The sequence below is a fragment of the Stagnihabitans tardus genome (genome assembly GCF_009925085.1).
GTDB classification, from domain to species: domain Bacteria; phylum Pseudomonadota; class Alphaproteobacteria; order Rhodobacterales; family Rhodobacteraceae; genus Stagnihabitans; species Stagnihabitans tardus.
In genome coordinates, this window is record NZ_JAABNR010000002.1 from 228311 (window position 1) to 405017 (window position 176707).

166 protein-coding genes, 2 tRNA genes, 2 pseudogenes and 1 riboswitch (1 of these 171 only partly in view) are annotated in these 176707 nt (G+C 67.0%); of the genes and pseudogenes, 90 read left to right on the forward strand and 80 right to left on the reverse strand.

Annotated elements, in window-relative coordinates; genetic code table 11:
* The 6 genes from GV832_RS02810 to gltB all read left to right on the forward strand — a co-directional run.
* On the forward strand, nucleotides 1-347 hold the 3' end of the coding sequence (locus GV832_RS02810; protein ID WP_168773302.1) for a complex I NDUFA9 subunit family protein. 637 nt of this gene lie to the left of the window's left edge; 347 of the gene's 984 nt are visible here — the last part of the coding sequence; its start codon lies off the left edge, out of view; its stop codon occupies nucleotides 345-347.
* Nucleotides 348-418: 71 nt separating this feature from the next.
* Nucleotides 419-1216: an undecaprenyl-diphosphate phosphatase gene (locus tag GV832_RS02815; RefSeq protein ID WP_168773303.1), complete on the forward strand. Its 798-nt coding sequence runs from the start codon at nucleotides 419-421 to the stop codon at nucleotides 1214-1216.
* 155 nt (nucleotides 1217-1371) lie between these two features.
* The gene (locus GV832_RS02820; RefSeq protein ID WP_168773304.1) at nucleotides 1372-2808 is read left to right on the forward strand and encodes an NAD(P)-dependent oxidoreductase; all 1437 of its coding nucleotides are present in this window, start codon (nucleotides 1372-1374) and stop codon (nucleotides 2806-2808) included.
* A 29-nt stretch (nucleotides 2809-2837) separates the two neighbouring features.
* The gene (locus tag GV832_RS02825) at nucleotides 2838-3548 is read left to right on the forward strand and encodes a hypothetical protein (protein ID WP_227754194.1); all 711 of its coding nucleotides are present in this window, start codon (nucleotides 2838-2840) and stop codon (nucleotides 3546-3548) included.
* Nucleotides 3545-4249, forward strand: a complete 705-nt coding sequence (locus GV832_RS02830; protein WP_168773306.1) for a hypothetical protein — start codon at nucleotides 3545-3547, stop codon at nucleotides 4247-4249. The genes GV832_RS02825 and GV832_RS02830 overlap by 4 nt, the downstream gene beginning before the upstream one ends.
* A gap of 1 nt (nucleotide 4250) precedes the next feature.
* Nucleotides 4251-8783, forward strand: coding sequence for a glutamate synthase large subunit (gene gltB, locus GV832_RS02835; RefSeq protein ID WP_168773307.1), 4533 nt, complete (start codon nucleotides 4251-4253; stop codon nucleotides 8781-8783).
* A 129-nt stretch (nucleotides 8784-8912) separates the two neighbouring features.
* On the opposite strand, the gene GV832_RS02840 is transcribed toward gltB, so the two are convergent.
* The 3 genes from GV832_RS02840 to rnr all read right to left on the reverse strand — a co-directional run bounded on the left by GV832_RS02840 (nucleotide 8913) and on the right by rnr (nucleotide 13076).
* Complete coding sequence (locus GV832_RS02840) at nucleotides 8913-10115, reverse strand: lytic murein transglycosylase (protein ID WP_168773308.1); 1203 nt, start codon at nucleotides 10113-10115, stop codon at nucleotides 8913-8915.
* An 80-nt stretch (nucleotides 10116-10195) separates the two neighbouring features.
* A complete protein-coding gene (locus GV832_RS02845; RefSeq protein ID WP_168773309.1) occupies nucleotides 10196-10513 on the reverse strand; it encodes a low affinity iron permease family protein in 318 nt (105 codons plus the stop codon).
* A gap of 325 nt (nucleotides 10514-10838) precedes the next feature.
* On the reverse strand, nucleotides 10839-13076 hold the full coding sequence (gene rnr, locus GV832_RS02850; RefSeq protein ID WP_168773310.1) for a ribonuclease R: 2238 nt from the start codon (nucleotides 13074-13076) through the stop codon (nucleotides 10839-10841).
* Nucleotides 13077-13160: 84 nt separating this feature from the next.
* On the opposite strand from rnr, the gene GV832_RS02855 reads away from it, so the two are divergent.
* Nucleotides 13161-14474: an aspartate aminotransferase family protein gene (locus GV832_RS02855; protein WP_168773311.1), complete on the forward strand. Its 1314-nt coding sequence runs from the start codon at nucleotides 13161-13163 to the stop codon at nucleotides 14472-14474.
* Between the two features lie 70 nt (nucleotides 14475-14544).
* A complete protein-coding gene (locus GV832_RS02860) occupies nucleotides 14545-15003 on the forward strand; it encodes a tetratricopeptide repeat protein (protein ID WP_168773312.1) in 459 nt (152 codons plus the stop codon).
* Nucleotides 15004-15140: 137 nt separating this feature from the next.
* Here GV832_RS02860 and GV832_RS02865 read toward each other — a convergent pair whose 3' ends face one another.
* A complete protein-coding gene (locus tag GV832_RS02865) occupies nucleotides 15141-15950 on the reverse strand; it encodes a dioxygenase family protein (protein ID WP_168773313.1) in 810 nt (269 codons plus the stop codon).
* Between the two features lie 123 nt (nucleotides 15951-16073).
* Here GV832_RS02865 and GV832_RS02870 point away from each other — a divergent pair, with 123 nt between their 5' ends.
* On the forward strand, nucleotides 16074-17261 hold the full coding sequence (locus GV832_RS02870) for an ATP-grasp domain-containing protein (RefSeq protein WP_168773314.1): 1188 nt from the start codon (nucleotides 16074-16076) through the stop codon (nucleotides 17259-17261).
* Nucleotides 17262-17813: 552 nt separating this feature from the next.
* Here GV832_RS02870 and GV832_RS02875 read toward each other — a convergent pair.
* A complete protein-coding gene (locus tag GV832_RS02875) occupies nucleotides 17814-18836 on the reverse strand; it encodes an aspartate-semialdehyde dehydrogenase (protein ID WP_168773315.1) in 1023 nt (340 codons plus the stop codon).
* A 165-nt stretch (nucleotides 18837-19001) separates the two neighbouring features.
* On the opposite strand from GV832_RS02875, the gene GV832_RS02880 reads away from it, so the two are divergent.
* Nucleotides 19002-20015 carry a DUF4424 family protein gene (locus GV832_RS02880; RefSeq protein ID WP_168773316.1) on the forward strand — a complete coding sequence of 338 codons (1014 nt, stop codon included), beginning with the start codon at nucleotides 19002-19004 and terminating at the stop codon, nucleotides 20013-20015.
* On the opposite strand, the gene GV832_RS02885 is transcribed toward GV832_RS02880, so the two are convergent.
* The 4 genes from GV832_RS02885 to trhO all read right to left on the reverse strand — a co-directional run bounded on the left by GV832_RS02885 (nucleotide 19997) and on the right by trhO (nucleotide 23748).
* Nucleotides 19997-20617, reverse strand: a complete 621-nt coding sequence (locus GV832_RS02885; protein ID WP_168773317.1) for a glycosyltransferase family 29 protein — start codon at nucleotides 20615-20617, stop codon at nucleotides 19997-19999. The two genes, GV832_RS02880 and GV832_RS02885, sit on opposite strands and share 19 nt — an antisense overlap.
* Nucleotides 20614-21627 carry a glycosyltransferase family 4 protein gene (locus tag GV832_RS02890; protein ID WP_435531738.1) on the reverse strand — a complete coding sequence of 338 codons (1014 nt, stop codon included), beginning with the start codon at nucleotides 21625-21627 and terminating at the stop codon, nucleotides 20614-20616. Before GV832_RS02890 ends, GV832_RS02885 begins: the two co-directional genes overlap by 4 nt.
* A gap of 18 nt (nucleotides 21628-21645) precedes the next feature.
* Nucleotides 21646-22878, reverse strand: a complete 1233-nt coding sequence (locus tag GV832_RS02895; RefSeq protein ID WP_168773319.1) for an MFS transporter — start codon at nucleotides 22876-22878, stop codon at nucleotides 21646-21648.
* Between the two features lie 66 nt (nucleotides 22879-22944).
* Nucleotides 22945-23748 carry an oxygen-dependent tRNA uridine(34) hydroxylase TrhO gene (gene trhO / locus GV832_RS02900; RefSeq protein WP_168773468.1) on the reverse strand — a complete coding sequence of 268 codons (804 nt, stop codon included), beginning with the start codon at nucleotides 23746-23748 and terminating at the stop codon, nucleotides 22945-22947.
* A gap of 88 nt (nucleotides 23749-23836) precedes the next feature.
* On the opposite strand from trhO, the gene pncA reads away from it, so the two are divergent.
* From pncA to chrA, 5 genes are all read left to right on the forward strand, one after another.
* Nucleotides 23837-24448, forward strand: a complete 612-nt coding sequence (gene pncA, locus GV832_RS02905; RefSeq protein ID WP_168773320.1) for a bifunctional nicotinamidase/pyrazinamidase — start codon at nucleotides 23837-23839, stop codon at nucleotides 24446-24448.
* 52 nt (nucleotides 24449-24500) lie between these two features.
* Complete coding sequence (locus tag GV832_RS02910; RefSeq protein ID WP_168773321.1) at nucleotides 24501-26753, forward strand: hybrid sensor histidine kinase/response regulator; 2253 nt, start codon at nucleotides 24501-24503, stop codon at nucleotides 26751-26753.
* 51 nt (nucleotides 26754-26804) lie between these two features.
* A complete protein-coding gene (gene pncB / locus GV832_RS02915; protein WP_168773322.1) occupies nucleotides 26805-28097 on the forward strand; it encodes a nicotinate phosphoribosyltransferase in 1293 nt (430 codons plus the stop codon).
* Nucleotides 28098-28215: 118 nt separating this feature from the next.
* Complete coding sequence (locus GV832_RS02920; protein ID WP_168773323.1) at nucleotides 28216-29043, forward strand: chromate resistance protein ChrB domain-containing protein; 828 nt, start codon at nucleotides 28216-28218, stop codon at nucleotides 29041-29043.
* Complete coding sequence (gene chrA, locus GV832_RS02925; protein ID WP_168773324.1) at nucleotides 29040-30371, forward strand: chromate efflux transporter; 1332 nt, start codon at nucleotides 29040-29042, stop codon at nucleotides 30369-30371. The genes GV832_RS02920 and chrA overlap by 4 nt, the downstream gene beginning before the upstream one ends.
* A gap of 57 nt (nucleotides 30372-30428) precedes the next feature.
* On the opposite strand, the gene GV832_RS02930 is transcribed toward chrA, so the two are convergent.
* A tRNA-Thr gene (locus GV832_RS02930) sits at nucleotides 30429-30504 on the reverse strand.
* Between the two features lie 150 nt (nucleotides 30505-30654).
* Here GV832_RS02930 and GV832_RS02935 point away from each other — a divergent pair.
* Entirely contained in the window at nucleotides 30655-31539 is an 885-nt protein-coding gene (locus GV832_RS02935) for an NAD(P)-dependent oxidoreductase (RefSeq protein WP_168773325.1), read from the forward strand.
* 42 nt (nucleotides 31540-31581) lie between these two features.
* Nucleotides 31582-32385, forward strand: a complete 804-nt coding sequence (locus GV832_RS02940) for a hypothetical protein (protein ID WP_168773326.1) — start codon at nucleotides 31582-31584, stop codon at nucleotides 32383-32385.
* On the opposite strand, the gene GV832_RS02945 is transcribed toward GV832_RS02940, so the two are convergent.
* The 3 genes from GV832_RS02945 to GV832_RS02955 are packed head-to-tail and all read right to left on the reverse strand — an operon-like array spanning nucleotide 32348 to nucleotide 37451.
* Entirely contained in the window at nucleotides 32348-35401 is a 3054-nt protein-coding gene (locus GV832_RS02945) for an efflux RND transporter permease subunit (RefSeq protein WP_168773327.1), read from the reverse strand. The genes GV832_RS02940 and GV832_RS02945 overlap by 38 nt on opposite strands.
* Nucleotides 35398-36417 (reverse strand): efflux RND transporter periplasmic adaptor subunit, encoded by a 1020-nt coding sequence (locus GV832_RS02950; protein WP_168773328.1) that lies wholly within the window; start codon nucleotides 36415-36417, stop codon nucleotides 35398-35400. The genes GV832_RS02945 and GV832_RS02950 overlap by 4 nt, the downstream gene beginning before the upstream one ends.
* Nucleotides 36414-37451, reverse strand: a complete 1038-nt coding sequence (locus tag GV832_RS02955; RefSeq protein WP_168773329.1) for an efflux RND transporter periplasmic adaptor subunit — start codon at nucleotides 37449-37451, stop codon at nucleotides 36414-36416. Before GV832_RS02955 ends, GV832_RS02950 begins: the two co-directional genes overlap by 4 nt.
* A gap of 151 nt (nucleotides 37452-37602) precedes the next feature.
* Here GV832_RS02955 and GV832_RS02960 point away from each other — a divergent pair, with 151 nt between their 5' ends.
* The 3 genes from GV832_RS02960 to GV832_RS02970 are packed head-to-tail and all read left to right on the forward strand — an operon-like array spanning nucleotide 37603 to nucleotide 40617.
* Nucleotides 37603-39024, forward strand: coding sequence for a DUF4153 domain-containing protein (locus tag GV832_RS02960; RefSeq protein WP_168773330.1), 1422 nt, complete (start codon nucleotides 37603-37605; stop codon nucleotides 39022-39024).
* Nucleotides 39005-39676, forward strand: a complete 672-nt coding sequence (locus GV832_RS02965; RefSeq protein ID WP_168773331.1) for a response regulator transcription factor — start codon at nucleotides 39005-39007, stop codon at nucleotides 39674-39676. The genes GV832_RS02960 and GV832_RS02965 overlap by 20 nt, the downstream gene beginning before the upstream one ends.
* Nucleotides 39673-40617: a sensor histidine kinase gene (locus GV832_RS02970; protein ID WP_168773332.1), complete on the forward strand. Its 945-nt coding sequence runs from the start codon at nucleotides 39673-39675 to the stop codon at nucleotides 40615-40617. The genes GV832_RS02965 and GV832_RS02970 overlap by 4 nt, the downstream gene beginning before the upstream one ends.
* Nucleotides 40618-40875: 258 nt before the next feature.
* On the opposite strand, the gene GV832_RS02975 is transcribed toward GV832_RS02970, so the two are convergent.
* Entirely contained in the window at nucleotides 40876-43440 is a 2565-nt protein-coding gene (locus GV832_RS02975; protein WP_168773333.1) for a hybrid sensor histidine kinase/response regulator, read from the reverse strand.
* A 156-nt stretch (nucleotides 43441-43596) separates the two neighbouring features.
* On the opposite strand from GV832_RS02975, the gene GV832_RS02980 reads away from it, so the two are divergent.
* The 3 genes from GV832_RS02980 to GV832_RS02990 are packed head-to-tail and all read left to right on the forward strand — an operon-like array spanning nucleotide 43597 to nucleotide 52160.
* On the forward strand, nucleotides 43597-49002 hold the full coding sequence (locus GV832_RS02980) for an alpha-2-macroglobulin family protein (protein ID WP_168773334.1): 5406 nt from the start codon (nucleotides 43597-43599) through the stop codon (nucleotides 49000-49002).
* Nucleotides 48999-50999, forward strand: a complete 2001-nt coding sequence (gene pbpC, locus GV832_RS02985) for a penicillin-binding protein 1C (protein WP_168773335.1) — start codon at nucleotides 48999-49001, stop codon at nucleotides 50997-50999. Before GV832_RS02980 ends, pbpC begins: the two co-directional genes overlap by 4 nt.
* A 54-nt stretch (nucleotides 51000-51053) precedes the next feature.
* Nucleotides 51054-52160 (forward strand): MFS transporter, encoded by a 1107-nt coding sequence (locus GV832_RS02990; protein ID WP_168773336.1) that lies wholly within the window; start codon nucleotides 51054-51056, stop codon nucleotides 52158-52160.
* Here the strand turns inward: GV832_RS02990 and GV832_RS02995 are convergent.
* The 3 genes from GV832_RS02995 to GV832_RS03005 form a co-directional block, all read right to left on the reverse strand.
* Nucleotides 52142-52882 carry a metallophosphoesterase family protein gene (locus GV832_RS02995; RefSeq protein ID WP_168773337.1) on the reverse strand — a complete coding sequence of 247 codons (741 nt, stop codon included), beginning with the start codon at nucleotides 52880-52882 and terminating at the stop codon, nucleotides 52142-52144. The genes GV832_RS02990 and GV832_RS02995 overlap by 19 nt on opposite strands.
* Before the next feature lie 98 nt (nucleotides 52883-52980).
* On the reverse strand, nucleotides 52981-54573 hold the full coding sequence (gene serA / locus GV832_RS03000; RefSeq protein ID WP_168773338.1) for a phosphoglycerate dehydrogenase: 1593 nt from the start codon (nucleotides 54571-54573) through the stop codon (nucleotides 52981-52983).
* Between the two features lie 82 nt (nucleotides 54574-54655).
* Complete coding sequence (locus tag GV832_RS03005) at nucleotides 54656-55801, reverse strand: phosphoserine transaminase (protein WP_168773339.1); 1146 nt, start codon at nucleotides 55799-55801, stop codon at nucleotides 54656-54658.
* A 166-nt stretch (nucleotides 55802-55967) separates the two neighbouring features.
* Here GV832_RS03005 and serB point away from each other — a divergent pair, with 166 nt between their 5' ends.
* The 3 genes from serB (at nucleotide 55968) to GV832_RS03020 (ending at nucleotide 58176) form a co-directional block, all read left to right on the forward strand.
* Nucleotides 55968-56843, forward strand: coding sequence for a phosphoserine phosphatase SerB (gene serB, locus GV832_RS03010; RefSeq protein WP_168773340.1), 876 nt, complete (start codon nucleotides 55968-55970; stop codon nucleotides 56841-56843).
* 108 nt (nucleotides 56844-56951) lie between these two features.
* Entirely contained in the window at nucleotides 56952-57422 is a 471-nt protein-coding gene (locus tag GV832_RS03015) for a GNAT family N-acetyltransferase (RefSeq protein ID WP_168773341.1), read from the forward strand.
* Nucleotides 57415-58176 carry a TSUP family transporter gene (locus tag GV832_RS03020; protein WP_168773342.1) on the forward strand — a complete coding sequence of 254 codons (762 nt, stop codon included), beginning with the start codon at nucleotides 57415-57417 and terminating at the stop codon, nucleotides 58174-58176. Before GV832_RS03015 ends, GV832_RS03020 begins: the two co-directional genes overlap by 8 nt.
* Here the strand turns inward: GV832_RS03020 and GV832_RS03025 are convergent.
* Both GV832_RS03025 and GV832_RS03030 read right to left on the reverse strand, forming a co-directional pair.
* A complete protein-coding gene (locus GV832_RS03025) occupies nucleotides 58173-58586 on the reverse strand; it encodes a hypothetical protein (protein ID WP_168773343.1) in 414 nt (137 codons plus the stop codon). The two genes, GV832_RS03020 and GV832_RS03025, sit on opposite strands and share 4 nt — an antisense overlap.
* Nucleotides 58587-58715: 129 nt before the next feature.
* Nucleotides 58716-59600, reverse strand: coding sequence for an N-formylglutamate amidohydrolase (locus GV832_RS03030; RefSeq protein ID WP_435531739.1), 885 nt, complete (start codon nucleotides 59598-59600; stop codon nucleotides 58716-58718).
* 133 nt (nucleotides 59601-59733) lie between these two features.
* On the opposite strand from GV832_RS03030, the gene GV832_RS03035 reads away from it, so the two are divergent.
* The 7 genes from GV832_RS03035 (at nucleotide 59734) to GV832_RS03065 (ending at nucleotide 64961) form a co-directional block, all read left to right on the forward strand.
* Nucleotides 59734-59808: transfer RNA gene (locus tag GV832_RS03035), tRNA-Val, on the forward strand.
* Nucleotides 59809-59881: 73 nt separating this feature from the next.
* Nucleotides 59882-60007, forward strand: a complete 126-nt coding sequence (gene ykgO / locus GV832_RS03040; RefSeq protein WP_100196728.1) for a type B 50S ribosomal protein L36 — start codon at nucleotides 59882-59884, stop codon at nucleotides 60005-60007.
* Nucleotides 60008-60135: 128 nt separating this feature from the next.
* Complete coding sequence (locus tag GV832_RS03045) at nucleotides 60136-61467, forward strand: Hint domain-containing protein (protein WP_168773344.1); 1332 nt, start codon at nucleotides 60136-60138, stop codon at nucleotides 61465-61467.
* Nucleotides 61468-61480: 13 nt separating this feature from the next.
* A complete protein-coding gene (locus GV832_RS03050) occupies nucleotides 61481-62065 on the forward strand; it encodes a glutathione S-transferase (RefSeq protein WP_168773345.1) in 585 nt (194 codons plus the stop codon).
* Between the two features lie 202 nt (nucleotides 62066-62267).
* Nucleotides 62268-62831 (forward strand): ubiquinol-cytochrome c reductase iron-sulfur subunit, encoded by a 564-nt coding sequence (gene petA / locus GV832_RS03055; RefSeq protein ID WP_168773346.1) that lies wholly within the window; start codon nucleotides 62268-62270, stop codon nucleotides 62829-62831.
* Between the two features lie 10 nt (nucleotides 62832-62841).
* The gene (locus GV832_RS03060) at nucleotides 62842-64155 is read left to right on the forward strand and encodes a cytochrome b (RefSeq protein WP_168773347.1); all 1314 of its coding nucleotides are present in this window, start codon (nucleotides 62842-62844) and stop codon (nucleotides 64153-64155) included.
* A 14-nt stretch (nucleotides 64156-64169) separates the two neighbouring features.
* The gene (locus GV832_RS03065; protein WP_168773470.1) at nucleotides 64170-64961 is read left to right on the forward strand and encodes a cytochrome c1; all 792 of its coding nucleotides are present in this window, start codon (nucleotides 64170-64172) and stop codon (nucleotides 64959-64961) included.
* Nucleotides 64962-65123: 162 nt separating this feature from the next.
* Here the strand turns inward: GV832_RS03065 and GV832_RS03070 are convergent, their stop codons facing one another.
* From GV832_RS03070 to GV832_RS03085, 4 genes are all read right to left on the reverse strand, one after another.
* On the reverse strand, nucleotides 65124-65825 hold the full coding sequence (locus GV832_RS03070; protein ID WP_168773348.1) for a thiamine ABC transporter ATP-binding protein: 702 nt from the start codon (nucleotides 65823-65825) through the stop codon (nucleotides 65124-65126).
* Complete coding sequence (locus GV832_RS03075) at nucleotides 65812-67305, reverse strand: ABC transporter permease subunit (RefSeq protein ID WP_168773349.1); 1494 nt, start codon at nucleotides 67303-67305, stop codon at nucleotides 65812-65814. Before GV832_RS03075 ends, GV832_RS03070 begins: the two co-directional genes overlap by 14 nt.
* Nucleotides 67281-68246, reverse strand: a complete 966-nt coding sequence (thiB, locus tag GV832_RS03080; protein WP_168773350.1) for a thiamine ABC transporter substrate binding subunit — start codon at nucleotides 68244-68246, stop codon at nucleotides 67281-67283. Before thiB ends, GV832_RS03075 begins: the two co-directional genes overlap by 25 nt.
* 39 nt (nucleotides 68247-68285) lie before the next feature.
* A riboswitch (TPP riboswitch) is annotated at nucleotides 68286-68386 on the reverse strand.
* A 34-nt stretch (nucleotides 68387-68420) separates the two neighbouring features.
* The gene (locus GV832_RS03085; protein ID WP_168773351.1) at nucleotides 68421-69470 is read right to left on the reverse strand and encodes a hypothetical protein; all 1050 of its coding nucleotides are present in this window, start codon (nucleotides 69468-69470) and stop codon (nucleotides 68421-68423) included.
* Nucleotides 69471-69581: 111 nt separating this feature from the next.
* On the opposite strand from GV832_RS03085, the gene aroC reads away from it, so the two are divergent.
* Complete coding sequence (gene aroC / locus GV832_RS03090) at nucleotides 69582-70682, forward strand: chorismate synthase (RefSeq protein ID WP_168773352.1); 1101 nt, start codon at nucleotides 69582-69584, stop codon at nucleotides 70680-70682.
* A gap of 20 nt (nucleotides 70683-70702) precedes the next feature.
* Here aroC and GV832_RS03095 read toward each other — a convergent pair whose 3' ends face one another.
* On the reverse strand, nucleotides 70703-71389 hold the full coding sequence (locus tag GV832_RS03095) for a helix-turn-helix transcriptional regulator (protein ID WP_168773353.1): 687 nt from the start codon (nucleotides 71387-71389) through the stop codon (nucleotides 70703-70705).
* Between the two features lie 61 nt (nucleotides 71390-71450).
* On the opposite strand from GV832_RS03095, the gene GV832_RS03100 reads away from it, so the two are divergent.
* Nucleotides 71451-72062 carry a glutathione S-transferase family protein gene (locus GV832_RS03100; protein WP_168773354.1) on the forward strand — a complete coding sequence of 204 codons (612 nt, stop codon included), beginning with the start codon at nucleotides 71451-71453 and terminating at the stop codon, nucleotides 72060-72062.
* A gap of 220 nt (nucleotides 72063-72282) precedes the next feature.
* On the opposite strand, the gene GV832_RS03105 is transcribed toward GV832_RS03100, so the two are convergent.
* Nucleotides 72283-72570, reverse strand: coding sequence for an HU family DNA-binding protein (locus GV832_RS03105; protein ID WP_168773471.1), 288 nt, complete (start codon nucleotides 72568-72570; stop codon nucleotides 72283-72285).
* 117 nt (nucleotides 72571-72687) lie between these two features.
* Nucleotides 72688-74148, reverse strand: coding sequence for an AMP nucleosidase (locus GV832_RS03110; protein WP_168773355.1), 1461 nt, complete (start codon nucleotides 74146-74148; stop codon nucleotides 72688-72690).
* A 94-nt stretch (nucleotides 74149-74242) separates the two neighbouring features.
* Between GV832_RS03110 and GV832_RS03115 the strand changes: the two genes are divergently transcribed.
* On the forward strand, nucleotides 74243-75067 hold the full coding sequence (locus GV832_RS03115) for an SDR family oxidoreductase (RefSeq protein ID WP_168773356.1): 825 nt from the start codon (nucleotides 74243-74245) through the stop codon (nucleotides 75065-75067).
* Nucleotides 75068-75436: 369 nt separating this feature from the next.
* Nucleotides 75437-76402: a TerC family protein gene (locus tag GV832_RS03120; RefSeq protein WP_168773357.1), complete on the forward strand. Its 966-nt coding sequence runs from the start codon at nucleotides 75437-75439 to the stop codon at nucleotides 76400-76402.
* A 201-nt stretch (nucleotides 76403-76603) separates the two neighbouring features.
* Here the strand turns inward: GV832_RS03120 and GV832_RS03125 are convergent, their stop codons facing one another.
* Nucleotides 76604-76966 (reverse strand): HIT domain-containing protein, encoded by a 363-nt coding sequence (locus GV832_RS03125; protein ID WP_168773358.1) that lies wholly within the window; start codon nucleotides 76964-76966, stop codon nucleotides 76604-76606.
* Nucleotides 76967-76969: 3 nt separating this feature from the next.
* Entirely contained in the window at nucleotides 76970-78547 is a 1578-nt protein-coding gene (locus GV832_RS03130; protein WP_168773359.1) for a DUF5928 domain-containing protein, read from the reverse strand.
* Nucleotides 78548-78696: 149 nt separating this feature from the next.
* On the opposite strand from GV832_RS03130, the gene GV832_RS03135 reads away from it, so the two are divergent.
* Nucleotides 78697-79515, forward strand: a complete 819-nt coding sequence (locus GV832_RS03135; RefSeq protein WP_168773360.1) for a sulfotransferase family protein — start codon at nucleotides 78697-78699, stop codon at nucleotides 79513-79515.
* A gap of 190 nt (nucleotides 79516-79705) precedes the next feature.
* On the opposite strand, the gene GV832_RS03140 is transcribed toward GV832_RS03135, so the two are convergent.
* Together GV832_RS03140 and nth are read right to left on the reverse strand one after the other, a co-directional pair.
* Complete coding sequence (locus GV832_RS03140; RefSeq protein WP_168773361.1) at nucleotides 79706-80689, reverse strand: adenosine kinase; 984 nt, start codon at nucleotides 80687-80689, stop codon at nucleotides 79706-79708.
* A complete protein-coding gene (gene nth, locus GV832_RS03145; RefSeq protein WP_168773362.1) occupies nucleotides 80676-81323 on the reverse strand; it encodes an endonuclease III in 648 nt (215 codons plus the stop codon). The genes GV832_RS03140 and nth overlap by 14 nt, the downstream gene beginning before the upstream one ends.
* 78 nt (nucleotides 81324-81401) lie before the next feature.
* On the opposite strand from nth, the gene GV832_RS03150 reads away from it, so the two are divergent.
* Both GV832_RS03150 and GV832_RS03155 read left to right on the forward strand, forming a co-directional pair.
* Entirely contained in the window at nucleotides 81402-82229 is an 828-nt protein-coding gene (locus tag GV832_RS03150) for a methylated-DNA--[protein]-cysteine S-methyltransferase (RefSeq protein WP_168773363.1), read from the forward strand.
* A 103-nt stretch (nucleotides 82230-82332) separates the two neighbouring features.
* On the forward strand, nucleotides 82333-82986 hold the full coding sequence (locus tag GV832_RS03155; protein WP_168773364.1) for a YiaD family glycine zipper/OmpA-like lipoprotein: 654 nt from the start codon (nucleotides 82333-82335) through the stop codon (nucleotides 82984-82986).
* A 118-nt stretch (nucleotides 82987-83104) separates the two neighbouring features.
* Here GV832_RS03155 and GV832_RS03160 read toward each other — a convergent pair whose 3' ends face one another.
* From GV832_RS03160 to GV832_RS03180, 5 genes are all read right to left on the reverse strand, one after another.
* A complete protein-coding gene (locus tag GV832_RS03160) occupies nucleotides 83105-83662 on the reverse strand; it encodes a F0F1 ATP synthase subunit B family protein (protein ID WP_168773365.1) in 558 nt (185 codons plus the stop codon).
* Between the two features lie 4 nt (nucleotides 83663-83666).
* Complete coding sequence (locus GV832_RS03165) at nucleotides 83667-84194, reverse strand: F0F1 ATP synthase subunit B' (protein WP_168773366.1); 528 nt, start codon at nucleotides 84192-84194, stop codon at nucleotides 83667-83669.
* An 82-nt stretch (nucleotides 84195-84276) separates the two neighbouring features.
* A complete protein-coding gene (locus GV832_RS03170) occupies nucleotides 84277-84522 on the reverse strand; it encodes a F0F1 ATP synthase subunit C (protein ID WP_168773367.1) in 246 nt (81 codons plus the stop codon).
* A 31-nt stretch (nucleotides 84523-84553) separates the two neighbouring features.
* Entirely contained in the window at nucleotides 84554-85366 is an 813-nt protein-coding gene (locus GV832_RS03175) for a F0F1 ATP synthase subunit A (RefSeq protein ID WP_168773368.1), read from the reverse strand.
* On the reverse strand, nucleotides 85363-85749 hold the full coding sequence (locus GV832_RS03180) for an AtpZ/AtpI family protein (RefSeq protein ID WP_168773369.1): 387 nt from the start codon (nucleotides 85747-85749) through the stop codon (nucleotides 85363-85365). The genes GV832_RS03175 and GV832_RS03180 overlap by 4 nt, the downstream gene beginning before the upstream one ends.
* A 189-nt stretch (nucleotides 85750-85938) precedes the next feature.
* On the opposite strand from GV832_RS03180, the gene GV832_RS03185 reads away from it, so the two are divergent.
* The gene (locus tag GV832_RS03185) at nucleotides 85939-86277 is read left to right on the forward strand and encodes an ArsR/SmtB family transcription factor (protein WP_168773370.1); all 339 of its coding nucleotides are present in this window, start codon (nucleotides 85939-85941) and stop codon (nucleotides 86275-86277) included.
* A 337-nt stretch (nucleotides 86278-86614) separates the two neighbouring features.
* Here GV832_RS03185 and GV832_RS03190 read toward each other — a convergent pair whose 3' ends face one another.
* Complete coding sequence (locus GV832_RS03190) at nucleotides 86615-88144, reverse strand: malonate--CoA ligase (RefSeq protein ID WP_227754195.1); 1530 nt, start codon at nucleotides 88142-88144, stop codon at nucleotides 86615-86617.
* Between the two features lie 121 nt (nucleotides 88145-88265).
* Between GV832_RS03190 and GV832_RS03195 the strand changes: the two genes are divergently transcribed.
* Entirely contained in the window at nucleotides 88266-88424 is a 159-nt protein-coding gene (locus tag GV832_RS03195) for a hypothetical protein (protein ID WP_168773371.1), read from the forward strand.
* On the opposite strand, the gene GV832_RS03200 is transcribed toward GV832_RS03195, so the two are convergent.
* The 6 genes from GV832_RS03200 to GV832_RS03225 all read right to left on the reverse strand — a co-directional run bounded on the left by GV832_RS03200 (nucleotide 88393) and on the right by GV832_RS03225 (nucleotide 92269).
* The gene (locus tag GV832_RS03200; RefSeq protein ID WP_168773372.1) at nucleotides 88393-89202 is read right to left on the reverse strand and encodes a division plane positioning ATPase MipZ; all 810 of its coding nucleotides are present in this window, start codon (nucleotides 89200-89202) and stop codon (nucleotides 88393-88395) included. The two genes, GV832_RS03195 and GV832_RS03200, sit on opposite strands and share 32 nt — an antisense overlap.
* 62 nt (nucleotides 89203-89264) lie before the next feature.
* Nucleotides 89265-89675 carry a hypothetical protein gene (locus GV832_RS03205; RefSeq protein ID WP_168773373.1) on the reverse strand — a complete coding sequence of 137 codons (411 nt, stop codon included), beginning with the start codon at nucleotides 89673-89675 and terminating at the stop codon, nucleotides 89265-89267.
* A 52-nt stretch (nucleotides 89676-89727) separates the two neighbouring features.
* Nucleotides 89728-90102, reverse strand: coding sequence for a hypothetical protein (locus GV832_RS03210; protein ID WP_168773374.1), 375 nt, complete (start codon nucleotides 90100-90102; stop codon nucleotides 89728-89730).
* A 49-nt stretch (nucleotides 90103-90151) separates the two neighbouring features.
* Nucleotides 90152-90373: a 50S ribosomal protein L31 gene (gene rpmE / locus GV832_RS03215; RefSeq protein ID WP_168773375.1), complete on the reverse strand. Its 222-nt coding sequence runs from the start codon at nucleotides 90371-90373 to the stop codon at nucleotides 90152-90154.
* A gap of 11 nt (nucleotides 90374-90384) precedes the next feature.
* The gene (gene rplS, locus GV832_RS03220; RefSeq protein ID WP_168773376.1) at nucleotides 90385-90756 is read right to left on the reverse strand and encodes a 50S ribosomal protein L19; all 372 of its coding nucleotides are present in this window, start codon (nucleotides 90754-90756) and stop codon (nucleotides 90385-90387) included.
* A 262-nt stretch (nucleotides 90757-91018) separates the two neighbouring features.
* Nucleotides 91019-92269, reverse strand: a complete 1251-nt coding sequence (locus tag GV832_RS03225) for a DNA polymerase IV (RefSeq protein WP_168773377.1) — start codon at nucleotides 92267-92269, stop codon at nucleotides 91019-91021.
* A 214-nt stretch (nucleotides 92270-92483) separates the two neighbouring features.
* On the opposite strand from GV832_RS03225, the gene GV832_RS03230 reads away from it, so the two are divergent.
* Nucleotides 92484-93719, forward strand: a complete 1236-nt coding sequence (locus GV832_RS03230) for a DNA methyltransferase (RefSeq protein ID WP_168773378.1) — start codon at nucleotides 92484-92486, stop codon at nucleotides 93717-93719.
* Here the strand turns inward: GV832_RS03230 and GV832_RS03235 are convergent.
* Nucleotides 93716-94249: a hypothetical protein gene (locus tag GV832_RS03235; protein ID WP_168773379.1), complete on the reverse strand. Its 534-nt coding sequence runs from the start codon at nucleotides 94247-94249 to the stop codon at nucleotides 93716-93718. The two genes, GV832_RS03230 and GV832_RS03235, sit on opposite strands and share 4 nt — an antisense overlap.
* 120 nt (nucleotides 94250-94369) lie before the next feature.
* On the opposite strand from GV832_RS03235, the gene GV832_RS03240 reads away from it, so the two are divergent.
* Complete coding sequence (locus GV832_RS03240) at nucleotides 94370-94852, forward strand: hypothetical protein (RefSeq protein ID WP_168773380.1); 483 nt, start codon at nucleotides 94370-94372, stop codon at nucleotides 94850-94852.
* Here the strand turns inward: GV832_RS03240 and GV832_RS03245 are convergent, their stop codons facing one another.
* The gene (locus GV832_RS03245) at nucleotides 94853-95683 is read right to left on the reverse strand and encodes a ParB/RepB/Spo0J family partition protein (RefSeq protein WP_168773381.1); all 831 of its coding nucleotides are present in this window, start codon (nucleotides 95681-95683) and stop codon (nucleotides 94853-94855) included.
* A 104-nt stretch (nucleotides 95684-95787) separates the two neighbouring features.
* On the opposite strand from GV832_RS03245, the gene GV832_RS03250 reads away from it, so the two are divergent.
* From GV832_RS03250 to GV832_RS03260, 3 genes are read left to right on the forward strand one after another with little or no spacing between them, the layout of a single operon-like run.
* Nucleotides 95788-96651, forward strand: coding sequence for an SPFH domain-containing protein (locus tag GV832_RS03250; RefSeq protein ID WP_168773382.1), 864 nt, complete (start codon nucleotides 95788-95790; stop codon nucleotides 96649-96651).
* Nucleotides 96651-97337, forward strand: a complete 687-nt coding sequence (locus GV832_RS03255; protein ID WP_168773383.1) for a hypothetical protein — start codon at nucleotides 96651-96653, stop codon at nucleotides 97335-97337. Before GV832_RS03250 ends, GV832_RS03255 begins: the two co-directional genes overlap by 1 nt.
* Nucleotides 97334-97987, forward strand: coding sequence for a hypothetical protein (locus tag GV832_RS03260; protein WP_168773384.1), 654 nt, complete (start codon nucleotides 97334-97336; stop codon nucleotides 97985-97987). The genes GV832_RS03255 and GV832_RS03260 overlap by 4 nt, the downstream gene beginning before the upstream one ends.
* On the opposite strand, the gene GV832_RS03265 is transcribed toward GV832_RS03260, so the two are convergent.
* Nucleotides 97977-98642, reverse strand: a complete 666-nt coding sequence (locus GV832_RS03265) for a hypothetical protein (protein ID WP_168773385.1) — start codon at nucleotides 98640-98642, stop codon at nucleotides 97977-97979. The genes GV832_RS03260 and GV832_RS03265 overlap by 11 nt on opposite strands.
* A gap of 207 nt (nucleotides 98643-98849) precedes the next feature.
* Here GV832_RS03265 and GV832_RS03270 point away from each other — a divergent pair, with 207 nt between their 5' ends.
* The 4 genes from GV832_RS03270 to GV832_RS03285 all read left to right on the forward strand — a co-directional run bounded on the left by GV832_RS03270 (nucleotide 98850) and on the right by GV832_RS03285 (nucleotide 100666).
* Entirely contained in the window at nucleotides 98850-99218 is a 369-nt protein-coding gene (locus GV832_RS03270; RefSeq protein ID WP_168773386.1) for a hypothetical protein, read from the forward strand.
* 58 nt (nucleotides 99219-99276) lie between these two features.
* Nucleotides 99277-99552, forward strand: a complete 276-nt coding sequence (locus GV832_RS03275) for an NfeD family protein (protein WP_168773387.1) — start codon at nucleotides 99277-99279, stop codon at nucleotides 99550-99552.
* A gap of 62 nt (nucleotides 99553-99614) precedes the next feature.
* Nucleotides 99615-100244: a glutathione S-transferase family protein gene (locus GV832_RS03280; protein WP_168773388.1), complete on the forward strand. Its 630-nt coding sequence runs from the start codon at nucleotides 99615-99617 to the stop codon at nucleotides 100242-100244.
* On the forward strand, nucleotides 100241-100666 hold the full coding sequence (locus GV832_RS03285) for an NUDIX hydrolase (RefSeq protein ID WP_168773389.1): 426 nt from the start codon (nucleotides 100241-100243) through the stop codon (nucleotides 100664-100666). The genes GV832_RS03280 and GV832_RS03285 overlap by 4 nt, the downstream gene beginning before the upstream one ends.
* Nucleotides 100667-101183: 517 nt before the next feature.
* Here the strand turns inward: GV832_RS03285 and pyrF are convergent.
* Entirely contained in the window at nucleotides 101184-101897 is a 714-nt protein-coding gene (gene pyrF / locus GV832_RS03290; RefSeq protein ID WP_168773390.1) for an orotidine-5'-phosphate decarboxylase, read from the reverse strand.
* A gap of 88 nt (nucleotides 101898-101985) precedes the next feature.
* On the opposite strand from pyrF, the gene GV832_RS03295 reads away from it, so the two are divergent.
* The 5 genes from GV832_RS03295 (at nucleotide 101986) to fzlA (ending at nucleotide 105893) form a co-directional block, all read left to right on the forward strand.
* Entirely contained in the window at nucleotides 101986-102840 is an 855-nt protein-coding gene (locus GV832_RS03295; RefSeq protein ID WP_168773391.1) for an ROK family protein, read from the forward strand.
* Nucleotides 102841-102847: 7 nt separating this feature from the next.
* The gene (locus GV832_RS03300; RefSeq protein ID WP_354001916.1) at nucleotides 102848-103534 is read left to right on the forward strand and encodes a copper homeostasis protein CutC; all 687 of its coding nucleotides are present in this window, start codon (nucleotides 102848-102850) and stop codon (nucleotides 103532-103534) included.
* Between the two features lie 30 nt (nucleotides 103535-103564).
* Nucleotides 103565-104308 carry a monofunctional biosynthetic peptidoglycan transglycosylase gene (mtgA, locus tag GV832_RS03305; RefSeq protein ID WP_168773393.1) on the forward strand — a complete coding sequence of 248 codons (744 nt, stop codon included), beginning with the start codon at nucleotides 103565-103567 and terminating at the stop codon, nucleotides 104306-104308.
* Nucleotides 104309-104586: 278 nt separating this feature from the next.
* Nucleotides 104587-105174, forward strand: coding sequence for a hypothetical protein (locus GV832_RS03310; protein ID WP_168773394.1), 588 nt, complete (start codon nucleotides 104587-104589; stop codon nucleotides 105172-105174).
* Between the two features lie 53 nt (nucleotides 105175-105227).
* On the forward strand, nucleotides 105228-105893 hold the full coding sequence (fzlA, locus tag GV832_RS03315) for an FtsZ-binding protein FzlA (protein WP_168773395.1): 666 nt from the start codon (nucleotides 105228-105230) through the stop codon (nucleotides 105891-105893).
* A gap of 46 nt (nucleotides 105894-105939) precedes the next feature.
* Here the strand turns inward: fzlA and GV832_RS03320 are convergent, their stop codons facing one another.
* Both GV832_RS03320 and GV832_RS03325 read right to left on the reverse strand, forming a co-directional pair.
* Nucleotides 105940-106764: a TolB family protein gene (locus GV832_RS03320; protein ID WP_168773396.1), complete on the reverse strand. Its 825-nt coding sequence runs from the start codon at nucleotides 106762-106764 to the stop codon at nucleotides 105940-105942.
* A 206-nt stretch (nucleotides 106765-106970) separates the two neighbouring features.
* Entirely contained in the window at nucleotides 106971-109367 is a 2397-nt protein-coding gene (locus GV832_RS03325) for a DEAD/DEAH box helicase (protein WP_168773397.1), read from the reverse strand.
* A 220-nt stretch (nucleotides 109368-109587) separates the two neighbouring features.
* Between GV832_RS03325 and GV832_RS03330 the strand changes: the two genes are divergently transcribed.
* From GV832_RS03330 to lpxK, 3 genes are read left to right on the forward strand one after another with little or no spacing between them, the layout of a single operon-like run.
* Entirely contained in the window at nucleotides 109588-109833 is a 246-nt protein-coding gene (locus GV832_RS03330) for a DUF4170 domain-containing protein (RefSeq protein WP_168773398.1), read from the forward strand.
* Nucleotide 109834: 1 nt separating this feature from the next.
* Nucleotides 109835-111010, forward strand: a complete 1176-nt coding sequence (locus GV832_RS22290; protein ID WP_168773399.1) for a 3-deoxy-D-manno-octulosonic acid transferase — start codon at nucleotides 109835-109837, stop codon at nucleotides 111008-111010.
* Nucleotides 111007-111948, forward strand: a complete 942-nt coding sequence (gene lpxK, locus GV832_RS03340; protein ID WP_168773400.1) for a tetraacyldisaccharide 4'-kinase — start codon at nucleotides 111007-111009, stop codon at nucleotides 111946-111948. The genes GV832_RS22290 and lpxK overlap by 4 nt, the downstream gene beginning before the upstream one ends.
* A gap of 227 nt (nucleotides 111949-112175) precedes the next feature.
* Here the strand turns inward: lpxK and GV832_RS03345 are convergent, their stop codons facing one another.
* From GV832_RS03345 to GV832_RS03355, 3 genes are all read right to left on the reverse strand, one after another.
* Nucleotides 112176-112325, reverse strand: a complete 150-nt coding sequence (locus GV832_RS03345) for a DUF2256 domain-containing protein (RefSeq protein WP_227754196.1) — start codon at nucleotides 112323-112325, stop codon at nucleotides 112176-112178.
* Nucleotides 112326-112327: 2 nt separating this feature from the next.
* Nucleotides 112328-113827, reverse strand: a complete 1500-nt coding sequence (locus GV832_RS03350) for an FAD-binding domain-containing protein (protein WP_168773402.1) — start codon at nucleotides 113825-113827, stop codon at nucleotides 112328-112330.
* Nucleotides 113828-114029: 202 nt separating this feature from the next.
* On the reverse strand, nucleotides 114030-114845 hold the full coding sequence (locus GV832_RS03355) for an LOG family protein (protein WP_168773403.1): 816 nt from the start codon (nucleotides 114843-114845) through the stop codon (nucleotides 114030-114032).
* Between the two features lie 231 nt (nucleotides 114846-115076).
* Here GV832_RS03355 and dapD point away from each other — a divergent pair, with 231 nt between their 5' ends.
* The 3 genes from dapD to GV832_RS03370 all read left to right on the forward strand — a co-directional run bounded on the left by dapD (nucleotide 115077) and on the right by GV832_RS03370 (nucleotide 116746).
* Complete coding sequence (gene dapD, locus GV832_RS03360; protein WP_168773404.1) at nucleotides 115077-115901, forward strand: 2,3,4,5-tetrahydropyridine-2,6-dicarboxylate N-succinyltransferase; 825 nt, start codon at nucleotides 115077-115079, stop codon at nucleotides 115899-115901.
* Between the two features lie 159 nt (nucleotides 115902-116060).
* Nucleotides 116061-116240, forward strand: a complete 180-nt coding sequence (locus GV832_RS03365; RefSeq protein WP_168773405.1) for a hypothetical protein — start codon at nucleotides 116061-116063, stop codon at nucleotides 116238-116240.
* A gap of 152 nt (nucleotides 116241-116392) precedes the next feature.
* Nucleotides 116393-116746 carry a DUF8846 family protein gene (locus GV832_RS03370; RefSeq protein WP_227754197.1) on the forward strand — a complete coding sequence of 118 codons (354 nt, stop codon included), beginning with the start codon at nucleotides 116393-116395 and terminating at the stop codon, nucleotides 116744-116746.
* Nucleotides 116747-117010: 264 nt separating this feature from the next.
* On the opposite strand, the gene GV832_RS03375 is transcribed toward GV832_RS03370, so the two are convergent.
* Nucleotides 117011-118003, reverse strand: a complete 993-nt coding sequence (locus tag GV832_RS03375; RefSeq protein WP_168773406.1) for a Hint domain-containing protein — start codon at nucleotides 118001-118003, stop codon at nucleotides 117011-117013.
* A gap of 114 nt (nucleotides 118004-118117) precedes the next feature.
* Here GV832_RS03375 and dapE point away from each other — a divergent pair, with 114 nt between their 5' ends.
* Nucleotides 118118-119251: a succinyl-diaminopimelate desuccinylase gene (gene dapE / locus GV832_RS03380; RefSeq protein WP_168773407.1), complete on the forward strand. Its 1134-nt coding sequence runs from the start codon at nucleotides 118118-118120 to the stop codon at nucleotides 119249-119251.
* Between the two features lie 288 nt (nucleotides 119252-119539).
* Nucleotides 119540-119956 carry a GNAT family N-acetyltransferase gene (locus GV832_RS03385; protein ID WP_227754198.1) on the forward strand — a complete coding sequence of 139 codons (417 nt, stop codon included), beginning with the start codon at nucleotides 119540-119542 and terminating at the stop codon, nucleotides 119954-119956.
* A 77-nt stretch (nucleotides 119957-120033) separates the two neighbouring features.
* On the opposite strand, the gene GV832_RS03390 is transcribed toward GV832_RS03385, so the two are convergent.
* Together GV832_RS03390 and GV832_RS03395 are read right to left on the reverse strand one after the other, a co-directional pair.
* Nucleotides 120034-121830, reverse strand: a complete 1797-nt coding sequence (locus GV832_RS03390) for a methyl-accepting chemotaxis protein (protein ID WP_168773408.1) — start codon at nucleotides 121828-121830, stop codon at nucleotides 120034-120036.
* A gap of 68 nt (nucleotides 121831-121898) precedes the next feature.
* Nucleotides 121899-122249 (reverse strand): ArsR/SmtB family transcription factor, encoded by a 351-nt coding sequence (locus GV832_RS03395; RefSeq protein ID WP_168773409.1) that lies wholly within the window; start codon nucleotides 122247-122249, stop codon nucleotides 121899-121901.
* A gap of 128 nt (nucleotides 122250-122377) precedes the next feature.
* Here GV832_RS03395 and GV832_RS03400 point away from each other — a divergent pair, with 128 nt between their 5' ends.
* From GV832_RS03400 to GV832_RS03435, 8 genes are all read left to right on the forward strand, one after another.
* Nucleotides 122378-123304, forward strand: a complete 927-nt coding sequence (locus tag GV832_RS03400) for a 2-hydroxyacid dehydrogenase (protein WP_168773410.1) — start codon at nucleotides 122378-122380, stop codon at nucleotides 123302-123304.
* 229 nt (nucleotides 123305-123533) lie between these two features.
* The gene (locus GV832_RS03405) at nucleotides 123534-123998 is read left to right on the forward strand and encodes a DUF805 domain-containing protein (RefSeq protein ID WP_168773411.1); all 465 of its coding nucleotides are present in this window, start codon (nucleotides 123534-123536) and stop codon (nucleotides 123996-123998) included.
* A 3-nt stretch (nucleotides 123999-124001) separates the two neighbouring features.
* Entirely contained in the window at nucleotides 124002-124655 is a 654-nt protein-coding gene (locus GV832_RS03410; RefSeq protein WP_168773412.1) for a hypothetical protein, read from the forward strand.
* A complete protein-coding gene (locus GV832_RS03415) occupies nucleotides 124648-125907 on the forward strand; it encodes a hypothetical protein (protein WP_168773413.1) in 1260 nt (419 codons plus the stop codon). Before GV832_RS03410 ends, GV832_RS03415 begins: the two co-directional genes overlap by 8 nt.
* Nucleotides 125891-126832, forward strand: a complete 942-nt coding sequence (locus GV832_RS03420) for an AAA family ATPase (RefSeq protein ID WP_227754199.1) — start codon at nucleotides 125891-125893, stop codon at nucleotides 126830-126832. The genes GV832_RS03415 and GV832_RS03420 overlap by 17 nt, the downstream gene beginning before the upstream one ends.
* On the forward strand, nucleotides 126832-128118 hold the full coding sequence (locus GV832_RS03425) for a DUF58 domain-containing protein (protein WP_168773414.1): 1287 nt from the start codon (nucleotides 126832-126834) through the stop codon (nucleotides 128116-128118). The genes GV832_RS03420 and GV832_RS03425 overlap by 1 nt, the downstream gene beginning before the upstream one ends.
* Entirely contained in the window at nucleotides 128115-129104 is a 990-nt protein-coding gene (locus GV832_RS03430; protein ID WP_168773415.1) for a stage II sporulation protein M, read from the forward strand. The genes GV832_RS03425 and GV832_RS03430 overlap by 4 nt, the downstream gene beginning before the upstream one ends.
* Nucleotides 129101-129967, forward strand: a complete 867-nt coding sequence (locus GV832_RS03435; protein WP_168773416.1) for an RDD family protein — start codon at nucleotides 129101-129103, stop codon at nucleotides 129965-129967. The genes GV832_RS03430 and GV832_RS03435 overlap by 4 nt, the downstream gene beginning before the upstream one ends.
* Nucleotides 129968-129977: 10 nt before the next feature.
* Here GV832_RS03435 and GV832_RS03440 read toward each other — a convergent pair whose 3' ends face one another.
* The 7 genes from GV832_RS03440 to hemN form a co-directional block, all read right to left on the reverse strand.
* Entirely contained in the window at nucleotides 129978-131792 is a 1815-nt protein-coding gene (locus tag GV832_RS03440) for an FkbM family methyltransferase (protein WP_168773417.1), read from the reverse strand.
* Nucleotides 131789-132808: a glycosyltransferase family 2 protein gene (locus GV832_RS03445; protein WP_168773418.1), complete on the reverse strand. Its 1020-nt coding sequence runs from the start codon at nucleotides 132806-132808 to the stop codon at nucleotides 131789-131791. Before GV832_RS03445 ends, GV832_RS03440 begins: the two co-directional genes overlap by 4 nt.
* A 28-nt stretch (nucleotides 132809-132836) precedes the next feature.
* Nucleotides 132837-133082 (reverse strand): MoaD/ThiS family protein, encoded by a 246-nt coding sequence (locus tag GV832_RS03450; RefSeq protein ID WP_168773419.1) that lies wholly within the window; start codon nucleotides 133080-133082, stop codon nucleotides 132837-132839.
* Nucleotides 133083-135320, reverse strand: coding sequence for a xanthine dehydrogenase family protein molybdopterin-binding subunit (locus tag GV832_RS03455; RefSeq protein ID WP_168773420.1), 2238 nt, complete (start codon nucleotides 135318-135320; stop codon nucleotides 133083-133085). It abuts the gene before it with no gap.
* Nucleotides 135320-135799 carry a (2Fe-2S)-binding protein gene (locus GV832_RS03460; RefSeq protein ID WP_168773421.1) on the reverse strand — a complete coding sequence of 160 codons (480 nt, stop codon included), beginning with the start codon at nucleotides 135797-135799 and terminating at the stop codon, nucleotides 135320-135322. Before GV832_RS03460 ends, GV832_RS03455 begins: the two co-directional genes overlap by 1 nt.
* Nucleotides 135796-136653, reverse strand: coding sequence for an FAD binding domain-containing protein (locus GV832_RS03465; RefSeq protein ID WP_168773422.1), 858 nt, complete (start codon nucleotides 136651-136653; stop codon nucleotides 135796-135798). The genes GV832_RS03460 and GV832_RS03465 overlap by 4 nt, the downstream gene beginning before the upstream one ends.
* Before the next feature lie 127 nt (nucleotides 136654-136780).
* A complete protein-coding gene (hemN, locus tag GV832_RS03470) occupies nucleotides 136781-138130 on the reverse strand; it encodes an oxygen-independent coproporphyrinogen III oxidase (protein WP_168773423.1) in 1350 nt (449 codons plus the stop codon).
* A 61-nt stretch (nucleotides 138131-138191) separates the two neighbouring features.
* On the opposite strand from hemN, the gene fnrL reads away from it, so the two are divergent.
* From fnrL to GV832_RS03495, 5 genes and pseudogenes are all read left to right on the forward strand, one after another.
* On the forward strand, nucleotides 138192-138938 hold the full coding sequence (gene fnrL, locus GV832_RS03475) for a transcriptional regulator FnrL (protein ID WP_168773424.1): 747 nt from the start codon (nucleotides 138192-138194) through the stop codon (nucleotides 138936-138938).
* Between the two features lies 1 nt (nucleotide 138939).
* Nucleotides 138940-139737: pseudogene (gene trmD, locus GV832_RS03480) on the forward strand (tRNA (guanosine(37)-N1)-methyltransferase TrmD); the annotation flags it as partial.
* A 168-nt stretch (nucleotides 139738-139905) separates the two neighbouring features.
* Nucleotides 139906-140271: an NUDIX domain-containing protein gene (locus GV832_RS03485; protein ID WP_168773476.1), complete on the forward strand. Its 366-nt coding sequence runs from the start codon at nucleotides 139906-139908 to the stop codon at nucleotides 140269-140271.
* Between the two features lie 198 nt (nucleotides 140272-140469).
* Nucleotides 140470-140610, forward strand: coding sequence for a hypothetical protein (locus GV832_RS03490; RefSeq protein ID WP_168773425.1), 141 nt, complete (start codon nucleotides 140470-140472; stop codon nucleotides 140608-140610).
* A 99-nt stretch (nucleotides 140611-140709) separates the two neighbouring features.
* A complete protein-coding gene (locus GV832_RS03495; RefSeq protein WP_168773426.1) occupies nucleotides 140710-140856 on the forward strand; it encodes a hypothetical protein in 147 nt (48 codons plus the stop codon).
* A 66-nt stretch (nucleotides 140857-140922) separates the two neighbouring features.
* On the opposite strand, the gene infB is transcribed toward GV832_RS03495, so the two are convergent.
* From infB to rimP, 4 genes are read right to left on the reverse strand one after another with little or no spacing between them, the layout of a single operon-like run.
* Complete coding sequence (infB, locus tag GV832_RS03500) at nucleotides 140923-143523, reverse strand: translation initiation factor IF-2 (protein ID WP_168773427.1); 2601 nt, start codon at nucleotides 143521-143523, stop codon at nucleotides 140923-140925.
* A gap of 5 nt (nucleotides 143524-143528) precedes the next feature.
* Nucleotides 143529-144161: an RNA-binding protein gene (locus tag GV832_RS03505; protein ID WP_168773428.1), complete on the reverse strand. Its 633-nt coding sequence runs from the start codon at nucleotides 144159-144161 to the stop codon at nucleotides 143529-143531.
* 21 nt (nucleotides 144162-144182) lie between these two features.
* Nucleotides 144183-145775 carry a transcription termination factor NusA gene (nusA, locus tag GV832_RS03510; RefSeq protein WP_168773477.1) on the reverse strand — a complete coding sequence of 531 codons (1593 nt, stop codon included), beginning with the start codon at nucleotides 145773-145775 and terminating at the stop codon, nucleotides 144183-144185.
* A 10-nt stretch (nucleotides 145776-145785) separates the two neighbouring features.
* Nucleotides 145786-146379: a ribosome maturation factor RimP gene (rimP, locus tag GV832_RS03515; protein ID WP_168773429.1), complete on the reverse strand. Its 594-nt coding sequence runs from the start codon at nucleotides 146377-146379 to the stop codon at nucleotides 145786-145788.
* A gap of 183 nt (nucleotides 146380-146562) precedes the next feature.
* Between rimP and GV832_RS03520 the strand changes: the two genes are divergently transcribed.
* Nucleotides 146563-147018 carry a DUF1203 domain-containing protein gene (locus GV832_RS03520; RefSeq protein ID WP_168773430.1) on the forward strand — a complete coding sequence of 152 codons (456 nt, stop codon included), beginning with the start codon at nucleotides 146563-146565 and terminating at the stop codon, nucleotides 147016-147018.
* Here the strand turns inward: GV832_RS03520 and GV832_RS03525 are convergent.
* The 9 genes from GV832_RS03525 to GV832_RS03565 form a co-directional block, all read right to left on the reverse strand.
* Nucleotides 147015-147440 carry a DUF2306 domain-containing protein gene (locus GV832_RS03525; RefSeq protein WP_168773431.1) on the reverse strand — a complete coding sequence of 142 codons (426 nt, stop codon included), beginning with the start codon at nucleotides 147438-147440 and terminating at the stop codon, nucleotides 147015-147017. The genes GV832_RS03520 and GV832_RS03525 overlap by 4 nt on opposite strands.
* On the reverse strand, nucleotides 147437-147997 hold the full coding sequence (locus GV832_RS03530) for a YdeI/OmpD-associated family protein (protein ID WP_168773432.1): 561 nt from the start codon (nucleotides 147995-147997) through the stop codon (nucleotides 147437-147439). Before GV832_RS03530 ends, GV832_RS03525 begins: the two co-directional genes overlap by 4 nt.
* A complete protein-coding gene (locus tag GV832_RS03535; protein ID WP_168773433.1) occupies nucleotides 147990-148400 on the reverse strand; it encodes a hypothetical protein in 411 nt (136 codons plus the stop codon). Before GV832_RS03535 ends, GV832_RS03530 begins: the two co-directional genes overlap by 8 nt.
* Entirely contained in the window at nucleotides 148393-148746 is a 354-nt protein-coding gene (locus GV832_RS03540; protein ID WP_168773434.1) for an MmcQ/YjbR family DNA-binding protein, read from the reverse strand. The genes GV832_RS03535 and GV832_RS03540 overlap by 8 nt, the downstream gene beginning before the upstream one ends.
* Complete coding sequence (gene polA, locus GV832_RS03545) at nucleotides 148743-151544, reverse strand: DNA polymerase I (RefSeq protein ID WP_168773435.1); 2802 nt, start codon at nucleotides 151542-151544, stop codon at nucleotides 148743-148745. Before polA ends, GV832_RS03540 begins: the two co-directional genes overlap by 4 nt.
* Nucleotides 151545-151794: 250 nt before the next feature.
* On the reverse strand, nucleotides 151795-152508 hold the full coding sequence (locus GV832_RS03550) for a TIGR02117 family protein (RefSeq protein ID WP_168773436.1): 714 nt from the start codon (nucleotides 152506-152508) through the stop codon (nucleotides 151795-151797).
* Between the two features lie 5 nt (nucleotides 152509-152513).
* Nucleotides 152514-152708, reverse strand: coding sequence for a zinc-finger domain-containing protein (locus GV832_RS03555; protein WP_227754200.1), 195 nt, complete (start codon nucleotides 152706-152708; stop codon nucleotides 152514-152516).
* 67 nt (nucleotides 152709-152775) lie between these two features.
* Nucleotides 152776-153558, reverse strand: coding sequence for a hydroxypyruvate isomerase family protein (locus tag GV832_RS03560; RefSeq protein WP_168773437.1), 783 nt, complete (start codon nucleotides 153556-153558; stop codon nucleotides 152776-152778).
* Nucleotides 153559-154116, reverse strand: coding sequence for a DUF1285 domain-containing protein (locus GV832_RS03565; RefSeq protein ID WP_168773438.1), 558 nt, complete (start codon nucleotides 154114-154116; stop codon nucleotides 153559-153561). It lies immediately after the preceding gene.
* Between the two features lie 81 nt (nucleotides 154117-154197).
* Here GV832_RS03565 and GV832_RS03570 point away from each other — a divergent pair, with 81 nt between their 5' ends.
* The 5 genes from GV832_RS03570 (at nucleotide 154198) to GV832_RS03590 (ending at nucleotide 162423) form a co-directional block, all read left to right on the forward strand.
* Complete coding sequence (locus GV832_RS03570; RefSeq protein WP_168773439.1) at nucleotides 154198-155199, forward strand: AAA family ATPase; 1002 nt, start codon at nucleotides 154198-154200, stop codon at nucleotides 155197-155199.
* A complete protein-coding gene (locus tag GV832_RS03575; RefSeq protein ID WP_168773440.1) occupies nucleotides 155196-156059 on the forward strand; it encodes a DUF58 domain-containing protein in 864 nt (287 codons plus the stop codon). Before GV832_RS03570 ends, GV832_RS03575 begins: the two co-directional genes overlap by 4 nt.
* The gene (locus tag GV832_RS03580) at nucleotides 156056-158749 is read left to right on the forward strand and encodes a DUF4159 domain-containing protein (protein WP_168773441.1); all 2694 of its coding nucleotides are present in this window, start codon (nucleotides 156056-156058) and stop codon (nucleotides 158747-158749) included. Before GV832_RS03575 ends, GV832_RS03580 begins: the two co-directional genes overlap by 4 nt.
* Complete coding sequence (locus GV832_RS03585; protein WP_168773442.1) at nucleotides 158746-160812, forward strand: glutamine amidotransferase; 2067 nt, start codon at nucleotides 158746-158748, stop codon at nucleotides 160810-160812. Before GV832_RS03580 ends, GV832_RS03585 begins: the two co-directional genes overlap by 4 nt.
* 87 nt (nucleotides 160813-160899) lie before the next feature.
* Nucleotides 160900-162423, forward strand: a complete 1524-nt coding sequence (locus GV832_RS03590; protein ID WP_168773443.1) for a cryptochrome/photolyase family protein — start codon at nucleotides 160900-160902, stop codon at nucleotides 162421-162423.
* Nucleotides 162424-162563: 140 nt separating this feature from the next.
* On the opposite strand, the gene GV832_RS03595 is transcribed toward GV832_RS03590, so the two are convergent.
* Nucleotides 162564-163259 carry a DUF599 domain-containing protein gene (locus GV832_RS03595; RefSeq protein ID WP_168773444.1) on the reverse strand — a complete coding sequence of 232 codons (696 nt, stop codon included), beginning with the start codon at nucleotides 163257-163259 and terminating at the stop codon, nucleotides 162564-162566.
* 76 nt (nucleotides 163260-163335) lie between these two features.
* Between GV832_RS03595 and GV832_RS03600 the strand changes: the two genes are divergently transcribed.
* The 6 genes from GV832_RS03600 (at nucleotide 163336) to GV832_RS03625 (ending at nucleotide 170017) form a co-directional block, all read left to right on the forward strand.
* Nucleotides 163336-164763, forward strand: a complete 1428-nt coding sequence (locus GV832_RS03600) for an FAD-linked oxidase C-terminal domain-containing protein (RefSeq protein ID WP_168773445.1) — start codon at nucleotides 163336-163338, stop codon at nucleotides 164761-164763.
* 62 nt (nucleotides 164764-164825) lie between these two features.
* Nucleotides 164826-165893 carry an FAD-binding protein gene (locus GV832_RS03605; protein ID WP_168773446.1) on the forward strand — a complete coding sequence of 356 codons (1068 nt, stop codon included), beginning with the start codon at nucleotides 164826-164828 and terminating at the stop codon, nucleotides 165891-165893.
* The gene (glcF, locus tag GV832_RS03610; protein WP_168773447.1) at nucleotides 165894-167159 is read left to right on the forward strand and encodes a glycolate oxidase subunit GlcF; all 1266 of its coding nucleotides are present in this window, start codon (nucleotides 165894-165896) and stop codon (nucleotides 167157-167159) included. It begins immediately after the preceding gene.
* Between the two features lie 65 nt (nucleotides 167160-167224).
* Nucleotides 167225-168043: a trypsin-like serine peptidase gene (locus tag GV832_RS03615; RefSeq protein ID WP_168773448.1), complete on the forward strand. Its 819-nt coding sequence runs from the start codon at nucleotides 167225-167227 to the stop codon at nucleotides 168041-168043.
* A 117-nt stretch (nucleotides 168044-168160) separates the two neighbouring features.
* On the forward strand, nucleotides 168161-168625 hold the full coding sequence (locus GV832_RS03620) for an Hsp20 family protein (RefSeq protein ID WP_168773449.1): 465 nt from the start codon (nucleotides 168161-168163) through the stop codon (nucleotides 168623-168625).
* 153 nt (nucleotides 168626-168778) lie between these two features.
* Entirely contained in the window at nucleotides 168779-170017 is a 1239-nt protein-coding gene (locus GV832_RS03625; protein ID WP_168773450.1) for a trans-sulfuration enzyme family protein, read from the forward strand.
* A gap of 127 nt (nucleotides 170018-170144) precedes the next feature.
* Here GV832_RS03625 and GV832_RS03630 read toward each other — a convergent pair whose 3' ends face one another.
* Nucleotides 170145-170657 carry a peptidoglycan-binding domain-containing protein gene (locus GV832_RS03630; protein ID WP_168773451.1) on the reverse strand — a complete coding sequence of 171 codons (513 nt, stop codon included), beginning with the start codon at nucleotides 170655-170657 and terminating at the stop codon, nucleotides 170145-170147.
* 165 nt (nucleotides 170658-170822) lie between these two features.
* Here GV832_RS03630 and GV832_RS03635 point away from each other — a divergent pair, with 165 nt between their 5' ends.
* On the forward strand, nucleotides 170823-172766 hold the full coding sequence (locus tag GV832_RS03635; protein WP_168773452.1) for a DUF3857 domain-containing transglutaminase family protein: 1944 nt from the start codon (nucleotides 170823-170825) through the stop codon (nucleotides 172764-172766).
* A gap of 46 nt (nucleotides 172767-172812) precedes the next feature.
* On the opposite strand, the gene GV832_RS03640 is transcribed toward GV832_RS03635, so the two are convergent.
* The 4 genes and pseudogenes from GV832_RS03640 to GV832_RS03655 all read right to left on the reverse strand — a co-directional run.
* Nucleotides 172813-174291, reverse strand: a complete 1479-nt coding sequence (locus GV832_RS03640) for an NAD-dependent succinate-semialdehyde dehydrogenase (RefSeq protein WP_168773453.1) — start codon at nucleotides 174289-174291, stop codon at nucleotides 172813-172815.
* Between the two features lie 181 nt (nucleotides 174292-174472).
* Complete coding sequence (locus GV832_RS03645) at nucleotides 174473-175651, reverse strand: winged helix-turn-helix domain-containing protein (RefSeq protein WP_168773454.1); 1179 nt, start codon at nucleotides 175649-175651, stop codon at nucleotides 174473-174475.
* Nucleotides 175645-176262 (reverse strand): TetR/AcrR family transcriptional regulator, encoded by a 618-nt coding sequence (locus GV832_RS03650; RefSeq protein ID WP_168773455.1) that lies wholly within the window; start codon nucleotides 176260-176262, stop codon nucleotides 175645-175647. Before GV832_RS03650 ends, GV832_RS03645 begins: the two co-directional genes overlap by 7 nt.
* A gap of 340 nt (nucleotides 176263-176602) precedes the next feature.
* Nucleotides 176603-176707: pseudogene (locus GV832_RS03655) on the reverse strand (IS5/IS1182 family transposase); the annotation flags it as partial.

Here is a 176707-nt window from a genome sequence, read left to right on the forward strand (position 1 = left end):
CCGAGGCCAAGAGCCTGCGCGCCCTGATCAAGGATGTCCTGACCGAGGTCAAGCGTCGCCGCCTGGTCATCAACCTGCCCTTCTTCGTGGGCTCGGCCATCGGCGGGGTGCTCAGCGGGGTCCAGGCCCTGACGTTGGGGCTGTTCAAGAACACGCTCATCACCCCCGACCAGGTGCGCCAGCTGCGCAGTGACAATGTCGTGACCCCGGGCGCCAAGGGCCTGGCGGAGCTCGGCGTCACGCCCAAGGCCTATGAGACGGTCTTCGGCGACTACATGTGGCGCTATCGCCCGGCTGGCCAGTTCACCGCCATCCGCGATTCGGCCAAGAACCTGAAGAAGGTCTGACCGCAGGCCCTGTCCCGCGCTCTGGGGCAGGGGGCCGGCCGACGGAACCAGAAAAGCCGCCGGGGTGCGCGATGACCGAAATCATGATTGCCGCCCTTCTGGGCCTGATCGAGGGGCTGACCGAGTTCATCCCGGTCTCCTCCACGGGCCATCTTCTGCTGGTCGGGCATTTCCTGGGCTTCTCGGCCTCCAAGACCTTCGAGGTCTTCATCCAGCTTGGTCCGGTGCTTGCCATCGCCTGGGTCTACCGCGAAAAGCTGATCCATGTCTTCGGCACGGCCCATCGCGAAGAGACCTCGCGGCGCTTCATCGTGTCGGTGGTGCTGGCTTTCCTGCCCGCGATGCTGATCGGGGCCTTGGCGCATGACTTCATCAAGTCCGTCCTGTTCGAGACCCCGCGCCTGATCGCCACGATGCTGGTGCTGGGCGGCATCGTGCTGTTGTTCATCGACCGCATCGCCCCCGAAGAGACCGTCTCCGATGCCGGGCGCGTGCCCTTCCGCAAGGCGTTGGCCATCGGTTTCATCCAGTGCCTGGCCATGGTGCCCGGGGTCTCGCGCTCTGGGGCGACGATCGTCGGTGCGCGGATGCTGGGCCTGTCCAAGCGCGCCTCGGCCGAGTTCTCGTTCTTTCTGTCGCTGCCCACCATGCTGGGCGCGGTGAGCTATGACCTGGTGAAAACCCGCCATGAGCTGGATTTTTCAGCGCTTGCCGTGCTGGCAGTGGGGTTTTTCGTGGCGATGGTCGCGGGCGGGCTCGTGGTGAAATGGCTGCTCGGCTATGTCTCGACCAAGGGATACGCGCTGTTCGGCTGGTGGCGAATCATCCTCGGTCTTGCGGCCTTTGCCCTGCTTTCGATGGGCGCCTAGGGGGATAGGTCAGTATAAGCGCCCTATTTTCCGCAGAAAAATAGAGCGCTTGGCAGAAATCGCACAAGAAACCTGAATATAGGTCAGCATTGCTGACTTTTCATCCCGCCGCCAGCCCTGTATCACCCCAAAGCCGCTATACCGGAGGTGCTGTCATGGCCGTGCAACGCATGCTGAAATTCGTGACCTTGGGGAAAGAGACCCCCGAGAAGCGCCCCGCCACCCTGCGGGCGGAGGATTTCCACGAAATCTACCGCCAGTTCGCCGAGCAGAAGGCGGCCGAGCAGGCCTCGCGCTGCTCGCAATGCGGCGTGCCCTATTGCCAGGCGCATTGCCCCCTCCAGAACAACATCCCCGACTGGCTGCGCCTGACCGCTGAGGGCCGCCTGCAAGAGGCCTATGAGCTGTCCCAGGCCACCAACACCTTCCCCGAGATCTGCGGCCGCATCTGCCCGCAGGACCGGCTCTGCGAGGGCAACTGCGTCATTGAACAGTCCGGCCATGGCACCGTCACCATTGGCGCGGTCGAGAAATACCTGACCGACCTGGCTTGGGAAAACGGCTGGGTCGCGCCGATCAAGCCGGGCGCCGAGCGCACGGAATCGGTCGGCATCATCGGCGCGGGTCCCGGGGGCCTTGCGGCTGCCGACGTGCTGCGCCGCCAGGGCGTCCAGGTCACGATCTATGACCGCTACGACCGCGCGGGCGGGCTCCTGACCTATGGCATCCCCGGCTTCAAGCTGGAAAAGCCCGTCGTCATGCAGCGCATCGCGCAGCTGGAGGCCGCGGGCGTCCAGTTCGTCCTGAACTGCAATGTCGGCGTCGACCTCTCCTTCGACGCGATCCGGGGCCGCCATGATGCGGTCCTGATCGCCACCGGCGTCTACAAGGCCCGCGACATCCAGGCCCCTGGCGTGGGTCTTCCCGGCATCGTCAAGGCGCTGGATTACCTGACCGTGTCGAACAAGAAGAGCTTCGGCGACGAGGTCGAGGCCTTTGAGAACGGCACGCTGAACGCCGAGGGCAAGCGCGTCGTCGTCATCGGCGGCGGCGACACGGCGATGGACTGCGTCCGCACCGCGATCCGCCAGGGCGCGACCTCGGTCAAATGCCTCTATCGCCGCGACAAGGCCAATATGCCGGGCAGCCAGCGCGAGGTGCAGAATGCCGAGGAAGAGGGCGTCGATTTCGTCTGGCTCTCGGCCCCCAAGGGCTTCACGGGGTCGGACTCGGTCGAGGGCGTGATCGTCCAGCGGATGCGCCTTGGCGCGCCGGATGCGACGGGCCGCCAGATGCCCGAGGTGATCGAGGATGCCGATTACACCGAGCCCGCCGACCTGGTCGTCCAGGCCCTGGGTTTCGAGCCCGAGGAACTGCCCAAGCTCTGGGGCGTGCCGGAACTGGGCGTGACCCGCTGGGGCACGATCAAGGCCGATTTCCGCACCCATGCGACCAACCTGCCCGGCGTCTATGCGGCGGGCGATATCGTGCGCGGCGCCTCCCTGGTGGTTTGGGCGATCCGCGATGGGCGTGAAGCGGCCGAGACCATCCTCTCCTATCTGGCGCAATCGGCCTCGGTTGCGGCAGAGTGATCCTGTCCTGAACGAAGGCACCCGGCGCAATGGCACGGCTTTGGCATCTTTGGGCTTTTCTGCTGTTGGCATGTCCGGCAGCGGCAGATGACCTCTCGAAGCGGCCCGAGGCGTGTCAGCCGGTGCTGACGGTGCAGACCCATGGCTGCATGGTGCGCACCGTCCTGCGGTGCACCGGGATGTCGCCGGTCGAATGGCGCTCGGAATCCTTCGACGACAAGGGGTTGCGCTACGCCTCCACCTTCGACGCCGACTTCGTTCAGATCCGGATCGCCTATCCGCAGCGTGGCCAATACTTCTTCAACGACATGTCCCGGTCCTTCAGCACCCCTCCGGCCGAGATCATCCGGACCGGACGTGGCGTGGAAATGGTCTATGGCCAGTTCCGCCAGGGCGCACAGGCCTGGGTGACGACGGGCGACCACAGGGTCCTGCGCGTGGACCCGCCCCTGACGATCAGCGGAACCGACCTGACCCGCCTGCGCTTCTTCGGCACCGATACCTATTCGGCGCCCCTGGTGGCCGAGTCGGTCGACTTCATGAACTATGTCGATCCGGTCACCGGGGCCCTGTTTGGCGGCGAAAGCCTCTTGCCCGACGAGACCGGCAAAATGAGCCTTTGGGGCCAACCGGTCGAGCTCTCCCGCCCCGGCGAGCCCGGCTTTGACGCCCAGATTCCGAAATTCGACTGCGCGACCCTGTCTTTCAACGAAACCGACGAAAAGGCCGACAAGTCATGATGAAACGCGCCCTGCTTCCGATGGTCTTCCTCGCGGCCCCCGTCCTTGCGGGCAGCTTCACCCCGCCCGAGGGCTGCAAGGCCCATCTGACCGTGCAGATGCGCGGCTGCCTCGTGTCGCATTTCTACACCTGCGAGGCCGATGCGCCCGGCGACCAATGGCGCGCGGATTACGGCGCCAATGGGCCCTTCTACCTGTCCCGGATCAATGCCCAGACCGAATGGGTCGAAAGCTATGAGATCGATCCGCCGATGAAGGAAACCCTGGACGACAGCCCCAAGGACCGCGCCAATTTCGACGAGCTTCTGACCACCGGCCTCGACAGCTTTGACTTCGGCCTGACCAAGGCCGATGGCACCAAGACCCGCGTCACGGGCTTTGACAAGCTGACCGGGCGCGAGGTCGTCATCGACGGCGTGACGCTGAAGGAATCGGAATACGAATACACCCAGCAGGCCGAGGACGGCACCGTGCTGCGCCACTCGCGCGGGCATGAATATGTCTCGCCGGACTGGCGGACCTTCCTGTCGGGCAAGTCCGAATGGGAGATGGAGGACGGCTCCTGGGTGGGCTCCGACAACTCCCCCGTGAAATTCATCGAGCCCGGCGAGCCCGGGTTCGGCAACACAATCCCGCTTTTCGAATGCGACGACCAGATGTCGCAGCTTGAAGCCCTGCCCCAAAGCCAAAAAGGGTTCTGACATGACGCAATATGATGAAGCCTGGGTCGCCGCCGAGGAAGCCAAGCGCGCCTGGCTGGACGCCAATGGCCTGTACAAGACCGAGGACGAGCATTCCTCCTGCGGCGTGGGCCTTGTGGTGGCCGTGTCGGGCAAGCCCTCGCGCAAGGTGGTCGAGAACGGGATCAACGCGCTGAAGGCCGTCTGGCACCGGGGCGCGGTCGATGCCGATGGCAAGACGGGCGACGGGGCGGGGATCCATGTGCAGATCCCGGTCAAGTTCTTTTACGACCAGATCCGCCGCACGGGGCACGAGCCCGACATGGGCAAGCTGATCGCCGTGGGCCAGGTCTTCCTGCCGCGCACCGATTTCGGCGCGCAGGAGCGCTGCCGGACCATCGTCGAGACCGAGGTCCTGCGTCTGGGCCACTATATCTATGGCTGGCGCCATGTGCCGGTGGATACCTCCGTCCTGGGCGACAAGGCCAGCGCCACGCGCCCAGAGATCGAGCAAATCCTGATCCGCTGCGAGAACGGCACCGATCCCGAGCAGTTCGAGCGTGAGCTTTACATCATCCGCCGCCGGATCGAGAAGGCGGCGACGGCGGCGGGTATCCAGGGGATGTATCTCTGCTCGCTCTCCTGCCGGTCGATCATCTACAAGGGCATGATGCTGGCCGAACAGGTCGCGGTCTTCTATCCCGACCTGATGGACGAGCGCTTCGAATCCGCCTTCGCCATCTATCACCAGCGCTATTCCACCAACACTTTCCCGCAGTGGTGGCTGGCCCAGCCCTTCCGCATGCTCGCCCATAACGGCGAGATCAACACGCTGAAGGGCAACGTCAACTGGATGAAGAGCCATGAGATCCGCATGGCCTCCAGCGCCTTCGGCGACATGGCCGAGGATATCAAGCCGATCATCCCGGGCGGCACGTCTGACTCCGGTGCGCTGGATGCGGTCTTCGAGGTTCTGGTCCGTTCGGGCCGTAATGCGCCCATGGCCAAGACCATGCTGGTCCCCGAGGCCTGGTCCAAGCAGACCGTCAACATGCCCAAGGCCTGGGCCGATATGTATTCCTATTGCAACTCGATCATCGAGCCCTGGGACGGCCCCGCCGCCCTTGCCATGACCGATGGCCGCTGGGTCTGCGGCGGGCTCGACCGCAACGGTCTGCGCCCGATGCGATATGTCATCACGGGGGATGGCATGCTGATCGCGGGTTCCGAGGCTGGCATGGTTCCCGTGGATGAAGGCACCGTGCGCGAAAAGGGCGCGCTTGGGCCGGGTCAGATGATTGCCGTCGACATGCAAGAGGGCAAGCTCTACCACGACACGGAAATGAAGGACAAACTCGCCGCCGCCCAGCCCTATGGCGACTGGATCGAGAAGATCGTTGACCTGAACGCCCTCTTGCGTGACGTGCCCGAGGCGCCGACCCATACGGGCGACGACCTGCGCCGTCGTCAGTTGGCCGCGGGCTATACGCTGGAGGAAATCGAGCAGGTCCTTCTGCCCATGGCCGAGGATGGCAAGGAAATGGTCGCCTCGATGGGCGATGACACGCCGGTGGCGGTTCTCTCGAACGTCTACCGCCCGCTGAGCCACTTCTTCCGCCAGAATTTCTCCCAGGTGACCAACCCGCCGATCGACTCGCTTCGTGAGGGTCGGGTCATGTCGCTGAAGACCCGCTTCGGCAACCTGCGCAACGTGCTGGACGAGAATTCCTCGCAGTCCGAAATCCTCGTCCTGGAAAGCCCCTTCATCGCCAATGGCGAGTTCAAGGTCCTGGTCGAGCGTTTCGGCGCCCAGGTGGCCCATATCGACTGCACCTTTGCGCCGGGCCCGGATGCCTTGCGCAAGGCGCTGGAGCGGATCCGCACCGAGGCCGAGGACGCCGTCCGTTCGGGCGCGGGCCAGCTGGTCCTGACCGACGAACACCAGGGCGCAGAGAAAGTCGCCATGCCGATGATCCTCGCGACCTCGGCGGTGCATTCCTGGCTGACGCGGAAAGGCCTGCGGACATTCTGCTCGATCAACGTGCGTGCGGCCGAGTGCATCGATCCGCATTACTTCGCGGTGCTGATCGGGTCGGGTGCCACGACGGTCAACCCCTATCTGGCCGAAGACACCATCGCCGACCGGATCTCGCGCGGTCTGCTGGAGGGCTCCTTGGTCGATGCCATGCGGCTTTACCGCGATGCCATCGACGCGGGTCTCTTGAAGATCATGTCCAAGATGGGGATCTCGGTGATCTCCTCCTATCGCGGCGGTCTGAACTTCGAGGCCGTGGGCCTGTCGCGCGCCATGGTGGCCGAGTATTTCCCCGGCATGCAAAGCCGCATCTCGGGGATTGGTCTGGTCGGCATCCAGATGAAGTCCGAAGAGGTCCATGCCAAGGGCTGGACCGCGGATACCCGCGTCCTGCCGGTCGGTGGCTTCTACAAGGCGCGGCGCTCGGGCGAGAAGCATGCCTGGGAAGCCCAGACCATGCATATGCTGCAATCGGCCTGCGACCGGGCGTCCTATGACATCTGGAAGCAGTATTCCGCAGCGATGCGGGCCAATCCGCCGATCCATATCCGCGACCTGTTGGACATCAAGGCCCTGGGCAAGCCGGTGGCCATCGAGGAGGTGGAAAGCATCACCTCGATCCGCAAGCGGTTTGTGACGCCGGGCATGTCGCTGGGGGCGCTCGGGCCCGAGGCGCACAAGACCCTGAACGTTGCCATGAACCGCATCGGGGCGAAGAGCGACTCCGGTGAGGGTGGCGAAGACCCGGCGCATTTCCTGCCCGAGGCCAATGGCGACAACCCTTCGGCCAAGATCAAGCAGGTGGCCTCCGGTCGCTTTGGCGTCACGGCGGAATATCTGAACGCCTGCGAAGAGCTGGAGATCAAGGTGGCCCAGGGCGCCAAGCCCGGCGAGGGTGGCCAGCTTCCGGGGATGAAGGTCACGGCGCTGATCGCGCGGCTGCGGCATTCGACGCCGGGGGTGACTCTCATCAGCCCGCCGCCGCACCATGACATCTATTCCATCGAAGACCTGGCGCAGCTGATCTATGACCTGAAGCAGATCAACCCGCGCGCCAAGGTGACGGTCAAGCTGGTGTCCTCGTCTGGTGTCGGCACGATTGCCGCGGGCGTGGCCAAGGCCAAGGCCGACGTGATCCTGATCTCGGGCCACAATGGCGGGACCGGGGCCAGCCCTGGCACCTCCATCAAATACGCGGGTCTCCCGTGGGAGATGGGTCTGACCGAGGCCCACCAGGTCCTCGCGATGAACAACCTGCGCGAGCGGGTGACGCTGCGGACCGATGGCGGCCTGCGGACCGGTCGTGACGTTGTCATGGCCGCGATGATGGGCGCCGAAGAGTTCGGGATCGGCACCGCCGCCCTGATCGCCATGGGCTGCATCATGGTGCGTCAGTGCCAGTCCAACACCTGCCCCGTGGGCGTCTGCACGCAGAACGAGGCGCTGCGCGCCAAGTTCACCGGCACGGCGGACAAGGTGGTCAACCTGATCACCTTCTATGCCCAGGAGGTGCGGGAGATCCTCGCCTCGATCGGCGCGCGGTCCCTGGACGAGATCATCGGGCGGGCGGATCTCTTGGCGCAGGTCTCGCGCGGGTCGGTCTTCCTCGATGACCTCGACCTGAACCCGCTCTTGATCTCGGTCGATTCGATGCAGAAGATCACCTACGACCGGTCCAAGCCGCGCAACCATGTGCCCGACACGCTGGATGCCGAGATCATCAAGGACGGCCACCGCTTCTTTGAAGACGGCGAGAAGATGCAGCTCTCCTATGCGGTGCGGAATACCTTGCGCACCATCGGGACGCGGGCGTCTTCCCATATCGTCAAGCGGTTCGGCATGCGCAATCAGCTGCAGGCCGATCATCTGACGGTGAAGCTGACCGGGTCTTGCGGGCAAAGCTTGGGCGCCTTCGCGGTGCGCGGGCTGAAGATCGAGGTCCAGGGCGATGCCAACGACTATGTCGGCAAGGGGCTTTCGGGGGCGACGATTGTCGTGCGGCCCTCGATGACCTCGCCCTTGAAGGCGGAAGAGAACACCATCGTCGGCAATACGGTTCTGTATGGCGCGACGGATGGGTTCCTTTACGCTGCTGGCCGGGCCGGTGAGCGGTTCGCCGTGCGGAACTCGGGCGCCAAGGTGGTGGTCGAGGGCGCGGGGTCGAATGCTTGCGAATACATGACCGGCGGGGTTGCGGTGATCCTGGGGCGGATCGGGGCCAACTTTGGCGCCGGGATGACCGGGGGCATGGCCTATCTCTATGACCCCGAGGGCGTGGCTGAGGATTACATGAACCTCGAGACGCTTCTGACCTGTGGTCTCGGCCATCCGCATTGGGAGGCGCAAGTGAAGGGCTTGATCGAGGCACATGTCGCCGAGACGGGCTCGCGGTTGGGCGCGCGGATCCTGGCCAACTGGGCGGAAGAGCGGGCGAATTTCCTGCAGGTCTGCCCGAAGGAAATGGTGTCTCGGCTGTCGCATCCCTTGTCGGATGAGGCGGTGAAGGTTCCGGCGGAGTAAGACCAAAGGGCCGGAGCGAAAGCTCCGGCCCTTTGACCAAGCGGAGATCCTGCGGATCAAGAGATGCATTCGGGGGGCTTTGCCCCCGTCCCTGCGGGACTCCCCCAGGATATTTGCGCCAAGTTGAAATCAGGGGAGGAGGGGGAGGAGGTCCGGGCTGGCATAGCCGTCGGGGATCAGGCCCTTGGCTTTCTGGAAGGCGCGGATGGCGGCCTGGGTGTTCGGGCCGATCTTGCCATCGGCGCCTTTCGTGTCGAAGCCTGCGCGCGTCAGGCCCTGTTGCAGGGCGATGCGCTCGGCAAGCGTCAGGGCGCGGAGGTCCCGGGGCCAGTCGTGCTGGAGCGGCGCGGCGCCCTTGATGCGGTCGGAGAGGTGGCCCACGGCGATGACATAGGCATCGGCGGGGTTATAGGCCTCGATGGCGTGGAAGTTGGGGCAGATCAGGAAGGCGGCGCCGCGGTGGCCTGCGGGGGCCAGGAGCGAGGCCTGGCAGTCGGGGAGAGTTTCGCTGACCGGTTCGACGCCGAGCGCGGCCCAATCGGCGCCGGGTTTCTTGATGCGTTCGCCCACCAGGGACCAGTCGATGTCCCGGGGCAGGGTGACTTCCACGCCCCAGGGGCCCTCGCCCCAGCCCCAATGGGCGAGAAAAGCTGCCGTCGAGGCCAGGGCATCGGTCGGATCATCGGCCCAAAGCGCGCGCTGGCCGTCGCCGTCGAAATCGACCGCGAGGCCCAGGACATTGGAGGGCATGAACTGCGTATGGCCAAGGGCCCCCGCCCAGGAGCCTTTCAGGCCAGGGTCGGCGCCGTCCTGGACCAGGCGCAGGGCGGCGACCAGCTCGCTCTCGAAATAGGCGGCGCGTCGGGTCGAGGAGGCCAGGGTTGCAAGACCCGCCAGGACGGGCACATCGCCGCGATTGGCGCCGTAGTCGCTTTCCAGGCCCCAGATGGCGACCACGACGGCGGGATCGACGTGATAGGCGGCCTCGATCCGCGCGAGGGTGGCCGCATGGGTCTTCATTGCCTCTTGCCCCCGCGCCACGCGGTCCTCGGAGACGGCGCGGTCGAGGTAATCCCAGATCGTCCGGGAGAACTCCGCCTGGTTGCGGTCGCGCTCCAGAACGTCTTCGCGGGCGACCATTGCCGGCCTTGCGCGGGCCCAAGTGGCTTCGGTGATCCCGGCGGCAAGGGCGCGGGTGTGGAAGGCGTCAAGCCAGGCGGGAAGGTCGGCCATGGTCCAGCTTTCGGACAGGGGGGAGTATCCCCGGGAGGCGGGCGGATCGGCCAGGGCCGGGGCGGCAAGCGCCATCAGAAGCAGGAGAAACCGTCCCATGGGGTTTTGATGCCCGATGGGACGGGTCAAGGCAAGAGCCGCCTCCCTGCGCGCAGGGTGCGCTTCAGCGCACCGCCCCCTCAGGCCGCGCGCAGCCTCGGTTGGTCGCGCAGAAGCCCGAGGATCTCGGCATTCTGCCGCTCCAGCCTGTGCAGGTGGTCCTGCAGCTCGGCAATCGTGCGGTTGCCGGTGTTCTGCAAGAGGAAGACCATCAGGAAGGTGGTGATCGTGGTCCCGGTGTTGATCACCAGTTGCCAGGTGTCCGAGAACTGGAACAGGGGCCCGGAGATGCCCCAGGCCAGGACCACGGCAAAGGCCAAGAGAAAGACCAGGGGGCGGCCCATGGCATTGGAAATCCAGGTTGCCAGCCGCTCGAAGCGGTTGTGGATGAAGGTCATCGTATTCTCCTTGTGCGACCGGCCGCCCGGGCCGCGCACAAGGGGTCACCCCTGGATGCGGTCCTCGGACGGCTCGGTCGATCGACTGTCGGGTGACATGTTGAAACCTTGGGTGAAACGGGCATGGCGCCCGCGAGGGGGGAGATAGCAGGGAAGGCGCGGGAAATCAACCCGCCGGGGCGTGAGGCGTCGGGCCGGTCGCCAGCGGGGCGAGGTCCCGGATCAAGCCCGGGACGGCGGAGAGTGGGTGAAGGCGGTCGCGCCCAGGCGACGGCGCGGCCTGGGCGTTCTCGTTCCGCTGCGTAGCCCGGGGTATACCCCGGGCTCAGCGCCGGGTGCGGGTGACCTTCTTCTTGATCCCGTCGCTGCGCGCCTTGAAGCCCGCGCCCTTGCGGGGGCTATAGCCTTTGCCGCGCGGGGCGGGGCTGCGGGTGCTGCCTTCGACGTTCAGCAATTCCAGCACCAGGCCGCCGGTCGTGGGCGTGGCCTCGGCGAGGCGCACCGTGACGCGCTGACCCAGGCCGAGCGTTGTGCCGGTATCGGCGCCCGTCAGGGTCTGGGTCTCTTCGTCATAGCGGAAGTATTCCCGGCCGACGGAGCGGATGGGGACCAGCCCATCCGCCCCGGTCTCGTCCAGCTTGACGAAGAGGCCGAACTTCTGGACGCCAGCGATGCGGCCCGAAAACTCGGTGCCGACGCGGTCGGAGAGATAGGCCGCCAGGTAGCGATCGGTCGTGTCACGCTCGGCCGCCATGGACCGCCGCTCGGTGTCCGAGATCAGCTTGGCGGTCTCTTCCAGGTTCTCCACATCCCAGGGCGAGAGCCCGTCCTTGCCCCAGCCATGCGACGCAATCAGTCCGCGATGGACGATCAGGTCGGAATAGCGCCGGATCGGCGAGGTGAAATGCGCGTAGTTCCGCAGCGCGAGCCCGAAATGGCCGAAGTTCTGCGGGGCGTAATAGGCCTGGGTCATGGACCGCAGCGCGGTGATGTTGATGAGCTCGGCGAATTCGGAGCCCTGGGCGGCCTCCAGGAGCCGGTTCAGATGGGCGGTCTTCAGCACCTGGCCCTTGGCGAGCACGAAGCCCGAGGCCTGGGCCACCTCCCGCAGGGCGTCCAGCTTTTCGGGCGAGGGCTCTTCGTGGACGCGGAAGAGGAGGGGCTGTTTCAGGCGGATCAGCTCTTCGGCGGCGGCGACATTGGCCAGGACCATGAACTCTTCGATCAGCTTGTGGGCGTCGAAGCGCTCGGCGAAGGCGACCGAAGTCACCTGGCCCTCGTCGTTCAGGATGATCTTGCGCTCGGGCAGGTCAAGCTCCAGCGGCTGGCGGGCGGCTCGGGCGGCTTTGAGGCTGGCATAGGCGGCGTAGAGCGCGCGCAGGTTGCCCAAAAGCGGCAAGGTCGCGGCATCGGGGCTGCCGTCGATGGCCGACTGGACCTGGGCGTAGCTCAGCGCGGCCTTGGACCGCATCAGGCCGCGCGTGAAGCTGTGCCGCAGCTTCCGCCCGTCGCGGTCGATGACCATGCGGACGGCGAGGCAGGCGCGGTCGACATTCTCGTGCAGCGAACAGAGGTCGCCCGAGAGGATATCGGGCAGCATCGGCACGACGCGGTCGGGGAAATAGCTGGAGTTGCCGCGCTTCCTCGCCTCACGGTCGAGGGCCGAGCCGGGGGTCACGTAATGGGCGACATCGGCGATGGCCACCCAGAGGATATGGCCGCCTTCGTTATGCGGGTCACTATCCGGCTCCGCGTAAACCGCATCGTCGCGGTCGCGGGCGTCGGGCGGGTCGATGGTGCAGAGCGCCAGGTCCCGCAGGTCCTCACGCGAGCCCAGGGGCGCTTCGACCTTGCCGTCCGCCTCGGCGATCACCGCATCGGGGAAGTCGTCGGGGATGCCGTGCTGGTGGATGGCAATGAGGCTCACCGCCTTGGGGCCCGAAGGGTCGCCCAGCCGCACGATGATCCGGGCCGAGGGCAGGCCCATGGAGCGTTTGCCGATCAGCTCGGCCTCGACCAGTTCGCCATCACGGGCCTCGTTCACGCCGTCACGCGGCACCCGCCATTCCTTGTCCGAGCCCTTGTCGATGGGCTGGATTCGGCCCCCCTCGGCCGATTTGCGGAAGATCCCCAGGACCTTGTGCGCCGTGGTCCCCAGGGCGCGGATCAGCCTTGCCTCATAGCCATGGTCCTCGCCCGTCACCCGTGTCAGGCGCGCCAGGATCCGCATCCCCTCGCCCAGGGCCGGGTCGCCCTTCTGTGGCACGATCAGGATGGCCGGGCCATCGGTCGGCACGCCGGCCTCCAGGGGCCGGGCGAAGAGGTCGCCATCGGCATCGGGAGCCAGCACCTCCAGCACGGCGACGGGGGGCAAGACGCCCTCGGCGCGGCGCGGAGCGCGCGGCAGGCCATCCTCTGCCTCGATCTCGTCGATCATGCGGGCGAGGTCGCCCCTTGCCGCACCCTTGATGCCGAAGGCACGGGCGATGTCGCGGCCATTGGCCTGGAGCGGATTTTCAGCGATCCACTGGCGGATCTGGGCTTTGGAGGGGAGAGGGGTCATGCCCCCCCGTAGCACCTTTGGCGCAAAGGGGAAAGCCTTGCGGGGAAAGGGCGCCCCTGCCACTCTGCCCGCCAGAGGTGCCCCATGACCAGAGACAGCCTGACCACGACCCAAGCCCTGCCCAAGGTGACCCGCGCCAAGGGGTCCTACCTGTGGGATGCCACCGGCAAGCGCTATATCGACGGCTCCGGCGGGCCTGCGGTCTATTGCCTGGGTCATGCGCATGACGAGGTCAACGAGGCCGTCTTTGCCCAGATGCGCGACATCGCCCATGGCTATCGCTACAACTTCACCACCGACGCGCTGGAGGAGCTGACGCAGGTCCTGCGCGACCGGACCGGGATGGCGGAGATGGTCTTCGTCAGCTCGGGCTCCGAGGCGGTCGAAAGCTGCCTGAAGATCGCGCTGCAATATCACACGGCGCGAGGCGAGAAGACCCGGCGGCGGTTCATCTCGCGTGAGCGGTCCTGGCATGGCAATACGCTGGGGGCCCTGGGGCTCTCGGGCTTTGCGGAGCGGACCCTGGCCTATGAGGGCGCCTTCATCCCCTCGATCAAGCTCTCTCCGGCCAATGATTACAGGCCCTTGGGCCCCGACAATGCCGCGGCCTGCGCGGCAGAGCTGGAGGCCGCGATCCTGAAGGCGGGGCCCGAGACCATCGCCGGTTTCGTCTTCGAGCCCGTCGTGGGGGCGGCGGGGGGCTGCGTGCCCGCGCCTGCGGGCTATGCGGCCCTGGTGCGCGAGATCTGCGACCGTTACGGCGTCCTGATGATCGCCGACGAGGTCATGTGCGGCGCGGGCCGCACCGGGACCTGGTCCGCGCTGCAACATGACGGGGTCACGCCTGATATCATGTCCATCGCCAAGGGCCTCGCGGCGGGCTACGTCCCCCTGGGCGCCGCGCTGTGCACCGCCAAGGTCTGGGAGCCGATCCGCGCCGCCGATGGCGCCTTTGGCACGGGGCACACCTTCACCGGCCATACGGCGGCCTGTGCGGCGGCCCTGGCAGTGCAGAGGATCATCACCCGCGACGGGCTTTTGCCCCGGGTGGCGGAGAATGGCGGCCTTCTGAAGGCCTGGCTGGGCGCGGCGCTCGCCGATGTGGAGTTCATCGGCGATATCCGTGGCCGCGGCCATTTCATCTGCGCCGAGCTGGTCGAGAATCGCGCGACCAAGGCGCCTTTTGACCCCTCACGGAAGCTCTTCCTGAAGATCAGGGCGCGGGCGATGGAGAACGGGCTGATCTGCTATCCGGTCGGCGGCAATGTCGATGGCAAGCGCGGCGATATCGTCATCCTGGCGCCGCCTTACAATGCAACCGAGGCCGAATTGGTCGAGATCGTCGACAAAACCGTCCGCTCGATCCGTGAAGTCCTGGCCTTGGAAAGGATTGGTTAACTTTCACGCGCCATTGATGAGTCGTGAGCCCAGGTCCGTGTTAGGGTGCAAAAAAACAAGGGGAAGTGCCATGATCCAGTTCTACTCTGCCTTGATGATCATCGGTCTGGCCTTCTTTACCCTGATGGCCGGGCCGTCGATGGCGGTGGGCACCTCGGATGGCAGCAGCGAGACGGCCGCCGCCCCCTATGACGAGGCCAAGGCCATGGTGGATGAGGGCTCTTATGCCGCCGCCCTGCCGAAACTCGTGGGCCTGGTGCAGAACGACCCGGGCAATGCCGATGCCTGGAACCTCTTGGGTTTCACCTATCGCAAGCTGGGCCAGCTTGAGGACAGCGATGCCGCCTATCTGAAGGTCCTGGCGATCAACCCCGACCACCTGGGCGCCTTGGAGTATCAGGGCGAGCTCTTCATCACCCAGGGCAAGATCGACGCGGCCAAGGCGAACCTCGTCAAGCTGCAAGGTCTCTGCGGGAATTGCGAAGAGGCGGAAGACCTGGAAAAGGCACTGAAGGCCGCCGGGGCGTAAGACCCGGGGTTTACCCCGGGCTACGCTGTGGCAGGGGCGCGCGCCCTCGTTCCTGGGAGCTTTGGCGGTGACCCGGGGTTTACCCCGGGCTACAGGAGCCCCCTCGGTATCGGGACTGTTGAGGGTGGTAGGGGTGTTCAGCCCAGACCCACGGTGACCTTGGCCGCATAGCCCGTGGCCGTCCGGGTCATGGTCAGAAGCTGCTGCGCCACCTGCTCGGGCGTGTTGTCGCCGAAGACATTGTCGCCATCCAGGCTCGTCCGGTCGAGGTTCCGCAGGCTGGCGGGATAGCGCGCATCGGCATAGGCCTCGCGGCAGGTCGCCTCGGGCAGGGCCATCTGCGAGGTCAAGAGCGCCCCGCCCGCCACCGCCGCCTCGGCCGAGGCGAAGACCTCGAAATGGATATGGGGCCAGCGCCCGTCGTAGCAGCCCGGCACGATGGTCGTGACCCGCGCCACGCCCGAGGCATCGGTCAGCACCACGCCGCGCAGGTAGTTCCGCTCGGGCAGGTCATAAAGCGAATAGCGCCCCTCGGCATCGGCATGCCACAGGTAAATCGCATGGCCGCCCAAGGGTTTGCAGCCGTCGACCGAGATCAGCGCAATCTCCAGCTCCAGGGGGATGCCCTCCGCCGCTCCGTCCAGGTCGCCGAAGGAGGTCCTGATATCGTCGCGCATCACGCTCTGCTGTTTCAGCACATCGACCACCTGCCCCTCGCGGCTGTTCGAGCCATCGGCGGGATAGGGGCCATTGGTCTCGGCGGGAGTCTTCAGACATTGGCCGCCATCCGCGCCGGTGCCAAAGACATTGGCCTCGGAATCGGAAGGCGGCAGGGCCTGCGCCAGGGCATAGCCGCCCAAGCCCAGCCCCAGAAGCGAGAGAACCACCCCCCGCCGTCCCATCAGCCGCGGCAGGTCGCGCGCCAAACCTTCATCATCGTCGTGCATTTTCGCCTCATTTTTCCAAAGCTGTGCGGCATAAACGGCAGGGTGGCGCCATTCCGTCGCGCCCGTCAACGAAATCTCCACCTCTGCGCGGCCAACTGCCTTCAGGTCCAGAAGGAGCACGGAATGACGAATCTCGCCCCTCTTGCGCGAAGCCTTGGCCATGAGGCCATTTTGCGCAAAGTCTATGAACAGGCCGATCTTGGCCCCCTGGCCACGCGGCTGGCCGAAAGGGCGGGGCCACGCGATCCGGCGGCGGCATTGGACCTGTCGACGCTGCTGATGACCCAAGGTGGCGCTATGGCGGCGGAAGGCCAGGCGATGCAACGCGCCGCCGCCCGCTTTCAGCGCAGCTACGAGATCCCGCATGGGGCGGCCACCGGCCCGCGGATCCTGGCCTTCGTGACACCCGGCGATTTCATGTCGAACACGCCGATCGACTTCCTTCTGGCCGGCACCGATGCCGTGCTGATCCTGCATTTCGTCGATGCCGAGACCGAGGATCTGTCGGATCTGCCCCCCCATGACGTGGCCTTCATGGCAGTCGGAGAGGGGCCGCAGAATGCCGCCGTCCTGACCAACCTCTGCCGTCTCTTGCAGGATTTCCCCGGCCCGGTGCTGAACAATGCACCCGGAACCATCCTGCGCCTGTCGCGCGACCGGGTCAGCGCCATGCTGCAGGATATCCCGGGTCTTCTGTGCCCGCCCACCACGCGGATGACCCGCGCGGCCCTGACGGCCGTCGCGCGGGCCCGGCGCTTCTTCGACTATCCGGCCGTGCTGCGGCCCCTGGGCAGCCATGCGGGCCATGGCCTGGCCCGGGTCTGCGATCCCGACGAGCTGGTGGCCTTCCTCTCCCTGAACCCCGAGGAGGAGTTCTACGCCGCCCCCTTCATCGACTACCGCGATGCGCAGGGCCGCTTTGCCAAGGCCCGGGTGGTCCTGATCGGCGGCAAGCCCTTTGCCAGCCACCTCGCGGTCTCCGAGCACTGGATGGTCCATTACCTGAACGCCGCGATGGAGACCAACGCCGACCGCCGCGAAGCCGAGGCCGCCTGGATGGAGGATTTCGACCAGGGCTTCGCCAAGCGCCACGGGGCGACGCTCCAGGCCCTGGCCGTTCGCCTGGGGCTGGATTACTTCGGCATCGACTGCGCCGAAATGCCGGATGGGCGGCTCCTGGTCTTCGAACTCGACGTGGCGATGATCGTCCATGACATGGATTGCGCGACGCTCTTCCCCTACAAGAAACCCGCGATGCGTAAGCTCTTCGACGCCTTCGTCGCCCTGTGCGACGCCCGGTCCCACCTCTGAACGGCGGGGAGGCGCTGCCTCCCCGAGCCCCTCCGGGATATTTGGGCCAAGGTGAAAGACAAGAGGTCTCGCGCCGTGGTCCGGCGTGTCCTCAGCGGGCCGAGGCAAGGGGCGAAGTCTTCCTTTGGCCCTCTGTAGATCACCCAAAGACTCCAGGCTGGACCAAGATCCCTCAAGCGCGTCGCGCCAAGCCAAGCGCCATCCGGGGCCCTTCACGCCTTCTCATATCCGCCCGCCCGAGCCTCTCCAATGCCCCGCCGCAACCGGGCGAGCCCCCGCAACGCCAAAGCCAATGCTCTTTCAACTTGGCGCAAATACTCCTGCTGGAGGCTCATGACTTTCATCCGGGACCTCCGCCTTTCCCCCGATGGTCAGGGCAATTCTCGCCCCTTTCACATTGGCCCAAATATCCCCGCCGGAGGCTCCCCCCCTCCCCCCAGCACCGACCCCAGGCCCCCAAGCGCCTGCTGTCCTCGCAGTCGGCAGGGCCGCACGCAAAGGAAAAGGGCCCCGCCGACAGTCGGCAGGGCCCCCTCCTCAACTCGAGCGACTTCAGCCCTTCTTCAGGACCTTGCTGCCCAGCAGTTCCGCGATCTGCACCGCGTTCAGCGCCGCGCCCTTGCGCAGGTTGTCGGACACGCACCACAGCGAGATGCCATTCTCGATCGTCGAATCCTGGCGCACGCGCGACACATAGGTCGCATATTCACCCACGCATTCGATGGGGGTGATGTAGCCACCGGGTTCGCGCTTGTCGATCAGCATGACGCCCGGCGCCTCGCGCAGGATGTCTTGCGCTTCCTGCCAGTCCAGGGGCTCTTCGAACTCGATGTTGATGGCTTCGGAGTGGCCGACAAAGACCGGCACCCGGACGCAGGTCGCGGTGACCTTGATCTTGGGGTCCAGGATCTTCTTGGTCTCGGCCACCATCTTCCACTCTTCCTTGGTCGAACCATCGTCCAGGAAAACGTCGATATGCGGGATCACGTTGAAGGCGATCTGCTTGGAGAACTTCTTCGGCGGCACTTCGGCGACCGGGTTATAGACCGCCTTGGTCTGATCCCAGAGCTCGTCCATGCCCTCTTTCCCCGCGCCCGAGACCGACTGATAGGTCGCCACGACCACGCGCTTGATCTTCGCGCGGTCATGCAGGGGCTTCAGCGCCACGACCATCTGCGCGGTCGAGCAGTTCGGGTTGGCGATGATGTTCTTCTGCTTGTAGCCAAAGATCGCATCAGCATTCACTTCCGGCACGATCAGGGGAACCTGCGCGTCGTAGCGATACAGAGAAGAGTTGTCGATCACGATACAGCCCGCCGCCGCAGCCTTGGGCGCATAAAGCTTCGTCGCCTCCGAGCCCACCGCGAAAAGCGCGATGTCCCAGCCGGTGAAGTCGAAAGTATCCAGGTCCTTGGTCTTCAAAGTTCGGTCGCCAAAGCTGACTTCGGTGCCGAGAGATTTGCGCGACGCCAGCGCCACGATCTCATCGACGGGGAACTCGCGCTCGGCGAGGATGTTCAGCATTTCGCGGCCCACGTTGCCCGTGGCACCCGCGACGACGACTTTATAGCCCATCGGGGTTCTCCTATAGATCTTCCGACATGAAAGACGGGGTCGCATAGCGTGAATACGACGCGGGGGAAAGCGGATTCGTCGCGGATGGGCGGGCAAAGCGCCAGCCCCGCGCCAGCCTGTCGCAAAAGGGAGTTTGACATGAAACGCATTGCCTTGGTTCCTTGCATGGCTCTTCTCCTGGCCGGGCCTGCCCTGGCCAACGACGGGTTCGGCGGGTTCACCGCCACGGGCCTGACCTTTGGCCAGACCGACAAGGTCGCGATGGAGACCGAGGATCTTATGATCTCTCCCGACCGGATTTCGGTCGATTACACCTTTCGCAACCTGACCGACCAGGATGTCACCGGCGAGGTGATCTTCCCCCTGCCGCCGATCCCGATGGGCGATCTGATCAATGGGATGTGGAACCTGCCCGAGGATACCCTTCGCGAAAACCTCATGGATTTCAAGGCTGTGGTCGATGGCGCGCCGGTTGCCCTGCAGATCGACCGCCTGGCCGTGATCCTGCCCGAGGCCTGGTGGGAGCTGACGCCCTCCCAGCAATATGACACGCCCGGCCAGGATGTGACGGCGCTTTTGGCCGAACATGGGCTTGCCGTCTCGCTGGATGGCGAGAGGGCCTGGGAGGAGATCCAGGCGCTCTCTCCCGCTTCCCGCGATGCGCTTTTGGCGGCGGGGGTGATCGGGGATTACGACGACACCGAGGGCTTCGACCTTTACCCCAATTGGTCGGTCGTTCTGCGCTATCACTGGACCCAGACCTTCAAGGCGGGCGCCGTGACGAAGGTGCATCACGACTACGAGAACCGCCCGACCGGCGGCGTCTTTGGTTGGGAGCATCCGCCGGAACAGGATTACCTGAAGGACATCGCCCGGACCTATTGCATCGACGAGGGCACCTCCACGGCCATCGCCAAGGCCCTGGCCCGTCCCGATGCCAGTGAGGGCGCCTGGGGCATGGCCTATCAGATCGACTATGTCCTGCGCACCGCCAATTCCTGGGCCGGGCCGATCCAGCGCTTTACCCTGACCCTGGACAAGGGCGACCCCGCCAACGTCATCTCGCTTTGTGCCGAGGGGGTGAAGAAGACCGGGCCCACCACCTTTACCGTCGAGAAGACCGATTTCACCCCGGATCAGGACCTGAAAATCCTGCTGGTTCAGCCCGCCGGAGAGTGAAGCGCAAAGCGCGGGTCGGTGGCCATGAGGCGCTCGACGAAATCGCGTTCGGCGGCGAAGTCATGCGGCACTTGGGCTGCGGTGCGTGACCCCGACAGCGACATCGAGGCGAAGAAGTCGAAGCCCCAAAGGTCCACCTTCGCGGCCTGAGACCGCGCCAGAAGGTCGATCATCATAAGCCCGGTGGTCGGCGGCGCCCCAAGGGTTGCCGTCAGCCGGGCGATATCCTCCAGCGGGTGCAGGTAGAAGCCCGGGCTCTGCGCCAGGCCCCAGCTCAGCCTTTTGCGTTTCGGGCTCATCCACAGGATGCGGCCGGGGCGCAACCGCTCCAGGTCGCGCTGCGGCAGGCTGGTCGCCAGGGCCAGCATGTCGGTCCTGGTGCCATGGCTTTCCGTGCTGGGCATCGGCGCGCGGTTGATGCGGATGACCAGGTCGGCGGCGTCGATCTGCTCTCCCGCGCCAGATAGGGCGCGGGCATTGCCGACCAGGGCCACGGATTTCCCTGCCAGATCGGCCTGCAAGTCAGATTCCGGGACCGAAAGTGCCGCAATCGGCGCCTCGCGCCGGAAGGTGCGCGCCCAAAGGAAGCCCAGCCGGTTCATGCCAGCATCTCGCGGTAGATGCGGACGATGGCCGCGGCCTCGTCCTCGATGCGGTGATGCGACAAGGCGCGGGCGCGGGCCGCGGCGCCCTTTTCGGCCAGGGGCCAGGTCAGGGCCGCCGCGATGGCCTCGGTCAGGGCGGGCAGGTCATCGGGCGGGACCAGGGCGCCGACCTCGGGCACGACCAGGCTCTCGAAGGCCCCGGTGCGGGTGGCGACCAGGGGGACACCGCAGGCCATGGCCTCGAGGGGCGTCAGGCCAAAGCCCTCCCAGCGCTGCGGGGCGACGTAGAGGTCCAGCGCGCGATACCAATCGGCCACTTGGTCGACGGGGACCTCGGGGGGGAAGAGGATGCGGTCCGACAGGCCAGCGGCCTGAACCTCCGCCACCAGGCCCTCGTAGAAGTCGCGGAACTTGCCCACCGCGCGGCCCATCACCAGGGCTGTGACCCCGGGGTGATCGGGCAGAAGCCGGATCATCGCGCGGACGAAATGGTCGGTCCCTTTCGACGGCCTGATCCGCCCATAGCAGCCGACCAAGACCCCTTCCGGCAGGCCGAGCCGCGCCCGCAGGGCCGCGCGGTCCGGTGAAGGGGAAAAGCTCTCGGTGTCGATGCCATGCATGATCACGGTCGAAGGCCGCTCCAGATAGCCCGCCGTCCGGTCAGAGGTCGCGATCACCCGGTCCATCTTGCCGATCAGCCACTTGGTATAGCCCGTGTGCCGCCGCTGCGAGGCCGAGGTGAAAAGGAGCTTCAGCCGCCGCCGGAAGAGCCCCTTCAGCACAAGGCCCAAAAGCATCTCGGTGTTGCGCCGCGCGTGCCAGACCCGGAGCCGGTCGCGGCTCAGCCACAGGCAAGAAATCAGGGGGATATGCGGCAGGCCCGCAGGCAGGCCCGGCCCGGTCGCAACGATGCCGATCAGGCGCGCCTGCAGGGGGATCAGCCGCACGACGGTGGCCGTGACGCCCGACAGGCGGCGCTTCAGGTTGGGGGCTACGACCTCGATCATGCCCCCCATTTAGCCGGTTCAGGCCGGGACTGCCACCCGATGCTCTCGGATCGGCAGGTGGATCAGCGCGGAAAAGGCTCCGACTCCGATGCCCACCCACCAGACCAGGGTGTAATCCCCGGTCAGGTCATACATCTTGCCGCCCAGCCAGACGCCGAGGAAAGAGCCCAACTGGTGGCTGAGGAAGACGAAACCGTAAAGCGTGCCCATGTAGCGGATGCCGAAGAGATGCGCGACCAGGCCCGAGGTCAGCGGCACGGTGGCCAGCCACAAAGCCCCCATGACGGCCGAGAAGGCCAGCACGGTAAAGGGCGTCATCGGCGCCATGATGAAGGCCGCCGAGGCCAGTGTCCGCGCCGTATAGATCCCCGCCAGCAGGTATTTCTTGCTGAACCGCTTCCCCAGCGCCCCCGCATAGATCGACCCCGCGATGTTGAAGAGCCCGATGACCGAGATCGACACCGCCCCCAGCGTCGAGGTCGTCGAAATCCCCATCCCCGCCAGCATCCCATTCGGGTCGATGGCCGCGCAGGCCTCGGTGACGAAGGCCGGGAAATGGGCGGTGATGAAGGCCAGCTGGTAGCCACAGCTGAAAAAACCCATGAAGATCATGGCATAGGACGGGTCCTTGAAGGCGCGGATCAGGACGGTGCCGAGGCTTTCCTGCAGCTCTGCCTTGGAGGCCAGGGGCTGGGCCCGCAGGAACGGGAGCGCGAAGAGGGTGCAGAGGATGACCACGGCAAAGATGACGAAAACCGTGGTCCAGGGAAAGACGTGCAACAGCGCCTGGGCGGTGGGCGCGCCGATGACCTGTCCGGCGGAGCCCGCCGCCGTGGCTATCCCTAAGGCCAGGGAACGGTTCTCGGGGTGGCTCGCGCGGCCCACGATGGCCAGGATCACGCCAAAACCGGTGCCCGCGATGCCGAAGCCCACCAGCACCTCCAGCGCCTGCATCATGCCCGGCGTGGTGGCGTAAGACGACAGGACCAGGCCCAGGGCATAAAGCAGCGCCCCGGCGATGATGGCGCGGCGGTCGCCAAAGCGTTCGGCCAGGGCGCCGAAGATCGGCTGACCGATCCCCCAGGCCAGGTTCTGCACCGCAATGGCCATCGAGAAATCCGACCTCGGCCAGCCGAAACTGTCATGGATCGGCAGCTGGAAGACGCCAAAGCTCGCGCGGATGGCGAAGTTCAGCATCAGGACGGCGCAGCCCGCGATCAGGATCGGGGTGAAGACGGAGGGACGGGTCATGGGGGCTCCTGCGAAGGCCGCCAACTTCGGCCTTTCGCCCGTCGCCGTCAAATTCCGTTTTGTGATTCAGCCCTCGGAGGGGCGCTGGTTGTCCTTGGGGCAGAGGTGGCTTGCGCCCTCGGGCACCGGGCGGCCACAGGCCATGCACATGCCGGTGCGGCCCTGGCGCAACCCATGGCCCACCGCGATCCGGTGGTCGAAGACGAAGCACTCGCCCTGCCAGAGGCTCTCCTCTTCGGGGACCTCTTCGAGGTATTTCAGGATGCCGCCCTGCAGGTGGAAGACCTCTTCGACGCCCTCGCCCAAGAGGTAGTTGGTCGATTTCTCGCAACGGATGCCGCCGGTGCAGAACATGGCGATGCGCTTGCCTTCGAACTCGGCCTTGTGGGCCTGCCACCAGGCCGGGAAGTCGCGGAACTTCGTCGTCTGCGGGTCGACGGCGCCCTTGAAGGTCCCGACCTCGACCTCGTAATCGTTGCGGGTGTCGATCACGGCGACATCCGGCGCGCTGATCAGAGCGTTCCATTCCTTGGGCGGGATATGGCGGCCGACCTTTGCCCGGGGGTCGATCCCCGGCACGCCCAGGGTCACGATCTCCTTCTTCAGCTTCACCTTCACGCGGGGGAAGGGCATGCGTTCCGCCGGGCTTTCCTTCCAGACCAGGTCCGCGCAGCCGGGCAGGGCGCGGATATGGGCGATCACCGCGTCGATCCCCTGACGCGTCCCCGCGATGGTGCCGTTGATCCCCTCTGACGCCAGGAGCAGCGAGCCCATGACGCCCCATTCAGCACAAAGCGCCCTCAGCCCCGGGCGCAGGGCATCCGGGTCGGGGAAGGGGGTGAAGTGATAAAGCGCTGCCACGACGAACATGGGCGCGGGATAAACCGGGGCGGGGCCAAGGTCCAGCCTCTTGCCTGCGACGCCCCGCCGCGCCACTCTGCGGCAAAGGAGACTGCCCATGTCTGTCATTACCGCCTCTGAAGCCCTGATCGTCATCGACGTGCAAAACGACTTCTGCCCCGGAGGCGCCCTGGCCGTGGCCGGGGGGGATGAGATCGTGGCGCCGATCAACGCGCTGATGGAGCGCTTTGACACGGTCGTCCTGACCCAGGACTGGCATCCGGCGGATCACAGCTCCTTTGCCGCCAACCACCCGGGCGCGCAGGCTTTTTCCGAAATCGACATGGCTTACGGCCGCCAGACGCTCTGGCCCGTCCATTGCGTGCAGGGGACGGAAGGGGCGGCCTTTCACCCCGGCTTGCAGACCGACCCGGCCCATCTGGTGATCCGCAAGGGCTTTCGGCGCCAGATCGACAGCTACTCGGCCTTTTTCGAGAACGACCGCCAGACGCCCACCGGGCTCGAGGGCTATCTGCGGGGGCGGGGCGTGACCTCGGTGACGCTGGTGGGGCTGGCCACCGACTACTGCGTGGCCTTTTCCGCGCTGGACGCAAGGGCGCGCGGCTTTGGCGTGACGCTTCTGCCCGACCTCTGCCGGGCCATCGATCTCGGCGGCTCGCTCCTGCGGCAAAGGCAGGCGATGACGGCGGCGGGCGTGGTCTTCGGTTAATTCCCCGTTAGGCTCATTGGCTTAGGCTTCCGCCAAACTGCGGAAGATGGGCATGGCCGAATCCACAACCGAATCCGAGGTCTTGACCGACCTCAAGCGGCTAGAACACCGGATGAGCCCGCCTGGCCGCCTTCTCAGCTTTGCCCATGCGCGGCTGCGGGCCTTCCCCCTGCGGCTGGCGCTGACCTTTTACGGCGTCTTCGTGCTTGCCCTGCTGGAGGATGCGCGCCTGGCCCTGGCCCTGGCGCTCCTGAGCCTGATCGGCGAGACGGTGGATGCGCTGGGCCTGCGCACCGCCATCGCATGGACCGAAAGGGACATGGCCCGCGGCATGGAAAGCCGCCGCCCCCTGCGGGTCATTGCCTTGGCCACCACGCTTCAGTCCCTGACCCTGGTCGCCAGCATCGACCTGGCCTGGAGCAAGTCTGGCCCGCATGAGATGCACTTCTTCGCCGCCGTCTTCCTGGTCGCGGCGCTGATCAACGCGGGTTACGGACGGGTCTACCTGCCGCAGATCGCCGACCTGCGCATGGCGATCTATCTGTCGGCCGGCGTCGTCATGAACCTGTGGGAGTTCGTCAGCACTCCCGGCGGTTTCAGTCGCGAGCATCTGTATTTCGCAGCCTCCTTCCTGCTTCTGGTCATCCTGGCCGCGATCTTCGTCCGCACGGCAGAGCGCAACCACCAGCACCGCCGACTGTCCGAGTATCGGCTGCTGAAACACCAGCAGGAACAAGAGCTTGCCCGCGCAGCCCTTGCCCGCCACGCGGCCGAAAGCGAAAGGCTGGCCCTGGTGGCGCAATATGCCAACGACAGCATCCTGGTCTGTGGGCCGGATGGGCGGATCGAATGGGTCAACGACACCTTCACCCGCATCACCGGCTATGCCATGGCCGAGGTTCTGGGCCATCTGCCCGCAGAGGTCCTGAACGCCGACGACACCGACCCGGCCACGACCTCCCGCCTGGTCGAGGCGCGACGGCGCCAGCAGCCCCTGCGGGTCGAGGTTCTGAACCGTGGCAAGTCGGGGCGGCTCTTCTGGATCGAGACCTCGATCACGCCGATCTTCGATGACGACGGCACCCTCACCCGCTGGATCGCGGTTGAACGCGAGGTGACCGAGGCCAAGGCGCGCGAGGCCGAACTGGCCCGCGCCCGCGCTGCCGCCGAAGAGGCCGCCCAGTCGAAATCCCGCTTCCTGGCCAATATGAGCCACGAGATCCGCACGCCGATGAACGGGGTGATCGGGGTGGCCGAGCTGCTCAGCCAGACCCGGCTCAACGCCACCCAGCGCGACTATGTCGAGACGATCCTTGATTCGGGGCGGCTTCTCCTGGAGATCATCAACGACATCCTCGACCTGGCCAAGTTGCAATCCGGCAACCAGCCGCTTGAGGCCAAGCCCTTCGAGCTGCAGGCCACGGTCGAGGGCGTGGTGCGCATCCTGACCCCGGTCGCCTCCAAGAAGGGCATCAGGCTCCGCGCCGAGATCGAGGGCGAGGCCACGGTCCTTGGCGACGAGGGCAAGCTGCGGCAAATCCTGGTCAACCTTGTGGGCAACGCGGTCAAGTTCACCCTGACCGGCGAGGTCGTCATCAAGGTCCGCCCGCCCATCGTCGCGGGCCAGATGCTGGAGATCGCGGTTCAGGACACCGGCATCGGCATCGCCCCCGACCGCATCCAGCGCATCTTCGAAAGCTTTGCCCAGGCCGACAACGGCATCTCGCGCCAGTTCGGCGGCACGGGGCTTGGCCTGACCATCTCCTCCATGCTGGCCGAAAGGATGGGGGGCGGGATCTCGGTGCGCTCGGAAATCGGCCATGGCTCGACCTTTACCCTGCGCGTCGACATGCCTCTGACCAGGCTTTCGCCTGCCGAGGCGCCCTTGCCAAGCACCGCCGCCCTGCGTCCCGGGTTGCGTATCCTGGTGGCCGAGGACAACCGCACCAACATGATGATCCTGCGCAAGATGCTCAAGGACCAGGTGGCCGCCCTGATCGAGGCCGAGGACGGCGAAGAGGCCGTCCGCCTCTGGCACGAGACGCAGCCCGACCTTGTCTTGATGGATGTGCTGATGCCCAAGAAGGACGGGCTGCAGGCGACGCGCGAGATTCGCGCCGCCGAGGCGGAGGGCGGGGGTCATTGCCCGGTCCTGGCGCTGACCGCCAATGCCTTTGGTGAGGACCGCGCCGCCTGTCTCACCGCCGGGATGGATGGGTTCCTCGTCAAGCCGCTCAGCAAATCCGACCTGATCGCCGCGATCTCGCGTCATTGTCCCTCCGAACCCCTGCGCGATACCGGCTGATTTGACCTTGCCCCGCCCCGGTGCCATGGTGCGCCACGAAGGAGCCCCTCCATGGTCGAAATTGCCACCCGTGTCTGGAACCACCGCTGGAAGATCGACCCGATCGTCCGGTCCCTGATCGACACGGACTTCTACAAGCTCTTGATGTGCCAGTCGATCTTTCGCAACAAGCCCGATGCGACGGTGCAATTCTCGCTTCTGAACCGGTCGTCGAAAATCCGCCTGGCCGAGTTGATCGACGAGGGGGAGCTGCGCGAACAGCTGGACCATGTGCGCAGCTTGTCGCTCAGCCGGGGGGAAAGCACCTGGCTGCGCGGCAACATGTTCTACGGCAAGCGCCAGATGTTCCGCCCCGATTTCATGGAGTGGTTCGAGGGCCTTCGCCTGCCGCCCTATCACCTGGAAAAACGCGACGGCCAGTTCGAGCTGACCTTCGAGGGCCGCTGGCCCGAGGTCATGCTCTGGGAGATTCCCGCTCTGGCCGTCCTGATGGAGCTGCGCGGCCGCGCGGTCCTGGGGCGCCTCGGCCGCTTTGAACTCGAGGTGCTTTACGCCCGCGCCATGACCAAGCTGTGGGAGAAGATCACCCGGCTGAAGCGGCTGGAAGGGTTGAAAATCGCCGATTTCGGCACGCGTCGCCGGCACAGCTTCCTCTGGCAGGACTGGGCCGTCCAGGCGATGATGGAGGGGCTGGGGCCCAAGTTCACCGGGACCTCGAACTGCCTGATCGCCATGCGCCGCGACATCGAGGCCATCGGCACCAATGCCCATGAGCTGCCGATGATCTACTCCGCCCTGGCCAATTCCGATGAGGAACTGGCCAATGCGCCCTACCAGGTCCTGGCCGACTGGCAGGAGGAACACGACGGCAACCTCAAGATCATCCTGCCCGACACCTATGGCACCGCCGGTTTCCTGGCCCGGGCGCCCGACTGGCTGGCCTCCTGGACCGGGATCCGCATCGACAGCGGCGACCCGGCCGAGGGCGCCGAGACCGCCATCGCCTGGTGGAAGGCGCGCGGCGAGGATCCGCGTCAGAAGCTGATCATCTTCTCGGACGGCCTGGATGTCGAACAGATCGAGACGCTGCAGGCGCGCTTTGCCGGGCGCTGCAAGGTCTCTTTCGGCTGGGGCACGATGCTGACCAACGATTTCGTGGGGCTTTCCCCCGACGACGGGCTCGCGCCCTTCAGCCTGGTCTGCAAGGCGGTTTCGGCCAATGGGCGGCCCACGGTCAAGCTCTCGGACAACCCGAACAAGGCCATGGGTCCGGCCGAAGAGATCGCGCGTTACAAGCGGGTCTTCGGCGTGGGAGATCAGCAGGCATTCGAGATCAAGGTCTGACGCCCGGGGCGGTTGACAAGCCCCCCGCCGCCCGCGAAAAAGGCCGCATGGGGCCAGCGGTCGCCCCACGAGGCGTCAGCCGAAGCCCGCGTTCCCCCAAGGCTCGAAAGGAACGCAGATGCCTGCCCCCGATGCCATGTCTTGCGACCAACTCGCCCGGCTTGTCGGCACGCCCAAGGCCCCAATCCTGCTGGATGTCCGCCGCGATGCGGTCCGGGCCCAGGACCCGCGCTTCCTGCCCGGCGCCCGCGCCCTGGCCGAGGCCGATCTTGCGCCCGGGCAGCTCTCGGCCCTGGCCGCCACGCTCTCGGCCCCGGTCGTCGTCATCTGCGCCGAGGGCCACCGGCTGAGCCAGGGCACCGCCGCCTGGTTGCGCCACGAGGGGCTGCAGGCGGAGTATCTGATCGGCGGCCATGCGGCCTGGGCGGCGGCGGGCCTGCCCCTGGTCGACCCCGCGCCGATCACCGCCCGGGATGAGCAGGGCAGGTCGGTCTGGGTCACCCGCGCGCGCCCCAAGATCGACCGCATCGCCTGTCCCTGGCTGATCCGCCGCTTCATCGACCCGCAGGCCGTCTTCCTCTTTGTGGCCCCTGCCGAGGTCCAGGCCGTGGCAGAGCGTTTCGGCGCCATGGCCTATGACATCGAGGGCGTCTTCTGGAGCCATCGCGGCGAGACCTGCACCTTCGACACGCTCCTGGCCGAGTTCGGGCTTTCGACCCCGGCGCTCGACCGGCTGGCGCGGATCGTGCGCGGGGCCGACACGGGGCGGCCGGACCTGGCGCCGGAATGCGCCGGGCTTTTGGCGGCCTCGCTTGGCCTGTCGCGGATGCATTCCGACGACCTGGCGCAGCTCGAGGCCGGGATGGGGCTTTACGACGCCTTCTATCGCTGGGCGCGGGATGCGACCGAGGAGCAGCACACCTGGCCGAACGGAGCCAAGAAATGACCTATCCCACACTCTCGCAGGCCACCCGCGTCTGGGCGCGCATAGCGGCCCTGTCCTTTGGCGGGCCGGCCGGGCAGATCGCCGTCATGCACCGCATCCTGGTCGAAGAGAAGCGCTGGCTCGGCGATGGGCGCTTCCTGCATGCCTTGAACTTCTGCATGATCCTGCCCGGGCCCGAGGCGATGCAGCTGGCCACCTATATCGGCTGGCTGATGCATGGGGTGCGGGGGGCGCTGGTCGCGGGGCTGCTCTTCATCCTGCCGGGCGCCGTGGCGATCATGGCGCTGTCCTTGCTTTACGCGATCTGGGGAGAACTTGGCCCGGTGGCCGCGCTGTTCTTCGGGCTGAAGGCGGCGGTCCTGGCCGTGGTCCTGCAAGCCGTGGTGCGGGTCGGCAAGCGGTCGCTGAAGACCCGCACGATGCAGGCCATCGCGGCCACTGCCTTTGTCGCGATCTTCGTCTTCGGCGCGCCCTTTCCGCTGATCGTGGCGGGGGCGGGGCTCCTGGGCTGGCTGGGGGCGCGGGCCGGGCTTGCGGGCTTTGCGGGCGGCGGAGGCCATGGCGCGGTGGGCAAGACCCATGTCGCCGATGCTGCAACGCTCTTGGGCGAAGAGCAGGGCCCCGGTCCAGACCGCGCGGGCGCCTTCCGCGCCGGGGCGCTCGCGCTGGCCCTTTGGCTGGTGCCGGTCGCGGCCCTGGTCCTCCTGGCGCCGGGCAGCGTGTTTACCGATATCGCGACCTATTTCTCCAAGCTCGCCGTCCTGACCTTTGGCGGGGCCTATGCGGTGCTCGCCTGGGTCGCGCAAGAGGCCGTGGGCACCTATGGCTGGCTGAAACCCGGCGAGATGCTGGACGGGCTGGGCATGGCCGAGACCACGCCGGGGCCGCTGATCATGGTCTTGCAATTCGTGGGCTTCATGGGCGCTCTGCGGGCCGAGGGCTCGCTCCTGGCGGGCACGCTGGGCGGGCTTCTGGCGACCTGGGTGACCTTTGCGCCCTGCTTCGCCTGGATCTTCCTAGGCGCCCCCTTCATGGAGGGCCTGCGGTCGAACAAGGCCCTGAGCGCGGCGCTGTCGGCGGTGACGGCGGCGGTGGTGGGCGTGATCCTGAACCTGTCCCTGTGGTTCGCCATCCATGTCATCTGGCGCGAGGTCGGCCCCGGCCCCTTCGCGCTGCAGATCCCGGTCTGGAGCTCGATCGACTGGGCGGCGGCGGGGCTCTCGGTCCTGGCGCTGGTGGCGGTCTTCCGGCTGAAGCTGGGGATGGCCACGGTCCTCGGCGGCGCCGCCGCGCTGGGCCTGGGGCTGCATCTGATGGGCCTGGTCTGAGGCGCCAAAACAAAAGCCGCGCAACCCCGGGGGGATTGCGCGGCCTTTTGTGGCGACTGGTGCCGGAGAAGGGACTCGAACCCCCGACCCCATCATTACGAATGACGTGCTCTACCAGCTGAGCTACACCGGCCCTGTCGCCCCGCAGGCCATGGGCCCACAGGTTGCGCCCCCTCTAGCAGCGCTGCGGAGCGGTTTCAAGGGCATATCGCAGCGGATTGGGCAGAACCCGGCTTGCCTTGGGCGCGCCCGGCCCTAGGCTGCCAGCAAAAGGGAGACAGAGATGGAACGCATCGGATTTCTGGGACTTGGCCTGATGGGCCATGGCATGGCGCATAACATCGTCACCAAGGGCTGGCCGCTGACGGTGGCCGCGCATCGCAACCGCGCCGCTGTCGAGGACCTGGTGGGCAAGGGCGCCATCGAGGGCTCGGTCCAGGCGGTGGCGGGCTGCGATATCGTGTTTCTCTGTGTCACCGGCTCGTCGCAGGTGGAAAGCTTGGTGCGGCAGATGGCGCCGCATCTGCGGGAGGGGGCCCTGGTGGTCGATTGCTCGACCTCGGACCCGGTGTCGACGGCGGCGCTGGCGGCGGAGTTGGCGACTCGGGGGGTGACCCTGGTGGACGCGCCGCTGAGCCGGACGCCCAAGGAAGCCTGGGCGGGGACGCTGGATGTGATGGTGGGGGCGACGGACGCGGTCTTTGAACGCCTGCGCCCGGTGATCGCGGCCTTTGCGGGCAAGATCGTCCATATCGGCGGCCCGGGGGATGGGCACCGGATGAAACTCCTCAACAACTTCCTGTCGCTGGGCTATGCGGCGCTTTATTCCGAGGCCTTGGTCCTGTCGCAGAAGGTGGGGATTTCGCCGGACCGTTTTGACAAGGTCATTCGCGGCGGGCGGATGGATTGCGGGTTTTACCAGACCTTCATGGGCTTCCTGATCGAGGGCAACCGCGAGGCGCACAAGTTCACCTTGTCCAACGCCGCCAAGGACCTGCGCTACCTGGAGGCCATGGCGGATGCCGCCGGGGTGGCCAACCCGGTGGGCAACGCGGTGAAGAACTCTTTCGTGGCGGCGCTGGCGACCGGGGGGGCGGGGGCGGAGGACTATGTGCCGCATCTGCCGCTCTTCGTGGGCAGGGCCAATGGGGTGGACATGGAGCCGTGAGTCGAGAAACCTCATGTCCGCCTCGCCATGGGTGACGCCGAAATGACGTCCACTGAGATCCTCGCCCTGTCGCTTTCGGACCTGTCGGACGCGCTCCAGACCGACATGGTGACGGCGGCCGAGGTGGTCGCGGCCTATGGGGTGGGTGACCCGCAGGCCATCGCGGCTGCGCAGGAGCGGCTGGCGGGGGATGCTCCTTTCCTCTGCGGCATCCCTTTCCGGGGGGCGGGGCTGGTGGCCGAGAACCTTGCGCGCGACGGGGCGATCCCGGCGAAGGCGGGGGCTTTTGCGGTGATCGAGGATTGGGACGGGGCGGCGCTGAGCGCGCCCTTGACCTTTCGCCCGACGCCGGGGCTTTTGCCGCGCCTGGCCGGAGAGGGGCTGTTCCGGGCGCTGTCGGAAGTGCCCGCGATCAGGGCGCGCGAGGTCCGTGACCTGCGGCGCATCCTGCAAGCGGCGAGTCTGCGCCGGGCCGAGGACCCCGACCAAGTGCCCCTGCCGCCGCCCTCCCCCGATCTGCGGCGGCCTTGCCTTTTGGGCGCGGCGGTGGATGTGGTGCTGAAGGGCTATGAGGTCGGGCGCCTTGACCCGCCTTGGGGCCAGTTCGGAGCGCTGTGGGCGGAGGGCGCGCCGGAGGCGCTTCAGCAGCGGGGAAGGGCGCGGGCCGACTGGGCCGTGGTCTTGCAGAAGTGGCCCCTCGTCGCCCTGCCGACTGAGATGGCGGGGCTGGTGGCCGGGCTCGGTCTGCCCGCGATCAGGGTGGGCGGCGTGATCCTCGCCGCCCGCTGGTTTGCTGATGAGCGGGTGCTTACGGCTGCACAGGCTCTGGAACAGGCTCGGGCTTGACCCGGTAGACCGCGCAGTAAAGCGCCGGGGCGAAGATCAGGGTGATCAGCGTGCCCGCGATGATGCCGCCCATCATCGCATAGGCCATGGGGCCCCAGAAGACCTGGCGCGAGATCGGGATCAGGGCCAGGCTCGCCGCCGCCGCCGTCAGCAGGATCGGGCGGGCGCGGCTGTCCGAAGCGGTCAGGACCGCCTGCCAGCGGCTGGCGCCCTCCTGGATCAGGACCTCGATCTCGTTGACCAGGATGATCGAGTTCCGGATCAGGATGCCGATCAGCGCCAGGACGCCGAGGATCGCCACGAAGCCCAGGGGAGCGCCAGAGGGCAGCAAAGCCGCCACCACCCCGATCAGCCCCAGGGGCGCCACGGCCAGGACGACGAACATCAGCCGGAAGCTTTGCACCTGGGCCATGACCAGGGTCAGCATCACCAGGAGCATGACCGGAACCACGGCGACGATGGGGGCCTGGCTGTCGGCGGATTCCGCCACGGCGCCGCCCATCACCACCTTGTAGCCCGCGGGCAGGGTCTCGGCGAAGGCCTGGACCTTGGGCTCCAGGTCCGTGACGATGGTCGCGGGCTGGGCCTTGGTCGCAATCGCGGCCTTGACGGTGATCGTGGGCATCCGGTCGCGGGTCTGGATCTGCGGCTGTTCCACCGTCCATTCGATGGTCGCAAAGCTCTGCAGCGGAATGGCCATGCCCGAGGCATTGCCCAGTTGCAGGCTCTGCAGGCCCGAGAGCGAGCCCCGGTCATCCTCGGCGCCGCGCGCCACCACGTCGATCAGCATCCGCCCGTCGCGCAGCTCGGTCACCGTCGCCCCGTCGTAAAGCGCGTAAAGCGCCTTTGCGACATCGGTCTGGGTCAGGCCCAGTTGCCGCAGCTTGTCCTGGTCCAGGACGACGCGGGCCACGCGGGCGGGCTCGGACCAGTCCAGGGAGACCGCCTTCAGCCTCTCATCCCCCGAGACGACGGCGGCCAGGTCGCGGGCATGGTCGCGCAGGACCTGCGGATCGGGGCCTGAGATGCGGAACTGCACGGGCTTGCCCACCGGCGGCCCGAGCTCGAGGTATTTCGCAAAGACCTCGACCCCGGTCAGCCCGCGCGAGAAGTCCTCGACCGCCGCCTTCAGCGCATCGCGCGCCGCAAGGTCGGGCGTCATCACCACGATCTGGCCCATATGCGGCCCCGGCGCCGGCACATCCAGGGCCAGGACGAAACGCGGGGCAGAGCGGCCGACATAGGTGCTCCAATAGCTCGCCTCCTCGCGGGTGGCCAGGAAGGCGTCCAGCTTGGCCATGACCGCATCCGTGCCCTGGAAGGCCGCGTTCTGGCGCAGGGTCACGTCCAGGATCAGCTCGGGCCGGTCCGAGGTCGGGAAGAACTGCTGTTCCACGAAGCGCATCGAGAAGACCGAGAGGGCAAAGGCCAGGACCGTCACGCCGATGGTCAGCCATTTCGCCCGCATTGCCCCCGCCAGCACCCGGCGGAAGGCCAGGCGCATCCGGCCGGGTTTCACCTCGTGATGCGCCATCTTCGATGGCAGGAAGGCCGAGCCCAGAAGCGGGGAGAAGAGGACAGCGACGATCCAGCTCAGCACCAGGGAAATCGCGATGACGTAGAAGAGCGAGATCGTATATTCCCCCGCCTTGGAGGCGTTGAAGCCGATCGGGATGAAGCCCGCGACCGTCACCAATGTGCCCGACAGCATCGGGAAGGCGATGGAGGTCCAGGCGTAGCTGGCCGCCTTCTTGATGTCGTCCCCGGCTTCGAGCCGCGCGATCATCGTTTCAATCGCGATCATGGCGTCATCGACCAGAAGCCCCAGCGCGATGATCAGCGCGCCCAAGGAAATGCGTTGCAGGGTGATCCCCATGAGCTCCATGACCACGAAGGTCAGGGCCAGGACCAGGGGGATGGTCATGGTGACCACGAGCCCCGCCCGCACCCCCAGCGACACGAAAGAGACCGCCAGCACGATCACCACGGCCTCGACCAGGGCGCGCAGGAAGTGGCTGACCGATTCCTCGACGACCTTGGGTTGATCCGAGACCTTGTGCAGCTCGATCCCGACCGGAAGGCTGGCCGAGACCTCTTCCATCAGCGCCTCGAGCTGGGTGCCGAAGTCCAGGATATTGCCGCCCGAGCGCATCCCCACCAGCAGGCTGATCGCCGCCTTGCCGTTATGGCGCACGGCGGAAGAGGGCGGGTCCTCGTAGCCCGAACGCACCTCGGCCACGTCCGAGAGCGCGAAATAGGTGTCGCCCACCCGCAGGTTGGTATCGGCCAGCGCCTCGGGAGAAGAAAACTGCCCCGTGACCCGAACCAGGATCTGCTCGACCGAGGTGCGCACCATGCCCGAGGGCACGATGGCGTTCTGCTTGGCCAGGCTGTCCAGCACCGCCGCCTGGTCCAGCCCCAGGGCCGCCAGTTTGCGGCTGGAGAACTCGATATGGACGACCTGGGCCTGGGTGCCGATCAGGTCGACCTTTCCCGCATCGGGCAGGGCCAGGACCTGGCTGCGGATCGCCTCGACGCGGTCTTCCAGCTCGCGGGGGGTGAAGCCGTCGGCGGTGAAGGCATAGATATTGCCGTAAACATCACCGAAGTCGTCGGTGAAGCCGAAGCCCGCGAATTCCGAGGGCATCTCGCCCTGGATATCGCCCATCATCTGGCGGACGCGGGTCCAGGTGGGCGCGACATCCTCCTTGGGCGTGTCATCGCGCAGGTCGACATAGACCAGGGTCAGGCCGGGATAGGTGACCGACCGCGTGTGCAGAAGGCTGCTCAGCTCTTGCAGCTTCTTTTCGATCCGGTCGGTGACCTGGGTCGCGGTTTCCTCTGCCGTGGCGCCGGGCAGGGCGGCCTGCACGATCATGGTCTTGATCATGAAGGCCGGGTCTTCCTCGCGCCCGAGCCTTGTATAGGAAATCGCCCCGGCGATGACCGAAACGAGGATCAGATACCAGACCCAGGATTTGTGGCGCAGGGCCCAGTCGCTCAGGTTGAACTTCATTCCACGCGCTCCCCAAGTTCCTGGCCTTCGGTCAATGAGTTCACCCCCTTGACGACCACCTCCTGCCCTTCGGACAGGCCCTGTGTCACCACGATCCGCGCGCCAAGGGTCGCCCCCAGCGTCACGGGCACGAGGCTTGCCTTGCGATCCGCGGTCACGACCCAGACCTTGCCGCCGGTCACCGCTTCCCTGGGAAGGGTGATGACCGGGGCGGCATCGGTGACCAGTTCCGCGCGGACCAGCGCGCCGATGCGCCACAGGTCGGGGGCCTGGGGCAGGGTGACATGGATGCGGCGCGACCTTGTGGCCGTGTCGGCCACGGGTTCGATCAGCCGCAGGTGGCCGGTCAGGGGTTCAGCCCCCGTCACGCGGGAGTAAAGCCGGAAGGGGCTGTCCAGCCCGATCAGGGGCAGGTAATCGGCGGGCAGGTCCAGCACCGCCTCGCGCCCCGAGCCAAGCGCCAGGGTCACCACGGGGGTGCCCGCCGAGACCACGGTCCCGGGCTTGACCGCGATCGACAGGACGACGCCGTCCTCGGGTGCGGTCAGGGCGCCGAAGCCCTCGGCGTCCAGCGCGCGGCGCAGGTTCGCCGCCGCGGCTTCGGCCTGGGCCGTGGCCGTGTCGCGCGCCTGTCGCGCCGCGTCCAGGACCTGGGTCGAGGCCACGCCGCGCGCGTTCAGCTCTGTCACCCGGTCGAAACTGGCCTGGGCAAGCTCGGCCCCGGCCTGGGCCGAAGACAGCGCCGCCCGCGCGGCCTCGGCATCCTCGGACAGCGTCACCTGGTCCAGCGTCGCCAGGACCTGGCCCCGGGTCACGCGGTCGCCCACGGTCAGGTTCAGGCTCGCCACCCGTCCCGCCGTCTGAAAGGCCAGGGCGCTTTGGTGTTCGGCCTCGATCACCCCGGTGAACAGCCGCACTTGCACCGCATCGGCCGAGACGATCTCGGTCACCACGGGGCGGGCGGTTTCGGCGTGAAGCGGCAGGGTCAGGGCCAGAAGAAGGGCAAGAGCTCTCATTGCGCGGCCTCCACCAGACGACCGGGATACATCATCTGCGACCCCGCGCCCACGACCTGATCCCCCTCCGCAAGGCCCTGGGACACAAGCACTTCCTCAGCGCCATAAGACGCCACCGTCACCGGCGTCAGCGCGACCGCCATGGTCGCAGGGTCCACCTTCCAGACCGCAGCGCCCTGGGCCGTCGCGGTCAGCGCATCCCAGGGAAGGTGGATCGCCCTTGGCCCCTCCAGCGCGACGCGACCAAGGATCGGGGTCCCCAACAGAGGCTGGTCGGCGGGCGGGTCCTGGACCTCGGCCTTGACCCGCACGGTCCCGGTGGCCGGATCGACGACCGGGGAGACCTCGGTCAGCCGGGCCTGAAGCACAAGATCGCTGTCCATCGCCTCCAGCACGATCGTCTCTCCGACAAAGGCCGAGAGGTCGACACTGTCGGGCGCATAGAAGACTGCCACGCGCCGATCATCGGCGGCGAGGCTCACCACGGTCTGACCCGGGCCGGTCACCTGACCCGGCTCGGCCGCCCGCGCGGTGACGATCACATCCTGCGAGGCGCGCAGGACGGTGTCCTCGACCGCGCGGCGCGCCTTGGCGACCTGGGTCTCGGCCTGGGCCCTGGCCGCGCGGGCCGCCGTCAACTGCTGGTTGGCCGCGTCCAGTTCGGCCCGGGTCGCCACACCGCCGTCAAGCTGGGCCTGAATGCGGGCTTGCGCGCTTTCGGCCTGGGTCAGCGCGGCCTGGGCGCCATTGGCCTGGGCCTCGGCGGCCTCCAGCGCGGCCTGGGCCTGGGTCGGGTCGGTCCGCGCGATCTCGTCGCCCTGGGCCAGCCGGTCGCCGACCTGCACGGCCACCGACAAGACCCGCCCGCCGTCGCGGAACCCTGCCGTGAACGTGTCGGGCGCCTCGATCGTGCCCGCCAGCCGATAGTCGATCATCTCGGACGCCGAGGCGACCGTGACGATGCGCACGGGCAGGGGGGCATCGGCAAGGGCGGCCTGGGCCATGCAGGCGAAAAGACAAAGGACAAGTCGCATCGCGCACCTCCGTGTCACTCGCCTCTGGGGTTAAGAGCCTTGGCCCATGCTGGCAAGGCTCAAGTGGCGCTCGCGCTGCACGAAATCTGCACAATTGGTCCGACGCTTCTGCACAGGGCAGGGGCGATTGTGGCCGCAGCAGAAGGAGGCCATGATGACCCAGAACGGATTGCCCCGCTTTGTCACCCAGGCCGGCCTGGGGCCAGGGCCCGACGAAAGCAGCCCCGAACCCAGGACCCAGCCGCCCGGAGGCCTGGCCATCCTGGCGCTGGTGGCCTTGGGCGACTGGCTGCTGTGGGACCTTTCGCCGGGCCTGTCGCTGGTGATCTTCGGCGCGGCGGTCCTGGCCTTGGCGGGGCTGCGCGGGCGGGGTTGGGTCACCTACGGCCTTGGAGCCCTGCCGGTCGTCGACCTGGTTCAGCCCCTGTCGCTGGGCTTTCTTCTGGCGGGGATGGTCCTGGCCTTGGCGGGGCCGTCGCCTGGCCGGGCCCTGGGCTTCCTGCGCGCAGTGCCCCTGGCCTGGGTCCAGGGGCTGCACCCGGGCCGCCTGCGCCTGAAGCCCGGCGCCTTCCTGCGGCTCTGGGCCTTTCCCCTGGGTGGAGCCCTGGTGATCCTGGCCCTGCTCTTCGAGGCCAACCCCCTGATCGAAAAGGCCCTGACCTTCGACCTGGACCTCGATGACCTGCCCTTGCGCCTGGTCTTCTGGGCAGGGATCGCGCTCATGGTCACCCCCTTCCTCGCCGCCCCGCCCGAGGCCGTGACCCCGCGCCTCCGCCTGCCCGGCTGGGGGCTCAACCCCGGCTCGGTCCTGCGGGCCCTGGTCGTCTTCAACCTGCTTCTCGCGGTGCAGATGGTCTCGGATGCCTCGGTGGCCATTGGGGGCCTGCCGCAGGGCATGAGCCACGCGACCTATGCCCATCGCGGCGCCTATCCGCTTCTGGCCACCGCGCTTTTGGCCGGAGCCTTTGCCCTCGCCGCCCGCCCCTTCCTGGCCGAGAACCGCTGGCTGCGGCCCCTTCTCCTCCTCTGGCTTGGTCAGAACATCGCCCTGACCCTCTCTGCCGCGCTGCGCTTGCAGGTCTATATTCAGGCCTGGGGGCTGAGCTACCTGCGGGTCCATGCCGCGATCTGGATGGCGCTGGTGGCCTTGGGCCTGGGGCTCTGCCTCTGGCAGGTGCTGCGGGGGCACCCGAACGCCTGGATGCTGCGGCGGACGGCGGCCCTGGGGATGGGCACGCTTTACGCCTGCGCCTTCGTGAACTTCGCCGGGATCATCGCGGCCGAGAACCTGGCCCGGCCCGCGCCGGATCTGGCCTATGTCTGCGGCTTGGGTGAGATGGCCTCGGGTGCGATTGCCGAGAAAGTGGCGAGGAATCCTTCCCTTGGCCCGGACCTCGCCGAGGTCTACGATTTCACGCCCTACAGCGAGGTCATCGGCTGCCCCGCCGCCATCCCGCCCCGCATCGACCACTGGCAGGAATGGGGCTTCCGTGCCTGGGGGGTGGCCCGTAAGGTGGAGCAGAACCTGATGGTCCAAGAGGTTGGCCCCACCATTGAAAATCCTGCTCGTTGACGACGACCCCCGTCTGCGCGACCTCGTCCGCCTTGCGCTGGAGCGGGCGGGGTTTGCCGTCATCGCAGCCAGCGATGGCCGCGCCGCCCTGACCCAAGCCGCGCGTGAGGCGCCGGACCTGGTGATCCTCGACATCGGCCTGCCCGAGATGGACGGGCTGGAGACCTGCCGCCGCCTGCGCGCGGGCTCCGAGGTGCCGATCCTCTTCCTGACCGCCCGCGACGACGAGATCGACCGGGTCCTGGGCTTCGAGATGGGGGCGGATGATTATGTGACCAAGCCCTTCTCCCCGCGCGAACTGGTGGCGCGGGTCAAGGCGATCCTCAAGCGGACCTCGGGCCCGGTGGCCCAGGTCCTGACGCGCGGCGGGGTGACGCTGGACCTGAGGGCGCGGCTCTGCATGGCTCAGGGCGCGCCCCTGGCCCTGACCGCGACCGAGTTCCAGCTTCTGGCCGCCTTCATGGCCGAGCCCGACCGGCTGATGACCCGCGCCGCCCTGGTGACCGCGCTTTGGGGCCCGGGCTCCCAGGTCGCCGACCGGACGCTGGACAGCCACCTGCGCAACCTGCGCCGCAAGCTCGCGGAAGTGGGGCTCTCCGAGGTGATCGAGACGCTGCATGGCCAGGGCATGCGCCTGGCTTTGGCGCCATGAGACGCTGGCGGCCTTCGCTGGCGCTGGTCCTCGGCGGCGCCCTGGCGGGGACCCTGGGCCTGTCCTTCGTGGGCCTGGTGGCCCTGCGCTATCTCGGGCCAGAGATCGGCTATCGCGCGGCGGCAGCGGGTCTGGGGCTGACGATCACCCTGGCGACCGGGCTGGTGGGCTGGCTTCTGGTGCGGCTGCTTCTACGCCCGATCCGCGCCTTGGGCCGCTATGCCGAGGAGGAGGACCCCCAGCCCCCCGCCCATTTCGGCACGCGTGAGATCCATGCCACCGCGCGCCGGGTCATCGCCATGGCCGAGACGCTCCGCGACCGCGAGGCCACGATCCGCAGCTTCACCGACCATGTGACGCATGAGATCAAGACCCCGGTCTCGGCGATCCGCGCCGCGACCGAATTGCTGTCCGACAGTGTTGCCGAGGCCGATCGCCCGCTTTTGGCCTCGATCGAGGGCGCCGCGCGGCAGATCGAGGCGCAATTGGCCGCCCTGCGGGACGCGGCCAGGGCGCGGGAGACGCGCTGGCTGGGGCAAAGCACCCTGGCCGAGGTGGCGCCCACGCTGCCGATTGCCGTGGAGCTTTCGGGCGCCGATATTCCCCTGCCGCTGGCCGCCGAGGGGCTGAGCGTGGTCCTGACCCAGCTTTGCCGCAACGCGGTTGAGGCCGGGGCGGGCCGGGTTTGGCTGACGGCCGCGGCGGATGGTGGGCTGTTGGTGGCCGATGACGGGCCGGGGATCTCCGAGGGCAATGCCGCCCGCATCTTCGAGCCCTTCTTCACCACCAGGCGCGAGACGGGGGGGACGGGCATGGGCCTTGCGGTGGTGCGCAACCTTCTGGCGGCGCATCGGGCGACGATCACGCTGGAGCGCGGGGGGCGGATCGGGGCCCCGGGAGAGGGCCCAACCGGCGCCGTCTTCCGCATCCGCTTTGGGTAGGGCGGGGTCAAGCGGGTCGAGGCCCCCGCCTGCGCGGGGGCGGCTGGGCGCGGGTGGATGTGCGGCGTCCTTGTCTTGGTCCTGCAAGACCCGACCGCCGTCGGGCGCCGTGCGGCGCGCGTTATGCGCGCGGCCCCGTTTCAGCCAGGGGCCAAGCCCGAGCTGGCGCACCCCGGTGGTGCGGGAAGTAAGGGCAGGAGCCGTCTTGCGCCTGGAGTGATGGGCGCCCCCCCGGCGCGGGAGAAGCGGCGGGCGGGGTCAGGTGCCTGTCATGGCCTCGGGTTCCTCAAGTTGGATCGGGCGGGCTTCGGCGGGGCAGAATTCCGACATGACACCCAGGATCGCCGCCCGGCGCAGCGGCTTGGTCATGTAGCGGTCGATGCCGGCGGCCAGGATCCCCTCGGCGTCGCCATCCATCGCATGGGCGGTCAGCGCCACGATGGGCAGATGCGCCCCCTCGTGATCGGGCCCGGCCTCCAGTCCGCGGATCGCGCGGGCGGCGTCGCGTCCATCCATCTCGGGCATCGAGATATCCATGAAGATCAGGTCGGGCTGGAAGCTTTGATACAGTTCCACCGCCTCGCGGCCATTGTTGGCAAAGACCAGCTCGATGTCGATATCCTTGACCATCTTCTGGAAAACCAACTGGTTCGTCCGGTTGTCCTCTGCCGTCAGCACGCGCATCGCGCGGGTCGGCACGACGGGCGGAGGCGCCTCTGCCCTCGCGGGCATCACGCCGCCGATCTCTTGCAGCTGGCGGTAAAGCTCGGAGCGCAGGATGGGTTTGGACAGGATCGCCGCGAAATCCTCGGACCCTTCGCCGCCCCGCGCCGCCGAGGGGTTCGAGGACAAGAGCACGATGGGCATGGTCAGGCCCATGGCACGGATGCGCTGGGCCAGGGTCACGCCATCCATCTCGGGCATGGTGTGGTCGGTCAGCACGGCGTCGAAGGCCTGGTCGCGGGACAAAAGCTCCAGCGCATCGGCGCCCGACCGGCAGAGCGAGACCTGGACGCCGCAGGGCGCAAGCTGGCGCTCCAGGATGGTGCGGTTGATGAAGACGTCATCCACGATCAGAACGCGGCGCAGCGCGATGGGCAGATGCGGCGTGATGGCATCCTCGGCCATGGGCAGGGTGACGCGGAAGCCGAAGCAGCTGCCCTTGCCGAGCTCTGAATCGACCCAGACCGCACCATCCATCCGCTCGATCAGGCGCCTCGTGATGGCGAGGCCAAGCCCCGTCCCCTCGAACTTGCGGTTGGCCTCGGATTCGACCTGGTTGAACTCGCCGAAGATGTGATCCAGGTATTCGGGCGCGATGCCGATGCCGGTATCCTCGACCGTGACGTGAAGCTGCTGAAGGCCGGGTTCGGCCTCGATCCCGACGACGCGGATCAACACATGGCCCTTTTCGGTGAACTTCACCGCATTGCCGACGAGGTTGGTCAGCACCTGGCGCAGCCGCCCGGGGTCGCCGATGAAGCGGGTGGGCAGGAACATGTCGAAGTCGATCATCAGATCGATGCCCTTGGCCCGCGCGCGAGGCTGCAAGAGCATGGCGACCTCGTGGATCGTGCGTTCCAGGTCGAAGGGTTCGGGGTAAAGCGTCAGCCTCTCGGCCTCGATCTTGGAATAGTCCAGGATGTCGTTGATGATGACCAAAAGCGCCTCGCCCGAGGAGCGGATCGTCTCGGCGAAGAGCCGCTGTTCGGGGTTCAAGGTCGTGTCGCACAAGAGTTCCGCCATGCCCACGACGCCATTCATCGGGGTGCGAATCTCGTGGGACATATTGGCGAGGAAGGAGGATTTCGCGCGGTTGGCGGCCTCTGCGGCGGCGCGGGCGGCATGAAGCGCCTCGTCGGCCTCTTTCTGGTGGGTGATGTCCATGCGCAGGCCCACCCGCCCGCCATCGGGCGTCGGGTGATCCTGGCCCCGGATCCAGCGGCCATCGCCCAGGCGGTGTTCATGCGGCCCATCGGGGTTGCGGTGCTGCGCCATGCGGTCGGATAGCCATTCGGCCTCTTTCCCCTCTTCGACGTCGAATTGCCCCTTGGACAGGCCGTATTTCAGGATTTCCTCGAAGGTCACGCCCGGTTTCATCACCGGGGCGGTCAGCGCGAAGATGTCGCGGAAGCGTTGGTTGCAGGTCAAGAGCCGGTCCTCCCTGTCGAAAAGCACGAAACCATCGGGGATCGCCTCGATCGCGGCCCAGATGCGCATTTGCTCGGTGATGTTGATGCCCAGCGAGACGAGGTCGCCATCCCGGGCGCGACGATTGACGAAACGGATCCAGGTGCCGTTGGAAAACTGCAGCGTCACGGGCTCGATCGGCTGGGTTTCGACGGCGGCGAGCATCGAGGCCACGAAGTCGTCGACGCTGCGCCCGGCAAGCTCGATCCGGCCATGTTCGGCCAAAAGCCGCATCATCTGTCCATAGGTGATGCCCGGCGCCACCGGCAGCCCGTCATAGGGCCGCAAAGCCGCGCCATTGGCCGCCACCAGCCGCAGGTCCGAATCATAGACGGCGAATCCGTCCTGGATCGTGTTGATCGAATCCCACAGCCGCCTTTCGGCCATGACCGCATGGGAATGGGCGCGGTCGAGGTCCTGGATATAGCGACTTTGCTGCTGCTTCAGGCTCTCGGCCTCGGAGACCGCAGACTGGGCGATATCCCTTTGCTGGACGATCTGATCGGACAGCGAACGGGCATGCAGCCCAAGCTTTTCATTCGCGGCGAAAAGCTCGCGCGAGCGCTGTTCCAGCAGTCGTTCTGCCGCAAGGCGGGCCCGCCTCTCCTGCGCCAGTTTGTCGACCAAATCCATTCCGTGCCCGTTCTGCGCCAGCCCCGCCCGCCCTGTCGGACGGCTGTTCGGGGTCAAAATGAACGGTTTCGGTTACTCCTCCCTTAACGCGAAATCATTTGCCGCAAGGCCCCGCCCCGTGCGATGAAAGGGCAACATTTGCGGAGGTGTTTTTCCATGCGCGGCCTGATCTTGCGGGCGCTTGCCCTGACTGTGGCTCTGACGGCAACCCCTGTCGTGGCCGAGGACCTGATCCCCGCCCGACGCCTGACCCTGATGGAAAACACCGATCTGCCGGGCGGCGATCTCTCGTCGATCTTCGACACCGACCTGGCCGCCTGCGAGACCGCCTGCCTGGCCAATGCCTCCTGCGAGGCGCTGGTCTTCAACGGCAACAACGGATCGTGCTTCCTGAAGTCCGGCAGCGGCGCGCCCGAGCCCTTTGACGGCGCCTGGGCGGGCTATGTGATCAAGGCGGTCAAGGGGACCGAGACCCTGGCCCAGGCGCGCAAGGCCGAGCTGAAATTCGTGCCGGAATGGGATTGGCCGCAGGCGACTTACCTGGCGAGGGGCATGGCCGATCGTCATGTGACCGGGCTTTTCACGGCGGACGATCACCTGAACAGCGCTGCGGCGACCGAGGCCGATGGCGACTACGATGCCGCCTGGCGCTTTACCGGGGCGGCCTTGAACCTGGACGATTCGGCGGCGAACTGGCTGGAATATGCCCGCCGCCTGATGCTGGCGGCCGACAATGACCCGAACAACGCCTATGCGCTGCGCAACGACGCCTATGCCGCGACGCTGAACGCCTGGGCGCGGTCCGAGGGCAAGGCCCTTCAGCATTCGATCCTGGTGCAGATGGGGCTTGCGCTTGAAACCCTCGGGCGCGGGTCGGACGAGGTCAAGGCGCTGCGGCTGGCGCAGAGCCTGCAACCCCGCGACGATACGGCGGCTTTGCTGACCGATGCCCTGGGCAAATACGGCTTCCGCATCACCGAGAACCAGACCCAGACCCGCACCGACCGCCCCCGCCTTTGCGCGATCTTCTCCGAAGAGCTTGCGGCCTCGGGCGTCGATTACACGCCCTTCGTGCAACTGCCCGAGCCGGGCATGTCGGTCGCGGTCGAGGGCACCAACCAGCTTTGCGTCGAGGGCATCGAATATGGCGCCCGCTATACGCTGACCTTCCGCCAGGGCCTGCCCTCGGCGGGCGGAGAGAGCCTGGGCGAGGACACTGAGATCACGGCCTATGTCCGCGACCGCGATGCCGGGGTGCGTTTCTCGGGGCGCGGCTATGTGCTGCCGCGCACGGGCACGGCCTCGATTCCCGTGGTGACGGTGAACCTGAAAGAGGTGGACCTGCAAATCTGGAAGGTCACCGACCGCAACCTCTTGCGCGCCATGCAGAACGGCTATTTCGACCAGCCGATCTATGACTACCAGGAATACAGCTTCCAAAGCGAGCTGGCCTCGATGGTCTGGGAGGGCAAGGGCGAGGTCGGCCAGGAGCTGAACAAGGATGTGACGACGCGTCTGCCCTTGGACGAGGCCATTGCGGGCCAGCCTGCGGGGATCTATGCGCTGCGCGCCTCGGTTCCGGGGAAAGAAGCCTGGCAGGTTCCGGCGGCCTGGCAGTGGTTCGTGATCTCGGACCTCGGGCTGGCGAGCTATTCGGGGGTGGATGGGCTGAATGTCTTCGTCCATGGCCTGGGCGATGCGAAACCGCGCGCGGGGGTTGCGGTGCAGCTTCTCTCGGTGGCCAATGACGTGTTGGGCACGGCCACGACCGACGAGGCGGGCCGCGCGGTCTTTGACGCGGGGCTGACGCGGGGCGAGGGTTCGGCGGCGCCGGGGCTTCTGGTGGCCTCCACGGATGCCGACCAGGCCTTCCTGTCGCTGACCGATCCGGAGTTCGACCTGTCGGATCGCGGGGTCGAGGGCAATCCGGCGGCGCCTCCCGTCGATGTCTTCCTCTATACCGACCGGGGCGCCTATCGGGCGGGTGAGACCGTCCATGCCGTGGCGCTCTCGCGCGATGCCAAGCAGGAAGCCATCGAGGGAATGCCCCTGACCGCGATCCTGACCCGGCCTGACGGCGTGGAATATGTCCGCGCGGTGGCCGAGGATGCAGGCGCGGGCGGCCATGTCTTTGACTTCCCCGTCGCGGGCGGCGCGCCGCGCGGCCAGTGGCGGATGGATGTCTATGGCGACCTGGACGCGCCGGCCCTGGCCTCCAAGACCTTCCTGGTCGAGGATTTCCTGCCCGAACGCATCGACTTCAAGCTGGACGCCGGTGAGGCGGCCTTGCACCTGGGCGAAACCCCGCAAGTCTCCGTCGATGCGCGGTATCTCTTTGGTGCGCCGGGAGCCGACCTCGCCATCGAGGGCGAGCTTCTCTTGCAGCGCGCCGATGGGCTGGCCGATTGGCCGGGCTATGAATTCGGCCGCTGGAACAGTGATTTCTCGACCCAGGTGACGTCCTTCTCGGATTACCGCACGGATGAGGCGGGCAAGGCCGTCCTGGACATCGCCCTGCCGCAGGTCGAAGACCCCGGCATCCCCCTGCAAGCCCTGATCGCGGTCAGGGTGGCCGAGGGCTCGGGCCGTCCGGTCGAACGCCGGGTGACCAAGCCGCTGGCGGCATCGGCGCCGATGATCGGCGTGAAGCCTTTGTTCGACCAGGTCGTGGCGGAAAACGCCGAGGCGCGGTTTGCGCTGGTGGGCGTGGGCACCGATGGCAAGGCCACGGCGATGAAGGCCTCATGGACGCTGACCCGGGTCGAGACCGACTATCAATGGTATCAGACCGAAGGGAACTGGTATTACGAGCCGATCACGCGGCGCGAAAAGGTGGGCTCGGGCGAGGTCGACCTGGCTGAGGCCACCGAGATCGCGGCTCCGGTGACCTGGGGGGAATATGAGCTGGCGGTGACGGGCACGGATGCCGTGACCACGGTGCAGTTCTATGCGGGCTGGTATGGCTCGGGGTCGGGCGTCGATACGCCGGACGCGCTGGAGCTTTCGCTCGACAAGCCCACTTACGCAGTGGGTGAGACGGCGACCTTGCGGATTGCGCCCAAGGCGGCGGGGCGGGCCTTGGTGACGGTCCTGTCCAATGGCGTGATCACGGCGATGGAACAGGATGTCGTGGCCGGGGAGAACCTGATCCCGGTGCCGGTGACGGATGACTGGGGGACCGGCGCCTATGTGACGGCGACGGTTCTGCGTCCGATGGATGTGGCGGCGGGGCGGAACCCGGCGCGGCAACTCGGCCTGGCCTATGCGACCATCGACCCGGGCACACGTGCCTTGGCCGCGACCATCGAGGTCGCGTCCGAGGCTGCTCCGCGGGCTCCTCTGGATATCGCGGTGAAGGTGGATGGGGTGCAGGCCGGTGACACGGCCTGGGTCACGGTGGCGGCGGTGGATCAGGGCATCCTGAACCTGACTGCCTATGTGCCGCCCGATCCGTCCAAGCATTACTTCGGTCAGCGCAAGCTGGGCGTGGGGCTGCGGGACATCTATGGGCGGCTGATCGACGGGCTGAACGGGGCCGAGGGCGCGGTGCGCTCCGGCGGGGACGCGGGGGCCAATGCGCGGCTGAAAGCGCCGCCGCCCACGGAGGAGCTGGTGGCCCATTTCGCGGGCCCCGTGGTGGTGGGCGAGGATGGCCGCGCCCATGTGAGCTTCGACATCCCGGCCTTCAACGGCACGGTCAAGGTCATGGCGGTGGCCTGGTCCAAGCGCGGCATCGGGCAGGCCTCGGCTGACGTCTTGATCCGGGATCCGGTTGTGGTGACGGCCTCTCTGCCGCGCTTCCTGACGCCGGGGGATCAGAGCAGGCTTCTCTTGGAGGTCGTCCATGCCAAGGGGCCTTCGGGCAAGATGGGCTTGAGCGTTACGTCCTCGGGCGTCACCCTGGGCAAGGTTCCGGCTGAGCTGGAATTGGCCGACCAGGGCAAGGCTGTCATCGAAATCCCGGTGACCGCTGGCCCCACGGGAGACCAGGTCATCGAGGTTGCCCTGACCACGCCCGACGGCAAGGTCCTGACCAAGACGCTGCATCTGCCGGTGCAGGTCAACGACCCGCTGGTCAGCCGCGTGACGCGGCTCGACCTCGCCAAGGGGCAGAGCTTTACTTTTGACGAGAATGTCTTTGCCGGGCTCCTGCCGGGCTCGGGCAAGGCGGTCATGTCGGTTGGGCCCTTGGCGCGACTGAATGCGCCGGGGGTGCTGGCGGCACTCGACGCCTATCCCTATGGCTGCACCGAGCAGATCACCTCCAAAGCGCTGCCGCTCCTGTATTTCGACCAGGTGGCCCAGGCGATGGACCTTCCCGGAGGGGCCGATATCCGCGGCCGCGTGCAACAGGCGGTGACCGAGGTCCTGACCAACCAGGACGCCAACGGGGCCTTTGGCCTCTGGGGGCCGGGCTCGGGCGACATGTGGCTCGATGCCTATGTCACCGACTTCCTCAGCCGCGCCAAGGCCCAGGGGATCGAGGTCCCGGACCTCGCCTTCCGCATGGCGCTCGATAACCTTCGCAACCAGGTCAACTACTTCCCCGACTTCGATATGGGCGGAGAGGCCCTGGCTTACGGCCTGATGGTGCTGGCCCGCGAGGGCGCGGCGGCGGTGGGCGACCTGCGCTACTACGCCGATCAGAAGGGCGACGCCTTTGCGACGCCGACGGCCATGGCGCAACTCGGCGCGGCCCTTGCGATGTATGGCGACCAGCCCCGGGCGGACCGGATGTTCGCCAAGGCGGTCTCGGCCCTGGGCGTCGATACCGGCTCCGAGCAGCTCTGGCGCGCCGATTATGGCACCGCTTACCGCGATGCAGCGGCGGTCTTGACGCTGGCGGTGGAAGCGGGCTCCAAGTCGGTGGATGTCGAGGCCCTGACCTCGCGCATCGCCACCCAAGGCCGGCTTTCGACGCAGGAAGCGACCTGGACGTTGCTGGCCGCCAATGCGCTGATCACCGCGCCCGATACCGGCATCACCCTGAACGGAGAGCCCGCCTCGGGCCCGATGGTCAAGGTGCTGGACGCGAGCCTTTCGACCCCCGTGGTGGTCGAGACGGCGAAGGACACGACGGTCACCGTCACGACCTTTGGCGTGCCGACCGATCCGGTCAAGGCGGGCGGCAATGGCTATGCGATCACCCGCAGCTATTACACGCTGAAGGGCGAGCCTGCGGGCCTCGATGGCGCAAAGGTCGGTGACCGCGTCGTCGTGGTGCTGGAGGTCACGCCCTTTGGCCGGGGCGAGGCGCGGTTGATGGTCAATGACCCGCTGCCCGCGGGCTTCGAGATCGACAACCCGAACCTGATCTCGGGCGGGGCGGTCAGTGACCTGTCCTTCCTGGACCTGGCCGGAGAGGTCTCCCATTCCGAGTTCCGCCAGGACCGTTTCCTTGCGGCCATCGACCGGATGGACAATGGCAGCTTCCGCCTGGCCTATATCGTCCGGGCGGTCTCTCCCGGGACCTATCACCAGCCCGCCGCCTCGGTGGAGGACATGTATCGCCCCGACCTGAACGCCCATAGCGATCAGGCCACGGTGACCGTGCAGCCGTGAGGTGGATCCTGGCCCTGGCCGTCAGCCTCTGGCTGGCGGCGCTTGGCCGGGACCAGGCCGACCTCTGGATCGACGCCACCGTTCTGCCCGCGTTGGAGATTCCGACGGGGGCAGAGGTCCTGGCCCGGGATGGGTCGCTTCTGCGGGCCTACCAGGTGGGCGACGGCATCTGGCGGCTTGCGCCCGGGGCGGTCGATCCCTTCTTCACAGCGCTTCTGGTCGATTACGAGGACAAGGGGTTCTATACCCATGCCGGCGTGGACCCCTGGGCCATGGCGCGGGCCCTGGGGCAGGCTTTGTGGAACGGGCGGGTGGTCTCGGGCGGCTCCACCCTGACGATGCAGGTGGCGCGGCTCTTGGAGGCCTCGGGCACCGGGCGGCTGGAGGGGAAGATCCGGCAAATCCGGGTGGCGCTGGCCCTGGAGCGGCGGCTGACCAAGGACCAGATCTTGCAGCTTTACCTGACCCTTGCCCCCTATGGCGGCAATGTCGAGGGCATCCGCGCGGCCTCGATCCTTTACTTCGGGAAGGAGCCCCGCCGCCTGACCCCCGCCGAGGCCGCTTTGCTGGTGGCCATTCCGCAAAGCCCCACCTCGCGCCGTCCTGACAAGAACGCCGCCACCGCCGAGGCTGCCCGCGCCCGCGTCCTGGACCGGGCGCTGTCGGATGGGCTGATCGACCAGGACCAGGCGCAGGCGGCGCTGACCGAAAAGGTCCCCACCCGCCGCCGCCCCTTTCCGATGCTGGCGCCTCACCTCGCCGACCGGGTCATCGCGGAGCGTGGGCGCCAGACGACCATCGACGCCACGCTCCAGGCCGCCCTGGAGCGGTTGGCCGCTGTCTCGGTCCCCAAGGGCGAGGCGATGCAGGTGGCAATCCTGGTGGCCGACCACCGGACCGGAGAGATCCTGGCCTCGGTCGGTTCGGCGGGTTATGGCGACAGGGGGCTGGGCTATATCGACCTGACCCAGGCGCTACGGTCGCCGGGCTCCACGCTGAAACCCCTGGTCTTTGGTCTGGCCTTCGACGAGGGCCTCGGCCATCCCGAGACAATGATCGAGGACAAGCCCACCGATTTCAACGGCTACCGCCCGCAGAACTTCGACCGGATGTTCCGGGGCACGATCCGGATGCGGGACGCCTTGCAACAGTCGCTCAACATCCCCGTGGTCGAGATCACCGAGGCCCTGGGCCCCGCGCGGCTCTTGCAGGCCATGGACCGGGCGGGGATGAAGTCGCAGCTTCCGGTGGGGCAACCGGGGCTCGCGGTGGCGCTGGGGGGCGTTGGGGTCAGCCTGCAAGACATGGTCCAGCTCTACGCCGCCATCGCGCGGGGAGGTGTCGCGCGGCCGCTGACGCATGCGGAGCCCTCCACCGATGGCGCCCGGGTGCTGACACGGGTCGCGGCCTGGCAGGTGGCGGATATCCTGGCGGGCCTCGCGCCTCCGCCTGGGGCGCCGTCGAACCGGCTGGCCTACAAGACCGGGACCTCTTACGGCCACCGCGACACCTGGGCCATCGGCTTTGACGGGGCGCATGTGGTGGGCGTCTGGATGGGGCGAGCAGATGGGACGCCGGTGCCGGGGGCCTTTGGGGCCGAGACAGCGGCGCCGATCCTCTTCCAGGCCTTCGCGAGGCTGAAGCCCGAGCTGACCCCCCAACCCCCCGCGCCGCCCGAGACGCTGATGCTGGCGACCAACCAGTTGCCCTTGCCCCTGCAGAAGTTCCGCTCGCGCCAGGCGGCCTTCACCGACAGCGAAAGCCCGAAAGTGACCTTCCCCCCCGACGGCGCCGAGGTCGAGCTTCTGCCCGAGGGCCTGATGGTGCGGGTCGAGGGCGGGACCGCGCCCTATACCTGGCTCGCCGATGGCGCCCCCGTCGCCCGCGCGGAAGAGCCCGGCGCGCTGATCCTGCCCGATCCGGGGCGCGGCTTCGTCACTTTGTCGGTCATCGACGCCGAAGGACGCTCCGCCCGCACAAGGGTCAGGTTGCGCTGATTGACCTTCCCCGGGGGCGGCGCTAGCCATGGCGCGACCCTGCAAGGAACCGCCATGTTTGCTCCCCGTCTTGCCCTGCTTCTGTCGGGCCTCGTCTCTTTCGTGGCGCTGGGCGCCTCCATGTCGATCACCGGGGCGGCCCTGCCGGTCTATGAGCGGCTTTTCGGCATCGACACGGCGACCTCGGGGCTTCTGGTCTCGACGCTTTGGGTGTCCTGCCTTTTGGGCGTGGTGACGATGTATTTTCGCGCCGAGAGCGTCACGCCGCGCCTGTCGCTGGGGGGGATCGTCCTGGGCTCGGTCCTTCTGGCCGTCGCGCCGACCTGGGGGCTGACGCTTCTGGGCGCGGTGGTCTTCGGCTATGGTTACGGCCTGGTCGCGGCGGTCTACAACCCGCGCATCTTGGTGGCCTGGGGAGAGACCGGTCCCTCCAAGGTCTCGATGCTGAATGCGGTGTTTTCGGCGGGGGCGATCCTGGCGCCCTGGATCTTCGGCCTGATCGGGTCGGATCAAAGGCCGGTCTTCTGGGCCATGGCGGCGATCAGCGCCCTGGCCTGGGGGATGGCGGGGGGGACCGCCACCACGGGCCAGGTGCGCCGCGCGGAATCGGGGGGTTTTCGCTGGCGCTGGCCGGTCCTGGGCTTTGCGATCCTCGGCATCGGCACCGAGGCGAGCCTCGCGGGCCTTGGCCCCTCGGCGCTGATCCGCACGGGCCTGTCGGAGGACAAGGCCGCGAGCCTCCTCGCGCTGTTCTTCATCGCGGCCCTTGTGGCGCGGGTGGGGCTGGTGCTGTTTTCCCACCGGCTGCCGGATTTCGGCATCTACCTCGGCGGCGCGGCCTGGGCCCTTGTCTGCGCTTTGGGCGCCGCCACGATCTCGGCGCCGTTTTTCTTTCCGCTGATGGGGGTTTCGGCCGGGATGTTCTTCCAGGGGACCTTCGTGACCGGCACGCGGCAGATGGGAGATGACCCCAGGGTCTCGCCCATCCTTCTGGGCGTGGGCCTGGTGGGAGCCACCATCGCGCCGATCTTCTATGCCCGGCTCATGGACGCGCTTGGCAACCACGGCTTCTTTTGGCTGGTCGCCGGGGTCATGGGCCTGGCGAGCCTGGGTTCCGTTGTGATGTGGCGGCCGATGATGGCTCAGCGGTCCCAGGCATAGGGGATCGGCTGGCGGCCGGTCTCGGTCAGAAGCCAGGCGTGCCGCCCCTCGATCACGGCGGCGCTGAGCGGCCCGCCATAGGCGGCGGAGGAGTCGAGGTTCAGCCGGTTGCCGTAATGGGTGGCCTCGGCGATGGCGGTATGGCCGTGGATGATCAGGGCGCCGTGGTCGGTCGGGTCTTCCAGGAACTCCTTGCGGATCCAGATCAGGTCCTGTTCGACCTGGGCGTCGAGGGCGACGCCGGGACGGATGCCTGCGTGGACGCAGAGGGCCTCGGCGATGGGATGGGAGGTCGGGCGGCTCTCCAGGAAGTCGCGATGGGCCTGGGGGACGGCGGCCAGTGCATCGGCATGGACCGCAACCACGGGCCGGTCCTGGGGCGCATGGACGCCATAGGAGGCCAGCGTCGCCGCCCCTCCAAGCGCCGGATGCAGCCAGGAATAGACCGCGCGCAGGCCGGGATCGGCCCATGAGGGGTCGTTCAGGAACTGGGTGAAGAGCCGGTCGTGGTTGCCTTTCAACACGACCCAATCCTCGCCCTCGGCAATGCCAAGGCGCAGGTATTCGATGACGCCCGCAGAGTCCGGACCCCGGTCGCAGAGGTCGCCCAGGTGGATGATGGGGGCAGGCCCGTGGCGGGCCATGTCTTCCGCGATGCGCTCATGCGCCTCGGTCAGGAGGTGGAAATGACCGTGGATGTCTCCGATGGCGTAGAAATGCATGGCGTGGGTCTTTCGGAAAGGTCCGGGGGCTCTGCCCCCGGGCCCCCGGGATATTTAGGAAAAGATGAAAAGGGAAGAGGCGGCGGGCGCCTCGCTTTTCACGCCCCTGCGAACTGGAGCGCCTTGACCTGGGAGAACATGCCGGTCGATTCCAAGGTGTCGATGACCTTGGGGTCGATGGCCTGGTCGAGGTAGAGGATCGCGATGGCGTCCTGGCCCACGCCAGAGCGGCCCAGGGTGAAGTTCGCGATGTTGACGTTGTTCTTGCCCATGGTCATGCCCAGAAGGCCGATGATGCCGGGCACGTCCTCGTTGGTCGTATAGAGCATGTGCTCGCCGATCTCGGCGTCGATGTTGATGCCCTTGATCTGGATGAAGCGCGGCTTGCCGTCCGAGAAGCAGGTGCCCGCGACCGAACGCTCGCGCTTGTCGGTGACCATGGTGACCTTGATATAGGCGTCGAAGACCCCGGTCTTGTCCTGCCGCGTGGTCGAGATCTGGATGCCCTTGTCTTTCGCCACGGCCGGGGCCGAGACGAGGTTGACGTCGGGGTTCTGGGTCTTGAGCACGCCCGCGATGACCGACTGGTTCAGCGCGGCCAGGTTCATGGTCGAGACCTTGCCGTCATAGAGGATGTTGATCGCGCGGATCGGCTCGTCGGTCATCTGGCCGATGAAGGCGCCGAGATGGCCCGCGAGCTTGATCCAGGGGCCCATGATCTGGGCCTCTTCGGCAGAGACATTGGGCATGTTCAGCGCGTTCTGCACGGCGCCCGAAAGGAGGTAGTCGGACATCTGTTCGGCCACCTGCAGGGCGACGTTCTCTTGCGCCTCGGTCGTGGCGGCGCCGAGGTGGGGGGTGCAGACGACATTGGGCAGGTTGAAGAGCGGGTTTTCCTTGGCGGGTTCGACCTCGAAGACGTCGAGGGCTGCGCCAGCGACATGGCCCGAAGTCAGGGCGTCGGCGAGGGCCTGTTCGTCGATCAGCCCGCCCCGGGCGCAGTTGATGATGCGGACGCCGGGCTTGGTCTTCGCCAGGGCCTCACGGCTGAGGATGTTGCGGGTCTTGTCGGTCAGGGGGACGTGGAGCGTGATGAAATCGGCGCGCGCCAGCAGGTCGTCGAGGTCGACCTTGGTGACGCCCAGGGCCTTGGCGCGCTCTTCGGACAGGAAGGGGTCATAGGCCACGACCTTCATCTTCAGCCCCACCGCGCGGTCGCAGACGATCCCGCCGATGTTGCCTGCACCGATCACGCCCAGGGTCTTGTTGAAGAGCTCGACCCCCATGAACTTCGACTTCTCCCACTTGCCGGCATGGGTCGAAGCGTTCGCCTCCGGGATCTGGCGGGCGGTGGCGAACATCATGGCGATGGCATGTTCGGCCGTGGTGATCGAGTTGCCGAAGGGGGTGTTCATGACGATGACCCCCTTTTTCGAGGCGGCGGGGATGTCGACGTTATCGACACCGATCCCGGCCCGGCCCACGACCTTCAGGTTCGTGGCATTGGCCAAGAGCTTGTCGGTCACTTTGGTGGCCGAGCGGATGGCGAGGCCGTCGTATTGGCCGATGATCTCGGCCAGTTTCTCTTTGTCTTTGCCAAGCTGCGGCATGTAATCGACCTCGACGCCACGGTCGCGGAAGATCTGGACGGCGGTTTCGGAAAGTTCGTCGGAAACGAGAACGCGGGGCATGGGGATATCCTTTGCGATCGGTGCGTGAGATCACGCACCCTACGAGGGTTGGTAGGGTGCGTGCTGGCACGCACCGATGGGATTATTGCGCGGCGATTTCCGCGTGGAAGGCATGGGCGATCCAGGGCATCAGGGCCTGGACGTCCGAGGTCTCGACCGTCGAGCCGCACCAGATGCGAAGCCCCGCCGGCGCATCGCGATAGGCGCCGAGGTCGAGGCCCACGCCCGCCTTCTCCAGCCGTTTCGCAACGGCTTTGGCGAAAGCGGCCGGGTCCTTGATGCGGGCATCGTCGAACTTCAGGCAGACGGAGGTCGTGGAGGCGATCTCGGGCGTCTCGGCCAGGTTCTTCAGCCAGGGGTTCTGCGCGCAGAAGTCCCAGACCACTTGGGCATTGGCAGAGGCGCGGGCCACGAGGCCCCGAAGGCCGCCGATGCTTTGCGCCCATTTCAGCGCCACGAGGTAATCCTCATTGGCCAGCATCGAGGGCGTGTTGATCGTCTCACCGACGAAAATCCCCTCGATCAGCTTGCCCTTCGAGGTCAGGCGGAAAATCTTCGGCAGGGGCCAGGCGGGGGTGTAGCTTTCAAGCCGCTCCACCGCGCGGGGGGAGAGGATCAGCATGCCATGCGCGCCCTCGCCGCCGAGCACCTTCTGCCAGGAGAAGGTGGTCACATCCAGCTTGTCCCAGGGAAGCTCCATCGCGAAGGCGGCGGAGGTCGCGTCGCAGATGGTGAGCCCGGCGCGCTCGGCAGGGATCGCGTCGCCATTCGGCAGGCGGCAACCGCTGGTGGTGCCGTTCCAGGTGAAGACCACGTCGCTGTCGAAATCGACGGTGGTGAAGTCGACGATCTGGCCATAGGGCGCGACCTTGACCTTGGCGTCCAGCTTCAGCTGCTTGACGACGTCCGTCACCCAGCCTTCGCCGAAGCTCTCCCAGGCCAGCATCTCGACGGGGCGGGCGCCGAGGAGCGACCACAGGGCCATCTCGACGGCGCCGGTGTCCGAGGCCGGGACGATCCCGATGCGGTAATCCGCAGGCACGCCCAGGATCTCACGGGTCAGTTGGATCGCCTCGGCCAGTTTCGCCTTGCCGACGGCGGCGCGGTGGCTGCGGCCCAAGGGCGCGTCTGCCAGCATGTCCAAGGAATAATTCGGGATTTTCGCGCAGGGGCCCGAGGAGAAACGCGGGTTGGCCGGGCGCGTGGCCGGCAGAGTCATATCGTTCATGGTAGCCTTCCAGCTAAAAGCCCCCCGGTGGGGAGGGGTGTCCCGCCGCCTTGCCTAAAGACCGCCCCGCTCTGGTGCAAGCGGAAAAATCGCGCTATTGCGGCGCTTCATCCCCGAAAAGCGACGCGCTTTTCCACTATCGGAAACCTGTGGAGCCAAAACGCCCATGTTCACCGTCTCGCTTCTGACCGCGCCCGACCGCCCGATCCTGGACCGTGTGGCCGTCGAATCCCTGCGCAATGCCTGGGGCGGGGGGCAGGCGATCTGGCTCGATCCCGGGGTGGCGGCGGAGTTCACGCTGGACCACAGCCCGGCGAATTTGTGGGAGGTCTGGGCCTCCTTCCAGTCCATGGGGATCGACCTCGCTTGCCAAAAGACCGAAGGGCGCAAGAAGCGGCTGCTGATCGCGGATATGGATTCGACCATGATCCAGCAGGAATGCATCGACGAATTGGCCGATGAGGCGGGGGTGGGGGCTTATGTGGCCGATATCACCAAGAGGGCGATGAATGGCGAGCTGGATTTCGAGGCGGCCTTGCGGGAGCGGGTTGGCCTGCTGCGCGGTCTGAAGGTCTCGGTGATCGAAGGGGTCTTGCGCGACCGGATCACCCTGATGCCCGGGGGAAAGGTGCTTCTGGCGACGATGAAGGCGAATGGAGCCTATGCAGCGCTGGTTTCGGGCGGCTTCACTGCCTTTACCGCGCGGATCGCGGCGGTTCTGGGGTTCGATGAGAACCGCGCCAATACGCTCTTGACGGCGGGTGATGTCCTGTCGGGCGAGGTTGCCGACCCGATCCTCGGCAAACAGGCCAAGCTGGACGCGCTGAACGAGATCACCGCGCGGCTGGGCTTTACGCCCGCCGAGGCCCTGGCAGTGGGCGATGGCGCCAATGACCTGGCCATGTTGAACCGGGCGGGGATGGGCGTGGCCTTGCACGCCAAGCCCTCGGTCGCCGCGCAATGCGAGGTGCGGGTGAACCACGGCGACCTGACGGCGCTCTTGTATTTGCAGGGCTATGCCCGTGAAGAGTTCGTCGCATGATCAAGGCCCGGGGTATACCCCGGGCTACGCAGCGCAACCAGAGCGGCAGGTTTGCAGCGGCGGGTTTGCCCCCCTCGACATTCCGCGCGCCCCTTGGGATGAAGGCGCATGGAAATCCGCGACACCTCCCCCGCTGACGCCGCCGAGATGGCGGAGCTCTTGAACGCCATCATCGCGATCGGCGGCACCACGGCGCATCAAGAGCCCAAGACGCCTGACCAGGTCCGGCAGGGCTATATCGACGGGCCAGGCGTGCGGACCTCGGTCCTGGCCTGCGAGGGGGGCCGGGTCATCGGCTGGCAGTCCATCGAGCACTGGGAGGGCGGTTTCCACATCGGCTCTTTCGTGCGCCCCGGCATCCAGGCCAGGGGCGTCGGCGCTGCCATGTTTGCCCGCACCCTGGCCCAGGCCCGGGCGGCAGGCATCCCCGAGATCATCGCCTCGATCCGGGCCGACAATGTGCCGGGCCTGGCCTTTTACGCCAAGATGGGGTTCAGGGACTTTGCGCAGGACCCCGATTTCGCGCTGAAGGACGGCAGGGTCGTCGGCCGGGTTCACCGGAAACTCTCCCTTGTTTGAGATCGCAACCCACCTCGCCCTGATCCTGATCGCGGTGGCCTTCCTTGCGGGGTTCATCGATTCCATCGCGGGCGGAGGCGGGCTTCTGTCGGTCCCGGCGCTGCTTCTGGCGGGGGTGCCCCCGGTGAACGCGCTGGCCACCAACAAGCTGCAGGGCATGGCAGGCGCGGGCACGGCACTCGCCAATTATGTCCACGCAGGCCAGGTCACCCCGCGCGACCAGCTCCCCATGGCCGCCGTCAGCCTGGTGGCGGGGGCGCTCGGCTCGCTTGCCGCCTCGCATCTGTCGGCCGAGATCCTGCGGCTGATCATGCCGCCCATCCTCATCGCCATCGCCCTTTTCTTCGCGCTGAAGCCCGGCCTGACCGACCAGCCGCGCCCGCGCCGGATGTCGGTGCCGCTGTTCACCGCAACCATCGTGCCGGTCATCGCCGGATATGACGGCTTCTTCGGCCCCGGCACCGGGTCTTTCTTCATGCTGGCCATCGTGCTTTTGCTGGGCTCGGGCGTGCTGAAGGCCACGGCCGAGACCAAGATGCTGAACTTCGCCTCGAACATCGGGAGCTTTGCGGTCTTTGCATTGCAGGGCCACATGTTCTGGGCCCTGGGGCTGGGGATGGCCCTGGCGCAGGTCGCGGGGGCCACCCTGGGCAGCCGCCTGGCGCTGCGCATCGGGGCCCGGCTGATCAAGCCGCTCCTGGTCGCCACCTCGACCGGCATGGCCTTGCGGCTTCTGTGGCAGGCCTGGGGCTAGGTTGCGAAGAGCGATGCGAAACTCAGCTCGGTCCGGCCGGCAAGCGCCAGGGCCTCTTCCTCGGTCCAGACCGGGCGCATCTTGATCACCGTGGTCATGTCCAGGATCTGCTCCAGCATCCGCACATAGCCAAAGACGGTCTGGTTGCTGACCAGGACGACCGAAACCACGGGATGGCGGAACCGGGACAGCTCTGGCGCCAGGCGCGCGACCTTGGTGAAGATCGACAGGAAAGAGGCCTCGATCTCGGTCACCCCCCGCGCATCGCACAGCATCACGTGCTGCGGGTTGAAATCGGCGGCGCGGACATAGTCGAGAAAAAGCTCCGCCCCCTCGGCAACCGTCAGCTTCCCATTGAACAGGAAGGTGGCCAGTTCGCGTTCGGGTTGGATGCGGTACCTGTGGGGCATTGTCAGAGCATGGCTAGGGTCAAAGGGCATTTCCTTGATTTGACGCAAGCCTTGCGGGCAATTCATCCGCAAGGGCCGCGCAACTGTGGTCATGCGAACGGCAGTGCAGGGCCTTTATGTCGGCCGGGGTCACTCTGCCGCCAGACTGACACGTTCCGCGCCGATCTGGACCAACTTTTCCGTGACCCGCGCCATGCGCAGGCAAAAGGCCGAGAAGGCGGGCAGGGGTTCGACCCGGCGTTCGTCCAGGTAGAGCGAGCGGTCGATCTCGATCTGCACGACATGTTTGCGGCTGACCGGGTGGCCATAGGTCTGGGCGATATAGGCTCCGGCGAAGGGCGAGTTGCGGGCGGTGCGGAAGCCTTCGGAGCGGAAGATTTCCTCGATCTGGTCGACGAGGCCCCGGTCGGCGGCGGCGCCGAAGCGGTCGCCCAGCACGACCTCGGGCAGGGGCTGGCCGGGGCGGGCATGGCTTTCGATGGCCTCGTGCGGCATGGAGTGGCAGTCGAGGAGGATCGCCTCGCCGAAGCGGCGGTGGGTCTGCGCCAGGAGGCCGCGCAACTGGTCGTGCCAGGGATGCCAATGGCGCGCGATGCGGTCGCGGGCCTGGGCGAGCGGCAGCTTGCCCGCATAGATCGCGCGGCCCCCGGCGACGACGCGGGGAATCACGCCCAGGCCCGAGGAGATTCGCGGATTGTGCGCCGGGCGCGAGACGCCCTCGATCACGGCGGGGTCCAACTCGTCTGCCCCCCGGTTCAGGTCGATATAGGCCCGCGGGGCCCGGGCGAGAATCAGCGGCGCCCCCATCAAGGGCGCGCGGGCGAAGAGCCGGTCGACATAGGCATCCTCGGAGGAGCGCAGGTGCAGGGGCGAGAGCACGCTGGCGGCCAAGAAATCCTGGGGGTAGTCGCGCCCGGAATGGGGCGAGGAAAAGACCACGCTCGTGGTGGTCTTGTGCGGGCTGATTAGCCTGAAAGCCTCACCCTCGAGGATATGTTCGCGCATGCCGTCCATGTTTTTCACCATAAGCCTTAAATCTGGTGTGGAGAAAGCCCTTGAACACCCCCGCGACTCTCTTTATAGCCACCCCACATTCGCGGTTCAGCCGCCGGATCGGCAACGAAACGGGGCAGAATCACCGAAGAGTGGGCGGTTAGCTCAGCGGTAGAGCACTACGTTGACATCGTAGTGGCCACTGGTTCGATCCCAGTACCGCCCACCATTTCGCCGTCATCCTCGGGTGGCAAGGGTTTCAACTGGCGCGACGACGCGCCGCGACAAAAGGGGAGTGGACCATGAAGGTTGCCAACTCGCTGCGTTCGCTGAAGACGCGTCACCGCGATTGCCAGATCGTGCGCCGCAAAGGCCGCGTTTACGTGATCAACAAGACGCAAAAGCGCTACAAGGCCCGTCAGGGCTGAGTTTTCAGCGCAAAGCATCCAAGGGCCGCCCGGGAAACCGTGGCGGCCTTTTGGTTTTCCCGCCCCCGGGTCGCATTCACCCCCGCTTAAGGCTCCTGCGGCATCTTGCCGGGTGAAACGGAGCGGTCATGGCGACGATTGATGGCGGTGCGGGCGATGACAGCCTGGCGGGCACCTCGGGCAGCGATACCCTGACGGCCTTGGCCGGCAATGACACGGTCCTGGCCGGGGCCGGGTCGGATTCGCTTTGGGGCGGCGCGGGCAACGACCTCCTTTACGGCGGCGATGGCAGCGACACGCTGATGGGCGAGGCTGGCGACGACAGCCTGGACGGCGGGGCCGACAACGATTCCATCGTCGCCGGCCTGGGCGATGACCGCGTCCAGGCCGGGCTTGGCGAGGACACGCTCTATGGCGACGAGGGCGCCGACAGCCTGCAGGCCGATGCGGGCAATGACCTGGTCTTTGCCGGGGCGGGGAACGATTCCCTTTACGGCGGGGCCGATGACGACACGCTTTACGGCGGCACCAACGACGACCTGGCGCTGGGGGGCGATGGCAACGACCTGATCTATGGCCAGGAGGACAATGACACGGTCGGGGGCGGGGCGGGCGACGACCGGCTTTACGGCGGGCAGGGCGCCGATGTCTTCGTGACGGGCGCAGGGGCCGGGGTCGAGGTGATCGAGGACTATACACCCGGAGACGGCGACCTCATCGCCATCGACTATCCCGGGATCACCAGTTTCAGCCAGTTGCAGCCACTGATGTCCGACGATGGCGCCTACGGCACGCTGATCACCTTTCCCGATGGCGGGGTCACGCAGATCCGCTGGACCGCGCCGATCCATCTCTCGTCGGCCAATTTCGTCTTTGGCGCCGGGCCGGTCTGCTTCCTGGGCGGCACGAAGATCGACACCGACCGGGGCCCCCGCCCGGTGCAAGAGCTTGCGCCCGGCGACCTGGTCCTGACGCGCGACCATGGGCTCTTGCCCCTGTTGCACCTGTGCCGCGCGACCTGGCGCTTTCGGCCCGGGCCGCACCGGATGAAGCCCATCCGCCTCGCGCCCGGAGCCCTGGACTCCGGCCTGCCCGCCTGCGAGCTCATCGTCTCGCCCCAGCATCGCATCGCCTGGCCGCCGCTGGAGCCCCGCGCCCTGGTGCCTGCGCGGCATCTCTTGGGGCTGGAGGGGGTCAGCCAGAGGCCCGGCTGCCTGCGGGCGCGCTATTTCCACCTGCTTCTGCCCTGCCATGCCCTGGTCCGGGCCAATGGCGCCTGGGCGGAATCGCTGCTGGTGACCGAGGCTGGCCCGCGCATTCCCTTCCTGCCGCGCGGCCTGGCCCCCGTGCCCATGGCGCCCGCCTTGCCCCTGGTCCGCGCGACCTGGCAGGCCGAGGCGCCGCCATTGGGGCTTCCCCCGGAGCCGCGCCTTGTGCAGGATGACCGCGCCCCCGCCTGACGGAGAAAGCCGGATGAAGCTCTTCTACTCCCCCACCTCGCCCTTCGTGCGCAAGGTCTCGGTCCTGATCCTGGAGACCGGCCTGCAGGTCGAACGCATCCCGGGCTCGGGCACGCCCCTGGACCCGGGCCAGGCGCCCATCGCGCAAAACCCCCTGGGCAAGGTGCCGACCCTGCTGACCGACGAGGGCCAGGCGATCTTCGACAGCCGGGTGATCTGCCGCTATCTCGACGACAAGGCGGGCGCGGGGCTTTACCAGCCCGACACCTGGGCCATCCTGACGCAAGAGGCCCTGGCCGATGGCATCCTCGAGGCCGCACTCCTGATGGTCTACGAGGGCCGCCTGCGCCCCGAGGAGCTGCGCTTCGCCCCCTGGGTCGAGGGGCAATCGGCCAAGATCGACCGCGCGTTGGACCTTTTGGAGACCGCGCCGCCCGAGGGCGCCTTGACCATGGGCCAGATCGCGCTCGGCTGCGCGCTGGGTTACCTCGACTTCCGCCATGGCCCGCGGGACTGGCGCGCGCGCCGCCCCCGCCTGGCCGCCTGGGCCGAGGGAATCGCCGCCCGCCCCTCGATGCTGGCGACGCTTCCGGCCTGAGGCCAGGGCAGACCCCCAAAGATGGGGGCGCGCCTTGCCATCGCAAGGCCACAGCTTGAGGAAATCTTCATGAAACCGGGCCTATGACCCTTTGTCCGCTGGACCTTGCGACATTCCTTGTCTAAAACCCGGCGCGCAAGGCTGCGTTTGACGCGGCCTCTCTTGGCATAAGGCCGTCAAGGTCACGGAAGGGAGAACATCGGTGTCACAACCAGACGATCACGCAGGGAGCCGCAGGGATTTCCTGTATTACGCCACCGCCGGAGCTGGTGCCGTCGCCGCGGGTGCCGCGGTCTGGCCGCTGGTGAACCAGATGAACCCCTCGGCCGATGTCCAGGCCCTGGCCTCGAGAGAGGTCGATATCTCGGGCCTCACCGAGGGCACGCAGATCACCGAGCTGTGGCGCGGCAAGCCGGTTTTCATCCGCTACCGCTCCCAGGCCGAGATCGACGCCGCCCGGGCGACGCCCCTGGCCGACCTGGTGGACACCAAGGCCGAGAACGACAACCTGACCCCCGAGGCCCAGGCGACCGACGAGAACCGGACGCTGGACCCCGAGGGCAAGTGGCTGGTGATGATGGGCGTCTGCACGCACCTCGGCTGCGTGCCGCTGGGCGATGGCGCGGGCGATTTCGGGGGCTGGTTCTGCCCCTGCCACGGGTCGCACTACGACCAGGCGGGCCGCATCCGCAAGGGACCGGCGCCGCGCAACCTTCAGGTTCCGGTCGCGTCCTTCGTGAACGAAACCACGATCAAGCTGGGCTGAGGGGGGAACAATGGCTGGTATTCCGCACGACCACTACGAACCGAAGTCGGGCTTCGAAAAGTGGCTTCACTCGCGTCTTCCCATCGTCAGCGTCCTTTATGACACGCTGATGATCCCGACGCCCAAGAACCTCAACTGGATGTGGATCTGGGGCATCGTCCTGACCTTCTGCCTTGCCTTGCAGATCGTCACCGGCATCGTCCTGGCCATGCATTACACGCCCCATGTCGACCTGGCCTTCGCCTCGGTCGAGCATATCATGCGCGACGTGAACGGCGGCGTGATGCTGCGCTACCTGCATGCCAACGGCGCCTCGCTGTTCTTCTTCGCCGTCTATATGCACATCTTCCGCGGCCTCTATTACGGCAGCTACAAATCCCCGCGCGAGGTGACCTGGGTCATCGGCATGGTGATCTATTTCCTGATGGTTGCGACCGCCTTCATGGGCTACGTCCTGCCCTGGGGCCAGATGTCCTTCTGGGGCGCGACCGTGATCACCGGCCTCTTCACGGCCATCCCGGGCGTCGGCGCCTCGCTGCAAGAGTGGCTTCTGGGTGGTTTCGCCGTCGGCAATGCGACGCTGAACCGCTTCTTCTCGCTCCACTACCTCCTGCCCTTCGTGATCGCGGGCCTCGTGGGTCTGCACATCTGGGCCTTCCACACCACGGGCAACAACAACCCGACCGGCGTTGAAGTGCGCCGCACCTCGAAGGAAGAGGCCGAGCGCGACACGCTGCCCTTCTGGCCCTATTTCGTGATCAAGGACCTCTTCGCGCTGGCCGTCATCCTGACGCTGTTCTTCGCGGTCGTGGGCTTCATGCCCAACTTCCTGGGCGAGCCGGACAACTATATCCAGGCCGACGCGATGAAGACGCCCTCGCATATCGTGCCGGAATGGTATCTCCTGCCCTTCTATGCGATCCTGCGGTCCTTCGACAGCACGGTCTGGGCGGTGCAACTGGTCGAGTTCGTGACCTTCGGCATCGTCGACGCCAAGCTCTTCGGCGTGCTGGCCATGGGTGCTGCGATCCTGGTCATGGGCCTTGCGCCCTGGCTGGACACCTCTTCGGTGCGCTCGGGCCGCTATCGTCCGATGTTCAAGGCCTGGTTCGCGCTTCTGTGCATCGACTTCGTGGTCCTGGCCTGGGCGGGCAGCCAGTTGCCCACCACCTTCACCTCCTGGGTGGGCCTGATCGCCTCGACCTACTGGTTCGCCTACTTCCTGGTGATCCTGCCGCTCCTGGGCGTGCTGGAGAAGCCGACGCTGGCCCCGGCCACGATCGAGGAAGACTTCAAGTCCCACTATGGCAACCCTGCCGAGTGATGAAAGGGAAGATGATGATCCGCAAATTCGCCATCGGCGCCCTTTCTGCCCTGGTCCTGGCCACCGGTCCGGTCCAGGCCAACGAGGCCGGCCATATCGAAGACATCGCCTTCTCCTTCGAAGGCCCCTTCGGCAAGTTCGATGAACACCAGCTGCAACGCGGCCTTCAGGTCTTTACCGAAGTTTGCTCGGCCTGCCACGGGCTGAAGTTCCTGCGCTTCGGCTCGCTCTCCGAGCCGGGCGGCGTGGGCCTGACCGAAGACATGGTCAAGGCCTATGCCAAGGGCTTTACCGTCATCGACCCGGTGACCAAGGAAGAGCGCGAGGCCACCCCGGCCGACCGCTTCCCCGAGAACACCGGGGCGGGCGCGCCTGACCTGTCGGTCATGGCCAAGGCCCGCAAGGGCTTCTCGGGGCCCCATGGCCTGTTGATCAACCCGCTGTTCCGCGGCGTCGGCGGGCCGGAGTATATCTACTCCATGCTCACCGGCTTCACCGGCGAGACCAAGGAACAGGCCGGCACGGTGCTTTACGAAAACAAGGCCTTCCCGGGCGGCTGGATGTCCATGCCGAACGAGGCTCTGGTCGAGGGCGCCGTCACCTATGCCGACGGCACCGAGGCCAGCCTGCACCAGATGTCCGAAGACGTTTCGGCCTTCCTGATGTGGGCCTCGGAGCCCCGGATGATGGTCCGCAAGGAAAGCGGCATGAAGGCCGTGCTGATCCTGGGCCTGTTGTCGGTCATGCTGTATCTGACCAACAAGCGCATCTGGTCCGGCGTGAAGGGCAAGAAGAAGCACGCCTGAACGCGGCTTTGACGCAAAAGAAGGAGGCCCCGGGTCAAGCCCGGGGCCGCTTTGCTTTTGCGGGGCCGTTGCGATCGAGGCCCGCAGGAGGCGGCGGACCGGTTTTGCCGAAGCCCCCCACAGGCGCGAAGCTGCCCCGGGCTTGACCCGGGGCCTCACCCCTCACCCCAGGTAGGCGCGCAGGGCCGGGGGCGGGTCGGCAAAGATCGCCCCGGTCTCGACCGGCGCATCGGCCAGCCCGTCATGGACCAGCACCACATGAGAGGCAAAGCGGCGGGCATCCTCGGGGTCATGGGTGACCATCAGGACCGTCGTGCCCGCCTCCGCTGCCAGTTCCGCCACCAGCGCCAGGAGGTCGGCCTTCAGCGCGGGGCCAAGCGCGGAAAAGGGCTCGTCCAGGGCCAGGATCGGGCGGTTCTGCAACAGGACCCGCCCCAGCGCCGCCCGCCCCTGCTGGCCGCCCGAAAGCTCGGACGGCCGCCGCGTCTCCATCCCGCCCAGGCCCAGCCGCTCCAAGACCGCGCTGATGCGGGCGCGCTGATCGGGGCCGAGCCGCAGCCTTGGGTTCAAGGCCAGGCCAAGGTTCTGCATCAGCGTCAGATGGGGGAAGAGGTTCTGATCCTGGAAGAGCATCGCCACCGGCCGCTCCCCGGGCTCCAGCCCGCCGATCTCCTGTCCCTGCCAGAGGATAGACCCCATGGCCGGCACGAAGCCCGCCAGCGCCATGAGGAGCGTCGACTTCCCCGCGCCCGATCCGCCCAGCACCGCCACCCGCGCCCCCCGGGGCAGGCTGAACCCCGCCCGCAGGCGAAAGGCGCCTTGGGTCACCGTCATGTCGAAGCTCAGCCCGTCACTTGGCGCCATGGCGGCCTCCGAGGTCGAAAAGCGCGAAAAGCGCGAAGGAGAGGGTGACAAGGACCAGGGCCGCGCCCGCTGCGGCCTCCATCCGGTAGGCGCCCGCCAGGCGCTGGATCACAAGGGGCAGCGTGGCCTGGGTCTGGTCGGCAAAAAGCGCGATGGTTCCAAGGTCGCCCATCGACAAGGCCGCCGCGATCCCGGCGCCAAGGCCCAGGGGCCGCGAGAGGCGCGGCAGGGTCAGGTAGCGCAGCCGGGCGAGCCCCCGCAGACCCAGGGCGCGGGCCAGGCGGTCGTAATCCAGAAGCAGCCGCCGCACCTCGGGCAAGAGCATCCGCGTGACGAAAGGCAGCGCCATCAGGGCATTGGCCAGCATGGTGACGGGCAGCGCGACCTCTTCGGGCCGCACCAGGGGCCGCAGGATCAGGAACCAGCCGGTCCCCAGCACCAGGCCCGAGGCCACCATGGGCCACATCGCCGAAAGCTCGGCCCAGCGACTGCCCCGTGCCGCCGCCAGCGACAGGGGCAGCGCCGCCAGCACCGCCAGCGCCGCCGAGGCAAGCGCGGTGGCGACCGACCGCCCCGCCGCTGGCCAGACCTGCGCCGGAAGGGAGGCCAGCGCGGGCAGGCCCTCGATCAGGACGGCGGCCAAAGGCAGGGCCAGGAAGACCGAGGCCGCGCCGATCACCAGGCCATCGACCAGCCGCCCCTGCCTTTGCGGCGGGGCGGGCAGGTCCAGCCCCGCCCCGGGCTCCGGCAAGGCAAAGCGCGCTGCCACCAGCACCGCGACCGAGGCCAGCCCTGCCTGCACCATGGCCAGCGCCGCCGCATGGCCAGGGTCAAAGTCGAAGCGCAGGGCCTGGTAGATCGCAAGCTCGACCGTCGTGGCGCCGGGGCCTCCGCCCAAGGTCAGGGCGATGACGAAAGAGTTCAGGCAGATCAGGAAGACCGCCAGCAGCGCCCCGGGCAGGAAGGCGCGCAGCATCGGCGCCTCGACATGCCGGAAGCGCGACCAGGGCGGCAGGTTCAGGCTGGCGGCCAGCCGCAGATGCTCGGAGGGGATGCGGTGCCAGCCTTGGCAAAGGATGCGGGTGGCGAGCGAGAGGTTGAAGAAGACATTGGCCAGAAGCACCCCGGTCAGCCCGTAAAGCGGGAGGGGCTGGCCCTGGGCGGTGCTGAACCAACCGCTGCGGCCGTAGACGGTGATGATCCCCAGCACGGCCACCACGGTCGGCAAGAGAAAGGGCGCGCCAAGGGCGGTCAGCAGGAGGCCGCGCCCCGGAAAGCGCCGCCGCATCAGCGCGCGGGCCAGGGGCACAGCCAGGGCGCAAGAGATCAGCGCCGAAAGCGCCGCCTGGGTCACGGTAAAACGCAGGGCAGCACCATCCGCCGCCCTGAGCGTCAGGCCCGATTGCAGGGCCAGCGCGGCCAAGGGCGCCGCGACAAGCCCTGCCACCGCCAGGCTTACTGCGCGAGCGCCGCTTGCCATTCTTCGATTGCCTTTTGCCGCAGCGCCTCGGCCTCGGTGGGGGAGAGAAGCAGCGATTTGGCGGGCTGGATCAGGGTCTCGAAGCCCTGGGGCAGGGGGGCGGATTGCGCCGGATACATCCAGTTCGTCGTCGGAATCACCGATTGCGCTTCGGTCCCCGCCAGATAGGCCAGGAAGGCATCGGCCAGTTCGGGGTTCGGGGCCGCCTTCAGCTTGCCCGCGACCTCGACCTGCATGTAATGCCCCTCGTCGAAGAGCGCGGCGGTCTTGGTGTCGTCGTTTTCCGCGATCAGGTGATAGGCCGGAGAGGTCGTGTAGCTCAGCACCATATCCGCCTCGCCCTTGAGGAAGAGCCCGTAAGCCTCATCCCAACCCGGCGTCACGGTGACGATATTGTCGGCCAAGTCCTTCCAGACCGAACCCGCCTCATCGCCATAGGCCGCCTTGACCCACATCACCAGCCCAAGGCCGGGGGTGGAGGAACGCGGGTCCTGGATCACGATCTTCAGGTCGGAGGCCGCAAGGGCCTTGAAATTCGCAGGCGGGTTTTCCAGCGATTTCAGGTGGACGAAGGCGAACCAGCCCCAGTCATAGGGCTGGAACTCGGTGTCCGCAAAGGGCACGGGCAGGGTGTTCGGCTGGGCCGCGATGGGTGCGAAAAGCCCCGTCGCGCGGGCGGCCTCGACCAGCGAAGTGTCGAGCCCCAGCGCCACATCGGCCTCGGACCCCGCGCCTTCCATCTTCAGCCGAGACAGGATCGCGCCGCCGTCTCCGGCCGCGATATAGTTCACTTTGCAAGCGCAAGTGGCCTCGAAACCCTTGGCGATGGCCGGGCCCGGGCCCCATTCGGCGGTGAAGCTGTCATAGGTCAGGACATTGAGGACAGGCACCTCCGCCAGGGCGGGGGTGGCCAGGAACGCCAGTGCAGGAAGGATCTTCATATTCTCTCCATTCGTGCAGCGGGCGGGAATGGAGGGGCACGACAGCGCCCTTACCTTCCCTCCGCCGGTATGATCCGGTTCAGGTTCAACGGGTCCGCATCGCTGCATCTCAGGCCGAAAGGCCACCCCGAGGTGAGACTGAACATAGGGGAAAGGGCGTCGAAGGCAAGGGGGTCAGGGCTTGCGCAGGAATGGCGCTGCCATGTCGGGGGGCAGGTGCTCTTCGGCCAGGGCCCGGGCACGGGCGCGCTGACCCCGCCGCATCAACATGGTGCAGCACATGCGAAGCGTGGCGCTGCGCCGCAGGACTTCATCTCCCCAGTCCATGCGCGGGTCAAGGACCACCCCGATGAACCGCTCCAGCCGTTCCGTCCCCTCGCCAAGCACTTCGGGCTCTTCGAGGCATGCGCGGGCCAGTCTGGACAGCAGTCCGGGCGCCACCGTGGCAAGATCGAAAGACGGCGCCGTCACCTTGTCCAGCATCGGGCGGAACCAGTCCCCCTCGGTCGGAGTGGCCGCCAGGTCCAGGGCGTGCATGACCTTGCGGATCGCGGCCAGATCGGGCTCTCCGGTTATGACCTCGCGCAGGATGGTCTTGAGCGGATAGACCTTGTTCAACAGCGGTCCGCTGGGATGGCCCGACCCCGGCACCCCGATCAGGGTCAGGCTGGTCAGGGTCGCGATTCGCGCCGCATGGGGGCTGTCCAGGCGGTCGGAAGGGTCGAAGAACAAGAGCCCGCGCAGGTTCTGCGAGATGCCCGAAGCGATGCGGTCATGGTCTTGCGACAGGCCGGGGCGGTCTATGACATAGCGGCGGTCGCCGATCATGTCCGCAAAGGGCGGAAAGGGCGTCGATTGCGCCGAGATGGCCAGAACGTAATCGGCCCGCAGCAGGGGGGCGAGGTTGATGGCGGCATAGCCGCCCATGCTGCTGCCGTAGGTCACCAGCCGCTCGGTCGGAAAGCGTGCGCGGATCGTCTGGGCCGCTGCCTCGGCCTGAGGCCCCAGGTACCAGTTGTTGCGGTTGACGAGGAAGGACACGACATGCGCCGGAATGTCGGATTCGGCGACCGACGCCGGGATGAAAGGGGGCGGGAACTCGCCGGGCGGAGGCTCGGTCCCCGGTCTGAGGCGATACTGGAAACCCACGACGACGGTCTGGGCCCCCGGATGTTCGTGGAGCACGACCTTGAAGGTCTGGTCGTCGTAGAGGACTTCCGCCATTCGGCCTCCGTGAAATGCCACCGAAGGCTCACCCTCGCTGTGACCAATGTCAACCCTGCTTCCCTTGCCCCGCGCTTTCGCCTAAACCCGACCCCGCAGGAGGCCCGCCCCATGTCGTTGAACAGCTTTGGTCATGTCTTGAAATTCACCACCTGGGGCGAGAGCCATGGGCCGGCCATCGGTGCCGTGGTCGATGGTGTCCCGCCGGGGATCGCCCTGTCCGAGGCGGACTTGCAGCCCTGGCTGGACAAGCGCAAGCCGGGGACCTCGAAGTTCACGACCCAGCGGCAAGAGGCCGATGCAGTGCGCATCCTCTCGGGCGTGTTCGAGGGCGTGACGACGGGGACCTCGATTTCGCTGATGATCGAGAATACCGATCAGCGGTCGAAGGATTACTCGGCCATCGCCCAGGCCTTCCGGCCGGGTCATGCCGACATCACCTATCACCAGAAATACGGGGTGCGGGATTATCGCGGCGGCGGGCGGAGCTCTGCGCGCGAGACGGCGAGCCGCGTGGCGGCCGGAGGGGTCGCGCGGGCGGTGCTGAAGGCGCTGCTGCCGGGGCTGACGATCACGGGTTACATGGTGCAGATGGGGGTGAAGGGCATCGACCGCAGCCGCCTTGACCTTGCGACCGTGGGCGACAACCCCTTCTGGTGCCCCGATCCGGTGGCAGCGGCGGACTGGGCGGAGTATCTCGACGGCCTGCGCCTGTCGCACAACTCAGTCGGCGCGGTGATCGAGGTCGTGGCCCATGGCGTTCCGCCGGGCCTCGGGGCGCCCTTGTATGGCAAGCTGGACTCTAACCTGGCCTCGGCCATGATGTCGATCAACGCGGTCAAGGCGGTGGAGATCGGCGACGGCATGGCTGCGGCTGGGCTCACCGGGGTGGAAAACGCCGACGAGATCCGCATGGGGCCGAATGGGCCCGAGTTCCTGAGCAATCATGCGGGCGGGATCCTTGGGGGCATTTCCTCGGGTCAGCCGGTGGTCTGCCGGTTCGCGGTCAAGCCGACCTCCTCGATCCTGACCCCGCGCCGGACGATCGACCAGACCGGCGCCGAGATCGACCTGGTGACCAAGGGCCGTCATGACCCCTGCGTCGGCATCCGCGCCGTCCCGGTGGGCGAGGCGATGATGGCCTTGGTCCTGGCCGATCACCTTCTCTTGGACCGCGCCCAGACCGGGGGCTTGCGCGGGCGGATCGGGTAGACCCGGGGTAAACCCCGGGGTCAGCGCCCGGCCTTCAACTGCGCCACGAAGTCGCGCAAGAGCGCCACCCGGCGGGGGCGGAAGCTGTCGGGCGTCATCACGACGCCCTCCAGCGCCTCCAGCCGAAAGCGGCGGAAGTCCTGGCGCAGGGTGCAAAAGGCCAAAAGCATCAGCGTCCGGTCCAGGAAGACCACGGACAGGGGCCAGAGCACGCGCTGGCTCTGGGTCCCCTCGCGGTCGGTATAGGCCACGGCAATCGCGCGCTCCTCCCAGATCGCCTCGCGCAAGAGCGGCAGGCAGTCGGGCACCGGCGGGCGGCGTTCGAAGCGGTAGAGCTGGCTGGCGGCGTGCAGCGCCTGGCGCTGGACGCGCTCGGGCAAGGTGGCGATGATCTTGGACTGCGCGGCCTCGGCCGCCTTGACCAGGGCCGGATCGCCCGCAAGCCGCACCTCGGCGAGGCCCAGGACCAGGGCCTCGATTTCCAGCCTTGTGAACATCTGCGGCGGCAGGGCGGGGTCTTCGGTCAGGGTGTAACCCAGGCCCGGCTCGCCATCGATCAGGGCGCCCCCGGCGCGCAGGGCGGCAATATCACGATACAATGTCCGGGCAGAGACCTCGGTCTCGGCAGCAAGGCGCTCTGCCGTCACCGGCTGGGGCAGGCGGCGGATGGCAGACAAGAGGCGAAGGAGGCGGTCAGCGCGGGCCATGCTGACAGGTTATGTCAGGAGCCCTCGGCGATAAAGCCCCATCGCAACCAAGGAGACCGACATGCTGACCCTTATCCACGCGCCCAACTCGCGCTCGACCCGCATCCTGCAGCTGATCCACGAGATGGGGATCGAAGACCGTATCGAGATCAAGCCGGTGGGCATCATCTACCGCGACGGCTCGGGCACGCCGGACCCGGCCAATCCCCATCCCGAGGGCAAGGTGCCGGCCCTGATCCATGACGGCACGCTGATCACCGAAAGCGGCGCCATCATGCTCTATCTCACCGCGCTTTTCCCCGAGAGCGGCCTGGCGCCCAAGCCCGGCAGCCCCGAGCGCGGCGCCTACCTGACCTGGCTCTTCTGGTACCAGGGCGTGATGGAGCCCGTGATGTGGATGGCGGGCATGGGGATCGACCACCCCGGCCTGCGGCGCAACTTCCGCGGCATGGCGGAGGTCCAGGCCCGGATCCGAAAGGCCCTGGCCCAGGGCCCCTGGCTCTGCGGCGAGGCCTATTCCGCCGCCGACCTGATCTGCGGCTCGGCCTTTGCCTTCTTCCCTCAGTTCGTGCCTGACGAGCCCGCCTTCAAGGACTGGGTCGCGGCTTGCGCCGCCCGCCCCGCCCTGGCCCGGGCCAAGGCGGAAGATGCCCAGATGGTCGTCGCGGCCTGACAGGACAGACCGGGGAGGTGCTACCTCCCCGGACCCCTCCGGGATATTTGGGCCAATGTGAAAGGGAAAAGGCCCTCACGCTTCGACCCATCGCCGATCTGCGTCTTTCATACTGGCCCAAATATCCCCGCCGGAGGCTCCGACCTGTCCTCCAGCGCCTTGGCCAAACGAAAAGGGCCGCCCATTGACGGGGCGGCCCTTGGTCACGATCAGCGCCGGTTCAGGCGTTGACGGAGTCCTTCAGCGCCTTGGCGATGGTGAACTTCACCTGCTTGTCGGCCTCTTTCTTCACCATCTCGCCAGTGGCAGGATTGCGCACTTCGCGCGCGGGGCGCTCGCGGCAGACGACCTTGCCGAGGCCCGGCAGGGTCACGGCGCCGCCGGCGGCGACTTCGCGCGCCACGACTTCGGAGATGGCATCCAGCGCCGCCGAAGCGGTCTTCTTGTCGGCGCCCATGGCATCGGCCAGGGCGGCCACGAGTTGGGTCTTGGTCATCGGTTTGGTCATCATGTCCCTCGGATGATCTTTATCGGATAGGGGTGCCGAAAACGGCCTGCCGCTCCGTGAACAGGTTTTTCGCTCGCATGGCAAGGGGTTTTGACCCTTGGCGGCCAAAAACGGCCGTCAGAGGAAGGCGGTTTCCTCGAAACTCCGCAATTTCCGGCTGTGGATCTCGCCCAGCGGCATTTCCCGCAGGGTCTCCATCGCGCGGATGCCGATTTGCAGGTGGCGGCTGACCTGGGTCTTGTAGAAGTCCGAGGCCATGCCGGGCAGCTTCAACTCGCCATGCAGGGGCTTGTCCGACACGCACAAGAGCGTCCCGTAAGGCACCCTGAAGCGGAAGCCATTGGCGGCGATGGTGGCCGATTCCATGTCCAGCGCAATGGCGCGGGACTGGGACAGGCGCCGCACGGGGCCGGAGTGGTCGCGCAGCTCCCAGTTGCGGTTGTCGATGGTCGCAACCGTCCCCGTCCGCATGATGCGCTTCAGCTCATAGCCATCCAGTTGCGTCACCTCGGCCACGGCCTCTTGCAGCGCGATCTGGATCTCGGCCAGGGCCGGGATCGGCACCCAGACCGGCAGGTCGTCGTCCAGGACATGGTCTTCGCGCAGGTAAGCATGGGCCAGGCAGAAGTCGCCCAGGTTCTGGCTGTTGCGCAGGCCTGCGCAGTGCCCCACCATCAGCCAGGCATGGGGGCGCAGGACCGCGATATGGTCGGTCGCGGTCTTGGCATTGGACGGGCCCACCCCGATGTTGACCAGGGTGATCCCGTTCCCATCGGCGCGTTTCAGGTGATAGGTCGGCATCTGGGGTGTCTTGGACGAGGGCTCCAGCACGCCATCCGCCGTGGTGATCATCGCATTCCCGGCCGCCACGAAGCCCGTGTAGCCCAGGGCGGGATCGGCCAGGGCGGCGCGGGCAAAGGTCTCGAACTCTTCGACATAGAACTGGTAGTTGGTGAAGAGGACATAGTTCTGGAAATGGCTGGCATCGGTGGCGGTATAATGCGACAGCCGCGCCAGCGAATAATCGACGCGCTGCGCCGTAAAGGGCGCCAGCGGCAAAGAGCCATCGGGGTTCTGCACCCGCGTCCCGTTGACGATGTCGTCATTGGTGGTCGACAGGTCCGGCACGTCGAAGACATCGCGCAGCGAGAAATCCAACACGCCCTGGTGCGGCACCGTTTGCCCCGCCATGGCGAAATGCAGGGGCATGGGCGTGTCAGAGACCCCGATCTCGACCGGAACGCCATGGTTGCGGATCAAGAGGTCAAGCTGCTGCGTCAGGTAGTTGCGGAAGAGATCGGGCTTGGTCACCGTGGTGGAATAGACACCCGGATGGCTGACATGGCCAAAGGACAGGCGGCTGTCGACCTTGTCATGGCTTTGCACCGTCAGGCGAATCTCGGGGTAATAGGCGCGGATGCGGTGGGCGGGTTTGCCCTCGCTCAGCGCGCGGGCGAAGCCTTCGGACAGGAAGCGCGTCGCCTCGGCGTAAAGCGCCTCCAGTTGGGCGACGGCGGCTTGCGCATCGGTGAAGGACAGGCGGGGCGTGGCGTCGGGGGAGTGGATATCGTCTTGCATGGGGCATTTAAGGCGTGCAACCGCTGCAAGGCAAGTGAAAGGATGATGACATCTGGCCCTTGCGAGCCTGCTTGGCCTGGGTGAGAAAGGGGCCATGAAAACGCTCCTCTCCATCGGACATGGCTATTCGGCCCAGGCCCTGGCCCGCCGCCTGAAGGGCTGGCGCATCATCGGCACCACGCGCACGCCCGAAGGTGTGGCCGAGCTGGCCGCCCTTGGCGTCGAGGCGCGGCTCTGGCCCGGTCAGCCCCTTCCGCTTCAGGAGGCCACGCATCTTTTGACCTCGGTGCCGCCGGGGGCTTCGGACCCGGTGCTGGCGGCCCATGGGGATCAGATCGCCAAGGCGGGGCTGGAATGGGTGGGCTATCTCTCGACCACGGCGGTCTATGGCCATCACGACGGCGCCTGGGTGGACGAGACGACGCCGCCCGACCCCTCGACCCCGCGCGGCGCGGCGCGGTGGCGGGCCGAGCAGGCCTGGGCCGCCCTGGGGCTGCCCCTGCACATCTTCCGCCTGGCAGGCATCTACGGCCCCGGGCGCGGCCCTTTCGAGAAGGTCCGCGACGGCAGCGCCCGCCGGATCATCAAGCCGGGGCAGGTCTTCTCCCGCATCCATGTCGATGACATCGCCAATGTGCTCGAGGCCGCTTTGCTGCGCCCGGCGCCCGGCGTCTACAATGTCTGCGACGACGACCCGGCCAGCCCCGAGACCATCCTCGGCGCGGCTGCCGAGATGCTGGGCCTGCCCCCGCCGCCCATGGTCCCCTATGACCAGGCCGAGATGACCGAGATGGCGCGCAGCTTCTATGCCGAGAACAAGCGGGTGCGGAACGACAAGATCAAGCAGGTCCTTGGGGTGAAGCTCCTCTACCCCAGCTACCGCGAGGGGCTGGAGGCGATCCTGAAGGCGGGCGGCTGAGGGCCCCGCCCCTCCTTCGGTCAGCGGACCCGTGCCGTTTTCGCGCTGCCGCCCCGGGCTTGACCCGGGGCCTCGACCCTCGAAGACCGCGCTTTCCCCGAGGTCGCCCCCCGAGGTCGAGGCCCCGGGGCTCAAGCCCGGGGCGGCGGCTTGCTTGCGGCGCCTCGATCGCAAACCCGCCCACCGCCCCCGCAACACCCAAAGCGACGGAATTTCGATCACGAGGGGTTGAACAGTGGCGCCGGCTGCTTAAATTCCATCAGCGGACCGGGCCCCTCTGACGCGAAAGCGTGATGTCGGACCGCACCGAGCAAAGCTCGATCGGGGCCCCTTCCCGTCGAGCCCAACAGAGAGGTTCGACAGAACACCATGTGGGAATTCCTGCTTTCGCCCTTCCTCGGCACCGCCGTCTGGATGTGGCTGACCTTCATCACCCTGGTCCTCGGCCTGCTGGCCGCCGACCTTGGCCTCTTTCACCGTGGCGCGCGTGAGATCGGCGTGGCCGAGAGCCTGCGCCTCTCCGCCCTTTACATCGCCTTGGGCGTCAGTTTCTCGCTCTTCGTCGGCTACCAGATGGGCGGCGCCGCAGCGACCTCCTACCTGACCGCCTTCGTGGTGGAAAAGTCGCTGTCGATGGACAATGTCTTCGTCATCGCGCTGATCTTCTCCTCGCTGGCCATCCCGCCCGCCTATCAGCACCGGGTGCTCTTCTGGGGCATCCTGGGCGTGATCGTGCTGCGCGGCATCATGATCGGCCTCGGAGCGGCGCTGGTGGCGCAGTATCACTGGGTCCTCTATGTCTTCGCGATCTTCCTGATCTTCACCGGCATCAAGATGCTCTTCGCTGGTGAGCATTCGGACCCCGCCAACAACCCGATGGTCCGCTTCCTGAAGTCGAAGATGCGGCTGACCGACAAGCTGGACGGCGAGAAGTTCTTCACCCGCAAGGACGGCGTGCGTTACGCGACGCCCCTCTTCCTCGCGCTGATCATGGTGGAGACCGCCGACCTGATCTTCGCCGTCGACTCGGTCCCCGCCGTCTTCGCGATCACCGCCGACCCCTTCCTGGTCTATACCTCCAACATCTTCGCGATCCTTGGCCTGCGCGCCCTCTACTTCGCGCTCTCGGCCATCCTGCACCGCTTCGCCTATATGAAGTATGCCCTCTCGGCGCTGCTGATCTTCATCGGGTCGAAGCTATTCATCGCCGACCTGATGGCTTGGGACAAATTCCCCGCCTCGGTCTCGCTGGGTGTGACCTTCGCGATCCTCGCGGCCGGAGTGGGCGTCTCGATGTGGAAGACCCGCGGCACCCCGCCCGCCGCGCATCCCTGAAGCTGAAGGCGCCGCTGCCAAGGCGGCGCCCCTGAGACCAACCAACCCAAAGGGGCGCGCCCGATCCGGCAGCGCCCCTTTCCCTTTCACCTTGGCACAAATATCCCACGGGGGTGCGGGGGTGTGAAACCCCCGCTTCTTGTCGCGGGTGCGGGGGTGTGAAACCCCCGCTCTTCGGGCAGATGCAGAGAGCCCCTTGGCTCACTCCGGCTCGACCATCCGTCCCATGGGCCGCCCGCCCAGGATATGCAGGTGGTAATGCGGCACTTCCTGCCCCCCCGCCTCGCGCGTGTTGGAGATGGCCCGGAACCCCGGGCCAAGGTCCAGCATCGAGACGACCTTGGCCACGGTCCGGTGGAAATCCACCAGCTCCTCGGCCGAGGCCTCGGCCGAGAAATGGTCGAGGCTCACATAGGCCCCCTTGGGGATCACCAGCACATGGACCGGCGCCAGCGGCCTTATGTCGTGGAAGGCCAGGCTGTGCGCGGTCTCCAGCACGGTCTTGTTCGGGATCTCGCCCCTCAGGATGCGGGCGAAGATATTGGTCGGGTCATAGGTGAACATAGGTCAATCCACGAAGAGGTAAGAGGTCGCGGCGATCTCCCGCGCCTTCGCCGCAGGTATATCGAGGAATTCGGCCAGCGGCACGGTGTTTTCATCGACGCTGACCGCCTGGCGGATCTGGTAGAAGCCCGGAAAGCCCGCATCCCGGATGCGGTCGCTTTCGAAGCGCACGTCATAGCGGATCGTGGGCAGAAGCCTTGCAATGACCTCGACCGGGGTGGAGTCCGCCGCGAGCCCCACGCGCTTGGCATGGCCGATCAGGTAATCGTCGGTGAAGTCGCACTGGATCTCCAGCAGCCGCACCTTGGCCTTGTCGTTGTAGAAATCCTGCATCAGATCGACATTGGCCGGGTCGATGCAGACCACCAGCACATCGGACTGCCAGTAATCGAAGAGCATCCGCACCAGGGCCCGCCGATGCCGCGTCCGCTTCTCCAGCGTGGACTGGATGCCGCCGAGATCGGGCAGGGGGGTCGAGGTCTCGTTGAAAAGGTAATCCACCGCCGGGAAATTCGTCACCTGCCGCACCCGGTCCACCAGGCGCTTGGCGACATGCCATTTCTTGCAGGTCACCATCAACAGCGTCCGCGTCCGCCCCAAGGAGCTTTCCGTCTCCCAGAAGCGCGGGGCGAAACGGCGGCCCACGCGGCCGCGCCCCACCAGGAAGTTGAAGAGGCTCCGCCCCTCGTTCGAGACGGCAAAGCGATGCCCGGTCTCGATGTAAAGCTTGCCCAGCCGCTCTTTCAGCTCGATGGCATCTGGGCTGATCTTGCGGGCAAAGAGATAGTCCTGCGCCAGCAAAAGGTCGTAGTGGTCGTTGTAGAAGCTCACCGGCATGCCGTAATCGGTGAACATCAGGAAGGTCAGGGTCCGGGCCTTGATCTCGACCTCGGGGACCAGGTGGCGCACCAGGGTCTGGAAGAAGGTCTCGTCCGGGATCCAGGTCGTGGCGAAAAACCGCATCACATCCGGCCGCGCCTTGCAGAAGGCCAGGATCAGCTCCACCGTCCGCCGCCGCAGGCACCACCATTGGCTGCCGATCATCATCTGGATGTCATGGGGCACCGACCGCTTCAGCCCCAGCCGCTCTTGCCACTGCATCGAGCGGTAGAACCACTTCTTCTGCGTGCGTTCGTTGAAGAAATGGCGATAGATCAGCCGCTCTTCCTTGATCCCGGTCTTGATCCAGTCCGAGGCGAAGAAGTCGAAGCTTTCGATATAGTCGCATTCCGTCGCATCCAGGAAGCGATGGGCATATTCCGCCGTCTTCACCGGCATGCAGTCGCCCGAGAGCATGTAGAAATGCGTGGCGCGCGGAAAGGCCTCGACCGCGGCCTCGACGGCCTGGAGCGTGGCATCGACCAGGCTCCACTCCCCCCAGCCGCATTTCACGCGGCGGGCGGCAAAGGCCACGGCCGGGTTGGTGGCCAGGGCCTCGCGGATGCGGTCATAATCCTCGCGCTTGGCGCGGGCGTCGAAATGGATGGCGATGAAATCCCCGGCCGCCGTCAACCGCTCCGCCTGGGCGATGATTCCGGCGGGGTCCTTGTGGCAGAGAAGGATATAGGCAATTTTCGCCATATTCGAAACGATCCGACGGTTCTTCTGTTCTTTGTTGCCCTAGATAGCTTTATCGGACATTGAAAAGACAGACATTCTTTGCTTTTTTCGCCCTAGAATTTCCGTGGTTCTGGGCCACAAGGGCCAAAGACCCCGAAGGAGGCGTGTAGATGGGCTTTCCAGGCACCTGGATGACCGAAAGTGGATCTGTGGTTTACCGCGTGGTGCCGAAATGCGCCTGCTCGACCATCGGGCAGATCATGTTCTATGCCGACCACGGCAAGTTCTTCGATGGCGACATCCATGACGCCACGGCCGGCATGCACAAATGGTCGATGGAGGCCTCCCAGCCCCTGATCGAAAAGGTCGTCAAGGCGCGCAAGACCTATACTTTCACCTGCGTCCGGAACCCCTATACCCGCATCCTGTCGTCGTTCTTCGACAAGATCTGCGGCATCCAGCGGAACGGGCGGCGCTACCGCGGCAACATGGTCCCCCTCCTGGTGCAGAAATACGGGGTCGAGGTCGGCGGGCCGGATGGGAAAGAGGAGTTCGACCAGATCGCCTCCTTCCGCCGCTTCCTGCTCTTCGCCCGCGACACCATCCGCTTCAAGAAACCGATGGAGCCCGATATCCACTGGAGCGCGATGTCGGGCCATATCTCGACCTTCATCGTGAACGGCGGGCGCTATGACCAGATATTCTTCACCGAGAAGTTCGATGCGGGCATGCAGGTCGTCGTGGACAACATGAAGCCCAAGCACGCCATCGACCTGAAGACCATCCCCCGTTTCAACGAGAGCGAAGGCCACGGGCCGAAGCGCGCCCATCCGGTGGAAGACTATTTCGACGACCTCAGCCGCCACCTGGTCTGGGAGATCTACAAGAAGGACTTCCAGCTCTTCAAATATGACTTCGACAACCCCGGGAACAAGATGCCCCTGGCCGAAGTCGACCTGGCCGAAGTTCACGCCAAGCTGGGCGAGTAAGCGCTGGTGGACAGCGCTGGAGGGGTTTCACACCCCTCCAGACCTCCCCGTGGGATATTTCTGAAAAGATGAATGAGGGCGGGCGCGCCAAGTTGGGGGCGCCCACGCTTTGGCCGCCGAGGTGGCGCTTTCCTCATTCATCTTTTCATAAATATCCCGGGGGTCCGGGGGCAGCGCCCCCGGCGGGTGGTCAGAGAAGCCCCTGCTGACGGAACAGCGCCTTCAGGTCGGTCTCGGGCCTGGCGCCATAGTGGCTGATGACCTCGGCTGCGGCCACGCAGCCCATGCGGCCGCAGGTGGCCAGGCTCTGGCCCGTGGCGACGCCATAAAGGAAGCCCGCCGCGAATTGGTCGCCCGCCCCCGTGGCATCCACCGGCACGATGCGGTGGACGGGCACCACGGCCCGCTCGTCACCCCTGACCACGATGACCTCTTCGCCCGACCTTGTGCAGGCGACCATGCCCGCATCGCGGGAGGCCTGCTCCAGCGCCGAGGAGAGGTCGGTCTGGTAGAGCGAGGACCATTCATGCTCGTTGCCGATCACGTAGTCCAGGTCCTTGACCAGGCGGCGGAAGTCGTCGCGGTGGCGGTCGACGCAGAAGGGGTCGGAGAGCGCAATCCCCGCCTTGCCCCCCGCCTTCTGGCAGAGCTTGGCCGCGCGTTCGAAGGCCGCTTTCCCCTTGGGCTTGTCGTAAAGATAGCCCTCGAGGAAGAGGAGGCTCGTGGACCCCGCCACGTCATCGGACACATCCTCAGGGCCGAGCTCCGACGAGATCCCGAGATAGGTGTTCATCGACCGCTCGCCATCGGGCGAGACGAAGATCATTGACCGCGAGGTCGGAAGCTCTCCGCCGGGCACGGGCGCGTTGACGAAATCCGTGCCCCCCTCGGCCAGGGTCTGGGCATAGAAGCGCCCGAGCGCGTCGTCATGGACGCGGCCGATGAAGGCGGTCTTAAGGCCAAGGTTGCCGAGGCCCGCAAGGGAATTCGCCACCGATCCACCGGGGATCTGGCGGCGCTCCTGCATGGCGCCATAGAGGATTTCGCCCCTTTCGCGCTCGACCAGTTGCATGATGCCCTTCTGGATGCCCATGAGCTCCAAAAAGCTGTCATCGGCGGGCGAGATCACATCGACGATGGCATTGCCGATGCCGACGACGTCATAGGTTTTCATCTTTGTCCTCAAAAAGGCAGAACTCCCTGATCGGGCAGATTCCGCAGCGGGGTTTTCGGGCTGTGCAGATATAGCGGCCGTGCAGGATCAGCCAGTGGTGGGCGTGTTTCTGATACTCGGCCGGGATATGGTCTTCGATGGCGCGTTCGATGGCCAGTTCATCCTTGCCCGGACAGATGCCGGTGCGGTTGGCCAGCCGCAGGATATGGGTGTCCACGGCCTGGGTGGGCTGTCCGAACCACATGTTCAGGACCACATTGGCCGTCTTGCGGCCCACGCCGGGCAGGCTTTTCAAGGCGGCCCGCGACGAGGGGACCTCGCCGCCGAAGTCGTCGATCAGGCGCTGGGAGAGCTTGATCACGTTCTTGGCCTTGTTGCGGTAAAGGCCGATGGTCTTGATATGCTCGGTCAGGGCCTCTTCACCCAGGGCCAGCATCTTGGCGGGCGTGTCGGCGATGGGGAACAGCTTGGCGGTCGCCTTGTTCACCCCCACATCGGTGGATTGCGCCGACAAAGCCACCGCCACCAACAGCGTGAAGGCATTGGTGTGATGCAGCTCTCCCTTCGGCTCCGGGTTCAACTCCGCGAACCGGGCGAAGATCGCCTTCAGGGTCAGGTAATCCAGCTGTTTCATGCCTCTCCTATGACCCAGCCGGGCGATTTGCGCAAGAATCGGGTGTCACGCACCGCAGGGGCCCCTTAGGTTCGGCTTATGGAACAGAGCTATCACTATCAGGTTATCGCCCGGGCGCTGCGCGAGATCGACGCCACGCCGGGCCTTGGGCTGGAGCCCCTCGCCGCCCGGCTGAACATGAGCCCGGCGCATTTCCAGAAGGTCTTCTCGGCCTGGGTCGGGGTCAGCCCGAAGAAGTATCAGCAATACCTGGCCTTGGACCAGGCCAAGCGCATGCTGGCCAACCGCCATACGGTGCTGGAGACCGCCTTGGCCGCCGGGCTTTCGGGGCCGGGGCGGCTCCATGACCTGTTTCTCACCTGGGAGGCCATGTCTCCGGGCGACTACGCCAAGGGGGGCGAGGGGTTGACGGTCTTCTGGGGCTGGTTCGACAGCCCCTTTGGCCTGACTGCGGTGACCGGCACCGAAAAGGGCCTCTGCGGCATGGGGTTCGCGGCAGAGATGGGCGATGCCGCTTTGGAAGACCTGCTGAACCGCTGGCCCAAGGCGCGGTTCATCGAGGACCCGATGTTCCTGCGCCCCTGGGTGCTGCAAGCCTTCGGAGGCCAGGCGGCGCCGCTTTACCTGATCGGCGCCCCGTTCCAGATCAAGGTCTGGGAGGCCCTGCTGCGGGTGCCTTCGGGCCATGTCACGACCTATAGCGACCTCGCGGGGGCCGTGGGCACGCCCAGGGCCGTGCGCGCGGTGGGCACGGCGGTGGGGCGCAACCCGATCTCCTGGCTGATCCCCTGCCACCGGGCGCTGCGCAAGTCGGGCGAGCTCGGTGGCTATCACTGGGGCCTGCCCGTCAAGCGCGCCATCCTGGCCTGGGAGGCCGCGCGCGAGGAGGCGCTCACCGGAACCTGATCCGGCAAGAAGCTGCCGAGACCCCGGCGCCCCTTCGCCATGCTTTGGTCGCGTGATATAAGGCGCCCATGGCCGCAAAGGCCGAAAGCAAAGAGGCAGCAGAATGATTGCGAAGAAGACACTTGTGCTCTCCCTGGTTTCCCTGACGGCGCTGAGCGCCTGCCAGACCTCGACCCAGCGCATCCAGGACCCGAACTACCGGACCCAGAACGGAGCGATTGCCGGGGCCGTGGGCGGGGCGATCCTGGGTGCGGCCTTCTCGGACAACAAGAGCGCGGGGGCGCTGCGGGGGGCGCTGATCGGCACGGCCATCGGCGGCGGCATCGGGGCCAACCTCGATGCGCAGGCGGCCGACATGCGCGCGCGGCTGGGCAACCCGAACATCACCGTCACCAACATGGGCGACTACCTTTTGGTCAACCTGCCGCAGGACGTGACCTTCGCCACGGGCAGCGCCAATGTCCGCCCCGACCTCGCCCGCGACATCCAGTCGATTGCCGCCAATCTCGTGACCTATCCGAACTCGAACATCGAGGTCGTGGGCCATACCGACAACGTGGGCACCGCAGCCCTGAACCAGGACCTGTCCGAGCGTCGCGCCTATGCCGTCTCGTCGCTGCTTCTGTCGGCGGGCGTGCCTGCGGCGCGGGTCGTGACCTATGGCAAGGGCTTCAACCAGCCGGTGGCCTCGAACGACTCCGAGGCCGGACGGGCCAAGAACCGCCGGGTGGAAATCCTGGTGCGCCCGAAGTCGTAAGCCCTGTCACGGGGCCCCGCCAGAAGGGGTCCCTTCGCCACGCGCCGCTTGAAAGACAGGTCGACGCAAAGCAAAAGGCCCGGGAGCGATCCCGGGCCTTTTCCATTCTGTGGGTCGCTCAGTGAATGCGGGCCGCGACCTGGGCGATCGAGGCATCGACCGAAGCCGCCGCCTGTTCCGCCGTCATCTGGCTCTTCAGCACCTCGGCAGCCACGGCGACCGAGACGCTGACCGCGCGATCCCGCACCGCAGCTTCGGCAGCCTTGACGGTGCTTTCGATCTGCTCTTCCGCCGCCGCCAGCTTGCGCGTGATGGCCTTGGCGAGGTCCGCCTTGGCCAGCTCGGCCGCGGCTTGCGCTTCGGCCTTGGCACCTTCGACGATGCGGGCCGACTGGGCCGTCACTTCACGCGCCTTGGCTTCGTAAGAGGCCAGAAGCGCCTGGGCCTCTTCCCGCAGCAGGCGGGCTTCGTCCAGGGAGTTCTTGATGCCATTGGCGCGGTCATCCAGCATCCGGCCGATCATCCCGGGGACGCCGAAATAGATCAGCGCGCCGACGAAGACGATGAAGGCCAGCGAGACGACGAAATCGGCATTGCGCAGCGAGAAGAACGGGCCTTCCGCTGCCAGCACCGGGCTGGCCGCGAGGATCAGGGAGAGGGAGAGAAGTTTCTTCATGTCCTTACCCCTTGACCCGAGCCGAAACCGCAGCCTCGATGACCGAAGGCTCGGCCTGGCCACCCAGCGCCTGAACCAGGGCGCCCGCCGTGTCCCGCGCCACTTCGGCGACGGCCACTTCGGCACCGGCCCGGATTTCGGCGATGCGCTTCTCGCTCTCGGCCGCCTTGGCCGCGATCTGCGCGTCGGCTTCCGCCGTCGCCTTGTCCAGAACGGTCTGGATCTCGGCCTTGGTGGCCGCGATGATCTTGGCCGCCTCGACCCGCGCATTTTCCAGCGCAGCCGTATAGGCGCCCTCGGCCGCCTTGGCCTTGGCCTTCAGCTCTTCCGCCGCCGCCAAGTCCTTGCCGATCGTGCCGTTGCGTTCTGCGAGGATGCCCCCGATCCGCGGAATGGCGATCTTTGCCACCACGAACCAGATGATGACCAGGGCCACCAGAAGCCAGAAGATCTGGTTCGGCCAGGTCTCGAAATTCAGTTGCGGCATGCCAGCGGAGTGGCCCGCCTCGGCTGCTGCTTCTGTCGTTGCCATGATTGGCCTCCCGTCAGATCTGTTCGGATTGAACCCGGCCGGACGGGTTGCCCCGCCCGGCCGAGGGTCGCTGGTCCAAAGATCAGACGGCGAACATCAAGAGCAGAGCGATGAGGAACGAGAAGATCCCCAGGGCTTCGGCGAAGGCGATGCCGACGAAGAGGTTGGCCATTTGCGAGGAAGCGGCCGAGGGGTTGCGCAGCGCGCCGGCAAGGAAGTTGCCCGCGATGGTGCCCACGCCGATGCCGGCGCCGCCGAGACCCATGGTGGCCAGGCCGGCACCGATGTATTTGCCCATGAGCGCGAGGGAAGCGAGATCGCCAGTCATTGGTATTCTCCGTCAGTTGGAAAGGTTGAGATCAGTGGTGCGCTTCGCCGACGGCGTCACGCAGATAGACACAGGTGAGGATGGTGAAGACGTAAGCCTGCACCACGGCCACCAGAAGTTCGAGCCCGTAGATCCCCGCAATCGCCAGGATCGACACGCCGGAAACACCCGCCTTCATCGCGATGCCCACGGTGGGGATGCCGACGATGCTGGCAAAGCCCGCAAAGACCTTGATCACGGCGTGACCGGCCATGATGTTGCCGCCCAGACGAATGGAGTGCGACAGCGGGCGGACGAAATAGGAAATCAGCTCGATCACGGCCAGGATCGGACGCAGCGCGAGCGGCGCGGACGAGACCCAGAACATGCCGAGGAAGCCCAGGCCCTTCTTGTAAAGCCCGACCAGCGTCACCGTCAGGAAGACGCCAAGGGCCAGGACCGCCGTCACCGCGATATGCGAGGTGGGCGAGAAGGACTTGGGCAGAAGACCCAGGAGGTTCGAGGTCACGATGAAGGTGAAGAGCACCATCAGCCAGGGGAAGAACTTCGCCCCTTCGTGGCCCAGCACATCCTCGACCATGTCATGGATGAAGCCATAGATCAGCTCGCCGATCGACTGGACGCGACCCGGGATGACCGAGCGCCGCGCCGTGCCCAGAACGAAGAGCAGGAAGATCGCGACGACGGCGATGCCCAGCCACAGGGTCTGGTTGGTGATGGTGAAGAGGCCGATTTCGGGCCCATGCCCGCCACCATGTTCCCCAGCCGCGCCCGCAAACAGCGGGACGATCTGGAACTGGTGCATCGGGTCGATCAAAAGGCCGCCTGCTTCCGCCACGTTCATTCCCCTTCGTCATCGGCAGCCTTGGCTGCCTGAACCTGTATCCTGGCGGCCTTCGCCGCCTCTTGTCCCGCCGCCTCCTGGGCCGCTTGGGACGCTTGCAACTGCTTTGCCGAACCCAGCATCGTCTTGACGCCCGCCGCAAAGCCGAAGAGCGAGAAGATCACCAGGAAGAGCGGTTTCGTCCCCGTCAGGGTGTCGATCCCGTAGCCGATCGCCAGTCCGAGCGCCATGCCCGTCGCCAGCTCCAGCACCATCCTCCAGGCCACCTCGCCCTGCGAGAAACCCGACCCCGTCCGCTTGGGCTTCCGCGTCCTCTGACCCTTCAGGGCATCGATCCGCGCCTCAAGCGCAGCGAGCCGTTCGGGGTCGGGTTCCGTGGTCATGACGCCCTCGCAACAGTTGGCGCAACCTAGAAAGACAGGCGCCAAGAGTCAACCAAGGTTATTCAGGCCCTAACGCGGGGCAAGTCATTGATTTGTAATGACAAGGCCGAGGGTGTCGCCCGGCGTAAACCCGGCCCGCATATTCAACCAGCCGGTTGACCTTCGTCTTTGCAAGCCGCAAAATGCGCCATGACCTCAGCGCTCGACCTGACCTTCGCCGCCCTTGCCGACCCGACGCGGCGTGCCATCCTGCGCATGCTGCTGGAGGATGACATGGCGGTTACTGATGTGGCCGAGCCCTTCCAGATGTCGCTGGCCGCGATCTCCAAGCATCTGCAAGTCCTGACCGAGGCCGGTTTGATCAGCCAGGAAAAGCGGGGCCGCGTGAAGTGGTGCAAGCTCGAGCCCGAAAGCCTCCGCGCGGCTTCGGTCTGGATGCAGGGCTTCGGCCAGTTCGACCCCATCGACCTGGATGCCTTCGAACGGTTCCTCGAGGCCGAGCTGTCCGCCGACCCCGAAGCGCCCTAGCAAGCCCCCAAGCCGCGCGCTGCCAGAGAGCGCCGGAGGTTTCACACCCCCGGACCCGTCCCAAAAGCCGGGGGTTTCACACCCCCGGACCCCCGTGGGATATTTATGAAAAGATGAAAATGAAGGCGGAGCCAGACGGGGCCGAGGTCGGCGCCCATGGCAAAGATGCCGACCTGAGCAAACCGCGCTTCTTGCGCCCGCAGGCCAGAGAGCTTCGGCTTGGACTGTGAGGCAAAGTTGGAGCCCCTTCCTCGGGCCTGTAGCCCGTAGGGGGTTCTGGCTTCGCATTCATCTTTTCATAAATATCCCGGGGGTCCGGGGGCAGCGCCCCCGGCGGTCAGCCGCCGAACCAGCCCTTGTAGCTCTCGCGCAGCACGTTTTTCTGCACCTTGCCCATGGTATTCCTCGGCAAATCTGCCACCACGACCGCCGCCTTGGGTTGCTTGAACCGGGCAAGCTCCGCCGCCACGGCCGCCAGGGCCGCCTCTGCCGTCACGTCGCCCACGATCACCGCAAAGACCGCCTCGCCGAAGTCGGGATGGGGCAGGCCGATCACCGCGCTTTCCACCACGCCGGGGACGGCGTCCAGGAGAAGCTCGACCTCCTTGGGATAGACGTTGTAGCCGCCGGTGATGATCAGGTCCTTGGCGCGGCCCACGATCGAGACATAGCCCGCCTCGATGACCCCAAGGTCCCCCGTGATGAACCAGCCATCGGGGCGAAGCTCTTCGGCGGTCTTTTCGGGCATCTGCCAATAGCCCTGGAAGACATTGGGGCCGCGCACCTCGATCACGCCCACCTCTCCCTCGGGGAGGGGGCCTGCGGGGCCCATGATCCGCAGTTCCACCCCGGGCAGGGGCAGGCCCACTGTCCCCGCCTTCCTCTCGCCCAGATAGGGGTTCGAGGTGTTCATGTTGGTCTCCGTCATCCCGTAGCGTTCCAGGATGCGGTGGCCGGTGCGGGTCTCGAAGCTGCGGTGGGTCTCGGCCAGAAGCGGCGCCGAGCCCGAGATGAAGAGCCGCATATGGGCGGTCAGCGCCCGGTCGAAGCGGGAGTCGCTGAGAAGTCTTGTGTAGAAGGTCGGCACGCCCATCAGTGTGGTGGCCTTGGGCAGGAAGGCCAGCACCTGTTCAAGGTCGAAACCGGGCAGGAAGATCATCTGGCCGCCGGTCAGCAGGCTGACGTTGGAGGCCACGAAAAGCCCATGGGTGTGGAAGATCGGCAGGGCATGCAAGAGCACATCCGTGCCGGTGAACTGCCAGAGGTCGGCCAGGACCTGGGCATTGGACAGAAGGTTGCCATGGCTCAGCATCGCGCCCTTGGAGCGGCCCGTCGTGCCGGAGGTATAGAGGATCGCCGCCAGGTCGGCCGGGTCCCGAGGCTCCGGGGCAAGAGGCTCCGGGCCTTCGCCCGGAGCAGCCTGGCCCTGGAAGGAGCCCTCGCCCTTCGCGCCCAGCGTCTCGACCCGCGCTGTCCCGGCCACGGGGCGCAGGGTCTCGGCCCTTGCGGGGTCACAGAGGAAAAGCACGGGTGTGGCGTTTTCGATGAAATAGGCCACTTCGGCGGGGGTATAGGCGGTGTTCAGGGGCAGGAAGACCGCGCCCACGGTCACCGTCGCCGCATAGACCGCCAGGGCCTGGGGCGACTTGGCGACCTGGACGGCCACGCGGTCTCCAGGAGCCACCCCAAGACCCCGCAGCGCCGCCGCATAGCCCGCGATCATCGCGTGAAACTGGTCCCCCGTGAGCGTGCTGCCATCGGCCAGGGTCATCAGCGGGGTCTCTCGCCGGGCCAGCGGAGCGAACAGGGCATCGTAAAGCGGATTCATGGGCAGCACCTCCGCCCCCTCTGCTGCCATGTCGCGCATTTCGCGTCTACTGGAAACGGTTTGTTTCCACTTCCCCGCGACACTCCGCGCCATGACCCGAAGCTTGCCACTTTTCGGCCCCGCTTGGCCGCGAAGCTGACCTCACAGAACGGAGCACCCCATGTCCCTGATCCAGTCCCTTCTCGCCCGCTTCTCTCGTCCGAAGGCCGATGAGCCCGACGCCTTTGCCCTGCGGCTGGACCGCATCCAGAGCCGCGAAAAGCGGCTGCGCGCCCGGGGCGGGGTCTTCAGGGCGTATGCTGCACCCCAGGCAGGTTGAGCTCGCGGACCAGGTCGCGGACCTCTTGCCGGGCCGCGACATTGGACATGTTCAGCTGATCCACCCCGGTGTCCTTGAGATCCATCACCGTCAACCCGCGGGGGAAGAGCTCGCGGTAGATGACCCGCTCGGAGATCCCGGCCGCCACGCGGAAACCTATCCGCTTGGAGAGCTCCTCCAGGGCCGCGCCGACCTTGCGCTTGTTCACCATCTGCTGGGCGCCCAGACGGTTGCGCAACACGATCCAGTCGATGGGCTTCAACCCGGCCTGAGCGCGCAACTGCCGCGCCGACCAGACCATCTCGGAATAGATCGACGGGCCCTTGACCTTGCCCGTCTCGGGGTCGATCCGCGCCAGCAGGTCGAAATCCACGAAAGAGTCATTCATCGGCGTGATCAGCGTATCGGCCAGGCTATGGGCGACCTGCGAAAGCCGCGTATGGCTGCCGGGGCAGTCGATGACGATGAAATCGCTCGTGGCCTCCAGCGCCGTCACCGCCTCGGAGAGCTTGCGGTCATAGATGTTCTCGCCCTCGGCCAGGGCCTCGGGCCCGATCTCGGGCAGGTCCATGTAAAAGGGCGAGGGCAGGGTCAGCCCCGCCTTGGAAAGGTAGGCCGCCCGGTTCTCGATATAGCGGGCAAAGCTCTTCTGCCGCAGGTCGAGGTCAAGGCAGCCGACCCGGAACCCCGCCCGCGCCAAACCCGTGCCCACATGCATGCAGGTGGTCGATTTGCCCGAGCCACCCTTTTCATTGCCGACGACGATGATATGCGCCATGGGGCCGCCCTTTCCTTCGCTTGGGGGCCTGTCATAGTCCCTTGCGCGCGCTTAGGGAAGGGTCACGAGGTCGCTTCCGTGCAAAGCACCTGCTGATCCTCGCAGCGCACGACGGGCCAATCGGCGCGGCCCCAGCAATAGCCCTTTGGGTTTTCGGTCAGGCGCAGGAACCAGGTGGGGCGGCTTCCATCGGGCAGCCGCGCGCCGCCCTCTTCGCGCAGGGTCAGCATGGTGTCGCCCATCGCCTCGAGGTCGAAGCGGCGGCCCTGAACCTCGGCGCCGGCGGCGTCGATATAGGGGTGGTCCCAGGTCAGGAAGGCATGGGGCGGCTGGGCCATGAATTCGATCGTATGGGGATTGGTCGCGCAAGAGGTCGCCGGGTCGCTCGCGGAGCCATATTGGCCGACAAAGGACTCCTGCGCCTGTGCGGCTGAGAGGCTGGGCAGAAAGGCAAGGAGGGCGAGCCGGATCATGGGTTGAGGATGCCCCAAACGGCGGGGAAGCGGTCTCACAAGGCCGTGAGGATCAGGAATTTGCCTCGGAGCCGCAGCGGACAGTCGGGAGACACTCGTCGGGCGGCCAGTCGGAACGGGTCCAGCAATAGCCCTCCGGCGTGGCGCGCATGATCCACAGGACCAGGGCACCCGAAGGATCGCGCCGGGTCTCGTTGTCGCGCCGCATGGTGATGCTGTCGGGGGCCGTTGCCACGACCGTTCCGCCGTAAGAGGTGATCATCGCGCCGGTATAGCTGACCACCGGCCTGACCCATGAGAAGGTCACACGGCTTCGGTCGGCGGTGAAATGAGAGAAGGCCGGGTTCTCCGCGCAACTCTCTTCCGGCAGGTCGGGGACGCCGAAACTGCCGGAGAGCCGGTCAAAGATATCTGCCTTCGCGGGCAAGGCCAGCAGGGCCAAGCAAAAGGCGCCCCGCAGGGCGCCTTTTCCGAACTCAGAAGCCGAGGCCGGCATACTTGTTCTTGAACTTCGACACGCGGCCGCCGGTGTCCATCAGACGGGCCGACTGACCGGTCCAGGCCGGGTGCGACAGCGGGTCGATGTCCAGCGCCATCTGCTCGCCCGGCTTGCCCCAGGTCGACTTGGTTTCGAAGGTGGTCCCATCGGTCATCTTGACGGAGATGGTGTGGTATTCGGGATGGATGCCCTGCTTCATCGCGCCTCTCCTCAAGCCTTGGCTTTGTAGTTGGTGTCTTCGACGATCCGGGCCGATTTGCCGCGACGATCGCGCAGGTAATACAGCTTGGCGCGGCGGACGCGGCCACGACGGACCACTTCGATCGCCTCGATATTGGTCGAATACAGCGGGAAGACGCGCTCGACGCCTTCGCCGAAGGAAATCTTGCGCACGGTGAACGAGGCCGAGATCGTGGCGCCGCCCTTGCGAGCGATGCAGACGCCTTCATAGGCCTGAACCCGGGTGCGGGTGCCTTCGGTCACCTTGTAACCGACGCGAATGGTGTCGCCGGGACGGAAGTCGGGAATGTTCTTCCCCAAAGCCGCGATTTGTTCGGCTTCGAGTTGAGCGATCAGATTCATCGCTTTCTCCTTTTGCCTGCGGTGTGCCGCAGAGGTGATGCCGCCGCATAGCTCCTGGACTTCGTTCGGGTCCGCATTCGCGCCCGCCGGAGATGCTGCCTGCTTTATGTGCCGTTTCCCCCTGGGGCGCCCGGTCGAAGTGGGTCGGGCCTGGGCCAAAGGGAATCGGTCCGGTGGATTTCTCCCCGGACCGGGGGCGGATACCGCGCGGGCGGCTCGGGGTCAAGGGAATAAGGGCCGGGGCTGGGGCGGCCCTTGATGCCTAGCGCAAGGCGCGACCTTTCAAAATGGCTTCATGGCCGAACTTCGCCCGGATCGCATCGGCGGCGCGTTCGACCTTGGCCCGCTTTTCCGCATCGGGGTCCAGAAGGTCATGGGAGAGGTCGCAAGCCGCCTCGGGGGCGAGGTCCGAGATGCCCACACCGATCAGCCGGAAGGGGCCCTTGGGGGCATGGGCAAAGAGGTCGGCGGCGGCGCGGTAAATCCTGTCGGTCAGCTGGGTCGGGTCGGAAAGCGAGTGGCGGCGGGTGAGGGTCTGGAAGGCGGAGGTCTTGAGCTTGAGCGTCACGGTCCGCCCGCCAAGCGCCTTGGCCTTGGCCCGGTCGGCGACCTGTTCAGACAGCCGCCAGATATGGCCATCCAGGAGGTCGGGGTCCGAAGTGTCCTCGAAGAAGGTGGTCTCCTTCGAGATCGACTTGAGCTTCTCGTCGCGCTCGACCCTGCGGTGATCCTCACCCCGGCAGAGGTGGTAAAGCCGGTCCCCCATCTGGCCGAAACGGGCGATGAGGTCGCGTTGATCCCAGCGGCGGAGGTCGGTCAGGGTGCGGATGCCCGCCTGTTCGAGGGAGGCTTGCGTGGCGGTGCCGACGCCCCAGAGGATCTTGGTGGGCTTGTCCTTGAGGAAGCTTTCGGTGTCGGCCTTCCCGATGATCGAGAAGCCGCGCGGCTTGTCGAGGTCCGAGGCGATCTTGGCCAGGAACTTGTTGTGGGAGAGGCCGACCGATCCGGTCAGGCCAAGCTCGGTCTCCATCCGTTTCGTGAGGGAGGCCAGAAGGACGGCGGGGGGCGCGCCGTGGAGGCGCTCGGTGCCGGTCAGGTCGAGGAAGGCCTCGTCGAGAGAGAGCGGCTGGATGGCGGGGGTCAGGGCCTCCATCATCGCCCGGATGGCGCGGGAGGCCTCGGTATAGGCGGGGAAGCGGGGTTTGACGACGACGGCCTCGGGGCAGAGTTTCAGGGCCTGGAACATGGGCATGGCGGACCTCACGCCCTTGATCCGGGCGAGGTAGCAGCAGGTCGAGACGACGCCCCTTTGGCCGCCTCCGACGATGACGGGCTGGTCGCGGAGGCTGGGGTTGTCGCGTTTTTCGACGCTGGCATAGAAGGCGTCGCAGTCCATGTGGGCGATGGAAAGCCGGGTCAGTTCGGGGTGGGAGGCCAGGCGGGGGGAGCGGCAGGCGGGGCAGCGGGCTCCGGCCGGGAAAAGGGTCAGGCAATCGCGGCAGAGGCTGGGCATGGGGAGAGCCTAGCATGGGGCGGGGGAGGGGGGAAGTCGGCGGAGTCAGGGGGCTCTTGCACGCGTGCAAGAGGGGTTAAGGGGTTGGAATCGTTGGGGTAGGGGGTGTGGGGTTAAGGGGTTGTTAAGGTTTGGGGGCGTGCAAGTTGACCTCTGCATTTGGGGACTGTACCTCCCAACAGATAGATGCTAGAGTTGCTGCGAACAGGGGGCCATGTTGAACCAGCTTTCTATCTTCGACCATATGCTTCCCCCATCAAGGGCCTTAGATCTGGTCGCTGAAATAAAGAATTTTGCTGACTTCGGTCAAGCTACACGGTGCGAAACCGTTGGGGGCATACCTTATTTCATCAACGAGTTTTGGACTGCGGGTCAGCGCCAAGCACATTCCTTACACGAAATCTCATATCGGGCGTGCTTCAAGGCGCAGTTGCCGCAGTTCTTCATCGAGCGCCTGACGAAGCCGGGTGACCTTGTTCTGGACCCCTTCATGGGGCGAGGCACCACACTCGTTCAAGCAGCCCTGATGAATCGGCGCGCCCTCGGTAACGATGTTAACCCGCTTTCCCAGCTTTTGGCGCGGCCGAGATTGCGGCCGATGTCATTGCAGAAGGTCGCTGCGGCCCTGGCCTCTGTAGACTGGACCTGTGGAAGGATCGAGCGGGAAGACCTTCTGGCATTTTATCACCCGGTCACCCTGCGCAAGCTCGAATCCTTGCGGATTTGGTTGGCGGAGCGTGTGCCTTTGACCAGGGAACCGACCGATGCGGTGGCTGATTGGATCAGGATGGTGGCCATTAACCGGCTTTCTGGCCATTCCCCGGGTTTCTTTTCAGGGCGCTCGATGCCACCGAATCAAGCGGTTTCCGTGAAGGCGCAATTGAAGATCAATGAAAAGCTTGGGGTCACCCCCCCGGAACGCGATGTTGTTGCGGTGATCTTGAAAAAGACGCAGACGCTTTTGAAAGATGGCGTTCCATCAGGTCAGGCCGATCATTGCCTTTCGACAGGCCAGGCCTGGAGCTTGACAGATATCAAGGATGGGCAGGTGGACCTTACTGTCACGTCTCCGCCGTTTCTGGACATCGTTCAATACGCTGCCGACAATTGGCTGCGATGCTGGTTCGCGGGGATCAATCCAGAGGAGGTGGCCATCGACATGCACAAGACCGAGAAGGCTTGGACTGATATGGTGCGCCGGGTGTTGGTTGAGCAAGCGCGGGTTGTACGTCCGGGCGGGCATATTGCCTTCGAGGTCGGCGAAGTTCGGGGCGGGAAGGTCTTGCTGGAGCGCTTGGTGTGGCAAGCGGCAGAGGGACTGCCGTTCGAGAAGTTGGGCGTCATGGTGAATGATCAAGAGTTCACCAAGACGGCCAATTGCTGGGGCGTCGAGAATGGCGCAAAAGGCACGAATACGAACAGAATCGTGCTGCTTCGGCGAGAGTTCTAAGGAATTGTGACGACGTAGTGAGTCGCATTCGTCAGGAGTTTTTGGGAGGTCGAAGCTTCGAGTCTTACGTTGACCTCGGTGGTTGGCTCGATGAAGTCAAGCCTTACCTCGTTTATGACGAGGTACTGATCGTGGACGAGCGTGCAACAGAGGTGAGCCGGTGGATCGTCGATCGTGGCTGTTGACACCAATTTTCGCATTTTTTTGGTGGAACTCAGCAAGACGCGCCGGTTTGTGTCATTCGGGGTCCAGTTTTCTGTGTTCTTCACCTCAAGGCAATAGGAAACGCCGCCAACTTTAAGATAGCAGTCTGGATATCCTTTTCCTGGGGCGATGTCTATTTCGTCCGGTGCGACGAGCTGACCGTGTACGTGACCCAGGAAGAGCTTCACTGCGCTGTTGCCTTGCGCCTGATTTGACGCCGCCGCCTGCATCTGGGCGCCGATCAAATTACTGTTCCTAATCGCTTTGACAAGTGTCGACTGAACCAACTGGGTCTCTGTCGGATTCCAGGCGCGCACCAAATTCATGATGGGAAGATTCAAATACCGTTGATTTTGTGCCAAAAAGTCCACAAAGTGGGCCATTCTAATACCTTAACTTTACCCATCTTGGGCTGCGCCCATGAAGAATGCACGCAAAGAGAGACGATGAAAAGCCGATTTCAACTTCATTGGGATGAAAAAGAGCTGGCGCGAGCCTTCAAGGTGACGCCCGCTGACGTCCGCGAATATCTGACGGATGGCCGCAGGGTGTCTTTCATCATCGAGCGCAGGTTGATGTGGGAGCATCCGGGTTGGACGCTCGCGCCGTCTGAAGGGGCGGGTTATGACCTCATGGACCCGGCTGGTGGCAAATGGGAAGTCCGGTCGGTCACACGCCAAGGCGTGTATTTCAACCCAAGTAATCAGGTCGGCTCGGGCAGAGCCTTTGACGAAGCGGGCTTTCAGGCCAAGCTGGCGGGGGTAAAGGGTTTCATCCTGTCCGACATTGTCGGCTTTCCCTTGGTCGATGTCTTTGTGGTGCCTGTGGCAAATGTGCTTCGCTGGCACGGGGCGGGCAAGTTGGGTGCCAATGCAAAGGTGTCGCGCGCCAAGTTCCTGGAGGACTTGGCGCGCGATATCCGCGACTGATCACCCCGGCCCATACATCCTCTCGATATCGCTCAGGACCTGTTCGATCATCATGCCCTGGGCTTCCTCCCCCGTGAAGACCAGGCGCCAGCCGTTGGGGAGCCACTCGCGGCGGACGGTCAGGCCTTTGCGCGGGCGCAGGATGCGACGCGGGGGGCGGGAGAGGGGGGAGGGCTCGGGGTCTTTCAGGCTCTGTTCGGCCTCGGTCAGGATGTTTTGCAGGAGCTCCCATTGCACCGAGGCTTCGCGGCCGTGGTTTTCGCGGAGCGCGGTTTCCATGACCTCGCCGAAGCCCGCCTTGATCGCCATGGCCATGCGCAGGAGTTGGCGGAGGGAATAGCCCTCGCCATTCGTCAGGCGGGGGCCGAGTTCCTCGTAGACCGACACGACCGACAGAAGGCGGGAGCGGGCGGAGGGGCTGATGTCGCGGAAAAGGGCGGCCACGGCGGCCTCGTTGTTCGGGAAATGGCCCTGGCAGACGCATTCGGTGATGAGGTTGGCCTTCTCCCAAGGGCTGACCTCGGCGCGGATCTCGTTTTCGGAGACCATGGATGCCAGGGCCTCGGGGATATCGGCGGGCTCCCGGATGAAGGCGGGGATGAGGGCGCTGTCGGGGCTTTGGCGCAGCGCGTGGAGGCGCTGGCAGGCGGTGAGGCGGCGCAGGCCCGAGATCAGGGCATAGCCGGTCTCGGTCCGGTAGACCTCGATGGGTTGGCGCAATCCCTCGCGGAGGATCGAGAGGAAGAGGGCGTCCAGCGCCTCGGGGGCGAGGGCGAGGCGGTCGCGGGGGAGCGCGGTGGCGTCGATGGCGGAAAGCGGGATGAGTTGCATGGGGCACCAGGGGAGGAGAGGGGCGGGCAGGGTAACACGGGTGCGGGGGGTGTTGCGCGCGCGGTGGGTTCCGGTGCAGGGTGGGGCTTTCAAGGAGGCTCTCAATGGACGGTGGTCAAATCGTATTCCTGGCGCTGGCGGCGCTGATCGTCATTGCGCTGTTCAAGGCGGTGCGGATCGTGCCGCAGAGCCAGAAGTTCGTGGTCGAGCGGTTCGGGCGGCTGCATGCGGTCCTGGGCGCGGGGATCAACTTCACGGTGCCCTTCCTGGACGTGGTGCGCCACAAGGTCTCGATCCTGGAGCGGCAGTTGCCGACGGCGCACCAGGACGCGATCACGACGGACAACGTGCTGTTGAAGGTCGAGACGAGCGTGTTTTACCGGGTGACGGAGCCGGAGAAGACGGTCTACCGGATCAAGGATGTCGATGCGGCGATTGCGACGACGGTGGCGGGGATCGTGCGCAGCGAGATCGGCAAGATGGAGCTGGATGCGGTGCAGTCGAACCGCAACGCGCTGACGGCCAATATCCGGGAACATGTGAAGGCCATGGTCGACGAATGGGGGATCGAGGTCACAAGGGCCGAGATCCTGGACGTGGCCCTTGATGACGCCACCCGCCACGCCATGTTGCAGCAGCTGAACGCCGAGCGGGCGCGGCGGGCCCAGGTGACCGAGGCCGAGGGCAAGAAGCGCGCGGTCGAGCTGAACGCCGACGCCGAGCTTTACGCGGCCGAGCAAAGCGCCAAGGCGCGCAGGGTGCTCGCCGATGCCGAGGCCTATGCGACGGGGGTGATCGCGGGGGCGATCAAGGACAACGGGATCGAGGCGGCGCAATACCAGGTCGCCTTGAAGCAGGTCGAGGCGCTGACGGCGGTGGGCCAGGGCCAGGGCAAGCAGGTGGTCATCGTCCCGGCGGCGGCGCTGGACGCTTTTGCCAATGCCTTCGGGATGCTGAAGGGGCGCTGATGGGCGGCGGCTCCCTCGCCCCCCCGGACCCGAGCCTGTGCCAGCAGACCGCCCAGGGGCTGCGCTATTGGTTTGTCTCCCACAAGCCGAACGATCCCCACAAGTCCTCGATCCTGACCGGGGACCCCGCGATCTCGATGCATCGCTATTCCACCGGCGGGCGGGAGGACAACTACCACTGCTACCTCTTTCTCTATCGGGGCACCGCGATGGGGTTCCTGACCGAACAGGTCATCAACGGCCGCCCGCCGCCCGAACGTTTCAACCCCGAGCCCGCTTTCCTGGACGAGGCGGCCAACACCTATACCATGCCGATCTGCTACATCGGCACGCCGGTCGTTGACATCGGCGCTCTCTATGAGCGCAACCCCGATGGCTCGCGGGTGAAGGATGCCAGGGGCCACGAGCGCTTCAAGCCCCCCGAGGCGCGGACGGATTACTTCGTCACCGGCCTGACCTGGTCCGACTACGAGGCGGGCAGGCGCGACCGCTTCCCCTCGTGGCAGGTTCAGGCCGAGATGCTGGCGCTATGGCCCAGCCTCTTCGAGGGCTTCTTCGGCGACCTGCCCAGCCTGCATTTCGGCTGGCCAGTTGCCCCGGCCAAGACCCGCACCCGGATGGTCTTTGGCAGGGACCTGCAAAAAGAGCTGGCCGCCGGGCTCTGGCTGGCGGAGGGGGTGCGATGACGCCGGGGCCCTGCCTTCAGACCCCCGAGGGGCTGCGCTATTGGTATGTCGACCACGGCCCGACCATCGGCAACCACGAATCCGTGCTGACCGAGGATCCCACGATCTCGATGCACCTTTTTTACGGCCTCGGGCCGGAGACCGTGGCCACCTATCTTTTCCGCTATCGCGGCACCGCGATGGGCTTTCACGCGCGGGAAATCTCGGAGGGCCTTGGCCCCGGCCAGGAAGGCCCCGAGTATGACGCGGCGACCAATATTCTGAGCCTGCCTGTCTGCCTCATCGGCATTCCGGTGCGGGACGCGGCTGCGCCCTATCGGCGCGGGGAGGATGGCAGGCTTTTGCGGGGAGAGGGGTGGAGCCATGTCAAAAAGCCGCCGGGGGACCGGGTCGAGACCTGGGTCACCGGCCTGACCGGCGAAGACTATTTGCAGGGCAAGCGCGACCGCTTCCCCTCCTGGCAGGTGCAGACCGAGATGCTGGCGCTTTGGCCCTGGCTGCTGGAGGGGCTCTGGGGCGATTTCCGCCGCTTGCAGCCCGGCTGGACGGGGCGGGCCGAGAATGGCCGGCTGATCCCCGTCAAACGCATGCGCTTTGGCCAGGCGCTGGAGCGCGAGCTGACCGGGGGGCTCTGGCTGGCTAGAGCCTGAAGAGCCCCCAAAGGCCGGCCAGGGCGAGAAGCAGGAGGAAGATCGCCGTGGCGGTCAGGTCGCGCTGGACCGGCGGGGTCGGCGGCGGCGGCAGGGTCTCATGCGCGGGAACCTTGATCTCTCGGGGCTCCACGGGGTTCGAGAGATGCAGGCTCAGGAGTCCGTCATGCAGCTGGGTGGTCTCGGTCACCTCCTGCAGCGGTCGCCGCTCGTTGCCGCTCCAGCCCGGGAAGACCCGGCGGGTCGAGGTCACGTTGACCCAGAGGTCGAACTCCCATGGCCCGGCCCGCATCAGGTCAGTCAGGCTGTGGCAGTCGGGCCAGGGGAAATCGGGGACCTCGCGGCCCTGGTGATGCGCGGTCCAGGCCTTGGCCCAGTCGGCCTCCCCGCCGAGGCCCGGCGGCAGGCCCGCGCCGCGATGCAGGCACAGGTGCAAGCCCTGGTCCCGGGCGAGCGGGCCCAGCGGCACGGGCTCCGCCGGCGCCAGCTCCATCGAGACCCAGCCATGGCCCTGCTGCGTGCCGACCGAAAAGAGCGCCCTTGTGATCACCACGTCGCGGTCGGTGAGGTTTTCCAGAACCAGCCAGAGGGCGAAGTCCTCGGCGCCCGGGGTGCCGGTGGTCTTGAAGCCAAACAGGAAATGCGGGTCGGTCATGAAAGGCTTTCGCTTTTGTCGGCGTCAGGATGGGGAAAGCGGCGCCGAAAGGCAAGGATCGCGCGCCCTTGCAAGCCGGGGGCGAAGGGGCCATGTTTGGCGGGTGAAGGATGTCATGGACCTTTGGACGATCTGCTGGGTTTGGATGGTGGCCCTGGCCATGATGGCTCCTGCCTGCGACTGTCCTTGGCTGGGGGAGTTTCCGGGGTGACACCAAGGACTGCACCAGGCCGCCTGACCGTCATCCAGCTTGCCCTTTGCCTCTCCTGGCTGCCCTGGGCCTTTGTCGGGGTCCATCTGGTGCCGGGCGAGGCGGCCTTCCTGTTGCGCGTGCAAGAGACCTCTCTGGCCGAGGCCCAGGCGCTTTATCACTTGCGCATGCATGTCTTTTCCGGCGGCCTTCTGATTTGCAGCCTTGCCGGAACGGGGGCCGCGATCTTTGGGCTGGTCAACCGCCAGGCCCTTCGGACGCCGCGCCTCGTCAGCCTGGGGCTTTTGGGTTTCGCGATCTGGGGCCTGTTGCAATGGTTCGGGAGCCTCATGTTCTGGACCCCGCCCTGGGTCCTGTTCGGGTGATAGGCCGCCCTTGCAACCCCGGGAGGAAGGGGCCATCTTTGCGGCAACGGAGGGTGCCATGGAACTTTGGACGATCTGGTGGGTGTGGGTCGTGGCGGGGGTGGCTTTGGCCATCCTGGAAATCGTCATCCCGGGCTTTGTCTTCCTGGGCTTCGCGCTGGGCGCGGGCTTGACCGGGCTCCTGGTGCTTGCGGGCCTCGCGCCGGGGAATGTCGCGGTGCTGAGCCTGGTCTTTGCCGTGCTGTCGCTGGTCTGCTGGGTCGCGCTGCGCCGGTCGGTCGGCGTCACGCGGGGCCAGGTCAAGGTCTGGACCGAGGATATCAACGACCGCTAGGTGGTTAACGGCTTGGTAAGGCTGCGTTCCTAAGCTGTTCCAGTCGATTCCCCGGAGGCCCGATGATCAAGCTTTACGAAAACCCGGGTTGGGGCTCTGCCATCGTGGAGCTGCAACTTGCGCTGTATGACCTGCCGCACGAACTGGTGACGGCGGGGAATATCCATCAGGACCCAAGCGCGCGGGCGGCCCTGGGCAAGGTCAACCCGCTGATCCAGATCCCGACCCTGGTCCTGCCGGATGGCGAGGTCGTGACGGAAAGCGCGGCCATCACGCTGGTCCTGGCCGACCTTGCGCGGTCCGATCTCCTGGTGCCCAAGGCGCGCAAGGCGCATCGGGCGGCCTTTCTGCGCTGGCTGGTGTTCCTCGTGGCCTCGATCTACCCGTCCTTCGTCTATTCCGACACGCCAGAGCGTTTCGTGAAGGGCAATGGCGGGGAATCCTACCAGGTCAACGTGATCGAACACCGCAAGGCCATGTGGAAGGTGATGGAGGCCGAGGCCGCGCGCCATGGCGGGCCGTGGTTCCTGGGCGAGCGGATGACGGCCATCGACATTTTCCTGGCCTGCATGGTGCATTGGCGCCCGAAGGAAGAGTGGTTCCAGGCCGAAACGCCCTGCCTGTGGCGCGCGGCCGAGGAGGCGGCCAAGCTTCCGGCCCTGCGCGCGGCCTACAAGCGCAATTTCGGATGAGCTTCCAGGGCGCCAAGCTGGCCTTGCTCTTGGGCGATCACGTCCTGGCCTATCTGCGCGACGATGTGCCCGACCTGGCCTGGGCGGGGATGTGGGACCTGCCGGGCGGCGGGCGCGAGGGGGAGGAGAGCCCCGAGGCCTGCGCGCTGCGCGAGCTGGAGGAAGAGTTCGGCCTGCGCTTCGGGGCCGATCGGCTGGAACACGGCTGGGCCCTGCCCTCGATGAGCAGGCCCGATCGGCTGGGCTGGTTCTTCCTGGGCCGGATCACGCGGGACGAGGTCGAGGCGATCCGCTTCGGCGACGAGGGCCAGTTCTGGAAGATGATGCCGGTCGCGGATTTCCTCGACCATCCCCAGGGCATCCCTCCGCTGCAAGAGCGTCTGCGGATGGCGCTGCAAGAGAGCGGCTGGGTCGCGGCGTAAGGCCGCCGGATCTGCCGCGCCGCAAGGACCCGGCATCCGCCGATGCCGAAGGGGCGCGGGCAGCGGATCGCGCCTTGTCCCGGCGCCCCTCGGGTCCCTGCCGCGTCCAGAGGCCGCGTGCTCCTCGCCTCGGACCGGAACCGGTCGGGGCGGTGTCTTGCCCCTCCCGACCGTGCCGATGGCTGTGCTTGCAGGTGCGATCCTGGGCCAGGACAAAGCCGCAGGGGCCGCGCCCGTGCCCCGTCTCAGCCTGGGAAGGAAGCGCGCCGACACGGGGCCGCGCGTGACCGGTGTCGCTCGGGGCTGCGATGGGGACGAAACCGGGGCGCGCAGGAAGACCTCCGGCCAGGCGCAGCGCTTGGGGCGAGGCAGCAGCCCGAGGCGGGCCGCTGTCCCCGCAGTCGGCAGGGCGCGGGTGACATGAAGCGACACCGGGTGCAGTCGGCGGGGCCTTCCTTGCAGTCGGCAGGGCCCAGGGCCGCCATCTGGGCGCGCCCTGTCAGTCGGCAGGACCCCCTCAGCGGTTGGGCAGCACGGCTTGCGGAGAACTCAGCTCGGCCAGGATCGCGCGGGCGGCGGCGGCTGGGTCTTGTGCGGCCCAGATCGGGCGGCCCACCACGATGTGATCGGCCCCCGCCGCAATCGCCGCAGCCGGCGTCGCGATGCGCTTCTGATCCCCCGCCGCCGACCCCGCAGGCCGCACCCCCGGCGTCACGATCAACCGACCCGCCGCCTGGGGCAGGGCGCGGATCGCGGCGGCCTCTTGCGGCGAGGCGATGACACCATCCGCCCCGGCCTCCAGCGCCCGGGCCGCGCGTTCCAGCGTGATCTCGGCCAGGTCACCTGGGCGGATCAGGTTGGCATCCAGGTCCGCGCGGTCCAAGGAGGTCAGCACCGTCACGGCGAGGATCTTCAGATCCGAGCCCGCTTTCCCCTCCGCCGCCGCCCGCACCACCTGCGGATCGCCATGGACGGTCAGGAAATCCAGCTCGTACTGCGCAATCCCCCGCACCGCCTTTTCCACCGTGGCGCCGATGTCGAAGAGCTTCATGTCCAGGAAGACCCGCTTGCCGCGCTCCTGCTTCAGCTCGTTGGCCAAGGCCAGCCCGCCGCCGGTCAGCATCCCCAGGCCGATCTTCCAGAACGAGACCGTGTCGCCCAGGCGGTCGGCCAGGGCCAGGCCCTGCACCACGTTCTCGACATCGCAGGCAAGGATCAGGCGGTCATCCATCTGGGGCTCCGGGATCAAGGGGGGTGGCGTTCCCTCGCGCGGGGGCTGCGGCTTGTCAAGCCATCTGGCCGGGCTTAGGGTCCGGCCCATGGGAATTTCATTCGACATCGGCGGATCGCGCATCCGGGCCGCCCGCGACGGCCTGGCGCTGGGCGAGGTCACGACGCCCTCGGAGGCCGAGGCCTTCGTCGCCGCCATCGCGGGCTTTCTGACGCCGCAGGACCGGGCGCTCGCCATCTCCATCGCGGGCGTGGTCGATCCCGAAAGCCAGCGCATCAAGGTCGCCAATATCCCCTGCATCGACGGGCGGGCCCTGGCGCCGGAGCTGGAAGCGGCGCTTGGCCGCCGGGTCCTGGTGCTGAATGACGCCGATTGCTTTGCCCTGGCCGAGCTGGCCATGGGCGCCGCGCGGGGGCATCGCAATGTCTTTGGCGTCATCCTGGGCTCGGGCGTGGGCGGGGGCCTGGTGATCGAGGGCCGCGTCGTGCAAGGCGCCGGGGGATTTGCGGGGGAATGGGGCCATGGGCCGGTGATCCGCGAGCCTGCCTTTGCCTGCGGCTGCGGGCAGGTCGGGTGCCTCGATACCGTGGGCTCGGCCCGGGGGCTGGAGAAGCTGCACCAGCATCTGACCGGGGAGGTCATAGGCTCGGTCGAGGTCATAAGGCGCTGGCGGGCGGGGCGGCCTTCGCCTGCGGTGAACCTGTGGCTGGAGCTGGTCAGTGGCCAGTTGGCCATGGTGGTGAACCTGGTGGGATGTTCCTGCGTGCCGGTGGGGGGCGGGCTGGCCAATGACCGGGCGCTGATCGCGGCGCTGGACCGGGCGGTCCGGGCGCGGATATTGCGCCGGGTCGATCAACCCCTGGTCGTGGTGGCCGAGGCGGGGCCGGATGCGGGGCTCATTGGGGCGGCATTTGCCGGGGAGGCGGAATTTGGCGCTGCTTGAGGTTTGCGTGGATGATGTCCTGGGCTTGGCCGAGGCCGTGGCGGGGGGCGCCGACCGGGTGGAGCTCTGTTCGGCCCTGGCCTTGGGGGGCCTGACGCCCTCGCCGGGGTTGATGGCGCAGGCGGTGGACTGCGGGCTGCCCTGCTATCCGATCATAAGGCCCCGGTCGGGGAGCTTCTGCTTTTCGGAAGAAGAGGTCGAGACGATCTGCGGCGATATCCGCGCCGCGCGGGCGCTTGGCCTGCCGGGGGTGGTCCTCGGCGCCTCGCGGCCCGATTTCCGGCTGGATGTGCTGGCCCTGGAGGAGATGACCCAAGCCGCTGGCGACATGGACCTGACGCTGCACCGCTGCATCGACCTGTGCCCCGACGTGGAGGAGGCGGTGCAGGAGGCGATTGGCCTCGGCTTCCGTCGCATTCTGACCTCGGGCGGGGCCTTGCGGGCCTCCGATGGGGTGGCGCGGCTCAAGCAGATGATCGCGGTGGCGGGGGGGCGGATTTCGATCATGCCGGGCTCGGGCGTGTCCGTGGACACCTGGCCCTTGCTGGCCGGTCTTGGGGTGGCGGAGGTCCATGCCTCTTGCGCCGTGGCCCTGCCGTCGGACCCGGTGCTGCGGGCCTTTGGCTTCGAGACCGGGGCCGAGAAGCGGACGGATCGGGCGAAAGTGGCGGAGTTGAAGGCTCTGATCGCTTGACCGGCGCAAGGGGGCGTGGTTTTTCGGCTCATGGCGCGCAGGAAGACACCCAAGGCCGAAGAGGCCCCCGAAGCTTTGGCAGAGGTGCTGCCGCGCCCGCTGTGGCGGCGCGCCCTCGCCTGGGCCGGGCGCGGGGTCATGGCGGTGGTGGTCTTCTACCTCTTCCTCATCGCGCTCTATTCCTTCGTCCCGCCGCCGCGCAACATCTACCAATGGCAGGAGGCCCTGCGCCTGGGCGGGATCGAACGCGACTGGGTGCCGATGGACCAGATCGCCCCCGAGATGGCGCGGTCGGTCGTCGCCGCCGAGGATGCCAATTTCTGCCTGCATTGGGGTTTCGACATCGAGCAGATCAGGGCCGCGATTGCCGATGGGCAAAAGCGCGGGGCAAGCACGATCAGCCAGCAGGTGGTGAAGAATGTCTTCCTGTGGCAGGGGCGGAGCTATGTTCGCAAGGCCCTGGAGGCCGTCCTGACCCCGGTGGTGGAGCTGATGTGGTCGAAAGAGCGCATCCTGGAGGTCTACCTGAACGAGGCGGAGTTCTCCGAGGGCGTCTTCGGCGTGGGGGCGGCGGCGCGGGTGCTCTTTGACACCGACGCCGCCAGCCTGACGCCGAAACAGGCGGCGAGGTTGGCGGCCGTGTTGCCCAACCCCAAGGAATACAATGCGGTCAAGCCCGGGAGCTATGTGAGGAACCGCGCAGGCCAGATCATCTCGGGCGCCGAGACCATCGAGGCAGACGGAAGGGCGGCCTGTTTCGAGACGGTGGATTGATGCCGCGCTGGTGGTGGTGGCTCAGCGCCCTTGCTTTCGCGAGCTTCCTCCTGAGCCAAGTTGGCTTTCTCGTCCTGTGGACCTCGCTTGTGACACTCTTTCTGCTGTTCCCCTTTTGGATTCTTTGCGCCAATCTTTGGTTTCTTGCCCTGGCGCTTGGTCCCTTTGCCTATTTTCAAAGGCGAGGGCGGCCCCTCGTCGGGATCGCCCTTGGCCTTGTCCTTGCAGGTCTGCCCGCAGTCTGGGTCTGGGGCGGCATCCCGCGTCAAAAGGCAGAGGTGGAAGCCCTTCAGGGGATCGGCCCGGCGGTTGCGGTCACGGGCCTTCCGGTTTCGGTCGAGATCGCGTCCACGGTCGGCAGCGAAGATCACTTGGGCCGCTGCCTGGCGCTGTGTCAGAGGCTTCTGGCCGGTGGGGATGTCGCCTGGGTCCGGGTTCGAGCCGATGGCAAGGTGGTGCGCCTGGTCTATCAGCGCCTTCCGGCTGAGGTCTGCCGGGCCGTCAATCCGCGTTTCGACCTGAAGGCGCCCTGTATCCGTGGCATCCCCGACATGGGTGCCCGCGCCGACCTGATCCTCATGCGAGAGGTAAGCGGCCCCGGCAAGACGCGGCCTGCCGGGGCAGTGGTCTGGGCGAGCCATGTCGATGCGGTCGTGGTTTGGGACCAAAGGGCTGGGTCCGTGCGGCTTGCCGCGGGCGCGCAGGTGCATTGGCTGGCGGTCGAGCCGTGGTTCGAGCCCGCCGTGGCAGCCTTCAATGGCAGCCCTGCGACGTCCTTTCGACTGCATCGTGCCGAAGGAAGTACAGCCCGCATCGACCCCGCCGATCTCTTGCGCGCCATTGGCCTGCGCCTCGGTCCGCCCTGACTTGCCGCGCCGGGGCATGGCGGCTATGAACGGAGGAAGCCTTCGGAGACCCCATGATCCGCCTCTATCATTTCCCGCTCTCGCCCTTTTGCCGCAAGGTCCGTCTGACGCTCGCCGAAAAGCGGATGGAGGTCGAGCTGGTCGAAGAGCGCTATTGGGAACAGGCGCCGGAGTTTCTGCGCAGGAACCCTGCGGGCAAGGTGCCGGTCCTGAAGATCGACGCAAGGCTGATGAGCGAAAGCCAGGCGATCTGCGAATACCTGGAGGAGGCGAACCCGGCGCCGCAGCTGATGCCGCGTGATCCCGAGGCCAGGTATGAGGTGCGCCGGATCTGCGCCTGGTTCGATGACAAGTTCCATGAGGAAGTGACCTCGAAGCTGCTGTACGAGCGGGTGCACAAGAAGGTCATGGGGCTCGGCTATCCCGACAGCAAGAACGTCAAGTTCGGGGCGGGGCGGATCAAGTATCACCTTGATTACATGGGCTGGCTCCTGGAGACGCGGCGCTGGCTGGCGGGGGATGTCATGACCCTGGCCGATTTCGCGGCGGCGGCGCATCTGTCGTCGCTGGACTATATCTCGGATGTGGATTGGAACCGCAATGCGGCGGTGAAGGACTGGTATGCCAAGATCAAGTCCCGGCCCTCGTTCCGGACGCTGCTGGCCGATCAGATCCCGGGTTTTCCGCAGCCCGCGCATTACGCGGACCTGGATTTCTGAGGGGGCGGTGCGCTGAAGCGCACCCTACGGCCGCGGGGGCGTGATCTCAGGCAGCCTCATAGCGGATATAGGCGAAGGCCGATCCATCCGGCGCCCAGGAGGGCACGTTGATCGTGCCCTGGCCGCCGGTGAACTCCCGGATGCGGCGGCGGTTGCCCCCTTCGGCGTCGCAAAGCACCAGGGCCACCGGCAGCAGGGCGGGATGGCCAAGTGTCCCGGGCGGATAGGCCAGGTAGACCAGGTGGCGGCCGCAGGGCGAGGGATGGGGGAACCAGTTCACATGGTCATCCGCGAAGAGCTGCATTTGCCCCGATCCATCGCGGTTCATCACCCAGATCTGCGCATGGCCCGTCCTGTCGCAGTTGTAAGTGATCCGCGCCCCATCGGCCGAGAAATCGGGGCCGTCGCATTGGCCCTCTCCGCCCGTCAGCCTTGTCTCGGGCCCGCCCCCGACCGGGATCGTGTAGACGTCGATGACGCGCGAGCCTCTTGCGGCGACATAGGTCACCGTCTCTCCATCCGGCGACCAGCCGTGGAACCAGGAGGGCGGCTGGGGCGAGAGCCTGCGCGCCGCCCCGCCTGACGCGGGCATGACCCAGATCTCGGCGCCATTGCCCGCGTGATGGGTGGAAAAGGCCAGGAGGCGCCCGTCCGGGCTGTAGCCGTGGTCGTTGTTGAGCCGGGTGAAACCGGTGTCGAAAGGCTCCAGCCGGGGCTTGGTCAGCGGCACGCGGTAAAGCGCACCGCCGCCATTAACCAAAAAGTGGTCGCCGGAGGCCGCCCAGTTCGGCGCCTCGATCAGCCCGTCATGGGCGAGGACGAGGCGGCTTTGCCCGGTAGCGATGTCATAGGTTTCTAGAAAGCTCTTCATGGCTCTTGGTGGCCTGCCCTGCCGCGAAAGGCAAGCGGTGGCCTTGCCCCTGCCCCCGGGGACGAAAACGGCGCGCTCCGCAAGGACCGCGCCAAAGGCCGCAAGGCCGTCCCCGAAACGAAAACGGCGCGCTCCTTGCGGAGCGCGCCTGAGGCGGTTGGGGCGAAGCCCCAGAGCCGAGGCAAAAGGAATGCGCGCAGCGCTCCTTACGGTTTGCGCTTCGGCGGGACGAAGCGCTTGGACGTGTCCGAGGCATCGGCGCGCGGCTTGGCGGCATAGGTCTTGCCCGCGGGCTTGTAGCCCTCGGTCCGGGGCTTGAAACCCTCGGTCTTCGGGCCGGACTTGAACCCGGCCGAGCGCGGCTTGTCGCCCTCTTCGCGGGGACGATAGGGGGTGCGGGCCTCGCCATCCTTGGACCCATGGCTCTTGAAGCCGGTGGCGCGGCTTTCACCGGCCGGGCCGCCATGGCTGCGGAAGCCTTCCGACTTGGGCTTGTAGCCCTCGGTGCGGGCCTTGTAGCCCTCGGAATTGGCCGAACGCGGCTTGTAACCCTCGCTGCGCGGCGCACCTTCCGAGCGGGGCTTGTAGCCCTCGGTCCGGGGTTTGTAGCCTTCGGAGCGCGGCGCGCTGTCCGAACGGGGCTTGTAGCCTTCCGAACGCGGCTTGTATTCGCCCTCGGTGCGCGGGGTATAGGTCTTCTTCTCGTAAGGCTTCTTCTCATAGGCCTTGCGCGGCGCCGCGTCGTTCAGCGTGGGCGTGTCGTGGGGCGTCCAGGTGCCGCCTTCGCCCTCTTCGACGATGCGCGAGGGCTTGGGCTTGTAGGCGGGCTTGTCGGCGCGCGGTTCATAGGTCTTGGCCGGGCGGTCTTCGCGGGGCGTATAGGCCGGGCGCTCTTCGGTGGTCTCGCGGGGCGTATAGGTCCGGGCGGCGCGTTCGCCATGGGCGGTGCGCTCGCCATAGACGGCGCGCTCGGGACGCGGGGCGCGGGCCGTCGCACGGGGGGCCGGGCGGGCCTCCAGGTCGGGCTCGCCCTCGACACGGGTCATGGTCAGGTCGCGGTCGAGCTCGGTCTTGGCGGCGAAGCGTCCGGCCACGGCCTCGGCGATCTGCACGAAGGTCCGGGCGGTCTGCACGCGGATCGCGCCGATGCCGTCTTTCGCGATGCCACCGGCGTCGCAGATCTTCGGGAGAAGCCAGCGGGCCTCGGCGCGCTGTTCGTGGCCGGCGTTCAGCTCGAACCAGACGGACGGCCCGAACTCACCGCGTTCGCGGGGCGGCAGGGCTGCGGGCGGGGGCAGGCTGTCGGACAGGACCTCGGGGGCCGAGCGCCCGGCGCGCCACAGGCGGATGAAGGCAGCGGCCACGCGGTCGGGGCCGAAGTTTTCGAGGAGCTTGGCGGCGAAATCCGCCTCCTCGCCCACATCGGCCTTCAGCGCGTCATGGTCGAGCATGCGTTCGTCGTCGCGGGCCTGGACTTCGTCGGCAGACGGGGCCTTCTCCCATTCGGCGACGACCTTGGCGCCTTGCAACAGGCGCTGGGCCTTCTTGTACTCGGCAGGCGTCACGACCAGGGCCGAGATGCCCTTTTGACCCGCGCGGCCGGTGCGGCCCGACCGGTGCAGCAGGGTCTCGGAGGAGCCTGGCAGATCGGCGTGGATCACCAGCTCCAGGCCGGGAAGGTCGATGCCACGGGCGGCGACGTCGGTGGCGATGCAGACGCGGGCGCGACCATCCCGCAGGGCTTGCAGCGCGTGGGTGCGTTCGGTCTGGGACAGCTCACCCGACAGGGCCACGGCCTGGAAGCCACGCTCGGTCATGCGACCGAAGAGGTGGTTCACATTGGCGCGGGTCTTGCAGAAGACGATCGAGGTGCGCGCCTCGTGGAAGCGCAGAAGGTTGAAGATCGCATTCTCGCGGTCGCGGTTCTGCACCGAAAAGCCGATATAGGCGATGTCGGCATGCTGCGAGCGCTCCGACTTCACCGCGATGCGCAGCGCGTCCTTTTGATAGGTGCGGGCCAGGGCCTCGATCTCTTTCGGCACGGTGGCCGAGAACATCAGGGTGCGGCGCTCTTCGGGGCAGGAGGAGAGGATCAGCTTGAGGTCTTCCTCAAAGCCCATGTCCAGCATCTCGTCGGCCTCGTCGAGGACGACGGCGGCGATGCGCTCGAGCTTCAGGCTTCCGCGCTCGATATGGTCGCGCAGACGGCCGGGGGTGCCGACGACGACATGGGCGCCACGGTCCAGGGCGCGCTTTTCGGTGCGGTAGTCCATGCCGCCGACGCAGGTCGCGACCTTGGCCTGGGCCGCGCCGTAAAGCCATTCGAACTCACGCGCGACTTGCAGGGCAAGCTCGCGGGTGGGGGCGATGATCAGGGCCGAGGGGTAATCGGCGAAGAGGAGTTCATTGGCGCCCTGCAGGGTTTCCGGAGCGATGGCGAGGCCGAAGGCCACGGTCTTGCCCGAACCCGTCTGGGCCGAGACCAGGAGGTCGCGCCCCGCCACGCCCTCTTCCAGGATGGCAGATTGAACAGGCGTAAGGGCTTCATAGCCCTTCGCCGCCAGCGCCTGCGCCAAGGGCGCGGCAATGCTTGCGTTTTCCATATTTTTTCCCAAAGGGGGCACTTTGGCCCCATGATGTCCAGCGTTCCGGCCCATCATTCTGCCGCGTGTATCCTCCGACACGCATTAGACCCTTTGGCCGAAGTCTCGCCCTCTACAGGGGATTTGCGATTCTGTATAGCCCCAAATGCAGAATAAATGCTGCGATGCGGCGACCTTTACCGTTAACGGGTTTGCCCCTATCTTGGCGCAAAAGGAGATCATGATGGCCGAGCTTCATCTTGTGTTTGGCGGCGAGCTGGTTTCGCCGGAGAAGAACGTCTTCAAGGACGTCAGCGCCCTGCATATCGTGGGGATCTTCCCCGACTATGAAAGCGCCTATCTCGCCTGGAAGGCCGAGGCGCAGCGCACGGTGGACAATGCCCATGCGCGCTATTTCATCGCCAATCTTCAGCGCCTGCGCGAAGAGGGCAAGAAAGGGTCGGCCACCGAAGCCATGACCTCCTGACTTGGCCTTCTCGCTTGGCCTTTCGCTTTACAACCTCGGCGCCCGGCCCGAGGGGGTGCAGAACGCGCCCCCGGCTCGGCCCGGGGGCTCTGTCGTCTGGTGCCATGCGCCCGACGAGGCCCTGGCGCCGATGCTGGAACTGGCGCGGCGGCTGATAGACGAGGATGGGGTGACGGTCCTGGTGACCTGCGCGGGCGCGCCCGAGACCGAGGCCATCGTGCAGCCGCCGCCCTTGGATTTCCCGCGCGACGTGGCGGCTTTCCTGGATCATTGGCGGCCGGATGTGGTGGTGATGGGCGGCGGCGAGCTGCGGCCCGCGATGATCCATGCCGCGACGCAGCGGCGCCTGCCGATGATCCTGGTCGAGGCGCGGGCGCCCTGGATCGGGCGGGCGGGGTTCTTCCCGGGGTTGGTGCGGTCCTCGCTGGGGGCTTTCGCGCGGGTCCTGGCGGTGGACGAGGCCTCGGGGCGGGCGCTCCGCAAGGCGGGGGTCGAGGCCGACCGGCTGATGGTCACGGGCCGGATGGAAGAGCCCTCGGCAGCACATCCCCATGTCGAACGCGACCGCGCTTCCCTGGCGCAAAGTTTCGCCACGCGGCCGGTCTGGCTGGCCGCCGATGTCGCGCAGGCGGAGGAGGCGGCGGTGATCACCGCCCATCGCGAGGCCCTCAAGCTGGCCCATCGCCTGCTGCTGATCCTGGTGCCGCGCGATCCGGGGCGGGCGGACGCCCTGGCCCGCGCGATGGAGGCCGAGGGCTGGCGCGTGGCAGCCCGTGCGCTTGACCAGGAGCCGGATGGCGAGACCGAGGCCTATATCGTTTCGGATGCCGAATATGGCCTGTGGTATCGGCTGGCGCCGGTGACCTTCCTCGGCGGCTCCCTGGTGGGCGAGGGCTGCCGGCGGAACCCGATGGAGACGGCGGCCATGGGCTCGGCGATCTTGTGCGGCCCGAAGCCGGGGCCCTGGGCTCCGGCCTTTGGGCGGCTGGCGGCGGCGCGGGCGGCGCGGATGGTGGGATCGGGGGCGGACCTGGCGCAGGCCCTGGGGGATCTCTTGTCTCCGGATCGGGCGGCGCGGCAGGCCCAGGCGGCCTGGGCCATCGCCTCCGAGGGGGCCGAGGTGACCGAGCAGGTCATGGGGATGGTGCGGACTGTGCTGGACGGGGACAAGCTGTGAGGGCGCCGGGCTTCTGGCAGACCGGGGGCTGGCGGTCGGTGATGCTGGCGCCGCTGGGCTGGGTTTACGGCGCGGTGACGGCGCGGCGGGTGCGGCGGCCGGGCTGGAAGGTGCCGGTGCCGGTCATCTGCGTGGGGAACCTGAACGCGGGCGGCGTGGGGAAGACGCCGACCGTGGTGGCCTTGGTCGAGCGGCTGGCGGCGCGGGGGCGGCGGGTCGCCGTGATCTCGCGCGGCTATGGCGGCTCGCTTGCGGGTCCGGTGCGGGTGGGGGCGCATCGGGCGGACCAGGTGGGGGACGAGCCGCTTCTGATCTCGGCCTTCTGTCCGGTCTATGTGGGGGCCGACCGGGTGGCGAGTGCGCGGATGGCGGCAGAAGAGGGGGCGGAGGTCATCGTCATGGATGACGGCTTCCAGAACCCCTTGGTGGTCAAGGATTTCTCCATCGTCGTGGTGGATGCGGCGCAGGGCTGGGGCAATGGACGCTGCATTCCGGCGGGGCCCCTGCGGGAGCCGGTCTCGGCGGGGCTCAAGCGCGCCGATGTCGTCCTGGCGATTGGCGAAGGCGAGGTGAGCGCTTCGGTGCCCCTGGTGCGCGGGCGGGTGGAGCCCCTGGCCATGGGGATGCCCTGGAAGGGCGCGCGGGTCATCGCCTTTGCGGGGATCGGCAACCCGGGCAAGTTCTTTGCGACGCTGCGAGGGGAGGGGGCGGATATCCTGCGCGAAGTGGCGCTGGACGATCACCAGCCCTTGTCGGATGCGCTGATGAAGCGGCTGGAGCTGGAGGCCATGGCGCGCGGGGCTCAGCTGGTGACGACGGAAAAGGACGCGGTCCGCTTGCCCGCCGCCTTTCGGGGGCGGGTGATGACCTTGGTGGTGCGGCTGCGGATCGCGGATTGGGCGCCGATCGAGGCGGGGTTTGCGCGGTTGGGGCTGTAGACCCGGGGTATACCCCGGGCTACGGGGTGGAAACAGAGCCCGGTTTCCGGAGTGGGAGCTTTCGTGTCATCGGCGTAGCCCGGGGTATACCCCGGGATCCCGCGGACAGGGCGCGTGTTTCGGGTCGAGGCCCCGGGTCAAGCCCGGGGCGGCGGGGTGCTTGTGGCGGGGGCTCGCGGTAGGCTGCGCTTCAGCGCACCATCGGGGGCGGTGCGCTGAAGCGCAGCCTACGCCTGGGGCTTTCGGGTCTTTTGCCCCCGGCAGCGGTCGGAGCAGTATTTCACCTCCTCCCAGACCTTCGTCCAGGCCTTGCGCCAGGTGAAGGGGCGGCCGCAGGTGGCGCAGACCTTGGTCGGCAGGTCGGATTTCTTCCGCATCTTCACAGGTCGAAACTCAACTGGCCTTGAGGTTTGGGGGGCGCGCGGCGGGGGGCGCGGTCGTTGACGAAGCGCCGATCCGCGCGGGAGGCGTGTTTCTCGATGATCTCGATGATCTCGGCCCGGGGGGCGGTCTTGCGCAGGGAGAAGATCGCCTCCTTGGCCTGACGCGCCGCGCTGGAGGGATCGACCAGCGGCTCGGGGTAGCGGCGACCGAGGAGCCGCCCCGCGCCCTCCCAGCGCCAGGGCTCTTGCAGGTAGGGCAGCGGCACTTCGGCCAGTTCGGGCAGCCAGCGGCGGGTGAAGGCGCCGGTCGGGTCTTGTTCCTGGCCTTGCTTGACCGGGTTGTAGATGCGCGGGGTGTTGATGCCGGTCGTGCCCGATTGCATCTGGACCTGGGGCCAATGGATGCCGGGCTCGTAGTCGGTGAAGGCGCGGGCAAGCGGCGCCCCGGTCACCCGCCAATCCAGCCAGAGGTGATAGGAGGCGCAGGAGACCACCATGGCCCGCATCCGGAAATTCAGCCAGCCCGTCGCCCGCAGATAGCGCATGCAGGCGTCAAGGAAGGGGATGCCGGTCTGCCCCGCCTCCCAGGCGGCAAGGCGGGCGGCATCGGCGGTTCGGGCGAGGTTCTCGGCCGGGCGATGCAGGCAGCTTGTCTCGATATCGGGCTGGTCTTCGAGCTTCTGGATGAAGTGGTCGCGCCAGGCGAGGCGGGACTGGAAGGAGGACAGCGCTTGCGGCCAGGGCGCCTGGGGCTGTTCGGCCTGGCGGAGGTTGGTGGCTTGGGTGACCTCGCGCGAGGAGAGCGTCCCCCAGGCGAGGTGCGGCGAGAGGCGCGAACAGGCGCGCTCGGCCGTCACCGGGGAGGACATGGCGGTCCGGTAGGGAGCGCCCCTTGTCGCGAGGAAGGAGTCGAGGAGGAGGAGGCCCGCCGCGCGGCCTCCGGTCTGGCGATGGGGGCAGGGGTCGGGTTTCAGGCCCAGGCCCTTGGCGGTCGGGATGGGCCCGGGCTCGAGGACGGGGCCGTGAAGGAGGGGCGCTTGCAGGGGCTCGGCCTGGGCGAAGGCGTCGCGCTGCCGCGCCCAGGCATTGCGGGATGTCAGCCGCCGGATGACGCCCTGTTGCGGCAGTTCGGTCCAGGTCAGGCCCTGGTCCCGTGCCCAGGCGGCGACGCGGCGGTCGCGGGCATAGGTCCAGAGGTTGCCGGTCTCTTCGTGGCTGATCAGCCGGGTGACCCTGTGGGAGCGGGAGAGGCGGGACAGGATGTCGACGGCATCGCCCGTGCGGATGACGAGGGGCGCGCCCAGGCTGGCCAGGGCCTGGCGGAGGTCCGAGAGGCTTTCCGCGATGAAATCCCATTGCCGGGCCGAGGCATCGGCTTGGGTCCAGAGTTCGGGTTCGACGATGTAAAGCGGGATGACCGGGCCTTCGGCGGCCAGTGTCAGGGCCGGATGGTCATGGGCGCGCAGGTCGCGTTTGAACCAGACAATGGCGGTCATCGGGGCTTTGTTCTTTTTTCGTTCCCTTTTGATGTAGCATGTTTTTCGGGCGAGGCCAGAGGGTTTCGGCAGGGTGGCGCGCACCGCCGTTCCGACCAGCACGTCGAGGCCCCGGGTCAAGCCTGGGGCGCGGCGGGGAGAGAGAGGTGCCGGGGTTCACATGCGTCCCGCTGCTCCGGGCTTGACCCGGAGCCTCGAGGCGTCACGCCCCCCAGGTGTCGATGGCCGCGAGCGCCTCTTCTGCGGTTTCGACGTAGCGGAAGAGCTTGAGGTCCTCTTGCGCGATGGTGCCGCAATCGGCGAGCGCCTGCCAGTTGATCAGGCCCTCCCAGAAGGACTTGCCGAAGAGGAGGAAGGGCACGGGCTTCATGCGCTTGGTCTGGATGAGGGTCAGGGCCTCGAACATCTCGTCCAGCGTGCCGAAGCCGCCGGGGAAGACGCAGATCGCCGCCGCGCGCATCAGGAAATGCATCTTGCGGATCGCGAAGTAGTGGAAGTTGAAGGACAATTCCGGCGTCACGTAAGGGTTGGGCGCCTGTTCATGCGGCAGAACGATGTTGAGGCCGACGGAGCGCCCCCCGGCCTCATCGGCACCACGGTTTCCGGCCTCCATCACGCCGGGGCCGCCGCCGGTGCAGATGACCCAGTGCTGGCCGCCTGCCGCAAGGCACCGCTGGGTCATGGCGAAGGCGAATTTGCGCGCCTCGTCGTAATAGGGGGTAAGCGCGGCGAGGCCAGGGGTGCGGGCAGTGGTCGCGAACTCGGGCGCGGGGATGCGGGCGCCGCCGAAGAGGACGGTGGTGGAGAGGACCCCGGCCTCGTCCAGCATGACTTGCGCTTTCAGAAGCTCCAGCTGCAGGCGGACGGGGCGGAGGTCTTCGCGGGTCAGGAATTCGGGATCGGCGAAGGCGAGCTTGTAGGCGGGCGAGCGGGTTTGCGGCGTGTCGGGGATGCGGCGGGTGGCGGCCACGTCCTGGACGGAATCGCGGAAGGGATGCGGGCGGGTCGTGTCGGACATGGGGCTTTCCGGTTTGGGTCTCCCCAGACCTAACCTCTGGGAGCTTGGCTGGAAAGTGCGCCTTGCAGATGAATTTTCGGTGACATTCGGTGCTGTTCCGGTCGAGGCCCCGGGTCAAGCCCGGGGCGGCGCGGAGAGGGCGACTGTCGGTGCGGCGCCATGGCGCTTCGCATCAGCGATTGCGCGGCGGGGGCTTGATCTGTAAACCGCCTTGAAACTTTGGAGGTCACAATGTCGCATGCCGCACTCGAATCCGCCATCGAAGCCGCCTGGGAGGTTCGCGACACGCTGAACGCCCAGACCAGGGGCGAGACCCGCGACGCCATCGAGGCGACGCTGGAGGCCTTGGACAAGGGCGCCCTGCGCGTGGCCGAGAAGCGCGGCAATGACTGGCATGTGAACCAATGGGCCAAGAAGGCGGTGCTTCTCTCCTTCCGCCTGACCGACATGTACGAGATTTCGGGGTCGAATGGCGGGTCGAACTGGTGGGACAAGGTGCCGTCGAAATGGCAGGGCTGGACGGAAGGCGACTGGAAGGCGGCCGGCTTCCGCGCCGTGCCGGGGTCGATCGTGCGGCGCTCGGCCTATATCGCCAAGGGGGTCGTGCTGATGCCCTCTTTCGTCAACATCGGCGCCTTTGTCGATGAGGGCTCCATGGTCGATGGCTGGGCCACGGTGGGCTCCTGCGCGCAGATCGGCAAGAATGTGCATCTGTCGGGCGGGGTCGGCATCGGTGGGGTCCTGGAGCCCATGCAGGCGGGCCCGACGATCATCGAGGACAATTGCTTCATCGGCGCGCGGTCCGAGGTCGTCGAGGGCTGCATCGTGCGTGAGGGCTCGGTCCTGGGGATGGGGGTCTTCATCGGCAAGTCGACCAAGATCGTCGACCGCGAGACCGGGGAAGTCATGTATGGCGAAGTGCCTGCGGGCTCGGTCGTCGTGGCGGGCTCGATGCCCTCCAAGGGCGGGGTGAACCTGTATTGCGCGGTCATCGTCAAGCGGGTGGATGCGCAGACGCGGTCGAAGACCTCGATCAACGAGCTGCTGCGCGACTGAAGCGGCGCCCGGTTCAGCGCCTGGTCTGAGACCAAGGGCGCAGGCGGCATCGGCCCAAGGTCTGATTTTTCGCTGGCCCTCGGTCCCTGACCGGGGGCCTTTTTCTGCGGCAGATTGGGGACAGAAACCGCGTATCCCAATGACCCGAAAGGTTACAGAATGAAGACCCTGATCGCCGCCGTTCTTCTTGCCGCCGTCGCCGCCCCCGTGCTGGCCATGGACCATGCCTGGACCACCACCGCCACGGGCGTCACGGTCGACACCGTCATGCCGGGCATGGATATCCTGGGCCGCCGCTCGGGCGCCTGCCGCGAGGGCTCGCGCTGCGGCGGCGTCTGAGGTCCCGGACCTTGACGTGGAAGCCCCGGGCAGGACCCGGGGCTTTTCGTTTTGGCCCCGGGGGCCTTGGGCTTTTGGGTTTGCGCCGGGGGGGGCGGTGCTGGTAGAAGCGCGCGATCCAAACCGGCTTGACGCCACAGAGGGGCCCTCCGATGACCGACGAACCCATGCCCGAAGACAAGCCGGTCAAGACCAAGCGGCCCCAGCAGGTCTATACTTTGCTGGTCGAGGTCGGGCGCAAGGCCGAGGATGGTCTGCCGCCCAAGGCCACGGGGGCGGGGCTCTTGTGCTATGCCTCGGGCGTGGACGAGGAAGAGGCCGTGCGCGAGACGGTGGCCATCCTGAAGACCGCCGATATGGCTCCGCTGGATGTGCAGGGCTATGGCACGCTGGAAGAGCGCGAGGCGGCGGGGGATGAGATCGACGCGGAGGAGCGGGCGCTGATGGCCCGCGCCCTGGCCGAGAATTCGGTCATCGTGGCCCAGGTCACGCCGTTTTTCGACTGAGGGGGCTCGGGGGCCCTGCCGACTGTGCTGGGTCGCCTGAAGACCTGGCGTCGTCCTGCCGACCCGGGCGGGTGGGCCCTGCCGACTGACCCCTCCCGCGAGGCTTTCACGCGTCGTCCTGCCGACTGTGCGCGGTCGCGCGGGTGACGCGGTCTCCGGTGACCCGGGCCGAGGGTTCCGGACCCGTGCCGCCACGACCAGGGTGCAGTCGGCGGAGCCCAAGGTAGGGCGGTTCAGGGCTGAGGGCGCAGTCGGCAGCGCCCCTCAGGCCACATGCCGCAGCGCCACCCTTCCCAAGAGCGCCAGGAGCGGCGTCGTCTCCCAATCGGCCAGGGTGCGGCGCGGGGCCACCTCACCAGGCGCGGCATGGGACATCAGGCAGCAGCCGTCCACTAGGATCAGTGCCGGGCGGCCGAGGTCGAGGGCCAGGCCCTCGATCACCGGGCGGCGCTCTTCGCGCTGGGCCAGCGACCCGTCGCAGAGCGCAAGGGCCGGCACCAGGGCCTCTTCCGTACCGCAGAGATATTCCACCGAGGCCCCCGAGATCAGGATCGGCTGATCGGCCGAGACCAGGATGTCGGAGGTGAGCCCGAAGAAGGGGCTGCGCAACAGGATCGGCGCGAAGCTGCCCCTTGCGGGCAGGCGGCGCGGGATCAGGCGGTGCAGGGGCAGGGCGCCCTCGTCCAGGGTCAGGATGCCATCGCCGGGTGCCAGGTCGCGGGCGGCCACCGGGCCCCGCGTGGTGTCGATCAGACTTTGCGGGCCGATCCAGGGCGCATGGGCGGGCAGGCTCTGCGCCTCGGTCAGCCCATACCAGAGGAGCGCATTGGCCCGCCTCGCCACCTGCAATTCCGCCACGCGGATCGCCATGGCCCCCACGCCCGGTGCCGCACGGTCATGGCCCGGGCTGCCTATCACCCGCAGCTCCATCCGCCAGCGGCCCGAGCGCGCCTCGAAGCGGAAGGAGACCCTTGCCGTGGCGCGCAGCGCGGGCAGGGCTCCGGCCAGGCGGTGGTTGACGAGGCGCGCGCCCTGGCGGTGGGTCAGGGTGATCCCGGCCTCGGGGTCGGCATAGAGCGAGAGTTGTGCCTCGCCCTCGGCGCGAAGGAGGACCTGGGGCCGTTCCAGCGGCAGGGCGAATTCGGCGACCAGGAGGCCGGAGGTCAGAAGATCGTTGTCCGGCGCGCGCCCCGGGGGGAGCACCATGTCCGAGAGAACCCGCCATTCCATCGAAGGGGTTTCGTGAGCCTGTGTCATGCCTGCCTCGTTCCGGTCTGCCTGGCCTTGGGGACAGGTCTGCGCCGGATTTCGTGCAGGATAGCGCGGGGCTTGGCGCTTGTCATCCGGCTTTGGCTTGGGCATGAAAGGGGGATGGATGCCATCGATCTCACCTCCCGCCTCATTCGCTGCCCCTCCGTCACGCCGGACGAAGGAGGGGCCCTGGTGCTTTTGGAACAGGTGCTTTCCGCTGCGGGCTTTGCCTGCACGCGGGTGGACCGGGGCGGCGTCTCGAACCTCTTTGCCCGTTGGGGCGCGCGCGGGGCGAACAAGAGCTTCGGGTTCAACGGCCATACCGATGTCGTGCCGGTGGGCGATGCGGCGGCCTGGACCCATGATCCCTTTGGCGCGGAGGTCGTGGACGGGGTCATGTATGGGCGCGGCGCCACCGACATGAAGTCGGGCGTCGCGGCCTTTGTCGCGGCAGCGGTGGATTTCGTGACCACGACCCCGCCCGATGGAGCGGTGGTCATCACGATCACCGGGGATGAAGAGGGGCCTTCGGTCGATGGCACGGTGGCGTTGCTGGACTGGATGGTCTCGAACGGCGAGAAGATGAGCCATTGCCTGGTGGGCGAGCCCACTTGCCCCAACGAGATGGGCGAGATGATGAAGATCGGCCGTCGTGGCTCCTTGACGGCCTGGTTCACGGCGGAGGGGGTGCAGGGGCATTCGGCCTATCCGCACCGGGCGCGGAACCCGATGAGCGCGCTGGTGAAGCTTTTGGCGCGGATCGACCGGCCGCTGGATGAGGGGACGGCGCATTTCGATGCCTCGACCCTTGCCATCACCACGGTCGATTGCGGGAACCCGGCGACCAATGTGATCCCGGCCAAGGGGCAGGCGACGGTCAACATCCGCTTCAACGATGCCCATTCCGGGGCGAGCCTGACGGAGTGGCTGCGGGGGGAGGCGGCTGCGGTCGAGGCCGAGACCGGGGTGAAGATCGGGGTCAGGGTCAATATCTCGGGCGAGAGTTTCGTGACGGCGCCGGGGGCGTTCACCGAGCTGGTTGCGCGGTCGGTGGAGGCCGAGACGGGGCGGCGGCCCGTGGCCTCGACCTCGGGCGGGACCTCGGATGCGCGGTTCGTGAAGGATCATTGCCCGGTGGTGGAGTTCGGGCTCGTGGGGCGGACCATGCACCAGGTCGATGAATGCGTGCCCGTGGCGCAAATCGCGCAGTTGCAGGCGATCTATGGGCGGATCCTGAGGGATTACTTCGCCTGACGGGCGGGGGCTCTGCCGTCGGAGAGTCTGGCGGCGGGGTTTGTGGGGCCCTTGGGCTCTGCCGACTGGGGGGGCGGGGCCTTTGGCCCTTCGTGGCCCTGCCGACTGCCGGGGAGGGCTCTGCCGACTGGACCCGGGGCCTGTCAGGGCCCGGGGGCAGACCTGCCGACCCCGGGGGTGGCGACGCTTCGGGCTTTGGACAGCTGGCGCCGGGGCGCTGTTGTCGGGCATTCGGGTTGGCGGGTCTTGGGCGGGGGAGCCTTTGCCCCGGAGCGAGAGGGGAAAATCATGGCGGTGACCATCGCCGAGACGAGGGACATTGCGCTGTGCCGCAGGCTGCGCCGCATCGTCTTCATCGAGGAACAGGGGGTCTCCGAGGCTGATGAGCTGGATGATCTCGATCCGGTGGCGATCCATCTCCTGGCCGAAGAGGGGGCGCCGCTCGGCTCGGCGCGGCTTTTGGTTCTGGGCGACACGGGCAAGATCGGCCGTGTCTGCGTGCTGGCAGAGGCGCGGGGGCGGGGGATCGGGGCGGCCCTGATCCGGGCCGCCGTCGCCCGTTTTCGCGACATGGGTCTCGCGCGCGTGATCTTGGGGGCGCAGGTCCATGCCCTGGGCTTCTACGAGGCCCTGGGTTTCGAGGCCCTGGGCGAGGTCTATGACGACGCGGGCATCCCGCATCGGGACATGGTGCTGAGGCTCTGAGCGCGGGGCCGCCTGCGCATCCGCTTGACGCCGTCCTCGACGGAGCCGCTGAGGCTGTGAGCGCGGGGTCGCCTTGTTCAGGCGGCGATCCAGCCCCCGCCCTCGTCCTGGCTTGGCGCGGGTTTTGGCGCGGCCTTGGCTGCCCCCTTCGTCCGGCCGAGGGCAAAGCGGCTGACGATCCTGTCCAGGTCCATCGCCTCTTCCTCGACCGCGCGGGACGCGGCGCCGCTTTCCTCCGCCATGGCGGCGTTTTGCTGCGTCACCTGATCCAGCTGTGCCACGCCGAGGTTGATCTCGTGCAGCGCGCGGGCCTGTTCGCCCGAACCGCGCGCAATCTGTGACACCAGGTCCGAGATCCGCGCGACCTGGGTCACCACGGCATTCAGCGCGCTGCGCGCCTGATCGACCTGCTGGACGCCCTTCTCGACCTGCTGGGCCGAGGCGCCGATCAGGCCCTTGATCTCTTTCGCCGCCGTCGAGGACCTTTGCGCGAGCGCCCGCACCTCGGAGGCCACGACGGCGAAGCCGCGCCCGGCATCGCCTGCGCGCGCGGCCTCGACCCCGGCGTTCAGCGCCAGGAGATTGGTCTGGAAGGCAATGTCGTCGATCACCCCGATGATCTGGGAAATCTGGCTCGAGGAGGCCTCGATCTCGTGCATGGCGCTGACGGCCGAAAGCACGACCGTGCCGCTGTGCTCGACCTCGTTGCGGGCGCGCTGGACGACCTCTTCGACCTCGCGCGCGTTGCTGGCCGCGCTGTTCATGCCGCCGGTCACCTGTTCCAGCGCGGCGGCGGTCTCTTCCAGCGTGGCGGCCTGGTTCTCGGTCCGGCTGGCCAGGTTCTCGGAGGCGCGGCTGAGATCGCTGGACTGGGCGCGGATCGTGGTGCTGACCTCGACCACCTGGTGGATCGACTGGCGCAGCTGCTGGGCGGCCTGGTTGAAATCGCTCCGCAGGCTGTCATAGCTGCCCGTGAAATTGCCGGTGATCTCTGCCGCCAGGTTGCCCTGGGCGAGATCGCGGAGGCCCTGACCCAGCGCTGCGATGATCTGCGCGGCTTCGTCCTGCTGGGCGTCGCGTTCGGCCATCATCGCCACGACGCGCTCCGAGACCCGGTCGATGTCGCGCGCGATGGCGCCGATGTCGTCGTTGCGCGTGATCGACCCGATGCGGAAGGCGAAATCGCCGCTGGCCACCTGCGCGAGGGCGCGGCGAAGCCGCCCCATCGGCGTGACGATCATCTGGGTCAGCTTCCAGGCGGAAATGCCCATCATCGCCATGGCGATCAACGCGCCGACGCCACCCAGAAGGCCGTAAAGCTTCGTCTTGCCGCGATTTTCCTCTTGAAGGGCGGTGCTGACGTTTTCCACCTCCTCGGCCATGGCGGCAAGCTCGACCTCCAGTTTCGAGAAGCTGTCCATGAAGCTTGGCAACTGCGCCCGGCCCATGGCGACGTCCTGCAAGGCGATGTCGACGGTCGAGCGGGCGGTTTTCACATAGGTCTCTACCATGGGCCGCGCCGCATCGACCCGCGCGCTGAGCGTCGGGAAGTCGTCGATGGCCTCCAGCATGGCGAATTCGGCCTCGATCCCCGCAATGGCGGATTCCAGCCTTTCCCGCGCCTTTTCCTTTTCCCCCGGCGTGGCGTTGGGGCCGGTCAGGACACCGGTGACGGTCGCAGCCTCGATCCCTTCGTGGAACATGTCGGTCGTGACCGTGTGCCGCGTCACCTGGCCCAGGATCACCTGCCGGTCATAGCTGAGCGAGGATTGGTAGAAGGCCAAGCCCCAAAGCCCGGCTATCGCCATGACCGCCAGCATCGAAATCGCCCCGATGATATAAAGCGCGGTGCGAATCGGAATCTTGCGCAGCATGTCCTGCCCCCTCGTATTGAGAGGCAGACCTTAGCCGCCGATCTCTTAACGCCCGGCAAACGCGGATTTCAGCAGGCGCCGTTTTCGGTCGGGCAATAGGCATCGCGCAGCGCCGAGACGATCTGCACGACCTCGGATTGCGCGATGGAATAGAGGATCATCTTGCCCTGGCGGCGGCTTTTCACCAGCCCCTCGGCGCGCAACCGCATGAGCTGCTGCGACACGGCAGGCTGCGATGTGCCCACGGCCTGGGTCAGGTCCGAGACATTGCGCTCGCCCCCGATCAGGTTGCACAGGATCTCGAGCCGCCCTTCGTGGCCAAGCGCGCGCAAGAGCGCCACGGCCCGGCCAAGAGCCTCGCCCTGGCCGCTTGGATCGAAGGCACCCTGCGGCGCCGAGGAGGGGACATTTGCTGTCATGCTGGATAAATGGCGCAGAACCCCTGCCATATTCAAGTCCCGTGATGCGTTTTCACGATCAAAAACGCTCGACAGCCCGGAGGGGTCTGGCTATGTTAACGATAACAGACCCCATAGGTGAGCCTCAGATGACCAAACCCGTGCTCTTGCAACTCAGCGGCTATCCGGCCTGGGACGAAACCCCCCTGGCCGAAGCCTTCGAGGTCGTGGCGCTGCACAAGGACCCTTCGGTCCTGGCAGCGGTCGGGCCCCGGGTGCGAGGGATTGCGACCAATGGCGGGCTTGGGGTTCCGGCCGAGGTCTTCGCCGCCTGTCCGAAGCTGGAGATCGTGGCGATCTATGGCGTGGGCTACGATGCGGTCGATCTTGACCTGTGCCGGGCGCGGGGCATCCGGGTGACCAACACGCCCGATGTGCTGACCGAGGATTGCGCGGACCTTGCGGTGGGGATGCTTCTGGCGCTGGCCCGGGGCATCGTCAAGGCGGAGGCCCATGCGCGGGGGCCGTGGAAACAGGGGGCCTTTCCGTTGCAGCGTCGCGTTGCGGGGATGAAGGTGGGGATCCTTGGCCTCGGCCGGATCGGGGCAGCGGTGGCGGAGCGGCTTTCGGGCTTCGGCTGCGACCTGGCCTATTCGGCGCGGAGGCCGAAGGACAACGGCATGACCTTCGTGGCCGACCCGGTGGCCTTGGCCGCGCGGTCGGATGCGCTGATCGTCACGACTTTGTCCAATGCCGAGACGCGTCATATCGTAGGCCCCCAGGTGCTGGCCGCCCTGGGGCCGGAGGGGTTCCTGGTCAATATCTCGCGCGCGGCCTGCATCGACGAAGAGGCCCTGCTGGCGGCCCTGGAGGCCGGGGGGATCGCGGGGGCGGGGCTCGATGTCTTCGAGGGCGAGCCGCATCTGAACCCGCGCTTCCTGGCCTTGTCCAATGTCGTGCTGCAACCGCATCACGCCTCGGGCACGGTCGAGACGCGCAAGGCGATGGGGGCCCTGATGCGGGCCAACCTGACCGCGCATTTCGCCGGGCAACCGCTGCCAAGCGCGGTGGTCTGACGGGTGCCGGGGACCCGGGGTATACCCCGGGCTACGCAGCGCAACGGTATCGTCCACGCCCCGCCGCCCCGGGCTTGACCCGGGGCCTCGAGCGTCAAAGCGGGACCCCATGAGCCTGCCCCGCACCTGTGGCCTTCCCGCCACCCCTCTCCCTCGCCGCCGCAAAGAGGTTGCGCGGGGGGCAAGCCTTTGCCATCCTGCGCTTATTCGACAGCCCGAGGGATAGACCATGACCTTTGCCCAATCCGTCCGCACCTGCCTGTCGAAATATGTCACCTTTTCGGGCCGGGCGACCCGCTCGGAGTTCTGGTGGTTCGTGCTCTTCTCCATCCTGGGCCTTGGCATCATTTTCGTGATCGGCGCCAGCGTCGCGCGGTCAGGGGCGCCGCCCTCTGCCGGGTCTGATCTTGGCCAGCAGATCTTGGAGTCAAGTCCGCTGGCCCTGGCGATCTTCGGCTTGGGACTGCTCTTTTACCTCGCCCTGATCCTGCCCATGATCGCCGTGACCGTGCGGCGGTTCCATGACCGTGGCCTTTCGGGCTGGCTCTACCTGGGGCTGGTCCTGATCAGCATCGTTCCCCTGGTGGGCTGGATCGCCTCGCTGGCCTCGCTGGTCATCTGCCTCCTGCCCACCCGGCCCGAGACCAACCGCTACGGCCCCGACCCGCGTCTGTCGATCGCGGATACTTTCTGAACGATGCGGGCTCCGCTGATCCTTTGGCTCCTTGCGGTGCCGGCCCTGGCCGAGAATGCGCCCCTTCCTCCGCCGCGCGGGCCGGAGGGCGAGGCGATTGCCGCGCAGATGGAGGCACAGGGCATCGACAGCCGCATGACCTATGCGGGCAGCGCCGAGAATATCGCCAAGCCCAAGCCTCCGCCGCCGCCCGATGCGCCGCGCATCGCGGGGGGCGGGGCCTCGGCCTATTGGGTCCTGGGGCTTCTGGCCGTGGCGCTTATCTTGATCCTGCGCTTTGGCGGCGCGGGCGTCCTGACCCGCCGCAAGCCGGAAGAGGGCGCCCCGGTCACCGCGCCGGAGCATTGGCAGGTCGAGCGCGACATCGCGCCCTCCTCGCTTTTGGAGCAGATCGCCAACATGACCGACCGCAAGGCCGCCCTGGTGCGGCTTCTGCGTCATTGCCTCTTGAAGGCGGCCGAGGACAGCCGCACGCGCCTCGCCCGGGCCGATACCGAACGCGAGGCCTTTTCCCGCCTGCCGGGCGAGAAGCCGCAGCTTCGGCTGATCCTGCAAGCGGCGGAGCTGGCCCATTACGGCGGCCGCCCGGTCAGCGATGCGGGCTTCAGTGCCGCGCTGGATGCGGGGCGCCGCATCCTGGGGGGCGCCCATGGGTAAGTGGGTCGCCGGCCTCGCGATCGCGCTTTTGATCGGGCTGGGCTTCTGGTGGCTCGGGGTTTCGACCCGGCAAGAGCTGCGCGGGCTGGATGCCTCGGTCATCGGCACCGACGGGCTGGTCAAGGTGCTGACGGACCAGGGGCTGAAGGTCGAGGTCGCGGCGCCCGGCACCGCGATCAAGGTCGGCGACATCGGCCTGCGCATCCTGCCGCTTTACGACATGGACCTTTTCGACGACCGCCCCGAGACCGTGGGCGACGTGACGCAGCGCAACATCTCGGCCTGGGCGGTGCGCTCCAAGCGGCTGCAGGCGACGACGCTGATCGTCCTGCCGAAATGGCGCTGGGCGGCGGTGCAGGAGGGCGTGGCCGCCCCCGAGACCGCGATCCCGCTGGAGGCCTATCGCCCGCTTTTCGAACAGCTGGCGATCAACGGAGTCAAGATCGGCCGCAACCCCGCCTCCTTTGCCGAGGCGCGGGCCTATGGCCATGCGGGCGCGGCCTTCATGGAGCAAAGCTTCGACGCGACCGACCTGCCCGACCGCTGCTCGGCCTATTGGCGCCGGGGGAACTGGGCGCAGGTCATCTCCTGCCGGGGCGAGGATGACGAGGTCTTCTATGTGCTTGCCGATCCCGACCTGCTGAACAACCACGGGCTGACCCTGGCCGACAATGCCGGGGTGGGGGCGGGGCTCTTGCGCGGCCTTTTGGTCGCGCCCTCGGACCTGGTCTATCTCGACCGGTTCGAGGCCGATTTCACGACCTATGACGGCGGCGACGAGCGGGTGGATTACGAACGCACGCCCGACGACCTCTGGCGCTTTTTCAAGCCGCCCCTGGGCGAGATCTGGGCCATGCTGGCGATCCTTTTGGCGCTGTTCCTCTGGCGCGGGTCGCGGCGGTTTGGCCCGGTGCGCGCCCCGCAGGACGAGACGCCCGAACGCTCGCGCCGCGAGGCGATTGCCACCCGGGCGCGGCTGATCCGGCTGACCGGGCAGGATGGCGCCATGGTGGCCGATTACGTGAAATCCGACCTGACCCGCATGGCCGAGACCGCCTTCGGCGCGGGCCGCGGCGAGGTCGCGCGGCTTTTCCCGCTGCTGGCCCGCCGCAACCCGGCGCGGGCGGCCGAATTCCAGGGCCTGGCGCAAGAGCTGATGCGCGCCACGCCCCAGCCTGCGGCGGCGCTGCGCCGCCAGCTTGACACCTATCACCAGCTTCAAAGGATCCTGACCCATGGCGATGACGCTTGAAGAGTTCCGCGACCTGGCCACCCAGGTCCGCACCTCCATCGGGGGCGTGATCCGGGGGCAGGAGGCCTTGATCGACGCGGTCCTGACGGCGGTCTTCGCCCATGGCCATGTGCTGCTGGAAGGGCCTCCCGGCACGGCCAAGACGCTGCTCGCGCAGTCTTTGGGCCGGGCCGTGGCGCTGCAATTTGGGCGCGTCCAGTTCACGCCCGACCTGATGCCGGGCGATGTGCTGGGGGTCAACCTCTTCAACTTCCAGACCAATGCCTTCACCCTGACCAAGGGGCCGATCTTCACCGACCTGCTTCTCGCCGACGAGATCAACCGGGCGCCGCCCAAGACCCAGGCCGCGCTTCTCCAGGCGATGAACGAGCGCGAGGTGACCATCGACGGCGTCACCCATCCCCTGGGCGCGAACTTCACCGTGATCGCGACGCAGAACCCGATCGAGAGCCACGGGACCTATCCCCTGCCCGAGGCACAGCTGGACCGCTTCCTCTTCAAGCTGATCGTGGATTTCCCCGACAAGGCCGCCGAGGTCGCCATCCTGCAAGCCGGCACGCCCCGGATTTCCGAGATCCCCCAGGTCCTGACGGCCGAGGCCCTGGCCGAGGGTCATGCGCTGATCCAGTCGATCCGGCTGGATGAGACGATCCTGACCTATATCGTCGACCTGATCCGGGCGACGCGGGTGGATGCCGAGGTCCTGCACGGCGCCTCGACCCGGGCGGCGACGGCGCTGGCGGGGGCGGTCCGGGCGCGGGCGGCCTTGGACGGGCGGGATTATGGCCTGCCCGACGATGTGCAACGGCTGTTCGTGCCGACGCTGCGGCACCGGATCGTGCTGGGGCCCACCGCCGAGATCGAGGGGCGAAGCGCGGATGACGTGCTGACCACGATCCTGAACCGCCAGGACGCGCCGCGCTGATGCGGCCCGGGGTCCGCCTATTGGGGATCGCCACGGGGCTTCTGGCGCTGTCGGTCGTGCTTTTGGTGGGCTTCGACCTTGAAAGCTCCGTGGTCGCCTTGTTGTGGGCCGCGGTCCTGGCCCTGGCGCTGGTGGACCTTGTCCTGACGACTCCGGCGCGCAGGCTCGGTTTGACCGCCGACCTGGCCCCGCATGGCTTTGCGGGCCATGAGGTGGGCTTGGCCCTGACCCTGACCGGGCCTGCGACGGCGCCCATGGCCCTGCGGCTGACGCATGAGGCCGGGCTTGCCGCCCCGCGCCCCGATGGCGTGGTGGAGCGGGCGCTGTCGCTGCCCCTGACCATCCTGCGGCGCGGCACCCACAAGATCACGGCCTTGGAGGCCATGTATCCCTCGCGCCTTGGCCTCTTCGACGTCATCGCCCGCTGGCCTCTGGACCTCTCCGTCACCGGCCTGCCCGATGTCCACCCGATCCTCTCGGGCGCGATCCGCACGCAGATCTTGCCTCTGCTGGAGGGCAGCCATGTCATGACCCTGCGCGGCGAGGGCTCGGACTTCCACCAGCTACGGGATTTCGTGCCGGGGATGGACCGGCGGTCTATCGACTGGAAACGCTCGGCGCGGATGCGCAAGCTTGTCTCGCGTGAGACCAGGGCCGAGCGCAACCATCAGATCGTGATATGTCTCGACACCGGCCACCTGATGGGAGAGCGGCTGGGGTCGCTTGCGCGGCTGGACCATGCGATCCATGCGGCCCTGGCCTTGACCTGGGCGGGGGTGCTGGCGGGGGACGTCATGGGCTTTTTCTCCTTCGGGCCGCGCCCCGGGGCCTGGTTACCGCCGCAGCCCGGGCAGAAGAGCTTCGCCCGCATCCGCGCCCATAGTGCCGACCTGACCCAGGACGATGCCGAGACGAACCACACTCTGGGCCTGACCTCGCTGGCCGGGCAGTTGAAACGCCGGACCCTGGTCGTGGTCTTTTCCGACTTCTCCGACAGCGTGACGGCGGAACTCCTGGTCGAGAACCTGACCGTGATGCGCCGCCAGCACCTGATCCTTTACGTCTCTCTGCGCGACCCCGAGCTCGATACCCTGACCCATCCCCAAGCCCCCGGCCTGACCCCGGTGGCCGCCGCCATCGCCGCGCGGCGGCTGTCGGACGAACGCCAGCGCGTGCTGGACCGGCTGCAGCGGCTGGGCATCCTCTGCCTCGACACCACGCCGGGCGACCTGACGCCTGCCTTGATCTCGCGCTACATGGATATCAAGGCGCGGGAGATGATATGAGCGACCTTCTGCGATCCGCCCGTTTCCGCTCTGAACGCGAGCCCGCCTGGGCCCGGGCCGAGGCCCTGGTGGCCAAGGCCGAAGGCGGCGTCGTCCATATGACCTATGCCGAGGTGCTGGAGCTTTCCGACCTCTATCAGCAGATCGTCAATGCCCTCTCCGTCGCCCGCGCCATCTCGATGGATGCGGCCCTCCTGGCTTACCTGGAGGCCCTGTCGGCCCGGGCCTACCTGGTGATCCATGCCCCGCAGGAAAGCCTTTCGGGCCTGGTGGGCAAGCTCTTGCGGCAGGATATCCCCCAGGCCGTGCGCCGGTCCTGGGCCGCCATCCTGATCGCCTTCGTGGCCCTGGCGCTTGGCGCGGTCACGGCAGCGGTGCTCGTCGCCCGCGACCCCAGTTGGTTTTACACCTTCGTGCCACCGAGCCTCGGCGATGGTCGCACGCCCGATGCCTCGCGGGAATACCTGCGCTCGACGCTGTTCGACGGGGGCGGCCATGAGACCGAGGCGCTGTCGACCTTTGCCTCCTTCCTCTTCACCCACAACACGCAGATCGCCATCCTGATCTTTGCCGTGGGGATCTTCGCGCTGATCCCCTCCTTCGTGCTGACCTATTACAACGGGCTGGTGATCGGCGCCTTCTGGATGGCCTTTGGCCGCCACGGACTGGGCTACGAGGTCACGGGCTGGCTCTCGATCCATGGCGTGACCGAGTTGACGGCGGTGGTCATGGCCTGTGCCGGGGGGGCGCAGATGGGCTTGGCGGTGATCCTGCCCGGAGAGATGACCCGCCGCGCCGCGCTGAAGGAACGCGGGCGCGACGCGGTCCGGCTATTCGGCCTGGCCGCCATCATGCTGATCGTGGCCGCGATCATCGAGGGCTTTTTCCGCCAGATCATCCAGTCGACCGAGGCCCGGCTGGTGATCGGCTGGGGCATCGGGGCGCTTTGGGCCGCCTGGCTGGTGCTGTCAGGGAGGCCGCGATGAACCTGACCAAGACCGCCCAGGGCAAGATCCTGCACCAGACCCCGCCCGAGGGCGTTCCCATCCCCTTCCGCATCGCCAGCCGCGCCGCCCGTTTCGGCGCCCAGGTGCTGGATATCGTCCTCACCTGGACCGGGGCTTTCCTGTTGCTCTTCGGCCTTCTGTGGCTGGATCTGCTGAACTGGAACGCGCTTTGGACCCTTGTGACCCTGGTCTTCTTCCTGATCCGGGTGCCCTATTACATCCTGACCGAGCTGATCTGGAACGGCCGCACGCTGGGCAAGCGCATCCTGGGGCTGCGGGTGATCTCGCTCGATGGCCGCCGCCTGACGCCGCACCAGATCGTCGCGCGCAACCTGATGAAGGAGGCCGAGGTCTTCCTGCCGATCGAGACCTTGATGCTCTCCTCCGATGTCAGCGGGTTTTTCGACTGGGTGATCCTCTTGTGGATGGGAGCGGTGATGACCGTGCCCTTCCTGAACAAGCCCTCGCAGCGGTTGGGCGACATGCTGGCGGGGACCGTGGTGGTGGAAAACCCCAAGCCCAAGCTGATGCCCGACCTGTCCCTGGCGCGGGCGGCGCCGGAACTGGTCTTCGATCAGCGCCAGTTGGACATCTATGGCCGCCATGAATTGCAGGTGCTGGAGCAGATCCTGCGCAACCGGCCGAAGTCGGCGCCGGCGATCAAGAACCTGGACGAGGTCACCCGCGCCATCTGCCGCCGCATCGACTTTGCCCCCATGCCGCAGGGCGAGGTGGCGCAGTGGGATTTCCTGATGGAGTTCTACCGCCAGCAGCGCGAATACCTGGAAAGCCGCAACCTTTTCGGCGACCTGCGCGAGGACAAGAACCACAAGAAGGCTTAACCCCCCCGACTTAACTCCAGGGCGCACGCACCATCGGGACCTGCCATTGCAGGCTGTCGAGAAAGACATAGGCCGTCGATTGCGGCAGGTCGTCCAGCCGCGCCCGGGCCTCGGCGATAAGCGCGGCGAGGTCGGGATGGGAGAAGTCCACATCCTCGGGCGCGGGCTGGGGCTGGACCTTGCCCGCCATGACCCAAAGCTCGGCCGTGCCTTGCAGGAAGGCGGGCAAAAGGTCGGGCCGCAGCCCCTCGGTCACCCAGTTGACGGTGTTGACGAAGCTCCGCAAGAGCGGCTGGAAGTCGTGCCAGCCCTCGGTCAGGCCGCGCCGCAGCGCCATGCGGAACATTTCCAGCGAGTAGAAATGCCGCTCGTCCTTTTGGCGGATGTCCTGGCCCGGGTGCTGGCGATAGCCGTAAGAGACCCCGTCCAGCATCGGCACGTTGTCGACCGCCTGCAGGGTCAGAAGCTGGAAGATCTGGTCGTTGAAGGCGCGGATGTGCTCAGGGAACCACAGGCGGCGGTTGTCGAGGAAATCGCGGCGATAGACGCGGCGCCAGATCGTCGGCTGGCCCGAGATCAGCCACCAGGCGGGCAGGAGGTGGCAGCTATGGGCCCCCAGTCGGTGGCACTGTGCCTGGATCACCATGGCCTCGCGGCTTTCGACCGAGGCGATGGTGGAAGCGCCCTCGAAGAGGTGATAGCCGCCCTGCACGATCTCGGCCCCGGTCTGGCGCGCCAGTTCCAGGAGCCCGGGAAAGAGGTCCGGCCCCGGCAGGTCATCGGCATCGACGAAGGCGATGTGGCTGGCGTCGGACTGCATCCGGCCATAGTTGCGCGCCGAGGCGCAGCCGCCGTTGGCCTTGGACAGAAGCGTCACGCGCGGGTGATGGCCAAAGGCCGCTTGCAGGAGGGCCAGGCTGTCGTCGGTCGAGCCATCATCGACGACGATGACCCTGAGGTCCTCGCAATCCTGGGCCACCAGGGCCGCCACGCAGTCCTGCACATAGGCCGCCTGGTTATAGAGCGCCACGACCACATCCAGCCCGCGCCGCCGCGGTCCCGGCGTGTGGCGCAGCACCAGGAGCCCCGGGCCGGTCAGTGGCAACCAGGCCTCGCGCCGGCCCGGGCGGTGTTCGCCGCAGACCAGGGCCCAGTCGACATGGCTCCACCGCTCACCCAGAAGATGGTCGACCGGCACATCCCGAAGGGCCTCGAAGACCGGGGTTTCCATCTGAGGGGCGGTGATCTTCAGAAGATGCGGGGCGAGGTCGGTCAAGAGGCTGACGGGCAGGGTGGGGAAGAGGGCCTCGTGGAAGGCGGCATCGGGCGGCAGGCCCGGCTGCATGAAGCCATGGTCGGTGGAATGGCGGGCGAAGGCCTGGCGCGGCAAGAGCCGGGCCAGGGTCTCGGCCGCACCGGGCTCGGCGTAAAGCGCCTCGCCCAGGGCCGCGCCCACGGCTTCGGGGTCGTCCAGGGCGGCATCCGGGCCCACGGCCAGGGGCAGGGCGATCAGGTTGGCCGCGCCCAGTCGCGCCGCGTTCCGGGCCAGGGCGGCAAAGGCCAGCGGATCGGGCTCGAAGGCCAGGACCGTCCAGCCGGGATAGGCCAGGGCAAAGGGCAGGGCAAAGGCGCCAAAGCCCGCGCCGATGTCGATGGCCAGGCCCTGCGGCTCCAGGCTGCGGGCGGCCATGGCGGGGCCGTAATGCGTCTTCAGCCGCCACAGGCTGTCCTGGCGCAGAAAGGCCAGCTTGGGGGCCAGCAGCTGGAGCCTTTGGCCAAAGGCGCGGATCTCGACGGTTTCGGGCAGGCTGTGGTCTTCGATCATGCCTGGCGCTCCAGTCCCGAAAGAAAGCGGCGGGCGGCGGTCACGTCGCCCAGTTCGGAGGGCGTCAGGGCGGGGTCCTGCAGCCAGGGCAGGTCCAGCCAGCCCTTGTCGATCAGCCGCAGCATGGCGCGGCTGGCCAGGCGGAAGGCCGGGCGCTGCGGATAGCCGATCTCATGCGCGCACCAGGCCAGGATGCGCAGAACCGAGACGAGGACCGCGCCCCGGTGCAGCGGGTCAGCGAATTCGGGCCGCTTGGCGAAACTGTCCAGGGTCAGGCGAGCGACCGCGATGGCATCCATCCGCAGCTCGCCCGTGCTGGCGGTGATCTGCGGGCGCAGATAGCGGCGATAGTAGCAGAAGCTGGGCGCGTCCAGGAAAGCGATGCTTTCGGCCAGGGTCACGACGCCGGTGTGAAAGAAGATGTCCTCGAAGAAATGCCCGTTCGGAAAGCCCAGCCGCGCCCGGCGCAGGAAATCGCGCGAGACGAATTTGTTGGCCGATTGCGGCTCGATCCTTTGGGCCAGGGCGCGCAGCCGGGAGGCATCGGGCGTCTGGCGGGTCAGATGGCCGGCGGGCAGGGCCTGGGCGATCGCGTCGAAGACCGGCTGGTCGTAAAAGGCCGAGACCTCGCCCCGGACCTCTTGCAGGACTCCGGGGGTCAGGATCAGGTCAGGGGCCCGTTCCGCGATGACGCGGGCCACGGCGGCAAAGGCCCAGTTCGGGCGGCTGTCATCGGCATCCAGAAAGCAGATATACTCGCCCTTCGCCTGCTCCAACGCGCGGTTGCGGGCCGAGGAAAGCCCGTCGTTGGCCTGGCGGATCACCCGGATGCGCGGATCGGTCAGCCCCTCCAGCACGGCCAGAGTCTCTGGCCCCGAGCCGTCATCGACCAGGATCAGTTCGAAATCCTCCATCGACTGGCCGAGAATCGATCGGACCGAGGTCAGGAGCAAAGGGCCTTCGTTGAAGACAGTGGTGATGCAGGTCAGAAGCACGGCAGGTCCTTTCGTCCGCACTCTTGCGGCAAAAGGACAAGAATGTCCATCAGCCGCCCTTCATGAAAGGCATCAACACGACCTCGGCCCCCGGCGCGATGGGCTGCAGCCAGGCGTCGCGGTAGATCACCCCATCGACGGCCAAGGAGACCCCGCGCTTGATCTGCGGGGCAAGGCCGGGATAGGTCGCGGCGAGGTTGTCGAGGACCTGCTTGAAGGTGCGGCCCTCGACCTCGACTTCCTGTTGCCCGTCGGTCCACTGGCGCAGCGTGCCCCAGAGCTTGACCTTGACCATTCAGGCGCCCTTGATCGCCGAAAGGATGCGCGGCGGCGACATGGGCACTTGATACATGCGCTTGCCGATGGTGCGCGAGACGGCGTTGGTGACGGCCGCCAGGGGGGGCACGATGGGGGTCTCGCCCACGCCACGGACGCCGTAAGGGTGGCCGGGGTTGGGGATCTCCAGGATGACCGTGTCGATCTTGGGCAGGTCGGAGGCCACGGGGATGCGGTAATCCAGGAAGCCCGCATTCTGCAGCCGCCCGTCTTTGCCGTAGATATATTCCTCGTTCAGCGCCCAGCCGATGCCCTGCACGGCGCCGCCCTGCATCTGGCCCTCGACATAGGTCGGATGCACGGCCTTGCCCGCGTCCTGCACCACGGTATAGCGCTTGACGAGGGTGTGGCCGGTCTCGGGATCGACTTCCACGTCACAGATATGGACGCCGAAGGAGACGCCCGCGCCGTCCACGTTCACCTCGTGGTGGCCCGCAATCGGCCCGCCGGTCTGGAAGGACTGGGCGGCGATCTCGGCCAGGGTCATGGGCGGGAACTTGCCCGCATTGGGGCCCGAGGGGTGGGCGGCGCCATCAATCCAGTCCACGGCCTCGGCATCGATGCCCCAGAGGGCTGCGGCGCGTTCGCACATGACCTTTATGGCGGCGCGGGCGGCCTTGATCGTGGCAAGACCCACGGCAAAGGTCACGCGGGAGCCGTCCGTGTTGTCGTTATACCCCAGCGAGGCCGTGTCGGCGACGATGGTCCGGACATTCTCATAACGAATGCCCAGCTCTTCGGCCGCCATCAAAGAGATGGAGGCGCGGGAGCCGCCGATGTCGGGGTTGCCCTCGGTCACGCTGGCCGTGCCGTCGGTGTTGATGTTCAGCGTCACGCAGGTGTTGCCGCCGAAGTTGAACCAGAAGCCCGCCGCCACGCCGCGACCCTGGTTGGGGCCGAGGGGAGCGCTCCAGTGCGGATGCGCCTGGGCGGCCTCCAGCGTGGCGACCATGCCGATCTCGTCGAAGGTCACGCCGTAGGAAGAGAGCGTCCCCTTGGCGGCGGCGTTCTTCAGGCGGGTCTTCAGGGGATCGAGGCCCAACTGCTGACACATCTCGTCGATGACGGCTTCGACCGCATAGACCGCCTGGGGCGCACCCGGAGCGCGGTAGGAGATCTCTTTCGGCCGATTGGTCAGGGCGGTCCAGCCAATGGTGCGGACGGCGGGCATGTCATAGGCCGCAAACCCGGCCTGGGCGCCCATCTCGATCGTGCCCGAGGGCCAGGCGCCACCGGAATAGCGCAGGGTCATGTCGCCCGCGGTGATGCGGCCATCCTTGGTCATGCCGATCTTGCAGTCGATGGAGGCATGGACCGTCGGCCCCGAGGCCTTGAAGACCTCGTCGCGGGTCATCACGAGTTTGACCGGGCGGCCGGATTTCTTGGACAGCATCAGGGCCACGGGCTCGATGAAGACCGTGGTCTTGCCGCCGAAGCCGCCACCGATTTCCGATGCGGTGACGCGCAGTTGGCTGGCCTCCATCCCCATCAGCGCCGAGCAGACGGCGCGGACGAAGAAGTGGCCTTGCGTGCAGCAATAGAGGTCCGCGCGGCCGTCCGAGGTGACCGAGGCCATGCAGGCATGGGGCTCGATATAGCCCTGGTGGGCGGCGGCGACCTTGAAAGAGCGCTCCAGCACCAGGTCGGCCTTGGCGAAACCGGCCTCCACGTCGCCATGGCCGAATTCGCAGGTGTTGGTGACGTTTTGCGACATGCCGGCAGGGACATGCTCCAGCGCGCGGCCTTCGAGCACCACGGGGGCATCGGGGCGCATCGCCTCGTCCACATCGGTCACGTGGGGCAGGGGAGCATATTCGACCTTGATCGCCCGGATCGCAGCCTTGGCGATGGCCGGGGTCGTGGCGGCCACGGCGGCGACCGGGTGGCCGTCATACAGAACCTTGTCGCGGGCCATGCAGGTCTCGCCGATATCGGCGAAGCCCTGGTCCTCGACGGGCGCGAAGTCCTTGCCCGTCACCACGGCGCGCACGCCGGGGATGGCCTCGGCGGCGGAGGTGTCAATCGACACGATCCGCGCATGGGGATGGGGAGAGCGCAGGATGGCGCCGGTCAGCATGCCCGGCGCGGTGATATCGGCGCCGTATTGCGCCTTGCCGGTGACCTTGTCGACGCCATCGGGGCGGTTCGGGGTCGTGCCGACATATTTGAAACGGGACTTCTTGTCGTCCAGAGCCATCAGACTTCTCCCCGCATTTCAGCGGCGGCCGATTGGACCGCCTCGATGATCTTGTCATAGCCCGTGCAGCGGCAGAGGTTGCCCGCGAGCCAATAGCGGACTTCCTCGTCGGTCGGGCTGGCGTTTTTCTCCAGCAGAGACTTGGCGGCCACCAGGATGCCCGGGGTGCAGACGCCACATTGCAGCGCGGCCTTCTCGATGAAATGACGCTGCAGCGGGTGGAGCGTCTCGCCCTGGGCCATGCCCTCGATGGTCTCGATCTGCGCGCCCTCGGCCTCGACGCCAAGGACGAGGCAGGAGCAGACCAGGCGGCCGTTCACGGTGACCGAGCAGGCGCCGCAGTCGCCGGTGCCGCAGCCCTCCTTGGCGCCGGTGAGCCCAAGGCGGTTGCGGAGCACGTCCAGCAGGGGCTCGTCCGGGGTGCAGAGGAACTCGACGGGGTCGCCGTTGATCGTGGTGGAAACTTGGATGGATTTCATTTCACACCTTTGGCGCGGTTGTAGGCGATTAGGGCGGCACGGCGGGCGAGAACGCCTGCGGTGGAGGTGCGGAATTCGATGGTCCCGCGCTTGTCGTCGATCGGGTTGCAGACGGATTCGGCGGCCTTGGCCAGGGCGGCCAGGGCCGCGTCATCGAGCTTGGTGCCGATGATGGTGGAGGCATCGGCCAGCACGACCTTGGGGGCCACGGCGCCGAGGGCCACGCGGGCATGGGTCACGGTGCCGTCTTCGGACAGGGTCAGGGACACGGCGGCCGAGGCCACGGCGATGTCCATCTCCGTCCGGGGGATGAAGCGCAGATAGGCGTCCGCAGAGCGCGGGGCGCGGGCGGGCAGGTGGATCGCGGTCACGATCTCGCCCTTGGCCAGGGTGGTCCGCCCCGGGCCTGCCGGGATATCGGCGACCTTGGCCACGCGGGTGCCCGAGGGGCCGACGATGGTGACCGAAGCATCCGCCGCGACCAGGCCCGGCACGGCATCCGCCGCAGGGGAGCCGTTGCAGAGATTGCCCGCCATGGTGCAGCGGCCTTGCACTTGCGTCGAGCCGATCAGGTTCGCGCCCTCGACCACACCGGGCCAATCGGCCTTGACCTGCGCGTGTTCCTTCAGCTCGGCATTGGCCACGGCCGCGCCGATGCGCCAGCCGCCTGCCTCGGGCGTGATCTCGCGGATGCCCGGGATCTTCTTGATGTCCACCACCAGGTCGGGCTGGATCATCCCGGCCTTCAACTGCACCAGAAGGTCGGTCCCCCCGGCCAATACCCGTGCCAAGCCCGGCTCGGCGGCCAAGGCGGTGGAGGCCGCCTCAGCCGTCTCGGCTGTCATGTAACGCATGGTTCATCCCTGTCTTTGGCCCGGGCTGCCCCCGGAAATCTGATCAAATCTAGCCACAGGGCGCCCCGGGGTTCAAGCCATAGGGCGCCCCTTGCCAATCATTTCCGACATTCTTCGCCTTTGGCTTTCAGATCGCCGCCGAGTGCTTGGCCTTGGTCTGGTCATAGGCGTCAAAGGCCCGGGCGATGACGCGGGTCAGGGGCCGTGCCGCCAAGGGCACCGACAGGCCGCCCTCGTCCAGCCGCACCATGCCTGGGAACTGGCCCGCGACCGCGGTCAGGATCGCGGCCACCGTCTTGCGATGCGCCAGACGCTCCATCTCGGCGCGGTCGACGCGGAAGTCGCACATCAGCGCCTCGATCATCCGGCCACGCAGAATGTCCTCGCCCGAAAAGACGTGACCGCGGTGGGTCGAAAAGGCCCCGGCGCGGATCGAGGAGGTGTAATCCGAGGTTCCCGAGACATTCTGCGCATAGCCTTGCGGAAAGCGCGAGATCGACGAGGCGCCAAGCCCGATCAGCACGGGCGAAGGGTCGTCGGTATAGCCCTGGAAGTTGCGCCGCAGGCGCCCCGCCTTGGCCGCAATCGCCATGCCATCGGTGGGCTTGGCGAAATGGTCGATGCCGATTTCGTCGTAACCATCGGCAAGGAACAACGAGCGGGCGACCTCGAAGAGCCGCAGCCGCTCTTGCGGGGTCGGGATCGCATCCGAGGGGATCATGGTCTGGCGGCGGCTCATCCAGGGCACATGGGCATAGCCGTAAAGCGCCACGCGGTCGGGGGAGAAGCTCAGCAGCTTCTGCACCGAATCGGCGATCCGAATCGGGGTCTGATGCGGCAGGCCGAAGAGGATATCGGCATTCAGCGAGGTGATGCCCCGGTCGCGAATCATCTCGACCACATCGCGGGTCAGGGCGAATTCCTGCTCGCGGCCGATGGTCTTCTGAATCTCGGGGTCGAAATCCTGCACCCCGATCGAGGCGCGGTTCATCCCCGCTGCGGCCAGCGCATCGAGCCGCGCGGCATCGACCTCGTTGGGGTCGATCTCGACCGAGAACTCGCCACCCTTGGCCAGCGGCGCCACGTCGAAGACCGCGCCCGCCACGTCGCGGATCAGCCCGGGGCCCATCAGGGTCGGCGTCCCGCCCCCCCAATGCAGCCGCGACAGGGTCACGCCCTTGGGCAGATGGCGCGCCAGCATGGCGATTTCGGCCTGAAGCACCTTGGCATAGGCGATGACCGGGTCATCGCTGGTGGTCCCTTGGGTCCGGCAGGCGCAGAACCAGCAGAGCCTGCGACAGAAGGGGACATGGAGATAGAGCGAGATCTCCGCACCCTCGGGGATGGCCTCGACCCATTGGACGAAGGCCTCCGGCCCCACGCCGCCGCCGAACTGGGGCGCGGTGGGGTAAGAGGTATAGCGCGGGACACGCGCGTCAAAAAGACCGAAGCGGGCGAGTTGCGATTGGGTTTCCATCCGGTTACTTTAGGGGCAGAAGTCGTCCGGTCTTTGATCCGGATCAAATGAAAGGCTGGGCATGTCCCTTCATGCGCCCAAACTGGCCCCCCGCGATTGCGGCGACTGCCAGATCCGCCACCGGGCCGTGTGCGCCCGCTGTGATTCGGATGAACTCGCCCGGCTGGAGGAGATGAAATACTACCGCAGCTTCCAGGCGGGGCAGAACATCGTCTGGTCGGCCGACCGGATGGATTTCGTGGGCTCGGTCGTCTCGGGGATCGCGACGCTGACCCAGACGATGGAAGATGGGCGGCGCCAGATGGTGGGGCTTCTCTTGCCCTCGGACTTCGTCGGCCGTCCGGGCCGCGCGATTGCGCCCTATGACGTGACGGCGGTGACCGACCTGGTGATGTGCTGCTTCCGCCGCAAACCCTTTGAAGAGATGATGGGGACGACGCCCCATGTCGCCCAGCGGCTGCTGGAGATGACGCTGGACGAACTGGATGCGGCGCGGGAATGGATGCTGCTTCTGGGCCGCAAGACCGCGCGGGAAAAGATCGCAAGCTTCCTGACCATCCTGGCCCGGCGCGAAAGCGGGCTGAAGGCCAGGGCGCCCAAGGGGCAGATCACCTTCGACCTGCCTTTGACGCGGGAAGAGATGGCCGATTACCTGGGCCTGACGCTGGAAACCGTCTCGCGCCAGATGTCGGCCTTGAAGCGCGACGGCGTCCTGGAGCTGGAGGAAAAGCGCCGCATCACCGTTCCCTCTTTCGACCGCCTGGCCGAAGAGACCGGCGACGATGCCGACGGCGGGATGCTGGCCTGAGATGACCGAGGAAAAGTCACGGTCTCACGGGCGCCTTGGCGTGCGTCTGACGCTGAAGCCGCGCGACCTGATGGAGGATGCCGAGGTCAAGGGTGCCTTCTCGGTCAAGGTCATCACGCTGTTCCCCGAGGCCTTTCCGGGGACTTTGGGCCTGTCGCTGACCGGCAAGGCGCTGGACCTTGGGCTTTGGCGGCTGGAGGCGGTGGGCCTGCGGGCCTTTGGCGAGGGCAAGCATCGGTCGGTGGATGACACGCCCGCAGGCGGCGGCGCGGGCATGGTGATCCGCCCCGACGTGATGGAGCGCGCCTTGCAGGCGGCGGGGGGCAGGGGCCCTGTGATCTTCCTGACCCCGCGTGGCAAGCCCTTCACGCAAGCCATGGCGCGGCGGCTCTCTCAGGGTGAGGGGATGACGCTGATCTGTGGCCGCTTTGAGGGCCTCGATCAGCGGGTCATCGACCATTACGGCATCGAAGAGGTCTCGATGGGCGATTTCGTCCTGACCGGCGGCGAGATCCCGGCCCAGGCCCTGATCGATGCCACCGTGCGCCTGTTGCCGAAGGTCCTGGGCAATGCGGATTCGGCCATCGAAGAGAGCTTCTCCGACGGGCTTCTGGAGCATCCGCAGTATACGCGGCCCGCGGTCTGGCAGGGGCGCGAGGTGCCTGCGGTGCTGGCCTCCGGCAACCATGCCGAGATCGCCAAGTGGCGGGCGGCGCAGTCGCTTGCGGTGACCGAGGCGCGGCGGCCCGACCTCTTCGCGGCCTGGAAGGCGCGGGAGCGTCGTCCGGTGAAGGGGCCCGCGCTGCGCAAGGCCATTCGCGCGCTGGTCTCGGGGATTGCGGCGGGCGATGCGACCGAGGCCGAGGACCAGGCCCGGGCGCTCGCCTGGATCGATTCGGGCGTCGAACTGGCGCGGGTGCGCAAACCGGCGACGCCTGGCGTGCAGCTGGTCAGCTATTTCCTGCCCATGGATGGCGAGCACCTGCTTCTGGGCGCCCATCGGGGCTCTGGCCTCTGGCTGCCTCCGGGCGGCCATGTGGAGCCTGCCGAGCACCCGACCGACACCGTCCGCCGCGAATGCCGCGAAGAGTTGAAGACCATCGCCGATTTCCAGGCCGAGGACCCGGTCTTCCTGACCTGGACCCAGACGCTAGGGGCCCCCGAGACCCGGCATGTCGATGTCTCGCTGTGGTATCTCCTGCGCGGCAATGTCCGGAGCCTGCCGGATTTCGACACCTCGGAGTTCAGCGAAATGCGCTGGTTCAGGGCGGAGTCCCTGCCGCCCGGGGCAGAGCCCAACCTCTCCCGGTTGATGGCAAAACTGCGCAAGTGATTCGCCGCAGCGCGGAATGCCGGGCAATTCCTTTTGCAGGCGCAGAATCAGGGTTAATTCGCCCTGTGGTTGAGTTGTATTCGTGCAATTATACAAGAGAAAAATCGATCAATCGGGGAGATATTTACAATTTGCTGCTATCTTGATCGAAAAATTCCCCCTAGCATTCAAGAAAGTGACATGTGTCGGGGGACAACCATGATCAAGACCATCGAAATCGGCAGCTGTGTTCTCATCCAGGGAATCCTGGTGCGTGACCTGCAAAATGGCAATGTTGCGGTCCGCGTCGGCGATCAGACCTTCGTCGGTCGCCCGGTTCCGACCCATCGCCTCTCGTGACCCGTTAAGGCTTCTTGCGAAAGTCTGAAATCGGCTCGCGGCGTTAAGGGAATGGTAACTCGCCTCGTGCAACCATTCCTTTACACAAGGAGGAATACCATGCTGCGCACCATTCGGATCGGGTCCTGCATCTTCGTCCAGGGCGAATACTTCAAGACATTCGACGACGGCCGCATGGCCGTGCGTCTGGATGGCAAGGTCTATGTCGGCCATCCCGTTGCCGCGGTCACGCGCCTCGCCGCCTGACCATCTCGGCGATGAACTGAAAAGGCCGGGCAGATTGCCCGGCCTTTCCCATTCCATTCCGCCCGCTTACAGCGTGCGTTCGATCTCTTCGCGTTCGAAGATTTCGATGACGTCGCCCGCGCGGATGTCTTCGTAGCGCTCGAAGGCCATGCCGCATTCCTGGCCCATCGGCACTTCCTTGACCTCGTCCTTGAAGCGCTTGAGCGTCTTGAGCGTGCCTTCGTGGATGACCACGTTGTCACGCAGCAAGCGCACCCCGGCCGAACGCCGCGCCGTGCCCTCGGTGACCAGACAGCCCGCCACGTTGCCGATGTTCGAGATCTTGAAGACCTCCTTGATCGTCGCATAGCCGATGAAATGCTCGCGGATCTCGGCCTTCAACAGGCCCGAGGCGGCTTTCTTGATGTCCTCGACCAGGTCGTAGATGATCGAGTAATAGCGAACATCGACGCCCTTTTGCTGGGCACTGGCCCGCGCCGTCGCATTGGCGCGCACGTTGAAGCCGATGACCGGAACCTTCGACGCCTCGGCCAGGCCCACATCGGTGTCGGTGATGGCACCGACGCCGTAATGCAGGACCCGCACGCGGACCTCGTCGTTTCCGATCTTCTCCAAAGCCTGAACGATGGCTTCGGCAGAGCCCTGGACGTCGGCCTTCACGATCAGCGGCAGCTCGGCCACCGAGAGATCGGCCTTGGCCTTGGCCATCAGCTGTTCCAGCGTGGTCGCGGCACCGATGGCGGCGCGCTTGTCGCGCGTCACCGAGGCGCGGTAATCCGCGATCTCCCGCGCCTGGGCTTCGGTATCCACCACGTTCAGCGTATCGCCCGCCGCCGGGGTGCCCGAAAGACCCAGGACCTCGACCGGCATCGAGGGGCCAGCCTCGGTGATCGTCTCGCCGGTGGAGTTGATCAGCGCGCGGACCTTGCCCCACTGCTCGCCGACGACGAAGATATCGCCCTTCTTCAGCGTGCCGTTCTGCACCAGGACGGTGGCAACCGGACCCCGGCCCGAATCGAGCTTGGCCTCGACCACGGCGCCCGAGGCGGCGCGGTTCGGGTTGGCCCGCAGCTCCAGGATTTCGGCCTGCAGCGAGATGGCTTCCAGAAGTTCCGGCAGCCCCTTGCCCGTCTTGGCCGAGACCTCGACGTCGATGACCTCGCCCGACATCTGTTCGACGACGATGTCGTGTTGCAGCAGATCGGTCCGCACCTTTTGCGGGTCGGCTTCGTATTTGTCGATCTTGTTGATCGCCACGATGATCGGAACCTTGGCCGCCTTGGCATGGGCGATGGCTTCGATCGTCTGCGGCATGACCTGGTCATCGGCGGCAACGACAAGCACAACGATATCCGTGACTTGCGCACCGCGCGCCCGCATCGACGTAAAGGCCGCGTGGCCGGGCGTGTCGAGGAAGGTCACGGTCTCGCCGCGCGGCGTCACCACTTGATAGGCGCCGATGTGCTGCGTGATGCCGCCGGCTTCGCCCGAGACCACGGTGGTCTTGCGGATCGCGTCCAGAAGCGAGGTCTTGCCGTGGTCGACATGGCCCATGATCGTGACGACGGGCGGGCGCGGCAGCAGGTCTTCGGACTTGTCCTTGACCGTGTCGATCGCCTGTTCCACGTCGGCATCGGTCACGCGGATCGCGCGGTGGCCGAATTCCTCGATCACCAGCTCGGCCGTGTCGGCGTCGATGGCCTGGTTCATCGTGACCATCATGCCCATCTTCATGAGCGACTTGACCACGTCGGCGCCACGTTCCGCCATCCGGTTCGCCAGTTCCGAGATCACGATGGTCTCGGGCAGCTGCACGTCACGGACCTGCTTTTCGGACTTTTGCCCGAAGCCCAGGGCCTTGGCCCGGGCCTTTTCCTGCTTGCGCTTCATCGCGGCCAGGGAACGCTGGCGGCCGCCCTCTTCCGAGGTGGCGTCGGACAGCGTCAGTTTGCCGGTGCGGCGGCCTTCGTCGCCCTTGGCCTTGGCAGCGGCGCGCTCGCGGTCTTCGCGTTCGCGGTCGGTCTTGCGCGGTGCCATGGTCGGGCGCGGCGCGCGTCCGTCTTCCGGCGGAGGCTGCGGCGGCACGGGGCGGCCAGCGGTGCCCGGAGCCGGGCGCGCATTGCGGTCGGTCGAGGGCCGGTCGGCGCTCGGGCGCGGGCGGTCGTTGCTGCGGTCCGGGCGCGCGGCCTCGGGAGCGGGGCGACGGGCAGCCTCTTCGGCGGCCTTGGCGGCAGCTTCGGCCGCAGCCTTGGCAGCGGCCTCTTCGGCAGCCTTCTGGCGCGCGGCCTCTTCGGCGGCGCGGGCTTCGCGTTCCTTGGCCTCGTTCTCGTCGCGCTTGCGCTGACGGTCTTCCTCGCGCTGGCGCTCCTCTTCGGCGCGCCGGGCATTGTCTTCGGCCTCACGCGCCTTGGCAGCGCGCAGCGCCGCAAGACGGCGTTCCATCTCGGCATCCGAGATTCCGGCGGGGCGCTTGGAGGGGTCGCCAAGCCGCGGCGAGGGCGCAGCCGCTCCGCCCGCCGGAGCCGTGGGCTTCACCGGGACGTTCAGCTTGCGCTTGACCTCGACCACGACGCTTTTCGTCCGGCCATGGGAGAAGCTTTGCTTCACCTGTCCGGAACGGATATCGCCACCCAGGCCGAGGGGTTTCTTGCCGTCTGTATCGCTCATGCGTCCTACATATCCTTCACGACGGAGTCTTCTCCGTCCTCTTGCTCAGGGCTCTGCACACGCAGACCCTCCAGCCTTGCGGCCTCATCTACAACACGACGGGCCAATGTGCCAGCGGCAAGCGCCGCGTGTATCGCACGTTCCCGCCCGAAAGCCAAACCCAATTCCGCGGCCGTCAAAAGGCCGATAAACCCGCCTTCTGGCGGCCGAAACTTGGCTTTGCCCCGTTCCGACCCATCGGAGGCCTGCACCAAAAGCACGGCGCGGCCATTCATGAGCCATTCTTTCACCTTCTCATAGCCGGTCACCGCCTCATTGGCCTTGCGGGCCAGGGAGATCGAATCGACCAGCCGCCGCGCGACCAGGTGTTCCACCAGGTCCGCCAGCCCGGGGGCCACTTTCACGGGCCCCTTGGCCGCGCGGGAGAAAAGCCCCTTCGCAGCCGCCTTCTCGATCATCGCCCGGTCGGAGGTCACATAGAACCCCCGACCCGGCAGTTTGCCATTCACGTCCGGAACCACCTGGCCCTCGGGGTCAAGACAGAAGCGGATCAGCCCCGCCTTGGGCTGAACCTCACCCGAGACGATGCACTTGCGCTCGGGGTCGTCCTGTTCCGACTTGAATCCACCACGGGTCAAAGGGGTTATCCAAGGCCCTCATCAGGCCTCGGCCTCCTCTTCCACGGGCTCGCCAGCCGTCGGATCGACCCAGCCCAGCATGACACGGGCGGTCATGACCAGGTTTTGCGCCTCTTCCAGCGACATGTCGAACTTTTCCAGAATGCCCTCGTCCTTCTTGCGCTGGCCGTTCTCGGTCGTCCAGCCACCGGCCAGCTCCCAGTCGGCGCAGGTCGCGAAGTCTTCCAGCGACTTGATGCCCTCTTTGCCAAGCGCCTCCAGCATCTGGGGCGTCAGGCCCTCGAAGCCCTCCAGCTCTTCGAGCACACCCAGCGCCCGGGCGTTTTCCAGCGCCTTGAGGTTCGCGGCCTCGAGCTGATCGCGGGCGCGGGCCTGCAATTCGCCGGCCGTGCCCTCGTCGAAACCGTCGATGGAGAGAAGCTCGTCCAGGTCGACATAGGCCACTTCTTCCAGCTTGGTGAAGCCTTCCGAAACCAGGAGCTGCGCCATCATCTCGTCGATGTCCAAGGTCTCCATGAAGAGCTTGGTGCGTTCGGCGAATTCGGCCTGACGCTTGGCGCTGTCGTCCGATTCGGTGACGATGTCGATGTCCAGGCCCGTCAGCTGCGAGGCCAGGCGCACATTCTGACCGCGACGCCCGATGGCCAGCGACAGCTGTTCATCCGGGACGACCACGTCGATCTTGCCCGCCTCTTCGTCGATCACGACCTTGGAAACCTCGGCCGGCTGCAGCGCGTTCACGAGGAAGGTCGCCTGGTCCTGGTTCCACGGGATGATGTCGATCTTCTCGCCCTGAAGTTCGTTCACAACGGCCTGCACGCGGGAACCCCGCATACCGACGCAGGCGCCCACGGGATCAATCGAGTTGTCAAACGAGATCACGGCGATCTTGGCGCGCGAGCCCGGGTCGCGGGCCACGGCCTTGATCTCGATGATGCCGTCATAGATTTCCGGCACTTCCATCTTGAAGAGCTCTGCCATGAACTGCGGGTCGGTGCGGCTCAGGAAGACCTGGGGCCCGCGCGTTTCACGCCGCACATCCTTGATATAGGCGCGGATGCGGTCGTTCGGGCGATAGCTTTCGCGGCCGATCTTCTCGTTCCGGCGGAGGATCGCTTCGCCCCGGCCGATATCCACGATGATATTGCCATATTCCTCGCGCTTGACCACGCCGTTGATGATCGAGCCCTTGCGGTCCTTGAACTCGTCGAACTGGCGGTCACGCTCGGCCTCGCGGACCTTTTGCAGGATTACCTGCTTGGCCGATTGCGCGGCGATGCGGCCGAGGTCGACGGGCGGAACCTCGTCGATCACCTCATCCCCAAGCTGGGGGTCCTTCAGATAGGATTTGGCCTGCTTGACGGTCAGCTGGGCGTGGTGATTCTCGACCAGCTCATCCTCGACCACGGTGCGGATGCGGGCAAAGGTGGCGCGACCGGTCTTGCGGTCGATCTTCACCCGAATGTCCATTTCGGCGCCATAGCGCGACTTGGCCGCGCGGGCGAGGCTGTCTTCCATCGCCTGGATGACCAGTTCGGGGTCGATCATCTTCTCCCGCGCGACGGCTTCTGCCGTCTGGAGAAGTTCAAGCTGGTTGGCCGAGGTAATCGCCATCATCCGCTCCTTAATGTTTCGTGGGTTCGGACTCGTCGTCGCCATCTTCCTCGATGGCGTCGAATTGTCCGTCTTCGGGTTCCGCGACCTTCTTCTGGCGCAACATTTCTTCGATCAGTTCGTCGGTCAGGATCAACTTGGCATCCGAGAGCCAGTCGAAGTTCAGGCCGATGACGACCTCTTCCTTGCCCTCTTCGACGGCGATCAGGACCTCTTCGCCCTCGACGCCCTGCAGCGTCCCCTTGAACCGCCTGCGGCCGTCGATCAGCTCGGTCGTCTCGATCCGCGCCTCCCAGCCCTTCCAGGTCTCGAAATCCTTCAACCGGGTCAGGGGGCGGTCGATGCCGGGGGAGGAGACCTCCAGCACATAGTTTTCCTCGATCGGGTCCTCGACGTCGAGCGTTGCGGAGACGGCGGTCGAGATCTCGCCGCAGTCGTCGACATTGATCCCGCCCTCGGGCCTGTCGGCCATGATCTGCAGGATGCGGGTATTGCCGCCCATCAGCCGCAGCCGGATGAGTTCGAAGCCAAGCCCCTCGATCACCGGGCCGACGATTTCGGCAAGGCGGCGGTCGATGGCGGTTCTGGCGATAAGGTCGGACATGTGGCCCCAAATAAAAAAGCCCCACAGAGGGGGCCAAGGTCGTTCGGCAGTCTCAGGTTTGGACCCTGAAACCTCTGTTGAAATCCATATAGGCCGCTTGGCCCAAGCTTGCAAGGCAAATGCGCAGGAACCGGGTCGCGTGCCTTGATCGTGCCGGGCAGGGTGGTGAAAAAGGAGTGCCCGATGAACTTTTCCCCGATCCCCACCGACCAAGTCCGCGCCTGGCAGGCGGGAGCCCCCGACGCCAATGGCCAGAAGCCCGAGCGCCACATCAGCGACGGCGGCGGCAATCCCTGCCGCCATTGCCTGAAGATGATCCCCAAGGGCGCGCCGATGCTGATCCTGGCCCACCGCCCCTTCCCAGCCCCGCAGCCCTATGCCGAGATTGGGCCGATCTTCCTCTGCGCTGACCCTTGCGAGGCCGGGGGCGGCACGGATTTGCCCGCGATCCTGCAATCGCCCACCTATATCCTGCGCGGTTATGGGGCGGATGACCGGATCGTCTATGGCACGGGCGCGGTGGTGGCGACCGAAAGCCTCGCGCATGAGGCCGCCGCCCGGCTGGCCGATCCGCGCGTGGCCTATCTGCACCTGCGCTCGGCCCGGAACAATTGCTTCCAACTGCGGATCGACCGCTAGGGGGCGCAGGCGGGCGTGGCCAAGGCTGTGCCGAAGGTCACGTCATGCATGATCCGGCCCGGCAGAAAGGTGAAGACGCCTGCCAGCACGAGGGCGGTGAAGAACAGCATCTTCATCCCCTTGGCATGGGCCGTGATCCGTCCATGGCGGGCATGGAGGACCGCAAAGGGCAAAGAGACCAGCGTCAGCACCGACAAAAGGTGGATCGGGCTGAAGCCTCCGACCAGGCAGATCGAGTGGATGAAGAAGGAAGACCCCGCGATCAGCGCCATCAGCAGGACCCAAAGCCAGCCCAGAAGCCGATGCCTTGCGCCGCCCTTGGAGAGCGCCAGTTGCACCAGGCCCAGGAAAAAGGCCGCGATGGCGGGGAAGGCATGGAGCTGCACGGCGGGTTCGGCCTGAAGAAGGGGGGCAAGGGTCATGATCCGTGCAATCTTTCTCCACGCTCCAGCATGGCTATGAACTCCGCCACCTTGCGGGCGCGGGTCTCGGGGCGTTTGACCGCGTTCAGGCGGTAGACGATGGCAAAGCGGTTGCGGGCGTCAAGGGTCTTGAGCGCCTCCGCCGCCTTGGGGCTTGCCGCGACGGCGGCGAGGAAATCCTCGGGCAGGGCGTCGGTGGTGCGGTAGGCTTGCTCCCAGCGGCCATCGGCCTGTGCCGCCTGAACCTGGGCCAATCCGCGCGGGGTCATCTTTCCCTCCGCGATCAGCCGCTCGCAATGGGCGACGTTCCGGGCCGACCAGACGCTTTTTGGCCGCCTGGGCGTGAAGCGCTGCATGAAGCGCGTCGCGTCCACCGATTTGCGGATGCCGTCGATCCAGCCATTGGCCAGCGCGCCGATGACGGCGGTCTCCCAGTCGATGGAAGGAACGCCCGTGGCCTTCTTGTGATAGAGAACCCAGACCTCGGGCGCCTCGGGATTGGCAGAGAGCCAGGCCATCCAGACGTCCAAAGTGGCGAAGGGCAGGGGGTCACTCATCAGAAGCCCCGGGCGGAGGCCAATCGCCAATCTCTGGCGACCAGAGGCAATTGGAACCCGAGATGCCCAATTCTTGCCGAGACCGCAAGAAGTCTCCCGTGAAAGCCCCAGGAAACCCGTGATTTTCATCCTCCCGAATCTCCACGTGTTGGTCGAGAGGACGAGCGCGGCAATGCTCGCCCAAGTAGAGTTCGTTGGTCCAGGGATCGACTTCGTGGTCTTGCGTCGATGCGCTGTGCAGCCAGGACTTCGGATTGCGCGTGTTCACGGCGTCGATATCCGCGTTGACCCTCGTGTCGTGGGCGTTGCCTTTGTCGGGGTCGTCGGTCAACTCGGCCAGGGCCACTCCGGGCAGGGCCGCAAGGATCAGCGCAAGGGCAATGCGGTGGCGCTTGTCAGGCATGGGCCTTCTCCCAGTCCTTCAGCCAGCGTTTCGGCGCCATGTCGCGCCAGGTCTGCACCAGCCGCTCCCGCGCCCAATTGGGGTCGATCATCCCGGCTCGGACCAGCAAAAGCCCATGCGGCTGGTAATGCGGGTGGACGGGATAGCGCTCGGGGTCAAGGTCTTGCAGAAAATCGCGCTCCGCCTTGTCGGCTTTGAAGACCGCCGCATCGGTCAGGGCCGCCCAATAGACCCAGTTCTTGCCATGGGCCTTGAGCGTCTCATGGCCAAAGGGATAGGCGCGGACGACCTGCGGAAGGCCGAGGCCCTCCGCCAGGTCGCGCAGCTGATCCCAGGTCGCGATCAATGCGCCTCGGCCCAGTTGGCACCCTTGCCCGCCTCGACCACCAGCGGCACCTTGATGGCCACGGCGGGATGGGCGGCGCCCTCCATCACCTCTTTCGCCCGGGAGATCAGCGTGTCGGCGGCGGCCTCTTCGACCTCGAAGAGCAGCTCGTCATGGACCTGCAGGAGCATCTTGGCGGGCAGACCCGCGATGGCCTGAGGCATCCGGATCATCGCGCGGCGGATGATATCGGCGGCCGTGCCCTGGATCGGCGCATTGATCGCGGCGCGTTTGGCGAAACCGGCGCCGGGGCCGCGCGCGTTGATCTCGGGCGTGTGTATCTTGCGGCCAAAGAGGGTCTGGACGTAACCGCGCTCCTGCGCGAATTTCACCGTCGCGGCCATGTATTCCTTGATCCCCGGGAAGCGCTCGAAATAGCGGTCGATGAAGCCCTGGGCCTCTCCGCGCGGGATGCGCAGGTTCCGCGCGAGGCCAAAGCCCGAGATGCCGTAGATGACGCCGAAGTTGATCGCCTTGGCCTTGCGGCGGATGTCGCTGGTCATTTCCGACAGCGGCACGTTGAACATCTCTGACGCCGTCATGGCGTGAATGTCGATCCCGTCGCGGAAGGACTGTTGCAGCGCGGGGATATCGGCGACATGGGCGAGGATCCGCAGCTCGATCTGGGAATAGTCCAAGGAGACCAGAACCTTGCCCTTCGGCGCCACGAAAGCCTCGCGGATGCGGCGGCCCTCTTCGCTCCGCACCGGGATGTTCTGCAAATTCGGATCGGTCGAGGCCAAACGCCCCGTCACCGCCCCCGAGATGGAGTAACTCGTATGCACCCGCCCGGTTTCCGGGTTGATATGGTCCTGCAGCGCATCGGTATAGGTCGATTTCAGCTTCGAAAGCTGCCGCCAGTCCAGCACCCGCCCCGGCAGCTCATGCTCGGTCGCGAGGTCCTCCAGGATATCCGCCCCCGTCGAGTAAGCCCCGTTCTTGCCCTTCTCCCCACCCGGCAGGGACATCTTGTCAAAGAGGATCTCGCCCAGCTGCTTCGGGCTGCCCACGTTGAACTTCTCGCCGGCGAGGGTCTGAATCTCCTCCTCCAGCTGCGCCATCTTCTGGGCAAAGGCGCCGGACATGCGGCTCAGGACTTGCCGGTCCACCTCGATCCCCGCCATCTCCATCTCGGCCAGAACCGGCACCAAAGGCCGCTCCAGGGTCTCGTAAACCGTGGTGACCTTGGCCTGATGCAGCTTCGGCTTGAACATCTGCCACAGCCGCAGCGTCACATCGGCATCCTCGGCGGCATAGCGGGTGGCCTTGTCGATATCCACCCGGTCGAAGGTGACCGCCGACTTACCCGAGCCGATCAACTCCTTGATCGGAATGGGCGTATGGCCGAGGTAGGTCTGGGAAAGCTCGTCCATCCCGTGGTTGTGGAGGCCCGCATGCATGGCGTAAGACATCAGCATCGTGTCGTCGATGGGCGCGACCTGCACCCCCAGACGCGCAAAGATCTTGGCGTCGTATTTCATGTTCTGCCCGATTTTCAGGACCGAAGGATCCTCCAGCACGGGCTTCAAGGCCGCCAGCACGGCGTCGCGGTCCATCTGGCCCGGCACAAGCGTCACCTGGCCCAAAAGGTCATCCGTCCCGGTCCGGTGCAGAAGCGGCACGTAAGCAGCCACCCCGGGCTCGACCGCCAGCGAAATCCCCACGATCTCCGCCCGCATCTCGTCGAGGCTCGTCGTCTCGGTGTCCACCGCCAGCCAGCCGCGCTGGCGCGCCTGGTCGATGAAGCCCTGAAGCGTGGCCATATCCCGCACGCAGACATAAGAGCCGGGGTCGATCGGCGCCTGGGTGACCTCGGCCACCTCATGGGCGCCGGCGACTTCATACCCTTTGCCAGCCTCCAGGGCCGGAGCCGCAACCCCCAGCTTCTCCCCCACCCGCTTCATCAGCGTGGCGAATTCCATCTGTTTCAGGAAAGCCATCACCGCTTCGCCCTGCGGCGGCTGGAGTTCAAAGGACTCCAACGTCACGCCCACCGGCACATCATCGCGCAAGCGGACCAAATCGCGGGAGATGCGGATGAGGTCGGCATTGTCGACCAGGGCCTCGCGGCGCTTGGGCTGCTTGATCTCTCCGGCCCGGGCCAAAAGCGTATCCAGGTCGCCATATTCGTTGATCAGAAGCGCGGCGGTCTTCAGCCCGATCCCCGGCGCGCCGGGCACGTTGTCGACCGAATCCCCGGCGAGGCTTTGCACATCCACCACCCGCTCGGGCCCGACGCCGAACTTCTCCAGCACCTCTTCCCGGCCCAGGCGCTTGTTCTTCATCGGATCATGCATGTCGACGCCATCGCCGATCAGCTGCATCAGGTCCTTGTCCGAGGAGAAGATCGTCACCGTCCCCCCCGCCTCCTTGGCCTGGCGGGCAAAGGTCGCGATGATGTCATCGGCCTCGAAGCCGTCGATCTCCAGGCAGGCGACGTTGAAGGCGCGGGTGGCGTCACGGGTCAGGGGGAATTGCGGGCGCAGGTCCTCGGGCAGGGGGGGGCGGTTGGCCTTGTATTGGTCGTAGATCTCGTTGCGGAAGGTCTTTGACCCCGCATCGAAGATCACCGCGATATGGGTCGCCGCCTGGGCACGAGCGGCGGTCAGCTCGCCCCACAGAAGGTTGCAAAACCCCGCCACGGCGCCCACGGGCAGCCCATCCGACTTCCGCGTCAGCGGCGGCAGGGCGTGATAGGCCCGGAAGATAAAGGCCGATCCGTCGATCAGGTGAAGATGATGCCCTTTGCCGAATGCCATATGCGCCCCCTGTTTGCCGCCCCACCTTGCCACCAAAAACCGGCAACCGCCACGGGCCGCAAGCAGGGAATGATCGTTCCAAAGCCCTCACGCCTCCCGCATTCCCTCCGGCCCCGGAGAACCCAAAGCCCAAACCCCACCCAGTGCGGCTTTCAACTTGGCCCAAGTATCCACGGGGATTTTCAAGGGGAGCGTGCTCCCCTTGAAGCGGGGGGGCGGGGGCGGCAGCCCCCGCTTCCGCGCGCGGGGCTCAAGGGCGCAAGCCCGAAGCAGCCCCGCGCGCAACCTGCCTCCCGTGGAACCACCAGGCCGACAGGGCCACCGACTGCGGCAGGGGCGTCCAGGCCCCAAAGTCCACCCCGGCCCGGCGGAGTTCCTCGCCCACCCAGGCATTGCAGGTCCGCCACAGGCTGAACCGCCCCTCGGCCGGAAAGAAAAGATCGCCGCCATGGAAACCCGCGCCGGGCAGGGGCTCTGCCGCCATCTGCCCCCGGATCGAACGCGACAAGGCCGCCAGCTGCGCCTCCGAGACCGCGATCCAGCGGTCCGCCGCAACCTCTCCCGCCAGGTCGACATGCACGACCGCGTCATCCCCCGTCACGGCCCGCCAGACCGCCCCGGCGCGGATGTCCTGGTACCGCCCGGCCGAGGTATAGAACTCCCGCGCGCCCCAGCCCAGGACCAGGTAGCGCGCCTGCGGATGATCCAGCGCCATGCCCTCTGCGGCCAGGAAGCCGAAGTCGCGGCGCAAAGCGGGTGTCAGGGGCAGAAGGAAGTCGGTGTGGATCGGCCCCGCGATCAGGCCGATCCGCGTGTCGGCCCCGCCGTCGGACCGAGGTGTCACCGCTCCGGGCCACATCGCACCGGCCAAAAGGGCCAGGGCCAGCGCGGAAATCCCCAAGGCCAGGCCGCGCAGCCAGCGCAGCGGCCAGGCGGTCTTCCTGCCTCTTTCAGCGCTTCGCAACCGCCTCAGTGATCCGAATGGGCGTGGTCGCGGTCGATCTCGAAGCGCTTGTCGCAATAGCCGCATTCGACGAAGCCGGTGTCTTCGGGGATCGTCAGCCAGACGCGGGGATGGCCAAGCGCGCCTTCGCCACCGTCGCAGGCGATCTTCCACGAGGTCACTTTCTGAATCTCGGGCTGGGTCATGGGCGCTTTGCTCATCGTCTTGTCCTGAATTGGCGTTCCGGGAGGAAAATAGCCGCATTGCGGCGCGGGCGAAAGCCCCCCTTCACCCCTGGCCACCGATCAGCCGGTCGCGCGCCTTCAGCGCCGCGAGCCAGGCCAAGCCATGGACCGTGGCGCGGGTGGGTCGATACTCCGCCGCCACCCAGCCCTGGTAGCCCGAGGCATCAAGGTCTCGGAAAAGCGCCGTCAGGTCAAAGCCGCCACCCCCGGGCTCTCCCCGGTTCGGAAAGCCCGCGATCTGGACATGGGAAACCCGGGCCTGGTGCGCCTGCCAGACGGCCTGGGCATCGCCATGGATGCGCGCCGCGTGCCAAAGGTCGAACTGCAAGCCGATGCGCGGATGGTCGAGGTCCGCCAGGATGCGCCCCGCCTGGTCGAAGTCGTTCAGGAAATAGCCCGGCCAATCCTCGGCATTCAAGGGCTCGATGGTCAGGCCAAGCTCGGGCACCTGGTCCGCCGCCCAGGCCAGGTTCTCGGCGAAAACCTGGGTCGCCTCCGGACCCTTGGCACATCCCGCCATGACATGGATCTTGGCGGCGCCCAGGGCGGTCGCCACCTCGGCCGCCTTCAGGAAATGGCTGCGAAAGGCCTCCTCCGCCCCCGGCACGGCGGCATGGCCGCGCTCTCCGGCCGCCCAATCGCCCGGCGGCGTGTTGATCAGGGCCAGCGGCAGGCCGCCCAGCGCCGTCTTCCACTCCGGCGTCCCATGGTCATAGGGAAACAGCACCTCGACCCCATCGAAGCCCGCCTGATGCGCAAGGCCCGGCCTGTCAAGGACCGGCACCTCGGTGAACAGCAGCGTGATATTGGCGGCGTAACGGGGCATCTAGCTCAGGTCTGCGGATCGGATCACCGGAAAGAAGGCGCCCTGAGACCAGAGCCCGAACCAGCTAGCCCCGTCTTTTTCGTGATGGCAACCCAATTCGACCATGCGGTAGAAAGTCTTGCGGTCGATGAGCGCCCAAAGCCCGGCCCGGACATGGATATAGGGCGCCCCCTCCCGCATCTCGATCTCATGGCCCGGACCTGCCGCGACCTCGTCCTCGGTCTTGGTGACAAAGGTCAGGACCTGGTCGCGGCCCTCTCCGGTCACGGTGAAATCCACGGCCAAGAGGGGGGCGTCGTCGACCTGGATCTGCACCTTCTCGACCGGGGTGACCAGGAAGTAATCCTCCCCCTCGCGCTTCAGGATCGAGGAGAAGAGCTTCACCATCGGTGCCCGCCCGATCGGCGTGCCGAGGTAGAACCAGGTCCCATCCCTTGCGATCCGCATGTCGATGGGCCCGCAGAACGGCGGGTTCCACAGGTGAACCGGCGGAGGCCCCTTCTTCGCCGCCGCCCCCGCCGCTTTCATCAGCCCATCCGCATCCGGTTTCACGATCATTTGTGCCTGCACGCCTTTTGCCGTTTGTGCCTGCGCTCAAGATTGGGTTTAGTGGCACGGAAGTCCAGCAGGAGACCGAAGATGACGGATGCGACCCTTGTTCAGGCCATGGAAGACCTCGGCCAAAAGCTGGCAGCGGCGCGGGATTCGGTCGCGGGGCGCTTCATCGGGCAGGAAATGGTGGTCGAGCTGACCATGGCGGCTCTCTTGTCGGGAGGCCATGCGCTCTTGGTGGGTCTCCCGGGCCTGGGCAAGACGCTTCTGGTCGATACGCTCTCCACCGTCATGGGGCTCAAGGCCAACCGCATCCAGTTTACCCCCGACCTGATGCCCGCCGATATCCTGGGCTCCGAAGTGCTGGAGACGGCGGCCGATGGCTCGCGGTCCTTCCGCTTCCTGCCGGGTCCGGTCTTCTGCGAGCTTCTGATGGCCGACGAAATCAACCGCGCCAGCCCCCGCACGCAATCGGCTCTGTTGCAGGCGATGCAAGAGCGTGAGGTCACCATCGCGGGCGTCCATCGCAAGCTGGGGCCGCCCTTCCACGTCCTGGCCACGCAGAACCCCATCGAGCAAGAGGGCACCTATCCGCTGCCCGAGGCGCAGCTGGACCGCTTCCTCGTCCAGGTCGATGTCCCCTATCCGACCCGCGCGGCCGAGCGCGATATCCTTCTGGCCACCACTGGCGCCACCTCCACCCAGGCGGCGCAGGTCTTCACCCCCTCCGAGCTGATCGCGGCCCAGTCCCTGATCCGCCGCATGCCGGTGGGCGACAAGGTGGTCGAGGCGATCCTCGACCTCGTCCGCGCCTGCCGCCCCGGCGAGCCCGAGGGGCGCGAGTTGTCCGAGACGCTCTCCTGGGGCCCCGGCCCCCGCGCCGCCCAGGCCCTGATGTTGACGGTCCGGGCCAGGGCGCTTCTGCGCGGCGGGCTGGCGCCCTCCCTGGAAGACGTCGCCGCCATGGCCAAGCCCGTGCTGGAGCACCGGATGGCGCTCTCCTTCACCGCCCGCGCCCGGGGCGAGAACCTGGAGGCCATCATCGCCCGCACCACCGCGCGCATCCTGCGGCTTGAGGTCGCTGCGTGAGCCTGCAAGACCTCAGAGCCCGCGCCGAGGCGCTTGGCCATGCCCTGCCGCCGCTTCTGGCCGAGGCCGAGAGGCTGGCCCAGGCCGTGGTCTGGGGCGAGCATGGCCGCCGCAGGGCGGGCCGGGGCGATGACTTCTGGCAATACCGCGCGGCCCATGCGGGCGACGAATACCGCTCCATCGACTGGCGGCACTCGGCGCGCTCGGACGGGGCCTATGTGCGGGAGAAAGAGTGGCAATCGGCGCAGAGGGTGACGCTTTGGGTCGATCCCGGGGCCTCGATGTCCTTTGCGGGCCAGGGGCGGGCGCCGAAATCCGACCGCGCGCGGCTTTTGGCCCTGGCGCTGGCCGTGCTCTTGCTGCGCGGCGGTGAGCAGGTGGGCCTTGCCGGGGCCGAGCGCCCAAGGGCGGGCAAGGGCCAGATGCTGCGGCTGATCGAGCGCCTCTCCTTGGACCTGTCCGACGCCGATTACGGCGCGCCTTTGCCGGGCAGCTTCTCGGCCCAGGGGCGGGCGGTCTTCCTGTCGGATTTCCTGGGCGACCTTGCGCCCCTGCAAGCCGCCCTGTCCGAGGCCAGCGCCCAGGGTGTGCGGGGCCTTCTGGTGCAGGTGCTGGACCCGGCGGAGGAGGACTTCCCCTTCTCGGGCCGCACGGTCTTTACCTCGATGGGCGGCAGCCTGACCCATGAGACGCAATCGGCGGGTGACCTGCGCGACCGCTATCTCGCGCGCCTCGCCGAGCGAAAAGCGCGGCTGGCGGACCTCGCCCGGGCGGCGGGATGGCAGTTCCTGTCCCACCACACCGGGGACGCGGCGCAATCCGCGCTGCTTTGGGCCTATCGCGGGTTGGAGGGCAGATGATCGGCTTCGCCTCTCCGTTGATCCTTCTGGCGCTGGTGGCGGTGCCGGTCCTGTGGTTCCTGTTGCGCGCCATCCCGCCCGCGCCGATCAAGCGGCGTTTCCCGGGTGTCGCCCTGATGCTGGGTCTGGTCGATGAAGACCGCCAGGCGGCGCGCACGCCCTGGTGGCTTCTGGCGCTGCGGATGCTGGCGGTGACGGCGGCGATCCTGGGCTTTGCGGGGCCCATCCTGAACCCGCAGGAAACCGCCCTGACCCGGACGCCGCTTCTGGTGCTGCTCGACGGGGGCTGGGCCGAGGCGCCGGACTGGCCGCAGCGCCTCGCCAAGGCGCAGAGCCTGGTCGAGGGCGCGGGCCGCCTCGGTCGCCCGGTTGCCGTTGCGGTCCTTGCCGATGCGCCCCAGGCCATCACCTTCCAGGCCGCCGACCAGGTCCAGGGCCGCATCTCCGGCCTGACCCCGCGGCCCTGGCTGCCGCAGTTCATGCCCTGGGTCGCGGCCCTGCCCGAGGGGGAATTCGACACGGCCTGGGTCTCGGACGGTCTGAGCCACGAGGGGCGGCCCGTGCTGGCCGTGGCCTTGCAGGGCCGGGGCGCCCTGACCGTGCTGACCGGGACGGCACCCGTGGTGGCGCTTTTGCCCGCGACCACCGAGTCGGGGAAGCTGAAGGTTGCCGCCCTGCGCCATCCGGTGGGCGAGGGGCCGCAGACCCTGATCGCCCGGGGGCCGGACCCCTCGGGCCAGGACCGCGACCTGGCGCGCGAGACGCTGAACTTCGCCGGGGGCAAGGCCGAGGCGCTTCTGGACCTGCCGCCGGAACTCCGCAACCGCGTGACGCGCCTGGTGATCGAGGGCGCGGGCTCGGCAGGCGCCGTGGCGCTGGCGGGCGACAGTTTCAAGCGCCGCAAGATCGCTCTGGTGTCAGATGCCGCCGAGGGCGAGGGGCTGCAACTTCTGGCCCCCCTGCATTACCTGCGCCAGGCCTTGGCGCCCTCGGCCGACCTGATCGAGGGCGCGGTGGCCGATGTGGTGCCTGCGAAACCCGATGTCATCGTGCTGGCCGATGTGGCGACCCTGCCCGGTGCCGAGGCCGAGGCCCTGAAGGCCTGGGTCGAAAAGGGCGGGCTGCTACTGCGCTTTGCCGGACCCCGAATGGCGGCTGCCGATATGGGCGATGATCCCCTGATGCCGGTGCGGCTGCGCGCCGGGGGGCTCACCTCGGGCGGGGCGATGAGCTGGGGGGCGCCCAAGGGGCTGGCCGACTTCCCCGACAGCTCTCCGTTCCGGGGCTTGGCCCTGCCGACTGAGATGACAGTGAAGACCCAGGTTCTTGCCGAACCCGACCCGGACCTTCCGGACCGGACCCTGGCGGCCCTGGACGACGGCACTCCGCTCGTCACCCGCAAGACCCTGGGCCTGGGCCAGGTCGTGCTCTTCCACGTCACGGCCAATGCGGAATGGTCGGACCTGGCCCTGACCGGGCTCTTCGTGCAGATGCTGGAGCGGCTGGCGGTCTCGGCCAGCGGAGGGGCCGCGCCCGGGTCTCTGATTGGCCTGACCTGGACGCCCAAGCGGCTGATGGACGGCTTTGGCACCCTGCGCGATGCGGGGGGGCTTGCGGGCGTGCCGGGCGCCACCCTGGCGCGGGCGGTGCGCGGGGGGACCTTTGCCGAGGCGCCTCCGGGGCTTTATGAAAGCGAGACGCGGGTTGTGGCGATCAATGCGGTGCCCGAGGGCTTCATCATGGCCGAAGCAGGCTGGCCCGAGGGCGTGACCCGGGGCGACCTCTCCCTGCCGCAGGAACGCGCGCTGAAGGGGCCGCTCCTGGCCCTGGCGCTCGCGCTGATGGCGGTGGATATCCTGGCGACCTTGCAGGTCTCGGGGCGGTTGGCGCGGGCGGCGGTGCTGCTTTTGGCGCTGGCCCTGCCGCATGACGCCCGCGCCGATGACGAACGCGCCATTGCGGCGACCCAGGGCGTGGTCCTGGCCCATGTCCTGACCGGGGACGCCACGGTGGACGACACCGCCCAGGCCGGGCTTCAGGGCCTGTCGGACGAGCTGATGTATCGCACCGCCGTCGAGCCCCTGGCCCCCATGGGCGTCGATATCGAGACGGACGAGCTGGCCTTCTTCCCCTTCCTCTACTGGCCCGTCACTGCCGATGCCCCCGTGCCCTCCGCCGAAGCCTTCGCCAAGCTGAACCGCTATTTGCGGACCGGGGGGATGATCCTCTTCGACACCCGCGACGCGGAATATGGCCCGAACTCGCCCGAGGCCGAGGCCCTGCGCCGCATCGCCTCGGGCCTCGATATCCCGCCCCTGGAGCCGATCCCGGAGGATCACGTCCTGACGCGGACCTTCTACCTGCTGCAAACCTTCCCCGGCCGCTTCTCGGAGGCCACGCTTTGGGTCGAGGCCGCGCCGCCCGATGCCGCCCTGGCCGAGGGGATGCCCTTCCGCAACCTGAATGACGGCGTGACCCCGGTGGTCATCGGCGCCAATGACTATGCCAGCGCCTGGGCCGTGGATGGCGACGGGCTGCCCTTGCTGCCGGTCGGACGGGGCATGGCGGGGGAGGAGCAGCGCGAATATGCCTATCGCTTTGGCATCAACCTGATCATGCATGTGCTGACCGGGAATTATAAGTCGGACCAGGTCCATGTCCCGGCGCTGTTGGAGAGGCTGGGCGAATGAGAGAGGTCATCTTTCAGCCCCTGATCGGCGCGCCCCTGCTGATCGGCCTGGGGCTCGTCGTGGCCCTGCTTCTGGCGCTGGCGGTGTGGAAGCGGCTGGCGGGCTGGGCTTTGCGGGCCCTGGCGCTGGGCTTCCTGCTGGTCGCTTTGTGCAATCCCCTGATGCAGGACGAGGCGCGCAAGCCGCTTGCCGATATCGTCATCCTGGTGGTGGACAACAGTGCAAGCCAGGGCCTCTCGGACCGCGCCTTCCAGACCGCCCAGGCGGTGGAGGCGATCAAGGCCCGGGTCGGCACCCTGCCCAACACGGAACTGCGGATCGTCCAGCTGGGCGATGGGGCCGAGAATGCCGGGACACTGGCCATGGAGGCCCTCTCCCGTGCCGTGGCCGCCGAGCCCCAGTCGCGCATCGCGGGCGCCATCCTGGTGACCGATGGCCAGGTCCATGACCTGGAGGCCACGCCTGCCTTGCCCGCGCCCTTGCAGGTGCTGCTGACCGGGCGCAAGGGCGACTGGGACCGCCGCTTGCAGATCACCAATGCCCCGGCCTTTGCCATCATGGGCGAAAAGACCGTGCTGAAGTTCCGCATCGACGACCAGGGCGAGGCGCCTGCGGCCTCGACCGTCGATGTGACCATTGCCTTGGACGCCGATGCGCCCGCGACCTTCACCGTGCCGGTGGGCCAGGACCTGGAGCTGCCGATCCAGCTTCCCCATGCCGGGATCAACGTCTTGCAGCTCTCGGTCCCCGCCGCCGAGGGCGAGCTGACCGACCGCAACAATGCCGCCGTGGTGCAGATCAACGGCGTCCGCGATCGGCTGAGCGTGCTTCTGGTCAGCGGAGAGCCCAACCCGGGAGAGCGGGTCTGGCGCAACCTGTTGAAATCCGACCCCCAGGTGGACCTGGTGCATTTCACCATCCTCAGGCCGCCGGAAAAGCAGGACGGCATCCCGGTCAGCGAGCTGTCGCTGATCGCCTTTCCGACCAAGGAGCTTTTCGTCGACAAGATCCGCGATTTCGACCTGATCATCTTCGACCGCTATGCGATGCGGGGGATCCTGCCGCTGAGCTATCTGCAAAACGTGGTCGACTACGTGAACGAGGGCGGCACGGTGCTGGTCGCCGCAGGGCCGGAGTTCGGGACGGTGGACAGCCTCTGGCGCTCCCCCCTGGCGCAGGTCCTGCCGGTGGAGCCCACCTCGGTCATGATCGAAGAGGGTTTCCGCCCCGAGGTGACCGAGCTTGGCCGCCGTCACCCGGTGACCGAGGGGCTCGAGGCTCTGGCGCCCAAGGGCGGCTGGGGCCGCTGGTTCCGCCTGGTCGAGGTCAACCAGATCGCAGGCCAGGCCTTGATGTCGGGGCCGGAGGGGAAACCGCTGTTGGTCCTGAACCGGGTGGGCAAGGGGCGCGTGGCGGTCTTGGCCTCTGACCAGAGCTGGCTTTGGGGCAAGGGTTATGAGGGCGGCGGGCCGCAGCTGGAGCTTTTGCGGCGCCTCGGCCACTGGATGCTGAAACAGCCGGAACTGGAGGAAGAGAACCTCTCCGCCAGCGCCGAGGGCCAGGTCCTGACCCTGAGCCGCCGCACCGTGCTTGACACGGTGCCACCGCCGGTGACGGTGACGCTGCCCGATGGGACGGTCCAGACCCTGGTGCTGGAACAGAAGTCGCCCGGGCTTTACGAGACAACCTGGGAGGCGCCGCAGCTGGGGCTTTACCGGCTGCAACAGGGCGACTTGGCGCGGGTCGTGGCCGTGGGCCCCTCGGCGCCCAAGGAGTTCGAGGAGACCATCGCCACGGGCGACAAGCTGGTGGGCGTGGTCGAGCCGACACGGGGCGGGGTGATGCGGCTGGAGGCGGGGATTCCGGATATCCGGCTGGTGAACCAGGGCCGCCCGGCCGTGGGGCGCGGCTGGATCGGCATCACCCCGCGCGGCGCCTATGAGGCGGGCGAGATCTCGGTGGCGCCCTTGCTGCCCTCCTGGCTCTGGCTGATGCTGGCGGGGCTTGCGGCGGTGGCGGCCTGGCTGGTCGAGGGGCGGCGGCGAGGGGGCTCTGCCGACTGAGCCGCCTCCGCCAAAGGACGGCCTTGGGCCCTGCCGACTGTGGGGAGAGCGTCTTGACGCGGGGCTCTCTGCGGCTAGGTGCGGGGGATGGAAAAAGCGCGGCTGATTGTCGTCTTCGGCGACCAACTCTCGGATGACCTTGCCTCTTTGCGTGGGGCGGTGCCGGGGCGGGATGTGGTGATGATGGCCGAGGTGGTCTCGGAGGCCACCCCCGTGCCGCATCATCCCCAAAAGATCGCCCTGGTCTTCGCTGCCATGCGCAAGTTCGCCGCAAGGCTGGAGCGGCGCGGGTTTCGGGTGCTTTACACCCGGCTGGATGACCCGGCCAACGCGGGCTCCTTGCCCGCCGAGGTCCTGCGGCGGATGGCGGAGACCGGGCTCGACCCCCTGGCCGTGCTGCCGGGCGACTGGCGCCTGCGTGCGGCCATGGCGGCCCTGCCGACTGAATGGCTGGAGGATGATCGTTTCCTCTGTGGCTCCGCCGACTTCGCGGCCTGGGCTTCGGACCGCAAGTCGCTGCGGATGGAATGGTTCTACCGCGAGATGCGGCGCAAGACCGGGCTTTTGATGGAGGCGGGAAAGCCTGCGGGCGGCGCATGGAACTATGACCACGACAACCGCAATGCCGCCAAGCGCGACCTCTTGCGGCCTGCGCCCCTGCGCTTCCCCCCGGATGAAGTGGTGGAAGAGGTGCTCGACCTCGTCGCGGCGCGCTTCGGGTCGCATTTCGGCAAGCTTGGGCCCTTTGCCTGGCCCACGGATCGGGACCAGGCGCTTGAAGCCATGGCGCATTTCATGGCCCATTCCCTGCCGCGCTTCGGCTTCGAACAGGATGCCATGCTGGCAGGCGAGCCCTTCCTGTCGCATTCGCTTTTGTCGCCCTGCCTGAACCTTGGGCTCCTCTCGCCCTTGGAGGTCTGCCGGGCCGCAGAGGCCGAGTTCCAGGCCGGTCGCGCGCCGATTGCCTCTGTCGAGGGCTTCATCCGCCAGATCATCGGCTGGCGGGAATATGTGCGCGGCATCTGGGCCTTGAAGGGGCCGGACTACCTGGCCTCGAACGCGCTGGGCCATGACGCGCCCCTGCCGCCGGTCTATTGGGGTGGTCCGACGAAGATGGCCTGCATGAAAGATGCCGTTGGCCAGACCCGCGACCTGGCCTATGCCCATCACATCCAGCGGCTGATGGTGACGGGGAACTTCGCTTTGCTGGCCGGGGTGGACCCCGAGGCGGTCCACCGCTGGTACCTGGCCGTCTATATCGACGCTTTCGAATGGGTCGAGGCGCCGAACACCCTGGGCATGAGCCAGTTCGCCGATGGCGGCCTTTTGGGCTCGAAACCCTATGTTGCCTCGGGCGCCTATATCGACCGGATGTCGGATTACTGCGGTGGCTGCCACTACAAGGTCAAAGAGAAGGTCGGCGTGACGGCCTGTCCCTTCAACCTGCTCTACTGGGAATTCCTGGACCGCCATCGGGACCGTTTCCAGGGCAATCCGCGCATGGCGCAGATGTACCGGACCTGGGACAAGATGGACGAGGCCCATTGTGGCCGCGTGCTGATCGAGGGGCGGGCGCTGCGGGCGCGGATCGCGGCGGGTGAGGTCGTCTGAAGCGGGGGGCGGAGTTGGGGGGCTCCCGCCCCCCAAACCCCCTGGCTGGAGGGGGGCTGGCCCCCCTCCAGACCTCCCCGTGGGAGTTTGTGAACAAAGTATAATGGGGCGGGAGGCGGTTTTTGGGGGGGAGCGCAGGTTTACAGCTTCTCCAGCATCACCTGGCGCGAATGGCTGGCGAATTCGCGGCGCAGCATGACGCCGGTGGTGAAGAGCGTGGCCGCGATCAGCGCCTCGGGGCCGAGAAGCCAGGCCAGGGCCGCGAGCGCGAAGTAGACGCCGTTGAGCCCCCGGTTGAAGCCCTTGGCAGCGGTGATGTTGATCTCGGCGGTTTGCAGGGCGCGGGGCAGGGCATGGGGATGGGTGTGGTCGTTGGGCACCGCCGCCATCATGATCGCGCAATAGCCGAAGAGCCTGTGGCTCCACATGAATTTCAAGAGCGAATTGGCCATCAACCCCACGACCACGATCAGCTTGACCCGGATCTGGCTGGGGTCGAGGCCGATGGTCAGGTCGCGCGCCAGGCCCTGCAGCGTGGCCGCATTGCCGATCATGGCGACGCCGCCACCTATGGCGATCATCGAACCCGAGACGAAGAAGGCCGTCCCCTGCCGCAGGCTGTCGATCAGCGAGATGTCAAAGATGCGGGGGGCGCGGGTCAGGAACTCGACCATGCCCTTGCGGCGGTAGTCCTTCATCAGGTGGCTGACCGAAGGGCGCCAGGCGGGCGGATGCTCGGCCAGGAAACCGGTGCCGAGCCAGCACAGGATCAGGAGGACGAAGCCCAATGTGTCGAGGGCGGTGAAGGTGGCGGAGAAGTGGGACAGCAGGTTCATGCCCGCCACGATAGGGCGGGGAAGGCGGCTTGTCATGGGGGTAAGCGCGGCTTAGCCTGTCGGATGGAGGTGGTTCATGGACATGCCAAAGCCGGACCTTGCGGTCCTTTCGGCCAAGACGCGGATCGTGGCACGGCTCTCCGGGATCGTCGCTGCCGATGGGGTGATTTCCGACGCCGAAGGCTTGAGGGTCTATGAATGCGACGCCTTGTCGGCCTATCGCTGCCCGCCCCTGGCCGTGGTGCTGCCAAGGACGACCGAGGAAGTCTCGGAGGTCTTGCGCGCCTGTTCCGAGATGGGCGTCAAGGTCGTGCCCCGGGGGGCCGGGACCTCGCTGGCGGGGGGGAGCCTGCCCACGGAGGATTGCGTCGTCCTGGGGGTTGCCCGGATGAACCGCGTGCTGGAGGTGGATTACGAGAACCGCTTCGTGCGGGTCGAGACTGGGCGGACCAACCTGGCGGTGACGGCGGCGCTGGACGGCTGGTTCTATGCGCCGGACCCTTCGTCCCAACTGGCTTGCGCGATTGCCGGGAACATCGCGATGAACTCGGGCGGGGCGCATTGCCTGAAATACGGGGTGACGGTGAACAACCTCCTGGGGGTGACCGCTGTCCTGATGTCGGGTGAGGTGGTGACCCTGGGCGGCCCCTGGTCGGATGCCGGGGGCCTCGATCTCCTGGGGGTGATCTGCGGGTCGGAGGGGCAATTGGCCGTGGTGACCGAGGCCTGGCTGCGCATCCTGCCCAAGCCGGAAGGCGCGCTGCCCGTGATGCTGGGCTTTGGGGCGAACGAGGTGGCGGGGGCCTGCGTGGCCGATATCATCCGGGCGGGGATACTGCCGGTGGCGATCGAATTCATGGACCGCCCCTGTATCCGCGCTTGCGAGGCTTTCGCCCATGCGGGTTACCCGGACTGCGAGGCTTTGCTCATCATCGAGGTCGAGGGCTCGCCCGGCGAGATTGCCGAGCAGCTCTCCCGCATTCGCGAAATTGCGGAACGGCACGCGCCGGAGGTCTGGCGCGAGGCGGCCTCGGCCGAAGAAGCGGGGCGCATCTGGCTGGGGCGCAAGTCGGCCTTTGGCGCCATGGGCAACATCGCCGATTACATGTGCCTGGATGGGACGATTCCGGTCTCCTCGCTGCCTTACGTCCTGCGGCGGATCGGGGAGCTGACGGCGGAAGCCGGGCTCGCCGTGGCCAATGTATTCCACGCGGGCGATGGCAACCTTCATCCGCTGATCCTCTACAACGCCAATGAACCCGGCCAGCTCGAGGCCTGCGAGGCCCTGGGGGCGGAGATCCTGAAGCTCTGTGTCGAGGTGGGGGGATGCCTGACCGGAGAGCATGGCGTGGGCGTGGAGAAGCGCGACCTGATGGGGGTGCAGTTCTCGGAGGCGGATCTGGAGGTGCAGATGCGGGTCAAGGATGTCTTTGATCCGGGCTGGCTCTTGAACCCGGCCAAGGTGTTTCCCTTGGCGGCCAGCGAAGGGCGGCGTGCGGGTTGAAAGCGCTGGGGGACTTCACGTCCCCCAGACCCCCTGTGGGATATTTGGACCAGTGTGAAAGCATGAGACCTGAGAGCGAGGCCGAGGTTTGTGAGATTGTGCGGGGGGGCTCGGGCCAATCGGGGGCCCTGTCGCTGCGCGGTGGCGGCACGCGGGGCGTGCTGACCGGGGGGGAGGCGCTGGACCTCTCGGGGCTTGCGGGGGTGCGACTCTATGAGCCCGGCGCGCTGACGCTGGTGGCGGGGGCGGGGACCGCGCTGGCCGAGGTCGAGGCGCTTCTGGCGGGGGAGCGGCAGCGGTTGGCCTTTGAGCCTCCGGATTTGCGGGGGGTTCTGGGGCGGGAAGGGGTTTCGACGCTGGGGGGCGTGGTGGCGATGAATGCGGCGGGGCCTCGGCGGATGCAGGCGGGAGCGGCGCGGGATCACCTTTTGGGGGTGAGGTTCGTCGATGGGACTGGGGCGGTCGTGAAGTCGGGCGGGCGGGTCATGAAGAATGTCACGGGGCTGGACCTGGTGCGGCTTATGGCGGGGTCGCAGGGCACGCTTGGGGTTCTGACGGAGGTCGCTTTGAAGGTGCAGGCCATGCCCGAGGCCGTGGTGACCCTGGGCGGGCCGGAGCAGGGCGCCAAGGGGCTGGCCTGTTTGCGGCGCGCCTTGGGGTCGCCTTTCGACATCTCGGGGGCGGCGATGGGGGCTTTTGGCTCTTGGGTCCGGATCGAGGGCATGGCGGGCTCGGTTGCTTATCGGGCGGGGCGGTTGAAGGAGCTCTTGCCCGGCTGGGAAGAGGTCGAGGCGGATTGGGGTCTGGTGCGGGATGCTCCGGTGCGGGGGGCGGAGATCTGGCGGCTGTCGGTCGTGCCCTCCGAGGCTTGGGCGGTGGCGGAGGCTTTGCCGGGGGCGGACCTGTGCTTTGACTGGGCGGGGGGGCTCATTTGGGTGGGCTGTGAGGCGGGGACTGCGGTGCGGGAAGCCGTCAGGGGGCGGGGGCATGCCATGCTGCTGCGGGGCCCCAGTCTTCAAATCGGCGGTCGCGCCTGGGGCGAGGAGGCGCCCGGCGTGGCGCGGCTCATGGCGGGGGTGAAGGCCAAGTTCGACCCTCGGGGCGTCTTCAATCCCGGGGGGATGGTCTGAATGCAGACGTTTTTCACGCCCGATCAGCTGGCCGATCCCATCAATGCCAAGGCCAACAAGATCCTGCGGACCTGCGTGCATTGCGGGCTCTGCCAGGCGACCTGTCCGACCTTCCAGGTCCAGGGCGACGAGTTGGACAGCCCGCGCGGCCGCATCTACCTGATCAAGGAGATGCTGGAGAAGGGCCGTCCCGCCGATGCCCGCACCGTCAAGCACCTGGACCGCTGTTTGGGGTGTTTGTCCTGCACCTCGACCTGTCCTTCGGGGGTGGATTATGCCCATCTGATCGAACTGGGCCGCGCCCACGTCGAGGCGACTTACCGGCGGCCCCTGGGAGAGCGGCTCTTGCGCGGGATCCTTCTGCGGGTGCTGCCCTATCCGACGCGGTTCCGCCTGGCTTTGTTTGGCGCGGGGCTGGTGCGGCCCCTGGCCCGCTTCCTGCCGGGGCGGCTCAAGGGCATGGTGGCCTTGGCGCCGAGGCGGCTTCCGGCGCTTTCGCGGGCCGAGGACCCGCAGACCTATAGCGTGGCGGCGCCGAAGATGCGGGTCGCCCTGATGACGGGCTGTGCGCAAAAGGCGCTGGACCCCGAGATCAACGAGGCCACGATCCGGCTTTTGACGCGGCTGGGGGCAGAGGTCGTCATTCCGAAGAACATCGCCTGTTGCGGGGCTTTGCCGCTGCACATGGGGGCCGAGGGTCGCGCCAAGGCCCTGGCCGAGGCCCAGGTGCGGGCGGTGATGGCGGAACATGCGGCCAAGCCATTGGATGCGCTGGTCATCACCACCTCGGGCTGCGGGACGACGGTCAAGGATTATGGTCAGCTTCTGGGGACTGAGGCGGCCGCAAAGGTCGCGGGCCTGGCGCGGGATGTGTCCGAGGTCGTGGCCGCCCTGGGCCTGCCCCAGGGGAAGGGCGGCCTGCGGGTCGCCTATCACGCGGCCTGTTCGCTGCAACATGGGCAGAAGATCAAGACCCTGCCGAAGGAGCTTCTGCAAAAGGCGGGCTTCGAGGTGGTGGAGCCCGTCGATGCGCATCTCTGCTGCGGGTCGGCCGGGACCTATAACCTGTTGCAGCCCGAGATCTCGGCCGAGTTGCGGCGGCGCAAGGTCGAGACGCTGATGGCCAAGGCGCCTCAGGTCATCGCGGCGGGGAACCTCGGCTGCATGGTGCAGATCGGGCAGGGGGCGGGCGTGCCGGTGGTGCATACGGTCAGCCTCTTGGATTGGGCCACGGGCGGGCCTCTGCCCAAGGGGCTGGCCCCCTGAATACCCGACCCCTGCCGCAATTCCGCCGGGTTGAGCCGCTATCCCGGGACAAACCCGGAGGTCTCATGCGCGCCGCTGCCCTGTTTTGGAAAACCGCTTTTGCCATCGCCCTGGCGCTTCCCGCAGCCGCCGAGGCGCCCTTGGTGGCGCTGAACACGCTGAACGATAGCAAGGGCTGGGAGGCGGTGGGCAAGCTGGTCCTGGGCGACAGGGGCTTTTGCACCGGGGCGCTGATCGGGCCGCAACTGGTTCTGACGGCGGCGCATTGCCTCTTTGACAAGGAGACCGGGGCGCGGCTGAAACCCGAAGAGATCAAGTTCCTGGCGGGCTGGCAGAATGGCCGCGCCGAGGCCTATCGCGGCGTCCGCCAGGCCGTGGCCCATCCGGACTATGCCTATGGCGGCGAGGATGCGCTGGACCGTGTCGCCGATGACATCGCCCTGATCGAGTTGGATCAGCCGATCCTTCTGCCCGGGGTCAAGCCCTTTGCCGTGGGCCGCGCGCCCGGGGCAGGCGAGAGGGTGGGCGTCGTCTCTTACGCGCAGGAGCGGGCCGAGACGCCCTCCTTGCAAGAGGATTGCTCGGTCGTCGACCGGCAAGAGGGCATCCTGGTCATGACCTGCGATGTCGATTTCGGCTCCTCGGGGGCGCCGGTCTTCCGCATCGGGCCCGAGGGGGTCGAGATTGTCTCGGTCGTCTCGGCCAAGGCCGACTTGCAGGGGCAGAAGGTGGCGCTGGGCTCAGGCCTGGAGATCCCGCTGAAAGCTCTGACCAAGGCGTTGAAGCAGGCCGATCACCGGCCGGGCAATGTGCAGGTCCTGTCGGGCGGCCAGGCGAGCGGCTCGGCCAAATTCGTGAAGCCTCCGGCGACCGAGGCGCCCTGAGGGTCTTGAAACGCCGCTGCGCGCTTCCCAGATTGAGCGTATCGGATGCCCGGATGGGGTCCGGTTCACCGCCCGTCCCAAGGGGGAGGGCCTTTCGTATCGCTCGATGAGGATGCCATGCAAGCTTTTGATTTCTCTCCGCTCTACCGTGCCGCCGTGGGGTTTGACCGGATGGCCGACCTGATGGACCGGGTCGCCGCCGATGTGGCGCAGCCGACCTATCCGCCCTACAACATCGAAAAGACCGCCGAGGATGCCTATCGCATCTCGATCGCCGTGGCTGGGTTCTCGCCCGATGAGCTGACGGTCGAGGTGAAGGAGGGCGGGCTTTACGTCAGCGCCAAGCGCGCGCCCGAGACCGCGCCCCGGACCTATCTGCATCGCGGCATCGCGACCCGCGCCTTCGAGCGCCGCTTTGCGCTGGCCGATCATGTGAAGGTTGCCGGTGCGGTGCATGAGAATGGCATGCTGCATATCGACCTGATCCGCGAAACGCCCGAGGCCTTGAAGCCGCGCCGGATCGAGATCGGGGTGACAGCGCCGAAAGCGCTGGAGAAGAAGCCTGAGGCTCTGCACGCCTGAGGGCGGGATGGCGGAACGCTTGGGGGACTTCACGTCCCCCAAACCCCCTGTGGAGATATTTGAACCAAGTTGAAAGGGGCGCCGCTGGGTGCCCCTTTTGGCTTGCGTGGGTTTGCGCGGCAGAGGAAAAGCGGGGGAAACAAGGGGGGTGCCATGGAGTTGACCAGTCAGCCACTGCCGGGCGTGGCGCATGAGGATGTGCCGATGCGCCCGGCCACGCGGGCCCTGGACGGGGGGCTGCGGCCCGATCCCGTCACGGGGGCGATTGCGCCGAACCTGGTGGCTTCGGTCAACAATGTCTTCGTGCCCGGGGCGGCGGGGTTTTCGGCCGAGGGCGCCGACCTGACCGATCTGCCCTATCTTTACGCTCGCTGGACCAATCCCACCGTGCGGGCCCTGGAGGCGCGGCTGGCCTCGCTGGAGGGGGGCGAGGAGGCGCTTTGCACCGCGACCGGGGTGGCAGCGATTGCGGCGGTCTTCTTCGGGCTCTTGAAGGCCGGGGATCACCTGGTGGTCTCGGAGGTCTGCTATGCCGGGGCCTTCGAGCTTGCGACTCGGATCCTGCCGGATTTCGGGATCTCGGTTTCGGCGGTGGACCTCTCCGACCTCGAGGCGGTGCGGGCGGCGATACGGCCTGAAACCCGGCTCATCCATGCCGAGAGCCCCTGCAACCCGATCCTGCGGTTGACGGATCTGCGGGGGCTTTCCGAGATCGCCCATGCGGCGGGCGTCCTGGTTTCGGTGGATTCGACGCTGGCGACACCTGTGATCACGCGTCCCCTGGAGCATGGGGTGGATTTGGTCATTCATTCGCTGACCAAGTTCATGAATGGCCATGGCGATGCCCTGGGCGGCGCGGTCATCGGGGGGAAGGCGCTCATCGCGCGGTTGCGGTCGCGGTCGGGGGTTTACCTCGGGGCGACCCTGTCGGCGCAGAATGCCTGGGCGATCCTTCGGGGGATCGACACTCTGTTCCCCCGGCTGCGGACGTCCTGCGCAAATGCTGCGGTCTTGGCCGGGTTCCTGGCCTCGCATCCCAAGGTGACCAAGGTGACCTGGCCCGGGGCCGAGGATCACCCGCAACGCGCGCTTGCGCTTCGGCAGATGGACCTGGGCGGGGGGATGATCACCTTCCAGGTCGCGGAGCCTCATGCCATGGCGCGGGCCATGGCCGAGCGGCTGCGGGTCATCCATTACGCCTTTTCGCTGGGTCATCAGCGGTCGATCTGCGTGCTGATCCCGACGGCGGAAATCCAGGCCTCGACCTTTCGGATGGAGGGGGCGGCGCTTGAACGCTATCGGACCTGGGCGGGGGAGGGGGTCTTCCGGCTCTCGGTCGGGCTGGAGGATCCTGCGGACCTGGTCGAGGACCTGGCAAGGGCCCTCGGATAGGGGCCCTGGGATAGGGGCCTTGGGATAGGGAAAACCCGGAGGCGGGGGGACGCCGCCTCCGGGGATACTCGCACGGAAAAGGGTTGTGTCGAAAGACTGCTCGAGGCTTCTGCGCCTTCTGGGTAATTCAGTAGATCAGGCCGTCGAAGATCCCATAGGCGCCGCCACGGGTGTTCAGGTCGGCGAGGCGGCCCTGGGATTGCGCATAGGCGGTGACGGCCTGGTAGGTGCCCGGCCCGAAGGCGCCGTCGATGCCGCCGCGGTAATAGCCATAGTTGGCCAGGGTCGACTGGATGCGCAGGCGCTCATTCCGGGAATAGGAGTTGAAGGCCTGGGCGGCGGCCGTCGAATAGACCGAAGGGGCGGGCTGGTAGACGGGGGGCTGCTGGTAAACCGGCGGCTGGTAGACCGGAGGCTGATAGACGGGCGGCTGGTAGACGGGCTGCGGTTGCGGTTGCGGCCTCGCATGGGCCTGGCGGTTCATGTCCTTGATGATCGCCCCCGCGATGATCGCGGCGAGGACGCCCTTGGTGAAGTTCTGTTCGTTCTTGCCCCAGGCCATCGCCGGGGCGGGGAGGGCCAGTGCCGCGATCAGGGCGGCAGTGAGGGCCTTGGACTTGAGGGAGAGAAGAGGCAGCATCTCTGGTTCCTTTCTGCGGCGGGTTTGTCGCCGTCGGGTAAGCCAGAGATGGGGCAGGGGCCGAAGTTAGACAAAAACGCGGGCTTGATAGGCGATAACACGCGCCCCCAACCCGGTCTTGAAAATCGGCTTGCCCTTGCTAAGCTTCGGAAAAACGGAGTTTCCATGACCTTCCGCTGTTTCGCGCGCCTTGTGCTTGTTGTCGTCTGTGTTCTGGGCTCCGTGGCGCGGGCCGAGGGCGTCCTCAGGGGAGAGGCGCCGGACTGGGCCGTTTTCCTGCCCCTTCCCGAGAAGGTGACGCGCCAGCCGGGTGACCAGGGCGGCGTGCACAACGTGATGGTCGATGTCCAGGTCGTCTTGGAGGGAGGGGAGGAGGTCTACTTCCAACGCTTCGTCAGGGCGGCGGTGACCCGGGCCGGGGTCGAAGGCGCGGCGAGCTTTCAACTGGACTTCGACCCGGGGTCAGAGACCGTGACGCTGGTGGCCCTGCGGCGCTGGCGGGGCGGGCAGGCGCTTGACCTCGCCGACCGGGTGCGGCCCGAGGTGATCCGGCGCGAGACCGGGCTCGAGGTCGGAATCCTCGACGGGTCGCTGACGGCGGTCTACCAGGTGCCCGATGTCAAGGTCGGCGACCTGGTCGAATTCGCCTGGGTCACCCGTCGCCGTCCCTATATCGCGGACCTGCCCCTGGCGTTTTCGATGCCGTTGCAGACCGACTTGCCCATGGACCTCGTGCATTTCGGCTTTCACTGGCCGGCGGGGCGGGCGCTGCATGCCGATCCGGTTCCGGACTTGGCCGGCCTGACCGCGACCGAGGGCCCCGGCTGGCAGGGCGCGCGCCTTCTGGAGTGGACCCTGCGCGGCGATCAGGGCGTCGAACTGGAAGAGATGACCGCGATGGAGGCCGATCCCTATGCCACGGTGCGCCTGTCGGAGGCGGCGGATTGGGGGCCGGTCGTGGCCGCGCTTGCGCCGCATTACCGGGCCGATTACCCCCTGCCGCCCGATTGGCAGGCCAGGCTCACCGAGATCGCCAAGGCCCATCCCGCGCCCGAGGACCAGGCCCTGGCCGTCCTGCGGCTCGTGCAGGACGACATCCGCTATGTCTCCTTGTCGATGGGCGCCGGGGGCTACCTGGCGCGCAAGCCCGCCGAGGTGGTCGAAACCGGATATGGCGATTGCAAGGACAAGGCGCTTCTGACCCGTCAGAGCCTCGCTTTCCTCGGCATCGCCTCGGATGTCGCACTGACCGACCTGGACGAGGGGCGCGGGCTGCCGCTCCAGCCGCGTGCGCTTTGGGTCTTTGACCATGCGATCCTGCGGATTTCCCTGGGCGGCAAGACCTGGTGGGTCGATCCGACGCAAAGCCTCCAGGGCGGGAGCCTGGCGACCCAGGCCGTTCCCGAAGTGGCCTTTGCCCTGCCCTTGACCGGCCCCGGCCAGAAGGTGCTGGAGCCCGTGCCCTATGACCCAAAGACCCAGGCTTGGGTCGAGGTGGACGAATCCTTCGAGGTCAACGACCTGGGCATGTTCCTTGTGGTTCAGACGCGCTATGGCGGGCGCAAGGGCGACGATGAGCGCGCAAGCCTCGCGACCGCCAGCGAAGAGGATGCCCAGACGGAGCTCCTGTCCTGGTATCTGGACACATTCGACGGGATGGAGCCGGTCGGAAAGCTCTTGGTGACCGACGACCGGGAGGCCGGCGTGGTGACCAAACTGGCCATGGCACGGATGACGGCGGCGGCGGTCGAGGCCTCGGGCGTGTTGAGCGACATGCGCTTCGAAACCGGAGAGCTGTTCGGCGACCTGACGCTGCCCCTGCCCGCGCCGCGCCGCTGGGCGCTGGGACTGGGCGGGCCGCTGTCGCTGCGCCAGACCACCCGGGTCGCGGTTCAGGACCAAACCCTGAACCCGCCCGAGGGGTTCAGCCTCTATTCCAGGGCTTTCGACTACAGTTTCTCCAGCTACCAGGACCACGGCGACCTGGTCCTGGACTGGTCCTACCTGCGCCACCCCGGCCCGATCCCCGCCGATCAGGTCGAGGCCCTGGCCCCGCAGATCCGCAAGCTGCGCGATTCGACGACTTACAGTTGGGACCTGCGGGAATGAATTGGCCCCCCGCCAGGGCGGGGGGCCATCTGGTCCGGCTTGGCGCTCAGACCGAGAGGCAGATGTATTTCATCTCGAGGTAATCCTCGATCCCGTGGTGGGAGCCTTCGCGGCCCAGGCCCGATTGCTTGACGCCGCCAAAGGGGGCGACTTCGGTCGAGATCAGACCCGTATTCACGCCGACCATGCCATATTCCAGCTGCTCCTGGACGCGGGTGATGCGGCCGATGTCGCGGGAGTAGAAATAGGAGGCCAGGCCGAAGATCGTGTCATTGGCCAGAGCGATGATTTCCTCTTCGGTGTCGAATTTGAAGAGGGGGGCGAGGGGGCCGAAGGTCTCCTCGGTCGCGACCTTGGCGGTCGGCAGGACGCCGGTCACCACGGTGGGCTCGAAGAAGGTGCCGCCGAGCGCGTGGCGCTTGCCGCCGGTGACGATCTTGCCACCCGAGGCCAGGACGTCGGCGATATGCTCTTCGACCTTGGCGACGGCGTCTTCGTTGATCAGCGGGCCAGTGGTGGTGCCCGCCTTCAGCCCGTCGCCGATAGAGAGCTTGTTGACCGCGGCCGCCAGCTTCTCGGCGAAGGCGTCATAGACCCCGGCCTGGACATAGATCCGGTTGGCGCAGACGCAGGTCTGGCCGTTGTTGCGGAACTTCGAGATCATCGCGCCTTCGACGGCTTTGTCCAGGTCGGCGTCGTCGAAGACGATGAAGGGGGCGTTGCCGCCGAGTTCCATCGAGCATTTCAGGACCTGGTCGGCGGCCTGGCGCAGGAGGATGCGGCCGACCTCGGTGGAGCCGGTGAAGGTCAGTTTGCGGACCTTCGGGTTCTCGCAGAATTCCTTGCCGATGTCGGAGGAGCGCGACGAGGTGATGACGGAGAAGACGCCAGCGGGGACGCCGGCGCGCTCGGCCAGGACGGCGAGAGCGATGGCCGAAAGCGGCGTCTCGGCGGCAGGGCGGGCGACGAAGCCGCAGCCGGCGGCCAAGGCGGGGGCCGCCTTGCGGGCGATCATCGCGTTGGGGAAATTCCAGGGCGTGATCGAGCAGGCCACGCCGATGGGCTGCTTGATCACCGTGATGCGCTTGTCGCGCTGATGGCCGGGGATGGTCTCGCCATAGATGCGCTTGGCCTCTTCGGCGAACCATTCGATATAGGAGGCGCCGTAAGCGCATTCGCCCTTGGCCTCGGCATGGGGTTTGCCCTGTTCAGCGGTCAGGATGGTGCCGAGGTCGTCGAGGTTCTCCATGCAGAGGTCGAACCACTTGCGCAGCACGGCGGCGCGCTCCTTGCCGGTGTGCTGGGCCCATCCGTGGCGGGCCTTGTCGGCGGCCGCGATGGCGCGGGCGGCGTCGGCGCGGGTCAGGTCGGGGACATGGGCGATGACATCGCCGCGCGCCGGGTTGGTGACGGCGAAGGTCTTGCCGTCGGCAGCCTCGATCCATTGGCCCGCGACATAGGCCTTGTTCGGCAGAAGCGTCGGATCCTTGAGCAGGGCGCGCAGGTCGGTGACTTGGTCGAGCATAGGGGCCTCCTGTGGGTTGCATTTGCTTTGCCGCAGGGGCGAAGGTTTGTCCAATTCGGCTTGGCGGTTGGACTTATGCTTTGGGGTTATTTGGCCTTAGGGCGGCCTTGGGCGGACCCCTTGGAGGGGCTGTCTGCCCCTCCAAACCTCCCCGAGAGATATTTGAGCCAAGTTGAAAACATTAGCGGAGCCAGTCGTCTTCGCGGGTCACAAGGGAGAGGCCCGCGAATTGGGCGAGGCGGGCGAGTTCGGCGTCGAGCTTGGCCTGGCGGGCCTTGGTGAAGGTGATGCCCGGTTCGGGCCAGAGGGCGCGGAGGTGCAGGGCGTCCTGGTCCCTTCGCGCTTTGGCGTCGAGGCGGGCGATGAGGCGGTCTCCTTCCAGGACGGGGAAGACGTAATAGCCGTATTGGCGCTTGGGTTCGGGGACGAAGACCTCGATCCGGTAGCGGAAGCCAAAGAGGAACTCCGCGCGGTCGCGGTCGCGGAGCGCGGGGTCGAAGGGGGAGAGGATGCGCAGGCGCGAAGGGGGCTCGGGCGGGGCCGCGGTCAGGGTCTCGGGGCGGGTGAGGGTCTTTTTCGTGGTCCCATCGGCGCCCTGGAGGAGGGTCTGGGTGACCTCGCCGCGCTTTAGCGCTGCATCGGCCCAGGCCTTGGCCTCGACGGGGGTGATGATGTGCCAATAGGCGCGCAGTTCGGAAGGGTCGGCGAAGGTGAGGCGGTCCAGGGCGGAGTTGCAGGCCCAGTCGATCATCTCGGCGCGTGTGCCGGAGGGGTGGCGGTGGGCTTCGGGGATCACGCGCTCGGTCAGGTCATAGACCTTGCGGAAGGCCTCGCGGCGGGTGATGGCCAGCGCGCCGGTCCGCCAGAGCCATTCCAGCGCGGTCTTCGAGGGCTTCCAGTCCCACCAGCCGCCTTGGCCCGAGTCCTCATCCTGGCCGACATCCGAGACGGTCAGGGGCCCCTCGTCGCGGATGCGCTGCAGGATGGTCTGGAACTGCTCCTCGTAGCCGGGGCGGAACCAGGAGGCCCATTTCGTTGCCAGCCGCGCCTCGGCCTCTTGGTAGCGGTGGTGCCAATGCGGGTGGAATTCGGTCGGGATGATCGAGGCGTCATGGGTCCAGTGTTCGAAGAGCTGGCGCCCAGCCAGGAGCTTGTCCAGCGTCTCGGGGCGGTAAGCGTTGCGGCGCGACCAGAGGATCATGTGATGGGCGCGGGCGACGGTGTTGATGCTGTCGACCTGGACGAAGCCGATGCGGTGGATCAGCGCGCCGATGTCTTGCGGTTTGGCGGGGAGGGTCGGGGCCTCGGCCAGGGCATGGGAGGCCAGGAAGAGGCGGCGGGCCTGGGGGTTGGTCAGCATGGGTGGCGGGCCTGGAAGGCGGAGAGTTCGGCCGGGGTTGGCGATTGGCCGCAGAAGATCAGGACGTAATCGGGGATGCGGGAGAGGCGCTGGGAGAGGGATTCCTCGGTCCGCATGGCGATATAACCCACCTGGGTCAGGTAAAGCGCGCGGGCGCGGGTATCGGCCTCGTGGGCGGGGAAATGGTGGCGGAGGAAGAGGGCGGTGAGGGCCTGGGTCCGGGTCTCGTCGGTTGCGGCCAGGGTTGTGGCCAGGGCGGGATCGGTCAGGGCCCAGGTGCGGATGGCGAATTCGAGACGGCTATCAAAGAGGGCGGGCGTGATCCAGAGGTCGCAGATCGAGAGCATGGCCTCGGCGATGGTCTTTGCCGGGGCCTCGCAGCGGGCGACAAGCTGGGCGGTGTTGCGGCTTTCCCAGCGGGTGATGAGGCCGGCAAGCAGCGCCTCACGGTCGGGGAAGTGCCAGTAAAACGAGGTGCGGGAGAGGCCGAGTTTCGCGGCCAGCGGCATGACCTTGACCGCCTCGACGCCCCCCTCGACGAGGAGGTCATAGGCGGCATCCAGCCACAGCTCCGGCGTGCCCCGCCAGCCTTTGTCGGGTTTGGTGTCCATGCAGGGGAGAGTAGGGGGCTGGGGGGAGGGGGGCAAGGGGGGAGGGTTGATGTCGGATATGTTGTGCCGTTAGCCTTACGCGCCAGGACCACATTTGGAGGGCCGCATGCCGGACGAGATTTTTCATTACTGCTCGCCTCAGGTCTTTTTGTCTTTGATCCAAAGAAAGGAGCTTTGGCTGACCTCTTTGACCCAGTCGAATGATGGCTTGGAGGGAGACTGGATGCTGCGGGAATGGCTAAGTAGATTTGATCTGAAAAAAGGGAAGACTGAGCGCGATAGGCAAACGGGGGCCCGCTGGGCGGTAAGGATGGCGCTTAGGTTCAGGACTCATTGAGTTTCAGAGCCAGAAGATGACAGTTGCGGCGAGTGCGATGGCCGAGAGGTAGACCTTGGGACATCTGTCGTAGCGGGTTGCGATCCTGCGCCAGTCCTTGAGGCGGCC

Excerpts from the sequence above, each read along its gene's own strand:
- GV832_RS03525 (WP_168773431.1), bottom strand. The coding sequence starts at position 147,440 with ATGACCCTTGCCCCCCTTCTTCAGGCCGAACCCGCCGTGCAGCTCCAT.
- GV832_RS03415 (WP_168773413.1), top strand. The coding sequence starts at position 124,648 with ATGGGTAAGTGGGTCGCCGGCCTCGCGATCGCGCTTTTGATCGGGCTG.
- GV832_RS03595 (WP_168773444.1), bottom strand. The coding sequence starts at position 163,259 with ATGAACCTGCTGTCCCACTTCTCCGCCACCTTCACCGCCCTCGACACA.
- GV832_RS03025 (WP_168773343.1), bottom strand. The coding sequence starts at position 58,586 with ATGCCCCACAGGTACCGCATCCAACCCGAACGCGAACTGGCCACCTTC.
- GV832_RS03410 (WP_168773412.1), top strand. The coding sequence starts at position 124,002 with ATGCGGGCTCCGCTGATCCTTTGGCTCCTTGCGGTGCCGGCCCTGGCC.
- GV832_RS02910 (WP_168773321.1), top strand. The coding sequence starts at position 24,501 with ATGGCCGAATCCACAACCGAATCCGAGGTCTTGACCGACCTCAAGCGG.
- fzlA (WP_168773395.1), top strand. The coding sequence starts at position 105,228 with ATGATCCGCCTCTATCATTTCCCGCTCTCGCCCTTTTGCCGCAAGGTC.
- GV832_RS03400 (WP_168773410.1), top strand. The coding sequence starts at position 122,378 with ATGACCAAACCCGTGCTCTTGCAACTCAGCGGCTATCCGGCCTGGGAC.
- GV832_RS03070 (WP_168773348.1), bottom strand. The coding sequence starts at position 65,825 with ATGGCGCCAAGTGACGGGCTGAGCTTCGACATGACGGTGACCCAAGGC.
- GV832_RS03405 (WP_168773411.1), top strand. The coding sequence starts at position 123,534 with ATGACCTTTGCCCAATCCGTCCGCACCTGCCTGTCGAAATATGTCACC.
- serA (WP_168773338.1), bottom strand. The coding sequence starts at position 54,573 with ATGCCCCGCGTTCTCGTTTCCGACGAACTTTCCGAAACCGCCGTCCAG.
- GV832_RS03135 (WP_168773360.1), top strand. The coding sequence starts at position 78,697 with ATGGGCTTTCCAGGCACCTGGATGACCGAAAGTGGATCTGTGGTTTAC.
- GV832_RS03585 (WP_168773442.1), top strand. The coding sequence starts at position 158,746 with ATGAGAGAGGTCATCTTTCAGCCCCTGATCGGCGCGCCCCTGCTGATC.
- GV832_RS03375 (WP_168773406.1), bottom strand. The coding sequence starts at position 118,003 with ATGACACAGGCTCACGAAACCCCTTCGATGGAATGGCGGGTTCTCTCG.
- GV832_RS03385 (WP_227754198.1), top strand. The coding sequence starts at position 119,540 with ATGGCGGTGACCATCGCCGAGACGAGGGACATTGCGCTGTGCCGCAGG.
- GV832_RS03455 (WP_168773420.1), bottom strand. The coding sequence starts at position 135,320 with ATGGCTCTGGACGACAAGAAGTCCCGTTTCAAATATGTCGGCACGACC.
- GV832_RS03175 (WP_168773368.1), bottom strand. The coding sequence starts at position 85,366 with ATGAACGTGGCGGAAGCAGGCGGCCTTTTGATCGACCCGATGCACCAG.
- GV832_RS02895 (WP_168773319.1), bottom strand. The coding sequence starts at position 22,878 with ATGACCCGTCCCTCCGTCTTCACCCCGATCCTGATCGCGGGCTGCGCC.
- GV832_RS02920 (WP_168773323.1), top strand. The coding sequence starts at position 28,216 with ATGCCTGCCCCCGATGCCATGTCTTGCGACCAACTCGCCCGGCTTGTC.
- GV832_RS03435 (WP_168773416.1), top strand. The coding sequence starts at position 129,101 with ATGAACCTGACCAAGACCGCCCAGGGCAAGATCCTGCACCAGACCCCG.
- pncA (WP_168773320.1), top strand. The coding sequence starts at position 23,837 with ATGTCTGTCATTACCGCCTCTGAAGCCCTGATCGTCATCGACGTGCAA.
- GV832_RS03580 (WP_168773441.1), top strand. The coding sequence starts at position 156,056 with ATGATCGGCTTCGCCTCTCCGTTGATCCTTCTGGCGCTGGTGGCGGTG.
- GV832_RS03465 (WP_168773422.1), bottom strand. The coding sequence starts at position 136,653 with ATGCGTTACATGACAGCCGAGACGGCTGAGGCGGCCTCCACCGCCTTG.
- pyrF (WP_168773390.1), bottom strand. The coding sequence starts at position 101,897 with ATGGATGACCGCCTGATCCTTGCCTGCGATGTCGAGAACGTGGTGCAG.
- GV832_RS03495 (WP_168773426.1), top strand. The coding sequence starts at position 140,710 with ATGCTGCGCACCATTCGGATCGGGTCCTGCATCTTCGTCCAGGGCGAA.
- GV832_RS03225 (WP_168773377.1), bottom strand. The coding sequence starts at position 92,269 with ATGCCCAGCCTCTGCCGCGATTGCCTGACCCTTTTCCCGGCCGGAGCC.
- nusA (WP_168773477.1), bottom strand. The coding sequence starts at position 145,775 with ATGGCGATTACCTCGGCCAACCAGCTTGAACTTCTCCAGACGGCAGAA.
- GV832_RS03430 (WP_168773415.1), top strand. The coding sequence starts at position 128,115 with ATGAGCGACCTTCTGCGATCCGCCCGTTTCCGCTCTGAACGCGAGCCC.
- GV832_RS03045 (WP_168773344.1), top strand. The coding sequence starts at position 60,136 with ATGGCGACGATTGATGGCGGTGCGGGCGATGACAGCCTGGCGGGCACC.
- ykgO (WP_100196728.1), top strand. The coding sequence starts at position 59,882 with ATGAAGGTTGCCAACTCGCTGCGTTCGCTGAAGACGCGTCACCGCGAT.
- GV832_RS03130 (WP_168773359.1), bottom strand. The coding sequence starts at position 78,547 with ATGGCGAAAATTGCCTATATCCTTCTCTGCCACAAGGACCCCGCCGGA.
- GV832_RS03185 (WP_168773370.1), top strand. The coding sequence starts at position 85,939 with ATGACCTCAGCGCTCGACCTGACCTTCGCCGCCCTTGCCGACCCGACG.
- GV832_RS03170 (WP_168773367.1), bottom strand. The coding sequence starts at position 84,522 with ATGACTGGCGATCTCGCTTCCCTCGCGCTCATGGGCAAATACATCGGT.
- GV832_RS02970 (WP_168773332.1), top strand. The coding sequence starts at position 39,673 with ATGAGACGCTGGCGGCCTTCGCTGGCGCTGGTCCTCGGCGGCGCCCTG.
- GV832_RS03605 (WP_168773446.1), top strand. The coding sequence starts at position 164,826 with ATGAGACCTGAGAGCGAGGCCGAGGTTTGTGAGATTGTGCGGGGGGGC.
- GV832_RS03295 (WP_168773391.1), top strand. The coding sequence starts at position 101,986 with ATGGGAATTTCATTCGACATCGGCGGATCGCGCATCCGGGCCGCCCGC.
- aroC (WP_168773352.1), top strand. The coding sequence starts at position 69,582 with ATGTCGTTGAACAGCTTTGGTCATGTCTTGAAATTCACCACCTGGGGC.
- glcF (WP_168773447.1), top strand. The coding sequence starts at position 165,894 with ATGCAGACGTTTTTCACGCCCGATCAGCTGGCCGATCCCATCAATGCC.
- GV832_RS02980 (WP_168773334.1), top strand. The coding sequence starts at position 43,597 with ATGCGCGGCCTGATCTTGCGGGCGCTTGCCCTGACTGTGGCTCTGACG.
- GV832_RS03275 (WP_168773387.1), top strand. The coding sequence starts at position 99,277 with ATGGAACTTTGGACGATCTGGTGGGTGTGGGTCGTGGCGGGGGTGGCT.
- GV832_RS02935 (WP_168773325.1), top strand. The coding sequence starts at position 30,655 with ATGGAACGCATCGGATTTCTGGGACTTGGCCTGATGGGCCATGGCATG.
- GV832_RS03030 (WP_435531739.1), bottom strand. The coding sequence starts at position 59,600 with ATGGACGGCATGCGCGAACATATCCTCGAGGGTGAGGCTTTCAGGCTA.
- rnr (WP_168773310.1), bottom strand. The coding sequence starts at position 13,076 with ATGACCCCTCTCCCCTCCAAAGCCCAGATCCGCCAGTGGATCGCTGAA.
- rplS (WP_168773376.1), bottom strand. The coding sequence starts at position 90,756 with ATGAATCTGATCGCTCAACTCGAAGCCGAACAAATCGCGGCTTTGGGG.
- fnrL (WP_168773424.1), top strand. The coding sequence starts at position 138,192 with ATGTCCCTTCATGCGCCCAAACTGGCCCCCCGCGATTGCGGCGACTGC.
- mtgA (WP_168773393.1), top strand. The coding sequence starts at position 103,565 with ATGGCGCGCAGGAAGACACCCAAGGCCGAAGAGGCCCCCGAAGCTTTG.
- GV832_RS03110 (WP_168773355.1), bottom strand. The coding sequence starts at position 74,148 with ATGCAAGACGATATCCACTCCCCCGACGCCACGCCCCGCCTGTCCTTC.
- infB (WP_168773427.1), bottom strand. The coding sequence starts at position 143,523 with ATGAGCGATACAGACGGCAAGAAACCCCTCGGCCTGGGTGGCGATATC.
- GV832_RS03120 (WP_168773357.1), top strand. The coding sequence starts at position 75,437 with ATGTGGGAATTCCTGCTTTCGCCCTTCCTCGGCACCGCCGTCTGGATG.
- GV832_RS03155 (WP_168773364.1), top strand. The coding sequence starts at position 82,333 with ATGATTGCGAAGAAGACACTTGTGCTCTCCCTGGTTTCCCTGACGGCG.
- GV832_RS02960 (WP_168773330.1), top strand. The coding sequence starts at position 37,603 with ATGATGACCCAGAACGGATTGCCCCGCTTTGTCACCCAGGCCGGCCTG.
- dapE (WP_168773407.1), top strand. The coding sequence starts at position 118,118 with ATGGATGCCATCGATCTCACCTCCCGCCTCATTCGCTGCCCCTCCGTC.
- GV832_RS02820 (WP_168773304.1), top strand. The coding sequence starts at position 1,372 with ATGGCCGTGCAACGCATGCTGAAATTCGTGACCTTGGGGAAAGAGACC.
- thiB (WP_168773350.1), bottom strand. The coding sequence starts at position 68,246 with ATGAAGATCCTTCCTGCACTGGCGTTCCTGGCCACCCCCGCCCTGGCG.
- GV832_RS03450 (WP_168773419.1), bottom strand. The coding sequence starts at position 133,082 with ATGGTCAAGGTCAAGCTCTGGGGCACGCTGCGCCAGTGGACCGACGGG.
- GV832_RS03285 (WP_168773389.1), top strand. The coding sequence starts at position 100,241 with ATGAGCTTCCAGGGCGCCAAGCTGGCCTTGCTCTTGGGCGATCACGTC.
- GV832_RS03625 (WP_168773450.1), top strand. The coding sequence starts at position 168,779 with ATGGAGTTGACCAGTCAGCCACTGCCGGGCGTGGCGCATGAGGATGTG.
- GV832_RS02885 (WP_168773317.1), bottom strand. The coding sequence starts at position 20,617 with ATGAACCGGCTGGGCTTCCTTTGGGCGCGCACCTTCCGGCGCGAGGCG.
- GV832_RS03280 (WP_168773388.1), top strand. The coding sequence starts at position 99,615 with ATGATCAAGCTTTACGAAAACCCGGGTTGGGGCTCTGCCATCGTGGAG.
- GV832_RS02990 (WP_168773336.1), top strand. The coding sequence starts at position 51,054 with ATGTTTGCTCCCCGTCTTGCCCTGCTTCTGTCGGGCCTCGTCTCTTTC.
- GV832_RS03180 (WP_168773369.1), bottom strand. The coding sequence starts at position 85,749 with ATGACCACGGAACCCGACCCCGAACGGCTCGCTGCGCTTGAGGCGCGG.
- GV832_RS03060 (WP_168773347.1), top strand. The coding sequence starts at position 62,842 with ATGGCTGGTATTCCGCACGACCACTACGAACCGAAGTCGGGCTTCGAA.
- GV832_RS03160 (WP_168773365.1), bottom strand. The coding sequence starts at position 83,662 with ATGAAGAAACTTCTCTCCCTCTCCCTGATCCTCGCGGCCAGCCCGGTG.
- GV832_RS03440 (WP_168773417.1), bottom strand. The coding sequence starts at position 131,792 with ATGATCGAAGACCACAGCCTGCCCGAAACCGTCGAGATCCGCGCCTTT.
- GV832_RS02860 (WP_168773312.1), top strand. The coding sequence starts at position 14,545 with ATGATCCAGTTCTACTCTGCCTTGATGATCATCGGTCTGGCCTTCTTT.
- GV832_RS02825 (WP_227754194.1), top strand. The coding sequence starts at position 2,838 with ATGGCACGGCTTTGGCATCTTTGGGCTTTTCTGCTGTTGGCATGTCCG.
- nth (WP_168773362.1), bottom strand. The coding sequence starts at position 81,323 with ATGAAACAGCTGGATTACCTGACCCTGAAGGCGATCTTCGCCCGGTTC.
- GV832_RS03460 (WP_168773421.1), bottom strand. The coding sequence starts at position 135,799 with ATGAAATCCATCCAAGTTTCCACCACGATCAACGGCGACCCCGTCGAG.
- GV832_RS03560 (WP_168773437.1), bottom strand. The coding sequence starts at position 153,558 with ATGCCCCGTTACGCCGCCAATATCACGCTGCTGTTCACCGAGGTGCCG.
- GV832_RS02845 (WP_168773309.1), bottom strand. The coding sequence starts at position 10,513 with ATGACCTTCATCCACAACCGCTTCGAGCGGCTGGCAACCTGGATTTCC.
- GV832_RS03490 (WP_168773425.1), top strand. The coding sequence starts at position 140,470 with ATGATCAAGACCATCGAAATCGGCAGCTGTGTTCTCATCCAGGGAATC.
- pncB (WP_168773322.1), top strand. The coding sequence starts at position 26,805 with ATGGTCGAAATTGCCACCCGTGTCTGGAACCACCGCTGGAAGATCGAC.
- GV832_RS03235 (WP_168773379.1), bottom strand. The coding sequence starts at position 94,249 with ATGAATTTGGTGCGCGCCTGGAATCCGACAGAGACCCAGTTGGTTCAG.
- GV832_RS03565 (WP_168773438.1), bottom strand. The coding sequence starts at position 154,116 with ATGATCGTGAAACCGGATGCGGATGGGCTGATGAAAGCGGCGGGGGCG.
- GV832_RS03425 (WP_168773414.1), top strand. The coding sequence starts at position 126,832 with ATGCGGCCCGGGGTCCGCCTATTGGGGATCGCCACGGGGCTTCTGGCG.
- trhO (WP_168773468.1), bottom strand. The coding sequence starts at position 23,748 with ATGTTCGTCGTGGCAGCGCTTTATCACTTCACCCCCTTCCCCGACCCG.
- GV832_RS03265 (WP_168773385.1), bottom strand. The coding sequence starts at position 98,642 with ATGACCGACCCGCATTTCCTGTTTGGCTTCAAGACCACCGGCACCCCG.
- GV832_RS03250 (WP_168773382.1), top strand. The coding sequence starts at position 95,788 with ATGGACGGTGGTCAAATCGTATTCCTGGCGCTGGCGGCGCTGATCGTC.
- GV832_RS03485 (WP_168773476.1), top strand. The coding sequence starts at position 139,906 with ATGGATGGCGAGCACCTGCTTCTGGGCGCCCATCGGGGCTCTGGCCTC.
- GV832_RS03535 (WP_168773433.1), bottom strand. The coding sequence starts at position 148,400 with ATGCCTGACAAGCGCCACCGCATTGCCCTTGCGCTGATCCTTGCGGCC.
- chrA (WP_168773324.1), top strand. The coding sequence starts at position 29,040 with ATGACCTATCCCACACTCTCGCAGGCCACCCGCGTCTGGGCGCGCATA.
- GV832_RS02865 (WP_168773313.1), bottom strand. The coding sequence starts at position 15,950 with ATGCACGACGATGATGAAGGTTTGGCGCGCGACCTGCCGCGGCTGATG.
- GV832_RS02995 (WP_168773337.1), bottom strand. The coding sequence starts at position 52,882 with ATGCATTTCTACGCCATCGGAGACATCCACGGTCATTTCCACCTCCTG.
- rimP (WP_168773429.1), bottom strand. The coding sequence starts at position 146,379 with ATGTCCGACCTTATCGCCAGAACCGCCATCGACCGCCGCCTTGCCGAA.
- GV832_RS03530 (WP_168773432.1), bottom strand. The coding sequence starts at position 147,997 with ATGAGTGACCCCCTGCCCTTCGCCACTTTGGACGTCTGGATGGCCTGG.
- GV832_RS03095 (WP_168773353.1), bottom strand. The coding sequence starts at position 71,389 with ATGGCCCGCGCTGACCGCCTCCTTCGCCTCTTGTCTGCCATCCGCCGC.
- GV832_RS03085 (WP_168773351.1), bottom strand. The coding sequence starts at position 69,470 with ATGGCGGAAGTCCTCTACGACGACCAGACCTTCAAGGTCGTGCTCCAC.
- GV832_RS03050 (WP_168773345.1), top strand. The coding sequence starts at position 61,481 with ATGAAGCTCTTCTACTCCCCCACCTCGCCCTTCGTGCGCAAGGTCTCG.
- GV832_RS03240 (WP_168773380.1), top strand. The coding sequence starts at position 94,370 with ATGAAAAGCCGATTTCAACTTCATTGGGATGAAAAAGAGCTGGCGCGA.
- GV832_RS02840 (WP_168773308.1), bottom strand. The coding sequence starts at position 10,115 with ATGGGACGGTTTCTCCTGCTTCTGATGGCGCTTGCCGCCCCGGCCCTG.
- GV832_RS03100 (WP_168773354.1), top strand. The coding sequence starts at position 71,451 with ATGCTGACCCTTATCCACGCGCCCAACTCGCGCTCGACCCGCATCCTG.
- GV832_RS03325 (WP_168773397.1), bottom strand. The coding sequence starts at position 109,367 with ATGGAAAACGCAAGCATTGCCGCGCCCTTGGCGCAGGCGCTGGCGGCG.
- rpmE (WP_168773375.1), bottom strand. The coding sequence starts at position 90,373 with ATGAAGCAGGGCATCCATCCCGAATACCACACCATCTCCGTCAAGATG.
- GV832_RS03195 (WP_168773371.1), top strand. The coding sequence starts at position 88,266 with ATGTCCCTGATCCAGTCCCTTCTCGCCCGCTTCTCTCGTCCGAAGGCC.
- GV832_RS03345 (WP_227754196.1), bottom strand. The coding sequence starts at position 112,325 with ATGCGGAAGAAATCCGACCTGCCGACCAAGGTCTGCGCCACCTGCGGC.
- GV832_RS03645 (WP_168773454.1), bottom strand. The coding sequence starts at position 175,651 with ATGCTGACCAACCCCCAGGCCCGCCGCCTCTTCCTGGCCTCCCATGCC.
- GV832_RS02950 (WP_168773328.1), bottom strand. The coding sequence starts at position 36,417 with ATGAGAGCTCTTGCCCTTCTTCTGGCCCTGACCCTGCCGCTTCACGCC.
- GV832_RS03015 (WP_168773341.1), top strand. The coding sequence starts at position 56,952 with ATGGAAATCCGCGACACCTCCCCCGCTGACGCCGCCGAGATGGCGGAG.
- GV832_RS03600 (WP_168773445.1), top strand. The coding sequence starts at position 163,336 with ATGGACATGCCAAAGCCGGACCTTGCGGTCCTTTCGGCCAAGACGCGG.
- GV832_RS02875 (WP_168773315.1), bottom strand. The coding sequence starts at position 18,836 with ATGGGCTATAAAGTCGTCGTCGCGGGTGCCACGGGCAACGTGGGCCGC.
- GV832_RS03620 (WP_168773449.1), top strand. The coding sequence starts at position 168,161 with ATGCAAGCTTTTGATTTCTCTCCGCTCTACCGTGCCGCCGTGGGGTTT.
- GV832_RS03320 (WP_168773396.1), bottom strand. The coding sequence starts at position 106,764 with ATGAAGAGCTTTCTAGAAACCTATGACATCGCTACCGGGCAAAGCCGC.
- GV832_RS02870 (WP_168773314.1), top strand. The coding sequence starts at position 16,074 with ATGACGAATCTCGCCCCTCTTGCGCGAAGCCTTGGCCATGAGGCCATT.
- GV832_RS03370 (WP_227754197.1), top strand. The coding sequence starts at position 116,393 with ATGACCGACGAACCCATGCCCGAAGACAAGCCGGTCAAGACCAAGCGG.
- hemN (WP_168773423.1), bottom strand. The coding sequence starts at position 138,130 with ATGGAAACCCAATCGCAACTCGCCCGCTTCGGTCTTTTTGACGCGCGT.
- GV832_RS03205 (WP_168773373.1), bottom strand. The coding sequence starts at position 89,675 with ATGATCCGGCTCGCCCTCCTTGCCTTTCTGCCCAGCCTCTCAGCCGCA.
- GV832_RS03005 (WP_168773339.1), bottom strand. The coding sequence starts at position 55,801 with ATGAACGATATGACTCTGCCGGCCACGCGCCCGGCCAACCCGCGTTTC.
- GV832_RS03650 (WP_168773455.1), bottom strand. The coding sequence starts at position 176,262 with ATGGACACCAAACCCGACAAAGGCTGGCGGGGCACGCCGGAGCTGTGG.
- GV832_RS03390 (WP_168773408.1), bottom strand. The coding sequence starts at position 121,830 with ATGCTGCGCAAGATTCCGATTCGCACCGCGCTTTATATCATCGGGGCG.
- GV832_RS02880 (WP_168773316.1), top strand. The coding sequence starts at position 19,002 with ATGGCTCTTCTCCTGGCCGGGCCTGCCCTGGCCAACGACGGGTTCGGC.
- GV832_RS02975 (WP_168773333.1), bottom strand. The coding sequence starts at position 43,440 with ATGGATTTGGTCGACAAACTGGCGCAGGAGAGGCGGGCCCGCCTTGCG.
- GV832_RS03075 (WP_168773349.1), bottom strand. The coding sequence starts at position 67,305 with ATGGCAAGCGGCGCTCGCGCAGTAAGCCTGGCGGTGGCAGGGCTTGTC.
- GV832_RS03140 (WP_168773361.1), bottom strand. The coding sequence starts at position 80,689 with ATGAAAACCTATGACGTCGTCGGCATCGGCAATGCCATCGTCGATGTG.
- GV832_RS03365 (WP_168773405.1), top strand. The coding sequence starts at position 116,061 with ATGAAGACCCTGATCGCCGCCGTTCTTCTTGCCGCCGTCGCCGCCCCC.
- GV832_RS03150 (WP_168773363.1), top strand. The coding sequence starts at position 81,402 with ATGGAACAGAGCTATCACTATCAGGTTATCGCCCGGGCGCTGCGCGAG.
- polA (WP_168773435.1), bottom strand. The coding sequence starts at position 151,544 with ATGGCATTCGGCAAAGGGCATCATCTTCACCTGATCGACGGATCGGCC.
- dapD (WP_168773404.1), top strand. The coding sequence starts at position 115,077 with ATGTCGCATGCCGCACTCGAATCCGCCATCGAAGCCGCCTGGGAGGTT.
- GV832_RS03570 (WP_168773439.1), top strand. The coding sequence starts at position 154,198 with ATGACGGATGCGACCCTTGTTCAGGCCATGGAAGACCTCGGCCAAAAG.
- GV832_RS03395 (WP_168773409.1), bottom strand. The coding sequence starts at position 122,249 with ATGACAGCAAATGTCCCCTCCTCGGCGCCGCAGGGTGCCTTCGATCCA.
- GV832_RS03190 (WP_227754195.1), bottom strand. The coding sequence starts at position 88,144 with ATGCGCGACATGGCAGCAGAGGGGGCGGAGGTGCTGCCCATGAATCCG.
- GV832_RS03125 (WP_168773358.1), bottom strand. The coding sequence starts at position 76,966 with ATGTTCACCTATGACCCGACCAATATCTTCGCCCGCATCCTGAGGGGC.
- GV832_RS03115 (WP_168773356.1), top strand. The coding sequence starts at position 74,243 with ATGAAAACGCTCCTCTCCATCGGACATGGCTATTCGGCCCAGGCCCTG.
- GV832_RS03230 (WP_168773378.1), top strand. The coding sequence starts at position 92,484 with ATGTTGAACCAGCTTTCTATCTTCGACCATATGCTTCCCCCATCAAGG.
- serB (WP_168773340.1), top strand. The coding sequence starts at position 55,968 with ATGTTCACCGTCTCGCTTCTGACCGCGCCCGACCGCCCGATCCTGGAC.
- GV832_RS03330 (WP_168773398.1), top strand. The coding sequence starts at position 109,588 with ATGATGGCCGAGCTTCATCTTGTGTTTGGCGGCGAGCTGGTTTCGCCG.
- GV832_RS02940 (WP_168773326.1), top strand. The coding sequence starts at position 31,582 with ATGACGTCCACTGAGATCCTCGCCCTGTCGCTTTCGGACCTGTCGGAC.
- GV832_RS03590 (WP_168773443.1), top strand. The coding sequence starts at position 160,900 with ATGGAAAAAGCGCGGCTGATTGTCGTCTTCGGCGACCAACTCTCGGAT.
- GV832_RS03260 (WP_168773384.1), top strand. The coding sequence starts at position 97,334 with ATGACGCCGGGGCCCTGCCTTCAGACCCCCGAGGGGCTGCGCTATTGG.
- GV832_RS02890 (WP_435531738.1), bottom strand. The coding sequence starts at position 21,627 with ATGATCGAGGTCGTAGCCCCCAACCTGAAGCGCCGCCTGTCGGGCGTC.
- GV832_RS03555 (WP_227754200.1), bottom strand. The coding sequence starts at position 152,708 with ATGAGCAAAGCGCCCATGACCCAGCCCGAGATTCAGAAAGTGACCTCG.
- GV832_RS03355 (WP_168773403.1), bottom strand. The coding sequence starts at position 114,845 with ATGTCCGACACGACCCGCCCGCATCCCTTCCGCGATTCCGTCCAGGAC.
- GV832_RS03640 (WP_168773453.1), bottom strand. The coding sequence starts at position 174,291 with ATGCTCGACCAAGTCACCGACCTGCGCGCCCTGCTCAAGGATCCGACG.
- GV832_RS03520 (WP_168773430.1), top strand. The coding sequence starts at position 146,563 with ATGAACTTTTCCCCGATCCCCACCGACCAAGTCCGCGCCTGGCAGGCG.
- GV832_RS02815 (WP_168773303.1), top strand. The coding sequence starts at position 419 with ATGACCGAAATCATGATTGCCGCCCTTCTGGGCCTGATCGAGGGGCTG.
- GV832_RS03105 (WP_168773471.1), bottom strand. The coding sequence starts at position 72,570 with ATGACCAAACCGATGACCAAGACCCAACTCGTGGCCGCCCTGGCCGAT.
- GV832_RS03200 (WP_168773372.1), bottom strand. The coding sequence starts at position 89,202 with ATGGCGCATATCATCGTCGTCGGCAATGAAAAGGGTGGCTCGGGCAAA.
- GV832_RS03065 (WP_168773470.1), top strand. The coding sequence starts at position 64,170 with ATGATCCGCAAATTCGCCATCGGCGCCCTTTCTGCCCTGGTCCTGGCC.
- GV832_RS03255 (WP_168773383.1), top strand. The coding sequence starts at position 96,651 with ATGGGCGGCGGCTCCCTCGCCCCCCCGGACCCGAGCCTGTGCCAGCAG.
- GV832_RS02955 (WP_168773329.1), bottom strand. The coding sequence starts at position 37,451 with ATGCGACTTGTCCTTTGTCTTTTCGCCTGCATGGCCCAGGCCGCCCTT.
- GV832_RS02855 (WP_168773311.1), top strand. The coding sequence starts at position 13,161 with ATGACCAGAGACAGCCTGACCACGACCCAAGCCCTGCCCAAGGTGACC.
- GV832_RS03615 (WP_168773448.1), top strand. The coding sequence starts at position 167,225 with ATGCGCGCCGCTGCCCTGTTTTGGAAAACCGCTTTTGCCATCGCCCTG.
- GV832_RS03165 (WP_168773366.1), bottom strand. The coding sequence starts at position 84,194 with ATGGCAACGACAGAAGCAGCAGCCGAGGCGGGCCACTCCGCTGGCATG.
- GV832_RS03635 (WP_168773452.1), top strand. The coding sequence starts at position 170,823 with ATGACCTTCCGCTGTTTCGCGCGCCTTGTGCTTGTTGTCGTCTGTGTT.
- GV832_RS03350 (WP_168773402.1), bottom strand. The coding sequence starts at position 113,827 with ATGACCGCCATTGTCTGGTTCAAACGCGACCTGCGCGCCCATGACCAT.
- GV832_RS03245 (WP_168773381.1), bottom strand. The coding sequence starts at position 95,683 with ATGCAACTCATCCCGCTTTCCGCCATCGACGCCACCGCGCTCCCCCGC.
- gltB (WP_168773307.1), top strand. The coding sequence starts at position 4,251 with ATGACGCAATATGATGAAGCCTGGGTCGCCGCCGAGGAAGCCAAGCGC.
- GV832_RS03630 (WP_168773451.1), bottom strand. The coding sequence starts at position 170,657 with ATGCTGCCTCTTCTCTCCCTCAAGTCCAAGGCCCTCACTGCCGCCCTG.
- GV832_RS02945 (WP_168773327.1), bottom strand. The coding sequence starts at position 35,401 with ATGAAGTTCAACCTGAGCGACTGGGCCCTGCGCCACAAATCCTGGGTC.
- GV832_RS02830 (WP_168773306.1), top strand. The coding sequence starts at position 3,545 with ATGATGAAACGCGCCCTGCTTCCGATGGTCTTCCTCGCGGCCCCCGTC.
- GV832_RS03420 (WP_227754199.1), top strand. The coding sequence starts at position 125,891 with ATGGCGATGACGCTTGAAGAGTTCCGCGACCTGGCCACCCAGGTCCGC.